Genomic DNA, 230,686 nt, shown 5'->3' with positions numbered 1-230,686 from the left:
CCGAGGTCGGAATCGACCAGCTCTCATACAACGCGGCCAGACACAGGAACACGATCAGCAGCGACAAACCGAGCAGGATCGGAGCCTGGCTGCCGGACAAGCGTTCCTGCAATGACAACCCGGTCCATTCCTGCCCCAACCCCGCCGGCCCTTGCGCCACCAGACGCTCGATTTCCGCCATGGCTTCGCCGGTGCTGTGACCGGGCGACGGTTCACCGGAAATGCTGATCGCCGGGTAGCCGTTGTAGCGAGTCAATTGCGCCGGGCCCTGGGTCCACTTGGCCTGGACGAAGGCCGACAACGGCACCATTTCCCCGGTGCTGTTGCGCACGTGAATCTTCAGCAGATCGGCGACCTGACTGCGATGATTGCCTTCAGCCTGCACCACCACCCGCTGCATCCGCCCTTGATTGGGGAAGTCGTTGATGTAGGCCGAGCCGACGGCGGTGGACAGCACGTTGCCAATGTCGGCAAAGGACACGCCCAGCGCGTTGGCCTGTTTGCGGTCGACTTCCAGTTGCACCTGCGGCGCTTCGGCCAGGGCGCTTTCGCGCACGTTCATCAGGATCGGACTTTTCTCGGCGGCAGCGAGCAACTCACTACGCGCCTGCATCAGCGTGGCATGGCCGAGACCTCCACGGTCCTGCAAGCGGAATTCGAAACCGCTGGAGGTACCAAGGCCATCCACCGGCGGCGGCAGTACCGCAAACGCTACGGCGTCCTTGATCTGGCTCAACGCGATGTTGGCGCGATCGGCAATGGAACTGGCCGAGTCGTCGCTGCCCCGATCAGACCAGTCCTTGAGGGTAGTAAACGCCAACGCGGCGTTCTGCCCGCTACCGGAGAAGCTGAAACCGAGAATCACCGTGCTGTCGCCGACGCCGGGTTCAGTGGCGTTGTGGGCTTCGATCTGCTCGACCACCTGCACCGTGCGGTTTTTGCTTGCACCCGGCGGCAGCTGAATGTCGGTGATGGTGTAACCCTGATCCTCCACCGGCAGGAACGAGGAGGGCAGTCGACTGAAGCACACGCCCAATCCGATCAGCAGCACGCCGTAGATCAGCAGGTAACGGCCCGTGCGTTTCAGCGCATAGGCGACCCAGCCCTGATAACGCTCGGTCAGTTGCTCGAAACGCCGGTTGAACCAGCCAAAGAACCCGCGCTTCTCATGGTGTTCGCCCTTGGCAATCGGCTTGAGCAGCGTCGCGCACAACGCCGGGGTCAAGGTTAGGGCGAGGAACGCCGAGAACAGAATCGACGTCGCCATCGACAACGAGAATTGCCGGTAAATCACTCCGACCGACCCTTGCATGAACGCCATCGGAATGAACACCGCGACCAGCACCAGGGTGATGCCGATGATCGCCCCGGTGATCTGCTTCATCGCCTTGCGCGTGGCCTCTTTGGGCGACAGGCCTTCGGTGGCCATGATTCGCTCGACGTTCTCCACCACCACAATCGCGTCATCCACCAGGATGCCGATCGCCAGCACCATGCCGAACATGGTCAGCACATTGATCGAAAACCCCAGCGCCAACATGGTCGCAAAGGTGCCCATCAGCGCCACCGGCACCACCAGGGTCGGGATCAGCGTGTAGCGGATGTTTTGCAGGAACAGGAACATCACGGCGAACACCAGCAACATCGCCTCGCCAAGGGTGTAAACCACTTTGGTGATCGAGACTTTGACGAAGGGCGAGGTGTCGTACGGAATCTTGTATTCCACGCCAGCCGGGAAGTAGCGCGCCAGTTCGTCCATCTTTGCCCGCACCAACGTGGCAGTGCTCAAGGCATTGGCGCCCGGTGCCAGTTGCACACTGACGGCGGTCGACGGTTTGCCGTTGAGGCGAGTGGAGAACTGATATTCCTGACTGCCGATCTCGACACGCGCCACGTCTTTGATGCGCACTGTTGAGCCATCGGGATTGGCTTTCAGAACGATGTCGGCGAATTCTTCCGGCGTCGACAACTGGCCTTTGACCAGAATGGTCGCGGTGATTTCCTGGGTGGTGCGGGTCGGCAAATCGCCGATGCTGCCGGCAGAGACTTGAGCGTTCTGCGCGACGATGGCAGCGTTGACGTCGGCTGGCGTCAGGTTGAAACCGATCAGTTTCTGCGGGTCAATCCAGATCCGCATGGCCCGTTCGGCGCCATACAACTGCGCCTTGCCGACGCCGTCCAGACGCTTGATCTCGTTCATCACGTTGCGCGCCAGGTAATCGCTGAGCGCCACGTCGTCGAGCTTGCCGTCGCTGGAGGTGAGGGTGATCAGCAGCAGGAAGCCGGCGGAAACTTTCTCCACCTGCAAGCCCTGCTGCGTCACCGCTTGAGGCAGACGCGACTCGACCACTTTCAGGCGGTTTTGCACATCGACCTGCGCCATTTCCGGGTCCGTGCCCGGCTGGAACGTGGCGGTGATGGTGGCGCTGCCGAGGCTGCTCTGGGATTCGAAATACAGCAGATGGTCAGCGCCGTTGAGTTCTTCCTCGATCAGGCTGACCACGCTTTCGTCCACGGTTTGCGCCGAAGCGCCGGGGTACACGGCATAGATTTCGACTTTCGGCGGCGCGACGTTGGGGTATTGCGCCACCGGCAACTGTGGAATGGCCAGGGCGCCGGCCAACAGGATGAACAGGGCAACCACCCAGGCGAATACCGGGCGATCGATAAAGAACTGCGGCATAAAGAAGCGTCCTGCTTACTGACCAGAAGCCTGGGCAAGTGGAAGAGGGGTGTCGTCGATCTGCACTTTTTCGCCGGGACGGGCGTGCTGCAGGCCTTCGGTGACGATGCGGTCGCCGGGCTTGAGGCCGCTGGTGACAATCCAGCGATCGTTCTGCACGGCGCCCAATTCGACCGGTTGCTGGCCGACCCGCTGCTCGGCGTCGAGCAACAGCACTTGGGCGATGCCGGCACTGTCACGCTGAATGGCCCGTTGCGGCACGCTGATGCCTTGTTGATTGACCGCTTGCTCCAGACGCACGCGCACGAAGCTGCCCGGCAGCAAGTCGAGGTCCGGGTTGGGGAATTCGCTGCGCAGAATGATCTGACCGGTGCCGGGGTCGACGGTGATGTCGGCGAACAGCAACTTGCCGGGCAACGGATAGAGACTGCCGTCGTCCTGGATCAGCGTGGCTTTGGCCTGGTCCTGACCGACCTGCTGCAACTGGCCGGAACGGAACGCCCGGCGCAGGTCGTTGAGTTCGCGGGTCGATTGGGTGAGGTCGGCGTGGATCGGGTTCAGTTGCTGAATCAATGCCAGCGGTGTGGTTTCGTTCTGCCCGACCAGTGCGCCTTCGGTCACCAACGCGCGGCCGATGCGCCCGGAGATCGGCGCTGTGACGGTGGCGTAACCCAGGTTGAGTTTCGCCCGTTCCACGGCGGCTTTGTTCGCGGCGACGTCGGCAGCGGTTTGATGGGCACTGGCCCGGGCGTTGTCATAGTCCTGACCGCTGATGGCATTGCCTTCGATCAACTGCGCGTAACGCTGCTCTTGCAGGCGCGCCTGGAACGCATTGGCTTCAGCTTTGCGCAGCGCCGCTTCAGCGCTGTCCAGGTCAGCCTTGAACGGCGCCGGGTCGATACGGAACAACACTTCGCCTTTTTTCACATCACTGCCTTCACGGAACGCCCGTTGCAACACCACCCCGGCAACCCGGGCGCGGACTTCGGCAATGCGGGGCGCGGCAATCCGCCCGCTCAGTTCACTGGTGATCGACAGGGGGCTGGCTTGGATGGTTTCGATGCGAACCGTGGCCAGAGGCGCCTGTTCTTCGGCCGTCGAGGCCTTGTCACAAGCGCTCAGCGTCACCGCCAGTGCAATCAGGCTGAGCCTGGCAAGCAGATTCTTTGACATGTAATACCCCAATAATGACCCCCCGCATCCTACGGGGAGGCGACGAGGGTAGCGGTGAAGCTTTGTAGGCGCTGTGTGAAATTGTGTAAGGGTTTTACTCAGGCGGGCGTGAGGGCGTATATCCTTGACGGCTTGATTACGTATGCGCCTGCCAGGCCGCCTTCGCGAGCAAGCCCGCTCCCACATTGGATCTGTGGTGTTCACAAATCCCCTGTGGGAGCGGGCTTGCTCGCGAAGAGGCCGGACCAGGCACCACTGCACTCCCTGGAAACACCCATGCCCAACATCCTCCTGGTCGAAGACGACACCGCGCTCTCCGAATTGATTGCCAGCTACCTGGAACGCAACGGCTATAGCGTCAGCGTGATCAGCCGCGGTGACCATGTGCGCGAACGTGCGCGGGTCAATCCGCCGGACCTGGTGATCCTCGACCTGATGCTGCCGGGGCTCGATGGCCTGCAAGTCTGCCGCTTGCTGCGCGCCGACTCGGCCACGTTGCCGATCCTGATGCTCACCGCCCGCGACGACAGTCACGATCAGGTGCTGGGCCTGGAAATGGGCGCCGACGACTACGTCACCAAACCCTGCGAACCGCGCGTATTGCTGGCCCGGGTGCGGACGTTGCTGCGGCGCAGCAGCCTGATTGAACCGCAGACGGCCAACGACCGTATTCTGATGGGCAATCTGTGCATCGACCTGTCCGAGCGCACCGTGACCTGGCGCGGGCAATTGGTCGAACTGTCCAGCGGTGAATACAACCTGCTGGTAGTACTCGCTCGGCATGCCGGCGAAGTGCTCAGCCGCGACCAGATTCTGCAACGCCTGCGCGGCATCGAGTTCAATGGCACCGACCGCTCGGTGGACGTGGCGATTTCCAAGCTGCGGCGCAAGTTCGACGACCACGCTGGCGAGGCGCGCAAGATCAAGACCGTGTGGGGCAAGGGTTACCTGTTCAGCCGTTCCGAGTGGGAATGCTGAGTCGATGTTCAGAATCCTGTTTCGCCTGTATCTGGTGACCATCGTTTCGTACAGCGCGGCGATCTATCTGGTGCCTGACGTGGTGATCAAGGTCTTCCAGGAACGCTTTGTCACCTACAACCTCGACTATTCCCGCGGGCTGCAAACCCTCATCGTCAAACAGTTTCACGCCGTGCCCCCGGAGCAGTGGCCGGCCTTGGCCGCGGAGATGGACAAGGAATTCCAGCCGCTGCACATCGTCCTGACCGGTAACGACGATGCCGATTTCACCGCTGATGAGCGCAAGCGTTTGCAGCGTGGCGAGAACGTCGTGCGCATTGGCGACTGGGGCTGGCGCACCCTGGCGGTGTCGCCGCTGAACGAGCGGACGGTGGTGGAGATGGTCGTACCGCCGGACCCGATGGACGTCAGCCTGTTGTACTGGAGCATCAACGTGCTGATCGGCGCGACCATGCTCGCCTGCCTGTTGCTGTGGTTGCGCCCGCACTGGCATGACCTGGAACGCCTCAAAGGCACGGCCGAACGTTTCGGCAAGGGCCACTTGAGCGAGCGCACACAGATTTCCAAAAGCTCCAACATCGGTAGCCTGGCCAACGTCTTCGACACCATGGCTGGCGATATCGAGAACCTGCTCAACCAGCAGCGAGACCTGCTCAATGCCGTCTCTCACGAATTGCGCACGCCCCTGACGCGACTGGATTTCGGTCTGGCGCTGGCGCTGTCCGACGATTTACCGGCCGCCAGTCGCGAGCGTCTGCAAGGTCTGGTCGCGCACATTCGCGAACTTGATGAGCTGGTGCTGGAGCTGTTGTCCTACAGCCGCCTGCAAAACCCGGCGCGGCTGCCGGAGCGGGTCGAGGTGTCGCTGGATGAGTTTATCGACAGCATCCTTGGCAGCGTTGACGAAGAACTTGAATCTCCAGACATCGTTATCGATGTACTCCTGCATGGACAACTTGAACGCTTCATCCTCGACCCAAGGCTGACGGCTCGCGCTATTCAAAACCTGCTACGCAATGCGATGCGCTACTGCGAAAAACGCATTCAGATTGGTGTGCAGGTGTGTGCCAAGGGGGCTGAAATCTGGGTGGACGATGACGGTATCGGTATTCCGGATGAGGAGCGGGAGCGGATTTTCGAACCGTTCTATCGGCTGGATCGCAGTCGGGATCGCGCCACGGGCGGATTTGGTCTGGGGTTGGCAATCAGTCGTCGGGCGTTGGAAACTCAGGGCGGCACGCTCACAGTCGAAGCCTCGCCGTTGGGTGGGGCACGGTTCCGTTTGTGGTTGCCCACCTCAGCCTGACGCACTCTTTGTAGCAGCTGTCGAGCCCTCTCGCCACAGGAGCTCGGTGTTAGTTGCAACGTTGTTCAGACGTTGAGACGTGAGCTCAACAATTTCGCCATGTCCTCCAGTTCCGCCACCGGGTTATGCCCGATCAACATCCAGGCATGTTGCATGTCAGCCCAATAGACAATGTTCATCTCGTACCGGCGCTCCTGGGCGAAATGCCGGCTGCCGCTGTTGGAGCGGGTGACGCACAGCGCCATGGGGCCGTGCGCCGGGTCGAGATAGGTGATTTGGGCAATGGCGACCCCGTCGTACTCGAGGATTTGCGCGCGCTTGAACTCGGAGCGTGGCAAGGCCAGTTGTGCCGGCACAAGATTCAGGCCCAGACGCGCATCGATGGTCCGTAGTTGTGCTCGTTGAGCGGCTTCGTCAGTGGGCAAGTGGTCCAGGGTTTGCGGCACGTAGAGCGACATGTACTCGGCCACCAGTGCGCGCCAGTTGTTCTTTTGCTGGCTCAACTGCCAACCGAGGAACAGCCGGTCCGCCACCACGCTACTCACCACCAATCCGGCGGCCGCTGCGAGAAACCAGCGCCGATTCATGGCCGGGCGTTCAGGTGAAGGCAAGGTGTCGAGCATCGATTGCAAGCGGTCCACGGGCGCCTGTCGGCCCAATTCATCGTAGGCCTCCTTGAATGGCAGGCTGCTGCGGGCCAGCCATTGCAGGCGCAGGTTGAGCGTCGGGTCCTCGGCAATGGCCGCGTCGATGCGGGTGCGCTGTTCGCCATCAAGCTGGTCGTCGAGGTAAGCCACCAGTTGCTCATCCGAGGGGAACGTCGGGCGGGCGTGATCGTTCATCGACGTTCTCCAGTGGAAGGATTCGGCACGGTGTGCAATGGCGGGTACTCGGCCAGTTTCGCGCGTGCCGCAGCCAGGCGGCTCATGACTGTGCCGATGGGCACGTCCAGCACCTCGGCCACTTCGCGGTAGGACAAACCTTCGACATAGGCGAGAAATACCGTTTCCCGCTGGGATTCGGGCAGGGCATCCACACGCCGGATCACCTGAGCTGCGAGGACATGGGTTTGCGCCGCATATTCACCATCGAACGACAAGGCGTTGTCGGCATCCACCAGCCCCTGTCCATGACGCACTCTTCGGGAGCGAACTTCGTTGAGCCAAATCGAATGCAGAATACTCATCAACCAGCGGTCCATGCGGGTGCCCGGGACAAACTGCCCGGCACGTTCAAGCGCCCGCACGCAGGTGGCCTGCACCAGGTCTTCGGCGACATGCCGTTGCCGGGACAGCAGCAGGCCGTAGCGCCATAAACGCGCCAGGTGCTGGCCCAGTTCTGCCCGTATTGCCTGATCGCTGGCGATGGCGACCTCCGTCTGCTCGGTGTGTCAGGTTTGCGATGAATCATTGATGGCTTCGGCCAGGTCCTGGTATTCCTCGCAGGTGGTGCTGCCGCAGATGGATTTGATCTGCTGCAACTGTTCCTGAGCGAGGTCCAGCCGACCTTTGATCACATACGCTTCGCCGAGGTATTCGCGAACTTGCGCGTAGTGCGGGTCAAGTTTGACCGATTGCAGGTAATAGCTGATGCCTTCGTCGGTACGCCCCAGTTTACGCGTGGCGTAGCCGCGATAGTTCAAAGCCTTGGCGGTGTTTGGCTGTTTGAGGGTGTCGAGCAGGGCCAGCGCTTCCTCATAGCGACCGTCCTTGGCCAGGCGATAGGCGTAATCGGTGCGGTCGGCGTCCGGGACCAGGCTGCTGGTTTGCTTGAGGCATTTTTGCGACCGGGAGTCGAAGACCTGCCCTTTGGGGCAATTGGGTTTTGCGGGGGCGTCATCGCCACCACCATTGGCGAACGCCAGCGAACTGGTCAATGCGACTGCCAGGAACAACTGGACGGTTAGTACAGAGAAACGAGTGTTCATGGGCGATGCTCCACAGGTTAGTTCTCAGGGGCGATGCAAGGTGAACACCACAGGCTGAACAATTATTCATTTGTTTCTGGCGGTCTGTGCAAGGAAGCTCAAATCGAGGGCGAAGGTTGATGCGCAGTTGAGAGCGATGATTGCGTTCCGACGAAGAACGATGAGTCGGTATCAGCTCAGTACGCGGATCGGTTTTCCCGCAGACCAGGCCTGAATGTCCTCAATCATCTGCGAGAAAAACTGGTGATAGTTCTGCTGGCTGACATACCCGACGTGGGGCGTGGCCAGCACGGTGTCCAGGGTTCTGAACGGATGATGAGGCGGCAAGGGTTCCTGCTCGAAGACATCCAGCGCAGCACCGGCCAGTCGCCGTTTCTGCAACGCCTTGATCAACGCTGCCTCATCGACTATCGGACCGCGCGCCGTGTTGACCAGCAGCGCCGAGGGCTTCATCCAGTCCAGCGCCTGGGCGTCCACCAAGCCGCGGCTACGCTCGCTGAGCACCAGATGGACAGAGAGCACATCGGCCTGTTCGAACAGTTCCTGTTTACTGACGTAGGTCACGCCGACTTCGGCTGCGCGTTCGGCGTTCAGGTTCTCGCTCCAGGCAATCACCCGCATGCCGAACACTTGACCGAACCGGGCAACGCGAGTGCCAATGCTGCCCAGACCCAGGATCGCCAGGGTCTTGCCGTGCAGGTCGCCACCCAGGCTTTGCTGCCATCCACCTGCGCGCAGAGCGTTGGCTTCGACCACCAGGTTGCGGGTCGCCGCCATGATCAGCGCCCAGGTCAGTTCCGGCGCAGCGTGCTTGTAGCTGTCAGTGCCACAAACCTGAATGCCCAGCGCAGCGGCGGCTTTCAGGTCCAGGGCGGCGTTGCGCATGCTGCCGGTGACCAGCAGCTTGAGTTTCGGTAAGCGCCGCAGCAGGTCCTCATCGAACCGGGTGCGCTCGCGCATCACGCAGATCACCTCGAACTCGCCCAGTCGTGCTGCCAGGGTTTCGTTGTCGGCAGGGTAGTCATGGATGAAGCTTACCTGGCCGATGGGGTCCAGCACCGACCAGTCCACCACGTCACGGGCCACGTCCTGCCAGTCATCAATCACCGCAATCTGCACTGCCATCAGCCTTACCTCATCAATGAACGGGGTTGGTTTTGTTCAGCCAGGCGAGCAGGGCCTGGTGGAATTGCGCCGGTTCTTCCATTTGCGGCGCGTGGCCCATGCCGGGGAATTCGACCAACATCGAGCGGGGAATCAGTTTCGCCACCTGCTTGCCGAGGACGTCGTAGTGACCGAGTTTCGCCTTAACCTCGGGTGGTGCAATGTCGCTGCCGATGGCCGTGGTGTCGGATGTACCGATCAGCAGCAGGGTCGGCATCTTCAGGTCCTTGAACTCGTAGTACACCGGTTGGGTGAAGATCATGTCGTAGATCAGCGCCGAATTCCACGCCACCTGCGTATGCCCCGGTCCTTTGTTCAGCCCGGCGAGCATGTCTACCCAACGATCGAATTCCGGCTTCCAGCGGCCGCCGTAATAGGTGTTGCGTTCATAGGTGCGGATGCCGTCGGCGGTGAGTTTCAGCTCACGCTCATACCACTGATCAACCGTGCGATAGGGCACGCCGAGGGCTTTCCAGTCTTCCAGGCCGATGGGGTTGACCAGTGCCAGTTGTTCGACTTGATCGGGGTATTGCAGCGCATAGCGAGTGGCGAGCATGCCGCCGGTGGAATGCCCGAGAACACTGGCCTTTTGAATGCCGAGGGCCTTGAGCAATTGCTGGGTGTTGGTCGCCAGTTGCTGGAAGCTGTATTGATAATGGTCGGGTTTGCTGGAGGTGCAGAAACCGATCTGATCCGGGGCGATGACGCGGTAACCGGCCTCACTCAGGGCCTTGATCGAACTGTCCCAGGTGGCACCGCAGAAATTCTTGCCGTGCATCAGCACCACGCTGCGACCGTTGGCCTTGCCGTGGGCGGCGACATCCATGTAACCCATTTGCAGGGATTTGCCTTGGGACTCAAAGGCGAAATGCTTGACAGTGTAGGGATACTCGAAACCTTGCAGCTCCGGCCCGTATTCCGGGCCTTCGGCGTGGGCGATGATAGGCAATGCAGCGGTCAGCAGCAGGCCGGGCAGCCAGCGGAAGCGGGTGAGGGACATGGGCGAACTCCATTGGAAATCGGCCGATGCTGGATCGGCGTGATTAGGGCGACATTAAACACAGGCAATCGCCGTGGATGATCGTTCAACCCATCCAGCCCACTGTGGCCATGGCCAGCACACCATAACGGGCGCCTTTGGCAAAGGTCACGATCAGCAGGAATCGCCCCAGCGGCTCGCGCATCACGCCGGCCACCAGGGTCAGCGGATCACCGATCACAGGCACCCAGCTCAGCAGCAACGACCAATGACCGTAACGCTGATAATGGACTCGGGCTTTTTCCAGATGGCGCGGGCTGACCGGAAACCAGCGCCGATCACGAAACCGCTCGATACCGCGCCCCAGCCACCAGTTCAGCAGTGACCCCAGAACATTGCCCAATGTCGCTACGGCGAGCAGCGACCAGAGCCAATACTTGCCGCTGAGCAACAGCCCCACCAATACCGCTTCGGACTGCAAGGGCAGCAGGGTGGCTGCGCCGAATGCGACGAAGAACAGCCCGATGTACGCACCGAACATCAATGGGCGGGGTAGTCCGCCACCACGACGTCAGTGCCGTCTTTTTTCAGACCGATCACTTGATACGCATCACTCATGCCGTCCATTTCCATGCCGGGTGAACCCATGGGCATGCCGGGGGCGGCAACGCCCAACAGATCGTTGCGCTTGCTCAAGGCCAGCACCTGATCGGCGGGGACATGACCTTCAACGAATTTGCCGTTGATCAAGCCGGTATGGCACGACGCCAGGCGCGGAGGCACGCCGTGCTGTTGCTTGAATTCGCTCATATTGGCTTCGACGTGATCGTCGACTTTGAAGCCGTTGGCTTCCAGATGGCTGATCCATTTTTTGCAGCAACCGCAATTGGCATCGCGGTGAACCTCGATCGGGATCAGGTCGGCGGCCTGGGCCAGGGAGGAAATGAACAGGGCGCTCAGGGCGACCAGACGCAGGTGGGTTCGCATGGGGAATCTCGTCTCGAATTGCGGCCAAAAAAATGCATTTTGACCATTTTTTTTGGCCAGGCATCCAAGGAGTGTTTCGAAGTAATACAAAGCCGGGCAGCCTTGATCATCGTAGATCAAAGCTGTCAGTCAGATGAGGCGCACATTACAAGATTGTCAGGTTGGCTGCTGAGGGCCGGGGACAGCACTCAGGGGATCGCCACGCGGTGACGGACGGTGCGCATTGAGAGGTGTCGTAATGGATACAAACTAACTAACTAACTAACAGGTTAGTAGTACATGTTTAGTGTCTGCACCACTTTCCAAATTAATGTATAGACCAATAAAACAGGGCACTTGCCCGGTTGTATCGTAAATGTACGAGAATTGTAAAAATCGGAAATAATTGTTGGTGTGGCCAGTGGCCAGGCTGATACTCGCCCGCTCTAAACCAGACTAAACAAGGAACTTTTTATGGTCGCCTCACATGGACGTCCGCATCAGTTAGCGCAATCGGGAGTTCGGTCATGACTATCGGCTATACCGGGGCCTGGACGGCCAAGGCAGGTTTGCTGGTCAAGGACACGGGCGCCGGCAAGCCTGTGACGCAAAGCGCCAGGGTCAAGCAGATGCTGGCATTGGTGGGTACCAATCCAACGTTGCTGAACACCGCGAAAATGGATGAGCAGAAACTGCACAGGAACATCAAAGGTTTCGACCCGGAAAATGTCACCGCCAAACAACTGGGCAATCTCAGCGCCTTCTTGAGAGGTAAAGGCCTGATTTCCGATATTACGTCGATGACGCTAATGAATGCCGGTGACAAGTTTGACCGGTTTGGGGTTCAGAAAGACCCGGATGCGAAATTCAACGCACTGGAGTATTTCGCCACGCAACTGGACACGATTCAGAACAACAGTATCAGGGGTGACAAGTACGCTGTCGGCCTGATCCCGGAATACAAGACGGCGATCTACGTGCTGCAAAATTTACACACTTACGGCAAGGGTAACGGCACGACGGTGCCGACCGACAAGGGCGTCAGCTCCAAGGCGTGACGCCCGATTGCCCTGGCCCACTCAACGTGTCGAATGGGCCAGGTATCGGTTACCGGTCAAGCAACTCCATGACTTCTTCCGGGTAACGTAAGCCAGCCGTGGCATTGACCGGGAATATCGCTTCCAGCGCTTGCAAGTCTTCGCCGCTGAGCTTCACATCCAGCGCGGCCACATTTTCTTCCAGGTATTTACGCTGTTTGGTTCCCGGAATCGGAATCACGTAATCGCCCTGAGCCAGTACCCATGCCAGCGCCAGTTGGCCGGCGGTCACGCCTTTTTCTGCGGCCAGGTCCTGCACTTGCCGCACCAGCAACAGGTTTTTGGCGAAATTCTCGCCTTGAAAACGCGGGCTGAAGCGCCGGTAGTCGTCTGCCGCGAAATCATCAGGGCTTTTCAGCGCGCCGGTGAGAAAGCCACGGCCCAAAGGGCTGTAGGGGACGAAGGCAACCCCCAGGCGCTGACACGCAGCCAGACAACCGTTTTCCTCCTGGTCACGGCTCCACAACGAATACTCACTTTGCAGCGCACTGATCGGATGAACCTTGTGTGCCCGCTCAAGCGTTGCGACCGAGGCCTCGCTCAACCCCAGGTACCGAACCTTACCGGCTTTCACCAGGTCGGCCATGGCACCGACGGTTTCCTCGATGGCCACCTGCGGATCGATGCGGTGCTGGTAGTACAAATCCAGGGTCTCGACACCGAGGCGCTTGAGGGTGCCGTCGATAGAGGCGCGAATGTACTCCGGTCGGCCGTTGACGCCCCGCGCTACCGGATTGCTCGGGTCGCGGACGATCCCGAATTTGCTGGCCAGAAACACCTGCTCGCGTTTGCCGACGATGGCCTTGCCGATCAGTTCTTCATTGGTGTGCGGGCCGTACATGTCGGCGGTGTCGAGCAGGTTGATCCCCAGCTCCAGCGCGCGGTGCAGAGTGGCGGTGGCTTCGCGGATGTCCACACCCGTCGTGTAGAAATCGGTCATGCCCATGCAGCCCAGACCGATCGCGCTGACCAGTGGACCGTTTTTTCCCAGTTGACGTGTTTGCATGAAATCAGCTCCCTGTGTATGTGGCGTCCATTGTTGACCTCGACAGAAGCAAGATAAACCGGCTAAAACTGCTATCACTATTCGTCATTTCTAAATAATCAGCCGGTAAGCAGAAGCAATGGACCGTTTTAACGCGATGCGCGTGTTCACCCGAATCGTCGAGCTGGGCGGTTTCGCCAAGGCGGCGGATAGCCTGCAATTACCCCGGGCCTCAGTGACCATTCTGATCAAGCAGCTGGAGGCGCATCTCGGTGTGCAGTTGCTGCAACGCACGACGCGGCAGATCAGCCTGACGCTCGATGGAGCGGCCTATTACCCTCGTTGCGTACGGTTGCTGGCCGACCTGGAGGAAACCGAAGCGGTGTTCAGCGCTGCACGCAATAACCCCAAGGGGCTGTTGCGCGTTGACATGCCGGCGGGCGTGGGACGCTTGATGGTGATCCCGGCATTACCGCAATTTACTGCTCGATATCCCTTGATCGAGCTGGAAATCGGCTTGAACGACCGGCCTGTCGACCTGATACGCGAAGGCGTCGATTGCGTATTGCGGGGCGGCGACTCACTGGACGATTCACTGGTGGCGCGGCCGTTGGCCATGCTGGACCAGGTCACGTGTGCCAGCCCCGACTACTTGAAGCGATTCGGGACGCCTCAGTGTCTGGCTGACCTTGAAGGCCATCAGATGGTGGAGTATTTCTCCAGCAGCAATGGCAAGCGTTTTGGGCTGGAATTCATGGTAGATGATCAGGTTCAGCTCATTAATCTGCCCAAGCAAGTCTCGGTCAACAGCGCCGATGGTTACCTGGCCGCTTGTGAGGCGGGGTATGGTCTGGTCCAGACCCCGTATTACCACGTAGCCCGCCAGCTGAGCGAAGGCCGTTTGTGTGAAGTCCTCAGGACGGTGCCGACACCGGGGATGCCGCTGACGGCGCTCTACCCGCCACACCGCCAGTTGTCCCGGCGGGTGAGGGTGTTTGTCGACTGGCTGGTGGAGCTTTATGCGCAGCCGGGCAATGACTTTTATCGAAAAGACTCACGCGGCTGAGCGGGCTCTGTTCAGCGCTTCGGCGCTACTTTGCATGTTGGCGTTTTGCTGTAAATCGTCATGCAAGCGTTGCATGTGCGGGCAGTGCAGGTTGAGGTGTCGAGACTGTACCCCTCGATGAAACAGTGCGAACCACCCATGGGTGTTTGATGCAGGCATCAGCCCGGTAAAGGTGAAGCCAAGGGCCGCCAAATTGCGAAAGTCCTGGGCAAAGTGCCGTGACAACTGAAGTTTGGTCGATATCAGCCAGTGCCTGGGCAACTGCCGGATCTGCTCAAGCAGACGTTTGGTCAAACGCTGAATGACCATGTCGAATCTTTTATGGTGTTGCTTGAGTTGCAAGGGCAGAGAAGACAACGGCGTCGTGTCCGGATGAGTCCCGAACACGGAACACAGGTGCTGCATAAACCCCCGGCAGCTGTCAGGCCATGGGATGTCGGGGAGTGGGCGCGTATGTCCTTCGACGACATGACAACCCATCACGATGGTTTCCGGCAGCGGCTCAGCGAAGGGCGAAGGGACGTAGTCAGGAAGCAAACCCGTGCTGTGGAAGCCGATGTTTGCTGCCATGCGTTGCGTGTAGGGATGGTGTGTCACTTGTTTGATCGAGACGCTCTTGAACCCCATGGAACCTGACCGCAACAGCAACTCCCGTCCAAGACGGGTGGCGATACTCTGCCCCTGCGCGGCGGGATGCACCACACTGAGGGCCAGCTCGGTGGTGTCCGCAGGTGTGTCATGGCACAACGCGGCATGCCCCAGAACGCGTACGTCGTCCACCGCCAGCATCGACTTCCAGCGCCCCTCGGCATTGTGCTGATTGATCATGTTCGGCAAGTAAACATCCGGTTGCACGTAATGATCGCCGTAGACCTCGCGAAACAACTGGCTCACGGCACGTGCATCGGATGGCCGATAGGGTCGAAAAATCAAATGCGGCATCATGCGGGCTCCGGCGACAGTGCGTCATACACGCGCAAGTCCAGGACCCGCAGTTGTTTGCCGGAGCGTGGGTGAAGCTTCAATGCGGTGACCGCACAGGACAACACTCGCAACTCCAACAGGCCCTCGCGGCACAGTTCCTCGATGGCGGGATAGTGTTCAACCAGCGCCGCGTACAACGCTTGGCACAGCGGCACGGTGGCCATTGATAGCGCCGAGGGCACCCACTTCACACTCAAAATATCTTTGTAGCCGTCATGTTCGATCAGCAATTGCCATTGGTCGTTGTGGGCAATGCGCTGGACGATCTGCTGGATGTCATCGATCAGCAGCGACAGCACCCCGACGCGCACTCGCTGGCTGTGCGCGCTACGTCCCTTGAGGGCGAATTTTCGCTTCGGGGTTGAGCCGGGTTCGCGCCAGCACGCACGGTCGCCCACCGGATAACGCAGCAGTGGCATGAGCCGGCGAGTCAGATTGGTCACCACCAATAATCCGGTGCGATCGCATTCTTCGATGACTTCACCGGTGAGTTCATCGACGATCTCCAGCACGGTTTGTGGTTCAAACACCCGATGCTCGCCCAAGGCGCAGTCGCGGCCGCTGGCCCCGATAAGGCCGGCGTCCACACTGGCGTAGCCAATGGAAGCAATGCGCACGTTGGGAAATACGTCGGTGAGGATTGTCACCTGCTGGGCAAACAGGCTTTCGCCGCCATACAGCAACGTATCAACCCCGCACAGTACTCGCCGATGCTGGTTCAGATAGGCAGCGAATCGCAGCAACTGTGCCGGGACGCCGACCAGCACGTTGATCTGATGCTGATCAATCGCATCGGCCAGTGCGTCCAGCTCGGCGTGTCCGGTAAACGGAAACTCGCAGATGGATCGCCTGACGTGTGCCAGGGAGTCGTGGATGAACAGAAAACTGGCGTAAAGATCTCCGGAAAAGAACAGATTGGCGACACGGTCGCCGTCGTTCAGCTGAGAGGAAATACTTTCACCGAACGTGCTGACCAGTGCTTGCCATTCGTTATAGGTGTACACCGTCAGTTTGCCCTGGCTGGTCGATCCGCCGGTTTTAAACACCAGCGCATCATCGACCTTTCCGGTCAGGACCGGCCAATGACTCAAGTCATTGCTGTCAGACCAATAGTCCACGGCGTTGGTCAGCGGTAGGTCTTGTAACGTAATGCCCTGCGGCGGTAAGTGTTCCAGTTGCTGGCGGTAGAAGTTTGAATGTCGCCGTATATAAGACAGCAGTTGTTCGAGCGAATAAGTTGATTTCACTGGATTCTCTTTTTTTATCAGACGTCTAGACGGTTAAAAAACAAGTTGTGAGTAGTTGGCGGTATTTTTATTTTCTTTTATCAATCACCAACGGTGTTTTGCCGCTGTGTTTGTTTCGAGTGAACGCTTGTTCCGTGCACACTTGAACTTCGACAGTGACCAGGTTGGCGTTTACGGCATTGGCCAGCGCTTCATGGCTCAGCAATGCGTTGCGAACCTGGTTGATGTCTGCATCCGTTAGAACGTTGAGTCGCTCGACGCCATCAGGGGTGTGGTCCAGAACAATCTGAATGGGCGCGCCGACGCTATCCTGCAGAGCCGATGGCGAAATGAACTCCGTGCCCATTCGCACCAGTTTGCCGTGGCGCTGGAGCAGTTCGAAGCGGGGTGAGTCCAGCCCACACGGACAGGCTCCGGGTATCCAGCGACCGGTGTCTCCAACGTCATACCGGCGCACTGTTTGGCCTTGCCGTGCTCGTGAAGTAAACAGCAGGCGACCGATCTCATTGGCCTGAACCGGTTCATCCTGTTCGATCTGCACGATTTCCAGATGCTGGGTATCGCACATCAAGTGAAACACCCCGTTCGCGGTGGCGGCGCACGCATGCCCCAAGGGGCCTGCGTCGACGGAACCATAGATCGCCGAGCGGATCATCGAGACCCCGCAGCTTTCCATGAGGCTGAGGCTGGTTTGGCCCGGATGCTCGCCGCCAAGGAACACTTTGCTGATACCTGCATACCTGCGGAGTCGAGCCTGCTCGTTGAAGAACAGACGATGCAAGGTGCTCGGCATGCCAATCAGTACGGTGACACGCTGGTCAACGATCAGTTGGGCGATTTCGCTGAAGTCATCGTCCTGGGGCGCACCCATGGGGAAATGTGTGACGCCCATCTGTTCCAGTATTTTGGTAAAACTGAGGAACCCTCCGTACAGGCTGCCACCGTAAAACAGGTTCATGACCCGGTCCTGTGCAGGATCGAGCCCGGCGGCGAACAGGCCGTCGGCCGCTGCGCGCATCTGCCGTTGAAAGTCGCGATAGCTGAAACCGGCGAGGGCCGGAGTGCCGCTGCTGCCTCCAGAGCGAAAATACAATTGCGCTGCGGTGCCCATCGGCTGGGTTGTGAAGGCGTTTTTGTCCATGATCGGCGCACGGGCGGTGTCGGGGGCGGGAGGGATCGGGTCGAGCGTTGCCCGGCCCGTCAGCACATCAGGTGCCAGACTCACCGAGAGACGGCGACTCAGACGCGTCAACGCATAGACACCATCATGCGGCTCACCGGCATAGCCGTCATGAATCCCCGCGCAAGGCGCAATACGGGTGACCCCAGCGTTGACCAGCGTTCGCACAAGTCCTGGCGTTTCTGTCGCGGAGCAAATCAGTGCGCAGCTTTGCAGGACCGTGCGCCAGGGCAACAGCGTCTCGGTGATCAAGTGTTGCGGCACGGGTTTGAGCAGCACCGTACGAAACAGCGGCGAAGGCGCAAGCGTCTGATGATGTTCCCAGATGATCCGCCATCCGTGGCCGGCCCAGACTTGGCCGTTCTGGTTCGCAAAACAGTAATCCAGTTGCGCCATGGCCGTGCGGGTGGTGATCTCGCACGCTTCCTGGTCCGTGGGCACCAGCGCCGGCCAGTGCGATGCACGACGCTTGAAGGCTTGGCTCAAACGCTCGCCCAGGTCTTGCAGGATGGCCGGATCATTGCTGTCCACCAGCATCCATTGCGGACTGGAACACGCTTGTTGATCCAGACTGCACACCTCATCCACCAACGCATCCAGCGCCGAAGGGCTGGCCGCGTCAGGCGACAGATAAGCGAAACTGATCCGGTGCCCCCAATCGATCCAGCGACATCCGGCGGGGATCTGCTGACGAATCGCTTTGAGCGCCTTTTCACCGCCCCAGGCTGACACGCCATCGGCCTGAACGCAGAGTTCGGCTATCCGGGAAGTGCCCACGGGCAATACCGCGACGAACTCGGCAAGCCTGCCGCAGGTGTCGCACTGCACAAAGGCAGCCAGCAATTGCGCAGTCAAACCCGCATCGCTGGTGCTGGGGCGTAACCAGTTGATGTTACCGGCCAGCAGGCTTTCGAGAACCGCGCAGAACGCGAGCATCGGCGCATTGCCTGGCGTCACATGCACCACCAGTCCCAAGGGGTGCCAGCTTTCAAAGTGTGGCTGCTGGTAGTCAATACGCCTCAGCGAACGGGGTTGCGAACCCAGTTCTCGCTCCAGCTTCATGTTCAGGTTGCTGCGCTGGCAGAACTCGATCAGCCCCTGACATTGATCGTCGTCCAGAGGCAGGTTAAGGCTGCGAGTCTGTAATTGCGTGGCAAAACGAGCCGCGGCTTCGATGACGGTCTCGCTGTCGATCGGTGCAGAAAGCAACCCGGGCAATTGTTTTCGAAGGCTGTCGAGGGCGATTTGCGGGGTAACGTCGTCACGCAGTTGGCCATTGATGAGGTACATATCAAGCCCCTCCCAGCAATTCGGAAGCCGCCATGGCGCAGCTGCGACTGGTGGTGGTGCCAGCGCGTCCGTGCAGCTCGAACCAATCGGTCGTCAGGCCGCATCCGCAGTGTGCGCCGGGGTGTAATGTCGCCAGATCGCCCATGACCACCGCGTGAGCAGGGCTTGACGAAATGTACGGGGAGACGAATTCCAGCAAGCCGCGCTGGCCGTATGGCTGGACCGTGAAATCGGATGGGTTGCGCACGAAAACCTTCGAGTAAATGGGGGCATGAAAATGATGGCGGGCACATTGGATATAGGGCACGGCATGCTCAACGGCACCGTAGCCATCCCGACAGCGGGACAGGTCGATACCTAATTGCCGATTGATTCGGGCGTACAGCTCAAGCAGGGGAATCTCTTGTGCTGCCTGGGTTTTCCAGCCGCCCCCCAAAAACACCAATGACTGAGCGGGAAGCTCAAGATTCGGTGCGCAGGTGTTTTCCATGTGCTGTAGCGCATGGGAAAGGAACGCCGGAAATCCAAGAATCCGCACGGGCAATCCCTCGTCGGCAAACTCCTGCAAGGCGCGAATCACGCCAAACAGGTCGAACTCGTGACTTTTACCCGTCCGGCGTAATCCGTAGACGACCCGATTGACGGGCGCATAGCTGCAGAGAAACTGGTCGGTGTAAGCGGTGCCCAAGGTGATGGCAGCCTCGGGCTCGTAGCTCAGGAGCAAATAATTGCAGGGGCTGTGCGGAGTATCCCAGCCGTAATGCCGGAAAATGTGGCTCACCATGCCTTGAGCCGCTGCCATGCTGCGAGGGTCATAGCGCATGCGACTTTTCTGGCCGCTGGTGCCCGATGAGGTCAGCTCCAGCGCGCCTTCGCCAGTGGGGCCGAACAACAAGCGACGTTTGAAATAGTTGGCGAAAATCGGTGGCAACCTGGACCAGTCATCCAGTGTCTCCAGGTCCTTTGCATCGAGCCCGTTAGCGTTTAGCCAGCGTTCGTAGCCAGGCGTGTGGTGACAATGAAACAGGCTGATTTCCCCCATCGCCTGGTCAAACAGGCCCTCGGGTACGGAATCCAGGCAATAGGGTTGCGTTAACGCGCAGAGCGCATCGGTGTGGGGTAAATGGATCATCAAAAGACCTACTGTGTGGTGTCAGATGGCAAGCGCGATGTGAGAGCGCCGCAGAAACAGGCGTAGGGGCACCAGGCTCAGAAGCCCCGCGATACCCGCCATCCAAGCGAAGGAATCGTGGCTGTCACCGGCACCGGCGGCGGCAATAAGCGAGCCGCCGCCGCCCATGACGGCGATCGAGATCATGCCGATCATGGCCGAGACCAGGCCTTTGCTGTCGTCGCTGGCGAACAGCGCTAGCCGGTACAGTGCTGCGTTACTCATGCCAAGCCCAACGGCGTACAGCGCCAGACAGCTGATCAGCACGGCTGTCGAAACGCCGTAGACGCTGACGGCGACTAATGCGATGAGCCCGCTGCAAAACGGCCAAAGCGCGTAGCAAATCAGTTGTGGCAGTTCAACGTTGGCAATCAGTCGGTTGAGGATCAGATTGCCGAGAATGACGGCCGCAAACACCGGGATTTGCCACAGGCCATAGTGCAGCGTTGAAAGCCCCTGGTTATGGATCAACAAGAGCGGCGCCAACCCGATCCAGGCAATCAAGGGCAGGCTCATCACGCCCAGCGCGACTGCGGCGCAAAGGAATGGCGGGTTAGTCAGCAATGCGACATAGCGGCGCACGGTGCCGTGCCATTCAAAGCGCACTGCTTCCAGTCGCTGACCGTCGTGGCGCAAGGTGCCCACGGTTTCCGGCATGAACAGGTAAAGCCCGAGCCAGACCATCACACCGCCGATACCCAGCAGTAAAAACAGCTCCCGCCAGGACAACCATTCCAGCAGCAGACTGCCGAGCAATGGCCCCAGCAGCGGGGAGAGCAGCGCAACGTTCCCCAACAACGCCATTATTTTGACCGCGTCGGCTTCGCAGAAAACTTCTTGCAGCGCCGGGTAGCTGACCGCGATGACAAACCCCAACCCCATGCCCTGAATCAGTCGCAAGCCGTTGAACGCATAAATGCTTTGCACGTTGAACGCGGCGGCACAGGCCAGGGCGAATACCGCACAACCGATGAGCAACATCCGGCGGCGGCCGAAATGATCGGACAGCGGGCCGATAAGCCATTGCAGAAGAATGCCGCCGGCCAGATAAAGATTGAAGGCGTAGGGGACATGATCAGGACTGGCATCCAGTTGATGGGTGACGGTCAACATGGCCGGCATGATCATGTCGCTGGCCATATAGGTCAGCAGTTCGAAAAAAGTTATTGCAAGGCAAAAGCCAAACAAATGGTGAGGGCTGATATTGATTAAAGGCTTGTGCATGGCATCCCTGTTCCTGCTCGAAGTTTAATAACGGGTTTATTGCGATGCACCGAGAGTAATCATCGAATATGAATAGCTCAAATGGTCGATTAAGACCGAAAGCTTCAATGGTTATCGCTATGTTTCGACGTGCACAGGGACGGAAACAAGAAGTGAATACCCATGTACGAAAAATGCCCGCGACAGGGCAGGCATTTGTTCAGTAGTTATTGGGTGGGGTATATGTCTTACGAATGAATATTCAATTATTCACGCTTTATGGCACAACCAACCATTATCGATGCTGGTAATACCCGGGCCCGCCACGGTCGTAATGGTGACCACCGTGCCAGCCGCCGTGGGGGAAAACGATGCAGCCGCTCAGGGTCAGGAGAGCGAGCAGGGGAATCAGCAGTGTGATTCGACGGAACATTTCAAAATCCTCATGGTTATCGCCGCTATGAAGCCAAAACTCTTCATCGGCTGTAACATGAGACCCCGTTTGTAGCGTCCCATCCCCGCAGAAACGTAGGGGCTTGGCATGCGTTCTGATACAAATCGGATACATTTTTCAGGTTCAGGAACTCGCAATGACTCAGTCGCAACGTTTGAAATACTCGATTCTGATCTCCCTCGTGGTGTTGGGGATCATGTTCGGCCTTTCGTATCTGCAAAACGCAGGCGTCATCAGTGAGAAGCTGTTTCAGTACATCGCCATCGGCGTGGCGGTGATCGTGGTGGTGATCAATGGCGTGATGCGCCGCAAGGTCAAACCCTGAACGACGCATCTTGCGCGGATCACTCGCGTTGGAGCATGGCTGCAGCGTGCGGATGCAGGCTGTAGCTTTTGTCCGGATTGAGGGTGATCACGCCCTCGCTGCACAAGCGTTTCAATACTTCCCGCACACTGAGAAAGGACAGGGGAATATCCAGGTCCAGCAAGTGGCTGTGCACGCCGCGCACGCCAAGGCTACGGTCGCTTTCGGCGGCGGTCAGCAAGGCGTCGATGACTTTCAGGCGGATCAGACTGGTTCGCAGACCATAGCTTTTGAGCAGCAGCCTGATCCGCTCGTTGCCATTGCGCTCGTTGCGTTGACTGAAAACACCTGAGCCCATGGCAGAGCCCTTTGGCGCATTGCTACCGTCCGTTGGCAGTTGCGAGTTGTACATGCAAAAACTCCTTTTCCGAGCCGGCCAGGAAATGTGATGGGTGCTCTCACTCAATAAGACGTACGAGCAGGGCAAATAGTGAAGCCCCGAATGTAGAAAATTTGTCGCTGTCACGTCAGCGGCCTGTGAGATGCCCGTGAAAAGCGCCTTTCACAGCCTAAATTTTTGTCCTTTGTTTCGTTTCGAAGGCCGCACCCCGCAAAGGGTCGCGGCCTTCAGCTTTTCGGGGCTTGTTGCGGAATGGAATTGAGGACCGGATTGCCATCTTTGTTGCGGGTCAGGTAGACCGGCAAAACCTTGGGCAGGGAAGCCACCAGGTTGTTGAGCTCTTTGATGTTGTAGATGCCGCCGATGCGAATCGAGCCAGTACTGTGGTCGGCCACCATCACCGGCTTGCTCAAGTAGCGATTGATCAATGGCAATGCGTCGGTCAGCGCCAGATCATCGAGCACCAGTTTTCCGCTACGCCAGGCCAGCGAGTTGTCATTGCCGTAGGTCTGACTGATCCGGGGAGTAAAGTCGCCGCGTCTATAGCTCGCCTGCATTGCTGGCTCGAGGCGCAAACCGTCACCCGCAACGGCGTCATTACTGCTCACCAACACCGAACCTTGTATCAGGTTCACCCGTACCTGATCTTCATACATCCAGACGTTGAATTGGGTTCCGGTGACCCGAATCCTGCCTTCGGCCGCTTTGACAATGAAGGGGTGTTCAGTGTCATGGCTGACGCTGAAGAAGGCTTCGCCTTTTTTCAGCGTGATCCGACGTTGATCCTTGTAGTTGCTGAACGTCAGCTCACTGCCCAGGTTCAGTTCCACCTGACTGCCATCGCTCAGGGTAACTTGGCGGACATTGTCGTTCGCCTCGAAATGTTGGTAGGAGTTGGGTAGCCAGCCCAGGTTCCAGCCGCTATAGGCCGCCAGCGGCAACGCCATGGCGCAAACCGCGGCAGCGATACCGAAGGTGCGCCAAGGCATAGCAGGTTTGGCGCGGACCATCGGCACCACGGTGGCTGGACGGGGCAGGTCCCCCGCGACATCCCAGATCTCCAGCATCGCCTCGTACTCGAACGCGTGAAGCGGATGAGCGTCATGCCATTGCTCGAACGCCAGCCGCTCTTCAGCAGTGCAATCGATGGCGTGCAGACGCATGCACCAATGCGCAGCGGCATCGGTGATTGCGTCATCCTGGGCTTGCGAGAGTGAGTTGTCGGTCATTGACTCATCCTGATTTCCCGCATTCTAACCTTGTGAGGAAGTCTGCGAGAACAACCGTCATGGCAATTACCCATCAACTGAGAATTTATTGTTCTGATTCACGGGGTGCTGGTGTGCAGTTGGCGCCCCATATGGCTGATGAGCCATGCAACGCTGTCGGCGTTGCCGAGTTGCACCTTGAGTCTGACCAGTGGATCTCGCTTGAAAATCTTGCGGGCAGCGCTCAGGTTTTCTCCGCCGGTCAAGGTCAATAGATGCGCCTTTACCCGATCAGTATTTTCATATGAAGTGCTGCCCGGATCCTCCCACACACCAGTATCAGGATCCTCGGTCATGAACAGCTGGGTAAGGGGAGTCTTGATCGAGAGTGCGGTGTCCTGAAGCGTGGTCAACGCGTCCTTGAGGTCACTGGCAGTTGCGCTGGCTTGTCCAATCAGATGGGGAAATGGCCTGCTGGAATCGAGGTAAGCGATGTCTTCGGTTTTGCAGACGATATGGGAAAGCTCATGAATAAGGGTGACTGCTTGAGCATGGGTTTTGATAGGGAAGGCAGGCTCGGAAAGATGTTTGCGGTAGAACTCGAAACCGGTGTCGAAGAACTTTTCTGCCAGATAGATTTTCCGCTTCGCATCCGTTGGAACGATAAAACCGAATGTTGTTGCCGCGCCATCGAGCACCCTGCCGATTGCAAAACGATTGGTTTTCGGCTTTCTGAGTGAGGGGTCCAACAAGGCCGCAAAAATGTCTCCAAAGACTTTTTCAAGCTGTTCCACATGCACGGGCTGCACTTGCGGTACGTCAATGAAATCCATGATGAGTTGATGCACGGGGGTAACGGTCTTGTCGGAAGACTTCAGCAATTGCAGGTTTTGAAAGCAGTTCCAGGCATAGGTGGTTGCCAGGTCCAGCGCTTCGTCAATCTGGCGGGCCTTTTGCGGAAACAGTCGACGGATTTCGCGCATTCCATTGGCATCGACGTTCATGCCCCCCCAAACCGAAGATACGGTGCGCCACCGATCGCTGATGCTGAAGCGGGGCGCTGGCGTTTGCCTATCCAGAACCCATTGTTTCGACACGTTCTGACTCAACCGAGGACCGCGAACGTTGGTGTGGGCGATGCGCCAGTGCGTGCCGCGCTTTGCGACCGGATATACCTTTCCTTCAACCGGTGCGTAGGTTTTATTTGTCGTCGGATGGGAATAGAGGCCGAGACTTGAGTTGAATGTGAGCGAATTCAGGTCCACATCCAGGCTTTCATGACGCTTCAACTGCGTACGTTCGGGGGCTGTAATGGCGACGTTCTGCCATTTGAAGCGGGTATCGGGCGTTTCTGGTGCCTGTGCAGTTGGCGTAGAAGACGGCTTCGCTTGCGATTCCAGCGACAGTCGCAACGTGGCGAGTTGTGCAATGCCGCTGATAAATTCCTTTATCGCCGCTCCCCATTTGTGCGTTTGAAGATCTTCGGCGGACTGCTTGATGTCTCGGTAACTGCGCCACACCGTAATCGGGTAGGCAAGCTTGCCCATCACGAATGTAAATGCCCCTTGCAGATCTTCACCCAGCACATGCTTGATGGTTGCCCATTCGCTCTGCTTTTTGTCATCGGCCTGACAACCGAGCAATCGTGCCAATAAATCGGCGTTGTCGTTGAACAAGTGTCCGAACAGATTCCCCTTGATCGGGTTGGACGCCAGCCTCACCTCGGCGAGGCGGCTATTGGAGGTCGCCATCCTGAGTTCAAGCAGTATCCGTTCAGGCTGCGGGAGGTTCATGAGTACCCAGTCGAGTAGACCGCCGCGGCGCTTCAGTTCAGTCAGCAGTTGTGTTTCATTCTTGTATTCTTTCACCCCGTGCCTGGGACTGTGAGGCGCGATAAGGACCTGTGGCGCGGAGCCGTCGGCCGATGAGCCAATCAGATAGACGCCTGGCACCTTGATCGCCTGTTCACGCTTGATGCCCAGGAGCTCAAGTGGGCGGATGATCGCGTGGGCACCGTCGACTGCCGCGCGGGCGATAGCGTCAGGCATGTCCATGACTTGGCGTACGAGATCAAACCCGGTCTCGCTGAGGCGCTCCTGCAATTTTTCCGTGTGGGCGTAATGCATCAGTTGCCAGGGTAATTGCGTGTAAAAACGCTTCCTGCGGTCCTTGGCATTCGCCTGGGTGTCTGCAAAGGCTTCGTTCAATGTCTTTTGTTGAAGTTCACCCAGCTTCAAGTTTCGTACCAGGTCCCTGATGTAGCTTTGGTCCATATCCTGGGGGATCGCGGTGTTATCAAGCGACACCAGTTTGAAATGGATTTTGTCCAGATCCTTGAAATGGGTCAGTGCAAAGTCAGTCAGGGTTTGGGTGCTGGCTGCAGACCTCGAGCGCTTGTCGATCTGTATCTGGACCTTATCCGGATCGATGTCGAACGTATCTGCCTTGAGTTGTTTTGCAAGTGCATCGTGCGCCGTGCGTGCCAGGGAGCTTATGCCTGTGAGGTAGTCCTGATCGTTGGTCACGTTGTTGAGGTATTGCTGAAGCAACTCCCCGTGCGTTATCTGGTCTTGAATGGACGCCTTGGCCAGCCATGCCGGCAGTTTTTGCTGAGTGATCAGGGATTGGGCAATGTCCGTCGCGCGGTCTAGCCCGGTCATCGGTTGGCGCAAGGCCACCAGCTTCAGGAGACTGGCCAGTGGCGCCGCGGGAAGCTTCGTGGCCAGCGCACGGATGACGCACGCCTGCTCCAGCTGGACAAAGGGCTTTTGCACGTGATCGAGAAAATCTTCATCTATACGCTGCAGCGACGCCAGGGTGTAAGTCCGCCCAGCCACTCTCTCGCTGCGCCCAAGGTTCTCCAGAAGGGAGGGGCGATCATCGGTGTCCTTGAGGCGTCGATCGAGCTCGTTCAGCAACGGAGTCAATGCCCTGAAAGCTTCAAATCCCAAGGCCGGCGTCCACAAAATCGCCTTGCCCGAATGCTTCGGGTCCAGGCCTCCACGTTCCGTCAGCACAAAACAACTGGCCAGTTTCAACGGGGCTGTGGTCCCACTTGCCTTCAATGCCAAGGAAAATACGTCCGGCAAAAACCCGTTCAATGCCGCTCGCTGCAGGCGTACCGGGGTATCAAGCACGGTGCTGATGATTGCCTGTTCCGTCGCACTCAGGGTGCGCATGACGCTGTGCAGCTTCAACTCGCTGCGCAATGCCGTTGACAGGGTTTGAGTGAAACGCGATTGCAGGCTCCCAAGCGAGGAATTGAAGATGCGCTGCACTTCGGCAATCGTTCGAGTTGTCGCGGGAATGGCCGGCTGGTTTTCGAGCAGTAGGTCGAGCGGCCGCTTAACAGTGGAAAGAAGGGCCTGATGCTCTTTGGCCGACTCGCCGTGAACAGTGGCAGGTTGCGCGCTAAGGCGCCGGTCTGCGTGTGTGCTCCAGCGTCCTTCGGCATCGGCAGCCAGCAGGCGATCGTCGATCAGTCCGCGGACATCGAGTGCCTTGTCGAACAAGGCTCGGGGATCCTGCGTGCCTTCGCTTTCACGGTATTCGCTCAGCGCATAGGCCAGATTCTCGCGTTGCTTGCCAAGGATGTCGGTCATCAACTGTTCAAACACCGGGCCGATGATCGGTTCACCGACAATCACTTGTTCATCCGGCTTCATTGAAAGAAACGTAGCGCGTTCGTCTAACGACATGAAGTTGAGCAGCGTGTCTTCATGCCCTTGGCTTTTCAACATCTGCGCGACGATTTTCCCGACAGCGAGCAGGTCGCTCGCAGCCTCGATGCCTCTGGATGGGGTGTACAGAAAATCCAACGCGTCGCTGCTGCCGATCATCACAGTGGAGGCGAGCTCCACGTAATGCTTGAAGGGGGCGGTGACACGGACTTTTTCGGCACGAAGAGGATCGTCGATGTCAGGTTCAAGGCTGAGGTTCATCAGCCGCAGGTATTGCTGCGTCGTTAGAACACGTTGCTGACGCTGTAGCAAAAGCTTCAGGTGAAAGGTATCGCGCAAGCCCTCGGCAAAAACCTTCCGGCGTGATTGCCCATCGTTCATCGGTGTGTTCCAGAACGTCTTGAGCAGGTCTTGCAAGCGCGGGGTCAACGTTTGTGCGATCTCTTTGACTGCACTTTCCCAGGCCTGGTTATCGGCGGCGCTGCTCACGCCGTGCAGGGGGTTGGAAAAAACTCTGGTATCGCCTGTGGGCCACTGATGGGTCAGGTAGTAATGCAGCAGGGTATCGCTCAGTGAATGCGAGGAAAGCAATTGCTGGTCATCGCTGTCGATGACAAAGCTCTTCAGTCGGGTAAGGCGCTGGTCCAGTGTGGGGAACGGTTCATGCAGCGCGGTCTTGAGGGTCTCGTCCAGCATCGATTGCAGCGTTGGCAGCTTGAGCAACTCACCCATCATCGTCCTGATGTTCTGAGCCTGATTGCGCTCGAGGGTGAGCTCCTGGGTCTGGAACACCGCACCTGCGATGGCTTGCGTGGCAATGTCTGGCGCGGTGGCGGCGGGTAAAGCGCTGCGTTGTTCGATGGAGAGAAAACGCAATAACTCACGCTTCCCAGTGGGCTGTGCCAACCATTCCTTGAGTTTGCTTTTGAGGCCCTTCATGTCCGCGAATTTGATCAGGCCTTTCCACGGTGTGTAGAGCGTGACTGCTCCATCGTTGGGCCGGCTCATGGCAAAAGCGCCGGCCAGGAGAATGCCTGGCGCATCAGGTACGTTTAAAAGCAGCTGGTCGACGTGCATGGGCTCGCTGTTGGCGATACGGGCTGCATGCGTCGCCAGATAAACAGCATTCAACCACTTCAGGTCATCAAGCGTGAAAGACAGTGCCTTTTCGCGTTCACCGGGCTGTTTGGCTTTGGATGCAAGTGCTGCCTCGTCGAAAAAATACGGCAGTGTGGGAGCAGACATGGTTTTTCCTCGAAGTGCTGCGATCGGCGGGTAATCGCAGGCCGTTGGATTGAGGAAAAACAGTACGGTCAATGGAAGGCTCGGGTGCGGTACATATTGCTTGATGCGAACAGGCTGGCGAGACTTGACAGGACGCCGGTAGAACAGCGCTTAATCGACAACTGTTTTGGGTTGCCCTGCAACCCGTTTCACCCTGTTGCCCGTACTCAATAATAAAACTGGAGCTTCAGATGACCGCAACGCCCGAAGTGGCCGTCAGTTCGAACACTCAAACGCTCGATTTCGACGCGCTCGTTCTTTTGCTTGAGCAGATTTTTCAGCGCCACGGCACCTCCGCCGATGTCGCCAGGACACTGGCCCTCAACTGCGCCGGCGCCGAACGCGATGGCGCCCATAGCCATGGCGTGTTCCGCATTCCCGGTTACGTGTCGACGCTCCAGAGCGGCTGGGTCAATGGCCAGGCTGTGCCGGTGGTCGAGGACGTGGCCTCGGGCTTTGTCCGGGTCGACGCCGGCAATGGTTTCGCCCAACCGGCCCTCGCTGCAGCCCGCGGTTTGTTGGTGGAAAAAGCCCGCAGTGCCGGCATTGCGGTGCTGGCGATTCGTAACTCCCACCATTTCGCCGCCTTGTGGCCGGATGTCGAGCCCTTCGCCTATGAAGGCCTGGTGGCGCTGAGCGTGGTCAACAGCATGACCTGCGTGGTGCCGCACGGTGCCGATCGTCCGCTGTTCGGGACCAACCCGATTGCTTTCGCCGCTCCTCGGGCTGACGGCGATCCGATTGTCTTCGACCTGGCGACCAGCGCCATTGCCCATGGCGATGTGCAGATCGCCGCGCGCAAGGGCGAGCGTTTGCCGCCAGGCATGGGGGTGGACGGTCTCGGCCAGCCGACCCAGGACCCGAAAGCGATTCTTGAGGGCGGCGCGTTGCTGCCGTTTGGCGGCCATAAAGGTTCGGCACTGTCGATGATGGTCGAGCTGTTGGCAGCGGCGTTGACCGGCGGCAATTTTTCCTTCGAGTTCGATTGGTCGAACCATCCGGGGGCCAAGACGCCATGGACGGGCCAACTGCTGATCGTGATCGACCCGAGCAAGGCGGCCGGGCAGAATTTTGCCGAGCGCAGTCAGGAGCTGGTCCGGCAGATGCACGGTGTGGGGCTCAAGCGTTTGCCGGGGGATCGACGTCATCAACAACGGGCCAAGTCCAGCACTGAAGGCATTAAGCTCGATGCTCAGACGTTGGCGGATCTGCGGGAACTGGCCGGGCTCTGAGTCCTGCATACTCTCAGTCTGCATAAAAGCCGGGCATGAAAAAGGCGAGCTGCGTGCTCGCCTTTTTGCTGGGTACTGATTAAAACGGGGTCGCTTAACGCCGACCCAACAACAACCCGACCACCAGGCCGAAACCGGCAGAGATCGCTACGGTTTGCCACGGGTGACCACCGATATAGGTTTCAGTGGCTTCGACCGCCGGTTTGGTCCGGTCACGAACGCGGGTGACGGAGTCCCGAGCCTGTTGAAGTTTCTGGGCGATCTGCCCACGAAGCGTGTCCGCTTCCTCACCCACGAGCGAGGCACTGTTTTTGAGCAGTTTTTCCGATTCTTCGATCAGAGACTGAAGTTCGCTGAAGGCCTGATCCTTGATTTGATCTTCGGCGATTTGTGCGCGGGTTTTGCGGGCCATTGAGGTACTCCTTGCAGATAAATGGACAGTGAACAGTGGAGTCTGTCGTCAGCGAAAAAGTTGCAGTGGATTTTCGCACTGCCCCCACCTTGACGAAAAATCCTGAGTCGGAGATTTCCTCCTACAGTGTAAGATGTCGCCTATTTTACGCAGCAGGTAACTCCCATGAGCTTCAATCTGGCCGACAAACCCCTTGCCGAGCGCGCTGCGCTGGAAGATGAGAAATCCCGTCTGTTCGATCTATGGCAAAGCAACCTGGGCAAGTCCAAGGGCGAAGCCGCGCGGTTGTTCGGTGAACGCGCCAAGCGCAAAGGCAAATGGGCCGAGTGGGTCCGTGCCGAACTTGACGGCATGTCGCCCCCGGAATTTGCGAACATGGTGCGCAGCGAAGTCAATCGCCTGATGGCTGCCAAGTAGCGTTCGCAAAACTCGCGACAATCGCTTCCCGTACTTTCAATACCACCGGATCGAGCTGCGTACTGGTGCGCCAGCCCAGTTCGATCGGGTATCGCGGCAACGCCAGAGGGCAGGGCAGCAGTGCCAGCCCGCTGAGCGCTGCAATGCTTTGGGCCGCATGGGCCGGAATGGTCGCCACGGCCTGACTGCCCTTGAGCAAGTGCGGCAACGCGGCAAAATGTGTGGTCGAAGCACATACCCGCCGAGTCAACCCCAGCGCCGCCAGCCCTTCATCGGTGATCCCGATAAAGCCGCCCGACGACACCAGAATGTGCTCGCGGGCGACGAACTCATCAAGGCTGAGGGTCTGCTGCCCCACGGCCAGGCTGAGCGGGTCCGCCAGGCACAGATAGCCGCCTTCTCCCAACACCTGACGGCTGAGCAAGCGCTCGGCAAACCCACCGGCGGTGATCGCCAGATCAATGCTGCGTTCCATCAACGCTTGCGCGACGATCTGACTGTGGGTCTGACGAAAGATTAGCCGTAGCTTCGGCGCGACGCGGGCGATCTCTTCGATCAGCCGGCGGCCATAAGCGATTTCGAAATCATCGGACATACCCACGGTCACCGAGCGCCCGTCGTAATGGTGGGCGGCCGGATCGACCATCGCCAGGCTCTGCCGGCATTTGTTGAGGGCATCGCTGACCACCGATTTCAACTGGTTGGCCTTGAGCGTGGGCGCGAGTCCGCGGCCGGTGCGCACGAACAACTGATCGCCATACACCTCGCGCAGCCTTCGCAGTGCCGCGCTGACCGCCGATTGCGTCACGCCCAGACGCAACGCGGCCCGGCTGGCGCTGGACTCCTCGTGGAGCGCTTCGAAGACTTTCAGCAGGTTGAGATCGACGGTAGCGATATTCATTTGGTTCATATCATTCAGCAGCGAGCGGGGCTTTATTCATGATCCTGTGGCGCCGGAGAATGAGCAACACCTCATTGCTTTCGGAGTTACTGCGATGCCCAAGTCAATCGTTGCTGCGCTGCAAATCGGCGCCTTGCCCGGTGGCAAGGCCGAGACCCTGGAACAGATCCTTTCTTGGGAAAACGCGATTATCGAATCCGGCGCGGCGCTGGTGGTCATGCCCGAAGCGTTGCTCGGCGGTTACCCCAAAGGCGAGGGCTTTGGCACTCAGCTGGGTTATCGCCTGCCGGAAGGGCGTGAAGCCTTTGCCCGGTACTTTGCCAATGCGATCGACGTGCCCGGCGCGGAAACCGAAGCGTTGGCCGGGTTATCGGTGCGCACCGGCGCCAATCTGGTGATCGGTGTCATCGAACGCGCCGGCAGCACCTTGTTCTGCACTGCGTTGTATTTCGATCCGCAGGCCGGGCTGGTCGCCAAGCACCGCAAACTGATGCCCACCGGCACCGAACGGTTGATCTGGGGCAAAGGCGATGGCTCGACGTTACCGGTGATCGACAGTCAGGTCGGGCGGATCGGTGCGGTGATTTGCTGGGAAAACATGATGCCGCTGCTGCGCACCGCGATGTACGCCAAAGGCGTGGAGGTCTGGTGCGCGCCAACCGTGGATGAGCGGGAAATGTGGCAGGTCAGCATGCGCCATATCGCCCATGAAGGACGCTGCTTTGTGGTCAGCGCCTGTCAGGTTCAGGATTCACCGCACGCCTTGGGCGTGGATATCGCCAACTGGCCGGCGGACCGCCCATTGATTGCCGGTGGCAGTGTGATCGTCGGGCCGATGGGCGACATTCTGGCGGGGCCGCTGCGTGACAGCACCGGTTTGCTCACCGCAGAAATCGACACCGATGACCTGATCCGCGCCCGTTACGACTACGACGTGGTCGGGCACTACGCGCGCCCGGACGTGTTTGAGTTAACCGTAGATGAGCGCGCCAAGCCGGGCGTGCGTTTCACCGCATAACCTCCTGTGGGATCGCCGCACCGCCGCTCCCACATTGGATCTTCAGTGCTGCTGTAGCCACTCTTCACGGGTGATTTCCCAGAGGTCTCTGGGGAATCGCCCGCTGACAAAGTCGCCCTCATCACTGTGGATCAAGCGCATGCCGGTGCGTTCCGAGAGTTTGCGCGAGCCGAGGTTGGGCGCTGCTTTCGGTACCCGCATCACGGATCGGCCGAGGGTTTCGAACCAGTACTCGGTGACCGCCGCACTGGCTTCGGTCATCAAGCCCTGACCTTGCCATTTTGGCCCAAGCCAGAAGCCGCGGTTGTTGTCCTGCTCATCCATCAGGCTGATATTGCCAATCAGTTGCTCCGGCGCCGACTTCAAGCGAATCGACCAGTGCCACTCTTTGCCGGCGGCAATCGCCGGCAACGCGATGTCACGCAGATAGGTCAGTGCGCCGTCGGCAGGGTACGGCCAAGGTACCAAGGCGTTGAGATAACGCACCACTTCCCAGTGTGGAAACTGTTGCTGGATGGCTTCGGCATCGGCCAACTCCAGCGGACGCAGGATTAAACGTTCGGTGTAGAGCGTGGGTGTGGCTTCCATGTTCTTTGTCGCTCCTTGAGTCGTGACTTACCAGGTGCCGGTCGTCGACGTTGGCAGGCTGAGTTTTCCAGTGTCCACGAAACGCAGGGTGCCGAACACGCCGCCCGCGAGTTTGCCGCGCAGGACGTAGGGCAGGTTGTCGAGGGTTTGGGTTTTACTCAGACCCAGGGTTTGGCGCAGCACCGAGAACGCCGAAACACTCACCGGAACAGTCAGTACGGTTTCGGAAAAACGTGCAATCGAGCCCGATTGATCGCTGACACCGGAGGCAAGTGGCTGGCCGTTGACTTCCAGGTCCAGGGCCACGCCGTTGTAATTGATGGCGGTTTCGTTGGGGTTTTGCACGCGTATTTTCACGGCAAAGCGTACTTCCATGTCCTGGCTTTGCAACGGCTCGATGCCGACGACATTGATGTTCAGTGGGTCGCGATTGGGCAGCAGGGCGCAGGCGCTCAGGGAGAGCAAAAACAGGAAAAGGACAACGGCGTGGACACTGCGCATGAACGTGCTCTCTTAAAGAAAAGGCCAAACCACCAGTGGCTCGGCCTCGAGCATTTTCTAGCGGTTCAAGGGTGCGACAGCGGCAGGCGAGACGGGTTCACCCTTGGCCGGGACATCCGGGTTTTCCATGACCCGCAGGATTGAGGCCTCCGGATCGAAATCGTCTTCTTCCAGCTCAATGAACTCTTCGGGCAGGAAGATATTCAGCACGATTGCGCACAACGCGCCGACGGTGATCGGCGATTCGAAGATGTTGTGCAGCGCCTTCGGCAACTCGCGCAGCACTTCCGGCACCGCCGCGACACCCAGGCCCATGCCGAGGGAAATCGACACGATCAGCATGTTGCGTCGATGCAGGCCGGCTTCGGCGAGGATCTTGATCCCGGCGACGGCGACGGTGCCGAACATCACCAGTTCAGCGCCACCGAGTACCGGTTTGGGCATCAGTTGCAGCACCGCGCCGATCATCGGGAACAACCCCAGCACCACCAACAAACCGGCAATGAAGAACGCCACGTAGCGGCTGGCCACGCCGGTGAGCTGAATCACGCCGTTGTTCTGGGCGAAGGTCACCATCGGCATGCTGTTGAACACGGCGGCCATGGCCGAGTTGAGGCCGTCGGCGAGCAGGCCGGACTTGATCCGGCGGATGTAGATCGGGCCTTTGACGGGCTGCCGGGAAATCATCGAGTTGGCGGTCAAGTCACCGGCGGCTTCCAGCGGTGACACCAGGAAAATCACCGCCACTGGCACAAACGCCACCCAATCGAAGTTAAAGCCGTACTTGAACGGCACCGGCACGCTCATCAGGGGGACTTCGGGCAGGCTGGCGAAATTGACGTCACCCATCAGCCAGGCCACGAGATAGCCGAGGGTCAGACCGATGACAATCGCACCGAGGCGCAGGAACGGCACATCGACCCGGTTCAACACCACAATCGTTCCGAGCACCAAGGCCGCCAGGGCCAGGTGACTGGCCGCGCCGAGGTCCGCCGCACTGAAGCCGCCGGCGATGTCGGTCATGGCGACTTTGATCAACGACAGGCCCATCAGCGTGATGATCGTGCCAGTCACCACCGGGGTGATCAGCATCCGTAATTTGCCGATGAACTGGCTCAACACCACTTCGATGAAGGCAGCGAAAAAGCACACACCGAAGATGGTCGACAGGATCTCATCGGTGCCGCCACCCCGGGCCTTGACCATGAAACCGGCACTGAGAATCACGCTGATGAATGAGAAGCTGGTGCCTTGCAGACACAGCAGGCCGGAGCCGATCGGGCCGAAACGTCGTGCCTGAACAAACGTGCCCAGCCCTGAGACGAACAGCGCCATGCTGATCAGGTACGGCACTTCGCTTTGCAGGCCGAGAGCGCCACCCATGATCAGGGTCGGGGTGATGATGCCGACGAAACTGGCGAGCACGTGTTGCAGGGCGGCGAAGACGGTGGCGGTCAGGTGCGGGCGATCGTCGAGGCCGTAGATCAGGTCGTTATTGCGCGGGGCAGGGGCTTTTTCAGAGGCGGTCATGGTGGTGTGCATGCCAGAAGGCGGGCCGGGTCAAAAATGGAGGCGCAGGATGCCAGAAAGACTATTTTGTGGCGAGCGATGAGCTACATACCCAGCACGATTCTGTGGGAGCGGGCTTGCTCGCGAAGGCGGCGTATCAGTCGATATCAATGTTGGATATGCCGGCCCCTTCGCGAGCAAGCCCGCTCCCACAGGATCCTCGCAGGATTCAAGTGAACGCCGCCAACAAATCCTCTTCAAAAGCTTTCTGTGCATCCCCCGGCACCTGGGCGCGATGTCGGGCCAGATGGAATGCCACGTCGAAACTCATATCGCCATGGCGCACGGCCCGCAGCAATCCTTTGTCTTCCCAGCTGCGGGCAAAGTGTTCGGGTAAATAACCGACATGCTTGCCGGAAAGAATGAAGGCGAGGGTGCCTTCGACTTGCTCCGAGCGCGCCGAACATCTCTTCCCCTGGAAGGGCTCGTCGCTGCGCAGGAAGCGGTAAGGGTGGTCGACCCGATCGCAAGCCTGTAGCGCTTGATCGTCAGGCGCATCATGGGTGAACAACGGATGGCCGGAGGCGCAATACAGGTGCTGGGTTTCGGTAAACAGTTCGCGGTAGTCAAAAGCGCTTTGCACTTGTGAGAAATAGCCGATCGCCAGGTCCAGTCGTTGTTGCAGCAGCAACCGTTCCATTTCGCCGGGCATGGCGCTGATCAATTCGATGCGGACCGATTCGTCCCGTTCACGAAAGCGCCGAATCGCATCGGCCACCCGTTGCAACACGGATTGATCGAGCGCTTCGGAGAGCCCCAAACGAACCTCGCCAATCAAGCGCCCGGCCACACCATTGGATTGATGACGGAAGGCTTCGATGGACTCGAACAGGCTGCGAGTCGCACTCAGCAGTTGTTCGCCCTTGGGCGTGATCTTGAACCCCCCCTTGCCGCGACTGCACAGACGATAGCCGAGTCGGGTTTCCAGTTTGGCCATTTGCTGGCTGATGCTCGACTGGCTCAAGCCCAACTCCCCCTGAGCCGCGCTGAAACCTCCGCACTCCACCACGTTGACGAACAGGCGCAGCAGTTGCAGATCGAGATCGTGGAGTTGGCTGAGCATCAAACATTACTCTTGGATAAAGTCAGGATAACTAACTTGGTATTTTTCCAATGTATCCGACGACGCATTCTGCATCCACTTCATCTGGTCAGGTGTTCCGTCATGGTTCCCACGTTCAAGCTGTGTTTACCCGCGCTGTTCCTCGCCATGGCTGTATCGGCCCAGGCCGAGGAAAAAGTCCTGAACCTCTACAGTTGGTCCGATTACGTAGCGCCTGAAACCTTGCAGCGGTTCGAGCAGGAAACCGGCATCCACGTGCGTTATGACACCTTCGATTCCTCGGAGGTGCTCGAAACCAAGTTGCTCACCGGGGGCAGCGGTTATGACGTGGTCGTGCCGTCGTCCAGTGTGCTGGCCCGTGGACTGGCCGCCGGTGCGTTGAAAGAGATTCCCCACGAAGGCCTCAAGGGTTACGCCAACCTCGATCCGGATTTGCTGGAAAAACTCGCCGCCGTCGACCCCGGCAACCGCTATGGCGTGCCCTACACCTGGGGCACCCTGGGCCTGGGGATGAATGTCGAAGCGGTGAAACAGCGCTTGCCGAATGTGCCGCTCAATAGCCTCGATTTGCTGTTCAAGCCTGAGTACGCCAGCAAACTGAAGGACTGCGGCATTGCCATTCTCGATTCGCCCCAGGAAGTAGTCGGACTGGCGCTGCATTACCTGGGTAAAAATCCCTACAGCACCGACAAGGCTGATCTGTCAGCTGCCGATGCGTTGTTGCATCAGCTGCAACCCAATGTGCTGTACGTCGCGACCGGTCGGCAGATCAGCGATCTGGCCAACGGCAGTGTATGCCTGGCGTTGACCTACAACGGTGACGCCAGCATGGCCGCCGATCAGGCACGCAAGGCCAACAAGCCGTTCGAAGTGGCGTACCGGATTCCGAAAGAGGGCACGCTAGTCTGGCAGGACAACCTGGCGATCCCCAAGGATGCGCCTCACCCCGAAGCGGCCCGCGCCTTTATCGAGTTCATGTTGCGCCCGGACTCCGTCGCGGCGCTGACCAACACACTGTTCTTTGCCACGGCCAACCAGGCTGCAACGCCGCTGGTGGATGAGTCGGTGCGCACCGACCCGGACATTTACCCACCCGCCGACGTTCGCGGTCTGCTGTACGCCGACCGCAGCATGAGCCTCAAGGACCTGCGCCAACGCACTCGCTTGTGGACCACTTTCCGTAGCCGCCAATAATAAGGAACCTTAGATGGACGTCCCGATGCAAAACGATCAGGCCATGACCCGCGACAGCCTCTACGGCACTGCCGCCGAAAGTACCTACGCCGGTATCACCAGTTTCATGCGTCGTCGCTACAGTCGCGACTTGCGCAGCGTCGACGTAGCGGTCAGCGGGGTCCCGTTCGACACCGCCACCAGCAACCGCCCCGGTGCGCGTTTCGGACCACGGGGCATTCGTGCCGCGTCCACCGGGATTGCCTGGGAACGCCATTGGCCGTGGGCCTTCGACCCGTTCGACCATCTGGCGGTCATCGACTACGGCGATTGCGACTTCGATTACGGCACACCGCAGTCGGTGCCGGAAAGCATCGAAGCTCATGCCGAACACATTCTCAACGCCGGTAGCGCGATGCTGACGTTTGGCGGGGATCACTTCATCACGTATCCGCTGCTCAAGGCTCATGCGCGTAAACATGGTCCGCTGTCGTTGATCCACTTCGACGCCCACAGCGACACCTGGCCGGACGAAGACGGCAAACGCGTCGATCACGGCACGATGTTCTGGCACGCGGCCAAGGAAGGGTTGGTGGATCCGTCGCGTTCGGTGCAGATCGGTTTGCGCACCACCAATGACGATCACCAGGGCTTTCAAGTGCTGGATGCGCGGCAAGTGCATCGACGGGGTGTTGATGCGATTGTCGAGGCCATTCAGGCGCGGGTTGGTGATCACCCGGTGTACCTGACGTTCGACATTGATTGCCTCGATCCGGCCTTCGCTCCAGGCACCGGAACGCCGGTGTGCGGAGGCCTGAGCACGGTGCAGGCGCTGGAGATCCTGGGTGGCTTGCGCGGGATCAATCTGGTGGGAATGGACGTCGTGGAAGTGGCGCCGGCCTACGACAGTGCGGACATTACCTCACTGGCGGCGGCGACGTTGGCGATGGAAATGCTGTGTTTGTATGCGGCTAAACACAAAGTCGACAGGTAACACACGGTCAAAATGTGGGAGCGGGCTTGCTCGCGAAGGGGCCGTGTCAGCCAATATTTATATCAACTGACACACCGCTTTCGCGAGCAAGCCCGCTCCCACATTTTGAACTGTGTCAGGCCACTGGAATGTTCGGCAGGTCCAGTGTTTCCGTCCCGGTAAATCGCGCCATCGACCCGGCAATGGATTCATGGGGCACGCCCATCGCCACACCACTGACCCCATCAAGCCGCGACAACTGTTCAGCACTCAATTGCACATTCAACGCCCCCAGCGTCGCATCCAATTGTTCACGGGTGCGCGAGCCGAGAATCGGAATCAGCGCCGTAGTCGAACGCTTGGCTTTTTCCCGCAGCCAGGCAATGGCCACGTGCGTCGGGCTGGCACCCAGTTCTGCGGCGACGGCCAGCAAAGTGTCGAGCAGGGCGGTTTCACGGGCGCTTTTCTCGGCATGAATCAGCACGCCGAGTTTGGCGGCGCGGTTGTCGCCATCGTTGGTGCGGTACTTGCCGGTGAGGAACCCGCCACCCAATGGCGACCATAATGTAGCGGCCAGGCCCAAGGCTTCGGCCATCGGCAGTTGTTCACGTTCGGCGGTGCGTTCGGCGAGGCTGTATTCCACCTGAATCGCCGCAATCGGTGAGAACCCGCGAACCTCGGCCAGCAAATCGGCCCGGGCGATACGCCACGCCGGGAAGTTCGACAGCCCGGCGTAATGAATCTTGCCGGCGCGCACCAGGTCGTCGAAACCGCGCAGGATTTCTTCCATGGGCGTCACGCCATCGCTCATGTGGGCCCAGAACAGGTCGATGTGGTCGGTGTTGAGTCGTTTCAGGCTTTCTTCCACGGCGCGAATCATGTTCTTGCGGTTGTTGCCAGTGTGGGAAATGCCCGCGGCCGGCGTGGTCCCCAGGGTGTATTTGGTGGCGATGACCAGGCGATCCCGTTCCGTTGCGATGAACTCGCCGAGCATGGCTTCCGACTGGCCCGCCTGATAGCCGTTGGCGGTGTCGATGAAATTGCCGCCGGCCTCCAGGTAGCCATCAAAGATGCGTTTGGCTTCGTCGCGCTCGGCGCCGTGACCCCAACCGGTGCCGAAATTGCCGGCGCCCAGCGCCAGTTCCGAGACCCGCAATCCGGTTTTACGGCCGAAGACTTTGTAATGCATGGGATGACTCCTGAAGGAAAAGACGTGGGGTCGAATATAAATGTCTGTCGACATGTATTTAATATGATGCGAGTAATATTTACCGTCAAGGCGCTTTTCCATTCACAAGAGAAAGGCCGACCACCGGCCTCATTGCTACTGCCACTTTCTGACAGGGTCCTCTGCTAAGCTCCGACAACTTTTACGGACAGAGCCTGCCGATCGTGTCGCGTACCACTCGTTTACTGACCCTGTTGCAAGTGCTGCGTGGCAAAAGTCGTCCGGTGACTGCGGCGACACTTGCCGGCGAATTGGAGATTTCCGAACGCACGCTGTACCGCGACATCGCCGAACTCACCGCCCTTGGCGCGCCAATCTATGGCGAAGCGGGGATCGGTTACGTGCTGCGCAGCGGTTTGTTTCTGCCGCCGTTGATGCTCAACGCCGATGAAACCGAAGCCATCGTGCTGGGGTTGCGTTATGTGGATCAGCGTGGGGATGAGGTCTTGAGCAAGGCTGCGGCGGATGCGCTGGCCAAGATTGCGGCGGTATTGGCGCCTGAAGCGCTGGACGCGTTACACAACCCGACGGTGTTGCCGGGACCGCCCGGCTATGGCTTTGCGCCCAACACCGTGCCACTGAATGTTTTTCGCCAGGCCATCCGCGATCAGGCCAAGCTGCACATTGATTACGCGGACGCCAACCAGGTGCCGAGTCAGCGGCTGATCTGGCCGCTGGCCCTGGGGTTTCTGAACGAGGTGCGGATCATCGTCGCCTGGTGTGAATTACGCAGCGCCTATCGCACCTTTCGCACCGACCGGATCTCGGCAGCGAACGAGCAGGGCGAGCGTTATCCGGGGCGGCGCAGCGACCTGTTGCGCACCTGGCGCACACAGATGCAACTGGACGAAGCAGGGCGCTTCACTCCTGACAAGAACTGACACAGGCTTGTTTTAGCATGGCTCCAGAATCAACAAACAAGGAGCCGTAACCATGTCCAATATCGCCTCTTCACTGGCACCCGCCATCGCCGCCTACATTGCAGCCGCCAATGCCCGCGACACCTCACGGGTGGCCAGTTTTTTCGCTGAGGATGCCAACGTGTTCGATGAAGGCCAGCACCAGGTCGGCACCCAGGCCATCGCGCAATGGATGCAAGACACCGCCCAGCGTTACCAGCCACGGGTTGAAGTGCTCGACGTGCAACTGCGCACCGGCAAGGTGCTGGTGCATAACCTGATCTCCGGAACGTTTCCCGGCAGCCCTCTGGAATTGCGCTACATGTTTCGCCTCAATGAACAGGGCAAGATCGCCCGGCTAGACATCTCTCTCTAGCCAGGGCGCATGGCATACTGCCGCGCATGAATGTCGACTCCCCCTTAAGCGCCTGGCAACAGGCCATCGAACAGAAGGGCTTCGTCCAGGACGAAGCCCAGGAACATGCCGTGTGGGCGCTGCAGAAATGCTATGAGGCGCTGCATGAAGGGCACACGCCGATCACTGGTGTGTACCTCTGGGGTCCGGTCGGGCGCGGCAAGACCTGGTTGATGGACCAGTTTTACCAAAGCCTGAAGGTCCCGGCCCGTCGCCAACATTTCCACCACTTTATGGGCTGGGTGCATCAGCGTTCGTTTCAACTGACCGGCACCGCCGACCCGTTGAAGGCGCTGGCTCGCGAACTGAGCGAGGAAGTGCGGGTCCTGTGCTTTGACGAATTGTTCGTCAACGACATTGGCGACGCGATCATTCTCGGGCGTTTGTTTCAGGTGATGTTCGAGCAGGGCGTGGTGGTGGTCTGCACCTCCAATCAGCCACCGGACCAGCTGTACGCCGATGGTTTCAACCGCGACCGGTTCGTGCCCGCCATCGAGGCCATCAAGAAACATATGCAGGTGATTGCGGTGGATGGCGGCGAAGATCATCGCCTGCACCCGGGCAAAGGTTTGCAACGTTACTGGGTGGTGGCACCGGGGCAACCCAGCGCTCTGGGTGAAGTGTTCAAGGCGCTGACCGTCGGCCAATCGGTGTCGAGTGCCCCGATCAAGGTGGGCTACCGCTCACTCAATGTCGTGCAGGCCAGTCCAACCGTACTCTGGACTCGTTACGCCGATCTCTGTGAACAGCCGTTTGCCGCCATGGATTTCATCGCCCTGTGCGACACCTTCAGCGCTATTCTGTTGAGTGACGTGCCCAACCTCAGCGCGCAAAAGCGCGAAGGGCGCATCGCCCGAGGCACTGAAGATGGCGTCGAGCGGGTGGTGGCGGGCGATCGTGAGCTGCCGCAATTGTCGGTGCATGACGACGGTGTACGGCGTTTCATCGCCCTGGTGGACGAGTGCTACGACCGCAAAGTGCCGCTGTGCCTCGAAGCGCAGGTGCCCATGGAATCGTTGTACACCGAGGGTTATCTGGAGTTTCCGTTCCGCCGCACCCTCAGCCGTTTACAGGAAATGCAGCTGCAACGTTTCGCCGAAGCTTGAAGGAGCCGCGAACATGAATCAGCCTCTGTCGCACCATTTGCTGACCATGGCCTATCAAAACGCCTGGGCCAATCATCGCCTCGCCAAGGCCTGGAGCCAGTTGAGCCCGACCGATCTGGCGGCACCGCGGGTCAGCTTCTTTCCCAGTCTGCGCGCGACCCTCAATCACATCCTGACCTGCGACTGGTTTTACGTGGATGCGCTGGAGCGGGACTTGCGCGGCGATGACCCGCATCCCGAGTGCTACGTGTTTTTCAACCTGGATGAACCGTTTACACAAGCGGTAGACCTCAAGCGCGAACAAGCGCTGGTGGACCGTCGACTGATCGCCTACTGCGAGCAAATGCGCGATGCAGACCTGGGGAAGATCGTGACCATCGCCCGGGACACGCCGCAACATGACAGCCGCTTGCGCCTGCTGTCTCATTTGTTCGAGCACCAGATTCATCATCGCGGGCAGGTTCACGCCATGCTCAGCGGCACCTCGGTCAAACCACCGCAACTGGACGAGTTTTTCTGTGCTGGCGAGTCAGGCCTGAGGGCCGAGGATTTTGCCGAGCTGGGGTGGACCGAGGCGCTGATCTGGGGCGCTTGAGCAAAAAATTACATCAGGACCCGGTTGTCGACATGACTGTGCTCGCGATATTGTCGGGCGGCCTTTCAGTGCGAGATGCACTGGGGCAACTTAATGTGTGAACGAGGGTGGAAATGGAATCCGCAGAAATTCTTGTGCTTCAGGCCAGTTACACCAATCCGGTGCATGCCGAGGCTATTGGGCTGGTGTTGAATGCTTACGCCGAAGACCCGATGGGTGGCGGCCACTCGTTGCCCGCCGACTTATTGAAGCAACTGCCGGCGGAACTGGCCAAGCGTCCCCACGCGTTCAGCGTTCTGGCGTTTGTCGGTGGCGAGCCGGCCGGGTTGGTCAATTGCTTTGAAGGTTTCTCGACTTTCGCCTGTCGGCCGTTGGTCAATGTGCACGATGTGGCGGTGGTGAAGAAGTTTCGCGGCTTGGGGTTGAGCCAGAAGATGCTGCAAAAGGTCGAGGACATCGCTCGCCAGCGCGGCTGCTGCAAAATCACGCTAGAGGTACTGGAAGGTAATGCAATCGCCCAGGCTTCCTATGGCAAGTTCGGTTTTGCTGCCGGCATGTTCGACCCGGCGCACGGTCGGATGCTGTTCTGGACCAAGGCGCTTTAAGGTCATACGAGCAATGAAAAAGGGCGTCCATCAGGACGCCCTTTGTCGTTACGGTTTGTAGTGTTCTGTCACTTGCGCGGTTTGATCACTCGGAACCCTGAGTTCAGCGGTGCTGGCGTGACTTTGATTCGCCGCTTGGCTGAGCCGCAGGCTCTCAAAGTAGTACCGCATGCGTTCAGCGCCACCTTCGGCGAATGCAGCGGTTGAACTGATCAGCATCAGGCCGGCGAGGATCATGGTTGTACGTTTCATGGTGTGCCCCACTACGAGTTGTCGGGTCCTTTCGTCCATGAAGCAATGTCGAAAAGACATTATCCGCCGATTCCGTCAAATGGGAATGACCTGCGCCTAGCGCTTCCAGTCCAGGCTCAGGGTCATCGTGCGCGGGTCACCCCAAAACACCGGCCGTCATGTTCCAGCCGGTCATGACCTCGCCCGAGACCTCGGCTTCGAAGCCCTGAACCTTGTTGCCTTTACCGCCTGACTTGAAGAACTCCTCACCGGTGACCGGGTCCGGTGGCACCGAATCATCAAGTTCGGCTAGGGCGTCCCCTGCTGGCATCGACGCTGCTCAGTTGCAGGTTGTTGTCGTATTTGTTGGTCTTGCTCGACACCTTCCAGCTGCCATAACGACTGCCGAGTACGGCGTGCAGGTAACCCACGGCCAACACGGTGAAAACTTCCGTTTGTTCAAAGACGAAGAGGGGAGGAGGGATTTAGCAATTAACGAGAATTATTGTTATTTGTAAATATTCCGGAGAACGCAATCGCGCCATTGGCGCAGTGAAAAAGGGGCCGGAACCGGCCCCTGAAAGGATTACTTCTGAACGACCGCCGGGGCGCCTGGCGCCGCTTTGGGTTTCATCAAGCTGAAGTCGATCAATGCCTTTTGTTCGCGCTCGTAAGGATTGCCGATCATCAATGGCCGTGGCTTGAAACTGTCGCTGACCACGCTCTTGCTGCGATCCAGTTCATCGAAGCTCAGACCCGCCAGATCAGCCCAGGTGTGGATCAGGTGCGAGCTGCTGTACGGACGCGCCAGATCACCGGTAAAGCTCCAGTCATGGTGTTCGCGCCATTTCGGCGAGGCCCAGGCCATGAACGGAATGGTGTACATCGGCGCCGTCGGTTTGCTTTCGTTGCGCCCAAGGGTGCTGTGGCCAGGCGAGTCGAAAACGTCTTCACCGTGGTCGGAGAGGTACAGCAGGAAGCCGTTCGGATCTGACTTGGCGTAGTCCTTGATCAGGCTCGAGACCACGAAGTCGTTGTACAGCACCGCGTTGTCATAGCTGTTGTACGTCGGCACCTGTTCATCGCGCACACCCTCCGGAACGCCTTTGCGGTCCTTGAACTTATCGAAAGACGACGGATAACGGTATTGATAGCTCATGTGCGTGCCAAGCAAATGCACGACGATCAGCTTGCGCGGTGCAGCGTCGGCCAAGGCCTTGTTGAACGGCTCGATCACGTCGCCATCGTACTGGGCGGCATTCTGGTTGCGGTTGTTGTTCAGATACACCTGCTCGTCGGCCTGCTCGGAGAAGGTCGTCAGCATGGTGTTGCGCTTGGTCATGGTCTGCTGGTTGGTGATCCAGAAGGTCTTGTAGCCTGCCTGTTTCATCATGCTGACCAGCGACGGCGTCGACAGATACAGGTCCGGGTTTTCTTCGTCGGCGAAGGTCAGGACCTGCTGCAACGCCTCGATGGTGTAAGGGCGCGGGGTGATGACGTTATCGAAGACCGCCAGTTGATCCTTGAGCTTGTCCAGCTCCGGGGTGGTTTCCCGAGGGTAGCCGTAGAGGCTCATGCGCTGACGGTTGGTGGACTCGCCGATCACCAGCACCAGGGTCGCCGGCTGATTGGTCGTCGAATCTTTGAGATTGTGTAGCGGTGGAATCTTGCTGGCGCTATTGAGCATGTCTTGCATGCCGGCCAGGGTTTCGAGGTAGCGGTGATAGGCCACGGCCATCTGCCAAGGCACTGCGGGCTCGATGCGGGATTCGAATTTATCGAAACCGCCGGCAAGGTTGCCGATACGCGCGGTTTGCTTGATCAGCGGGTAACCGACGACAGCGACCAGAATGGCTGTTGCGGCCATCAGAGCCCGACCGCGAGGCATGTACACCGGGCGCAAGCGAGTCCAGAGGAAGTACGCGAAAGCGGTGTGAGCGAGGAACGCCGCCACCATCCACCAGGCAAAGTACTGAGTCATGTACTCGCCCGCTTCAGAGACGTTCGACTCGAACATAATGAAGATGACGCTTTGGGAAAACTCCTGCTGATAGATGAAGAAGTAACCCAGGCTGGCCATTGAGCAGGCCCACAGCAACACACCGATCATTGCAGCCATGACGCGTGTTTGTTTGGGGAACAACAGCATCGGCGCAAGCCAGATGGCGCTCATCACAAAGGCCTGGCGGAACCCGGTGAAGCCGGAGGTGCCTGTCAGTTGGATCAGCAGTTGGGTAATGCCGGAAAAATACCAGAAGAACAGGAACAGCCAGAGAAATCCTGTCCAGTCGAAACCATTCGCAGACGTATTGCTGCGTTTAAACAAAGCCATTCAGCGCTCCAGCCAAAAATCACTTCCCCGTCGGGACACCAATATCACCGACAAACGAGGGCGGCGGAGTATCAGGAAAGAAATGTGAAAAATTCGTGAGTGCAGGGTTTGTCAAAAAGGGGGGATGGCAGGTCGGAAACAGCAGTGGGCTGCTTCCGAATCAAGCGAGGGGATCAGGCGTGAGGCACACGGTGGGTGACGGGCAAAGGCTGGGCCTGATTGCTTTGTGTCAACAAGCGCAATTGCGCGAGCTCCTGCTTCAACTGGTCACGCTCGTCTTTCAACTGGCGCAATTCATCACGACGAATCGTGACGTAAAGGGTTTGTGCTGGCCGTGCTGCTTGTACTGTGCCCATTGCTCACCTCGCAAATGGCTGCCTCAACTGTAAACCTGCCCCCGCCATCGGGTGCTGACTTACTATCGGCTGCGATTTTGATTTCTTTTGCCCCAGAAGGGAACTTTTTTATTTTTAATGGTCGTTGTGTCTTCGGCGCGATTACCGACGTTATCAATCTGGATCGGGCACAATGCCCGGAAACTATGTGCCAGCGCTCTGGACTAACCCTCATTAGTCGCGTTGGGCTATAACCTTTGACACACATTATTTGTAGTAGGGAGCATCAGAACATGCAACTCGGGATTATTGGACTGGGCCGCATGGGCGGAAATATTGCGCGGCGCCTGATGCTCAACGGGCATACCACCGTTGTTTACGACCGCAATACCGCCTTTGTCGACACCCTGGCCGCAGAAGGCGCCTCCGGCGTCATCGACCTGCCGGCGCTGGTCGCTGGCCTGGCCAAGCCACGTGCGGTGTGGGTCATGCTGCCAGCCGGCGCACCGACCGAAGACACCATCGACACCCTGAGCGCCTTGCTCGAAGCGGGCGATACCATCATCGACGGCGGCAACACCTTCTATAAAGACGACATCCGCCGGGCGAAAACCCTCTCGGAGAAAGGCCTGCACTACGTCGACGTCGGCACCTCCGGCGGCGTCTGGGGCCTGGAGCGTGGTTACTGCATGATGATCGGTGGCGAAGCCGAGGTGGTTAAACGCCTTGATCCGCTGTTCGACAGCCTTGCACCAGGGCTGGGCGACATCCCTCGCACCAAGGACCGCAAGTCCGAAGATGATCGCGCCGAGCGCGGTTACATCCACGCAGGCCCGGCCGGTTCGGGCCATTTCGTGAAAATGATCCACAACGGCATCGAATACGGAATGATGCAGGCCTTCGCCGAAGGCTTCGACATCCTCAAGACCAAGGCCAGCACCAACCTGCCGGAAGATCAGCGTTTCGACCTGAACGTAGGCGACATCGCCGAAGTCTGGCGTCGTGGCAGCGTCGTGTCGTCCTGGTTGCTCGACCTGACCGCCGACGCGCTGGCCAGCGATCCGAAACTCGACGGTTACTCCGGGTCGGTCGCTGACAGTGGTGAAGGTCGCTGGACCATCGAAGCCGCCATGGAGCAATCGGTGCCTGTGCCGGTGCTGTCGAACTCGCTGTTCTCCCGCTACCGTTCGCGCGGGCAAGGCACCTTTGGCGACAAGATTCTCTCGGCCCAGCGCTTCGGCTTCGGCGGCCACGTGGAGACTTCGAAAAAATGACCCGTTTGATCCGCAATAAATCCAAGGCAGAACCCGCACCACCGACCACGCTGTTTCTGTTCGGTGCCCATGGTGACCTGGTCAAGCGTCTGCTGATGCCGGCGCTGTACAACCTGAGTCGTGACGGTCTGCTTGGGGATGGACTGCGGATCATCGGCGTCGACCACAACGCCATCACCGATGAAGCCTTTGCGAAAAAACTCGAAGACTTCATTCGGGCCGAAGTGGCCGCCAAGGTCGGCAAGGTCGATCATGACCTTGACCCGGCCTTGTGGGCCAAGTTGGCCAAAGGCATCAGCTACGTCCAGGGCGACTTCCTGGACGACAGCACCTATCAAGCGCTGGCGGCGAAAATCGCCGCCAGCGGTACTGGCAACGCCGTCTTCTACCTGGCCACCGCGCCACGTTTCTTCAGCGAAGTGGTGCGTCGTCTCGGCGCCGCCGGCTTGCTGCAAGAGGCGCCGGAAGCGTTCAGAAGGGTAGTGATCGAAAAACCCTTCGGTTCCGATCTGCCAACGGCCGAAGCCTTGAACGCTTGTTTACTCAAGGTGATGACGGAAAACCAGATCTACCGGATCGATCACTATCTGGGCAAGGAAACCGTGCAGAACATTTTGATCAGCCGGTTTTCAAACAGCCTGTTCGAAGCGTTCTGGAACAACCACTACATCGACCACGTACAAATCACCGCCGCCGAAACCGTAGGCGTGGAAACCCGTGGCAGTTTTTATGAACACACCGGCGCCTTGCGGGACATGGTGCCCAATCACCTGTTCCAGTTGCTGGCGATGGTGGCAATGGAGCCGCCGGCCGCCTTTGGCGCCGATGCGGTGCGCGGCGAGAAAGCCAAGGTGGTCGGCGCGATTCGCCCCTGGTCGGTGGAGGAAGCGCTGGTCAATTCGGTACGCGGCCAATACGCGCCCGGCGAAATCGACGGCAAGCCAATGCAGGGTTATCGCCAGGAAAACAACGTGGCGCCCGACAGCAATACCGAAACCTACGTCGCGCTGAAAGTCATGATCGACAACTGGCGCTGGGTCGGCGTGCCGTTTTACCTGCGCACCGGCAAGCGCATGAGCGTGCGCGATACCGAGATTGTCATCTGCTTCAAACCGGCGCCGTATGCACAGTTCCGCGATACCGAGGTCGATGAACTGCAACCGACCTATCTGCGAATCCAGATTCAACCCAACGAAGGCATGTGGTTCGACCTGCTGGCCAAACGGCCCGGCCCGGCCTTGAAAATGGCCAATATCGAACTGGGCTTTGCCTACAAGGATTTCTTTGAAATGCAGCCGTCCACCGGCTATGAAACCCTGATCTACGATTGCCTGACCGGCGATCAGACGCTGTTCCAGCGCGCCGACAACATCGAGAATGGCTGGCGCGCCGTACAGCCATTCCTCGACGCCTGGCAGCAGGACACGAGCGTGCAGAGCTATGCCGCTGGCGAAGACGGCCCACAGGCTGCAGAAGATCTGCTGACTCGCGATGGTCGCGTCTGGCACGGCCTCGGATGAGTGATACAACGTCGCAACCCATCCGTTTTCTGCTCAGTGACATGGACGGCACCTTGTTGCTGCCTGATCACAGTCTCAGCCAACGCACTATCGAAGCGGTCCGTTCCTTGCGCGAGGCGGGCGTGTTGTTCAGCCTGGCCACCGGCCGTCCACCCAAAGCCATGTTGCAGCAAATTGAAGCCCTGGGCGTCGACTTGCCAACGGCAGCCTTCAATGGCGGCACCATCGTCAATCCGGACGGCAGTTTGCTGGTCGCACATTACCTGCCGGCCACGGCTGCGCTGACGGCATTGGCGCTGTTTGCCGACCGGCCGGACATAGAAATCTGGGTGTTCAGTGGTGGCGACTGGTTGCTGAAAGATCCGAACGGCCCAATGGTGCCTCGTGAACAGCACGGTCTGGGTTATCCGCCAGTGGTGGTCGAGAGTTTTGAGCCGTACCTGGAGCGCATCGACAAGATCGTCGCCACCAGCAACAACACGCAATTGTTGATTGAGCTGGAAGCGCTCCTGCTGCCTAAAGTGGAAGGCCAGGCACAGGTCTCCCGTTCACAGCCGATTTATCTGGACGTGACCGCGATGCAAGCCAACAAGGGGGCGGCGCTGGCGACACTGGCTGAATTTCTCGGTGTACCGCTGGAGCAGACCGCGGCGCTGGGCGATGGCGGCAACGACCCGGCGATGTTTCACCGCGCAGGCTTGTCGATCGCGATGGGGCAGTCGGAAGAGGCGGTGAAGCGCCAGGCGGACGTGGTGACGGGCGCCAACACCGAGGACGGTGCGGCCCAGGCAATCGAGCGCTACATCCTCCCTCGATAACTCATGCAAAACCCTGTGGGAGCGGGCTTGCTCGCGAAGGCGGTGTGTCAGACAACGTAGATGTTGAATGTCAGACCGCCTTCGCGAGCAAGCCCGCTCCCACATTTTGTTCCGGGTTTACAGCCAGAAACTCACTGCATACCAGCCAAGAACACCCATCACCACGGTGTACGGCAACGCCATCCACACCATCCGCCCGTACGACAGGCGAATCAGCGGTGCAATCGCCGAGGTCAGCAGAAACAGAAACGCAGCCTGACCATTGGGCGTCGCCACGCTCGGCAGGTTGGTGCCGGTGTTGATCGCAATCGCCAGTGTCTCGAAATGCTCACGGCTCATGTGGCCAGAGATGAAGGCCTGTTTGACTTCGGTGATGTAAATGGTCGCGACGAACACGTTATCGCTGATGGCCGACAACAAGCCGTTGGCAATAAACAGCATGCCCGGTTGTTGATCCGCTGGCAGCGCCAGCACCCACTGAATCAGTGGCGTGAACAGTTGCTGATCGTGAATCACCGCCACCACTGCGAAAAACACCACCAGCAGCGCTGTGAATGGCATGGCGTCCTTGAACGCGTTGCCGATACGGTGTTCGTCGGTGATGCCAGTGAAGGCGGTGATCAGCACGATCACCATCAAGCCGATCAGGCCGACCTCAGCAATATGGAACGCCAACCCCGCAATCAGAATCAGCGCTGCCAAACCCTGCACGATGAGCGCTGCACGTTGACGCGAGGTGCGTTCGGCATTGTCTTCGGCGGCGTAATTGGCCAGAACCACACGCACGTTGTCCGGCAACAGCGTGCCGTAACCGAACCAACGAAGTTTCTCCAGCAGGATGCAGGTCACCAGGCCTGCCACCAGGACCGGCAATGACACCGGGGCGACTTTCAGAAAGAACTCAGAGAAGTGCCAGCCCATCTCGTGGCCGATCAGCAGGTTCTGCGGCTCACCGACCAATGTGCAAACTCCGCCCAGCGCGGTACCCACGGCACCGTGCATCAGCAGACTGCGCAGAAAGGCGCGGAATTGTTCGAGGTCGGCGTGATGGAGTGTGGGCAGGTGCTGGTCATCGCCAAACTCGCTGTCTTGACGCGGATCATTGCCGGAGGCGACGCGGTGATACACCGAGTAAAAGCCGACGGCTGCACTGATGATCACGGCGGTCACGGTCAAGGCATCGAGAAACGCCGACAGAAACGCCGACAGGAAGCAGAACAGCAACGCCAGCAGCGCCTTGGAGCGAATCCCGAGCAGCAGCCGTGAGAACAGAAACAGCAGCAGGTCTTTCATGAAGTAGATGCCCGCCACCATGAACATCAGCAGCAGGATCACCGGGAAGTTGTGCACCAGCTCGTCGTAAAGTGCCTGGGGCGTGGTCATCTTCAGCAACAGTGCTTCGATTAGTAGCAGGCCACCGGGCATCAACGGATAACACTTGAGCGCCATGGCCAGGGTGAAGATGAACTCCAGCACCAGCAGCCAGCCGGCCACCACCGGGCCTACAGTCCACAGCGCCACTGCATTGAGAATCAGGAAGCCGACAATGCTTGCCTTGTACCAGCGGGGTGAATGCCCGAGAAAATTGTGCGCGAACGCCTGAGCCATTGAACCGGGCATCGGCTACTCCTTGTATTAAGAAGCGCGCAACTTGCCGTAAGCAGAAGGGAAGATCAAGTGTAGGAAAACTATGCGGGCCTACCCGAGATAGCGTGCGATGACCGCTCGATAGTTGCCGTCCAGTGAATAACCTCCGACGACGATGTTTCCATCGGCCTGCATGGCCACTGAAGTCGCGGTATCCAGGCTGCGGCCAAGGCGGGTGCGAACCCAGCCGATGCCATTGCCGAAGTTGCGATCGAGTTTCCCGTTGGGCAGATGCCGCGCCAGAATAAAATCCGCTTCGACGCCGCCGATCGTGGCTCCGACTGTGACCACGCTGCCGTCCGGCAGTGCTTTTGCGTCGGTCCACTGGCAGCCACTGTGACCGATTTCCAGCAATCGGGCCTGGCCTCCATTGCAATGAATGTCCGGGCGGCCGTTGCTGTGTACTTTCAGTGCCAGGCAATGCATCGGGTCGCGGCTGCTGCCAAAACACTGCACATCGCCATTTTCGTGTTGGACGATCTGGCTGACCTGAGCGCTATACCCCCGTGCCTTGAAGGTCATGAAACCGTCCACGGCGAAACAATCGTCGAGCCTGCCGTCGATGTGATAGCGGGCCAGCAGGCCTTCTTCAGGGAAGTTGATCGACCCGCCCACCAGGATCCGGCCGTCTCGTTGCACCATCAGGCTGCTGAGCCAGGTGTTCATCAACAAGTGCCTGACAATCACGAAGCCACGACCGTTGAAGGTGTTGTCCAAAGAGCCGTCGGTGTTGAGCCGAATCAGCATGCCGACATGATCGGACAGCTCGAAGTGATGATTGGCCTGCAGCAGGATTCGACCATCCTCCTGCACGCAGACATCACAGGCTTCAGCGCCCGGTACGCCGGGGGGGAGCCAGGTGTCACGCACGCCTTGGGAAAGATCGCCCGGCAGGCGCACGACGCAACGGCCATTGTCGCCAAAACATTGAGCCGGCCGACCCTGCTGATCAAACAGGGCGAGGGCGGGCAGTGTCCGGTGAGCATTTTCGTAGTGCAGGCCGGCCACCAGAATGTGCCCATCGGGCAGTACGTGGACTTTGCCGGCCATGGCCTCGAAGCCGTGTTGAAATTGCCCGATGACGCTGCCTTGATTGCCGAACGCCAGATCCGCCGAGCCGTCCTCGAGCAAGCGAGCCAGGCCGAAGCGACTGCCGCCTGGCGTTCCGACCTTGGCCGCGACTAACAGCCTGCCACGTGAATCAATCGCGACCCCGTTGGCCATGCTTGAGAGGCTGCCAGCGAAATACACCTGGGTTTTGCCGGACGAGGCAAAGGTTGTATCAAGTTTCCCTGCGTCACTCAGGGTTGCCGGTAATGCAAACGCGGTCTGGATTGACATGCACGCAGCTCCTTGCGAGTCGTCCTGAACCGGGAGTTTGGGTGGCGACTGTATAAGGAAACATTCAATCCCTGAACGGCTGAATGCACAACTGTCATAACTAACAGGCGGAGGGTCGCTGTGTGCCAGAACAGTGTCTTTTCGATCCACTGACAAGCCTGCCAAGTAGTTAGGCGTGTGCAGTTTCGAATAATTATCGGGGGAGGGCGCGGGTTACCGTTGGGTAACCCGCAAAACGCTTAGTGTGGCATCGACCACGATTGGAGTTTGTAACCCTCCTCGCTCAATTCCGCACGTGCCGCTTCAAGCAGGCATTCAAGTTGCGCAGGATCGGTATAGGCACTGCTTGGGATCTGCTTGCGGCCGATGCTGCGGGTGTTGGTGCGATCGATAACGGTCAGGCTGAGTTCGCCATTGCCGTCTTGTGGGGCCCAGGCCACGCATTGGAATGGTTGGAATGCGCGGTCGGCAATCAAAAGAGCTTCGTTGATGCGGAGCGGGGCGTTCATGGGTTTTTCTCTCTGTATGCCCAATCAAGTGATGTGCCGTCGGTTGGGCGTACCGATCGGCTGGTTACTTGTACTGATGCCCGCAACCGGGGGGCGGGTCACATACAATTAAAAGAAATATCAACTTTCTTTCATTGGCTCAAGGTTCGGACAGGCTTTGAAAGCTGAATGAAAGGAAGGGCTCATTAGGTAACTGACTAAACGCTTCTTATAACTAATAACGCAACCGCTCTATAGTCAAACGGTACAAGGTCGCGTCAAATTATTGCTAAGGTTACAGCCAGGTCTGCCAAACGACTGTTTTTAATAATGTTTAATAAATTTGGCGCCAAGGAACAGTCATGATCGAAGTGCCTGCCTTACGACGTCTGTTAGTAGTGGACCCTTGCGACGACTGTTATCGTCTGCTGCCGGGTTTGCGCGCTGTGGGTTGGGACGTTGAGAGCTGCACCCTGGAAAACGTTGCCAACAAAACCTGCGATGTCGGCCTTTTGCGTTTGCAGCCTTTTCAACTCGAACACCCGGAAGCCGTCAAAGAGCTGATCAGCCGTAGCGGTACCGAGTGGATCGCCGTACTCAACCAGGAAGTCCTGCGATTGCAAAATGTCGGGGACTTTGTCTGCGAATGGTTCTTCGATTTCCATACCTTGCCATTCGATGTGTCCCGGGTTCAGGTGACGCTGGGCCGAGCGTTCGGAATGGCCCGCCTGCGTGGGCAGGGCACGGTTCACATTGATCAGCCTGAACACGAGCTGCTTGGCGACAGCAAACCCATTCGCGAACTGCGCAAGTTGCTGAGCAAGCTGGCGCCCACCGAGTCTCCGGTATTGATCCGTGGTGAAAGCGGTACCGGTAAAGAACTGGTCGCCCGCACGCTCCATCGACAATCCCAACGTCACAGCAAACCCTTTGTCGCGATCAATTGCGGCGCAATTCCCGAACACTTGATCCAGTCCGAACTGTTTGGCCACGAGAAGGGTGCTTTTACGGGCGCCCATCAACGCAAGATCGGGCGGATCGAAGCGGCTAACGGCGGCACGCTGTTTCTCGACGAAATCGGTGATCTGCCCCTGGAGCTGCAGGCCAACCTGTTGCGTTTCCTCCAGGAAAAGCACATCGAGCGAGTGGGCGGCAGCCAGCCGATTCCCGTGGATGTGCGGGTGTTGGCCGCGACCCATGTCGACCTTGAGGCCGCGATCGAGAAGAAACGCTTTCGTGAAGATCTTTATTACCGCCTGAACGTGTTGCAGGTCGCGACCGCGCCCCTGCGTGAGCGCAATGGTGATCTGTCGATGCTGGCCAGCCACTTTTCCCATTTCTACAGCCATGAAACCGGCCGACGTCCGCGCAGCTTCAGTGAAGACGCCTTGATTGCCATGGGTAAGCATGACTGGCCGGGCAATGTGCGCGAGCTGGCCAACCGGGTACGTCGCGGGCTGGTACTGGCCGAAGGGCGGCAGATCGAAGCGCGAGACCTGGGGCTGATCAGACCGCAGGCCATTGCCGCGCCGATAGGCACACTGGAAGACTACAAGCACCGGGCAGAGCGCCAGGCCTTGTACGATGTACTTAACCGCCACAGCGATAATTTGAGCATCGCCGCCAAGGTGCTGGGGATATCCAGACCTACCTTCTACCGTTTGTTGCACAAGCATCAGATACGTTGAGCGATTGCAGGATCAAAAAAACCCGCCGAAAAAGCGGGTTTTTTGTGGGTGGCGGATTAGAAGTAGTACGGGAATTTCAGGCTGAAGGAAAAGTCTGGCGAGTCGTCGGTCAGGCCGATGGCCAGGTTGGGAACGATCGTCAGGTTATTGGTTGCTGCCAGGGTCATGCCGATGTTGAAGTTGGCCGAGTTGTAATCGCTGTTGGTAATCGACTGCCAATCGCCACCGTCCGGCTTGATTTTGCTCTTGCGGGCGAACTGGTCGGTGAACGAGAACGACATACTCATCTTCTCGTTCAAGGCGAATGCAATGCCGCCGCCGACCTGCCAGGAATTGCCCAGTTTCACGTCCCCGGGCACCTTGGAGTTGACCTGAGGGCTGATGTCGCTGAAAGAGTCTTCAAGGTTGTAGGTGTAGGCCAGGCTGCCGAACAGCACGGCCGGGTCGAAGGTCTTGACCAGCGAGATGCCCGGGGTGATCGACCAGACACCGTTGCCGGTTGGCAAGTCCTCAGGTACCGAGAGGTTATCGTTGTCCGATTCCTGGACCAGCTTGATGCCGTATGGATCCTTGCCGGTAGGCGCCTTGACGCGAAATGTAACGACCGCATCGGGCAGGTTGACCGACTCATCCAGAAACTTGTAAGCAACACCAAAGTTCACATCGCCGATGGTCGGGTCGCGGGTAACGGTGGCGTCCGACGTCACCGGTCCTGCGCCACCGGCGCCACCGGAGGAATACGTTGATTCGCGATAAACCACAGGAACGTTAATGTCGAACTGCCAGCGTTGTCCTGTGTTGTAGCGGGCGGTCAGGTCTAGGGTCCAGTTATCAGCCTTGATGCGGTCGATATCGATGTTGCCAAGAAAAATCGAGTCCAGTGCCAGAAAGCCATTGAGCGTCAGCGCACGGGTATCGTAGTGCGTGTAGGTCACGCCAGTTTCGAAGCTGAACTTGCCGCCACCGAAGAAGCCGCTGGCTTCGTCATACAGGTTGGAAACGCTTTGTGCAGGCTCCGAATCATCCTTGAGCGATTGGCCGTATGAACTGCCTGTGGTTCCCGGTGCACCGGCGGCCAAAGTCTGGCCACCCTTGGGCGTTTCGGCGGGGGATTTGGTCAGGCGTTTGGGAGGCGGTGTCGCAGGTGTTTCTTCTACTTGGCGAACGCGTTGCTCGAGTACCATCAGCGCGTTCTGTTGTGCTTCGTAACGCTGTTTCAACTCCATGAGTTCTTGTTTTAGTAACTCGACCTGGGGGTCCGGTGCTGCGTATAGCAGTGTCGCCGGGGCCAGGCTACTCAAACAAACGATGGTTCTGAACGTCAACGATCGGTGCATGGGTTAGCCGTCCCTTTCTGACTTCATCTGATGAAACTGAGCGTAGATCAGAATCCTTGGGTGCGAAGACCTTTGAGCTGGTCCAGATTGCCGTTCAGCGAACCGCCTGTCGCCACGTTGTCACGCAGCACGACATTGAGGGACGTTAGGTTGCGGACCTGGTTGCCACCGCCGAGCAAAGTTGTGTTTTGCATCAGTCCACCCTGGGCGAGACGTTGTACGGTACTGCCCTGATTGTTGTTGGCCACGATGTTGAGTTGCACACCGTTACGGGTCGAGGTAATGCTCAGCGCGCCCGCGCCATTAGCGTCGGCCAACGTCGAACCTGCGGTCAATGCCTGGCCCTGCTGTTGCGTTGTTGGTGCCTGGTCAGCCCGTGTAACGTTGATATCAACGTTGTTGTAGGCAGTGTTATGGTCGCCGGCAGCACGCACGACTTGAGTGACGCCTTCGGTGCTGTTGAGGCCGCTGCCGCCAGTGACGGTGCCGGTGCCTTGCGAACTCGCTGAGCCATTACCTTTTTCATTGATGATCGACACATAAAACTGTGGCTGGATGGTCGATTGTTGAATTTGCATCGAGGAAGTCGCCCCGATCACTTCACCGTTGGCGTTTTGCCAAGTGCTGGTCATGACGATGCCAAAACTGATGATCCGTCCCGGCATGACATAGCGGCCTCGCAGGGTTGCCAGTTCGTGATCGTTAAGTTCAATGGGTTTGAACATCTGTGCCTGGGTCGGCAGGCTGGCGGCCAGGCAAACCACTGCCAGCCAGATTGGAGTCTTCATTGGAATGCTCCCGGAGCGTCGTGCTCCCTTGTTATTAGAAGAAGTCACTCTGGATGAATCCGAAATCCATCAACTCTGCGTCTTGCACCGGGCTGAAGGTGTTGATGCGGTTCTTGGCGGTCAGCGGCAGGGGTGGGTCGAGCAACGCATTGGCTTTGTCGTAGCCCTGACCGATGACGGCAAAGATGATGCCGTTCCAGCCTTTTACAAAGTCCTCGACTTTGTAACGTTTATGACCGAGTACTGGATCTCCGATATATACCCAGCCGTTATGAACTCGTTGCATGACCACAAAGTGTTTGTAGCCACGGATATCCATGAGTACCACAACCGGAATTCTGATCTCGCTCAACGTTTGCGTCGCTACCCGGTAACCACGGGCGCGCATGCCGAGACTTTCCACGTAGCGCTTCATGTCGAGCATGGAAAAACCCTGGACGCGGACAAGATCCTGATCAGAGTGTGCCAGCATGCCTTCGATGATTTGTTCTTCGTTCACGTCCAGCCAATAGGCTTGGCGCAATATCGTCGCCAGCGCAGCTGCGCCGCAACTGAAGTCGGTTTTCTGTTGCACCAGGTCGGCAAATTTACGCTCGCGTATGCTCTGGATCGGCTTATATACCAACGCGCCGCCTGGCAGGACGGCAAGCGGCAGTTGTGCAGCCTCGATCACACTGGCCACGCAAAGCAAAATTGCCAAGGCGATAATGCGCATAGTGGGATGCCTTCTGGTGTGTTGAAAAAAGGCCCCCGTAAGGGGGCCTCCAGAGACAGCAATTAGAACGACTGGTTGGAAATGGCCAACGAGTTGCTTTGTTGGTTGCCCACACCAGCAGCCACGTTGACGCCCAGGTTGCCACTGCCACCATTCACCGAACCGCTCAGGGTTGCAGTGTTGGTCACAGGGTTAGCCCAGCCAGTTGGAGTCAGCACTTGATAGGAGTAGGTGTTGCTCAGATCAAATGAACTGCTCTCACTGAAGCTTCCCGCTTTTGCGAACTCGGATTCGGACGATTTCGAGCCCGATTTTTCGAACGAAGAGGCGGACGATTTCTCGAACGATTTATCGAACGATTTTTCGAACGAGGAATCGCGCGATCTGTCGTACGAGGAGTCTCGCGATCTGTCGTACGAGGAGTCGCGAGATCTGTCGAACGAAGAATCGCGAGATCTGTCGTACGAGGAATCGCGCGATACGTCAAGCGATGCGTCAAGCGATGCGGTAAGCGATGCATCGGCACTCCTGCTGCGGGTGCGATCGCCATTGCCATTATTGAAGGTAACGGAACTGGAAGCCGCGGCAGCAGCGTCCAGGGAAGCGCTCAAGGAAGCGCTCAACGATGAACTCGAAGAACCGCTTGCACTGCTGCTGTTGGAACCGCTTGCAGAACTGCTGTTAGAACCGCTCGCAGTACTGCTGTTGGAACCGCTCGCATTGCTGCTCTTCGAACCGCTTATATCAACGCTAAGGGAACCGCTGGAATTAGAGCTCTTGGCACCGGCCGCGGCCCAGCTCGAAGAAGCGCTTTCACTGCCGCTGGCCTCGAACGACTTGTCTTTAGAGAAACTACCGCTGGCCGTTTTGGTAAACGTTAGCGTATCCACGGTGTAGGTCCGATCAGCTTTGTTATCCACTGTCAGGCCAGGACCGCCTTGATTGGCAGAGGCGGTGGCTGATGCGTTACCCAACGGAGCATTGGAGTTGGCAATTGCCATGGTGTTTTTCTGTTGGTTGAGGTCGCCGCCAGCAATGTTGATCCCCATATTGCCGCTGCTGCCATCGCCCGATCCACTCATCACGGCAGAGTTTGTGACGCCGTAGTTCCAGACCTTGTTGTTGCTGCTGTATTGCGTGACTCGAGCGGTAGCTTCGGAGTTGCCAAACACGAAGCTGTTATCGAGGCTGGAGGTGGAGCCAGCGTTTGCGATGGCGGCCGCGTTGTCTTGTTGGTTGCCGGCGCCTGCTGCGACGTTGACGCCCACGTTGCCGCTCGCGCCTGAGCCAGAGCTGCTCATCTCGGCTGAGTTCTGAGTCCCTTCGTTGTAGATGCGGTTGCCGGTGTTGGACTGCCTATCGTTCGCATTGGCGGTCGCGTCGGTATGGATCCAGGTTGGAGGAGGAGTGTGGTGATCGTTGTTATGACCATGGTGGCCACGCCGATCGTTCTGTCCAGCTTGTGCAGCAACAGCCAAGACCGCAGCGATTGCAAAAACCAGAGGTTTTATTGCCATCGAAGGTTTCATGGTGGTTCTCCGTACTTATTTTAGGTTAAGTGTTGTACCTACCTGTTTGGGTCAGTCCGTGACCCGTACGCTCAGGGTATTGGCCGTTCGGTTTCCCACCCCGGCGCTCTGATTCAACTGGATCACCCCACGGCTACCGGTGAAGGCCTGATCGCTGGTAGCGACCTGGCGATAGCCTGGTGCAGAGTCAGTTGGATCGGAGTTGGTGATCAGCGTCACGTTCTGTTGCCTGAGGACGCTGTCGTCGATGCTTTGTGGCTGTGTGCCAATGCTTATCCGCAGGGCATTGGCTTGCTGGTTGCTGGCACCCGCGCTCTGGTTGACACCCAGTACGCCGTTACCGTGGCTGAAGGAGTTGCCTTGAATGCTGGACCGGGCATCGATCCTGGGGTCGACCACCGTACGCAGCCGTTGGCGAATCTGTGTGGTCGCGCTGGCTCCATGGCCAACGGCGATGGCCCGGGCGTTCGCCTGCTGCTGCAGGTCGCCGGCAGCCTGATTGACCCCGAGGTTGCCCTGGTACTGGGCGCCCGAACCGTCGATGTTGGCGTTATCGATGACGGGGGATTGGGCGAAGGTCGATGCACTGCAAAACATGGCGATAATCAGCAGCGTACGATTCATCTTAACGGTCTCCCGTTATGACTTTCAGAGCACCCAGGCCTTGCTGGACGCTTGAATTGACCATGTTGGCAATGCCGCCGCCAGCATTTCCCGAACGTCCGGCGGGGAGGTTGGAAAGCTGGGTCTGGTTGGTGATATTGCCGCTCAGGTTGCTGGTGCCTTGGGCGACCAGGCGTGTGATGCTTGAACCACTGGCGACGCTGGCAAAGTCGCCGTCGCTCAATTCGCTCGTTTGCGCGAGGATTTCTTTGGACGGGTTGGCATTGGCGGTCGTGGGGCTAGGGTCGGGCATCATCGGCGCACGCGTTGCCATGCGCGGCTGGACATCCCGTTTGATAATAATGATGCCGTTGTCAGCCTGTACCGGCATGCAGACACTTGAGCCCAGTGCACATCCGATCAGCAGCAGGCTAAAAAAGTTGTTATCAGGTTTCCCCACGGCGGCAATTCCTTCTGTGAGTGGAGCGCTGGCCCTTATCAGCGTTGCGAGGAAGAGAGCAGAAGGTGTGCCGGTTTTAGTTTTTCTTTTGAAAACAGGTGGTTGGATTTAATTGTCGAGGTAGTCAAAAAATTGTGTAACGCCACTGAGACAGGGCCACGCAAAAACGCCGTCGATGTTGGCGGTATTGCTCGCTAAGGGCGCTGAAGGCAGGTTGTATCAGAGGCTTAACATTTTCTTGCAGGAGTGCTTGAGCCGCTTTAGCTCGTTGGTTTGCGCAGGGGTAGATGTTTCAGGAATGGACATATTCGGCAGGGCGCGGGGGGCTGTCAGGTCGTGAGCAAGTGCGTCACAGCGTCGAATGCCGCGTCCTTGCGTTGTTGCCAATCACCTTGCAGCACCTGGCAAGGCCTGTGGTGCAGGTCAAGCCATTGGCGGCTGGCCTGGAAAAATGCCTGGCGTTCTGCCAGTTGCGGTTGGCAACGCTGCCCGTCGTCATGCCAGGCCACGGTTTCAGGGCTCAGCAGCAAATGCAGGTCGTAGTGCCGTGTCAGCAATGCTTGCTCGATCCATGTCGGACAAGCGCCAAACAAGGTCTGGCTCCAGAGGATGTTACTCAGCAAGTGAGTGTCGAGAATCAGCAAATGGGGTTGCCGGGCGCGTGCCTCGTCCTCCCATCTAAGCTGGCCATGTGCTATTGATGCAATGTCATCGTAGCAGGTTTCGCGGGCTTCGCTTTCGATGAAGTGCCTAACGTACTCACCGACCAATATGCCGCCAAAATTGGCGTGAATCTCACTCGAAAGCCAGCTTTTGCCGCTGGATTCCGGCCCTGCCAGCACCAGCACCTTCATGTACGCAACGCCGGATCGGCCCGCCATTCTCGCCAGCCTTGCACGGCAATCAGGGCGAACAGCGCGTAGAGCCCGGCGGTCAGGTACAGACCTTTGTAGATAAACAGTCCGACGAAGATCACATCCAGGGTGAACCACAGCGGCCAGCATTGAACGCGTTTTTGCGCCATCCATAACTGCGCCACCAGGCTGAAGCCAGTGAGTGCCGCATCGAGCCAGGGTTGTGCGGCATCGGTCCAGTTCGCCATTGCAGCGCCCAGTAACAGACTGCCGACCGCGCCAATGATCAGACCGATAGCAACCGATTTACCGTCGAGCAGGCTGACCTGCCGACCTTGGTGTGCGTCACCCGCATGTGTCCACTGCCACCAGCCATAGAGCTGCAATGCGGCGTAGATCACCTGCAGGAGCATGTCCGAGTAGAGCTTCACCTCAAAAAAGATCCAGCTATAAAGCAGCACCATGACCAGACCGATCGGCCAGCACCAGGGGTTCTGTTTGACCGTCAACCAGACGGCAATGACACCGAGGGCAGCGGCAAACAGTTCAAGCCCGGACATGGCGGTACCTTGGGGAAATCGAAGAGGGGGCGGATTGTAACGGCAGGCGCTGCCAAGTAGAACCGGCGTACACACACTGTGTAGCAGCTGCCGAGCCTGTGGCGAGGGGATTTAGCGAAACGTCGCACCGCCCCGTTCGGCGGCGAAGCCGTCGTAATCCATTGGACGCGGTGTGGCTGGAAAAACAGGGGCCGCTTCGCAGCCCAACGGGGATAAATCCCCTCGCCACAGGCTTGGCAGCTGCTACAGGGACTGTCGTTACACCCGGAACTGCTTGAGCAGCCCGTTCAACTGCTCACTCAATTCCTTCAGGTGAACGCTGGCCACGCTCGACTGTTCAGCCGCCAGCGCCGTGCTGTGGGACAAACCGGCGGCCTGGGTGACGTTCTGGTTGATGTCCTCGACCACATGCGCCTGTTGCAAGGTCGCGCTGGCGATGGAGGCGTTCAACCCGTTGAGGTTGCGCAGCGCCTGGGCAATGGCATTCAGGCTTGCGCCGGCCAGGCCGGCCTGCTCGATGGTCAACTGCGATGCACGGCTGCTGTCACCGATCACTTTGACCGCTGCTTCGGAGTGGCTTTGCAGGCGTTCGATCATCGACTGGATCTCGGCCGTGGACTTCTGGGTGCGCTGGGCCAGCAGTCGCACTTCATCGGCCACCACCGCAAAACCGCGACCTTGCTCGCCGGCCCGGGCGGCTTCGATGGCCGCGTTGAGGGCCAGCAGGTTGGTTTGCTCGGCGATGGAACGGATGACTTCGAGAACGCTGCCGATCTGCGTGCTTTCGGCGGCCAGGGTACGAATGACTTCCACCGCTTGATCGATGGTGGAGGACAGCTTGTCGATCTGTTGCAGGCTGCCATCGATGTTGACCTGACCTTGCTGCGCCTGAGACTCGGCATCGCGCATTTCGCTGGCGGCGTGCTCGGCGTTTTTCGCGACGTCGTGCACGCCATACGTCACTTCATTGATTGCTGTGGCCACCAGTTCCATTTGCTGGGATTGTTGCTGACTGCGTTGCTGGGCCTGGGCGGCGTCGTTGCCCAGTTCACTGGAAGACTGGCCCAGGGCACTGGCGGACACTTGCAGTTCTTTGATCACCAATCGCAGCTTGGCGGTGAAGGCGTTGAAGTGGCGTGCCAGTTGCGTGACTTCATCCTGGCCATGGGTATCGAGGCTGTGAGTCAGGTCGCTTTCGCCGCTGGCGATGTTGGCCATGGCGTTCACGGTTTCCTGCAGTGGACGCACGATGCTGCGGGCAATCAGGATGACCAACAGCACCATGATCAGGGCAATCACCAGCCCCACGAACGAGGCCTTCCACACCTGGCCATAGAACTCGGCCTGCATGTCATCGATGTACACGCCCGAACCGATCACCCAACCCCAGGGCTCGAAGAGTTTGATATAGGAGGTTTTCTCTACCGGCGCGCTGGCGCCCGGTTTCGGCCAGCGATAGTCGACGGTGCCGGCACCCTTGGTCTTGGCGACGGCGACCATTTCGTTAAACAGGGCAAAACCGTCGGGGTCGCGGATCGCCGAGAGGTTCTGGCCATCAAGTTTCGGGTTGGCCGGGTGCATGATCATCACCGGCGTCAGGTCATTGATCCAGAAGTAGTCATTCTGGTCATAGCGCAGGCCGCGAACGGCGCTCAGTGCCTGCTTCTGTGCGGCGTCGCGGGTGAGGGTGCCGGCAGTTTCGAGGTCGTGGTAATAGGTCAGAATACCGCTGGCGGTTTGCACCACATGCTGGGTTTTCTGAGCCTTGGCGTGGTACAGGTCATCGTGAATCTGCTTGAGCATCAAGACGCCCAACGTCAATAGCATCAGGACGGCCACGATCAAGATGAGCCACAAACGTCGGCTGATCGACATACTGCGCAAGCTGTTCATAACGCTGTCACTCCGGTTTCTCTTTCTTGTAATAAATGATCGCCAGCATCCAACCACACTTTGCCAATCGGTCATATCCGACCCAAGTCCAATTACGCGGCAGCGTTAATCAGACTTGTCTGATAGGATTTCGGCCCCGCATGGAAAAACCTGAATCCCAGTCGATTTTTCACGGAATTTTTATGGTTCCGTCTGGATTCTATGCGCGCGGCGCAGCAGCGACGCTGACCGCAATCAACGTTCTGAAAAAATATTTACGGGGCATGCCTTGGCGCAATGCTTCTTGGGGGATTGATGGATCTTTGGACTGCCTTTTCGGCATTGATTCTTGGGGTTGTAGAAGGGCTGACGGAGTTTTTGCCGATTTCCAGTACCGGCCACCAGATCATCGTGGCTGACCTGCTCAACTTCGGTGGCGAGCGGGCCATCGCTTTCAACATTATTATTCAGCTGGGGGCGATTCTGGCGGTGGTGTGGGAGTTCCGCCGCAAGATCATCGATGTGGTGACCGGTTTGCCAACGCAGCCCGGCGCTCGCCGCTTTACTGCAAACCTGTTGATTGCTTTCATGCCGGCCGTGGTATTGGGGGTGATCTTTTCCGATTTGATCCACGAGTACCTGTTCAACCCGATCACCGTTGCGACGGCGTTGGTTGTGGGCGGGATCATCATGTTGTGGGCCGAAAAGCGTCAGCATGAAGTGCATGCCGAAACCGTTGATGAGATCACGTGGAAAGACGCCCTGAAAGTCGGCTTCGCCCAGTGCCTGGCGATGATTCCCGGGACCTCACGCTCCGGCTCGACGATCATTGGTGGCTTGTTGTTTGGGCTGTCGCGCAAGACCGCTACCGAGTTCTCGTTCTTTCTGGCGATGCCGACCATGGTCGCTGCGGCGGTTTACTCGGGCTTCAAATACCGCCACCTGTTCGTCCCGTCGGATTTTCCGGTGTTCGCGATCGGCTTCGTCACAGCGTTCATCTTCGCGATGATTGCCGTCAGAGCCTTGCTCGTGTTCATCGGCAGCCACAGCTATGCGGCGTTTGCCTGGTATCGCATCGCGTTCGGCCTGGTCATCCTGGCCACCTGGCAGTTCGGTTGGGTTGACTGGACTGCGGTCAAGCCATGAATGACGCCAGTGCGCGCAACAACCCTGGGCACAAGCCCGCAGGAGAGGTTCGCAATCTCCAGCTGAAACTGTTGCTGTTTGCGGTCCTGTGCGCGCTGCCGTTGTTTGGCTCGATGTCGTTGTGGCTGCGCGGGGTTTCCGTGATTCCCCTGGCGGCTTACGGGGTCGTCAGCCTGCTGGCGTTCTTGCTGTACTGGAGCGACAAGCGCAAGGCGCGCGCCGACCATTGGCGCACACCGGAGAACGTGTTGCATGCGGTGGAACTCGCCGGAGGCTGGCCGGGCGCTTTACTGGCCCAGCAGCTGTTTCGGCACAAGACGCGCAAGCTCTCGTTTCAGCTGGTGTTCTGGATCATCGTGTTGATGCATCAGGTGTTCTGGATCGACCAGCTGTTTCTCGGCGCCCATCTGTTCGCGCTGCTTTAAAGCAGCAGTCCGACCTGGGTGCGCTTGGGCAACTTGCTCACCACCAATTGATGGGAACGCTGCAACAAGCCTTGCAGCTCTTCAGGGCCCAACGGGTAGGGCGTTTCCATGATGATCCACTGAGCCCGCGCCAGATACGGCGCCGGGCGGATACCCGGGCGGTCGCAATGACCGAGAAACACGTCCTTGTCGACCTTGAAGGCCAGGGATTCGCCCCGCAGATTCTGCAAGGCAAACATCTTGTTCCCGGCAATCGAAAACACCCGCACGCCACCCCACTTGTAGTCTTCCCGCGCGCCCGGCAGCGCGAGACAGAATTGCGCGACATCCTCTTCGCTCATACGTCCAGCCTTCATATCAGTCGGTCCCCGCAGGCATTGAATGATTCGATCAAATGGTCGAGCCAGGCGCGTACGGCCGGCATCACCCCGCGCCGATGAGGGTAGACCGCTTGCAGCCAGCCGCCAGGCAACGACCAGTCGGGCAGCAGCTGCACCAGCGTGCCGTTTTCCAGTTCCTGCTCGCAATACATCATCGGCAGCATGGTAAAACCCTGGCCGGCGAGGGTGCAGGCCTTGCGCACGATAAAGTCATCGATGCCCAATCGCGCCTCGAGGGTGAGATCGCAGCTTTTGCCCTGTTGGTCGAGCATGCGGATATGCACCAGGCGGTCGGCTTCGAGGGCGCCGAGCACGGGCAGGTTTTTCAAGTCTTCGGGGTGGTTGATTTCACGGCCGTGCAAAAATCCGGGGCTGGCGACCATTGCCATCTGCGCCTGGCGCAAACGTCGGGTGACCAGCAGCGGATCCTCATCGCCCAACTCACGCACCCGCAGCGCCACATCGACGCCCTCGGTCACCAGGTCGACGCGGCGGTTGAGCAACATGACCTCCAGTTGAACATGAGGATATTTCTCAAGGAAATCGCTGATCACTGTCGGCAGAATTTCGTGGGCCAGCCCGACGGGGCAAGACACGCGCAAACGCCCGCGAGGTTCACTCGACATGCTGGCGACGGCTTCATCGGCCATCTCGGCTTCCAGCAGCATTGCCTGACAGTGCCGCAAGTAACGTTCACCCACGGCAGTCAGTTTCAGTTGGCGGGTGGTGCGTTGCAGCAGGCGCGCGCCAAGGCGTTCTTCCAGTTCGGCAATGCGCCGCGACAACCGCGACTTGGGAATTCCGAGCAAACGCCCGGCCGCGGCGAAGCCATCGGCTTCAACCACCTTGGCGAAGTAGTAGAGATCATTGAGGTCTTGCATGGTGGACGCTCGATTGTTCTATCAGTGGGACGAACTATCGCATTGTTGCCGACTAATCAGCTATTAGTTTCGTCTGTAGGATTCTCCCCATCAGATCGCCTCGTGGCGATCCTCACCTGGAGATCCCACATGAAACTGCTGCATATCGATTCGAGCATTCTTGGTGACAACTCGGCTTCCCGTCAGCTGAGTAGCGAAGTCGTTAAAGCCTGGCAAACCGCCGAGCCGACTGCCGTGGTGACCTACCGCGACCTGGCCGCCGATGCCATCAGCCATTTCTCCGCCACGACCCTGGTTGCCGCCGGCACCACCGCTGAACTGCGCAACGCCGCGCAGCAACACGAAGCCGAGCTGAGTGCCACCACCCTGGCCGAATTCCTCGCCGCCGATGCCGTGGTGATTGCAGCTCCGATGTACAACTTCACCATCCCGACCCAACTCAAGGCCTGGATCGACCGCATCGCCGTTGCCGGTCAGACCTTCCGTTACACCGAAGCCGGTCCTGAAGGCCTGTGCGGTGGCAAGAAAGTCGTCATTGTTTCGACTTCCGGCGGCCTGCATGTGGGTCAGGCGACTGGCGTTGCTCACGAAGAGTACTTGAAGGTGCTGTTCGGCTTCATCGGTATCACCGACATCGAGTTCGTCCGCGCCCATGGCCTTGCCTATGGTGACGAAGTCCGCACCAAAGCCATGAGCGACGCTCACACGCAAATCAGCGAGCAGTTGTTCGCCGCCGCGTAAAGCGTGTGTAAAGAAAATCAAACAGCTCGGGCAATAACCAAAAAACTCTGTATTCTGATCACGCAAGTGTCAGATACGGAGTTTTTTGTTTCTGACTATTTCGGAATTTCATTAAATAGTGGCCCGAGTTATGCAGTCGAGGGTTACCGTCTCCGGTCCAGTAACAAGGTGGGGCATCCCATGGTGCGTCTTTGTGCAATTTTACTGATTTGCCTGCTCAGCAGCCTGAACTCAGTGCACGCCGCGCCTGCGCCGCATCCTCACTGGAGCGTCGGCTTCCATGAGATGAGTTTTCTTGACCCTCTGGACTTGCAGCCGATGCGCGCCATCGCCTTCTACCCCTCCAGCGAGAAGGAACACTCCAGCATCCTCGAGGGCTACACGGTCGAAGCGGGCGAAGACACCCGAGTTGCCATCGGTCGTTTCCCGATGCTGATGCTGTCCCACGGCAACATCGGAACCCCGCTGGCCTTGCATGACCTCGCCACGTCGCTGGCACGCAAAGGGTTTGTTGTGGTGGCGGTGATCCATCCCGGTGACAACTCCAAAGACCACAGCCGCCTCGGTACGTTGAGTAACCTTTACGGTCGGCCCATCCAGATTTCCGAAGCCATTACCGCGACGCTGGGCGACCGAATGCTCGCGCCCTTCGTCAATGCCGATCAGGTCGGTGTGATCGGTTATTCGGCGGGCGGGGAGACGGCGCTGATTCTGTCCGGCGCGACACCCGACCTGGACCGTCTGCGTCGCTATTGTCAGGAGCGCCCGGACGACCGCGATGCCTGCAACACCCAAGGCGAATTGATTGCTGACCGTGATGACTTGCAGCCGGTGGCTGACCCGCGGGTTCGCGCCTTGCTGCTCATGGCGCCACTGAGCCTGAAGTTTGGCCGTCATACCCTGGCCGATGTGCATGTGCCGGTGCTGCTCTACAGCGGCGACGGCGACAAACTGGTGGCGTTCGACAAGAATGCCGCCGCCCTGGCGCGCAAACTGCCGATCGCACCGGACTTCAAATTGCTGGTCGGGGCAGGGCACTTTGTGTTCCTGGCGCCTTGCAACGAAGAGCAGATCATCGCCATGCCGGCGCTGTGTACCGATGCCGATGGCGTCGATCGCAAAGACATTCATCGCAACATGATTTCCGAAGCCGGGCGTTTCTTCTCTCATGCGCTTGGCAAACCGACCCGGGCCGGAATGCAGACCGCCGATCAATAATGTGGGAGCGGGCTTGCTCGCGAAGGCGGCCTATCTGACGGCTAAAGTGTTGAATGTGACGCCGCCATCGCGAGCAAGCTCAGCTCCTACAGGGGTTGCAGTGTCAGGCCATTGCGCGGCGTTTCAGTAACAACGTCAAACCGAGGCCAGTCACCGACAACAACGCCGCGCTAAAGAATATCCACGTGTACCCCAGATTCAACGCCACGGCGCCCATCAACGGCCCGGCAATCGCCAAGGCCAGATCGAAAAACACTGCGTAAGCACTCAATCCCGCCCCGCGACTGGAATTGGGCACTTGCTTGATCGCTTCGACCCCCAACGCCGGATAGACCAGTGACAGACCGAATCCGGTCAGGCCTGCGCCAATCAGCGCATAACCGGTCGAAGGCGCGAGCCACAGCAACACCAGGCCCGCCGTCTCAATGCTCATGCAGGCAATGGCCGAGATGAACCCACCGAAACGGCTGATGCTGGAGATGAACAACAATCGCGCCAGGATGAAACACACGCCGAACACCGTCAGGCAGTAAGCCGCGCCGGCCCAGCCACGGCTGACGTAATACAGGGTAATAAAGGTGGTCAGGGTGCCGTAACCGATGGAGGCGAGGCTCAGGCTCGCGCCGAACGGCGCAATGCGCCCGAACACCGCCCAGAACGGCAGGCGCTCGCCGCGAATCACCGGCACCGAGGGTTTGTTTCGGATCAGCAACAACGCCGCCAGCGCCAGCACCGACAGTGCGATCCCAAGACTGGCGAACCCCAGCTCGCCAACCATCACCACGCCCAGCGGTGCACCAATGGCGATGGCGCCGTAGGAGGCGATACCGTTCCAGGAGATCGATCGTGCGGTATGTTCCACGCCCACCTGACCCATGCACCAACTGATGGTGCCGACCCCGATCAAGCCCTGGGCAATCCCCAGCAACAAGCGACCGGCAATCAGGATCAACAGGCTCAGCAACGGAAGACTTTGCAGCAGCGTTGAAATCAATGTCAGCACGCCGCTCAGCACAATCCCCGATAACCCGTAAACAATCGCCCGTTTGGTGCCGATGCTGTCCGACAGGCGCCCGGCCATTGGGCGGCTGAGCAGGGTGGCCAGGTACTGCGAGCCGATGGTCAGCCCCGCGATGATCGCGCTGAAACCCAGCTGTTCGTGGACATACCCCGGCAACACCGCAATCGGCAGGCCGATGCAGAGGAAGGCAATAAAGGTATAAAAGACGATGGAGACGATCTGCAGGGTGATCGCCATGGAGCTTTGTGGTGGCAGTTGCTGCACAGACATGAGGGCTCGTTCGCGGGCGGCGGTAGGAGAACTGCATCATGGCGCGGGCGCAAAATAAAAGAAAGCAGGCTAACTACTTTCTCCTGAACCGATCATTCCCACGCGGAGCGTGGGAACGATCGCCCCTGAAATGCAAAAAGCCCCGTCACATGGACAGGGCTTTTCAGTTTCAGCAGCTATTTAGAACACAACGCCCTGGCTACGCAGGTAGTCGTCATAGGTGCCGCTGAAGTCGATCACGCCGCTAGGGCTGAGTTCGATAATGCGGGTGGCCAGGGACGATACGAACTCACGGTCGTGGCTGACGAAGATCAGCGTGCCCGGGTAGTTCTCCAGCGCCAGGTTCAGCGCCTCGATGGATTCCATGTCCAAGTGGTTGGTCGGTTCGTCCATGATCAGCACGTTCGGCTTTTGCAGGATCAGCTTGCCGAACAGCATGCGACCTTGCTCACCACCGGAGATGACCTTGACCGACTTGAGGATCTCGTCGTTGGAGAACAGCATACGGCCGAGGGTACCGCGAACGATTTGCTCGCCGCCCTGAGTCCATTGGCCCATCCAGTCGAACAGGTTGCAGTCGTCTTCGAAGTCGTGAGCGTGGTCCTGGGCGTAGTAGCCCAGTTCCGCGGCGTCGGTCCACTTCACAGTACCGGCATCCGGGGTCAGTTCGTTGACCAGGGTGCGCAGCAGGGTGGTTTTACCGATACCGTTCGGGCCGATGATCGCCACGCGCTCGCCGGCTTCAACCTGGAAGCTGAAGTCCTTGAACAGTGTCTTGCCGTCGAAGCCTTTGGCCATGCGCTCGACGATAACGGCCTGACGGTGCAGCTTCTTGGTTTGTTCGAAACGGATGAACGGGCTCACACGGCTCGAAGGCTTGACCTCGGCCAGCTGGATCTTGTCGATCGCCTTGGCGCGGGAGGTTGCTTGCTTGGCTTTCGAGGCGTTGGCCGAGAAGCGGCTGACGAACGATTGCAGTTCGGAGATCTGCGCTTTCTTCTTGGCGTTGTCCGACAGCAGTTGCTCGCGGGACTGGGTCGCCACGGTCATGTACTCGTCGTAGTTGCCCGGGAACAGGCGCAACTCGCCGTAATCCAGGTCAGCCATGTGGGTGCACACGCTGTTCAGGAAGTGACGGTCGTGAGAGATGATGATCATCAGGCTGGAGCGCTGGGTCAGGATGTTTTCCAGCCAGCGGATGGTGTTGATGTCCAGGTGGTTGGTCGGTTCGTCGAGCAACAACACTTCAGGATCGGAGAACAGCGCCTGGGCCAGCAATACGCGCAGTTTCCAGCCTGGGGACACTTCGCTCATCGGGCCGAAGTGCTGCTCGATGCCGATACCCAGGCCCAGCAACAGTTCGCCGGCACGGGATTCGGCGGTGTAGCCGTCCATTTCGGCGAACTCGGTTTCCAGTTCTGCAACGGCCATGCCGTCTTCTTCGGTCATTTCCGGCAGCGAGTAGATGCGGTCGCGCTCGGCCTTGACCTTCCACAGCTCTTCGTGACCCATGATCACGGTATCGATCACGGTGAATTCTTCGTAGGCGAACTGGTCCTGGCGCAATTTACCCAGACGCACGTTCGGCTCGAGCATGACCTGGCCGCCGGACGGCTCGAGGTCGTCGCCGAGGATTTTCATGAAAGTCGACTTGCCGCAACCGTTGGCGCCGATCAGGCCGTAGCGGTTGCCCGCGGCGAATTTGACCGAAACGTTTTCGAATAGCGGCTTGGCGCCGAACTGCATCGTGATGTTAGCTGTAGAGATCAAAGGTTTTTCCTGCGAAGCATTCAGAGTAGCTAGGGTTGCGGCAGTACCGATTCAGTACCCGGTTCCGTTATTCGAACCACAGGAAATGCATCCCGGTCAGAAGCGGAAGGTCCATCTGGCAATAAGTGGACAGCAGCATATGGAGCGCTTGGCCCGAGTCGAAGTGCGCTGAGACGGGGTTCATTCCCGTCGTCAACCAAGGGGGGCGCGTAATGTTTGGCGGCGATTGTACTGGTCTGGCTCTTTAAACGATAGGGCGTTAAGGCCGCACGGCCACTTTGGCAGCACCAGTGGACATATTTTCACCGTTGAAGGTTAACTATTGGTTACAAACTGTGGCTAAAATGCCATCTATCACCTGATGCCGACAGGCGGCATAGGCTCAAGAACGCGCCATTCGGGACCGCTGTTCTTAATTCAGACGCTGCACAAGACCCTTGGGCCGATTGGCCGGCAAGGGACGCAGCTTGTTCATTTCTGACGTGTGACGATTGTTGTGAAATTGATCATTGTTGCTGTTTACGTTGTCTCCATTGCATACGTCCACCTGCGCGGACGCGTGCGCCACAAACTGGGCCGTCAACTGAGCGACCACTCGACATTTCTGGCGCCGATCAACTGCTTCCTTTATCTGTTCTCGAAAATCCCCAACAAGCCTTACCTCAACCCGGCCGAGTTTCCTGATCTGAGTCCGTTGCAGGACCATTGGGAAGAAATTCGCGCCGAGGGCCAGAACCTGCTCAGGGCCGGGGAGATCAAGCGCTCGAATCAATATGACGACGTCGGCTTCAACTCGTTCTTCAAGACGGGCTGGAAGCGTTTCTACTTGAAGTGGTACGGCGACAGCCATCCTTCGGCCATGAAACTTTGCCCGCGCACAACGGAATTGGTGCAAAGCATTAGCTCGATCAAGGCGGCGATGTTCGCCGAGTTGCCACCGGGTTCGAAACTGGTCCGTCACCGCGATCCGTATGCCGGTTCCTACCGCTATCACCTGGGCCTGGAAACCCCGAACGATGCCGGTTGCTACATCAACGTCGATGGCGAGAACTACCACTGGCGCGACGGTGAAGCGGTCATGTTTGACGAGACCTTCATTCATTACGCTGAAAACACCACCGGGCAGAACCGCATCATTCTGTTCTGCGACGTTGAGCGGCCGATGAAGTATCGCTGGGCGACGGCGTTCAACAGCTGGTTCAGCCGTCATGTGATGTCGGCGGCGGGCGCACCGAACGATGCGGGTGACAAGACCGGCGGTATCAACCGCTTGTTCGCCAAAATCTACAAAATTCGCCTTCGCGGCAAAGCGCTGAAGAAGCGCAACCGCAAGCGTTACTACCTCGAAAAGTGGGCGATTTTTGGCGGATTGGTGGCGATTTTTGTACTGATCTGAATGTTCTGTTGCGGCGTATAAAGCCATCGCGAGCAGGCTCGCTCCCACAGTTAATCGCGATCACCTGTGGGAGCGAGCCTGCTCGCGATGGGGCCATAACATTCACCGCACAACCTTCAATCAGCCACGAGAAGTCTTCGTGGCTTTTTTCTGCGCGGCCGGTTTCGTTTTACCCGTGTTCTTGCCACCCAGGCTACGTTTAAGCAGCTCAGTCAGATCGATAACGTCTGCGGTTTTACGCTCCTCTTCGCCAGTGGCCGTTTCCACATCCTCGATCTTTCCTTCATTAGCCTTCTTCTCCACCAAGGCCATGATCTTGTCTTCAAAACTGTCGCGATAATCCTCGGGATTCCAGTCTGCGCTCATGTCCTGAACCAGTCGTTTGGCCATATCGAGTTCACCTTTGGCCAGTTCGGGCTTGGTGACGTCACTGCCCAACTCAAGCGTATCCAGACTTCGCACTTCGGCGGGCCAGCGCAGCATCACCAATACCATCGCCGACTCCAGCGGCATCAGTGCGGCGAGGTGCTGGCGCGTGTGCAGCACAACATGAGCCAGGGCGACTTTATTGGTTTGGCTTAATGTTTCGCGCAACAGCGCATAGACCTTGCCACCGCGTTTATCCGGCGCGAGGTAGTAGGGCGTATCAATGTTTTGCAGGGGAATCTGCTCGCTGTCGACAAAGGAAAAGATGTCGATGGTCTGAGTGGACAGCGGGTGCGCCGACTTGATTTCCTCTTCGCTGAGGACCACATAGCGACCCTTTTCATACTGCACGCCTTTAACGATGTGTTCCTTGGTCACTTCCTTGCCGGTGACCTTGTTGATGCGCTTGTAGCCCACCGGGTCCATGCTGCGGCTGTCGAGCCAGTCGAAATCCACCCCCTGCGAGGATGTCGCCGAGACCAGTGCCACAGGGATATGCACCAGACCGAAACTGATCGCGCCTTTCCAGATTGCCCGTGCCATGGTCGTCTTCTCGCGAGTGATGTTCAGGTGACCTGTGACGCTACGCAAAAGTTTCAGCGGGTTGCGACCCTGTCCTGCGGGCGTATCGGTGGTCCGGTCAACTCGTGTTACATCTTGTGAAGGAGGTTTTAGTTAACAAATCCGAACCCCGGGCGTAGCGTGATATCGAAGTTCCAATCCACGCTGATGTCGAGAGGCTCCCCATGAACAGATTTGTGCTCGGCTGCACCGCGTTGGCGTTGAGTGGCGTGCTGAGCAATCTGGCCCAGGCCGACACCGCGCCGCCTCCTTCTTCACTGCTGTTGGCCCAGAGCCCGACGGGCCGGATCAGCAACCCTTACAACAGCCCGATTCGCCGGGCCAATCCCAACAGCATGCAAGGCACGCAACCCAGTGCGCCGGCCATTCGTGGGCCGAACACAGTGCCGGTGCCGCGCCCTCCGACGCTTGACAATGGTGGCGTCGGCAACCGCTATCCCCAGGATCGCTCGCCTCCCGCCACCCCACCGAAATTCATTCCCAATCCACCTCATCGAGACGCAGACACCAGCAACCGTTGAACGGCACGACAGCGTTCTTGCCAGCCATTCGAACGACAAAAGGAATCGTGCATGTTGCGTAAAACCCTTCTGGCCACACTGTGTGCCAGCGCACTGATCACCGTCACGGCGCCCGTTATCGCCGCGCCAACCCAGAATCTCCAAAGCGAACAGGGCACCCTTGAGGTGACGACAATGACCACGGGGCTCGAACATCCCTGGGCCCTGGCGTTTCTTCCCGATCGCCAGGGGATGCTGGTGACCGAACGGCCCGGCAACCTGCGGGTGGTCAGCGCCGACGGTAAACTTTCCGCACCGCTCAGTGGCGTACCAAAGGTCTGGGCCAAGGGGCAGGGCGGCTTGCTGGATGTGGCGTTGTCGCCCGACTTCAAGCAAGACCGCACGGTCTACTTGTCGTATGCCGAAGGTGGCGGTGAGGGTGACAAGGCCGGGACGGCAGTTGGTCGCGGACGTCTGTCTGACGACCTGACAGCCATCAAGGATTTCAAAGTGATCTTCCGCCAGGAGCCCAAGCTTTCAGTCGGAAACCACTTCGGTTCAAGGTTGGTGTTCGACCGCGACGGCTATCTGTTCATCACCCTTGGCGAGAACAACGACCGGCCGACCGCTCAAGACCTCGACAAGCTGCAAGGCAAGGTCGTGCGGATCAACCCGGACGGCAAGGTGCCGGATGACAACCCCTTTGTCGGTCAGGCCGGCGTACGCCCGGAAATCTGGTCCTACGGCCAGCGCAATCCGCAAGGCGCGGCGCTCAACCCCTGGACCGGCACCCTTTGGGAAAACGAACACGGTCCCCAGGGTGGCGACGAAATCAACATCATCGAGCGAGGCAAGAACTACGGCTGGCCGATAGCAACCCATGGCATCAACTATTCCGGCCAGCCGATCCCGGAAGCCAAAGGCAAGACCGCCGAAGGCACCGTCGCCCCGCACCATGTCTGGGAGAAATCCCCCGGCGTCAGTGGCATGGCGTTCTACGACGCTGACCGCTTCAAAACCTGGCAGCACAACGTGTTTATCGGCGCGCTGGTGAACCAGGAGTTGATCCGCTTGCAGCTCGATGGCGACAAGGTCGTTCACGAAGAGCGATTGCTGAGCGAACTCAACAAGCGCATTCGCGATGTGCGGCAGGGGCCCGACGGGTATTTGTATGTGCTGACCGATGAGGACGACGGCGGCCTGTACAGGATTGGCCTGAAGTAACCGATTCCTGTAGCTGGCGAAGCCTGCTGCTACAGGGTTGTGAAGCTCATTATCGGGCGGCGGGCGTGCCCTGGTGGGTTTCGTATCCGCTGTTTCTGACCGCGATGGCGCTAAATGCGGGGATGATGGTGCTTGGGCTCAGGCGCTTGGCTAAGTAACTTCGGTGGCTGTGAGATTGCCATCGCGAGCAGGCTCGCTCCCACCTTTAATCTCTGGCATTCACAAATTATGTGTTCACAGAAGATCTAATGTGGGAGCGAGCCTGCTCGCGATGGCGATCTCAACGGCACAACAACTCCTGGATCAAACCTGTTGAGTCGCAGCATCAGATTTCCTGCGGCTTTGAAATCCCCGCGCGACCAAATACAACAACGGCCCGATGGATACAAAAATCGCCGTAATCAGCAGATAAGGAATCACCGACAACCGTGACTGCCCACGCTTGCGCGCATCCGTGTACATCCAGATGCCCGCCAGCGTCGCCAGCAGGTACAAATCAATCACCACCTGCGCCGTGTCGGGGCGCGACATCAGGCTGATGCCGAAGTCGATCAATGACTGTTCGGCCTGCAGCATCACCGAAACGGTGTAGCCGGCGAACGCAATCAGGGCCATGAGGGGCAGGGCGACAGACTTCATGGTTTCCTTCCTTGGGACAATGAGCAGAGTCGTCAGCCTACAGAGGCCTAGTAAAATTGGCCATTGACTTGCCATCAGCGCCCGGCTAATTTCCGGGCATGACTTCCACCGTATTGCGCTGCCAGCCAAGCATTATTACCGCCATTCCTTATTTGGCGGGCTAGCTCACGACTGCAGCACCCAACCCGCCCTAGAGGCGGGTTTTCACTTTCTGCCTCCTGGGTTCTGATCAACGTCAGGAGATGACCATGAGCAGCACCACCGCCGAGCAGACCTTGCTTGAGCATTACGTGAAAAAGATCCTCGCCGCGCCCGTGTATGAGCTCGCGGTGCGTACGCCGCTGCAACCGGCGCCAGCGTTGTCCGAGGCGCTCAGCAATCAGATCCTGCTCAAGCGCGAAGACCTGCAACCGACCTTTTCCTTCAAGATCCGCGGCGCCTACAACAAACTGGTGCAGTTGAGCGATGAGCAAAAGGCTCGTGGTGTGATCACCGCTTCCGCGGGCAATCATGCCCAGGGCGTGGCGCTGGCGGCGCGTGAATTGGGGATCGCCGCCACCATTGTGATGCCGTGCACGACGCCGGAACTGAAGGTGCTCGGTGTACGCAGCCGGGGCGCTGACGCCGTGCTGCACGGTGAGAGTTTTCCGTTTGCCCTGGACTATGCGCTGAACCTTGCTCGGCAAACCGGTCGCACCTTTGTCTCGCCCTTCGACGACCCGGATGTGATCGCCGGGCAGGGCACCGTCGCCATGGAAATCCTGCGTCAGCATCAAGGTCCACTGGACGCGATCTTCGTCCCGGTGGGTGGGGGCGGCCTGATCGCCGGCATCGCGGCGTACGTCAAATACTTGCGACCTGAAGTCCGCATCATCGGCGTCGAGTCGGAGCATTCCGCGTGTTTGTCCGCGGCATTACAGGCCGGCGAGCGAGTTGTGCTGCCTACCGTAGGTACTTTCGCCGACGGCGTAGCCGTCGCCCAGATCGGTGCTTATGGTTTCGAAGTCTGCCGGTTCTGTGTCGATGAGGTCTTGACGGTCAGCAACGACGAACTCTGCGCCGCCATCAAGAATATCTACGACGATACCCGCTCGATCACCGAACCTTCCGGTGCCTTGGCCGTGGCCGGAATCAAGAAGTACGTGGCGCAAATCGGTGCCCGTGGTCAGACCCTGGTAGCGATCGACTCGGGCGCCAATATCAATTTCGATAGTTTGCGCCATGTGGCCGAGCGCGCCGCGTTGAGCTGCACCCCGGCGTGAGCGGTATCAGGCCAACAGCGGGCGCAGGAAGGTCCGCTCGTAACTGACGATAAACTTCTTTTCGACCAGAGAAGCTACGAGCGCGGCGCTTTCGGCGTCAGTCATCGCGATATGCCGGTAGCTTTCGTAGTCCGCCAGTGACGGAAAGCTGAACAGGCAGTAGGCGATATTGCTCGCGCCTTCGGAAGGCAGGAAGTACCCGTGGTGCGTACCGCCCAAACGCTCGACGATGCCGAGCCAGGCTTTGGCGTAGGCTTCGAATTCGCTGAGTTGATACGGATCGATCACATATTTGACGTGGCAGGTAATCAAAATGGCGCTCCTGTAACGGGACAGAACGGTTATTCCTGGACGGCTTTCAGGACCTTGCTCGACGCCGACCAGATCCGGTAGCGGACTTCGACGTCTTTGGGCACGTAGAGCACAATCGGTAGTTTGCTGTTGTAGCGCAGCATGAAACCGTCACCGACCACCGGCACGAAGTCCTTTTTGCTCTTGCCGTCCGGGCAGGCCATTTGTGTACTCATCGGGCCGATGACTTTTTCCAGTCGGTAGAACGGGTAGCCCCAGCCTTCGAGATTCTTCTCCTCGAGAATGCCGCCCAGGCGTTGGCGATTGCAGTCAACGGTCAGGGTTTTGCCGGCGAGGATTTCGACCTGGTAGCCGTCTTCCTGAGCCTGTGGAGCAAGGTGAATGACCTGGCGGGTGAAACCGCTCTCGGGTTTGGGGAACGGCGCGACTTCTTCGAGTTTCGCGGCGTGAGCAATGCTCGACATCCCGGCAACAATCAGCCCGACGGTAGTGATATAGGTCAAAGAACCCATGATGCCTCCTTGCGTGCGAGTGGGGTCAGCGGATACTGAACTGATTGGCCGCATTCTTACTGGCGTCGTCGGCCAATGCAAACTTGTCGCGAGATGTATGCGGATTGCAGGGGCACAGCAACGCCTTTCTTGCAGATTGCATGAGGCCATTTAGCAGTCGTTTGGCTAAATCGTTGATTTGCCGATGAGCTGCAGGGCGAAATCCCAGGCATGTTTTATGCTCTAGCTGGTCTTGAGCTGACCGGGGATGTCATTGCGTCAGTATCGATCGTTGATTGGCAGTCTCACAATAAGGAGAGGGTCGCCATGTTTCTTTCTGCCTTGGAACTTCGCAACATCATCGAAAGCAGTTTTTTGCCGAAACGTTGTCAATGCACGCTGTCGCCGGACCTGTCGATGACCGTCAAGGTGTATTCCGATCGTGAAACCGATCACCTTGATCTAATAAAAACAGGAATAAATGCCAAACGGCTAAATGGTTGTCGAGAAATCAATGACCTGATCGCTGGACTGCGCTCTGACATGCAGCACCAAACCATTGCCCAGACGCTGCATCCAGACCGCAAAGCGCTTTAACCCACGGTTTCGAGCTCCATCGACACGCGCCTGGTCTGGAGAAACGCCAGACCCAGCGCCAGTTCGACCATCACCGCAAGCAATATGCCCGGACCGGCATGGCCATTGAGCCATTCACCGAAGCCCAATGCTGCCAGCCCCCAGCAGCCGACCATGAAACCATTGCTCAGCGCATGGCGGGTGGTCGAAGGCGACTCGTTTCGAACCAGATAAAACATCACACCCAATGCCGCAAACAGCATTGCACTGCGCCGCGCGACAACGCCCACCGCCAACGAGTATTCAAGACCCCAGATTGACAGTAACCAGTCGGGCATCAAACCCCAGATCAGGGCCAGCAGAAAACACAGCGCGGCGGTAAAAGTCGACAAGGCACGAAACGATAACTGCATGGCGAATCCTTGCGGCAGTGAGGGGAGGCGCTAGAGCATAGCGCCAGAACCCCTCACCGGAATACCGCAAAGTGTTGAATCAGACCTTTCCGTCAGTTCTGATAACTGCAGGCGTCGGAAAGTTTACGGTAGGAGATTTCCGCAGGCTTGCCCGAGGTGCTATCGATGTACTTCATGTCGGCTGTGACCACTTTGCAGTCCAGCGTCGACGGTTCGGTCAAGTTAATGACCTTGCCCACGTGCAGCGGCATACCGTAGTGGTACGGCACCGCCTGGGAACTCGAAGTGTCATTGGCCTGGGCCAGACCGGCAAACGCGGTGCAGGCGAGGGCGGTGGTGATCAGCAAGGTGCGCATGTTCATGAACGATCTCCAGTGCGGGAGGGAAGTCAGCTCGACGTATTGGCGTCGAACCTGCCGCACTGGGCGTCAGAGAAGCCTGAGGGCGTGCGGTCCAGTAAAGTTTTGGACCGCGGGGTTAAGCGATGGTTAACCCGACTGAATGCCGCCTGTCGTGAGGAGGTTTCTGACAGAGGTTTCATGTCGGTAAAAAAACTGAGGGAGGTTCGGCTTGGTCCTACACGCTCGGACTCTTTGTCGTCTTTCGTCGGCGAGGTGCCAGCGTTTACTGTTTGGCCTCGCTGCAAAATCAGCGAGCAGGTTTGGTCACCTGATATCCCGCACACATATGTGCCATCATTCGCCCTGCGGACATCTTTGTCTTCGTTGTGCGTTGTTATGGCGGCTGTGTGCTGGACGCCTTCGGGCGAGCCGAGTTGTGCGGGTTATCGGTTGACCAAGCCTGTACACAGTCCGCCTCCATCGTTTGGTCACGGTGCTGACGGTTACTTAACTAACGTATGAGTAATTCTTATGCCAACGTTCAACCCGTTTCCCGATCGCTATCGCTCAATCAAAAGCAGCGTTACCGAAACAAGCCCAATGGTCATCGACACCGAGGCCAATCCCCAAGACATACTCGAAGCCGCTTTACAGCGTGTCCGAGCCGCCAGCCAGTTACTTGAAACGCTCCATTGCCAATGCTTCAAGAACGGTGATGTTCAAGATATTCCACACATTACTCACGCGCTTTATCTGCTGACGCAGGATGGGTCCGATTTACTGCTGGTTGCGCAGCAGCAGATGATGGGGTGGAAGGCGCCGGTCTGACTGACGCTTTACTTTAAAGTTGCGAGCAGCACAGTACGAGAATCAATTACTGCGTCTGTGCTGCTTTCTGCGGTGTTGGGGACTCGCACGTATTGAATGTGCAGCGATTTTAACGACCCAACTTATCAGGAAAAAACGACAGCGGAGGGTGTGTAGTTTTCCATTCAACTGCAAATTTTTCCGCTTCTTTGAGTTGTTCAGGAGTCATCTTCGCTGCGATTTCTGGAAGTACTTCCTCAACATAGGCTTGAACATTTCCGCCGCCGTCCAGTTCCTTAAGGAGGGAAGTGATAGCGTAGCCTTTGATTAGGTCAAGCTTAAAATCAAACAACGCTGGCGCGTGAGCCAAATAAGCACCATAACTACTCACGCCGCTTTCATATCCTCTTTCTGCGGCTGTTTTGATCCAATGGCGAGCGGACTCTAGATCACCCTGATTTTCATAAAGGTAGGCTGCATATTCCATCATTGCACGTGGGTTACCACCCTCAGCCGATGCTTTAAACCAATTTCCAACAGCATCTTTGCGCTTCCATGGAAGCAAAAAACCTTCGCCTTGTTTATCGCCAATAGCCATCCAGAACTGGGCTGTGGCATCTCCAGCATTAGCAGATTTTTCGAGCCAGGCTCGATCCAATGTCAACTCATACATGATGTACATCGCTTCTGCATCACCTTGCTCCGCCTTAGGCTTTGCAAGATCGGTCGCATGAGTCAACCATTCTGCAGGAGATTTTTTTGCTTCGGGGCAGTGCTGCATCGTCTTGCACAAGTCGTCGCCGCTTCGCCCGAGTTGAATCATTGCGTAAAGATCACCTTGGGCAGCTGACGCCTCGTACCATTTCTGAGCTTCAGTATTCATATAGCGATTTTTCCTCCTGAGCAACTCTCCCAGATAATACTGTGCTTCGTGATCGCCGGCTTCCGCGGCAATGGTCAGGAAGGGGGTAGCAGAAACAGTTTTGTATTGGTTGTAGAAAGTTATTCCTTGTATTTTTGCTGCTTGCTGTTCCGAGGATAATTCGGCAGATGCTGGATTTGCAAACGCGATAATCAACAGTGCGGTAAATAGAATTTTCTTAATCAATGTTAACGGCTCAACTTTTCCGGAAAAAACGACAGGGGTGGATGAGTCGCTTTCCAGTTCTTTGCAAAATCGTTAGCTTCTGAAATTTCATCCGGTGTCATCTTTTCGGCAATTTCCGGAAGGGTTTCATTTACGTAAACCTGTACGTCTCCGCCACCGTCAAGTTCAGATAGTAGCGAGGTCAACGCATAGCCTTTAACCCTATCTAATGGGAAGTCGTAAAGCGATGGTGAATGGGCTGAATATGCGCCGTAACTGCTAACGCCTGACTTGTACCCTTTATTAGCTGCTTCGACAATCCAATGGCGAGCGACTGTTAAATCACCTTGGTCTTCATAAATAAACGCAGCGTATTCCATCATTGCAGGGGGGTATCCTCCTTCTGCAGATAGTTTCAGCCAATTTCCAACTGCTTCATGCCGCTTCCACGGCAAGAAGAAATCGTCTCCTTGTCTAGTTCCAATTGCCATCCAGTATTGAGCTAATGCATATCCAGAATTTGCAGATTTCTCAAGCCATTCCTCCTTAAGCGTTAGTTCATACATTAAGTACATCGCTTCGGGATCACCACTTTCAGCAGCAGGTTTCGTCAAGTCTAGCGCGCCTTTCAACCATTGCGCTGGTGTTTTTGTGCTTTCAGGGCAATTGCCCATGTTGACGCAGAGATTATCACCACTTCGTCCGAGTTGTATCATCGCATAAACGTTATTTTGGTTTGCTGATTCCTCGTACCACTTTTGAGCTTCGGCGGTCATGAACTGCTTTTCTTTGCGTAGTCTTTCGGCTAAATAAAACTGTGCTTCTGCATCTCCAGCTTCAGCTGCAATACGCAACTCGAGTTGCGCATTTTTATATTGATTGAATAGCAAGATTCCTCGCGATTTGGCAGTTTGCTCATCCGGAGTAAGGTGTGCGTTTGCGTTGCCTGATAAAGCTGAAATAAGTAACGCACCAATAATAAGTTTTTTCATTTCACATCGCAGATATAGGCTGTCTAGCCTCCACCCAAGGATGAGTTTAAACACGCTGAAACTTCTATGGATGGAGGCTGATATCAAAAATCGATTTTTTCAGGATAAAAAGACAGCGGGGGATGCTCATTTTTCCATTTTTTAGCAAGCTGCGTTGCATGTTCAATATCTTTGGGGGTCATATCTTTTGCTATTTGCGGTAGCGTTTCTTCGACGTCAACCTGAGCAGTTCCTCCGCCGTCTAGTTCTTTCAATAGCGAAATTAATGCGTAGCCTTTAGTTTTATCCATCGTAAAGCCTAATGTGTTAGGCTCGACAGCCAAAAAATAGCCATAGTTATAAACGCCGGATTCATATCCAGTAGAAGCCGCTTGCTCTACCCAATACCGGGCCTGTTCTAGATTTCCTTTTTCTCGGTATATCCCAAAGAGCTGCATCATTGCTTTAGGGTTTCCGCCTTTAGCGGAGGCCAAAAACCAAGTCTCAACCGATTGCTGGCGCTTCCAAGGAAGCAAAAAACCTTCCCCTTGACGATCACCGATAGCCATCCGATATTGCGCGACGGGGCTTCCAGCATTCGCAGATTTTTCTAGCAATTTTCGGTCGGCTGTTAGTTCATACATTATATATAGTGATTCAGCGTCACCTTGATCCGCTTTTTCTTTTGCGATCGTTGTCGCTTCTGCCAACCATTCGTCTGGCTTCTTTTTTCCACTTGGGCAGTTGTTCATGGTCCTGCATAGATCGCTGTTACTCCTGCCAAGTCGGATCATTGCGTAAAAATCACCTTGTTCGGCGGCAGCCTCATACCATTTATAGGCTTCGATAGTGATATGTTGCTTTTCTTTACGCAGTTCTTCGGCCAAATAGAATTGAGCCTCTGCATCTCCGCCTTCTGCTGCAATCCGCAATTCGGATTGGGCACCTTTATATTGATTGAATAGCATCAATCCCCGAGTTTTCGCTGCTTGTTCAACAACGGTGAGGCCTGCGCATGAAGCGCCTGAAAAAAATAGTGCGAACAGAGCGATTATTCGGAGATTTTTCATAGGTACATGCGACTCACTTTTTCTATAAGCGCCGGCGATAAACTCGGCGACATATCTGCCAAAATAATTACTTCAGAAGAATCCGGCCCAAGACTGAGCTCAGTCGTCAAGTAACTGGTCTCTCAGTATCCAAGTTTGTCTGGATAAAATGAAAGTGGGGGATGAGAGTCTTTCCACTTCTTAGCAAATATCTTAGCTTCGTCGATTTGTCCAGGGGACATTTTTGCAGCTATTTCGGGTAGAACTTCGTCCACATAGGGTTTGATGTTTCCTCCTCCATCGAGCTCGGTGAGTAGGGATGTCAACGCGTACCCTTTAACCAAGTCGAGCGGGAAATCGTAAAGTGATGGCGCGTGTGCCAAGTAAGCACCATAGCTACTCACACCTGTTTCATACCCCGATTTTGCTGCTTCTTCAATCCAATGACGTGCAATGCTGAGATCACCTCCGTTCTCATAAAGGTATGCTGAAAATTCAAGCATTGCTTTTGGAAAGCCACCTTCTGCGGAGGCTTTCAACCATTGCCCAATAACTTCTTGACGTTTCCAGGGTAAAAAAAAGCTTTCTCCTTCTTTGTATCGATTTGCCAGTAGCCATTGACCCTGTGCATAGCCAGCTACAGCTGATTTTTCAAGCCAGTCCAATTTGGTTGTAGCGAGATACATGATGTACATCGCTTCGCCGTCGCCGCTATTCGCTTTAGGCTCAGCGATTTTCCATAGATGCTCGAGCCATTCACCTGGGTTCTTCGTGCCTTTAGTGCAATTGTTCATTGTGTTACACAAGTCACTTTTTGATGTCGCAAGTTTAAACATTGCGTAGTAGTCACCTTGCGCCGCCGCCGCTTCGTACCATTTTTTGGCGTCTGCGGTAATGTATTGCTTCTGCTGACGTAACTCTTCTGCTAAATAAAATTGGGCTTCTCTGTCTCCTGCTTCTGCCGCGATCCTGAGCTCAGGAGTAGCAATTTTGTATTGATTGTAAAGGACCAAGCCCTGAATTTTGTTCTGTTGCTGCTGAGGGGTAAGATCTGCTTGGGCGTGGCAGCTCATTATAAATAGAATGAAAATTGTTAGTGCGACTCTGGTTTTTATAGAGTGCGCCCATAGATGCGGTTGTATCCCTTGATGCGTCTGTGGGTAGATTCTAGAACTCAAAGTTACAGGCCTAATTTTTCAGGATAGAAGGAAAGTGGTGGGTGTGTGGCTTTCCACTCTTTAGCAAAATGATTGGCTTCGGTGATTTGTTCGGGTGTCATCTTTTCCGAAATAAGAGGAAGTTTTCCTTCGACATAAACTTGGACGTTCCCACCTCCGTCTAGCTCTTTCAGTAACGATACCAGCGCATAGCCTTTTATGAGGTCGATAGGGTATCCGACTTTATCAGGGGTATGAGAAAGATAAGCGCCGTAGCTACTTACAGCGTCTTGGTAACCAGTTTTTGCAGCGATCTCAAGCCAATGACGAACGCCTTCCATATCACCACGCTGATACAAAATAGAAATGTATTCGATCATGGCCTTTGGGTATCCACCTTCTGAAGATGCTTTCAACCACTTCTCTTCCGCGGATTTACGATTCCACGGTAGTAAAAAACTACCTTCTCCCTCCGAATAACGATTGGCTAACAGCCATTGTGCCGGGGCGTAGCCTGCTTCTGCCGATTTTTCTAGCCATGTTAGATCAGACTTCGCGTTATACATGATGGCCATTGCTTCGGCATCCCCCTTCATCGCCCGAGGCTCCGCCGTTTTTATTAGTAACTCTAACCAATCGCCAGCACTTTTAATTCCAGAAGGACATTTATTTGCTACCGCGCAAAGGTCTCCTCCAGCTGTGGCGAGCTGAAACATTGAGTAGTAGTCGCCTTGAGCAGCAGAAGCTTCGTACCACTTTTTAGCCTCGGCGGTCATAAACTGTTTTTCTTTTCGCAGTTCTTCGGCTAAATAGAACTGTGCTTCTGTATCTCCGGCTTCCGCTGCAATACGCAACTCAAACTGCGCATTTTTATATTGGTTGAACAGCAATATTCCTCGCGATTTGGCTGATTGCTCATCTTGAGTAAGGTGCGCGTTTACGTAACCTGATAAAGCGAAAGCGAATAATGCACCGATAATGAGTTTTCTCATAATAGTCCGCGTGCAAGAAATATTCTTCTCCAAGTTAACGACTCAACTTGTCAGGAAAAAACGATAGGGGAGGGTGCGATGCTTTCCATTTCTTAGAGAGTACCTTTGCATTTTCTATTTGTTCCGGAGTCATTTTGGCGGCAATCTCAGGTAGCGCAAAATTCACATAGTCTGGCATTTCGCCTCCACCATCTAACTCGAGTAGCAAGTGAAGTAAGGCATAGGATTTAACGGGGTCGTAAGTAAACCCAAACTCTGATGACTCTTCTCCGAGGTAAGATCCATATCCAAATACTGCAGTCGCGTATCCAGTTTCCACCGCTTTCTCGTTCCAGAGTCTAAACCCTTGCATATCTTTTTTTTCCGCCAGGATCGCCCCGTACGCCAACATGCCTTGAGGGTAACCGCCTTCGGCGGAAGATTTCAGTAAACGCTCAACAACTTCCGCCCGATTCGATGGTAGTAGGAAAAAACCTCTCCCTTCACGATAGCTTACCCCTAAAAAGTATTGTGCATATGCGTACCCGTTTTCTGCGGACTTTTTCAGCCATTCATCATCGCCGGTAACGATAAACATAAGATACATCGCTTCTGCGTTTCCTTTTGCAGCTTCTATGCTAGCGGTATCTAACGCCAACTTCCCCCAAACGCCAGGTTCCTTTCGGCCTTTTGGGCAGTTACCCATAGCTACGCAGAGATCATTTTTTTCTCCTGCAAGCCTTATCATCGAGTATATATCGCCTTAGAGGGCCGATGCTTCATAGGCACTCATAGCTTCAGGAGTCATATATTTTTTGTTTTTACGAATTGCCTCGCCGAGATAATATTGGGCTTCGTGATCACCTGTTTGGGCCGCTAATTCAAGAAATGGCACTGCTGAACTTGTTTTGAACTGATTATAAAGTGTGATGCCTTGTGCTTTAGCGGACTTCAGGTCCGAAGTAGATTGTGCGCTAACCTCTGAGGACATACCGATCGCGAAGAGGGCTACTAAAAAATACGCTTTCATAGTGTTAATAGTTCATAGCTTGTCAGGGAAGAAGGATAGTGGTGGGCGGGTTGCTTTCCATTCCGTCAGGGTTTTTTTTGATTTTTCGATCTGTTCCCCAGTCATTTTTGCCGCGATTTCAGGAAGTTCATCTTGTGCAAATTCTCGCATGCCGCCCCCACCGTCTAGTTCAAGCACCCAGGAAATGGATGCATAGGCAGTTACTAGATCCTCCTTAAAGCCGTATTCCGGCGATTGTCCTGCTAAGTAAGAGCCATAACCATATACAGCGCTGACATATCCAGTCATTGCAGCTTTTTCATTCCACGACCTGAATTGCTCCCAGTCCTTTTTTCGACCCTGAATCGCGGCATACGCCAACATACCTTGAGGGTTGCCACCCTCCGCAGATGCCTTCATCCAACGTTCGACCGTATCCGCGCGTTTTGAAGGTGTCAGGAAGAAACCTTTACCTTCACGATATTCCGCCGCTAGATAGTATTGCGCTAGCGCAAAACCTCCGTCTGCGGATTTTTCAAACCATTTGTCGTCTCCGGTTATCCGGTACATCAAATACATAGCCTCGGCGTCACCTTTTTCAGCTTCTTTCGTAGCAGCCTCTAAGGCACTTTTGGACCACTCGTTTGGCGATTTTTTTTCACCTGAGCAGTTGTTCATCTCAACGCAGAGATCGTTATTGCGCTGAGACAATCTTATCATTGCATATATATCACCTTGGCGAGCAGAGGCTTCATACGCGCTCTGAGCTTCTGGAGTTATATATTTGTTATTTTTGCGTAACGCTTCGCCCAAGTAGTACTGTGCCTCACGATCGCCACCTTCCGCTGCCGTCTTCAGATAGGGGACTGCAGATATGGCTTTGAATTGATTGTAAAGCTCAATACCCTTTTCCTTTGCTTTCACTTGCTGTGTCGATACTTCTGCCTGCGCCACAAAGCTAAAGAATAGGGTTGATAAGGCAATGCAAAAGGCATTTTTCAGTCTTAACATGTTTAGTTGACTCGATTATAAAGGGCCGGAATATTTCATGGTAGTCATCGGGACATAGCTGTTTTCCCGAAAGTCCAGCTTGCAGAACGCGTCTATACGCTGACCCATTTTCTTCACATTTGATTTATAGCGGGCCCGAGCTTTAACGCCTTCCGCACGTTCCATACTAAGTACAGGAACTGCCATAAAATTATCTAGTCTGTATCTATTCTCACAATACGCTTGCCCGGACTCTTTAGGTGCGATGCCTAGTTTGTTCATGCATTTGCAAGCGTCCTCAAATAGCTGTTGAACTTTGGTTAACGCTTCTGCACCATCCGCCGTTGATCCTACCCAATAAATCACTCTGTCGAGAGCTCGTTGTTGGAGCAAGCGTGCTTCCTGTTTGACGTACTTACGATCGGTACTTTTACTTTTGGTTTCACTTGTATTTTGGTTCGTTGAAATTACTGAGAACTCTTCCGGCTCAGAACTGAGCGTCATAAGGAGGGGGCCCAAAGCCGCGGGAGTTGCTTCCATAAACCATTTTTGCAATTCAGCTTGATTTTCATATTCAATAATAGTGTCTGCAATGGGCCCTCCCTTTCCACTACTGGTCATCGCGTCATATAGATTCATAATAACGTCGATGCCCATCATATAGATCATTGCAACATCCAACCCGACCGCACCGAGCATGTTCAGTGCAGAAGCTTGCTCAGCAGCCTCCGGAGTAATCCAGCTAATAGAAGCGCCTTTAGCCTTATACAGCTCACGCCGATAAATATTAATGAGTTCTACAACAGCCTCGTAACCTACCTCAAATTTGAAACTACCACTTGCTCCCGGCCCAAGAACAACCGTTGCTTTAAGATTGAGGATGAATTTTCCCTTATCCAGAGAAACTCCAGCATTGCCCTGCAAGCCTGCGCCATAGGCAGCACCTAAAGATCCGCTGAGGTTGGCAAGCGTTAGCCATTGGCTAGCGCTCGTAGCCTCCTTGTTGTTATTGATTCCGGTGGAGGGCCCAGCACGTAACGCAGCCAATGCTTTAGGTGGAGCCCAATTTAAAGCCCCTGTCAGTTGGATACCTGCTTGCACGCCAGCGAACAGATTGAAGTTGGCCTTCATGCCATCTTCAATTTGTACTTTGTCGGCCCTGCCGGACAGGACTTGGCCACTTGACTTGGTGTCGACAGCAGTCAGAGCCTTGGATTGGTACACAAGGTCTAGGGTAGGGCTGGTGTCACCGTTGTCGGCTTTGGTTTTGATCATTTCATCGTGGGTCTTACGTTCCGCTTTTGCTTCGGCATCTTCGCGCTGTGCCGGTTTGACAGGGCTGAGTGTGGCGCCATATTTGGCGTTGCCGTTTATAGGGGACAGTTTAATGCTACCGGCGAGCATAAGAGACGCGCCGGCGTATCCCCATGCACGGGCACCGAAGTGGAAGGACATACGGCCGAGGTTTAAAGTTTGAAGCTGAGGATTGCCTTCAAGGTAGTAATCGACAGTCACATCCTTGGCCTTCTCGCGCGTCGGCATATCAACTTTTAGCAGTTCCACTTCACCACGTGCCAAGTCAAAGCTCAGCGACGCGCTTGCCGATGTTTGAAAACCTTCAGCGGCAGAAAAGGAGGGGCCTTCCATTTTCACTTCGCCGTGCAGTTTTTTTTGCGGCGGCGCCAAGCAGCGGACGAATTGCGCTTGTGGACTCTTATCGAAGAGCCTCACCTCACCACGAACACTCTTTTTGAAGACTACCTGCTTGAGATGCTCGCCCCATTCTTTGCGCGCGCCGGCATCCTCGAGTTCAGTCACTTTATAGCCACTGCTTTGGAGGAAACTGTAAAACTTGTCGATATTGAACCAGCCAGTGGTGTCAAACCAATCGCCGACCTGGTCTCCAATTCTTAGTGCACCCTGGCTTTCAAGCCACTGCCCGAATACCTTCTGCGCACTGTTTTTACTCGCACCACCGTCACCATTTGCGGGGATACCTTCAACCACTTTGCTGATGCTCTTACCGGCTTTTTTCAAGTCTTCCTCAAGCAGTTTTGGCGCACCCTTGAGGGTCAGCAAACTGAACCATTTCAAGGGCGTCCCGCTTGCACCGAGCGTGCTGACCTCCCTTAGCGGAAAGCCCTCCTTGATGAGGCGGTCAATAGGCTGCGGCTCAAACTGCTCTGGTTCCCATAGCAAGTGACGTCGAATAGGGTCAGCGGCGACTTTTTGCTTAGCCTTTTCGTGCAAACCTTGTTTTACAACTTGCAACCGGTCCCATTCAGTACGTTCGGCCTCGACCAGCCCGGCCGGTGCCTGGGCATTTTGACCGGTCGCTTCGATCCAGTTTTTGTACTTTTTACGCAGACGGTCATTGATTTCCGACTGCTGTTTTTCTGTATCGAGGTACAACTTAAACTGCTCGATACCTGAAGTGATGTCATTGCCACTGATCAACGCATATTCAGGCAGGGCAATCCCATACTCCGCTACTTTGATAATCGCGTCGGTGTATTCGTGATAGGCAAACGACTTGGCTTCGCCGTGCTTCCACGCCAGATAGGCGTACGTATCACCTTCGCAGGTGTATAGGCACTTCTGCAGCTCATCTCGTTTTTTCTTGTCTGTTTCAAGGAGCTTGGCGATATCTTCCTGCGCCTGTGGCTGGATGCCGCCCTTGCTGATCAACGCCTTGCGTTTTTCCAGATAATTCTGGACGCGGGTGCGGGCTTCAATTGCCGCAGGAGCGAACAACGTGCCGTTCTCGTAGGAATGCCCCGTCTTTACAGCAGCGGCGATAGCTATTTTTTTTAGCGCCAACCATTCGCTGCGTAACTTATGTAGTTCGCTGTAATCATTGCGAATGCGGTTCTGAGTATCGTTATCCGCCTGAAGTTGATCTATCCGCGAACGCTGAGTATCGGTCTTTGGCGCTTCGGCTTTTGGTGCATCCTTTTCTTTTGCGCGTTTTGCTTCTTGCCGACTGCGAAGGACCATTCCTGGGTCCATTTCGATATTCGGTTCCTGAGTTTGAATCTCCTCCATTCGCTGGCGCTGCTCGCCTTCGAGGAAATTACTCAGTTTTGGCTCAAGGAAGTAACTCAGCAATCCACTATCGTCTAATCCCTTGAGGCGCTCATCGCGGGATTTGCTCGGAGAAATCTGATTCTCCAGAGCGTGCATCGCCTCCTTCATCGAGGAAGCAGCGCGCTCAGGCAGTAACCAAAACTCTTGTTCGTCGGTTGCATAAATGGCGGTGCCATATGTGCTGGAACAAGGCTTTTGCTGATCCTTGAAGCTGGGAGTACACGTTTCTGCAAAGTCTTTTTTGGGTCCCAAGTCAATTGGTTTAGGGGCGGGCTCACTCGGGGCTTCGGTCTTTGTAGCCGGTTCGGCAGACGCCACAAGGGGCGATGCAGGTTGCGCAACCGCTTCAGCCTGAGCGCTCTTGGGAACACTAAGATTCCAACCCGGCTTAATCGCACTCGGGTTGGTAATGAAGGGATTCATCTGGCGCAGTTGCGCAACATTGGTGTTGTAGCGAGTAGCAATCTGGCTGAGTGTTTCACCAGGATTGACTGAATGATTGGTAATTTCCATGGTGCTTCCGTTCTGTTGTTGCGTCGGGTTCATTGGGGATTGGCGGATGCTGTTTGCATCAGCTGTTCGACCTTGATGAACGACTCTTCCCTGGATTGCAGGATGGCCATTGCTTCTGGCCGGGTTTCAAGCAGCGGTCCGTCGACGACGGAGGCGAGCTTGAGCAAGTGATCACCTTCGTAGATGTTGTTGTTGAGCAAAAGGTCCAGGTTCTCGGTAATTTCATTGATCCGATCATCACCGGGCTCACCGAACGCTGCATATTGCTCATCGACCCAGTACAACCAACCCAGCCGCGCTTGAATCTTTGCTGCGTTGTCGGGAAGGTTGAACGCCGGGCCATCGCCACGCCACTTCAGTTCCGACTTCGCCGTCCACGACAGCCATGCGCCGCGTTCTTTGCCGAAGTGGCTCGGAGCGGGGCTGTACACCGCTTGCCAAGGACCGAACAATTGAATGGACGTGTCACCCGCGGTGTAGGCCAACGCAGCCCACAGGCTAGGTTTGTGATAACTCAACAGGCTTTGGCCGCCGGAACCGTCGTTGGCTCGTAGCAACCAGCGCGCGTGTGCGAGGGCCTGAGTGGCATCTTCTGCGACCAGGGCAATGCCCGAGTGGTTTTCTTCGCACAGTCGCGTGGCTTCGACTGCCAATCGGCTGCCCCAAGGCGCCGTGAGCCAGAGCGGACCTTCGTTGGCGATCTCGGCAAAGTCAGTGCTGCTGAACAAGGCCTGAGCATTCATCGGTTCACCGATGCGATACAGACGAGACATAGCCTCGGGCTGGCGTCCGCGATCGATGATGAAACACAGGACCTGACTGGACTGTTGCCTGGGTAGCGACTCGAATCCGTAACGAGGTGCGGCCAGCAGGGTGTTCATGGCGTTTACATGCATGTGCAATCCTTACGGCTGCAGGCGCCGTTGCTTTGCTTGCCGCATAACGGAGTGATGCCCGATTCGTTGAGGCGGCTGGGGAGAGGGGCCTTGCCTGCTACATCCGCATCCGCCACCTTCATCGGCCCCGGCAACAAAGGCGCAGCAGGCGTCCCCGAGCCCGGCCCACCGCCCGAGTTAACCTTCACCTGCGCACCACTGATGGTCACGCCCCCCGCATCCACCTTCACAAAGCTCCCGCCAGCCTTGGCCGTCAGCTCCATGCCGCCCTCAACCACAACCTTTTCCCCTGCGTTGTAGTGAATCTCCTGGCCGGCCTCGACAAACTGCGCCGTCCCCACCTTCACATGCTGGGTCACGCCAACGGTGAGGTGATCATCCGCCCGGGTTTCAGTCTTGCGGTCGAGGTGGGTGATGCGATGTTCTTCAACCTTGAACTCGCTTAAAACATTGGCCTCGACGGTGTCGTGTCGCTCGTTGCCGACGCGAATCTTCTGGTCATGCTCGATGTTTTCATCCCAATCGCGCTGGGCGTGCAGGTAGATCTGTTCTGCGCCTTTCTTGTCTTCAATCCGAAACTCGTTGTAGCCGTTGCCGCCCGGCGAGCTCAGGGTTTTAAAGGTGCTGCGGGTCTTGTTCGCCGGCAGGTCGTAGGGGACGACGTTTTCCTTGTGGTACAGACAGCCGGTGATCAGCGGTTGGTCGGGGTCGCCTTCCATAAACGACACCAGCACTTCCATGCCGATGCGCGGGATGGCGATGCCGCCGTAGGCACTGCCGGCCCAGCCGGTGGCGACGCGCAGCCAGCAACTGGTCTTGTCGTCGGCCTGGCCTTCGCGATCCCAGTGGAACTGGACTTTGACGCGGCCGTATTGGTCGGTGTGGATTTCTTCGCCCTTAGGGCCGGTGACGATGGCGGTCTGGCTGCCGAGGACTTTGGGTTTCGGGTGTTCGAGGGCAGGGCGGAAGTGCGCGTCCCACGGGGTGGCGAGGAAGCGGTTGCGGTAGCCCTGGTGGAAATCGTCTTTGTTTTGGGTGACGTCGCTGGTGACGTTTGCGCCGAGCACTTGCGGCTGTTTGCCTTCGTGCACCACTTCCAGCAGCAGCCAGAGGTCGTTCCACTCGGCGCGCGGGTGTTCGCTCAGGGCCATGAAGTGGCCGCTGACCAGGGTTGGCTCGTCGCCTTTGCCTTCGGCCAGTTTGTAGTCGCTGCGGTGGCGTTCCAGGGCGCGGGTTGCCAGTTGCTTGCCGCGTTCGCGGTCGGTGAAGCGGCCGGGGTAGTCGTAGTCTTCAAGGTCCGGGGCGAACGCGCTTTTGGCGGAGCCCTCGGGCAGGATGCGCGGTTTCTCGAAGTCGTAATCGCGGCGGCTGACGCGGGTAGTGCGGGTTTCCAGGCGCAGGTTGAAGCGCTTGATCACCGGTTTCTCGGCGGCCATGCCGGAGTCTTGCTGATAGGCCACGGGCGCAAGCTTGCGGAACACCGTCTGGTCATCGCCGAACACCAGTTTGTGGCCACTGGTGCTGTGCTGGAAGTGGAAGTGAATGCCTTCTTCTTCGCACAGGCGCTGGATGAAATGCAGGTCGGATTCGTCGTACTGCACGCAGTAATCGCGTTCCGGGTAGATCGCGCCGAGCTGGAAGCTGTAGGCATCGGCAAGGATGCCGCGCGCTTCGAGGACCTGAGCGATGATCTTCGGCACACTTAAGTGCTGGAATATCTGCTGGTCATGGTTGTGGCGCAGGTAGGCGAGTTGCGGCACCAAGCTCATGCTGTAGCGGGTCAGGCTTTTGCCGGAATCGCCTTGTTCGATGCGGTACACCAGGCCGTGGATGATGCCTTTGCCGGTGGCGCCGAAGGTCAGGCAGCCGGGCTTGTGCAGCAACTCTTCGAGTTTCAGGTCGGGGCGCGCGCTGACCAGTTCGATGTCGAAACAGAACGGCTGGTTGAGGGTTTCGCGACCGACGAAGCTGAGTACCTGAAGGTCAACGGAAACGCCTTCCAGCGTCAGGGAAATATGGGTTGCGTTCGCGTCCAGCATGCCTTTAATTCCGTCCTTTGAATAAGCTGGGGCGGATGGTGCAGGATTAAAGCGCCTCGTTCAAGGAAACGAATAGTCATTTACCGACTAAAGTCGTCTGTAGCCTGTAACAGCCTTCTGCCATCATCGCCGCTCACTTCTATGTGTCCACTTCATCCTGGCAAGTTACTTGTCCGGGCTGAAGGCTATTTTCTGGCTTATTGCGCCTTGCGCAAACGCTGCACTGTTGGAGCTTTTTTTCATGCGTCCCCCCTTTATTCTCATCACCGCGCGCCAGTCACTCGGCTTCGGCGCTTTAGTCCTGTGCGCCGGTTTTACCGGGTCGGCCTTTGCGAGCGGTTTTATCGACGACACCACGGCGAAACTCGAGTCGCGCACGGTGTATTTCAATCGCGACTTCCGGGATGGACACACGTCCACCGAGCAGGGCGCTTCGAAACGTGAAGAGTCGGCCCAAGGTTTTATCCTCAATCTGCAATCGGGTTTCACCGAAGGCACCGTCGGCTTCGGTATCGACGCCTTGGGCATGCTGGGGCTCAAGCTCGATTCCAGCGCCGACAGCAGCAACAGCGGTTTGCTGCCGTCCACGGGTCAGGATCCGCGCGGGTCGAAAGACGAATACGCAAAACTGGGCCTGACCGCCAAAGTGCGCGTCTCGCAAAGTGTGTTGAAGTACGGCGCATTGCTGCCCGACGTGCCGTTGCTCAAGTACAACGACGGTCGTTTGTTGCCGACGATGTTCAACGGCGCAATGCTCACGTCCAAAGAGGTCAAGGACCTGACCTTTATGGCGGCGCGGCTGGACAAGTACACCGCCCGGGATTCCACCGATTCCCAGGACATCCGCGTGCACTGCAAGAACAAGCGTTATGCCTGCAACGTCACCGCCGATCATTTCGACATGTACGGCTTTGACTACAAGATCAACGAGCGCCTGACCGGCCAATATCACTACGCCGAGCTGGAAGACATCTACCGCCAGCACTTCATAGGCTTGCTGGCCAACCAGCCGTTGGGCGAGGGCGTGCTCAAGGCTGACCTTCGATTGCTCAAGAGTGCCGACAGCGGCGCTGCTCGTGCAGGTTCCATCGACAACCGCGCCCTGAGCGGCATGCTCGCTTACGCCATCAGCGGCCACACCTTCAGCGCCGGTTGGCAGCGCATGAACGGCGACAATTCGATGCCGTATCTGGATGGGACCAATCCCTACCTGGTCAACTATGTACAGGTCAACGACTTCGCTGCTGCACAGGAGCGCTCGTGGCAGCTGCGTTATGACTATGACTTCAAGGCGATTGGCATTAATGGGCTGAGTTTCCTGACCCGTTACGTTAACGGTGACCATATCAAGGTGCTGGGCAGTGATCAGGAAGGGAAGGAGTGGGAGCGCGACAGCGAACTCAAGTACGTGGTGCAGAGCGGGATGTTCAAGGATGTCAGCCTGCGATTGCGTAATGCGACGTACCGGACCAACTACGAGAAGTTTGCCCGGGATGTGGATGAGACCCGGTTGATTGTGAGTTACAACTTTTCGGTGTTATAGCCGGAAGATTAGCGGTGTAAGTGACGCCCCCTTCGCGAGCAAGCCCGCTCCCACATTTGGTTTTGTGTACGACATCAATCCAATGTGGGAGCGGGCTTGCTCGCGAAGGGGGCATCACATTCAGCGCATTTCCAACTGATGGCGATATGGCAAGTCCGGCCCGGTCTTGCTGCAGGTCAGCGCCGCAGCTTGGACTGCGAATTTGAGCATGGCATCAATCTGCTCACGACTCAGCTGCTGCACACCCTCAACCGAATCCAGCTGCTGCTCCGTCAGCCAGGTAATCAACGCCGCCTGGAACGTATCGCCAGCGCCCACGGTGTCGGCGATTTTCACTGAACTCGCCGGTACCGACCAGGAGCCATGCTGACGGCTGAACACCGTCGCCCCCTCGCCACCACGGGTCAGAAACACCAACTGACAGCGATGCTGCAGCCAACCTTCAATGACCCGTTGCGGATCCTGCTCGGGGTACAACAGGCTCAAATCCTCATCGCTGACTTTGATCAGGTCGGCCAGCTCAATCAGGGTGGCAATTCGCGAACGCCACAGGTCGATATTCGGCTCAGGATTGAGCCGCACGTTGGGATCAAGGCTGATCAAGCGTTTACCGCTTTCCCGTTGCACCAATGCCAACAGCGTGTCGGCAATCGGTTGCACCACCAGCGAAAACGAACCGATGTGCAAGCCGCGCACCTCAGGGCCCAGTTCCGGCAGGTGCTCGGTTTTCAACTGACGATCCGCACAGCCTTCACCCCGGAAGCTGTAATGAGGTGAACCATTGGCACCGACGGCCACCATCGCCAGGGTCGTAGGCGCAGCGAAATCCACCAGGTAATCCGGGCGCACGCCTTCATCCTGCAGCACCTGCTGCAAGCGTCGACCAAGATAGTCGGTGGACAGGCCGGCAAACAATGCAGCATCCACCCCCAAACGGCGCAAACCCACCGCGACGTTGAACGGCGAGCCGCCGGCAATCGCCTTGAAATTCACTTTTGAAGCCAGGCCGCTGGCGTCGTCTTCACTGAAGAAATCGAACAGCGCTTCGCCACACACCAGGTACATAGTTATTCACTCTCTAAAGGGTTGCGACATGCTGTTGATAGCGTTCGTAGGCTTGCTGACAGGCCGCCACATTGTCTGCGATCGGCAAGGTTTCGCTGGCGGGATCGAGCTTCACGCAGCGCTCGCAAATGTCCTCCAGGCTGTCTTCATGCCCGTTTTTCCAGGACGTGCACCACGCCGCCTGAATCGCAGCGCCAAGGGCCGCGGCTTCGCTTTGTTCGGTGCAGATGACTGGGGTGTTCATGATGTCGGCGACGATCTGCCGCCACACCGGGCTTTTCGAGCCGCCGCCGATCAGGCAGATGCTGCGGCTTTGTAAGCCATTCTGACGCAGCAGGTCCAGCCCATAACGCAAACCGAAGGTCGTGCCTTCCACCACGGCGCGGCACAGGTTGGCCTGGGTCAGGTTGGTCATGGTCAACCCCAGCAGGCTGCCGGTGGCATGGGGCAGGGCGGGGACGCGCTCGCCGTTGAGGAACGGCAGCATGCTCACGCCTTCGGCACCGATCGGTGCTTGCGCGACGAGGTCGTTGAAATGTTCGATATCCAGCTCGAACAGCTCGCGAATCACCCCGGTCGCATTGGTCAGGTTCATGGTGCAGATCAGCGGCAGCCAGCCACCGCTGGAGGAGCAGAACGTTGCGACGCAAGCGTCCGGACTGACTGTCGGCTGGTCAGCGTAGGCGTACACCGTCCCCGATGAACCGAGGCTCATGGTGATAGCGCCGGGCTTGATATTGCCGGTGCCGATGGCGCCCATCATGTTGTCGCCACCGCCGCTGGAGACCAGCGTCTGCGGGTTGATGCCCAGGTGTTCGGCGATGCTCGGCAGGATCGTGCCGACGGCTTGATGAGCGTCGATCAGCTCCGGCAGCGCGGCTTGCAGTCGCCCGGTGGCATCGATGTCACGCAGCAGCTGCAAGTCCCATTGGCGGCTGCGCACGTTGAAATACCCGGTGCCCGAGGCGTCGCCGTACTCACTGCAACTGCGGCCGGTGAGCCAATAGTTGAGGTAGTCGTGGGGCAGCAGGATGCGCGCGATGCGAGCGAAAATCTGCGGGTGTTGTTCTTTGGTCCAGAGCAGTTTGGAGACGGTGTAGCCCGGCGCGATCACAACGCCGAGGCGTTCCAGCGAGCCTTTTTCGCCACCCAGATGGGCCAGCAGACGGTCGTTTTCCGGGGTGGACTCGGTGTCACACCAGAGTTTGGCCGGACGCAGCACCTGACCCTGATCGTCGAGCAGCACCAGCCCGTGTTGCTGGCCGGAAACGCCGATGCCGAGGATGTCCTGGCCATCGACCTTTGCCGCGAGCAATGCGCGGCGGGTGGCAAGCGCGAAGGCTTCCAGCCATTGCGAGGTGTCTTGCTCGCGACGGCCGTTGGCGCCAGTGATCAGGCTGTGCGCGGCGGCACCCTGGCCCAGCACCTGACCGCTGACGGCGTCGAGGATGATGGCTTTGGTGCCTTGGGTGCCGCAGTCGATGCCGAGGAATAGTTGTTGGTTTGCCATGGGCGGTCCTGCTGGTTTGTAACGTTAATCTGAAAACCACCCCTCACCCCAGCCCTCTCCCCAGAGGGGAGAGGGGGAAAGGGGGCCGATCTTTGTGCTTTTCAAGCCTGAGTTCGACTCGATTTTTCAGGTCGATGTAGCACCAAGAGCAACTCGGTCAGTCCCCTCTACCCCCTGGGGAGAGGGTTAGGGTGAGGGGTGGTTCTCTCTGACACTCAAGCCACCTAGGCCAGCACCCGCTCCAAAGTCCGCGTCACGCCCACATCCCGCAAGCTGTTACAGCACCACTCAAACGCCGCCACAAACTCCGGTGAATGCGGGATCGCCGTACCGAAAATCTCCTCAACCGCCAGCAACCGCTGCGTGATCAACGCATCATCCGCCACCAGCGCCTGACAGAACGCCGCCCGCGGATCAGGAATGCTGTAGGTCTCGCCATTCTCGTCCACGCCCTTCAAATACAACGCCCAAGCGGCCACCACCAATGCCGCGCGCGTCGTCTCTCGTCCATCGGCAATCAATCGATTGATCGTCGGCACAGTGAACTTCGGAAATTTCGACGAACCGTCCGAACACACGCGCTCCAGCTGATCGGCAATCGCCTGGTTGGAGAAGCGCGCCTCCAGGGTGTTTTTGTACTCGGTCAGGTCAATCCCCGGCACGGCTGACAGTTGCGGGGTCACGTCCAGGTCCATGTAGGCACGCATGTAGCGCACGAACAGCGGGTCGTTCATGGTTTCGTGAACGAAGCGGTAACCCTTCAAAAACCCCAGATAAGTCAGTGCCAGGTGACTGCCGTTGAGCAGTTTGATCTTCATCTCTTCATAAGGCGTGACGTCGTCGGTGAACTGCACGCCGACCTTTTCCCAGGCTGGCCGACCGTTGACGAACTTGTCTTCCAGCACCCATTGCACGAAGGGTTCGCAGACCACCGGCCAGGCGTCGTCGATGGCGTGTTTGTCGTGCAGTTGCAGCTTGTGCTCGGTGCTGGTCATAGGCGTGATGCGGTCGACCATCGCGTTGGGGAAACTCACGTTGCTGGCGATCCAGTCCCGCAGATCGGCATCACGCAGGGCGGCGAACGCCAATAACGCTTTGCGAGTGACCGCGCCGTTGTGCGGCAGGTTATCGCAGGACATCAAGGTGAACGCCGGTGTGCCGGCTGCACGGCGTTTGGCCAGTGCGGCGCAGAGAAAACCGAACACGGTTTTCGGTGCGTTCGGGTGCGCCAGGTCGTGCTGGATTTGCGGCAGCTGGGCCATGAACTCGCCGGTGCTGTCGTCGATGCAGTAGCCGCCTTCGGTAATGGTCAGCGAAACGATACGGATCTCGGGGCTGGCGAGCTTGTCGATCAGTGCTTGTGCGCCGTCTTCAGCCAACAGCATGTCGCGAATCGCACCGATCACTCGGACCTCGGTATCGTCGGTATCGCCCAACTCGAACAGGGTGAACAGGTAGTCCTGCTCTTTGAGATCGTCCCGGGCGCGGCGGTCTTCGGCGCGCAGGCCGACGCCGCAAATCGCCCAGTCCAGACCTTCGCCGGTATTCATCAACGCATCGGTGTAATACGCCTGATGCGCCCGGTGGAAACCGCCGACGCCGATGTGCGCAATGCCTTGGCGGGTGTCGCTCAGGGCGTAAGCGGGCAGGACCACCTCGGGGGCGAGGCGGTTGAGGTTCTGTTTATTCAGTTTCATCAGATACTCTCTAAAATCAGGCCGCAGCACGCAACGGGCGGGTCAGCGCCACGCCGTCGGCATCGAATAAATGGCAGTGCTCGGCGTCCAGGTGCAGGCTCAACGACTCGCCATAACGGCTGGCCAGGTCGCCGCGAACGCGCATGGTCAGCGCTTCGCCGGACGAGGTCACCACGTGGCAGAAGGTGTCGCTGCCCAGGCGTTCGCTGACGTCGGCGGTGACCTGCAAGGTGCAGTCGCCGGATTGCGCGAGATTCAGATGCTCCGGGCGAATGCCCAGGGTGACCGCGCCGCCGACGCTCAGGTTGGCGCCGCTCAGCGGCAACGTGATGCGGGTGCCGGCATCCAGCAGCACTTCGCAGCTCTGGCTTTCGACGCGGGTGACTTTGCCCTTGAGGAAGCCCATTTTCGGCGTGCCCAGGAACCCGGCGACAAACAGGTTGGCCGGTTGGTGATACAGGTCCAGGGGCGAGCCGACTTGTTCGACTTTGCCGCCATTGAGTACTACGACTTTGTCGGCCATGGTCATGGCCTCGACCTGGTCGTGGGTCACGTAGATCATCGTGGCTTTGAGTTCTTTGTGCAGGCGCAGCAGTTCCAGGCGCATCTGCACCCGCAGGGCGGCGTCGAGGTTGGACAGTGGCTCGTCGAACAGGAAGATTTTCGGATTGCGCACGATGGCCCGGCCGATGGCCACGCGCTGACGCTGACCGCCGGACAACTGTTTCGGTTTACGTTCGAGCATCGGCCCGAGTTCGAGGATGCGCGCCGCTTCGCCGACTTTCTTCTCGACTTCGGCTTTCGGTACGCCAGCCAGGTCGAGGGCAAAGGACATGTTTTTGCGCACGCTCATGTGTGGGTACAGGGCGTAGGTCTGGAACACCATCGCCAGGTCGCGCTTGGCCGGGCTGACTTCGGTGATGTCGCGGCCATCGAGTTCGATGGTGCCGCCGCTGACTTCTTCCAGGCCGGCAATCAGTCGCAGCAACGTGGATTTGCCGCAGCCCGACGGGCCGACGAACACTACGAATTCTTTATCACGGACTTCGAGATCAATGCCCTTGATGATGGAAAAGCCTTCGAAGCCTTTTTGCAGATTCTTGATTTTCAGGTTGGCCATGATGATGGGCCTCCACTTGTTGTTATTCAGTTGAGCCGTGCGGGCTTTTTTGTGGGAGTGAGCCTGCTCGCGATGAGGCCGTGTCAGTCAGCATCACTGGTGAATGACACTCCGCTATCGCGAGCAGGCTCGCTCCCACAGTGGTCGCGTTGAGTCGGCGATCTTCATTTCACGGCGCCGAACGACAGGCCGCGGACCAATTGTTTCTGGCTGATCCAGCCGAAGATCAGGATCGGCGCGCAGGCCAGGGTCGACACCGCTGACAACTTGGCCCAGAACAGACCTTCGGGGCTTGAGTACGAGGCGATCAACGCGGTGAGCGGTGCGGCTTTGGACGAGGTCAGGTTCAGCGACCAGAACGCCTCGTTCCAGCACAGGATCAGCGACAACAACACCGTGGACGCCAGACCGCCCTTGGCGATCGGCAGCAGCACCCGGACCATTTCCTGCCACAGCGTGGCACCGTCGAGGCGCGCGGCTTCAAGGATGTCCTTGGGGATGTCTTTGAAGTAGGTGTAAATCATCCAGACCACGATTGGCAGGTTGATCAGGGTGTAGATCACGATCAGCGCGATGCGCGTATCGAGCAGGCCGAAACTCTTGGCCAGCAGGTAGATCGGCATCAGCACGCCCACTGGCGGCAGCATCTTGGTGGAGAGCATCCACAGCAGCGTGCCTTTGGTGCGTTTGGTTTCGTAGAACGCCATCGAGTAGGCCGCCGGCACCGCGATCAGCAGGCACAGAGCCGTAGCGCTGAAGGAAATCACCACCGAGTTCCAGGCGAAGCTGAAGTAGTCGCTGCGCTCATTGATGTGCAGGTAGTTCTCCAGCGTCGGCGTGAAGAGGAACTGCGGCGGCGTGGCGAACGCATCGATTTCGGTTTTGAAACTGGTCATCACCATCCAGAAGATCGGGAAGAAGATCAGGATCGCGATGGCCCAGGCCAGGGTGCCGAGCAGCAGGCTTTGCAGACGGCGGGATTGTTGAAGGGTCATGGCGCAGGCCTCAGGCTTTGTCTGTCAGGTTTTTGCCGATCATCCGCACCAGCACGATGGCGGCGATGTTGGCGATCACCACCGCGATCAAACCGCCGGCGGACGCCATGCCGACGTCGAACTGCACCAGCGCCTGGTTGTAGATCAGGTAGGCGAGGTTGGTCGAGGCGTAGCCGGGGCCGCCGTTGGTGGTGGTGAAGATTTCAGCGAACACCGAGAGCAGGAAGATGGTTTCGATCATCACCACCACGGCAATCGGCCGGGCCAGGTGCGGCAAGGTCAGGTGCCAGAAAATCGCGATCGGCCCGGCACCGTCGAGGCGCGCGGCTTCCTTCTGCTCCTGGTCGAGGGACTGCATGGCGGTCATCAGGATCAGGATCGCGAACGGCAGCCATTGCCAGGACACAATGATGATGATCGACAGCAGCGGGTAGTGCGCCAGCCAGTCCACCGGTTGCGCGCCGAACAGTTTCCAGACGTAGGCGAGAATCCCCGACACCGGATGGAAAATCAGGTTCTTCCAGATCAGCGCACCGACGGTGGGCATGATGAAAAACGGCGAGATCAGCATCACTCGCACGATGCCGCGACCGAGAAACTCACTGGCCTCCAGCAGCGCACTGATCAACACGCCGAACACCACGCTGATCAGCAGCACGCTGCCGACCAGCAGCAAGGTGTTGGTGGCGCCGGGCAGGAACCCCGAGTCGCTGAGGAAGTAGCTGAAGTTCTCCAGCCCCACGAACTCGTTTTCGCCGGGGTAGAGCAGGTTGTAGCGGATCAGCGAGAAGTAAACGGTCATGCCCAGCGGCACGATCATCCACAGCAGCAACAACGCCACCGAGGGACTGACCAGGAACCAGCCGGGGTTGGCCAACCGGCTTTTACGCACCGGTTGGGGAATGTCCATGTGAGCTTTGGCAGTTGAAATATTCATGGTGATAGAACCGATTCATGCAGACCTATGAAGATCTAATGTGGGAGCGGGCTTGCTCGCGAAAGCGGTGTGTCAGGCAATATTGATGCTGGATGAAGCGCCGTCTTCGCGAGCAAGCCCGCTCCCACAGTGATTGTGTTTCACCAGTGGGAGCGGGGGTTACCCGCAAAGGGGGTTACTTGGGGTAACCGGCGCGCTTCATTTCACGTTCGGTGGTTGACTGGGCAGCGGTCAGGGCCTGGTCGACCGTGGTCTGGCCGATCAGCGCTGCCGAGAACAATTTGCCGACCTGGGTGCCCACGGCCTGGAATTCAGGAATGGTCACCAACTGGATGCCGATGTACGGCACGGGTTTGAGGGTCGGTTTGCTCGGGTCCGCGGCTTTCAGCGATTCAAGGGTCACCTTGGCGAACGGCGCAGCCTTCATGTACGCATCGCTGTACGTCGATGCGCGAGTGCCTGGCGGCACGTTGGCGATGCCGTCTTTCTCGGCAACCAACGCACCGTATTCCTTGGAAGTGGCCCAGGCGCTGAAGGTTTTCGCCGCGTCCTTGGCCTTGGAACTGGTCGGAATTGCCAGCGCCCAGGAATACAACCAGGCCGAGCCTTTGTCGGTGGTCTCGTGCGGTGCGTAGGTGAAGCCGACGTGGTCGCTGACCTTGCTTTGGGTCTTGTCGGTGACGAAGGAGCCAGCGACGCTGGCATCCACCCAAATGGCGCATTTGCCGCTGTTGAACAGCGCGAGGTTTTCGTTGAAACCGTTGCTCGACGCGCCCGGCGGGCCGGATTTTTTCATGGTGTCGACGTAGAAGTTCAGCGCGTTCTTCCACTCGGGGCCGGTGAATTCCGGCTTCCACTGCTCATCGAACCAGCGCGCACCATAGGCATTGGCGACGGTGGTGATCAGCGCCATGTTCTCGCCCCAGCCGGCCTTGCCGCGCAGGCAGATGCCGTACTGTTCTTTATCCTTATGGGTGAGTTTGCTGGCGAATTCACTGATTTGGGTCCAGGTCGGGTGCTCGGGCATGGTCAGCCCGGCTTCCTTGAACAGGTCGGTGCGGTAATAGGTGATGGAGCTTTCGGCATAGAACGGCAGGGCATACAGCGAACCCTTGACCGACAGGCCTTCGCGCACCGACGGGAATACGTCGTCGAGGGCATAAGACGCCGGCAAATCCTTCATCGGCTCCAGCCAACCTTTGGCGCCCCAGAGTGCGGCTTCGTACATGCCGATGGTCAGTACATCGAACTGTCCGCCCTGAGTGGCGATGTCGGTGGTCAGGCGTTGGCGCAGAACATTCTCTTCCAGCACCACCCAATTGAGCTTGATGTCCGGGTGCTCGGCCTCGAAGGTTTTCGAGAGTTTTTGCATACGGATCATGTCGCTGTTATTGACGGTGGCGATGGTCAGGGTCTGGGCGCCGAGGCTGACGCTGCTGAGGGTCATGCAGGTGAGGGCAAGCAGAGCTTTTACAGAAGGTTGCATCGTGCACTCCTTTTCTGCACCCAGCGGGTACAGAAGGACAGTTATTGTTTTTGTGTCTTCCGACGGCAGGAAGAATGTGCACTGATTACAGCCTTCAATTGATGACGTGACAAATCATCCATCGCACTTCAATCGATACTATTTTGCACTGGACTTTGAGGGGAGAGGTGCAGGGGACGGGTTTTCAGCGGTTAAAGCCTATTGAATACGTACAGGTTTTCAGTGCGAAAACAGGTCTTAACCTGTGGGAGCGGGCTGGCTCGCGAAGGCGTCGTGTCAGTCAATATCACTGTTGAATGATCCACCGCTTTCGCGAGCAAGCCCGCTCCCACAGGGATTTGTGGTTAACCAAGGTTTTGTTCGGTCAACCGCTGCACCGCCAACCGTCGGTAATGCGATGGCGTCATGCCCTTGAGCTGCTGGAAGCGCCGATTGAAGTTGGAAATATTGTTGAAACCCGACTCGAAACACACGTCGGTGACCGGTTTGTTGCCATCGGCCAGCAGCTCGCAGGATTTGCTGATGCGCAGGCGATTGACGAATTCGATGAAGCAGCGGCCGGTGGCTTGCTTGAACACTCGACTGAAATAGGTCGGCTTCATGCCCAAGTGCTCGGCGACTTCTTCCAGCGGCAGTTCCCGAGCGTAATGCGCGAAGATGTAATCCACCGCCCGGTTGGTGCGATCGATAGTGTGCTCGTCGGCCAATTGCGGCGTCGTGGCCCCGGACAGCAGCTGATAGTCGTCAGAGGCAGCCAGCAACTCCAGCAGAATGAAAAAGTGCCCGAGACGCGTCACGCCTTGGGTATCGGCGATGCGCTGCATCAAGGTCATGGCTTGGCGGATGGTGTGCTTGCAGCGAAACTCGATGCCGTACTGGGCGCGCTCCAACAGTGGCGCCAGTGCCTTGAGTTCGGCAAACACCAAGTGGCCGCTGTCGAATAACTCGTCCGTGAAATTGACCAGCATGTCGCGCTTGGGCACCACTTCGTCTTCGGCCACCTGGCTGATCCAGTTGTGGGGCAGGTTGGGGCCGGTGAGGAACAGCGATTGCGGATAGAAATTACCGATGTAGTCACCGATGAATACTTTGCCGGAGCTGGCGACGATCAGATGCAGTTCGTATTCCTTGTGAAAATGCCAACGCACCAGCGGGCAAGGGAATCCGTGCTGACGGTAGATGATGGACAACCCGTTGTGGTCGTCCATCAATTCGTAGGAGGGGTCTGTCACGCGGGCTGTTCGGGTCATATCAGGATGCTTTTCTTGTTATCGCTGTTCGATCATGCCTCTTTTGGCGCCTGCTGTGCCAGCCTGCCACGACTTTCGCTAACGGGGGAGCCGATCGCGCGCTTTTATCAGGTTTACCGTTCGGCAATAAGAGACGATGTTGGACTCTTCAATGAAATCGACGTTGATGATGTTGCATTTTGACGCCCAGTCGCTGGTATTCGGATCGAACCAGGAATCAAGCTCGTCATGAATATCCACGGGGCCACCGAGCGCGCTGTAACTGGTGGCGGAAAGTGACCACGGTGCCCCTGTGCCTGGCGGGTATTTCAGTACATTAATAATGTGCTGCTTCAAATCAGCGGCGTTAGTGACACCGCTGCCAGACCATTTGTGCCTGATCTGCTCGTGAAATACAGTTCGATCAAGAGCGCTGTGCCATGGAGCGGCGACCAGTATCCTTTGCAGTGGGCTGATTTGCTTGAGTCTCTCAAGGCTCAGGCCCTGGTTTTGGACAGGAATCATCCGATGGTCGATAAACCTCAACATCATGTCGTTGAAGTAGTTGAAGTCAAATGGATGCTCGCCATTCTTGAGTTGGTGAAAGTCCACAATGACAAACTCATCTGGATTTTCCATAAGGAATCTATTTAGGTCGGTTATCAGGTCTCCCAGCGTGCGATTAGAGCGATGACTGTCATGTGTAAATATGAATTTTCCTAACCCCGGGGCAGCGGCGTCATAGATCAGGCGGGCGTCAAGTACTCGAGACCCATGACACAGTTGGCTATAGAACGATTCATGCTGACAGGCCACCCAGTGGGGGGGAGGGCCGAAAAAAGGCCAGGGCGCTTTCCAGTCGCAGCCGGCGTTATGAGTGCCAGGCAGCGTCAGTTCGCTGAGCGATAAAGTGTTAATGGCTGGCGTGGCGGACATCCAGTTGTTATTGGCGTAGTTGCTCATTTAATGCATCCTTGCATTAATTTATAAGAAGGGTTGATGGCGCCGAACTTAAGTAAGTTTGGCTGGGTACTTATAAAGTTGAGTGTCAGGCTCGGTCAATAATAGTGATAATGCAAAATGTTTGTTGTTGGCGTAAGTTCTATCGCGGATTCCGATTCTTTGCCTCAATCCATTGCGCCATGTATTGCGTACTTTTGTGATGGTGATGACGCAACATACTTCCCATAAAGTTGTCGTTTCTAAGTTGTGCCAGATGTTGTTGGCAATGCAATAACTTTTCGATCAGTGCCGGACCATGTTCCGATTGTCGATAACGCGCGGAGAGCAACGTTTGCCCAAGGGATTGGGCGTCCGTCCACAGAGCCTCGTCCTTGTACAGCTGAACCGCGCACTCGGCGAACGCCTGTGCCGTTCGGGTCACAGCTCCCGGCCAGAGATGTTCGCCATGCATCGCTTCTGCGCCGATTGGCGTTGTGACGGTGGGCGTGCCACACAACATGGCGTCGACAATTTTGCCTTTGATTCCGGCACCGAAGCGTAGGGGGGCCAGACAAATCCGCGCGCCAGACATGACCTGCAATGCATCTTGCGCCCAGTTCATCACATGAAAACCCTGGCCGGGGTTGTGCAATGCCGTCGCTTTGGGCGGTGTGTAGGCACCGTAAATGTGCAATTGAGCCTTTGGCAATTGTTCGCGGATCAGCGGCCAGATAGTGGTTTTCATCCAGAGCACCGCATCCCAGTTCGGCGCATGACGGAAGTTGCCGATGCTGAGAAAGTGCGCGCGGTCTTCAAAAGAAACCGGTGGCACGCTCGGTAGATCGACCATCAGCGGGCACCAGTGCAGCAAGTGGCGCGGCAGCTTGAATTGCTCGACCAGCAACTCGATCTCTACTTCAGAAATCATCAGATTCAGGTCGCAACGATAAATCGCTGCGATTTCCCGTTTGGCCAGATCGGTCTCGGCCATGAGCTCAAACTCTTCGCGTAACGCTGGCGCGAATAGCTCATTGAAGTCATTGGCGTCATCACTCGCCTTCAAACGCTCCTTGAGGCGTTGATGGCGGGCATCTCGCAGGCTTTGCAGGTCGGAAGTCTCAAGCACGCGCAAGGCATCCGGGCAGTGCTTCTCAACTCGCCAGCCGAACTGTTCTTCCATCATGAACCGATCGAACAAAACGATATCCGGGGCCAGTTCGCTGATGAACGTGTCGAAACTGCTGTTGTTCAATTCGATCGGAACTTCGCGAATGCCCAACACCGTCAGGTCTGCCCGATGCTCACCGGAGCTGGCCGGACTACTGAAAGTTATGTCCCAGCCTTGCTGCAAGAAAGTCTCGAGAATTTGCATCATATGCCCACCGGCCGCTGAAGAGCGGGGCTCGGGCCAGACGTAACCGATGACCAGGACTTTGGTTGCGTGGGGCTGGGTCATGAACCGGTATTCCTTGATGTAGGTAGAGAGTGGACGCGAGAGAGGGGCACCATTAAATCACAGCAGACGGAACTGAAGTTCATCTCACGGGAATGGAACCCTGTCCTAGATTCAGCCGTATAGGTCCGGTAATGCGCTTGTTTCCGGCTCCCTTCAACATTGCGCGTAGATGGGAGAGATTGGCTTGAAAAGCCGGAGCATTCGTCACCGACTGACTCAGTAACGAAGTAACAACGGCTTGGGAGTCAGCATTAAGTAAACCGGGCGCCTCGTTTAGAAACGGCACGATGTCACCCTCCGATGGGTTGAGCAGCACTCCGACATCTTTACCGGCAAGCCTGCTGGAGGGGGCAATATACTCACTACCCTTGGCCAGATTGAGCAATTCGGATACTTCCGTGTCACCCAGCCCCGAGGACTTACTAAGGCTTTTGTCTGCGTAGAAAAAATCCAGAGTGCCTGGCCCGCCATGAGACATTTCGTGCACCAATATGTCGGCGATTCTGCTGTCGTCGTATTTCATGCGTCGGTAGTAATGATTTAGTTGGTCGGCATAGAACACTATGAATTGTTCGTGTGCTTGATCTGCCTTCGTAGAGGCTTGCCAAGCCTTGTAGCGATTGGTGTAAAGTCCGCCCATTACATCCCCTGCGCTGGATCCATCAACCATGAAGTTACTGATCGAGACAGTCTTGAGATCGTCTCTCATGATTTTGAGACCGTCCAGATACCATTCGATCACCTCATCCGAGTCCGAACCGAAGAACGCCTTGAGTACGAATTTGCTGTCACCGTCGTGAATTCGCTTGCCCAGTACGTCAATTGCAAAGTCGATTTTTCGGCCCGCAATGGGTAACGCGTTGGTGATGACGGTTCGTGCATAGCTTTTAGGCATGACTCGATGCAATCCGGGTACTCGCACCAAATCATTGGTGACACGAAAGTTCTTCAAAGCGGGGCCCCACGGTTCGCCGGTCCGCAGATTGAGGGCATACCACTGGTGCTTGTGGCGAATAGCCAAAATTGAGACAGCTTCACCAGAGTCTCCCAGCGATTGCCATGTACCTCGCCTGACATCCGTACGATTGGCCGCCCTGAACAAGTCATAGGATTGTGCGCGTCCCGTGAGCCGTTGCAGCTGAAACGTCGCGTTGTCCAGGGCAACCGCTCCCTGTTTGCTCAATTTAAGGAAACCCTTTTTAAGCAGATTGACACCACCAAACAACAATTGAGGCGTGCCATCCAAAGGATTGAGGATTGAGAGCGTCACACCGACACCAATCCTGGCCAAATGGGCGGTTTTTGCGGCCAGGGAGGCGGTCTTGGCCGCTGCGTTCGCAAACTGTGCAGGGACACCGATCACCACCGCGAGAATCGCAAGCCCATCGATGATGCACCCGACGGCACCTTCAGCCTGGCGGGTCTTGTCATCCGAAGAGAGGTCCTCAATGCATTTTTTGAACGGCACAATCAAATCAATGAGGAAGGTGCCTATGCGCTCGGCTTTTTCTCGCTCAAGTTCCAGCGCCGTTCTACCCTCGGCATTGCGGTACAGTTCTTCATACGTCGCGAAGGGGCGGTGCTTGAAGATGAAGCGAGCGATAGCCTCAAACTGTTCGGTGCAAAAGCTATGGTATGGACTACTGCGCAAGGGTGGAAGTATCGACGGGACAGACAGTACTCCGAGTTTTTCGATCACCGCCGTACTGGAAATATCGTCTCGAGGTGCAACTCCCTGACTGTAAGCGACGAAATCAATCGGCAGGTGAAAGGGGGCGATCGCCGGACTTGGGTCAGTCAAGTTTCCCTTGAAGTCCAACCGGGAAGTTGAATTTAATTTGCCCGAGTCGACAAGTAAGCGACCCAGCCTGGTATTTTTTCGACATTCGCCCCGCAGAGTGAACACTTCATAACAGCTGACGCGGCCCTGGTAAGTCGCACAGAGGACTATTCCGTAACGGCAGATGGCCGCGTCTTTGTCGATTTGTCTCTCTGTCCGTTGCGCAGGTTGGGTGTTCACGCCGACAAGGCCGACTGAACTGGCTGGCGTGCTGTGCAGGGCCGCTACCGACTCTCGAATCGTATAAAAACTGATTTCGCCCACCTGAAGTGCGATCCGGTCCTGATCGGGCAACTGTGCCAGAGCGAGTTTTATATTAGTGACGACACCGGCTTCAAGTTTTTCATAGTAGGCATCGAATGCAGGATCAAACAGCTCACTCACAGGATACAACGATGTGATTTGCGGGAAAGACTTATAAATGCTGGTACCACTTCGGTCCCACTCACCTAATGCAAGATCATCAGACATGTGCAAATCCACCATCGACATCTTTAGTGACGATCCGCGATTGGCGTAAAATCCTTTCCCTGCCTGTACCAGAATTTTTTTGTCGAGATAGTCGCACCCTGGAAGTTCTTTTTGCAACTGTGAAAGTGCGAGGGCCTGCCGGGAAGGCAGGGGGCTGGTGAGTGCATGGATAACACTATCGAAGTGACCGATATATTCGCTGAAGGCGGCAGTCGCAACATGCAATGCGTGTTCATTGTAATTGCCATGCGTATCAGCCGAAATCACTCCATTTAATGCTGCCCAGTTGATAATAGGGTTGATCGCCACAACACTGTGTAGCAGCGAGAGTTCTGAAGTCACAGGCTCAAGCGCCGCAAAATCCAGCAGCTGACTGTACGTCATCATCCGAGACGATCCGGGGTCATTGAGCTCGGCCAACGCTACGGCCTGACTGAATGTGACCCAGGCCGGGGAGCCCAGTCGCAATGACTCGGGCAGGTCCCTGACGAGAAACTCAGGCGCGATACCCGCAAGGAGGATAAACGAAGCCAGCGGTGTCGCACGGCCTGCCTCTTTGTTCAATCCGGCGAGGTGATCTTCAAGATCCCCACGAACAGCGAGGGGACTACGATCAACGTTACCAGGCTGATAGAGGTCATAGCCCGCGATCTGATTTCGTGTTTGGCCAGCCGATGAATCAAATCCAAGAATGACCGCTGCCAACAGCAACGACTGTACGTGTTCTTTACAGGCGTATTGTCCATCATCGGTGCCATACCACTCCACAGCGGCGAGGTATTCGCGTCCATATTCTATGGCTCTCTCGGTTTCCAGGATCTGGTCCAGCAGGTAACCGGCTCCCGCTTCCACCTGTTCGATGGATTTATCTGAAATGACTGGTCGAGCGAGCTCCTCCAGAATTTCATGAGGGTGCTTGAACACCTCACGGGTGAGCGCCATCACTCGCTCACGTTCCGCTGCGCTCAGCAAAAACGGGGAGCTTTCAGCGCCCGAGATTGCTTGCCAGTAGTTACCAACCGGAGAGGCATCGGGTAAATCGAGGTGTAGAAACCTGATCAGGTTTTTTGTTTCGCCCACCGTCTTCGGGATATTGAACTGATGGAAGGTTAGCCACTGTTCAACGCTAATAGGGTCGTTGAAGTAAATATAACCGCCCGCCATCTCTGCCAATTCACCTATCACTGATAATGAATGTTCGAGACCAGGAAAATATCTAAGTTCATCCCTCAGGCTTATCCAAGGGGTGTGTCGGCGAACATCGAGATCACCGCGCACATTGACTCTAAGACAAGTTTCTTTGTCAAAAATAGTCAGGGCTTCGCTGAGCTTGGAAAAGTCGGAAGTGTGAACAATTTTTTCCAGAAGCACTCTTCCTGGCTCATAGGCCTGATCAAACGGAGTGCCTGGGCGGTGGGGAATATGGATATTCGAAAGATCGACAGGTTTATTGTCTTCTGCGCCCTGAATGATAATTTCAAGTGCACGAATAAAATCCTCTTGTTCGCCTCGAATTGCTTTTGTCAGTTCAAAGTTGTCAGGTGTCGGAGGGGGCGAGGTGATGATACTGCTCATAAGTAAATCCGTTGACTTTGTGTGGGCTGATAGTTGGCGGAAATACTCTTTTAATTCGATCTGGGAAGCAAAGAGCGTTGTGTTAATGCGTATTTCGATAGCGAATTTTTATAAGTTGTGTTCATTCGCGAAGGCACACGGCCTAAGGGTAATAAATAGACGATGTTTGCCGGCAAGGCGGCAAACTATTGGAGAGAAGAATCAGTTTCAGGGGCAGTAAGTTATTGATGTTGTATTAAACGACAGCAAGCGTGGCACTGAACTGAACGCTCTGGCTGCAGGCGCAAGAAAATGAATGACCAAGAACAGTCAAGGAAACACGACAACCCCACCGAGCAAAACGGTCGAGATTGTCGTGTCTTGATTCACTGACCCAGGGTGGCGGGTAGTGTTCTGCAAAACGCCTCATCGGCGGGTGGTGCCTGATTCGGATACGTATCCGGCAGAACCTTGACCATCGTCGTTTCGATAACGCCGTCTGCGTACTCAGCCTCGAAGAACGCTGCGCTCCAACCCACCTTGGGAGCACGGAGAGTCGCATGGACTTCCGTGGAGGCCGGCAACTGTGCTGCGGTGTAGCGCACGCCGCAGTTGTACCTGAAGTCCCGGGCCTTTGGGTTGTGGGCTGTCCACTGGGTCATCCTGATTGGCATTTCGGACAAGGTCAGTTGCAACGTGGTCGATGTGGCGTCCAGGCGCTGTTCCTGTGTCTTTAACCTCGGTGCGGTATTGCCGGCCTGCCGCCGCTTGATGTAAGGAATCAGGTTCGCTTCAACAAACGCCCGCACATCGTGGGCGGCATTGGGAATGACCCGAAGTGTATTGTCACCCGGCAGATCCGCAAGATACTGGCGCGAAGCATCCGGGATGAAGAAGTCATCGCCACTGGCGTTGACGATGTATTTCGGGATCTTCAAGCGGTCGATGTAGCCGGACAGATTTCGATAGTTCATCGGATCTTCGACTTGCAGCAACTTCTTGAACGGCTCGCTCTTGCGTTGGGCGATCACGCCTTGCGAGTAGTAGTCGAAGTACGCCAGAGGCCAGTTACCGCCGTAAGCCAGAAACGTCTGGTCGAACACTTTGTCCGTGTTCAAGACGTCTATGACAAACGGCACGATGCTATCGACGCGTGAGTCCGCAAGGGCGGACAGCCATACCGCCCAACCGCGTTTCGAAGCGCCGGTGGCAAGAAAACTCACCACCTGGCCTGGCTGTGTTTCCTTTTGCGTCAGGTCCATGGCCTTGACCAGCGCTTCCATCATCGGCACATGCAGCGACATAAAAGGTTGTTGTTCCGGGGCCTGCATGAATAGTTTCCAGCTGCGGGCAACGCTGTCATCTTCCGTGCGCGGCACGCCGTCATTGCTGTAGGTCAAATACTGGTTAGGGACATTGCTGACAGCCACTACGATCAAACCGGTTTGCCGGGCAATGTTGAGCAGTGTTTGCTGCGAAAAGTTATTGGGTGCTCCCGGAGACCCACCGGGCAAAGGGTTATTAACGCCGTCATTGGCGACCAGCACGGCGCGCGTCCCCTTTACGTTGTCGGGAATGTACAGGTCGACTCCATGAATCCAGTCTGCCGGGGCGACTTGAGCGCTCTGGCCCCAGGACTGTGACCTCAGCTCGAAGCGCCGGATATTGACGCCGGGCTGTTGCTCTTGCCCCTTGCTGATGTAGCGCAGCGGTTGCGTCGCTGCGGCTTTGCGATAGCAGCTCAATACTTCGCTGAACGCCTGTCCGCTCTGTTCAAAGCAGTGCTGGGGATTGTCGGAAGAGGCTGACTGGCAACCATATCCGGCGATGAGCATCAGTAACAATCCGCTGATTTTCAAATAATGTGCGTAGCGTTCGGTTTGATTCGGCATGGACTCGGTTCCTTATGAGTGGGAATCACCGGTCCAATCAAACGCCAGGCGGGCGGCCTTTTCTACTGTCAGAGTTGACAGGTCAGAGCCGATAAACGCCGAAAAATGCAGCCTTGCGTCGGTTTATGCAGAAATGGAGGGGGCGCAGCCCCAGTCAACTGTCTCAGGCCAGCATGCCTTTGACCTTGTCGCGCAACTGATCAATGGAAAACGGTTTTCCGATCACGTGCATACCTTCGGGCACATCCATGCTTTCGGCATAACCGCTGGCAAACAGGATGGGCAGCTCGGGACGCAGCATCCGCGCCTGGGTGGCCAATTCACGGCCGTCCATCACCGGCAAACCAACGTCGGTCATCATCAAATCGATGTACTGGTCTTCATCGTTGAGAAACTCCAGCGCCTGTTCGCTGCCATCGGCCTCGAGCACCTTGAACTCGAGTTCCTCCAGCACATCGACAATCAGCATGCGCACGATGGCGTCGTCTTCGACTACAAGGATGATGGACGCGGTGGCGGACATAGTGGGTTCTCAGAGAATGAATTCGCGGTTGTCGGTCGATCGAAATCGCCGGGCTCTTGCTTGAGTAAGTGACGGAACCCGACAAGTTCCCACGCGGTAGAAAAAAGAATAGCCGCACACGTGCCGGCAAGGATAACCGCTCCTTTGCGGTGGAGCAGTGGAATGTAGGATTTTGCGCGGAAAGGTATCAGATAGTTGGATCAAACCGGCGCTTTTGGGGCAAACTCCTTGGTTTTCAACAGTTCGACAAGGTTTCCCCCCATGACATCCGCGTCTTCGGTTGATGAGCAACGATTCCGCAAACTCCTGAGCCGCAACCTCAGCCTGCCGTTGGGTGTCGGCGTGCTCAGTGCAGTGTTCTTTGTTTCGCTGATTACTTACCTGCTGTCGATGATCCAGTGGGTCGAGCACACCGACCGGGTGATCAATAACGCCAATGAATCGATCAAGCTGACCGTCGATCTGGAAACCGGTATGCGCGGCTTCCTGCTCACTGGCGACGAGCACTTCCTTGAACCCTACGAAACGGCCAAGCCGCGAATCGCTGTCGCCCTCAATGCCTTGCTCGACCTGACCGCGGACAACCCGGTGCAGACCGACCGTCTGCACCGGCTCCAGGCCTTGCAGAATGAGTGGGGCACTTACGCGCAGTCCCTGATTGAATTGCAGCGATCCAGCGGCGATTACCGCAGCGCGGTCAAAGCCGGGCGCGGCAAGCGGCTGACCGATGAGATCCGCAAGCAATTCGAAGACGTGATCGACATGGAGCAACAGTTGCGCACCACGCGCAACGAAGAAGTGCGCCGTACCACGATCTGGAGCATCAGCCTTTACCTGTTATTCATCGCCGGGATCAGCGCCTTGCTGGCCTATATTGGTCGTCGGGATTTGCTCAACCTTTCGCAAAGCTACAGCGCCACCCTCGCCAGGCAACAGGCCAGTGCCCAGCGTCTGGAACAGCAAGCCTGGCTGCGCAATGGCCAGACTGAACTGGCCGAACAAGTGCTGGGGCAACTGTCGCTGAATCTGCTGGGCCGCAACATTCTGCAATTCTGCGCGCAGTACCTGGGCACCGCCGTCGCCGCCATTTATGTCCGCGAAGACCATGGCGGTCTCAAGCGCATTGCTTCTTACGGTTTCTCCCGCGAGCAGGAAGCGCGCGAACAGCAGATTTACAGCGATGAAGGCATTGTCGGGCAGGTAGCGCACCAGGCTCGCTTGATCCGTCTCGATGACGTACCGAGCGGTTACTTCAAGGTCAGCTCCGGCCTGGGTGAAGGTCTGCCGCACAGTGTGCTGGTGGTGCCGACCAGTGATGACGATCGGGTCAACGGTGTGATCGAGCTGGGTTTCCTGCGCCCGCTGACGGACCGCGATGTCGAATTGCTTGAACTGATTGCCGGCAACATCGGCACGTCCATCGAGGCCGCTCGCTATCGCCAGCGTCTGCAGGAAGTGCTGGCTGAAACCCAGCAGCTCAATGAAGAGCTGCAAGTCCAGCAGGAAGAACTCAAGACCGCCAACGAAGAGCTGGAAGAGCAGTCGCGGATTCTCAAGGAATCTCAGGTGCATCTGGAGACCCAGCAGGTCGAGCTTGAACAAACCAATGAGCAGCTCGCCGAACAGGGGCAGATCCTGGCGGAACAGCGCGACGCCATGGACCTGAAGAACACCCAGCTCAATCAGGCCCAGCTCCAGCTCGAAGAACGCGCCGAAGAGTTGCAGCGCTCGAGCAAGTACAAGTCTGAATTCCTCGCCAACATGTCCCACGAGTTGCGCACGCCGCTGAACAGCTCGTTGATCCTGGCCAAGTTGCTGGCGGAAAACCCTCAGGAAAACCTCAGCGCCGAGCAGGTCAAGTTTGCCGAGTCGATCTATTCCGCCGGCAATGATTTGCTCAACTTGATCAACGACATTCTCGACATTTCCAAGGTCGAGGCCGGCAAGCTTGAGATGCGACCGGAAAACACCAGTGTCGCGCGTCTGGTGGATGGTTTGCGCGGGATGTTCCAACCCCTGGCGACCGACAAGAAACTGGATTTCCACGTCGAGGTGCAGGCCGGTGCGCCGATGATGATCTTCACCGACCGCCAGCGTCTGGAGCAGGTGATCAAGAACCTGCTGTCCAACGCGGTGAAATTCACCGAAAAAGGCGAAGTCAGCCTGACAGTTGCCAGTCAGCCCGCCGACGGTATTGCCTTTATCATTCGCGATACGGGGATTGGCATTGCTGCGGACCAGCAGGACGGTATTTTCGAAGCCTTCCGCCAGGCCGATGGCACCACCAATCGCCGTTACGGCGGCACCGGCCTGGGCTTGTCGATTTCCCGTGACCTGGCCGCTTTGCTCGGCGGCTCCATCAGCGTCACCAGCGAGCCGGGGCAGGGCAGTGTGTTCACCCTGGTGTTACCGCAGCAATACGTTGAACCGGGCGAAGAGCCTGTCGAACCGATGAGAGCCACGCCGGTTGCCATAACACCGAGAGTAACGCCCGCCGCGCCGGTGCCGTTGATTGCCGAAGTCGATATTCCGCGTTTCGACGACGATCGCACCAAAGCGCCATTCGCCACGCGTTGCATTCTGGTGGTGGAAGACGAGCCGAACTTCGCCAATATCCTTTACGACCTGGCGCATGAGCTGGGTTATCAGTGCCTGGTGGCGCACGGGGCGGACGAGGGTTACGACCTGGCCAGGGAATTCATCCCGGACGCCATTCTGCTGGACATGCGTCTGCCGGATCATTCCGGGTTGACTGTGTTGCAACGCCTGAAGGAACACGCCGAAACCCGACACATTCCGGTGCATGTGATTTCCGTGGAAGACCGGGTCGAAGCCGCGATGCACATGGGGGCCATTGGTTACGCGGTCAAACCGACCACCCGCGAAGAACTCAAGGACGTGTTTGCCCGCCTTGAGGCCAAGCTGACCCAGAAAGTCAAACGCGTCCTGCTGGTCGAAGACGATGATTTGCAGCGCGACAGCATTGCCCGGCTGATCGGCGACGAGGACATCGAGATCACAGCCGTTGGCCTGGCACAAGATGCGCTGGACCTGCTGCGCACGACGATTTTCGATTGCATGATCATCGACCTGAAGCTACCGGACATGCTCGGCAACGACTTGCTCAAGCGCATGTCCACGGAAGATATCTGCTCGTTCCCTCCAGTGATCGTCTACACCGGGCGCAACCTGACCCGGGACGAAGAAGCCGAGCTGCGCAAGTATTCGCGCTCGATCATCATCAAGGGCGCGCGCTCGCCAGAGCGTTTGCTCGATGAGGTGACACTCTTTCTGCACAAAGTCGAATCCGGGTTGTCCCATGAGCGCCAGAGGATGCTCAAGACCGCGCGCAGCCGCGATAAGGTCTTCGAGGGTCGCAAGGTGCTGCTGGTGGACGACGACGTACGCAACATCTTCGCCCTCACCAGTGCCCTGGAGCAAAAGGGTGCAGTCGTGGTCATCGGTCGGAACGGCCGTGAAGCGATTGAAAGACTGAATGAAGTCGAGGACATCGATTTGGTGTTGATGGACGTGATGATGCCGGAGATGGATGGCTACGAAGCCACTATCGAGATCCGCAAGGACCCGCGCTGGCGCAAGCTGCCGATCATTGCGGTGACGGCCAAGGCCATGAAGGACGATCAGGAGCGCTGCTTGCAAGCGGGCTCCAACGATTACCTGGCCAAGCCCATCGACCTGGATCGCCTGTTCTCGCTGATTCGCGTGTGGTTACCGAAGATGGAACGCATTTAGTGGAACGCAATTTTTCAGTGGAGCGAAATAGCGAAATCGAAATTCGCTTGTTGATCGAGGCGATCTACCTCAAATACAGCTATGACTTTCGCGACTATTCCGGCGCTTCGATCAAGCGCCGGGTCAATCACGCGTTGAGCCAGTTCGAGTGCACGACCATTTCAGCGTTGCAGGAAAAGGTCCTGCACGACCCGACGGCATTCATGCAGTTGTTGCAACTGCTGACGATCCCGGTCAGCGAAATGTTCCGCGACCCTTCGCATTTCCTGGCGATCCGCAGGGAAGTGGTGCCGCTGCTCAAGACTTACCCCTCGATCAAGATCTGGATCGCTGGTTGCAGCACCGGTGAGGAGGTCTATTCGATGGCCATTCTGCTGCGCGAAGAAGGCTTGCTCGATCGCACCATCATCTACGCCACTGACATCAATCCGCGCTCGCTGGATAAAGCCAAGCAAGGGATTTTCTCCATGGATAGTGTCCGCGCCTACACTCATAATTACCAGCAGGCAGGTGGCCAGCGTTCGTTCGCCGAGTACTACACGGCGGCTTACGGTTACGCCATTTTCGACAAGACGCTGTGTGAGAATGTGACCTTCGCCGATCACAGCCTGGCGACTGACAGCGTCTTTTCAGAAACTCAATTGATTTCGTGTCGTAATGTTTTGATTTATTTCAATAAAAAGCTTCAGGATCGTGCTTTCGGTTTGTTTCATGAGTCCCTTTGTCATCGAGGATTTTTGGTGCTGGGCAGCAAGGAAACCCTGGATTTTTCGGCCTACGGTAACCAGTTCGAACCGTTGGTCAAACAAGAACGGATTTACCGCAAATCATGAACAGTGCAGCGGATTTGCCTTCTATAGAGGCTATCGTGATCGGCGCATCGGCCGGCGGTGTGGAGGCGTTGCTGAGTATCCTCAGCCCATTGCGAAAAGGCTTCAAGCTGCCGATCATCGTGGTTTTGCACTTGCCGGACGAACGTCGAAGTTATCTGGTCGAGGTGTTCGCACGGCGAGTAGCCATGCCTGTACTGGAAGCCCGCGACAAGACGCTGGTCGAAGCGGGAACGCTGTATTTCGCGACGCCGGGTTATCACTTGTCGGTGGAGCACGACCGCAGTTTTTCCTTGAGCCTGGAAGCCCGCGTGCATTATTCGCGACCGGCCATCGATTACCTGTTCGAGTCGGCCTCCGATGCCTACGGTTCAGCTCTGGCTGCGGTGTTGTTGACCGGCGCCAACCGTGATGGCGCCCGCGGCCTGGCCCAGGTCAAGCGTCGTGGTGGCATGACCATCGTTCAGGACCCGGACGAAGCCCAGGTCGCGACCATGCCTCAGGCGGCGCTTGATTTACACCAGCCGGACCATATTCTCCCTATTTGCGGCATCGGCCGTCTGCTAGTCGAGCTGGAACGAATCGCATGCTAAGTACTATCCAGGCCAAACTGCTGATCGTCGACGATCTATCGGAGAACTTGTTGGCGCTCGAAGCGTTGATCAAGCGCGAAGACCGTATCGTCTATAAAGCCTTGTCCGCCGACGAAGCCTTGTCGCTGTTACTGCAACACGAATTCGCCATGGCCATTCTCGACGTGCAGATGCCTGGCATGAATGGCTTCGAACTGGCCGAGCTGATGCGCGGCACGGAAAAGACCAAGAACATTCCGATCGTGTTCGTCAGTGCGGGCGGTCGTGAACTGAACTACGCGTTCAAGGGCTATGAAAGCGGCGCCGTGGATTTCCTCTACAAGCCGCTGGATATCCATGCGGTCAAGAGCAAGGTCAACGTGTTCGTCGAACTGTATCGCCAAAGCAAGGCGATGAAACAGCAGGTCGAAGAGCTGGAGCAAAGCCGCCGCGAGCAGGAAGCGCTGCTCAAGCAGTTACAGAGTACCCAGCTGGAACTGGAGCAAGCGGTGCGCATGCGCGATGACTTCATGTCCATCGTTGCCCACGAAGTCCGCACGCCGCTCAATGGCCTGATCCTCGAAACCCAGTTGCGCAAGATGCACCTGGCCCGGGACAACGCGGCGGCGTTCACCCTGGACAAAATGCACGCGATGGTCGACCGCGACGAGCGGCAGATCAAAAGCCTGATCCGCTTGATCGAAGACATGCTCGATGTGTCACGGATTCGCACTGGCAAGTTGTCGATCCGACCGACGCGCTTTGATCTGTCGGCGCTGGTTCGCGGTTTGTTGCAGAACTTTGCACCGCAGATCGATGCTGCCGAGTCCTCGGTCATCCTGGAGGCCGAACAACCGGTTGTGGGCAACTGGGACGAATTTCGCATTGAACAGGTGATTTCCAACCTGCTGACCAATGCTTTGCGCTACGGCGCCAAGAGCCCAATCACCGTTAAGGTGTACAGTGAGAGCGATCAGGCTTGGGTGGAAGTGCGCGATCTGGGGATCGGCATCGGCGAAGAGAACCAGAAGCGTATTTTCCAACAGTTCGAACGCGTCACGGCCAAACACGCTGTCGCGGGGTTGGGCCTGGGGTTATTTATTTCCGAGCAGATTGTGGCCGCCCATGGCGGTTTTATTACCGTCGAAAGCCGGATTGGCGAAGGCGCCTTGTTTCGCGTTTGTCTGCCGCTGTAGGAAAACAGCCAGATAAACGCAACCTCTGATCGACCCCACGGTCGTATCAGCAGCTATTGACCGAACAAAGGCTTCCCATGAGTGAAGATGCACAAGACGTCGTATTGATCGTCGAAGATGACCCCTCGATTTTGATGGTGCTGTCGGCCTATCTGTCGGGTGAGGGCTACCGGGTATTGCAGGCCGAAAACGGCGAGCAGGCCTTCGAAATTCTGTCGAGCAAACCGCACCTGGACATGATGATCACCGATTTCCGCCTGCCGGGCGGGATCTCTGGCGTGCAGATTGCGGAACCTGCGGTGAAGCTGCGACCGGAACTCAAGGTGATCTTTATCAGCGGTTATCCGCAGGAGATCCGCGAGACGGACAGCCCGATCACCCGTAAGGCGCCGATCCTGGCCAAGCCGTTTGATCTGGATGTGCTGCAGGAGCTTATGCAGGAAATGCTTTCGTAAGGCCTTAAGGCGAGCGAGAACCTGTGGCGAGGGGGCTTGCCCCCGTTGGGTCGCGAAGCGGCCCCTACACCTTTTCATATACACCGCGTTGCCTGGATACACGACTGCTTCGCAGCCGAACGGGGCGATGCGGCGTTCCGACAAGCCCCCTCGCCACAATATTGGGTGTGCCTGCAGCTGGGGCATTCAGATCCGGATCATCTCCCGCACCTTCGCCGTCAACAGATCGAAGGTGAAGGGCTTGGTGATCATCTGCATGCCTGGATCAAGGAAACCACCGCGCACCGCCGCGTGCTCGGCGTAGCCGGTGATGAACAACACCTTCAGATCAGGCCGGTATTGCCGGCCGATTTCCGCCAGTTGCCGGCCATTCATGCCGGGCAATCCAACGTCGCTGATCAACAGATCGATGCGCTGCCCGGAATCGAGAATCGGCACTGCGCTGTCCGCATCGCCAGCCTCGACGAAGGCATAGCCCAGGTCACTCAATACGGTACTGACCAACACCCGCACCGCCGGATCGTCCTCGACGATCAGCACCGTTTCGCCATTCTGCGCGAACGGAGCGTGCTGGACGTTCACCGGGCTGTCCTTAGGCAGGTCACCGTCGAATCGCGGCAGAAACAGACTCACCGTGGTGCCTTCGCCCACTTCACTGTGAATGGTGACGTGGCCGCGCGATTGTTTGCTGAAACCATAAATCATCGACAGTCCAAGGCCTGTGCCCTGACCGATAGGCTTGGTGGTAAAGAACGGGTCAAAGGCCCGGTTGATGGTGCTTTGCGGCATGCCACACCCGGTATCCGTGACGCTCAGCACCACGTAATCACCCGGTTGAAGGTTGCTTTGCGTCTCGGTGAAGTCACGGTCCAGGTACTGATTGCTGGTTTTTACCACCAGTTTGCCGCCATCGGGCATCGCATCCCGAGCATTGATCACCAGATTGAGCAGGGCGCTTTCCAGTTGATTGGGGTCAGCCTCGGCCACCCAGAGTTGCTCGTTCAGCTGCATGTCCAGCTGAATGGTTTCGTTGATGCTGCGCTGAAGCAGTTCGCCCATGGACACCACCAGGGTATTCATCTCCACGGGTTTGGAGTCCAGCGACTGACGCCGGGAGAACGCCAGCAGGCGGTGGGTCAGGCCCGCCGCGCGGTTGGCTGAGGTCACGCCGAGGTCGATCAGGCTGTCCAGATCCTCGGTGCGCCCACGAGCCAGACGTCGGCGCAGCAGCTCCAGGCTGCCGATGATGCCGGTCAACATGTTGTTGAAGTCGTGGGCAATGCCGCCGGTGAGCTGGCCGACCGCTTCCATCTTCTGCGATTGGCGCAGGGCTTCTTCATTGTGTCGCAGCTGGGCGGTGCGTTCCTCAACCTGCTGTTCAAGGGTTTCGAGGGTGTTTTGCAGTCGCAGTTCGCTTTGACTCAAATCGATCATCCGGTCCCTGGCTTCGTACTGTCGTCGACGACCGCGCAATGCGGCGGTCACCAGGCTGATCAACGTGACCGGGTGAAACGGACGCTCAAGAAAGGTCACGTTCCCCAGCTGTGGGCCGTAGCGCGATGCCGGGTTCTGTTCCGGGCCGCCGTGGTAGGTCATCAATACAATCGGCAGGTCGGACCAGGCCGGCTGTTGCTCAATCAGCCCGAGCAGCGGTTCAAGATCACCGCCCAGCAAGGCCTCGGAAGAGATCAGCAGTAATCCTGCCCCTTGCTGCAGTTCACTGCACAACGCCACCAGGTCTCGAGTAATGACCCCGTCGTAGCCCGCTTCATTGAGCATCATCAGCGCAATCTGGCTGTCGCGACCCAGCGGCGCGAGAATGATTGCACGCTCGGACATCGCTTTCTGGGCGATCACGGGCTTTGTTCCTCAAGCAGAGGATTGCTGGCACCCAGATAGGTCGGGACACCGCGCAATACCCCCTGAAATGCATCCAGCGGTTCACCAATGGTCATGCCCTTAGCGCTGATGCGGTATTCACGAATGGTCGATTCATGGCTGCCCGTGCGTTTCTTGATGATCGAAATCGCCCGGCGCACCTTGCCCAGTGCCTCGAAGTAGCGCAGCAGGACGACCGTGTCGGCCAGATAGGTGATGTCCACGGGGGCTTGCATGTCACCGACCAGTCCATGCTGGGCGACGGTCATAAAGGTCGCGGCACCCTGGCGATTGAGGTACAGCAGCAACTCGTGCATGTGCAGTACCAGGGCGTTTTCTTCCGGCATCGCTGCCTGATAGCCATTGATGCTGTCGATCACCACGGTCTTGATATTGCCCTCATCGACGCAGCGACGAACCCGGTAGGAAAACTCCCCGGGGGACAACTCGGCCGCGTCCACTTGCTCGATCAGCAGGTTGCCGGTGTCTTGCAGTGCCTGGAGGTCGATGCCGATGTTCTTCATGCGTTCGAACAGCAACCCGAGCTCTTCATCGAAAATAAACAGCGCGGCTTTTTCGCCACGGGCCACGGCGGCAGCGGCGAAGATCATCGAGATCAGCGATTTGCCGGTACCAGCCGGGCCGAGGATCAACGTGCTGGACCCGGTCTCGATCCCGCCACCGAGCAAGGCATCCATTTCCTTGATGCCGCTGGACAGTTGCTGACGGATATAGCGACCGCGATGCTCGGCAGCCACCAGGCGCGGAAACACATGAACGCCATCGCCCATAATGGTGAAGTCATGAAACCCGCCACGGTACTTCTGGCCTCGGTACTTCACCACACGGATTCGCCGGCGCTCGGCGCCATAGTTGGGGGTCAGTTCCTCAAGGCGAATGACGCCGTGGGCCACACTGTGTACGGTTTTGTCGAGGGATTCGGTGGTCAGGTCGTCCAGCAACACCACCGTGGCGTCATAGCGCACGAAGTAGTGTTTGATCGCGAGGATCTGGCGACGGTAGCGCAATGAGCTTTGGGCCAGCAGACGGATCTCGGAAAGACTGTCGAGCACCACGCGGGTCGGCTTGACCCGTTCGACCACTTCGAAAATCTGCCTGGTGGCTTCGCCCAGTTCAAGGTCCGAGGAATACAACAAGCTCTGCTGATGCTCGGCATTGAGCAGGCTTTCCGGGGGCGTCAGCTCGAAGATGTGGATGTTTTCATCCAGCTCCCAGCCGTGGGACAACGCACCCTGTCGCAGCTCCCGCTCGGTTTCCGACAACGTGATGTACAACGAGCGCTCGCCGGCACGAGCGCCGGCCAACAGGAAATGCAAAGCGACGGTGGTTTTGCCGGTTCCGGGTTCCCCCTCCAGTAAAAACACATGCCCGCGGGACAAGCCACCGGCCAGGATGTCATCCAGACCTTCGATGCCGGTGGCGGCTTTTGCACTGATCAACTCGTTTGATGTAGACAAAAAATGCCCTCTCATGACTAGGGGAAGCGAGGCAGCAGGCCGTAGCGCCTGAATGGACTACCTGTTCTCTTGACCCTTGGCCGAGACGACGAGTTCAACGAAATTTTTGCTGTTGTTAAAGCCCTTGCTGCAAGGCGGGGTCGTCGGGATTGAGTTGTTCAAGTTGCGCCAACAGAATCTGTACGTTTTGCAGCTGGCCGCTTTCTTTCCAGTAGTTGATCAACAGTACCCGGGCTCTTCGGTCGGCCGGGTGGCGCTGGACGATCTCCTGCAATTGTTTCTGCGCTGCTTCCAGTTCCTGTTCAGCGTGTAGCGTGGTGGCCAGGTCGTAGCGGTAATCCTTGTTGTCCGGCTCCAGCTCCACGGCTTTGGAAAGGCCGAGGAGGGCGAACTCACTTTGCCCGTGATGCAACAGCCAGAGTCCAAGGGCATGTTGCAGGTAGGCCGAGTCGGGCTGAGCCTTCAGTTGCTTGGCCAACAGTTGCCGGGCCGCATCGTTTTGGCCCAGGCGATCCAGCACGTCGATTTGCATCACCAGCGCGGGCAGGTTGCCGGGCGCAAGACGCAAGGTGTTCTCCAGCGCCTGCTGCGCCTCTTTCAATTCGGCATTGTGCAGATGCAGCCGAGCCAGTTGATATTGGTTGTCGGCGCTTTCCGGTTGACTCTTCAGGTCCTGTTCCCAGGCATCAATGGCTTGCTCCAGCGGCCCGAAGTACAAACCGAGATCGTCCGGCGATAGCCCCAGCAAGGCATTCACGGCGGCATAGCGGACGCGCTGTTCGCTGTCATCGAGTAACGGGCCCAGCAGCAGGCTGCGCTGACCGCTGGGCACCAGACCGCTGATGCTTTTGATCGCCGCGATGCGCACGTCCGGCGATTCATGCTGCAAGTCCGCATCCGCCAGTTTCAGGGCCACGGAGCTGGGGTAGTTGGGCAGTTCGGCATGCAACCAGACGCGGCGTTTGGGCGATATATCGGGGCGGCCCAATTGCTGGTAGAGAACCCGCGCTGCACCCGGTTGGCCCGCACGCGCCTGATTCAGCGCTTCGCTGTAGCCACGCTTGATCGCCTCCGGCACGGCGGGGGGTGTGCTGCGCAGGAAAAACCAGGCAAGGCCGATGGCAAACAGGACGCAGAGGCTGATGAGCAGGTAGCGGCGAGACTGGGGCATGCAGGAATCCGGGAGCTGGCAAGCTGTTGCAAAGGTGCCAGCTTCGGTCAGCCAAGGCTGTGAGTCAAACCCAGACTCAGTTCAATTCGTTAGTCAGGCAATTCGAGGCTGGCTGGCTTTTCAATGATTTTGCCTACAGATTGCGTCGACATTGAAACCCGTCGAGGCGCCTTGGCAGTGACTACGCTTGCTGGAGATGACTCAATGAGCGCTCCCATGCAACCGCTGCTTCAGTACTTCAAGGCGATACTCAACCCCGGGCCCGGCGTGGCGTTGTTCGCCCTGCGGACCATCGTGGCCGGGCTGCTGACGTTGTATCTGGCGTTCCTGTTCGACCTTGAACAACCCAAGTGGTCGATCATGGCGGTGGTCATCGTCAGCCAGCCATTGGGTGGCATGGCCCTAGCCCGAAGTTTCGGCCAGGTCATCGGTACCACGCTAGGGGCGGTCGTGGCGGTGTTGATCATGGCGATCTTTCCCCAGGCGCCCCTGCCTTTCATCCTCACCCTGGCCTTGTGGCTGGCGCTGTGTACCGCCGGCGGCACCTTGTTGCGCTACACCAGTTCCCAGGCGTTTGTTTTGAGCGGGTACACGGCAGTGGTCGTGGCACTGCTGGCGGTACCCGATCAGGGCGGTACGTTCCTTCTAGCCGTCACCCGCGTGACCGAGACGCTATTGGCGGTGGCTTGTGTGTGCGTGGTCAGTCTGCTGACCGCGCGACCGGAAGCGGTGGCCCGGGATTACTTCGCCAAGATCGATCAGGTCATCAAGCTGCTCGCGACCCACGCTGCTGCCGTCATTCGAACCGAAGAAAGCGAGGCCGATTTCCATCGGCGGCAGATGCAACTGCTCGGCGCCATCAGCGCCCTGGAAGGTGTAAGGCGGCATTTGTATTACGACGCACCCCGATTGCGCAGCGCCAATGGTCTGGTGCAACTGCTGGGCAATCAGCTGGTGCTGCTAACCTCGCGGCTGACGGCGCTACGTCACCAGCGGCAACTGCTGGCCGAGCGCTGGAAAGGAGCGTTGCCCGAAGAGATACAGCGTTTGCGTGGCGAAGAACTGGCGTTTCTCGATGAATTGGCCCTACAAGGGCGCTCACTGTCGACCGAAGCGCGGCACCCTTTCACGGCGCTGCAACAGCGTTTCGATGATCAAGCCTATAAGGCAGAACAACTGACCGAGACGATGCCCGCCACGTTGCGCTCACTGGCCTGGTCACTGCGCTGGGAGCAGGCGCGGATGCTGGAGCAACTGGGGCAGATTCTGGAGCTGAGCGACGCGATTCAGGAAGGGCGTGCGGCCAGCAGCATGTTTCGCGGCCAGGAGAATCCGCTCCACCTGGATTTCACGTTGGCGGCAATGAACGCGATCCGCGCATTTACCGCGTTGCTGGTGGCCGGCCTGATCTGGATCGAGACCGCCTGGGACGGAGCGCGTGGCGGGATGATCGTGGCGGGAATTCTCTGTTCGCTGATGGCGACTTTTCCAAGGCCGTTGCTGGCCAGCCAAAGCTTCGTCAGGGGGCTGGGTCTGGCCTTGGTGGTCTCGGCGCTGTATCTGTTCCTGCTGATACCGATGATCAATGACTTCGAGTTACTCGCCTTGTTGTTAACCCCATTGCTGTATGCCGTCGCGGTGGGGTTGTCCAGTCCGGCCACCACGGGCACAGGCATTGGTCTTGGACTGACGACAATGCTGTTGTTGGGCCCGCAAAACACGGAAATCGGCCAAAACAGTGCCATTCAGTGGTTCGAGTTTGCCGGTTCGTATGTCTGCGCAGCCGCGCTGGCGCTCAGTGTCTACGCCTTGATCTTCCCGTTCAGGCCCGATTTACGGATGCGTAGACTGTTCAATGAGAACTGTGAGCAGGTCTACGCATTGCTGAAGACGCCGGCCACCGATGAGCAGCAATTTGCGTTTGAAAGTCGCATGGTCGATAGCCTGACCATGATGTTGGGACTGTTGCCGGCCACCAACGACAAGCAATCCAGCGAGCTGTTCGAAGTCAGTCTCGGGTGCATGGCGCTGGGTGTGGCGTTGAACCAACTCAGGCAACAGGGGCAAAGCAACACCTTGCTCAGTACTGATCAGCAAAACCGTTTGCTGGCGGCGGTTCGTGAGACAGGACGATTGATCGCCGGCCGCCCCGGGATTGACCTTGAACAGTTGCTCGGAAAGCTGCGTGTCTTGGGCGATGAAATGGACGACCTGCATTTAGACGTTCATGAACACCTGTGGTCGGTCTTCAGGATGCGCGTGGCGTTGTTGATCGTGGTGTCGTTTCTGGAGCGACATCGCAAACACTTTCAACCCGCAGAAACGGAAGGAGTGCCAGCCCTTGCCCATTGATTTCGAATTGGGTGGCGTCTACTTGCCGCCGATTGCCCAGGCGTTATTGCTGGCCCTGCCGATTTACTTGCTGCTGGACTGGATCTTGCGCCGTGTTGGCGTGCTGCGGTTCGTCTGGCATGAAGCCTTGTTCGAAGGCGCGTTGTACGCCTGCGTTTGCGCAACGCTGATTCTGGTGATGGGAGCTTGATGCGTTGAAGAAGATCCTTGCCCGACTCGTAACGGTGACGGTGGTATTGCTGGCTTTTGTTCTCGGCTGGTTTGCCTGGGAGCATTACACCCGCGCCCCCTGGACCCGCGATGCACGGGTGCGTGCCGATGTGGTGACCTTGTCCGCCGATGTCTCGGGGCGCATCGTCGGCCTCGGCGTGCAGGACAACCAGCACGTGGAGAAAGGCCAGTTGCTGCTGGAGATCGACCCGGCGCGCTATGTCCTGGCGGTGGAGCATGCCAAACGCTCGGTGGAAGTGGCGAAAGCCGCCCTTGGTCAGTCCGAGGCAACGATTGTCGCCAGTGAAGCGCTGCTCCACCAGCGTCAGAGTGAAGAACGCCGACGGCGCACGCTCAAGCAGCGTTTCGCCATTTCTGGCGAAGAATGGGAGAAATCCAGCACGGAAGTGGCGGTGGCGCAGGCCGAGTTGCTGCGCAATCAGGCCAACCTCGGTTTGGCCCAGGCCAACGTGCAATTGGCAATCGCCGCATGGACCCAGGCCGAACTGGATTTGAAGCGCACGCGGGTCGAAGCGCCCGTCAGTGGTTACGTCACCAACTTGCTGACCCGTCAGGGTGACTATGCCGCGGCCGGTGGCGCGCTGCTGGCGCTGGTGGACAGCAACTCGTTTTATGTCAGCGGCTACTTTGAAGAAACCAAGCTGCCGCGAATCGAGGAGGGCGATCGGGTCAGGATCGAATTGATGAGCGGCGAAACCTTCGGCGGCACCGTGCAAAGCATTGCCTTCGCCATTTCCGACCGGGAGAACCTGCCCGGTGGTCGCCTGCTGGCCAACATCAACCCCAGTTACACCTGGGTCAAACTGGCACAACGGGTGCCGGTGCGGATACAGATCGACGCCGATTACGCAGCCAAAAACCGACTGCGTGCCGGGACTACCGCCACCGTAACCGTCATGGAAACCCGCAATCACCAATCCACACCTTAACCCCTGTAGGAGCCGAGCTTGCTCGCGATGGCGGCTTAACATTCAACATTGATGTCGACTGACACGCCGCCATCGCGAGCAAGCTCGGCTCCTACAGGGATTAGGTGTTCTCTTGGGCAAAAAAAAGCCCCGCGACCGAATGAGGCGCAGGGCAAAGGAATTGGCTGGTTGCGACCAACCAAAAGGAGCTCGTTAAAACTTTACTTGCTGGCGACCGTCTCTGGTTGCCAGCCACCGCCCAGGGCTTTGTAAATCGCGACAATGCCGCGATACAGATCGACTTCGGCCTGGGCCTGAGTGTCTTCGGCCGCCAGGCGCTCACGCTGGGCGTCGAGCAGGACGAGGAAGTCCGCCGTGCCTTCGCGGTAGCGAATTTGGGCGAGGTCGGCCGCGGCGCGGCTGGATTCGCTCTGACGGATCAGCGAGATCAGGCGTTGCTGACGTTTGCCGTAGTCGCTAAAGGCGTTTTCCGATTCTTCCAGCGCCAACAGTACTTGCTGCTCGTAGGTCGCCAAGGCGCCTTCGGCATCCGCATCGGCACCCCGTAGACGAGCGCGCACGCTGCCAAGGTCGAACGCCGCCCAGGTAATGCTTGGGCCCAGTGCCCAGGCGTTGGCCGCCGAAGAACCGATTTGCGAACCGCGCCCGGCGGTGAAGCCGAGGAAGCCGCTGAGGCTGACCCGTGGGAACAAATCAGCCTTGGCCACGCCGATTCGGGCGGTGGCGGAGGCCAGTTTGCGCTCGGCGCTGAGAATGTCCGGGCGACGTTGCAGCAGTTCACCCGGATCACCGATCGGCAGGGCCTTGGCGATCGCCGGCAAGTCTTTTGGACTCAGGTCGACGGTCAGCTTGTCCGGACGTTCACCCAACAGAGTGGCGATGCGGTTTTTCTGCCGAACCTGTTCAGCCTGCAATTGCGGCACGCTGGCTTCGACGGACGCCAGGCGTGCATCGGCGCGAACCACATCGAGCTGATCGCCGACGCCGGCATCACGCAGGCTGACGGTGATCTTGCTCGATTCCTGCTGGTTGTTCAGGTTGGCCAGGGCGATCTTTTCCCGCAGCTGCGCACCGCGCAGTTGACCGTAGGCATCCACCAGTTCGGCAATCATCGAGACTTGCAGTTGGTACAGATCGGCTTCGAGCGCTTGCTGTTCGGCGTCGGCGGATTCCAGGTTGCGCTGGATACGGCCAAACAGGTCGATCTCCCACGCCATGTCCAGGCCCAGGTCGTAGCGTTCGCTATTGACCCGCTTGGTGGTCTGGCCCGGGATCTGACCCTTGGCCAGGTCACTGCTGGCCCGGCTGGTGATGGTTGGCATGGCGTCATTGCTGACGTCATCGCGAATCGCTCGCGCCGCTTTCCAGCGGGCAAAGGCCACGCGTAAATCACGGTTGCCTTTCAGCGATTGAGTCACCAACTGGTTGAGGGTCGGGTCTTCGAACTGCTGCCACCAGATGCCTTCGAAACGCGAGCGGTCGTAGTTTTTCTGACCGGCGCTGCCATCGGTGGCGGTGGTGATGTTGGCCGGCTCAGTGGCTGGGGTCTTGTAGTCCGGGCCGACGGCACAGGCACTCAGGGCCAGTACCAGAAGGCTCGGCAGGAAGGCTTTCAGACTCATTGTTGCGCCTCCAGTTGGTTTTCCAGTTTTAGCGCCTTGGCCGCTTTGCGCTTTTCACCGCGCTCCACAAAGTTACGAATCAGTACGTAGAACACTGGCGTCAGCAACAGACCGAAGAAGGTCACCCCGAGCATCCCGGAGAACACTGCCACACCCATGGCATGACGCATTTCGGCACCGGCACCGCTGGAGAACACCAGAGGCACAACACCCATGATGAACGCGAAGGAAGTCATCAGGATCGGCCGCAGACGCAGACGGCAAGCTTCGAGCACCGCAGCCAGCGGGTTCATGCCTTCGTCCTGCTGTTTATCCTTGGCAAACTCGACGATCAGAATCGCGTTCTTACAGGCAAGTCCCACCAGTACGATCAAGCCGATCTGGGTGAAGATGTTGTTGTCGCCTCCCGAAGCAATCACACCGGTGATGGCCGACAGCAGGGTCATCGGTACGATCAGGATTACCGCCAGTGGCAGGCTCCAGCTTTCGTATTGCGCCGCGAGTACCAGGAACGCCAGCAGTACGCAGAGCGGGAACACGAACAGGGCGGTGTTACCGGACAGAATCTGCTGGTAGGTCAGGTCGGTCCACTCGTAGGTCATGCCGTTCGGAAGTTCTTCCTTGAGCAGTTTCTCGATGGCCGCTTGAGCCTGGCCGGAGCTGTAGCCGGGGGCTGCCGCGCCGTTGATTTCTGCGGTGATGAAGCCGTTGTAGTGCATCACGCGGTCCGGGCCCGAGGTGTCGCTGACCTTGATGAAGGTCGCCAGCGGGATCATCTCGCCTTTGTTGTTACGCACTTTCAGCTGACCGATCTGGTCCGGTTCGAGACGGAACTGCTGTTCAGCCTGAACGTTGACCTGGTAGGTGCGACCGAAGCGGTTGAAGTCGTTGGCATACAGCGAACCCAGATAGATCTGCAGGGTGTCGAAGATGTCGCTGACGGCCACGCCGTGGGTCTTGGCTTTTTCGCGGTCGATAGCGGCATCGACTTGCGGCACGTTCACGGTGTAGCTGGTGAACAAGGCGGCCAGTTCCGGCACGTTGTGGCTCTTGGTGATGATGTTCATGGTTTCTTTGTACAGCTCGTCATAGCCCAGGTTGCCCCGGTCTTCGATCTGCAGACGGAAACCACCAATAGTACCCAGGCCTTGTACCGGCGGCGGCGGGAAGATCGCCATGTAGGCTTCCTGAATCCCGGCGTACTGGCCGTTCAAGGCACCGGCAATCGCACCGGCGGACATGCTCGGGTCTTTACGCTCGTCGAACGGTTTCAGGGTGACGAACACGATGCCGGCGTTAGGGCTGTTGGTGAAACCGTTGATCGACAGGCCCGGGAAGGCCACGGCACTTTCCACGCCTGGCTGTTTCAGGGCCAGGTCGGACATGCGTTTGATCACGTCTTCGGTACGGTCCAGGCTTGAGGCATCCGGCAGTTGCGCGAAGGCCACCAGGTATTGCTTGTCCTGGCCGGGTACGAAACCGGTCGGGGTGTTGGCGAAACCGAAGAAGGTCAGCACCATCAGGCCTGCGTACAGCAGCAGGGCGATGCCGCTGCTGCGGATAACCCGGCCCACAGTGCCGACATAACCATGGCTGGCCTTGTCGAAGAAGCGGTTGAACGGACGGAACAGCCAGCCACCGAAAATCTTGTCGAGGACCTTGGAGAAACGGTCCTTCGGTGCGTCATGGCTTTTGAGCAACACCGCAGCCAGCGCCGGCGACAGGGTCAGCGAGTTGAACGCCGAGATCACAGTCGAGATCGCAATGGTCAGGGCGAACTGCTTGTAGAACTGCCCGGTCAACCCGGAGATGAAGGCCGCCGGGATAAACACCGCACACAGCACCAGCGCCGTCGCGATGATCGGGCCGGTTACTTCTCGCATCGCACGTTTGGTTGCTTCGACCGGCGTCAATCCCAGTCCGATATTTCGCTCGACGTTCTCCACCACCACGATGGCGTCGTCCACCACGATACCGATGGCCAATACCAGGCCGAACAGTGACAGGGCGTTCAGCGAGAAGCCGAACAGGTGCATCACGGCAAACGTACCGATCAGCGAAACCGGCACCGCCACCAATGGAATGATCGAGGCGCGCCAGGTTTGCAGGAAAAGGATCACCACCAGCACAACGAGGATCAGCGCTTCGAAGAGGGTGTGCACCACCGCCTCGATGGAACCACGCACGAAGATCGTCGGGTCATAGACGATGCTGAAGTCCATGCCTTCCGGGAAGCCCTTTTTCAGCTCCGCCATCTTGTCGCGCACTTCGTTGGAGATTTCAATCGCGTTGGAACCAGGGCGCTGGAAGATCGGGATCGCCACTGCCGGTTGGTTGTTCAGCAGCGAACGCAACGCGTATTGGCTGGAACCCAACTCAATGCGAGCGATATCTTTCAGGCGAGTGATTTCACCGTTTTCGCCGGAGCGAATGATGATGTTCTCGAACTCTTCTTCAGAAACCAGACGACCTTGCGTGTTGACCGACAGCTGGAACGCTGTGGCATTCGGCGCGGGTGGCGCACCCAGTGCACCGGCAGCCACTTGACGGTTCTGTTCACGAATCGCAGTCACGACATCGGTCGCGGTCAGATTGCGCGAAGCAGTCTTGTTCGGATCGAGCCATACACGCAGCGAGTAATCGCCCATGCCGAACAGCTGCACATCACCGACACCGCCCAGACGCGCCAGCTCATCCTTGATGTTGAGCAAGGCGTAGTTGGACAGGTAAAGCATGTCGTAGCGTTTGTCCGGCGAGGTCAAGTGCACAACCATGGTCAGGTCGGGCGAAGCCTTGTCCACGGTGATACCAATGCGCGTCACTTCTTCTGGAAGTTTCGGCTCGGTCCGGGTCACGCGGTTCTGCACCTGTACCTGTGCGTTGTCCAGGTCGGTGCCCAGCGCAAAGGTGATGGTCAGGGTGATCTTGCCGTCAGCGGTGGACTGCGAGGACATATACAGCATGTTCTCGACGCCGGTGATGGCTTGCTCCAATGGAGCGGCCACGGTTTCACCGATGACTTTAGGGTTGGCACCCGGGAAGTTCGCACGAACCACAACGGTCGGCGGAACCACTTCCGGGTATTCGCTGATCGGCAACTGGAACAGCGAGATAGCGCCGGCGATCAGGATCAGCAGCGAAAGTACCGCTGCAAAGATCGGCCGTGAAATGAAGAATTGGGAAAAATTCATCGTAGAGATCCCTTAACCGCGTGGAGTCGCAGCAGCCAGTTTCACAACCGAACCCGGCGCGACCTTGGCAGGTGCGACTTGGGGCAGGTTGCTGGCTTCCAGCGCTTGTCGTTGTTGTGCAAGTGCCGCGAGGGTTTGTTCGCTGGCCATCGGGATCACTTCTGGGGTGACCGGTGAACCAGGGCGAACCCGTTGCAGCCCCTTGACGATGACGGTGTCGTCCTTGTTCAGGCCGCTGCGCACGATGCGCAAACCTTCGATCTTCGGACCCAGCTCGACCGAGCGGTAAACAGTCTTGTTGTCGGCATCCATCACCAGCACGAACTTTTTACCCAGATCGGTACCGACCGCTTCGTCGTTGATCAGCACGGCGGAATAGGTGCCGCTGCCGACCAGTTTCAGACGGGCATACAGGCCTGGGGTGTAGGCGCCGTCGCTGTTGTCGAACACGGCACGACCGCGGATGGTGCCGGTTTTCGGGTTGACCTGGTTGTCGACGAAGTTCATCACGCCCTGGTGTGGGTTGCCGTCTTCGTTGGAGAGGCCGAGGTATACCGGCGTGGTCGCACCGCGTTTGCCCTGGCGAGCGAGCTGGGTGTATTTGAGGAACACACGCTCGTCAGCGTCGAAGTAGGCGTAGACCTTGTCGGTGGACACCACACTGGTCAGCGCGGTGGTATCGGCGGTCACCAGGTTACCGGCGGTGATTTCCGCACGGCTGACGCGGCCACTGATCGGCGCGGTGACACGGGTGAAGCTCAGGTTCAGTTTGGCCAGGTCCAGTTGCGCCTGGAGGGCACCGACGGCGGCGCGGGCTTCTTGAGCCGCGCTGGTGCGCGAATCGGCCAGCTCGGCGGAGATCGCGTTGCTGGTGCGCAGACGCTCACCGCGTTGGGATTCGTTTTCGCTGCGGGTGGCGGTGGCGCGGGATTGGGCAACCAGGGCTTCGAGGCGGCGGACCTCGGCCTGGAATGGACGCGGGTCGATCTGGAACAGCAGGTCGCCTTTCTTGACCAAAGCGCCTTCAGTAAAGGCCACTTCATCGATCTGGCCAGAGACCCGTGGACGTATTTCTACGGTTTCCGGGGCTTCGAGGCGCCCGGTGAATTCGTCCCACTCGTTAACCGGTTGTTCCAGCACCTTGGCCACGCTGACCTTGGCTGCGGGCATAGTGGCGGCCGTGTCCGGAGTCTTGCCGCAGGCGCTCATCACCAGTACGGCCAACAGGGCCAACGGGAAGCGTAAATGTTTGAGTGATTGTTCCATGGATGCATCCGCCAATGTATTGAGAATGGACGGATGATGCTCGGCGAGGATGTATCGCACGAATCGAATGAGCTAAAGGTAACTATCATTCGGAATGATATAAGCGCCAGCCAAGCTCTCTAGCGTGCACCTTTCGTTAGGCGGCTATCAATTGGATTGATGACAATTCTGTGTTGCGGGGAATGCAAAAGTTAGACGTAGAGTCGCTGCCATGGCGAGCAAGCCCGCTCCCACATTGAGTCTGTGATGTTCACAAATCCCTGTGGGAGCGGGCTTGCCCGCGAAGAGGCCATCAGCCCTCATGACAATCAGGATCAGGCCAAACTATCCGGATCACCAAAGAACATCTGAATTCGCGAGCGTAACCAACGCTCGCCCGGATCATTATCCTGCGACCCACGCCAGGCCATGTGCAATTCAAAACTGCGCACCGGCAACGGCGGGTCTTCAGCCCGCACACCGCCGGCCGCAGTCAGCGCTTCAGCCGTGTAATCCGGCACGGTCGCGACAATATCGGTCCCGCTGATGAGTGTGCTGAGTCCGTTGAACTGCGGCACCGCGAGCACCACATGGCGTTTGCGTCCGAGCTTTTCCAGTTCTTCATCTATAAAGCCGCTCAGGTCACCGGCGAACGATACCAGTGCATGAGGCCGCGCACAGAAATCATCCAGGCTCAACGGCCCCGGCACCGTGTCGGCCCGCAACAGCTTCGGCATGCTGCGGCGCAATACTTTGCGCTTGGCGTTGGCCGGCAGGTCGGCGGTGTAGCTGACGCCGATGGAAATCTCGCCCGAGGCCAGCAGGCTCGGCATCAGGATGTAGTTGGCCCGACGCACTACCAGCACGATCCCTGGGGATTCGGCGCGCAGGCGCTTGAGCAGCATTGGCAGCAGCGCGAACTCGACATCGTCCGACAGACCGATACGAAACACCGCGGTGCTGGTCGCCGGGTCGAATTCCGCCGCACGACTGACCGCGGTGGAAATCGAATCCAGTGCAGGCGAGAGCAGGGCGAAGATTTCCACCGCCCGGGCGGACGGTTCCATGCTGCGGCCGGTACGCACGAACAACGGATCATCGAACAGCCCGCGCAGGCGCGAGAGCGCCGCACTGATGGCCGGCTGGCCGAGGAACAGTTTCTCCGCAGCGCGGGTCACACTGCGTTCATGCATCAATGTTTCGAAAACGATCAACAGGTTCAGGTCGACACGACGCAGGTCATTACGATTCATCTGGAGTCCTGGCAGAGTCATCAAGCTTGACGAGAGCGGCCATATGAGAACAATGGCCGGCATGAATATTACGGGGAAAGGCTGCTACTCTGCACCGAGTAATTCAGTTTTCCTGAAAAGGGCTGCTTCGGTTTTCACGGCATTTGACGATGTCGCCGGCGCTGCGGAATCAATGACAGGCATGTCGACTATTAATAGCCACTGATAGTCTTGGGTAGAAAGCCCAGATAGAGTTCATGGCATTAGAGGTTTCTTTGACGAGGTTTGCGATGTCCCGCACGATCCGTTTTCACAAGTTTGGTCCAGCCGAGGTGCTCAAATGCGAAGAGCATGCGGCCGCTCTCCCTGCGCCGGGCGAAGTGCAGGTGCGCGTCGAGGCGATTGGCATCAGCTGGTACGACATTCTCTGGCGCCAGAACCTGGCCTCATCCCACGCTCGTCTGCCTTCAGGCCTTGGCCATGAAATGGCCGGCGTCGTGACGGCGGTCGGCGAGGGCGTCGATGATCTGGCAATCGGCGACAAGGTCGCCAGCTTCCCGGCTGAAAGCCCGAACGATTATCCGGTCTACGGCGAACAGATCGTCCTGCCGCGCACGGCACTGACCCGCTACCCGGACGTGCTCAGCCCGATCGAAGCCAGCGTGCATTACACGCCGTTGCTGATCGCTTACTTCGCTTATGTCGATCTGGCACGGGTCAAACCTGGGCAATTCGCCCTGGTGACCGACGCCAGTCACTGTGCCGGTCCGTCCTTTGTACAACTGGGCAAGGCTCTGGGTATCCGGGTCATTGCCGCGACCAAGACCGCAGAAGAGCGTGAAAACCTGCTGTCCCTGGGTGCCGAGAAAGTCATCGTCACCGAAGAACAGGATCTGCTGATGCAGATCAACAAGATCACCGACAACCGTGGCGTGGACGTTGTGTTCGACGGTCTCGGCGGTCCACAGATGTCGTTGCTTGGCGATGTTCTTGCACCTCGCGGCAGCCTGGTGTTGTACGGGCTGCAAGGTGGCAACCAGACGCCGTTCCCGGCCTGCGCAGCGTTCCAGAAGAACATCCAGTTCTTTGTGCACTGCATCGGCAACTTCACTGGCAAGCCTGAGCTGGGCATCATCCAGGACCAGGTCGCACTGCAACGCGCCTTGCGCGATATCAACCAGATGACCGCCGACCGCGTGCTGCTGCCGCTCAAGACTCGGGTCTTCCCGTTTTCCGAGTTTGTCGAAGCCCACCGTTACATGGACGAATGCCCATGCCGCGAACGGGTCGCCCTCCAGGTCGAACCTGCATAAGCCCTTCATGTAAGCCCCTCTGCAAGAGTCCGTGCCCCCACGGACTCTTCTGTTTTCAGCCCCTGCCAAAATGAGACGTCCCATTGCGCTGTCAATGGGGCAGTTCAGCAACTGAACTGGTTTTTGCTCGCAATCTGTATCTTCTAATCATCATATAAGCCTTGATAATTGAATGATTACTTTCATCTCAAGGAATGAGTCATGGCTGGGTATCGGCTTGATACTTTTCAATACACACTGTTAATACATATCCGACCAATAGTTCGTCGTTGCGCAGTTGCCAAAAAAAAATGGGTGACTTCTTTCTCTATTTCTTGTGCTAATTGTCTGTGGGACGCTGTCGGACATTTCCTAGGATGTCGCTCGCAGCCGCAAGAGGCCGGCTCTACAGGGGTTGGCAGCCACCTGTCTCTGGCGGGAGCGGGGGAGACTTCTAGTTATTTCAAATAATTACTAAAAGCTTAAGTGCTAGCATTTGGCAATAGCGTCCAGTACTTCAATCGTGGCAAGCAACCCATTGCGCAATGCGTGTCGTTGTTGGCGCGATATCGAACTTACAAGCATCAGGTAAATAAAGATGACCAATATCCATGACCAAGCGATGAACTATGTCTATCAGCAAGTGCTGCAGCGATTGCTGAGTTTCTTCTCGCGCGCCGAACGCACGGCATTGCAGCTGATGATTCAGCGACTGGTGGTGGCCGCGGGGGGCATGGAGCATATTGGCGATTACAAGGTCCTGGCGATTCAGTCCGGGTCCCGCGACAGTTGTTACACCCTGGCGCTGCTGCGCGCCGCGCAGCTGAGTATCGCCGGCCGGGCGCCAGCGACATTTCAGTTGCGAGTGGCATCCTTGCGCTTGAACGACGCAAGCCCGACGGCCCTGGAAAACATCCATCGCAGCTACAGCGCCTTGTTCCTCTACGACGATCCGCGGGTCGAAGTGTTGATGGTTGATAACCGGGAAGTCCTGCCGTTCAACCACCTGGCGCCGATTTCCGAAGGCGGCCGTGAGTCGAATCGGCTCAATCTTTTGATGGTGGGCCATTGTCGCGCCTGGAACGGGCCGCTTGATCTGTGGGACGACGGGTATCTGGCTACCGGCGAGTTCTATGGGCAAATAGCTCGCTGGGACAGCGGCGTGGATGCATTGATCAGCAGCGACTCACCTCGTCAGCAGAAGCAGTTTCTCGACGGCTTGAAACGTGCTGCCGCCAAGGCCGGGCTCAAGACCTCGAATCACCATGAAACCGGCTACGAGGCGCTTTTCGCGCTGCTCGATGAATTGGGCAGTGACTGCTACCGCGCTTTTTATGCTGAGCATGACCAGGTTGCGTGGCGTCCGGCCGAACAATTCGAGACCTGTCGTCGCGCCACGTACATCGACATTCACGACTTGTTGGTCAGCAACCTGGAAGAGCGTTGGCCACTGCTCACCGAGTTTCTAGGTTTTCAACCTGACGAACTGGCGGCCCAGCTCCGCGACAACGAGTACGTCAGCCTTTCTATCTCTGCACACATACGGGGTTTGCAGTCGTGCTTCGTGCAGGACCGCGGCTACGAGACGGGTGTCGCCGAATTCCTGCAGCGGGCATTGGTGATGATGCGGCGCAAACAACTGGCGCAACGGTTGTGCGAACAAGCGGTAGAGGCGTTCGGCAATCCGGCGACGTTGGGCGAGCAGCGCGTGCTGGCAGCGGCCGAGGCTCAAAAAAACCTTGGCCTGAGCGAGGCTCAACTGGTGTGCCTGCTCTTTTCACCTTTCGTCGAGAATGGCGCGGCGCTTGAGTTTTTTCTGCGCCAGTGCCACCCCGGCATGCTCGTGGCGATGCCTGATTTGCACCGGGCAATGCAGGGCAATCCTGTGCCAGAGCAGGTTCTGCAATGGATGACCGACGTCAGCGGGTTGCCTGTCAGCTTGATCGGCAAGCTTTACCGCATGGGCCCGGTGTCTGCGGATGAGGGTAGGGGCGGCGCGCTGGAAATCGACGGCGCGGGTGTGCAAGCCGCAACCGACTATGACGACGACACGGCGGTGGCGGATGAATGGTCAGCGGGGCGCTGAAAGTGCGTGGCTTGACAGATTTCTTGACGACGCATGATGACGTTCATACGGCATTCGGCCCTCGCCCATGAAAGGGCCACGAGAAACTGACTTCGCGTATCAGGCGGTGTACCGATATCTGACTAACCTGATCAACGAACCGGTCAGTGACACGCGAGTCCGTCTGCCTTCGTTGCGACAGTTGGCGGAGCGTCTGAGCGTGTCTATCTCGACCATTCAGTACGCTTATTCGCTGCTGGAGAAGGAAGGGCGCGTTTATTCGGTGGCCAAGTCCGGCTATTACGCGTTACCGGTGTCCTCCATCAGCACGCTCAGCGGTGGCAACGACCTGCTGGAAACCGTTTATGTCAACGCCAGACGTCCCGGAATGCTGGTCTTGAGCGCCGATGAACCGGCGTTGTTGCAACCCCTCGACAGTCCGTTGTTACTGCTGGAACGAGAACTGCTGCGTCAGTATCCGCGTCAGCCGCAACCGACATCGCAACCTTGCGGCGAGCTGGAATTGCGCATTGCCCTGGCAGCGCGCTACACCACCTCGCCGCTGCGCTGCTGGCACGCCGACGATGTCTATATTGGCGCTGACCTGCGTGGCGTGCTGGAAATACTGATCGCGGTGTTGAATCTCAAGGACGCCACGGTGTTGGTCGAGTCGCCGTGCGATTGGGCGATTCTGCGGTTGCTCCAGGCTGCGCAGGTGCGAGTGATCGAGCTGGCGGTGCAATCGAGCGGTGGCCTGGACGTCGAATGGCTCAAGGAGCTGCTGGAGACCGAGCCGGTGCGGCTGGTGATGGTTTCATCCGGGCTGAACATGCCGCGAGGCAGCCGGGCACCCGATGACAACCGACAAGCCGTCGCGCAGTTGCTGGAGCGACATGGCAGTTGGGTGTTGGAAAACGACTGCTACGGCGAACTCGGATTCGAACCGGACGGCCAGCGGTTTCGCGACTTGCTGGACCCTGATCGGCTAATTGTGTTTTCCACCTTCGAGAAAATCATCGGACCGGAAGCGCCATACGGCTATCTGCTGTCGCGGCATTTCAGTGCTGAACTGCAACGGTACTTTCTGCTGCGTTCGTTCCGCTTGTCACCGATTCGCCAGAAAGCCATCGCCCGCCTGTACGGCAATGGACGTGTCGATCAGCACCTTCAGGTATTACGGCGGATGCTCAAGGACCGCAAAGTGCAGATGACGCAACTGTTGCAGGAGCGTCTGGGGGATGCCTTGCACTTTGTCGACCCTCAGGGCGGGGCGACCGTCTGGGTTCGTTCGCTGCGCCAGGTCGATGTGCGTCGGGTGTTCCAGCGCCTGCTCAAGCACCAGGTGGTGATCGCACCGGGAGAGCTGTTCAGTCTCCAGGGCTTGCATGCGCAACACTTGCGCCTGAGTCACACCTTCGGCGGTGATCACGACCTTGGCGCGGCAATGGGCTTGTTAGGGGACGCCTTGCGTCTGGAATCGATCGATTGAACGGGGGGGCGCCCACCCTGCGTGACGCTCATGGATCGATCCCATCGCGCTACGGTCAAACTGCCAGTAAACTGCGTTCCTATTCCTGAACCACTCTACTTCAGAGGTTTTGCATGACACTCAGTCCTTTTGCGGGCAAACCGGCACCGGTAGAACTGTTGGTCGACATCCCGCGACTGGTAACGGCCTATTACACCGGTCAGCCCGATGCCGCCATTTCGACCCAGCGCGTAGCGTTTGGCACATCCGGGCACCGAGGCAGCTCGTTCGACTTGAGTTTCAACGAATGGCACGTTCTGGCGATCAGCCAGGCAATCTGCCTGTACCGCGAAGCCCAAGGCATTGACGGTCCGCTGTTCGTCGGCATCGACACCCACGCGTTGTCCACCCCGGCCGGCACCAGTGCCCTTGAAGTACTGGCCGCCAACGGCGTGACGGTAATGATCGCCGAAGGTGACGAATACACCCCGACACCGGCCATTTCCCACGCCATTCTCTGTTACAACCGCGGACGCACGTCGGGCCTGGCGGACGGCATCGTCATCACGCCGTCGCACAATCCGCCGCAAAGCGGTGGCTACAAATACAACCCTACCAATGGTGGCCCGGCCGATACCCACATCACCAAGTGGATCGAAGCCAAGGCCAATGAACTGCTGAGCAACAAGCTCGCTGGCGTCAAGCGCATCAGCTACGAGCAGGCGCTGAAGGCCAGCACGACCCATCGTCACGATTACCTCAACACCTACGTTGCCGACCTGATCAACGTAATCGACTTCGACGCCATCCGTGATGCCAAACTGCGTCTGGGTGTCGATCCGCTGGGCGGAGCAGGGGTACGCTACTGGTCGGCGATTGCCGAGCATTACCGTCTGGATCTGGAAGTGGTCAACAAACAGGTCGATCCGACCTTCCGCTTCATGACGGTCGACTGGGATGGTCAGATTCGTATGGACCCATCGTCCACTCACGCCATGCAGGGCCTTATCGGTCTGAAAGAGCGTTTCGACGTAGCTTTCGCGTGCGATCCGGACCACGATCGCCATGGCATCGTGACCCCGTCCGGTGGTTTGCTCGCGCCGAACAACTACCTTGCCGTATCAATCGATTACCTGTTCCAGAACCGTCCGCAGTGGCGCGCCGATGCGGCCGTGGGTAAAACCGTGGTCAGCAGCGGCTTGATCGATCGCGTGGCAAAACGTCTGGGGCGTCGCCTGTACGAAGTGCCGGTCGGCTTCAAGTGGTTTGCTGACGGCCTGTTCGACGGTTCTCTGGGCTTTGGCGGCGAAGAAAGCGCCGGCGCTTCGTTCCTGCGCAAGGATGGCAGCGTCTGGTGCACCGACAAGGACGGCTTGATCCCGGCACTGCTGGCCGCAGAAATGACCGCCCGCACCGGCCGCGACCCAAGTCAGGCCTATCGCGCCTTGACCGACGAACTGGGCGAACCGTTCTCGGTGCGCGTCGATGCCAAGGCCAACCCTGAGCAGAAGGCCCTGCTGAGCAAATTGTCGCCGGACCAGGTCACTTCGACCCAGTTGGCGGGCGAAGCAATCCAGAGCATCCTCAGTCATGCACCGGGTAATGACCAGGCGATCGGTGGTCTGAAAGTCATGACCGAGAACGGCTGGTTCGCGGCGCGTCCGTCGGGCACCGAAGACATCTACAAGATCTACGCTGAAAGCTTCGTCAGTGACGAACACCTCAAACAATTGGTGGCAGAAGCGCAAACACTGGTGGACGGCGCAATCTCTGCGAAGTAATCCAGAATGTAAAAAGGGGCGGCCATGACGGTCGCCCCTTTTTTTGTCCCGCGTTTACCCGATCAAGCCAGGTCCACCAGGACGATTTCACTGTCTTCGATGGCGGTCACCCGCAACACTTGCTCATCGGCAACCGCAATGCCGTCTCGAGCTTGTGCACGTAAGCCATTGACTTCAATGATGCCGGTGGCCGGTACCAGATAGGCGCGACGGCCATTGTCCAGGCGATACTCGGCGGATTCACCGGCCTTCAGGTTCGCGGCCACCAATCGCGCATCGGCTCGAATCCGCAGGCTTTGATCGTCGCCGGCCTTACCGCTCGCCAGCGTTACGAAACCCTCGCGCTGGCCTTTTGGAAAGGGCTTCGCGCCCCAGGACGGTGCCAAACCGGTTTCGTTCGGGATGATCCAGATCTGGAAGATCCTGGTCTCCGTGGCTTCCAGGTTGTATTCACTGTGGGCGATCCCGGTGCCGGCGCTCATGACCTGAACGTCGCCCGCTTCGGTACGACCCTTGTTGCCCAGGTTGTCTTCGTGAGTGATTGCGCCTTCACGGACGTAAGTGATGATTTCCATATCCCGGTGCGGGTGTTTCGGGAACCCGGTGCCAGAGGCAATCACGTCGTCGTTCCACACCCGCAGATTGCCCCAGCTCATGCGTTTCGGGTCATGGTACTCGGCGAACGAAAAGTGGTGATGAGCATCCAACCAGCCATGGTTGGCGCCGCCCAGGGATTTGAAGGGTCTGAGTTCAAGCATGATCGTCTCCTGAAAAGGTTCGTCATGGGGCAGAGCTACTGAGCCATGAAACGCGAACCGGTGGTTGATGGGGAGCATCATCTATCAGGCATAGATCGATAAAAAGCGTAAAAAATGCCTCAATACAATCGAATAATTTGATATCAAATCACCTCGAAAGATTCTCATCCAACCTTCACTTCATCGCATAAGCCAATGACCTGTAAGCATTTCACTAGAACTGAACGGCAAATGCAGACACCATAGCCCTCAACAGCCTCACACCCTGGAGTCAGCCCGCGTGCCGCAACACACCCCCGATCTTCCTCCTGAACTTCGTCCCCTGGCCGAGATGCCGCTGCTCAAGCGTCTGGCCGCCCGGTTCTTTGGTCATGGCCTGACGCGTCTGCGCGCACAACACCGGGCATCCTGGCTGCACGGCCAGGCCGACGGCTTTCGCAGCGGGCACAGTGCCGGCGTGGATTACGGCTATAAGGAAGGCAAACTTGAAGGGTTGGAGGAAGGCCGGCAGGTATTGTTGATCCGCGACTCGCGCTCGACTGAACACCGGCCACCCAACGTTGACGAGAATCTGTTCGACGATTGGCGTCTGCCGTTGAGCGCTGAGTTGAAGAAGCGCATGAAGACGGATGTCGCTCGACTGCTGCCACCGCACGCCCAGCCCAGCGCCGCGCAGTGGAAAATGATCTTCAGTGACACACCGTCGACCTCGGTGATTGCCGGCGCGGGTGCCGGTAAGTCGACCACGTTGGTGTTGCGTATTTTGCTGCTGACCCATTATCTGGGGTTCGAGCTGAGTTCGATGACGGTGGTGACCTTTACCCGTGAATCGCGCAAAGACTTCATCAACAAACTGATCGAGCTGTTTGCACTCTGGGGTCAGTCGCTCAGTTTCAAAGAGGCGCGCGATCTGGTGCGCACCTTCCATTCGAGAATCCTGCCGATGGTTCGCAGTCTGCCGGGTTTCGAGCGGCTGCAAGCCTTCGAAAACCTCAGTCACCGTGCGCAGAGCGGCGACGAGGAGGTCGACAGCAATCCTTTCGACCTGCGCATCAACGACGCCCAGCGCCAACAACTCAACGCTTGTTATCACAGCCTGCACACCCGTGATGAGCGCTTTCGCGAATTGATCAAGCCATTGTCCCGTCATGCGCTGCAACTCAAGGAGCTGGAGCGCGATCACCCGGACGTGCAGAAACGCATGGCCGTGACCGAACTGGCCGCCAAGCGTGATGAAGAACTCTGCGACGCTATCGAAGATTTGTGGTTTCGCGCGGGTGCCTGGCCAATCAAAGGCATCGAGCCGAAGCGCCACACATTCGATATCAACGGCTCGACATTTCATTGTCATGGCTATATTCCGAGCCTGGACGCTTGGGTGGTGCTGGGATTCGATCCCCGGGAAAACCCGCAGGTCAGCCGCCCCAATGCCAAATTGAGCGTGCGCGCGGAATGGGCTGTAAAACGCACCCTGTTTCAAGCTTTCTGTCGTAAGCCGTTGATATGGCTTGATAGTTACGAGTCATCAAAGCGTGTATTGGCGTCTCTTGGAGGCGATGCCAGTGCCGGACCGGGCTTCGATTACAAGGTCAAGGGCGAGCTCAGCTCTGCGCCGTTACTGGACTGTTTTGTCGCTGCCGCCGGATTTATCGAGAATCTTGGCCTGGACGTACCCAATGCCGTGGGCCAGATGAGTTTTGCCAAAGACGACCCCGACCGATTTTTCTTCGAGGCCTTGAGTCTGTACTGGCGAGCGCTGGAAGATCATCTGCTCGATCAGAAGCCACCGGTGATGACCTACAACCGGATGTTCGCCTTGTTCAGTGAACATTCGCCGGAAAACCTGAAGCTGCTGAGCGATGAGCTGCTCAGGCCGATGTCGCACCTGATGATCGACGAGTTTCAGGACGTATCGCCGCAGATCGTTTCCTGGATTCGCGCGAGCCTGGCGGAAATCCGCAGTCGGGGGCCGGCCATGCACGTGGGGCGCGGTGCACAACGTTCGTCGTTGCTCTGTGTCGGCGATGACTGGCAATCCATCTACGGCTGGCGGGGCAGTTCGCCGACGTACTTCATGGAATTCAACAAGGAATTCCCTTCACCCAGCACGACCAAAGTCATGCTGAGCGACAACTACCGCAGTCACCAGCACATCATCGATGCTGCCGAACATATCGTTCGTGCGGCGCCGGCGATCGCGGGCAAGAAGGCCAAGGCCAGTGGCGAGCCGAAGGCATTACTGCCGGTTAACGTTCTCGATCGTGACGATCAAGGCATGGCCAAACGCCTGATGGAGCACTACAAAAAAGGCGATTCAATCTTGATGCTTTATCGAAAAAGCAGCGATAAGTCATTGATAGAAGAGCATATTCAGTCTGTAGTTAATGTGGATTCTAGCTTGCCGTATGAAGCGCGAAGGCTCAAGCAACTGACTTATCACAGCGCCAAGGGACTTCAGGCCGACGCCGTGTTCCTGCTGGGTGATTGTCAGCACCTGACCAGTTCACCGTACAAGAACCAGGTCTACCGCATGGCAGGTCTGGGTAAGTCAGGCGACAGCGAAGCGTACGACAGCGCACAGAAAGACGAGATCCTGCGACTGGCTTACGTCGGCATCACTCGGGCCGTGAGTCATTGCTATTGGTATGTCGATGGGCAAGACACCCAGGCGGCCAACCTGCCTAAAGCGTCCGATCGGATCGGCAAGGGCAAGGCATTCTTTGCCGACCATCGACAGGGCAAGACATCGGCGTGAACCGTAAAAAATCGTCGCGCACAAAAAAGCCCACTTAATGTGGGCTTGTTGTTGAAGGTTCAGCCTTCAGGCATAGCTCCTGAGGGCGGCTGGCGGAATGAAAGCCTCAAGCTCGTCTTCCACCGCTTCGATTATTCGTTCTACATCCGCAGCATTCATTACCGTCGCGCAAGGAATTCCGGCGATGGCGATCATGGTCTCACCACTGGCACGGTCAAATAGACGGGCAATCATGCTGCCCGGCGCATCCATGCTCGCCTCGAAACCCATGGGATGAAAATGCCAGCGCATCAGCTGGCAGGCGTTTGGAAAGGTGACTTTGCTAAACCCTCTATTCATATATAGCCCGCCTTATTCATCGAGCGCTTCCTTTAGCTCATGTTAGGAGGGAAGAACCTTCAATGGCTCAACCGGTGACTGCCTTTAAAAGTAGCAGCCAAATGTGAAAACAATGTGGTTTTTTCAGGCCGTTTAGCGATTGGTTCAGTTTTTTTGATGCAGGTCATGGAAATGATCGGTGTTCGGCCGTTGGCCACCACTGGTTGGTCATTGAAGCTGAGACGGAATTTCGGCAAGCTCGGCTTTTTCTCGCTGAGTCCTTTATGCACGCCGATGATGATGGTCCGCTGCAAAACCAGGCCACGGGCGATACGGTGATGCGTTATCACTTGCGCTGGAAACACCGGGACCTGGACGGGGTGATGGCGCTCTATCATCCAGAGATCCAGTACAGCGATTTTTTCCAGAACCGTGTGATGGGGCTGTCCGAATTACGTGAATACGTGCGCAGCAGCATGCCCCGCGATCCCGATGAGGCCCTGGAGCACTCAGACCGTATTCGTCTGGACGGCAACACGGCGTTCATTCAGTACCGTATAACCCTGCGCGGCGGTGAAGGCCTGGTGTCGTTTCGGGCCAGCGAGGCGATTACCGTACGTGACGGACTGATCTGGCGGGTCAACGAATACGCCTCGCTGGTGCATGAACAGCCCTCCAGCAAAGCCGCCAGCAGCCAACGCCCGGCGGTCAGTCGGCTCGGGCTGTCGGCACGCCAGCTGAGTTTCATGGCTGAAGACTTGCAGCAATATTTTCAGCGCCAACAACCTTATCTCGATCCCGAACTCGACCTGCAACGGGTGGCGAAGGAGTGCGGGTACAGCCGCAATCAGATTTCCTATCTGCTGAATCAGGTGCTTGGCCAGAGCTTCTACCGATACGTCAACCAGGCGCGCCTGCAGCATTTGCTCGCCGCACTGGATCACGCCACGCCGCCATTGCGTATCGACGAACTGGCGTTTGCCGCCGGGTTCAATTCGTTGTCGGCGTTTTACAGCTGCTTCCGCCAGCACACCGGCCAGTCGCCCAAGGCCTACGTAAAACAAATTTCTTTGCGTGCACGCGCGCAAGACAGCCTCTGAGTCCACGCACTAGGATCGACGCCATCGAAGTTTGAGTGGCGGAGTCTTGCATGTCGGCGTGGCGCACTATCAGTTTGTGGATGGATCAACTCGACGAGCCATTATTGGCGCGTCCGGCGCTGGAACAGGATCTGGACGTCGATGTCGCCATCATTGGCGCCGGATACACCGGCCTCTGGACCGCGTACTACCTCAAACGCCAGGCGCCCGACCTGAGCATTGCCATCGTTGAAGCGCAAACCGCCGGTTTTGGCGCCTCGGGGCGTAACGGCGGCTGGCTGATGGGCAATGTGCTGGGCGAAGACCGCTTGCTCGCCGACTTGTCGCCCGAACAGCGCCGGGCTTCTTTCGATTTGCTGCACGGCATTCCGGATGAAGTCGGGATCATCCTTGAGCGTGAAGACATCAGCTGCAATTACCGCAAAGGCGGGGCGCTGTATTGCGCTGCCCGCTATCCGGAACAGGAAGCCAGCCTTCGGCACTATCTCGACACGCTCTATCGCCAGGGATTGACCGAAAGCGATTACCGCTGGCTAAACCCCGAGCAGTTGGCGCAACAGATCAGAGTCGCCAAACCTTATGGCGGTATCTATGCACCGCACGTTGCGACCCTTCACCCGGCAAAGTTGGTGCGAGGTCTGGCTCGGACGGTGGAGAAAATGGGCGTCAGGATTTACGAGAACAGCCCGGTCACCCAATGGCAATCGGGTGGCCTGCACACGGCGAAAGCCTCGGTTCGCAGCCGTTGGATCGTGCCGGCGGTCGAAGGTTACTCAGTCACCTTGCCACCGTTGGGGCGTTATCAGTTGCCGGTGCAAAGCTTGATAGTCGCCACCGAACCGTTATCCGCTGCCACGTGGGATGAAATCGGCCTGAGTCGCGGCCAAGCCTTCAGCGAAAGCAGTCGCCAGGTCACTTACGGTCAGCGCACGGCTGACAACCGGTTGGTGTTCGGCGCCCGGGGCGGTTATCAGTTTGCTGCCAAGTTGCGCCATGACTTCGACTTGACCACCAGCGAAGTAGAGCTGCGGCGTTATCTGTTTGGCGAACTCTTCCCGCAGCTCAAGAACGTGCGGATTACCCATGCCTGGGGCGGCAATCTGGGAATGTCCCGGCGTTTCAAGCCGCACATGCTGTGCGATCAGGCTAGCGGCATCGCCTTGTCGGGAGGCTATGGCGGGGAGGGCGTCGGTGCCAGCAACCTGGGTGGCCGGACACTGGCCGACCTGATTCTGCAGCGCGATACCGAGCTGGTTCGCCAGCCGTGGGTCATTCAGGGAGGGCTCGACGCGCTCCGGGCCTGGGAGCCGGAGCCCTGCCGCTGGCTTGGTTACAACGCGATCATCCGCAGCTTCGTCCATGAAGACCAGATCCTGGCCAACCCGGCCACCGCACCCTGGCGTCGCAAACTGGCCACCGGTATCGCCGGCTTCATGGAAGGTTTCATGCGGTAAATGGTGCGTTCTTCACCTACAGGCTCAATCGATCGATAGGTACTCCCATGAGCATCACGCAATTCAAGAACACCGCAACCCTGGAGCTGGAAGCGTCGAATTCGGTCGCCGTACCACTGGGCTTGCCCGTGGCAGTGGCCTCGACTTCCAGCGTTGAACGCGACGATGGCGTCGAAACCGGCGTCTGGGAATGCACGCCCGGCCGCTGGCGACGGCAGATCGTCGCCCAGGAGTTCTGTCACTTCATCCAGGGGCGCTGCACATTTACCCCTGATGACGGTGAAATCCTGCACATAGAAGCCGGCGATGCACTGATGTTGCCAGCCAACAGCCTCGGTATCTGGGATATCCAGGAAACCGTGCGCAAGACCTACGTTTTGATTTTTTGATCCTCTGATTGCCTGCCAACAACAACAAACCCATCAGGAATCGACTCATGATCCGAAAGACACTGACTCTGGCTCCCCTTGCGCTCTTCGCGACCCTCGGCCACGCGGCCGAGACCGTCAAGATCTACAACTGGTCGGAATACATCGCCCCGGACACTACCAAAAACTTCCAGAAAGAAACCGGCATCGCGTTCAGCTACGACGTCTTCGACAGCAATGAAACCCTCGATGGCAAATTGATGACCGGCAAATCCGGCTACGACGTGGTGTTTCCGTCGAACCACTTCATGGCGCGGCAGATTCAAGGCGTGGCGCTGAAGAAGCTCGACAAGAGCCAACTGCCGAACTGGAAAAATCTCAACCCTGCGCTGCTCAAGGCCTTGCAAACCAACGATCCGGGCAATGAACACGGCTTCCCGTACCTCTGGGGCAGCACCGGCATCGGTTACAACATCGCCAAGGTCAAGGCCGTGTTGGGTGATAACGCGCCAGTGGACTCCTGGGACCTGATTTTCAAACCCGAAAACATGAAAAAGCTGCAGAAGTGCGGCGTGGCCATCCTCGATAACGGCCCCGAACTGTTGCCGGCGGCCCTGAACTACCTGGGCCTGCCGCATCACAGCAAAAACCCGGAAGACTATAAAAAGGCTGAAGCGCTGCTGATGAAAGTCCGCCCGCATGTCAGCTACTTCCACTCGTCCAAGTACACCAGCGACTTGGCCAATGGCGACATCTGCGTGGCCGTCGGCTTCTCCGGTGACATTCTGCAAGCCGAAAACCGCGCGAAAGAAGCCAGGAACGGCGTCGACATCGGCTATTCGATTCCCAAGGAAGGCGCCGCGATCTGGTTCGACATGGTCGCCATGCCGGTAGACGCCCCGGACGAAAAGGCCGGCTATGCCTTCATGAACTACCTGCTGCGCCCGGACGTCATGGCCAGCATCAGCAACTACGTGCACTACGCCAACGGTAACGAACAGGCCGACAGCCTGATCGACCCGGCGATCAAGAATGACACCAAGGTCTACCCGAGCCCGGACATGATGGAGAAATTGTTTGCGCTGGAGGCGATGCCGCTGAACATTGACCGGGTTCGGACGCGGGTCTGGAACAAGATTCGTACGGGGAGCTGAGGGGGATCAGCATTGGGTGGACGCCATCCGGACCGATGGCGTCTGGTTTTTCTGTGTCGACGAGGTATGTATTCGGAATAAAAATCAGATTCTTATACCTGTCATTTATGACAGGTTACAGCTCTGCAGCTTTCTTGCTAAATAGCTGGGCAAACGCAGGCGAATAATCGTCCGCGGTGGAGCCAAGGAAAATCACTATGTCCAGCAAACCGTTGAGCCCATCCAGAACCTCGAAAACCGCAAAGGGCGAGGCAACAGGCACCCTGAAAGGAAGCATCACTAATCGGTACACTGAAAAAAAACACCCTTTCAACGCCACATGGATCTGGCGCGACGAACAGGAGGGGACACTTCGCTTTCACGGCACGATGCCGGACCCTGAAAGAGAAGGCTGGACAGCGCTATTGGCGTTACAACTCAGTCAGAAAGACGCGAGTGGTCATTATGAGGTGGGGGATAAGCAGATACTTCATCTGGGTTATTCATCAAGCCATCCAGACGGCAGTCAGGCCAGTTTCGAAGCGAAAACAGGCACGGTCGTCATCCAGAACAGCTATCCCGAGCAACCTATCAACGGCAAGCTGGATTTTGAAACGCTTGATTGGGGAAATGACCTTTATCACGTAGAGGTCATCTTTGAGATCTCGCAATTTTAAATGCGTCCTTTAGCGCGTCCGTCCGCCTGGGATTTCCGGCGGACGGTATTTTTGTTGGCCGTATGTGAGTCGGTACTCACCAAACGTTTAATTGATTGATGGCAATGCGCTGGCACTCATATTAATAAGTTCAGCAAAGTGAGACTCCATCGACAAAAAGCAACTTACCTCTATTTAATAATTAAATATCAAATTGTCAGACAATTTGCGCAAACCGCCATCTAACAAACAATATTTCGACAGCACAGGCATTGTTTCCGGGTACTTGCAGGAACAACTCAATTTGACGTCAAAAAAAAATGTAGACGGTTGATTTCAAATTGTGTCAGTTTTCTTTCGCCTTCATTGGGCGAGTGATAGGACGATCTCGCCAGAGATCGTTGCTGTCTGACAAAAAAACTGTTCCATAGCTAAACAAGGAAGTGTGTTTATGTCGAAAGTAAAAGACAACGCTATTGATACCGCCGCACAGGCGTTCCAGCCACTGCAAGCATTGGCTGCATCCAGTTCTGCGTTCAACCAGATCAATAGCTTCAGCCATCAGTATGATCGGGGCGGTAACCTCACGGTCAATGGCAAACCCTCCTTCTCCGTCGACCAGGCAGCGACCCAATTGCTGCGCGATGGTGCTGCCTACCAGGACAAGGACGGCAGCGGCAAAATCGAACTCACCTACACGTTCCTGACCTCTGCGTCGTCGAGCACCATGAACAAGCACGGGATTACCGGCTTCAGCCAGTTCAGCGCTCAGCAGAAAGGCCAGGCCGTTCTGGCCATGCAATCCTGGGCCGACGTGGCCAATGTCACGTTCACCGACAAGGCCACGGGTGGCGACGGTCACATGACCTTCGGCAACTACAGCGGCGGCCAGGATGGCGCGGCGGCCTTCGCCTATCTGCCTGGTACGGGCGCAGGTTACGACGGTACTTCCTGGTACCTGACCAACAGCAGCTACACGCCAAACAAAACGCCGGACCTGAACAATTACGGCCGACAAACCCTGACCCACGAAATCGGTCACACCCTGGGCCTTGCCCATCCTGGCGACTACAACGCGGGCGAGGGTGCTCCGACCTACAACGACGCGTCCTACGGGCAAGACACCCGCGGTTACAGCGTCATGAGCTACTGGAGTGAAAGCAATACCAGCCAGAACTTCAGCAAGGGCGGCGTCGAAGCTTATTCGTCCGGTCCGCTGATGGACGATATCGCGGCCATCCAAAAGCTCTACGGCGCCAACACCACCACCCGCACCGGTGACACCACTTACGGCTTCAACTCCAACGCCGGGCGCGACTTCCTGAGCGCGACTTCGTCGTCGGACAAGGTTGTGTTTTCGGTATGGGATGCGGGCGGCAAGGACACCCTGGACTTCTCCGGTTTTACCCAAAACCAGAAGATCAACCTCAATGAGGCCTCGTTCTCCGACGTTGGCGGCATGGTGGGTAACGTGTCCATCGCCAAGGGCGTCACCGTCGAAAACGCTATCGGCGGTTCGGGCAGCGACCTGCTGATCGGCAACAGCGTGTCCAACGAACTGAAGGGCGGTGCCGGCAACGACATCCTCTTCGGCGCGGGCGGCGCAGACAAACTGTGGGGTGGCGCCGGTTCGGACACCTTCGTGTTTGCCGCCAGCAGCGATTCCAAACCCGGTGCTGTCGACCAGATCCTCGATTTTGTCAGCGGCCTGGACAAGATCGACCTGACCGGCATCACCAATGGCGCGGGCCTGCATTTCGTGAACGCGTTCACCGGTGCGGCAGGCGATGCGGTGTTGACCTCTTCGGGTGGCAACAGCCTGTTGTCGGTGGACTTCTCCGGGCATGGGGTGGCTGATTTCCTGGTCAGCACCGTGGGCCAGGCGGCTTACTCCGACATCGCTGCGTGATGTGAGGTGAAAAGGAGGGCGGCGCAGACGCGCTGCTCTCTGCCCCTTGAAATGAGTAAAGCGCCTTATGATCCATAACCGCTTCACCTGCAGAACAACCGCGTGGCTATTGGCGACGTTCATGATGATTTTTGGAGATGTAGCCATGGCGAGCAGCCTGAAATTAGCAGACCCCTCGGAACTGGCCGGCAAATGGCAGGCGACCCTGATCGCCAAAGATGACTCGCCAGAGTCCCAGGCGTTGCAGGACAAACCGTCCAACGTCTGTGTCATCGACTTTCAACCGAAACAGACACTGGGCGAGGGCGCCGATTGTCTCAGCGCCTGGCTGGACGGTGAATCTGCGATTGGCTGGTTCCCTGAGCCGGATGGCCTGGCGATCACCGGCAAAGAAGGTTCGAAGATTCTATTTCTCAGCCGCCAACGCGACGGATCGTATAAAGCCACCTTGAAATCCGATCTGGTCATAACACTTGTGCGCCAGGTGCAATAACACGATTCGAATAGAGCGCTAGTCATTGCCGGCATAAGCACAACACAACTAGTGGAAGCGCTCTGTCGCCCACGAAAAGTTGTTATTAGTTTGTAAGCGCTATCGCAAGGCCTATATCCGCCCTGCGCGGACAGTTAATGGAAACTTCGCCAGAAAAGGGCGGGGAATAACACCTCAGGAATAACCCATGAAGATGGCAAAGAGTCCGGCCACCGCACCTTTATTCAAAGCGCTGGGCGACTACAAGAGCATCCTGGTCAGCGTCGGTAGTTTTACCGCGTTAATTAACGTGCTGATGCTGGTCCCGTCGATTTACATGCTTCAGGTCTACGACCGCGTGCTGTCGTCGCAAAATGAAACCACCCTGGCGATGCTGTCGTTGATGGTGGTCGGGTTCTTTGCCTTCATCGGTTTGCTTGAGATCGTGCGCAGCTTCATCGTGATCCGCATCGGCAGCCAACTGGAGCGCCGCTTCAACCTGCGGGTCTATCAGGCCGCATTCGAGCGCAACCTGTTCAAGGGCGAGGGTAACGCCGGGCAAGCCTTGGGGGACCTGACGCAAATTCGCCAATTCGTCACCGGCCCTGCGTTGTTTGCCTTCTTCGATGCGCCGTGGTTTCCGGTCTATCTGTTCGTGATCTACCTGTTCAATGTCTGGCTCGGCGTGTTTGCGACGGTGGGCACGGTGCTGTTGATCGGCCTGGCTTGCCTCAACGAGACAATGACCAAAAAGCCCCTGGGCGACGCCGCAGGGTTTTCCCAGAAATCCAGCCAACTGGCCACCAGTCACCTGCACAACGCCGAAACCATTCAGGCCATGGGCATGCTCGGGGCGTTGCGTACACGCTGGTTCCAGGTCCATTCACGTTTCCTCGGCTTGCAGAACCAGGCCAGCGACACCGGTGCCGTCATCAGCTCCCTGAGCAAAACCCTGCGCCTGTGCCTGCAATCGTTGGTGCTGGGGCTGGGTGCATTGCTGGTGATCAAGGGGGATATGACGGCCGGGATGATGATCGCCGGCTCCATCCTGATGGGCCGCGTCCTGAGCCCCATCGACCAATTGATCGCCGTGTGGAAGCAGTGGAGCGGCGCCAAGCTCGCTTACCGTCGTCTTGATTCGTTGCTGCAAGCCTTTCCACCCAGTGATGAAGCCATGGCGCTGCCGGCGCCGAAGGGTCAGATCAGCTTCGAGCAGGTCAGTGCCGCGCCGCCGGGGCAACGGGCCGCCACGCTGCATTTGGTCAATTTCAGCCTCGGTGCCGGGGAAGTGCTCGGGGTGCTCGGGGCCTCCGGTTCTGGCAAATCGACATTGGCCCGGGTGCTGGTCGGCGTCTGGCCGACGCTGGGCGGGACGGTGCGGCTCGACGGCGCGGACATTCATCGCTGGAACCGCGACGATCTTGGTCCCTACATCGGTTATCTGCCGCAAGACATCGAGCTGTTCAGCGGCAGCATCGCTGAAAACATCGCCCGGTTCAGCGAGGCGGACCCGCAAAAAATCGTTGAAGCCGCGCAGCAGGCCGGCGTTCACGAACTGATTCTGCGCATGCCGCAAGGCTACGACACCGTGCTCGGCGAGGACGGCAGCGGTTTGTCCGGGGGGCAGAAGCAGCGTGTGGCACTGGCGCGGGCGTTGTACGGCAACCCGCGCCTGGTGGTGCTGGATGAACCCAATTCCAACCTCGACACCGTGGGCGAAGCCGCATTGGCCAGCGCCATTGCGCAAATGAAAACCCAAGGCACCAGCGTGATTCTGGTGACCCATCGCTCCTCGGCACTGGCCCAGGCCGACAAACTGCTGGTGCTCAACGAAGGGCGCTTGCAAGCCTTCGGCGCAAGCCAGGACGTGCTCAAGGCACTCGCCGCCAATCAGGAGCAGCAGCGGGAAAAAACCGCGCAAGCACCGGGCGGGCTCAGCATGAGCCGGCAGTATCAGCCCTCGACAAGGAATTCGGGCGTATGAGCAACATCAGCGAAGCCACCATGGAACACGACTACATCGCAGAACGCCCTGAGCGCGACGCGCGTTTCTTCGTCCGCATGGGCTGGATTCTGGCGATCGTCGGCGCCGGCAGTTTCTTCACCTGGGCCAGTCTTGCGCCGCTTGACCAAGGCATTCCCGTGCAAGGCACGGTCGTGGTGTCGGGCAAGCGCAAAGCCGTGCAATCGATGAGCAGTGGCGTGGTCAGCCAGATCCTGGTGCGCGAGGGGCAAGTGGTGAAGCAGGGCCAGCCATTGTTCCAGCTCGACCAGACCCAAGTCGCCGCGGACGTGCAATCGCTGCAAGCGCAATACCGCATGGCCTGGGCCAGTCTGGCGCGGTGGCAGAGTGAACGGGACAACCTCAAGCAAGTGAATTTCCCCTCCGAACTGAGTAACAATCCCGACCCGCGCCTGGCCTTGGTGCTGGAAGGTCAACGTCAGTTGTTCAGCAGTCGCCGAGAGGCGTTTTCCCGCGAACAGGCTGCCTTGCGCGCCAGTATCGAAGGCGCCAGCGCGCAACTGGCCGGCATGCGCCGCGCCCGTACGGACCTGACTGCCCAGGCCAGCTCTCTGCAACAACAGCTGAGCAACCTGCAGCCCTTGGCGGACAACGGCTACATCCCGCGCAATCGGTTGATGGAGTACCAGCGTCAGCTGTCACAGGTTCAGCAACAATTGGCGGAAAACAGCGGCGACAGCGGCCGTGTCGAACAGGGCATCCTCGAATCGCGGCTGAAACTGCAACAGCACATCGAGGAATACCAGAAAGAGGTCCGCACCCAACTGGCCGATGCGCAATTGAAAAGCGTGACGCTGGAAGAGCAGCTGACTTCCGCCGGGTTCGATCTGCAACACAGCGAGATCATCGCCACCGCCGATGGCATTGCGGTCAACCTCGGTGTTCACACCGTCGGCGCGGTGGTGCGTCAGGGCGAAACCCTGCTGGAGATCGTGCCTCAGGGGACGAGCCTGGAGGTGGAAGGGCACCTGCCGGTCAACCTGGTCGACAAGGTTGGCACGCACTTGCCGGTGGACATCTTGTTCACCGCGTTCAACCAGAGCCGCACGCCGCGGGTGCCCGGCGAAGTCAGCCTGATCTCCGCCGACCAGATGATCGATGAGAAAACCGGTGCGCCGTATTACGTACTGCGCAGCAGCGTCAGCGATCAGGCCATGGAAAAACTCAACGGTCTGGTGATCAAGCCTGGCATGCCGGCGGAAATGTTCGTGCGCACCGGTGAACGTTCACTCCTCAACTATTTGTTCAAACCGCTGCTCGACCGGGCAGGTTCCGCGTTGACTGAGGAATAAGGATGTTCCGCTGTATGAATAAGCTTTCCATGCTCGCAGCGACCCTGGCGTTGCTGACCTGCAACAGTGTGCTGGCGATGGGACCGTTCGACATCTACGAACAAGCATTGCGCAATGATCCAGTGTTTCTCGGCGCCATCAAGGAACGCGATGCCGGCCTTGAAAACCGCGCCATCGGCCGCGCCGGGCTGTTGCCCAGGATCGGTTACAACTACAACAAGGGGCGCAACTCCTCCAAGGCCACCGCGCTCAATGAGCGCGGGCAAAACCGCACCGATGATCGCAACTACAGCAGTTACGGCTCGACCCTGACCCTGCAACAACCGCTGCTCGACTACGAGGCTTACGCGTCGTACCGCAAAGGCGTGGCGCAATCGCTGTTTGCCAACGAAGCCTTTCGCGGCAAGAGCCAGGAATTGCTGGTTCGGGTGCTGGAGAATTACACCCAGGCGCTGTTCGCTCAGGATCAGATCGACATCGCGCAAGCCAAGAAAAAGGCTTTCGAGCAACAGTTCCAGCAGAACGAACACATGTTCCGACAGGGCGAGGGCACGCGCACCGACATCCTTGAGGCCGAGTCCCGCTATGAACTGGCCACGGCCGAGGAAATCGAAGCCCGTGATGAGCAGGACGCGTCGTTACGGGAACTGGGCGCGCTGATTGGCGTGCCGGCGATCAACATCGGGGATTTGGCGCCGCTGGATCAGAGTTTCCAGACCTTCACTCTGCAGCCGGCCAATTACGACACCTGGCATGAGATGGCCGTGGCCAACAATCCGAACCTGGCTTCGCAGCGCCATGCCGTGGAAGTCGCACGTTACGAAGTCGAACGCAACCGCGCCGGGCACCTGCCCAAAGTCAGCGCCTACGCCTCGATGCGCCAGAACGAGTCGGAAAGCGGCAACACCTACAACCAGCGTTACGACACCAACACCATCGGGATTGAAGTCAGCGTGCCGTTGTACGCCGGCGGCGGGGTCTCGGCCTCGACACGCCAGGCCAGCCGCACCATGGAGCAGGCCGAGTACGAACTGGACGGCAAGACCCGGCAAACGTTGATTGAACTGCGTCGCCAGTTCAGCGCCTGCCTGTCGGGCGTGAACAAGTTGCGCGCTTATCAGAAAGCCCTGACGTCTGCCGAAGCGCTGGTGGTTTCGACCAAGCAAAGCATTTTGGGCGGTGAGCGCGTCAACCTCGATGCATTGAATGCAGAACAACAACTATTTACCACCCGCCGCGATCTGGCACAGGCACGCTACGACTACTTGATGGCCTGGACCAAGCTGCATTACTACGCCGGGACGTTGAATGAGCAGGATTTGGCCAAGGTTGACGAGGCGTTCGGCCAAGGCCCGAGAACGCAATAAATGCCCCAAAAAAAACAAAAAAAGCGAGAAGTCATGAACATGGACGTACAGATCAAGCCGATGTCGGTCGGCACGCTATTACTCCTGGTGTCAGCAATGCCCGTCTCGGTGCAAGCCGCTTATCTGGAAACCGGCACACCCGGTGATGCCGCCAGCTGGCGTTCGACCGAGTTCCAGCGCGACTGGGGACTCGCCCGTATGCAAGCCGATCAAGCCTACGCCGCCGGCATCACGGGCAAAGGCGTGAAAATCGGCGAGCTCGATTCAGGCTTCGATGCTGCCCATCCCGAATTCGCTACCGACCGTTACCACGGGGTGACCGCCAGCGGCAGCTACGTTGACGGCTCCCGGTTCAATGTCGACGGCACACTGAACGCCAACAACGACTCCCATGGCACGCACGTCGCCGGCACCATTGGTGCCTCGCGCGACGGCACCGGCATGCACGGCGTGGCCTACAACGCGCAGGTCTACGTCGGCAATACCAACAAGAACGACAGCTTCCTGTTCGGCCCCAACCCTGATCCACGCTACTTCAAAGCGGTCTATAACGCGTTGGCGGATGCCGGTGTGCGAGCGATCAACAATAGCTGGGGCAGCCAGCCACCGGATGTCAGCTATCGGACCCTCGACGATCTGCAGGCGGCCTACGCCCAGCACTGGAACAAAGGCACCTGGCTCGACGAGGCCGCAGGCGTTTCCCGGCGCGGCGTGATCAACGTGTTCAGCGCCGGTAACAGCGGTTACCCCAACGCCAGCGTGCGTTCAGCCTTGCCGTATTTTGAGCCGGACCTGGAAGGCCACTGGCTGGCGGTGTCGGGGCTGGATCAAGGCAACCAACAGAAATACAACCAGTGCGGGATCGCCAAGTATTGGTGCATCACCACGCCCGGCGCGAAGATCGACAGCACCATTCCCGGCGCAGGCTATGCGATCAAGTCCGGCACCTCCATGTCCGCGCCGCATGCCACCGGTGCCTTGGCGCTGGTGATGGAACGCTATCCGTACATGAACAACCAGCAGGCGCTGGAAACCCTGCTGACCACCGCCACCCACCTCGACGGTTCGATCACCGAGGCGCCGAATTCCCGCGTCGGCTGGGGCGTGGCTAACCTCGAACGGGCGATGCACGGGCCGGGGCAATTGCTCGGACGTTTCGACGCCAATCTGGGGGTAGGGCAGAGCGATGTCTGGAGCAATGACATCACCGACAAGGCGCTGATTCAGCGTCAGAGCGAAGACGCGGCGGAACACAGTGCCTGGCAACAGACACTGAAAACGGAAGGTTGGGAGAACGGTGTACCGGTCGGTGCCAGCCAGCAGGATCGGACCGACTATGCGGTGGGCACGGCGCGCGATCTCGCCGCCTCCACTCGGGTCTACGAAGGCAGCCTGATCAAGTCCGGTGCCGGACGCCTGATGCTGACCGGCAACAGCACTTATCGCGGGCCGACCACGGTGAATGGCGGTCTGCTGTCAGTCAACGGTTCGCTGGCATCACAAGTGACCGTCAATGACAGCGGCACGCTGGGCGGATCGGGACGCATCGGCGCACTGACCGCCAACCGCGGCGCTACGGTTGCCCCCGGCAATTCCATTGGCACCTTGCAGGTGAGCGGCGACGTCACGTTTGCGCCGGGTTCGACCTACGCGGTGGAGCTATCGCCGACCGATAGCGACCGGATCGTCGCGGGCGGCACGGCCACGGTCAGTGGCGCGACCGTCAGCCTGTCACTGGAAAACAGTCCGACCTTGCTCAGCACTCAACAAGTGCAAAGCCTGCTCGGTCATCAGTACAACATCCTGCAAGCGGCCGGCGGCGTTCAAGGTCAGTTCGGCGCGGTGCTGCCCAACTACCTGTTCATCGGCGGCAGCCTCGATTACGCCGCCACGGGTGTTCAACTGAGTGTCGAGCGCAACGACACGACCTTCGCCAGCGTCGGCCAAACGCCCAACCAGCGCGCCGTAGCCTCCGCCGCTGAAGGGCTTGGGGCGGGCAATCCGGTTTACGAAAGCCTGCTGCTGTCGCCCACCGCGACGTCTGCCCAACAGGCGTTTCAGCAGTTGTCGGGGGAAATCTATCCGGCACTGGGTTCAGTATTGATCAACGACAGCCGCTACCTGCGTGATGCGGTTGGCGAGCGGCTGATTGACGCCCAAGGCACTCAAAGCAATGGCTGGATCAAAGCGCTGGGCGCCTGGGGCAAGACCGATGAGCGCCATGACACCGCCGGTTACACCACCTCGATTGGCGGCTTGCTCGCCGGGGTCGACGGGGCGCTCGATGAGCAAACCCGGATCGGTTTGGTCACCGGTTACAGCGACAGCTCGGTGAACATGGGCTCCGGCACTCACTCATCGGCCAAGGTCGACAGCTATCACCTGGGTGCTTATGCCGGCCGCGAGTTGGGTGCCTGGCGCCTGAGTGCCGGCGGTGCCTACAGCTGGCATCGGGCCGACGTCAAACGGGACCTGCAATACGGCGACGTCAGCGCCAAACAGAAAGCCAAGGTCGATGCCGGGACCACCCAAGTGTTCGGTGAAGCGGCGTATCGCCTGAACCTGCAACCGCTGGCGCTCGAACCCTTCGCGAACCTGGCCTACGTGCACCTCGACACCGAAGGTTTCACCGAGAAAGGCGACGCCGCCGCACTGAAAAGCAGTGGCGATACGCGTGACGCGGTGCTCAGCACGTTGGGCGTGCGCGCATTGAAAACCGTGAACCTGTCCGGCCAGCAGAAACTGGACTTGAGCGGCAGCCTCGGTTGGCAGCACAACCTGAGCCGTACCGATTCCGAAGAGCACCTGGCGTTTGCCGGCGGCAGCACAGCGTTTTCCGTGGAGAGTTCGGCCATGGTGCGTGATGCGGCGCTGGTGGGCGCCCATGCCAGCCTGGCCCTGAGCCGGGACATCCGCTTGAACCTCGACTACACCGGCCAACTGGCCAGCCGCGAGAAAAGCCATGGCGTAGGCCTCAGCCTCAATTGGCAGTTTTAACCCTGTGAACACCAATTGTGAGAAGGGGGTTGTCGGTTAAGCGAGATCCCTTGTGGGAGCGGGCTTGCTCGCGAAGACGGCGGCATAGTCAACATTGATGTCGCCTGACACACCGCTTTCGCGAGCAAGCCCGCTCCCACAGGTCTCGCACTTCAACTGAAAGGAACTGGGGCAAGCCCTATAGCTACCAGGATTTTGGCAACACAACTAAGGACGGTAACTGGATGAATAACACGCACAACAACCTTGCCTTGCTCTGCGCATTGGCCACCCTCGGTACCGCGCAAGCGGCGCCTTACGTGGAAAACGGTAGAGCAGGCGATCCCAACAGTTGGCGCAGCACTGAATTCAATGCCGATTGGGGGCTGGGAGCGGTCAACGCGCAAGAGGCCTACGCCGCCGGTTACACCGGTAAAGGTGTGAAGCTGGGGATTTTTGACCAACCGGTCTACGCCGCGCATCCGGAATTCTCCGGCTCGAACAAAGTGATCACCCTGGTCACCAGCGGCATCCGCGAATACACCGACCCGTACATCCCGGTCAAAGCCGGCGATGCGTTTCGCTACGACGGTTCGCCCTCGATCGGTTCCAACGGCAAGCTGGGTGCCCACGGCACCCACGTTGGCGGGATCGCTGCCGGCAGTCGCGATGGCGGACCGATGCATGGCGTGGCGTTTGGCGCGCAGATCATCAGTGCGGACAACGGCGATCCGGGCCCGGAAGACGGTATCATTCGCGGCAACGACGGCGCGGTCTACAAGGCCGGTTGGGATGCCTTGATCGCCAGCGGCGCGCGGATCATCAATAACAGTTGGGGCATCGGCATCACCGATCGCTTCGACCTCGGCGGACGCAACCCCGCGTACCCGCATTTCACCGTGCAAGACGCGCAATTGCAGTTCAACGAGATCCGTCCGTTGCTCGGGACCAAACCGGGCGGCGCCTACGACGGCGCCATCGCGGCGGCCCGCAGCGGTATCGTGACGATCTTCGCGGCCGGCAACGACTATAACCTCAACAACCCGGACGCCATTGCCGGCCTAGGCTATTTCGTTCCGGACATCGCGCCGAACTGGGTCACCGTGGCCGCGTTGCAGAAAAACCCGGACCTCAGCAGCCCGGACCTCTACAACATCAGCACTTTCTCATCACGCTGCGGCTACACCGCCAGCTTTTGCGTGTCCGCACCGGGCAGCAAAATCTACAGCTCGATCATCAGCGGTACCAACGCCGACAATTTGACCACCGGCTACGCCAACTACAACGGCACCTCGATGGCGGCGCCGCATGTCGCCGGTTCCATGGCCGTGCTGATGGAACGCTTCCCGTACATGACCGGCGCCCAGGTCGCCAGCGTGTTACGCACCACGGCCACCGACCTCGGTGCGCCAGGTGTCGATTCGCTGTACGGCTGGGGCATGATCAACCTGCGCAAAGGCATCGATGGCCCGGCGATGTTTGTCACCGAGCAAGACATTCCCGAGGAGTTCCGCATCCAGGGTGCCTACGGTTCGAGCCAGTTTGTCGCGGACTTGCCGGGGATCGGCGCGATCATCGACGCGGGCAAACCGACCGAACGCGTGTGCAATGACGTGCACTGCGGTCTCGACACGTGGCGCAACGACATTTCCGGCCATGGTGGCCTGACCAAGCAAGGCATCGGCACGCTGGTCATGACTGGCGCCAACACCTACACCGGTCCGACGCTGGTCAATCAGGGCCGATTGGCAATCAACGGCTCGCTGCTCTCGGCGGTCACCGTCAACGACAGCGGTATCCTCGGCGGTAATGGCCACATCGGCGCATTGACCGCGAAACGCGGCGGCACCGTAGCGCCAGGCAACTCCATCGGCACCTTGCAAGTGGCGGGCGACGTGACCTTCGAACCTGGCTCGACCTACGCCGTGGAGTTATCGCCGACCAGCAGCGATCAGATCGTGGCGGGCGGTAAAGCCGTGATCGACGGCGCTACCGTCAGCCTGTCCCTGGAAAACAGTCCGACCTTGCTGACCACCCGCGAAGTGAAATCCCTGCTCGGCCATCAGTACAACATTCTGCAAGCGGCCGGCGGGATCGAAGGGCGTTTCGGCGCCGTGCTCCCGGATTACCTGTTCATCGGCGGCACACTCGACTACTCGGCCAATGGCATCCAGCTGGCGGTAGAACGCAACGCAGCGTCCTTCGCCAGCGTCGGCCAAACCCCGAATCAACGCGCCGTCGCCGCGGCCGCCGAGCAACTGGGCGCCGGCAATCCGCTCTATGAAACCTTGCTGCTTTCGCCGACCGCTGCCGTCGCGCAACAAGCCTTTCAGCAACTGTCGGGTGAGATTCACCCGGCGATCGGCACGCTGCTGATCAACGACAGCCGTTACCTGCGCGATGCCGTCGGCGAACGCCTGCGCGAACGTGATCTGTTCAACGCCGCGGCACCCACCGATGACCGTAGCAACGCCTGGGTCAAAGTGCTTGGCGCCTGGGGCAAGAGCAATGGCGGGCATGACAACGCCAGTTCCAACAGCTCCATCGGCGGCTTGCTAGCCGGTGTCGACGGTCTGATCGTTGAACATACGCGACTGGGCTTCGTGACCGGTTACAGCGACAGTTCGTTGAGCATGGGCGATGGCACGCATTCGTCAGCCTCCGTCGACAGCTACCACTTGGGCGCCTATCTGGGCCATGAAATCGACGCCCTGCGTTTGAGCGTCGGCGGTGCTTACAGCTGGCATCGCATTGACGTGAAGCGTGACCTGCAATTGGGCGACGTCAGCGGCAAACAGAAATCCAAACGCGATGCGACAACCGCTCAACTGTTTACCGAAGCGGCGTATCGCCTGGACCTGCAACCGCTGGCGCTGGAACCGTTCGCCAACCTGGCTTACGTGCACCTCAACAGCGACAGCTTCACCGAGAAAGGTAATGCCGCAGCGCTCAAGGGCGGTGAAGACAACCGCGACGCCGTGCTCTCGACCCTCGGCCTGCGGGCGAGCAAAGCGATTGCCCTGTCGGACAAACAGCAGCTGGAACTGTCCGGCACGCTGGGCTGGCAGCACAACCTGAGCAACACCCGTTCCGAAGATCATCTGGCCTTCGCCAACGGCAACACCGCGTTCAGCGTGCAGAGCGTTTCCCAGGATCGCAACGCCGCCGTTGTGGGTGCGCGGGCCGGTCTGGCGGTGGCGCAGGACGTTCGTTTGAGCCTGGATTACAACGGATTGCTTGGTTCTAACGAGAAAGACCACGGTGTGGGTCTGACGCTCGACTGGCAGTTCTGATTTAACGCAAAGGAAGCAAACCTATGGGACTGTTTGATTACAAAAAGGCTGACGGCAAGGCGTTGTACTCCGATGCCATCGCACTGACGCTGTATGCGTACACACCGACTGGTCAGCCGCTGCCAGCGACCGGTTGGGCGCCGATTGGCGCCACGCAGTTGGGTTATCAAGGCACGGTCGGCGCTCAAGGCACCTTCTATGGCGAGAAGGACGGCTTCACCAGCGCCGAAGCCGAAGTGCTTGGCAAGTACGACGCGGCGGGCAAGCTGATCGGTATCGGCATTGCCTTTCGTGGCACCGGCGGCCTGGGTTACAGCGACACCTTCGGCGACATGAAAAACAACCTGCTGGCCGCCGTCGGCCCGGTGGATTACGCGACGAACTACGCGAAGAATGCCTTCGACAACTTGCTCAAGGACGTTGCCGCGTTTGCGATTGCTCACGGTCTGGGCGCCAGGGATGTTTTGGTCAGTGGTCACAGTCTTGGCGGTCTGGGCGTCAACAGCCTCGTCGAACTGAGTGGCAACAACTGGGGCGGTTTCTTCAAGGAGGCCAACTACGTTGCCTTCGCCTCGCCGACCCAGAGCGCTACCGGCAACAACGTGCTGAACATCGGTTACGAGAACGATCCGGTGTTTCGGGTACTCGACGGCACCACGTTCAGCAGCGGTTCCCTGGGCAAGCACGACGGACACCAGGACTCGGCGACCAACAACATCGTCAACTTCAATGACCAGTACGCGTCCACCTCACAGAACCTGGTGCCGTTCAGCATCCTCAACCCGCTGAACTGGTCGGCTCACGGTTCGTTGGGTTATGCCGACGGGTTGAACCGGGTAATCGACTCGCGTTTCTACGACCTCACCGACAAGGACTCGACGCTGATCGTGTCCAACCTGGCAGAAGCGTCCCGGGGCAAGACCTGGGTCGAGGACCTTGGTCGCAGCGGCGAACCTCACACCGGCAGCACCTTCATTATCGGCACTGACAGCAACGACCTGCTCAAGGGCGGCGCCGGCAATGACTTCATCGAAGGCCGCGACGGCAATGACCGGTTCCACGATGACGGTGGCTACAACCTCCTGCTGGGCGGCAAGGGCAGCAACACCTTCGAATTGCAGAAGCCGTTGCAGAACTTCAGCGTTGTCAATGACGGCGACGGCACGCTGTACGTGCGTGATGCCTATGGCGGCATCAGCATGACCCGCGACATCGGCGCGCTGGTCAGTAAAGAGTCGGGCTCATGGTGGGGGAGCAAGGAGGTGACTTACAGCGTCACCGCCAACGGATTGCTCAACGGCAGTGAGCTGACCCAGTACAACCACTCGCTTAACGGTGATGCCTACGGCAACACGCTGGCAGCCAGCGTCGATGGCGACTGGTTGTTCGGCAATGCCGGCGACGACCTGCTGCGCAGCGACAAAAGCCACGTGACCTTTGTCGGTGGCGCGGGCAATGACGTGATGCAGGCCTCGGGTGGCAACAACACGTTCCTGTTCAGCGGCGCTTTCGGTTTCGACGCGATCAATGGCTACCAGGGCAGCGACAAACTGCTGTTCATGGGCGTTCAGGGCGCGGGGCAGGGCTATGACTACAAACAACACGCTTCGCAGTCGGGCCAGGACACGGTGCTGAAAATTGGCGACTTTGCCGTGACCCTGGTGGGGGTGGGACTGGATAACCTGTCGGCTTCAGGCATTACGTTTGCCTGAGGCTGCATGCACTAAATGCGCCGGGGCGCCTCGTGATCGGGCGTCCTGGTTGTGAGCTATCTCTAACAATTCCAACAAAGAGAGAGGCAATACCAATGGGTGTGTACGACTACAAAAACTTCGGTACAGCAGACTCCAAAGCGTTATTTACCGACGCGATGGCGATCACGCTGTATTCCTACCACAACCTGGATAACGGCTTTGCCACCGGCTATCAGCACAACGGCTTCGGCCTTGGCTTGCCGGCGACACTGGTGAGCGCACTGATCGGTGGCGCCGACTCCCAGGGCGTCATTCCCGGAATCCCCTGGAACCCCGATTCGGAAAAAGCCGCACTGGACGCGGTGCAGAAAGCCGGCTGGACGCCGATCACCGCCACGCAACTGGGTTATGACGGCAAGGTCGATGCACACGGAACGTTCTTCGGTGAAAAGGCCGGGTACACCAGCGCCCAGGTGGAAATCCTCGGCAAGTACGACGCGCAGGGTCATCTCAGCGAAATCGGTATCGCTTTTCGCGGCACCAGCGGCCCACGAGAAAGCCAGATCAGCGACTCCATCGGCGATGTGATCAATGATCTGCTGGCGGCGTTGGGGCCAAAGGATTATGCGAAAAACTACGTCGGCGAAGCCTTCGGTAATCTGCTCGACGATGTGGCGGCCTTTGCCCGGGCCAATGGTCTGTCGGGCAAGGACGTGCTGGTCAGCGGTCACAGCCTCGGCGGGCTGGCGGTCAACAGCCTGGCGGATTTGAGCAACGACAAGTGGGCCGGGTTCTACCAGGACTCCAACTACATCGCCTACGCCTCGCCGACCCAAAGCAGCACCGATAAAGTGCTGAACGTCGGTTACGAGAACGACCCGGTGTACCGCGCCCTCGACGGTTCATCCTTAAACCTGTCGTCGGTGGGCGTGCACGATGCCGCCAAGGTCTCGGCGACCGATAACATCGTCAGCTTCAATGACCACTACGCTTCGACCGCGTGGAATGTGCTGCCATTTTCCATCCTCAACATCCCGACCTGGATCTCGCACTTGCCCACCGCCTATGGCGACGGCATGAACCGGGTGATCGAGTCGAAGTTCTACGACCTGACCAGCAAAGACTCGACGATCATCGTTGCCAATCTGTCGGACCCGGCGCGCGCCAACACGTGGGTTCAGGATCTGAATCGCAACGCTGAAACCCACAAGGGCAGCACCTTCATCATCGGCAGTGACGGCAACGATCTGATCCAGGGTGGCCGGGGCAACGACTATCTGGAAGGCCGCGATGGCGACGACACCTTCCGCGACGGTGGTGGCTACAACATCCTGTTGGGCGGCAAGGGCAACAACGTGCTGGACGTGCAGCAGTCGGTCAAAAACTTCGACTTCGCCAATGACGGCGCCGGCAACCTGTACATCCGCGACGCCAATGGCGGCATCAGCATGACCCGCGACATCGGCAGCATTGTGACCCAGGAGCCGGGGTTTCTGTGGGGGCTGTTCAAGGATGACGTGATCCACAGCGTCACTGCCGACGGCCTTAAGGCGGGCACCAACCTGACTCAGTACGCGTCAACGGTGAAGGGCGGGGCCGGCGCCGATACGCTCACGGCTCATGCCGGTGGTGATTGGTTGTTCGGGCTGGACGGCAACGATCATTTGCTCGGCGGTAACGGTAACGACGTGTTTGTCGGCGGTGCGGGCAATGACGTGTTGGAGTCAGGAGGCGGAATCGATACGTTCCTGTTTAGCGGCGCGTTTGGTCAGGACCGGGTGGTTGGCTACCAGGCCAGCGACAAACTGGTGTTTGTCGGGGTTCAGGGTGTGACGCCGCACGATGACTATCGAGCGCATGCCTCGGCGGTGGGGCACGACACGGTGCTGACGTTTGGGGGGGATTCGGTGACGTTGGTTGGGGTTGGGCTGGATAGTTTGTCCAGTGGAGGGGTGGTTATCGCCTGAGGGTGATGGGCTGACTGTTAGGGCCTCTTCGCGAGCAAGCCCGCTCCCACATTGGAACTCGGTCTAATGTGGGAGCGGGCTTGTTCCGGGCGGCGTTCCGACGAAGAACGATAACGCGGTATTCAGTCTTCCTGCCGAATCGTGCTCACGTCATCGGCCTTGACCTTCACTTTCGCCCCGGAAATATCTTCGAACTCGAAGAAACCGTCCTTGGTCTTGGTTTTCGGCATGTCCTTGGTCAAATACTGGGTGCCGTTCTGCAGCGTCACAACCGTTGGCGTCGAGCAACCGGCCAGGGCCAGAAAGGCCGCTACCGCCAAGGGCAAACCCAGAGTCTTGATATTCATAACCACCTCTCATCCTTCAAAAAAAACAGCGCGACTGCCACGAACGAAATCAATCTTCGCTGTACCTCTATCGCGGTTAGGTGCAATGGAGCGGCAGAAAGTTCATAGCCACTCGAAAAATTACCGAATAACGTCGCCGCTTATCCTTTTCCGTTTGCACCAGGCGGGGCGCAGCTGGTATCTGTACGCATAACCAGTACTCGCTCGCCATGGCCCATTTTCCTGTGACTGCAAATCCTCTCGACGATCCGTTCTATTACTTGAACAACTTCATGCAAGTGCTTGATTGGCTTGAGCATCGTTATGCCGATGTGTTGAGCGTCGAAGAGCAACACTTCATCCACGAATTCAAGCGGTTGCCCCGTGAGTCCAGGGCGCTGCTGGTCCGGATGGTGATGCGCAAGGGGAATCATTTCCGGGCGAGCAAGCTGCATTACCTCGAAATCGGCGACATCGCCATTGCCGCCGGCCCACTGCTGGCGCAGGGCTGGATCGATGAGCAATCGCCGCTGTCGATCGAAGCGCTGTTCGAGGTGCTGCTCAAGGCGGAAATTCTCCAGTGTTTTGGCACCACCATCGATCAACCCAAGGGGAAAAAGACCGATTGGCTGCCCGCACTGAGCGAACAGTTTCCCCAGGTCCAACGTTTCGGCCAGTGGTGCCCATCGCTGGATGATCGATTGTTCAGCCTGACCATCATGGGCCTGTGCGACCGGCTGCGCTTGATGTTTTTTGGCAATCTTTACCAGGACTGGTCCGAGTTCGTGCTGGCGGACCTGGGCATCTTTACCTATGAAAAAGTCGAGTTCTGCGCCGACTCCCGAGGCCTGCGCAGCCGCGACGACGTGGACGCCTGCCTCTTCCTTCATGAATGTCAGCAACATTTCGAGGCCGGCGAAGCCGTGGAAGGCATTGTCGAGCAGATCAAAGGGCTGGCGCTGAGTAATCCCTGGCTGCAAAGACGTCGCGAAAAACTGTTGTTCCAGATCGGTCAGCACTGCGAGCGTGTGGCGGATTTCTCTACCGCACTGGCGATCTACCGCGAGTGTGCCTATCCCGGCGCGCGCCTGCGGTTGATTCGCGTGTTGGAGCGCTGCGGTGAATATCAGCTGGCCATGGACCTGGCCACTGCAGTGGAGCAATCGCCGGAAAGTGCCGCCGAGCAGCAACAATTGTTGCGTGTGCTGCCCAGGCTGCGGCGCAAGTTGGGCGGTCCGGTGATAAAGCGCTCGTCCCCACGGGAAATGCTGCGCCTGGACCTGCAACTGTCCAGAACCGACCCGGCGTTGTCGGTGGAAAGTTACGTTCAGGCGCATTTGACGGAAGATTCGGCGCCGGTGCATTACGTCGAAAACAGCCTGATCAACTCGCTGTTCGGCCTGCTGTGCTGGCCGGCGATTTTCGCGCCGTTGCCGGGGGCGTTTTTCCACCCGTTCCAGCGTGGGCCGGTGGATCTGCTTAATGAGGACTTTCACGCACGCCGCGCGGAGCTGTTCCAGGGCTGCCTGGCTGAACTCGATGACGGGCGTTACCGCCAGACGATTCGCGAACGCTATGCCAGCAAGTGGGGCGTGCAGTCGCCCTTCATGTTCTGGGGTGTGCTGAGCGAAGAATTGCTCGATCAGGCACTCGATTGCCTGCCGGCCGAACACCTCAAGCACTGGTTCAATCGACTGCTGTTGGACATCAAGGCCAATCGCGCCGGCATGCCGGACCTGATCCAGTTTTGGCCCCAGGACAAAACCTACCGGATGATCGAAGTCAAAGGTCCCGGTGATCGCCTGCAAGACAATCAATTGCGCTGGCTCGAGTTCTGCCATGAGCACCAGATGCCGATTGCCGTCTGCTACGTGCAATGGGCGGAGCAGGGCGCTTGAGTTACAGCATCGCGGTGCGGGCGCTGTGTGAATTCACCGCCAAGGTCGGTGACCTCGACCTGCGTTTTACGCCTTCGCCGACGGCGTTGGAAGGGATTGTCGGGCACCGTACGGTGGCGTCCCGGCGCAGCGAGGGCTACCAGAGTGAAGTCGCGCTTGAAGGCTTGTATCAAACGTTGAAGGTAAAGGGCCGGGCCGACGGCTATGACCCCGCGCAAAATTGCCTGGAAGAAGTCAAAACCTATCGCGGCGACTTGAGCAAGCAACCGGCCAACCACCGTCAGCTGCATTGGGCGCAGGCGAAGATTTACGGCTGGTTGATGTGCCAGAAGTTGCAGCTGACGCAGATCAATCTGGCCCTGGTGTACTTCAACATCGTCAATGAAAAGGAAACCTGCCTGGTCGAGGCATTCAGCGCCACGCAACTAAGGCTGTTCTTCGAACAACATTGCGCTTTGTTCCTGCACTGGGCCGAGCAGGAAATGGCTCATCGCGAAGGACGTAATCGGGCGGCGCAACACCTGGCGTTTCCCCATGCCGACTTTCGACCGGGGCAACGTCATCTGGCGGAATCGGTGTTCAAAGCGGTCAGCACCGGTCGTTGCTTGATGGCGCAGGCGCCCACGGGGATCGGCAAGACCGTCGGCACGCTGTTCCCCATGCTCAAGGCCCTGGCGCCGCAGCAACTGGACAAGGTGTTCTTCCTCACGGCGAAAACCCCGGGGCGCAAACTGGCGCTGGACGCCGCGCAAGTGATCCTCGACAGCGCCGACGCGCCACCCTTGCGAGTACTCGAAATGATCGCCCGGGACAAGGCCTGCGAGCATCCGGACAAAGCCTGTCACGGCGAATCCTGCCCGTTGGCCCAAGGGTTTTATGATCGCTTGCCCGCCGCTCGCCAAGCGGCCAGCCAATTGTCCCTGCTGAACCAGAACGCTTTGCGCGAGGTCGCCCTGCAACACGACGTCTGTCCCTACTACCTGAGCCAGGAAATGGCCCGCTGGGCAGACTTGGTAGTCGCCGATTACAACTACTACTTCGATTTCAGCGCGCTGCTGTTCGGGCTGGCCCAGGCCAACAACTGGAAAGTCGCGGTGCTGGTGGACGAAGCGCACAACCTGGTGGAGCGCGGCCGGCAGATGTACAGCGCCAGCCTCGACCAATCGACCCTCAACGCTGTACGAAAAACCGCGCCCGAGGCGTTGAAAAAATCCTTGCAGCGGGTCAACCGTGAGTGGAATGCCCTGCATAACCTGCAACTCGGCGCCTATCAGGCCTATGACAAGGCGCCGGAAAAACTGCTCCAGGCGTTGTCATCGTGCAGCGCGAGCATCGGCGATTACCTGAACGATCATCCGCAAGGCCTGGACGGGGCGTTACAGAACTTCTATTTCGACATGCTGCAATTTAGCCGGGTGGCTGAGCTGTTTGATGAACAGTTCCTGTTCGACATCAGCAAGCGCGACCTGGACCGTCAACGCAACCTGTCGCAGCTTTGCTTGCGCAACGTGGTGCCCGCCGGCTTCATCCGCCCACGCCTGACGGCTGCACGCAGCACCGTGCTGTTTTCCGCGACACTGAGCCCTCGCCACTATTATGCCGACCTGCTGGGTACGCCGGCGAACACGGTGTGGATAGACGTTGAATCGCCCTTTCAGGCCGATCAGCTGCAAGTACACATCGTCAGCCAGATCTCCACACGGTTTGTCCATCGCCAGTCATCCCTTGCGCCGATTGTCGAGCTGATTGCCCGGCAGTTCAGCCAGCGTCCCGGCAACTACCTGGCGTTTTTCAGCAGCTTTGATTATTTGCAGCAAGTGGCGCAGTTGCTGGCCGAGAAACATCCACATATCAATCTGTGGTCGCAGTCCCGGGGCATGGGGGAAGGGCAGCGACAGGACTTTCTCGATCAATTCACCGCCGAAAGTCAGGGTGTCGGTTTTGCGGTGTTGGGCGGGGCTTTTGGCGAGGGCATCGACTTGCCGGGCGCGCGCCTGATCGGAGCGTTTATCGCCACCCTGGGGCTGGCGCAACTCAACCCGGTCAACGAGCAGTTGAAACAGCGCATGGCAGCCATTTTCGGTGCCGGTTATGACTACACCTACCTGTTTCCCGGTGTGCAGAAAGTGGTGCAGGCGGCGGGGAGGGTGATCCGCACCCAGCAGGACCAAGGGGTGGTGATGTTGATCGATGACCGGTTTGGCGACAGCAAGGTCAAGCAGCTGCTGCCGCGCTGGTGGTCGATTGCTCCGAGGCATTTGGAAATAGGTAGGTCAGTAGCACCGCATCATTCAATGTAATAAAAGCGACGCTGTTCAGCGGCCCATCGCCTGTTCCGAATTTCGTCTAAAACGATCTGTACGCCTACATTGTCCAATACGTGAATCGATAACGCTGGGCGACGAGTACCGATTTCCGGCTTTCCAAATGCGTGGTATGTCGCATACTCCAAAAAAACGGTCATACCAAGAGGGATCAATGAACGAGGATCGGACCAAAGCCAACGCCATCGACGACAGTCGTTTTCGCCTGTTGATCGATGCTGTGATTGACTACGCGATCTACATGATTGATCCCGACGGCATCATCACCAGCTGGAACACCGGCGCCAGGCGTTTCAAGGGGTATGAAGAGGCCGAGATTCTCGGTCAGCACTTTTCGCGGTTCTATACCGAAGAAGATCGCCGAGCCGGTTTGCCCCAACGGGCACTGGACACGGCGATCAGGGAGGGGCGTTTCGAGGGGGAAGGCTGGCGGGTTCGCAAGGACGGCACGCATTTCTGGTGCCACGTGGTCATTGATCCGATTCTCGACCCGTCGGGCACGTTGCTTGGGTTTGCCAAGATCACCCGGGACCTGACCGACCGCAAGATGGCTGAAGAGATCCTCAAGCAAAGCGAGCAGCAATTCCGCCTGCTGGTTCAAAGTGTCACTGATTACGCCATCTACATGCTCACTCCGGATGGCCGCATGACCAATTGGAATCTTGGGGCTCAGCGCATCAAGGGCTACTTGCCCGAAGAAGTCATTGGCCAGCATTTTTCGATGTTTTACACCCCGGAAGATCGCGAGGCCGGCGAACCACAACGGACTCTGGACATTGCGGTACGTGAGGGGCGATTCGAAAACAAAAGCTGGCGCATGCGCAAGGACGGTACGCGGTTCCTGGCGCATGTCGTGGTAGACCCGATTTGGGGCGACACCGGCACGTTACTCGGCTTTGCCAAGATCACCCGTGATATCACCGAAGTCACACAAGCCCAGCAGACCCTGGAGCAAACCCGCGAAGCGCTGTTTCAGGCGCAGAAGATGCAGGTCATCGGTCAACTCAGTGGTGGCATTGCCCACGACTTCAACAACTTGCTGACCGTCATCCTTGGCAATCTGGAAATCATCGGCAAACGCGTCGGCGACGATTCGAGAATTACCCGATTGGTGGACAACGCTACCCAGGGTGCCCAGCGTGGCGTAACCCTGACTCAGCGCATGCTGGCGTTTGCCAGACGCCAGGAGCTCAAGTCCGAACCTGTCGAGATCCCGACGCTGGTGCAAGGGATTACCGGACTGTTGCGCAGCTCACTTGGGCCTTCGGTGATGCTCGAAACACGCTTTTCACAAGAACTTGAACCGGTCCAGGCCGACATCAATCAGCTCGAACTGGCGGTACTGAATCTAGTGACCAACGCTCGAGATGCAATGCCCCATGGTGGAAAAATCGTGATCAGTGCCCAGACTGATGCGGTTCTGGACAAGTCGCAGCTTTCCCTGGCGCCCGGTCGTTATGTCTGCCTGAGTGTCACCGATACGGGTGAGGGCATGGATGACGCGACGCTGGCATCGGCAATGGACCCTTTTTTCACCACAAAGGGCGTTGGCAAAGGCACTGGCCTGGGGCTGTCGATGGTTCATGGTTTTATTGAGCAATTGGGCGGCCGATTCGTTCTCAAGAGCCTGAAGGACAAAGGCACAACCGCCGAACTGTGGATACCCGTCGCCGCCGCTGGTTCAGTCGCCCAACCTGTTGCCGAGGAGCAAGCCGCACCGCCGGTGCCCCGACTGTGTGTGTTAGTGGTGGACGACGACAGCCTGGTATTGACCAGTACCTGCCTGTTGCTCGAGGACCTGGGGCATCGAGTGATCAGTGCAGCGTCCGGCGCGCAGGCGCTCGCAATGTTCGACAGCAAACAGGCGATTGATCTGGTCATCACCGACATGGCTATGCCGCAGATGAATGGCGCGCAACTGGCGCAGGCTATCCGGATCATCAAGCCGAACCTGCCGATCATCCTTGCCACCGGTTACGCCGAGCGTCTGGAAGGTTTCGCGACCCGACTGCCGCGGCTGTCCAAACCTTTTACCCAACTTAATCTGGTGGAAATCATTGCCTCGACCATGAAGTGACAATGCGTGCTCGGTGTTTGGCCGCTTTTAAGTGGATCAGAATCGTCTATCGGTGCTGGAAAACCAGCACCGTCTATGACGAAAAGGCTTACTTGCAAGCTTTAACGCGGCGCGGATCAACGTTGATAGAGGCGCCGATGGAGGTAGCCACCGGTTGACGGAGAGGCTCAGGGCGTGAGGGGGCGTGCACCGCAAAAGCACCGCGAGGCGGCCTACTGGCCGGCCTGCCTCTTCAAGCGTACGCATTCCCCCTGTGGGAGCGGGCTTGCTCCGGGCGGCGTTCCGACGAAGGGGCCGTGTCAATCGACATCAATGGCGGCTACCAGTCCGCCTTCGTCGGAACGCCACCCGGAGCAAGCCCGCTCCCACAGGTACAACGCCGGGCTTTTGATCTTGATCTGCCCCGTCGGAAGGCCGAGCGCAGGTTCTGCGCAGTGGGCAACCCGGCATGGATGCCGGGTTAGCCGCCCCCGGCCATGGATGGCCGATGGCGGCGGGCCCACGGAGCAGGACCGGAGCGAGGGCATGCCGAGCCTGGGCGAGGCACCATACGTCAGGGGCAAGAGCGCTTGGTTACTTGGCGCTTTTCCAAGTGACTCGCTGTAAAAGCGAAACCGTAATCAGCCATCACCACAGAAACGGATATGTACCCCACCCCTAAGTGAACAGCATTACGGTGCCTTGCCATTCCTCCAGCATCAAGCCGCCAGATTGGCTGCGCTCATCTCCTTCTTGTACTGAACTTTCAAACTTTCCATTTGCGCACCCAACTCTTCCAAGGTGGCTTTGCCCAACAGCTTCCTGGCCTGAGGGAACATCTCGGTTTCCTCTTCTTCAATGTGATGTTCCAGCAGCTCCTTGACCACTTTCACCCGACCGGCAAATTCCGGCGTGGACGGGTCGGTGACCTTCAAGTCTGGCAGCACCAGCGAATCTACGGCGCGATGTTCTTCCTTGGCTTCGTAATACATGACGTCCTGCTCCTTGCCCCCGGCTTTCTTGTACGCCGGGTACAAGACTTCTTCTTCGAGGCGGGTATGTATGGCGACCTCCATTTCCAGCTTGGCCAGCAACTCGCCGCGCTTTTTAACACCACGCTCGGTGGATTCGCTTAATTGGGTCAGGATGCCTTTTACACGCTCATGGTCGGCTTTCAACAGGTCTATAGCGTTCATGGTCAAGTCTCTCCAACATGTCAGGGGGGTGAGCGCGAACGGTCTCAAGGCCGAAAGTCGCTCATTGTCCTGGAGCATTTGTCGTGCCGGTTTTTGCCAGTACGATAACGTTTACAAAACAATAAGTTGAAGTGACTGATGGCGAACTGGGGTCATGCAGCCTGCATGAGTCCGGAAATTGACTCATGCAGTTCGCAGTGGAACTTAAGAGAGTCTTGAATCAGAGAAACCTGTGGCGAGGGAGCTTGCTCGCGCTTGAGTGCGTAGCACTCACAAAAATCGGCAATGATTGTCAGATTTTTGGGGCCGCTACGCAGCCCAGCGCGAGCAAGCTCGCTCGCCACAGAGGTACGCACGATCCAAGAGCGCGCTTAAGTGAACAGCATTAGGTGACTGCGCCGGCTTTTTCAACGTTCAGGAGATGGATTCGGGTTGCTGGAGCGAACGATGAGCGTTTTGCGTGGATATCGAGACAGGTGGGAAATCTTCGTTGAGCAGCCGCAAGTGCTCGATCGCTTCCTTGAACTTCAAGTCAGCCTTTCTGCGCAAGGCCCGATAACGATCGAACTGTTCCACATCCATGTCGCTGCCCTCGAGTAACGCGAAGGCACTACGGCTGAGCGCCTGGGCCTCTTCAAACATCTGACGATTACGCTCCAGGGCGAAGGCCCGGCAGGCTTTGATTTGATCGGAGGTGGAATATTGAATCATGACCAACACCTGATTTTTCGAGGTTCTTCTTGATAGGTATCGATGCCGCAGGGGAACCGAACCTGGCATGTCCCGACCGTGCAAAAGCCGGGTGGGATTAAGGTTGTGACCTGCGGGGTCGCTCAAGGACTTCAAATTTATCAGTGAAGAAATTCGATAATTCATGCCGTAAATACTCACGACCAAATCAAAAAACCTGTTTTTTTTGCCGTTCATATCGAGCCAGGATCGGTTGAGTACTGATCCCGTGAAGCAGGATGCTGAGCGCAACCACGGACAATGTCAGGTCGGTACATAGCGTTGCTATGGACTCACCCAACCCGTGGTTCAGGGCATAAAACAGGTAATAAAGACTGCCGATGCCGCGTATGCCGAACCAGCCAATCAGCATTCGCTGGTGGCCGTTGAGCAAACGGCCCCACGGCATGACGAAGACGCTCAGTGGTCGTATCAGGCAAAACAACACCCCGGCGATCGACAACGCACGCCAGTCCCAATGCGCCATCAGCACCACGCCGAGCAGCGTCACCAGAAACACTTCCATGGCCCGTTCCACCAGACTGCCAAAGGCGAGCATGTCGCCCATCATGATGCCCGCGGCGACCTGCGTGTCCTCAAGGCTTGCGGTATCACCATGAACCGCGTGCTGCGGCTCGATGTTCTGATGTCCCACGACAGGCTGTACCAGATGCTCAGCGGGAAGTTCGTCGTCGCCGGTGGATTTGACTTCTTCGTGGCGCAAACCCAAGCCGGCGGCGAACACTGACAGAAAGCCGTAACCGTGAATCCACTCGGCCCCGACATACGCCAGGGCAATCAAGGCGAGGGCGAGGTAATCATTCGGGGAAAGGGTGCTGTCCTCATTTTTGATGCGCATTAACAAGGTCAGGCGGCCAATACCGCGGCCCATCCAGTAGCCGGTGAGCAAACCGGCCGGGACTGCCCACAACAGGCTGCGCAACACCCATTCGCTGAGCCAGCCGGGGTTGCTGTCGTGTTGCACCAGCAGCAGGCCGAGGATGACAAACGGGAAGGCGATCCCGTCATTGAGCCCGGCTTCACCCGACAGCCCGAAGCGCACGCTATCGTCATCCCGGGCGTCGTTGACCTGCACCAGAGCGGCGAGCACCGGGTCGGTGGGCGCCAGAATCGAGCCGATCAACACGGACGCGCCCCAGGACAATTCGAAAGCGTAATGCAGCAACAGGCTGACCCCGGCAATGGTCAACACCATGACCGGGCCAGCCAGGCCGTAGGCAATGCGCCAGTTTTCGTTCCTGAGCGGCAAGCGCAACTTTAAACCGCAGACAAACAACGAAAACAGCACGGCGACTTCCGTCAGGTGCTCCATCCAGGTGGACGAATCTTCGGTGTCCAGTTTTAACAGTCCAAGCCCCGCAGGACCGATGGCTGCGCCCAGCACCAGACACACCGCCGACGTGGTCACCGGCATCCAGCGCAGGTACGAAGAGGTCAGCGCCAGCGTCAGCAGCACCGCACCCAGCACCGCTACCCATAAAATGAAGCTCATGCTCGGTACTCGCCGGGTGCATGCCGCGATATAGAGCCTTTGGCGATCAACCGACGGTCGCGCGCAGGTATTCAGGCGTCAGTACGTTAAACCATAGCAGGATCATTGAGACCAGCATGGTGACCAGCACCAGCAGCCCGACGCCCCAGACACAAGCGGCATTCAGCAAGCCTTGTTCCTTGCGCTCATGCATAAAGGTCGGCAAACCGACGAACAGCAGAAACGTCGAATAGATCGACGCCGCGCCCAGCACCACAATCGCCAGCCAGCGGCTCGGGTACAAACCGGCGAAGCCTGCGAGGAAAAACGGGGTCACGGTGTAAGCGGCAAAACCGATGCATTGGTTGACGGTCGGCCGCGCGTCGAAGGTGCGCGACATCCAGCGGATGAACAGCCCCATCAGCGCCACGCCGGCGACGATGGTCACGTACAGCAGAACGCAGAGTTGTAGCGCGCTGGCGCTGCTGAGTTTGACTGTTTCGTTTTCGACCAGGCTCCAGCCGACGTAGGTGGTCCCGATAAACAGGCACACGGCAGGAATCATGGCGAGCAACAGTAAATGAGCGAGGTAGTGGCATGGATGCGCTTCCTCTTCCTTGCGGATATCCGTCCACGCGTAGTTCGGTTGGGTAAACAGCTTGACGATAGGTGCGGACATGATGACCTCCGGATCAGGAGCGGCCCGTAGCAGGGGGCCCTAAACGTATTGAGGGGCGGGTTTTGACAGGGGTTCACTTTTTTATCCCAAAGCCGGACGTGGGTCGGATAGAGGGAATGTTTGCAGAGGCGCAAGGTCAACCGAGCAGCTCTCCTTTCTGGATGATGTGCCATGAACGTCAGCCAATCCGTGGTCGAATACTTGCGCCAAAACGACTTGCTGCTGACCACCGCAGAGTCTTGTACCGCCGGAAAAATCGTCACGCTGCTGGCTGAGGTTCCGCACAGCGGGGAGTCGATCGAATGCGGGTACGTGGTTTATTCCACCGAAGCGAAGCAGCGCTTGCTCCACGTCAGCCCCGAGACGATCGAAACATTCAATCTCACCAGTTGTGAAGTCGCTCAGGAAATGGCGGTGGGTGCGCTGCGAGACAGCACGGCCAATGTTGCGGTGGCGACTACCGGCATCCTCGGACCGGAAGACGTCGATGGCATCCCTGCCGGGACCATTTGTTTCGCCTGGGCTTATCAGACCGCGCAGGGACGACGTGTTTTCAGCCGACAACTGCGGTTTTCCGGTACACGCAGTGAGGTTCAGTTATTGGCCGCGGAGCACGCGTTGAAGTTGCTGCCGCATTTCCATCAGCGGGCATTGGCCGGTGAGCAAGGGCAGGGCGCACGTGATGAAGGATGAATCCGGCCACACCGATTACCACAGCCGCGAGTATCCCGTGCGCGAAGACATGGCGCATCAGGTCAAGGTCTGGCGATTCGAACGTTGGGGCTGGTACATCCTGGTGCTGTTAGTGTTGCTGGCGCTGCTGGGCCTGTTTTCACGCGGGCCGCTGAGTACCCGGGACGCTCAGGGCGACGATGGCAAGGTCCGGGTGCAATACGAGATGTTCCACCGCCACGGATCGTCCAACCCGATGCAGATCAGCGTGAGCGGTGCGCCCAATGCCACGGTTGAGCTGGAACTGACCGGGGCGCTGCTGGACGGTTTCAACATTGAAACCGTGCAGCCACAACCCCTGCGCGCCATCAGTACCGGGCAGGGCATGAGGCTGTGGTTGCAAACCGACGCTCAGGGCCAGGCAAACCTTTATCTGACATTGCGCGGCGATGGGCTGGGACTGTTTCGCAGCCGCGTTGCCTCACCTGGCGCCATGCCCGTGAACCTCGACCAATTCATTTTTCCTTAGGTGACTTATGGACTCGGTATTGCGCGCGGCCGTGATGTATCTGGCGCTGATGGTGCTGTTCAAGATTGCTGGCCGACGCTCTCTGGCCGAATTGACGACATTCGATTTTGTGTTGTTGATGATCATCGGCGAGGCGACGCAACAAGGGTTGCTGGGCGATGACTTTTCCCTGACCAACGCGATGCTGGTGATCGTCACGCTGATTGTCATCGATGTCGGCTTGTCGCTGCTCAAACAGCGCTCGCAATGGGTATCGAAGTTGATCGATGGCGGACCGACGATCATTGTCGAGAATGGCAAGGTGCTGCACAAACGCCTGCATCACGCGCGATTGATCGAGGCTGACATCATGGAGGCGGCACGCTCGAGTCAGGGCATCGAAACCCTTGACCAGATCAAATTCGCGATTCTTGAACGCAACGGCAAGATATCGGTGATTGCTCAAGAGCGGGCGTGAGCAATGAATTGCGTCCATACCTGGTTTTTTGTGGCGAGGGAGCTTGCTCCCGCTTGAGGGCGCAGCACTCACAAAATTGGTGATCGTTGCCAGACTTTTGGGGCCGCTACGCAGCCCAGCGCGAGCAAGCTCCCTCGCCACAGGGTTCTCACTAACTCAACGTACTGCATTCAAAGCATCGGCTTGCCACCGGTGATCCCGTAGCGCTGCCCAGTGATGTAACTGGCCTCATCCGACGCCAGCAACACATAAATCGGCGCCACTTCCACCGGTTGGCCCGGCCGGCCGAGCGGGGTTTGACCGCCGAAGTTTTGAACCTCTTCATCGGGCATGGTTGAGACAATCAGCGGCGTCCAGATCGGCCCCGGTGCCACGCAGTTCACCCGAATATTCTCCGGCGCCAGCATCTGCGCCAGGCCAGCGGTAAAGTTGGCAATCGCACCTTTGGTCGTGGCGTAAGGCAGGAGGGTCGGTTTGGGCATGTCGGAATTGACCGAACTGGTGTTGATGATCGAACTGCCGGGTTTCATGTGCTTCAACGCGGCCTGACAGAGCCTGAAAATGGCGGTGATGTTGACGTCGAAGGTCATCACCCATTCTTCGTCCGGGATGTCCTCGAGGTGTTCGTGGCTCATCTGGAACGCGGCATTGTTGACCAGCACATCGATCCGGCCGAAGCGTTCGACTGTCTTGTCCACCAAGGCCTGGGAGTGGGCTTTTTGCGCCAGGTCACCGGGCAGCAACAGGCACTGCCGGCCGGCCTGTTCGACCCAGCGCGCGGTTTCCTGCGCGTCTTCATGTTCATTGAGGTAGGCGACGGCGACATCCGCGCCTTCACGGGCGAAGGCGATCGCTACGGCGCGGCCGATGCCACTGTCGGCACCGGTGATCAGGGCGATCTTGCCGTCCAGTCGGCCTGAGCCCTTGTAGCTTTGTTCGCCACAGTCGGGGGACGGGTCCATTTTCTTCTGGGAGCCGGGGACTGGCTGGGCTTGTTTCGGGAAGGGTGGTTTGGGATAGGCATTCATTGCGAAATCTCCGTTCTCAAGGCAGAGGATTCAAAGGGTTGACCCTGGTGTTTTGCCTTGAGTTCGGTTGGATTTCAGAGGCTGTCGAATCTCTCAAACCAAACAGATTACCCTGTGGGAGCGGCGGTGCGGCGATCCGACTTGCCCGCGAAGAGGCCGTCACATTCAACATCAATGGTGACTGACACTCCGCCTTCGCGGGCAAGCCCGCTCCCACAGGGATTTGTGGTGTTGGTGAGGTTTTGTCAGGCCTTGCGATTGAGCAAACTGCGCTCCATCCGCGCAATGCCTTCTTCCAGCAATGACCGTGGGCAGCCGAAATTCAGGCGCACGAACTGTTTGCTGTCATCGCCGAAATCCAGACCAGGGCTCAGCCCGACCTTGGCTTGCTCAAGGAAAAACTGCTGAGGGTTATCCAGGCCCAGCGCCGAGCAATCGAGCCACGCCAGATACGTGCCTTGCGGGATATTCATGGTCACCCCCGGCAGTCGCGTATTGACCGCGTCCACCAGATAATCCCGATTGCTTTGCAGATACGCCTTCAACCCGGCCAGCCAAGGGCCGCCTTCGCTGTAGGCGACGCGCGTCGCTTCCATGCCCAGCGGGTTGACGCTGTCGACCATGCCGCAGCGGGCGTGGTTGACCTTTGCACGTACAGCCGAGTCCTGAATGATCATGAACGATGTTTTCAGACCGGCAATGTTGTAGGCCTTGCTCGCCGACATCAGCGTGATGGTGCGCTTGGCGATTTCCGGGCTCAGGGAAGCTGTCGGAATGTGCACGCGCCCGTCGAAACACAGCTCGGCATGAATCTCGTCAGAGATGATCCAGGCATCCTGCTCCAGGCAAATGTCGGCGACCGCTTGCAGTTCTTCTCGCGGGAAGACTTTGCCCACCGGGTTGTGCGGGTTGCTCAGCAGCAGCGCACCGCCACCGGTCAGCGCCCGATTCAAGGCATCGAGTGGCGTGGCGTAAGTGCCGTCCGCCAACGCGTCGAATTCGAGTTCAACCTTGTTCAAGCCCCAGTGACCCGGCGCATGGCGCAGTGGCGGGTAGTTTGGAACCTGGACCACAACGTTCTGCTGGGGCTGGACCAGCGCATTCAGCGCCATGTTGAACCCCGACTCCACGCCCGGCAGGAAAATCAAATCCTCAGGCAATACGCGCCAGGCGTACTTGTTCCAGAGGTCGGCGACGATGGCATTGCGCAAGTCATCCTGGGCCACGCTGTAGCCGAGCATCGGGTGTTCCAGACGTTTTTGCAGGGCCTGGATGATCACCGGCGGTGCGGAGAAGTCCATGTCGGCCACCCACATCGGCAACACGTCGGCCGGGTAACGGCTCCATTTGGTACTGCCGGTGTTGTGGCGGTCGAACACCTGATCAAAATCGAAAGTCATGCTCAGTCTCATAAAAAGCGTGGTTGAACGTGGGGTCATGATAAACGCCAAGCCCCTGTGGGAGCGAGCACCCACAGGTTGGGTGTGATGGCTGAGGCTGCGGTGTTGCCCGATGGTCGGTTTTCACACAGTCAGTTCTAACATTGTCTACAGTTTTAAGTGTCGGCAGCCAGACTGCCGCCACCATGATTGTCCAGAAAAACCCGGCAAAAATACCGGGTTTCCACCTGACAGGAGTGCACGATGGACCTCAACCGTCGTCAGTTCTTCAAGGTCGCTGGTATCGGCCTTGCGGGCTCGAGCCTCGGCGCGCTGGGCATGGCCCCCGCGACTGCCTTCGCCGAGCAAGTGCGCCACTTCAAGCTTGCCCACACCCATGAAACCCGCAACACCTGCCCGTACTGCTCGGTCGGCTGCGGCGTGATCATGTACAGCCAGGGCGATGCGGCCAAGAACGTCGCGCAAAACATCATCCACATCGAAGGCGATTCCGACCACCCGGTCAACCGCGGCACCCTGTGCCCCAAAGGTGCCGGTCTGCTCGACTTCATTCACAGTCCCAACCGTCTTCAGTACCCACAGGTGCGCAAGCCCGGCACCACAGAGTGGACGCGAATCTCCTGGGATGAAGCGCTGGATCGCATCGCTGACCTGATGAAGGCCGACCGCGACGCCAACTTCATCGAGAAGAACGCTCAGGGGCAAACGGTGAATCGTTGGCTGACCACCGGTTTCCTTGCGGCTTCGGCGTCGTCCAACGAAGCGGGTTACATCACCCACAAGGTGATTCGCAGTCTGGGCATGCTGGGGTTCGATAACCAGGCACGTGTCTGACATGGCCCGACGGTGGCAAGTCTTGCCCCGACGTATGGCCGTGGTGCCATGACCAACCACTGGACCGATATCGCCAACGCGAATCTGGTTCTGGTGATGGGCGGCAACGCAGCAGAAGCGCACCCTTGCGGTTTCAAATGGGTGACCGAAGCCAAAGCCCACAACAAGGCGCGGCTTATTGTGGTCGACCCGCGTTTCACCCGTACCGCCTCGGTGGCCGACTATTACGCGCCGATCCGCACCGGTACCGACATCGCCTTCATGGGCGGGCTGATCAATTACCTGCTGACTGAAGACAAGATCCAGCACGAGTACGTGCGCGCCTATACGGACGTGTCTTTCATCGTCAAGGCCAGCTACGGCTTCGAGGACGGGTTGTTCAGCGGTTACGACGCTAACAAACGCACCTACACCGACAAGTCCGGCTGGGGCTACGAAATCGGCGAGGACGGCTTCGCCAAAGTCGACCCGACCTTGCAGGACCCACGCTGCGTCTATCAATTGATGAAGCAGCATTACAGCCGCTACACCCTGGAGCTGGCCAGCCAGGTCTGCGGCATGCCCACGGACGCCATGCAGAAAATCTGGGAAGAGATCGCCACCTGCTCACAACCGGGCAAAACCATGACGATTCTCTACGCCCTGGGCTGGACCCAGCACTCGATTGGCTCGCAGATGATCCGCAGCGCGGCCATGGTGCAACTGTTGCTGGGCAACATCGGCATGCCGGGCGGGGGCGTCAATGCCTTGCGCGGGCACTCCAATATCCAGGGCCTGACCGACCTGGGCTTGCTGTCCAACCTGCTGCCCGGTTACCTGACCCTGCCATCCGAAGCCGAACAGGACTACAACGCCTACATCGCCAAACGTGCACTCAAGCCGTTGCGCCCCGGGCAGATGTCCTACTGGCAGAACTACGGCAAGTTTCACGTCAGCCTGATGAAAGCCTGGTACGGCGCCAATGCCACTGCTGAGAATAACTGGGGCTACGACTGGCTGCCCAAGCTGGACATTCCCGGCTACGACATCCTGAAAATGTTCGACATGATGGGCAAGGGCGAGGTCAATGGCTACATGTGCCAGGGCTTCAACCCGATCGCCGCATTACCGGACAAGAACCGTGTGATGAAGGCGCTCGCCAAACTCAAATGGCTGGTGGTGATGGACCCACTGGCCACCGAAACCTCAGAGTTCTGGCGTAACGTCGGGCCTTACAACGATGTGGAAACGGCCAGCATCCAGACCGAAGTCATCCGTCTGCCGACCACCTGCTTCGCTGAAGAAAACGGTTCACTGGTCAACAGCGGTCGCTGGCTGCAATGGCACTGGAAGGGCGCCGACGGCCCGGGGCAGGCGCGCACGGACGTGAAGATCATGGCCGAGCTGTTCTTGCGCCTGCGCAAGCGTTACCAGGCCAACGGCGGTGCCTGGGCCGAGCCGATCCTCAAACTCGACTGGCCCTACAAGACGGCGGATGACCCGACACCGGAAGAGCTGGCCCGGGAATTTAACGGCTATGCCATCGCCGATGTCACTGACGCCTCAGGTGCGGTGGTCAAGGCCGGTCAGCAGCTGTCCGGCTTTGGCCAACTCAAGGACGATGGCAGCACGGCTTCCGGGTGCTGGATCTTCTGCGGCAGCTGGACCGAGCAGGGCAATAACATGGCACGGCGCGACAACAGCGATCCTTTCGGCATGAAACAGAACCTGGGATGGGCCTGGGCCTGGCCGATGAACCGGCGGATTCTCTACAACCGCGCCTCCTGCGACCCTCAAGGCAAACCGTGGGACGCGAACAAACGGCTGGTGTGGTGGAACGGCAAGGCCTGGACAGGCACCGACGTGCCCGACTACAAGGTCGATGCCCCACCGGAAGCGGGCATCAACCCGTTCATCATGAACCCCGAAGGCGTGGCGCGTTTCTTCGCCCTCGACAAGATGAACGAAGGGCCGTTCCCTGAACACTATGAGCCGTTCGAGACGCCCATTGGCATCAATCCGATGCACCCGAACAACAAGCAGGCGACCAGCAACCCGGCCGGGAGGATCTTCGATTCAGTCTGGGAAACCCTCGGGCAGGCCAAGGACTTCCCTTACGCGGCGACCAGTTACCGGCTGACCGAACACTTCCACTTCTGGACCAAGCATTGCCCCATCAATGCCGTGACTCAGCCCGAGCAGTTTGTCGAAATCGGTGAAGTGCTGGCCAAGGAGAAAGGCATCGTGGCCGGCGACCGGGTCCGTGTCAGTTCCAAGCGCGGGCATATAGAAGCAGTGGCGGTGGTGACCAAGCGGATTCGTCCGCTGCAGGTCAACAATCAGGTGGTGCACCAGATCGGTATCCCGTTGCACTGGGGATTCACTGGCGCCACCCGTCACGGTTACCTGACCAACACCCTGGTGCCGTTCCTCGGCGATGGCAACACTCAGACCCCGGAATCCAAGTCATTCCTGGTCAACGTGGAGAAAGTCTAAATGGCCAGCCAAGACATTATCGCCCGTTCGGCCACCACGACCGTCCCATCCTCAGTACGCAATCAAGAGGAAGTGGCCAAGCTGATCGACACCACCAAGTGCATTGGCTGCAAGGCGTGTCAGGTCGCCTGCTCGGAATGGAACGAGCTGCGCGACGATGTCGGCCACAACCTCGGCACCTACGACAACCCGCAGGACCTGAGCGCAGAAACCTGGACCTTGATGCGCTTCACCGAGCATGAAACCGACGCCGGCAACCTGGAGTGGCTGATTCGCAAGGACGGCTGCATGCATTGCGCCGAGCCCGGTTGCCTGGCGGCGTGCCCGAGCCCGGGGGCGATCATCAAGCACGCCAATGGCATTGTCGATTTCGACCAGGACCATTGCATCGGCTGCGGTTATTGCATCACCGGTTGCCCGTTCAATATCCCGCGAATCTCGCAAAAGGATCACAAGGCCTACAAATGCACATTGTGCTCGGACCGGGTGGCGGTGGGGCTGGAGCCGGCCTGCGTGAAAACCTGCCCGACCGGTGCCATCGTTTTCGGCAGCAAGGAAGACATGAAAGAACACGCTGCCGAACGTATCGTCGACCTCAAGAGCCGTGGCTTCGACAACGCTGGCTTGTATGACCCGGAAGGTGTCGGCGGCACCCACGTGATGTACGTGCTGCACCACGCCGACACGCCGAAGTTGTATGCCGGCCTGCCGAGCGCTCCGACCATCAGTCCGCTGGTGGAGTTGTGGAAAGGCGTGAGTAAACCGTTGGGCTTACTGGCTATGGGTTTGGCCGTGCTGGCCGGGTTCTTCCACTACGTGCGGGTCGGGCCGCAGTTGGTCGAGGAGGACGAACTGCCGACCACCGTGGATCCTGCGGTGCATGAAGTCGATCCGTCAGTACACATCTTTGATCCGCGCGGGGAGGACAGACCATGATCCGCAGACAGATCCTGCGCTACACCTCGAACCAGCGCACCAATCACTGGCTGGTGGCGATTTTCTTCTTCATGGCGGCGCTGTCGGGGCTGGCGTTGTTCCATCCGGCACTGTTCTGGCTGAGCAATCTGTTTGGCGGTGGGCCGTGGACGCGCGTTCTGCATCCGTTCATGGGCGTGGTGATGTTCGTCCTGTTCCTGGGATTGGTGATTCAATTCTTCCGGGCGAACTTCTTTATCAGCAATGACCGCTTGTGGCTGCGACGCGTCGGGCGGGTAATCAAGAACGAGGAAGAGGGCGTGCCGCCCATCGGCAAGTACAACCCTGGGCAGAAGCTGCTGTTCTGGACCTTGCTGATTTGCATGCTGGTGCTGTTGTTCAGCGGCTTGGTGATCTGGCGCGCGTATTTCAGCGAGTACTTCGGCATCACCAGCATTCGTTGGGCGATGCTGCTGCATGCGTTGGCGGGTTTGATCCTGGTGCTGAGCATCATCGTTCACATCTACGCTGGCATCTGGATCAAGGGTTCGGTCAGCGCCATGACGCATGGTTGGGTCAGCCGCGCCTGGGCGAGGAAACACCATGAACTCTGGTACCGCGAAGTGACCCGCGACGAACACCCCGACCGGCCGATCAGCAAAAAAGGATAACCCCTTGGCGACGATTCTTGAGCCTGGCGAGATCGAAGCGGCGGCGAGTTCGCCGCCGTTTCTGCACCTGCCACCGAACAACCTGTTCACCTTGCGCGCTTTGCGCCTGGAACGTCTGGTTGACGGCCATCCAATGGCCGATTACCTGCGGTTGGTGACCGGTCTGTGCCACGTGCAGCAGGGACTGATGGATGATCCGCCCGCAGCCGCCATGCCCGATCCCGAACGTAGGCGAATGTGCCAGCAACACGGCTTGCCGCCGTTCGCCGCCGACAGTCTGGTACGCGAAGACCATTGGCTGCCTTACCTCGAAGCGCTATTGCAGCGTTACCAGCCACCGCCGCAACCGGCCGTGGAAAAAGCCGTGGCGACCTTGCGCAGCGCCAACGTCGGGCAACGCAAGGCCTGGGCGATTGCGCTGGTCAGCGGCCAGTTCGCCTTGCTGCCCGCCGCCGTGGTGCCGTTTCTCGGCGCCGCGTTGCAGGTGGCCTGGAGTCATTGGTTGCTGAGCACGCCGGACCTTGCGTTGAAGCCCGGTGACAGTCTCAGTCAATGCCCGGCCTGCGGTTCGCCGGCCATGGCCGGGGTGATTCGTCATCGCGGCAAATACAACGGCTTGCGGTACCTGGTGTGCTCGCTGTGTGCCTGCGAATGGCATGTGGTGCGGGTCAAATGCGTGTATTGCGAACAAAGCAAAGGCCTTGAATACGTCAGCCTCGATGACGACCGCCACGCCGCCAACCAGGCCCCGTTGCGCGCGGAGGTCTGTCCGGGCTGTCGCAGCTACCTGAAACTGCTTTACCTGGAAAACGACGCCGAGGCCGAAGCGCTGTCGACGGACCTGACCAGCCTGCTACTGGACATGCGCCTGGAGCAGGAAGGCTACCAGCGTCCGGCGCCTAATCTGTTGCTGGCACCGGGAGGTGACTGAGCGAGCCCTTTAAGCTATCCCTCCGGGCTCAGCGACTACACTCAGGCGCGACGGTCAACGTTTGCGGGAGCGCCTGATGTCTTCCAGATCCGCCAGCTCAACCCTGCGGCTGCCTTCTATCGACAGCTTGCTGCGTCATCCCGCCTGTCAGCCATTGGCCGAACGTTACGGGCGTGATGCGCTGCTGGCCAGCCTGCGGCAATTGCTCGATGACTTGCGTGAGCCGGTCCTTTTCGGGCAACTCGACGCTATTGAAGTCGCGCCTGAAGCGTTGGCGGGCAGGGCGGGAGAGCGCTTGGCCAGTCAGCATCGCAGCAACGTGCGCCGGGTGTTCAATCTTACCGGCACGGTGCTGCACACCAATCTGGGGCGAGCGTTGTTGCCGGAGGAAGCCATCGAAGCGCTGCAGAGGGCGGCCCGTTATCCGCTTAACCTGGAATTTGACCTACACAGCGGCAAACGCGGCGACCGTGATGACCTGATCGAAGGCCTGATCCGCGAGCTGACCGGCGCCGAGGCGGTGACGGTGGTCAACAACAACGCCGCGGCGGTGTTGCTGGCGCTCAACAGCCTGGGCGCGCGCAAGGAAGGCATCATTTCCCGGGGCGAACTGATCGAAATCGGTGGCGCCTTCCGCATTCCCGACATCATGGCCAGGGCTGGGGTCAGGCTCCACGAAGTCGGCACCACCAATCGCACCCATGCCCGGGATTACGAGGCGGCCATCGGCCCCCGTAGCGGTTTGGTGATGCGCGTCCATGCGAGCAACTACAACATCGAAGGCTTCACCGCGCGAGTGCCGACCGCCGAGTTGGCGCAACTCGCGCATCAGCACGGCTTGCCATTGCTTGAAGACCTCGGCAGCGGCAGCCTGCTGGACCTGACGCGCTGGGGCTTGCCCGCCGAACCGACGGTGCGCCAGGCACTGATCGATGGCGCCGACATCGTCACCTTCAGTGGCGACAAACTGCTGGGTGGCCCCCAGGCCGGGTTGATTGTCGGACGCAAAGACCTGATCGCGAAGATCAAGAAAAATCCATTCAAACGCGCCTTGCGGGTCGACAAACTGACCCTGGCCGCCCTCGAAGCGGTGTTGGGCCTGTACCGCGACCCTGATCGTCTAGCCGAACGGTTGCCGAGTTTGCGCCTGCTGACTCGGCCCCAGGCGGACATCCTCGCCCAGGCTGAACGCCTGCAACCCTCGCTGGCCAAAGCCTTGGGCGACGGCTGGAGCGTCAGCGCGGTACCGGCGCTGGGCATGATCGGCAGCGGCAGCCAACCGGTGGCGCGCTTGCCGAGTGCGGCTTTATGCCTGCGACCGCACGTATCCAAACGTCTTCGCGGACGGCAGCTGCACGGTCTGGAAGCGGTCTTGCGTGCGTTGCCGATTCCGGTGCTCGGGCGCATTGATGACGATGCGTTGTGGCTGGACCTGCGGCAACTGGACGATGAACCGGCGTGGCTGGCGCAACTCGATCAAATGGCAGGAACCGTAGCGTGATCGTCGGCACCGCCGGGCACATCGACCACGGCAAGACGGCCTTGCTCCAGGCACTGACCGGCCTGCTCGGCGACCGGCGTCGGGAAGAGCGTGAACGCGGCATGACCATCGACCTCGGCTACCTCTACGCGGCGCTGGAACCCCATGCGCCCCTGACCGGTTTTATCGACGTGCCCGGTCATGAGCGCTTCACCCACAACATGCTGGCGGGGGCTCAGGGCATTGATCTGGTGTTGCTGGTGGTCGCGGCCGACGACGGTGTCATGCCGCAGACTCGCGAACACCTGGCCATCGTTGAACTGCTGGGTATCCCTCGAGCGCTGGTGGCGATCAGCAAATGCGACCGCGTCGAACCGTCCAGAGTGCAAGCCGTCCGCGAACAGATCCAGACATTGCTGGCCCCGGGACCCTATGCCAACGCGCCGCAGATTGCGCTGTCGAGCGTGACCGGGGAGGGCGTCGAGACGCTGCGTCAGGCCTTGCTCGCGGCGCAACGTGAAGTCCTTCAACGCAGCACCCGCGGCGGTTTTCGCCTGGCGATTGACCGAGCCTTCAGCGTCGCCGGCGTCGGTATCGTGGTGACCGGCACTGCGTTGTCTGGCGTGGTGGCCGTGGGCGATACGCTGACGCTCGGCCCGCTGGGCAAACCCGTTCGCGTGCGCGGCCTGCATGCGCAGAGTCAGGCTGCCGAGATCGCAATGGCCGGACAGCGAGTCGCGTTGAACCTGAGTGCCGAACGCTTGGCCCTGGAGCAGATCCATCGCGGTCAGTGGCTGTCGGCCGAGTGGCTGTACGCGCCAACCCAGCGAGTGGATATCGACCTGCAATTGTTGGCCAGCGAAGCCAAAGCCTTCGAGCACTTTCAGCTTGTGCATGTTCACGTGGGGACTCAGGAGGTGACTGGCCGGGTGGCGTTGCTGGAAGGCACCCGCCTTTTGCCGGGTGAGCGGATGTTCGCGCAACTGCTGTTGAATGCCCCGGTGCAGGCCGTGAAGGGCGATCCCTTGATCCTGCGGGACCAGAGCGCCCAACGCACCCTCGGCGGCGCGCGGGTGCTCGACCCGTTTGCACCGACCCGACAACGCCGCAGCCCCGAACGGTTGGCGCAGTTATACGCCCTCGCCCCAGGTAATCAGTTGGAGGAGATCCTGCCGGCATTATTGGCCAACAGCGACACCGGGCTCGACCCGCGGCGTCTTGAGCGTCAGTTCAACCGCCCCCGCAACACCTGGGTTTTGCCGGATGACGTGCGCCTGATCGACACCCGCCAAGGCCCGTTGCTGTTCAGTGCGGCCCGCTGGGAAGCACTGAAAGCATTGTTGCTGGAACACCTCGCACGTTTTCATCAACTGGAACCGGATCAAATGGGCCCGGACCGGGATCGCCTGCGGCGGTTCAGCGGTACCGCGCTGGAGCGTGCGACGTTCATCAGCCTGCTCGACGAATTACTCGCCAGCGGGGCCATTGCGGCCAGCGGGCCATGGTTGCATTTGCCCGATCATCAGGTGCGTTTGAGCGAAGACGACGAAGCCCTGTGGCAATACTTGCAGCCTTTGTTCGAACAGGCTGGTTTCGATCCGCCGTGGGTGCGCGACCTTGGCCATGACGAGGCGGCCGTGCGCTTGCTGCTGTGCAAAATGGCGAGGTTGGGATTGGTGCATCAAGTCGTCCGTGACCTGTTCTACACCGACACGATGATCCGCCGATTGGCGGCTATGCTTGTGCAACTGGCGGCGCAAAACCCGGTGATTCAGGTTACGGCGTTTCGTGATGCGGTGGGCCTGGGGCGCAAGCGCAGCATCCAGATTCTCGAATACTTCGACCGGATCGGCCTGACGCGACGGTTTGGCGACAAGCGCCACATCCGCCTCGACAATGCCTTGGCCCAACGCACCGACCACTGATTTCAAGGAAGGCAATCGCGCCCGGTGGCGCGGCCGGGCTTCAAACCCGGTTGGGGACGGCATCCGTTCCCGGGCAGGTTCGACTCCGGCTGCCTTCCGCCATTTTCCCCATCAGAGATGCCCGAAGCTCAGCGGGTACTGGATGACCACATAAACCCTGTCGATATCATCGCCCGCCTGGGGTGTGTTGGCTCGATGCGAAACATGGGACAGCTGCACGGACAGCCCTTTGGCCGAGCCGGACTGCACGATGTAACGAAGGTCTATGTCCCGCTCCCAATGCCGTCCGCCGTCCCCTTGTTGAGGAACGTACTCACCGAGCGTCTCGTCGAACGGGTTGTAGGCTCCACCTTTGGGCGCATGGGTGCCGTCGATCTGGCTGCCTTTCACATAACGGGTCATGAAGTTCAGCCCGGGAATCCCGTAGGGGCCCAGGTCAAGGTCATAGCGTGCTTGCCAGGAACGTTCATGCGCGCCGTTGAAGTCCGCGTACTTGATCGAGTTGGCGAGGTAGATGGAGTCGCCACCGACGAAATCGAAGGGCGTGTCGCCATTGATTTTTTGATAAGCCAGCGTGAACCCGTGGGCATCGTGAGTGTATTTGCCCGACAGGCTGAATGCCGTGTTGTCGATGGCGCCGGCCAACGCCTGGCCGGTGTCCTGCGTGTGATAGACATTGGCATCGAGGAACATGCCGGATTGTTTCAGGTGCAGGTTGGCGTAGTACTGGTGCCAGGTGTCGGTCAGCTCGGAAGCGTAGAGCGCGCCGCCGACGGGACTCTGGGTGAACAGGTCAGCGCCGAGAAACGAGATGCCACCGGCCTCGGTGTTGGCGCCGTAGCCGTAAAAGTCGTCTTTGCTCGAAGAACTGTCCTGGTTCTTGAACGCGGTGAAGTGACCGGCCTGCAGATTCATACCGTCGATTTCACGGCTGTTGAGCAAAAAACCCGTGGCGTACTCCGGTTGCAGGCGTTTGTCTGCGGTGTCGAACACCGGGGTTTCCACCATCATTTCACCGAAGGCCACTGTGGTTCGGGAGGCCTTGATTTTCAATGCCGCGCCGCCGCTGGAGTAGTTGTCTTCACTGCGGCCATCAGCATCCACGGGCAGCAGTCCAGTCCCGGAATGGCCCTTGCCGCCATTGAGCTTGAGCCCCAGAAACCCATGGGCATCCAGGCCAAATCCAAATGTACCGGGCGTGAATCCGGATTCAAAAGCGCCGATAAATCCTTGAGCCCACTCCTGTTTATAGTTTTTGTCCGCGGGTGACGGTGACCGATAGTCACTGTTGAGGTAGAAATTTCGACTGAGCACCGACAACGATGCACCGTCCAGAAAGCCCTGGGGGGGTTGCGTCGATTCATCAGCCAGAGCCGCCCCGGCCGAGCCCGCGAACAGCACCGACACCCAGAACGGCAACGCGAGTTTCAGTTCTTGCGCGCAAAGCTTCATGGCTTATTCATCACGAGGACAGCGACTCCAGAATGTCTGGAGTCGCTTGTTTTTAGACGGCGCTTAATGGCCTTCCGAGGCACCGAACATGGTTTTGGCGTAGATCAGGCCAAGACCGTAGGAGCCTCCGTTCGCAATCGAGGTTTTCACCGTTTCGTCATAGGTTTCGGTACGTGCCCAGTCGCGCTGGAGTTCAAGCAGGTATTGCAGCGAGGTCATTGGGCGGGCACCGATCTGGATCATGCGCTGCATCGCCATTTCATGGGCTTCGGTGCTGACGTCGCCACAGGCATCGGCAATCACGTAAACCTCGAAACCCTGGTCGATGGCCGACAGTGCCGGGCCCACGATGCACACAGAGGTCCACAGACCAGCGAGGACGATTTTCTGTTTGCCGAACGCGTTGACTTCGACGGCAATGCGCTCGTCTTCCCAGGTGTTCATGCTGGTACGGTCGATGACGTTGTGTTCCGGGAACACTGACTTGATTTCGTCGAAGATCGGCCCGGAAAAGCTCTTCTCGGCGACGGTGGTCAGAATGGTCGAGACCTTGAAGCCCCGCGCGGCCTTGGCCACAAGTGCAGCGTTGTTGCGCAGGGTGACGGCGTCAATTGACTTGGTCGCAAAGGACATCTGCGACTGGTGATCGATCATGATCAGGGTGTGGTCGGACGGGGTCAGCAGGGTTTTGCCGGGAACAGCTTTTGCGAGGGCCATGGCGATGTCCTTACGGGTGAGTGAGGAGGCCATGGTTGCGTAGATTCAGGCGGGAATATTGAACCGATGTGCTGTGTTTGGTTTTTTTGCGAGGATGCTGAAGGACGGCCCCGCGCGCTGTCGGTCAAGGCGCGGGGCTGTCTGTCACTGCATCACATAACGCCCAGGCGCCGACTCAATCGCCGGGTATTGCGCGTTACCGGTATGCAGTACCGAGGGCTGGCGTTCGCCAGACTGTTCAGCCAGCCAGACGAACCAGTCATTCCACCAGCTACCGGAATGTTGCTGGGCGTTCTTGAACCAGGTTTCCGGGTTTTTGGTGACCCGGTTGTTGGTCCAGTAGTGGCGTTTTTCCTTGGCCGGCGGGTTGATCACCCCGGCGATATGCCCTGATGCGCCCAGTACAAAACGCTTGGTTCCGGAGAGCAACTCGGTGCTGGCGTAAGCGCTTCTCCACGGCACGATGTGATCGTCATGGGTGGCGAGGATGTACGCCGGAGCATCGATGGCGCGCAGGTCCAGCTTGACCCCGCAACAGTCCAGCTCACCGGATTTCAGATCGTTCTGCAGATAGGTGTGGCGCAAATACCAGCAGTACATCGGTCCCGGGAGGTTGGTGCTGTCGTTGTTCCAGAACAGCAGGTCAAGGGGGATTGGTTTCTGGCCCTTGAGGTATTTGTCGACGTTGTAGTTCCACCACAAGTCGTTGGGACGCAGCAGCGAGAAGGTATTGCCCATGTCCTCGCCCTTGAACAGGCCGATGGGGCCATCCTGGCCGCCGATGGTGCGCTCGCGGTAGGCCACCAGTTGTTCGTCGACGAAGATGTCGATGGGGCCGGTATCGAGGTAGTCGAGGAAGGTGGTCAACAGGCTCACGCTGCCAATCTCGCGGTCGCCGCGCGCCGCCAGGACCGCAAGCGCCGAACTCAACAAGGTGCCGCCGATGCAGAAGCCGACGCAATTGGGCCGCTGCTCGCCGCTGATCTCGCGGGTCACTTGCAGGCCTTTGATGATGCCGGTTTCGATCAGGTCATCCCAAGTGGTGCCAGCGTGCTCCTGGTCGAAGTTGCGCCACGACATCAGAAACACCGGGTGCCCTTGTTTCAACAAATGGGCAACCATCGAGTTGTCCGGGCGCAAGTCGAGAATGTAGTACTTGTTGATGGACGGCGGCACGACAAACACCGGGCGCCGGTACTGGGTTTCGCTTTGCGGGTAATACTGAATCAGCTGGAAGAGTTCGTTCTCGAACACCACTTCGCCGGGGGTGTTGGCGAGATCGACACCGACTTTGAAGGCGCCGGCGTCGCACTGGCGCATCTTGCCTTCTTGCAGGTCGCTGGCCAGGTGCAACAGGCCGGTGAGGAGGCTGCTGCCCTGGGTGTCGACGACCCGTTGCAGCGCATCGGGATTACTGGCCAGAAAGTTGCTGGGCGCGCCGGCCGCGATGGCCTGTTCCACCAGATAGAGCAGGCGCTGGCGCGGCTTTTTGTCCGGGATCGCCAACTTGTCCAGCAGCTTCAGCAGAAACCCTGCGTTGAGCAGGTAAAACGCTGCGAGCGAGCCGAACAGGGGCTGGCTCCAGTTGCCGCTGGCAAAACGTCGATCGTCGAAGCTGAATGGCTGACCGGTCAGCAGTTGCTGGCCGAGTTCGCCCCATTGCTGTTGGTAGTCCGATTGAAGGCTGTCCAGGGTGCCGCGCGGCAGGTCAAACCACTCGTTGTAGTCCTGGCCGGTAAACCACGGGTTGGTGCTGACCCAGAGACGTAGTTGTTGCACTGCAAAGGAGGCAATGAACGGAACCTGGCCTGACCAGAAGGTGTTGAAGGTATGCGCGTTATTGTCCATGGAACTCCTTGCCCACATCAGTAAACCTGGCAGAAAAAAACCGCGGCGCCGGACTTCGGCGCCGCGTTAGCAGTCAAGCAAGCAGTCCTGTGTTTCTTCTAGCGCTCGATGACCAGGCTGACGCCCTGGCCGCCACCGATGCACAACGTGGCCAGGCCCTTTTTGCCGTCGCGACGAATCAGCTCGTGCAACAGCGACACCAGAATCCGCGCGCCCGATGCGCCGATCGGATGACCCAGGGCAATCGCGCCACCGTTGACGTTGACTTTGCTGGTGTCCCAACCCAGTTCCTTGCCGACGGCCAGTGATTGCGCAGCGAACGCTTCATTGGCTTCGATCAGGTCGAGGTCGTCCAGGCTCCAGCCGGCTTTGGTCAATGCCAAGCGGGTGGCCGGTACCGGGCCGATGCCCATGATCGACGGGTCGACGCCAGCGCTGGCGTAAGCCTTGATGCGTGCCAGAACCGGCAAACCGAGGGCCTGGGCCTTGGCGGCGCTGGCCAGCAACAGTACGGCGGCACCGTCGTTGAGAGTCGACGAGTTCCCGGCGGTCACGCTGCCGTCTTTCTGGAACGCGGGTTTGAGGTTGCCCAGCGCCTGCAGCGTGCTGCCCGGACGCGGCTGTTCATCGGTGTCAAAGACCAGCGGCTCACCCTTGCGCTGAGGGATCAGGATCGGGGTGATTTCACGTTTGAAGTAACCCGCTTCGATGGCGGCAGAGGCTTTCTGTTGCGAAGCCGCGGCGAAAGCGTCCTGGTCTTCGCGACTCAGTTCGTATTTCTTCGCCAGGTTCTCGGCGGTGATGCCCATGTGGTAGTCGTTGAAGGCGTCCCACAACCCGTCCTGAATCACGCTGTCTTGCAGTTGCGCATGACCCAGACGCAAACCGGTGCGGGCCTTGGGCAGAACATACGGCGCCAGGCTCATGTTTTCCTGACCGCCGGCAATGATGAGTTCGGCGTCGCCGCAACGGATGGCCTGAACCGCCAGCTGGACCGCCTTGAGGCCCGAGCCGCAGACCTTGTTCAGGGTCAGGGCAGGGGTGGTATGGGGCAGGCCGGCCTTGATCGCCGTCTGACGTGCCGGGTTTTGCCCCGAGCCCGCGGTGAGTACCTGGCCGAGGATCACTTCATCGATCTGCGAGCCGTCCAGACCAGTCTCTTCCAGCAAACGGCGAATGACCGCCGCGCCCAGCTCGGTAGCTGGAATTGCGGACAAGGCACCTTGAAAACTGCCAATGGCGGTACGAGTAGCGGCAACGATTACGACTTCGTTCATGCGTGACCTCATTAAGATGTTGTCGAGCGAAAGTAGGGCATCCATGCCCTGACAGGTCTACTGCATGTTCATGCCGCCGTTGACCGAGAAGTCGGCCCCGGTGCTGTAGGCCGATTCATCGGAAGCCAGCCAGGCCACGATGGAGGCGATTTCTTCAGGTTGGCCGAGACGCCCGACCGGTGTGGCCGCGATCATGGTCTCGAGAATGTCCGGGCGAATGGCCGCCGTCATGCTGGTCTGGATGTAGCCTGGGGAAACGGTATTGACCGTCACGCCCTTGCCGGACACTTCCCGGGCCAGCGCCATGGTGAAGCCATGGATACCGGCCTTGGCCGCGCTGTAGTTGGTCTGGCCGAACTGACCGCGCTGACCGTTGATCGAGGAGATGTTGATGACCCGTCCCCACTTCTTGGCCAGCATCCCTTCAATCACCTGTTTGGTGGTGTTGAACAGGCCACTCAGGTTGGTGCCGATGACCGCGTTCCAGTCTTCGGGCGTCAGCTTGCGAAAGGACGCATCACGGGTGATCCCGGCGTTGTTGACCAGGACATCAATCGGGCCGAATTGCTCACGCGCCATCTCGAACGCGTTGCGTGTTGATTCCCAATCGGTGATGTCGCCATAGATGCATTCGAATTGATAACCCGCCTCCTGTTGGCTCGCCATCCATTCTTTCTTGCGGGCGGAATCGGAGCTGCAGCCCACGATGACCTTGAATCCTTCCTTGTACAGGCGTTGGCTTATCGCAGTGCCAATCCCACCCATACCACCCGTGACCAACGCAATACGACCAAGCGACTTCATATGCTCTCTTCCTTTTTGTATTTTGCGCGGCAAGATGGGGGATTGTTCGGTATTGGCAGGACGTGCGGAAGTGTTGAGAGGTGACGGTCTGGTGTCCAACGGTGCCATGCGCGAAGCGGAACGGGAACTTTCTATGGTCGCCTCACGCTCATCTGTGTAGCAGCTGCCGAGCCAGCGAGGTTGCGGGGAGGGATTGTGGCGAGGGGATTTATCCCCGTTGGGCTGCGAAGCGGCCCCTGTTTTTCCAGCCACACCGCATCGAATGGATGACGACGGCTTCGCCGCCGAACGGGGCGGTGCGACGTTTCGCTAAATCCCCTCGCCACAATCCTCTCAACCACAGCCTCGCGGGCTCGGCAGCTGCTGCAAGGCGACGAGTGGTCTGAAATAGTGGCTAAAAGTGAGGAGTACCTATACTGGGATCAATATTGGCAACTGAACCACCCGTTAGTATTTGATTCATCGCAGATCAGTCACGGCCCCGGACAGGATGTTCGGTTCCACAGGTCATTGAGGACGCCATGTATAGAATGAGTTCAGGCTATGCCAGCGTGCTGGTAAATACGCTCTTGGCTCAAGGACTGGATGTTGCCAGTCTGTGCCAGGAGGCTGAACTAGACATGAAACTCGCGAACAAACCAGGAGCGTTTTGCGAGCGAAGGGCTATCTATCGACTATGGGATCTGGCCGCTCAGGCCTCGGGGGATCCAGACATTGGCTTGAAGGCCTATGGAAGTTTCCACCCCGGCAGCTTTCAGATCGTCGGCTACACCATGATGTCCAGCCTGAATCTGAAAAACGCCCTTGAACGACTGGTCCGTTTCAGTCCGTTGATTGGTACCGGGTTCAGCCTTTTCTTTACATCGGAACAGCAGAATTACCGACTTTCCGGCCTTGACCATCAACAAAAAGGCTCGATCAAACCTCGCCAATACACCGATGCAGCGCTGGCTTCATTGCTGGGTTTCTGCCGTAAGCTGGCGGGCGGCAACGCACCGCAACCCTTGAGCGTGGGATTCAGCTATCCCGCACCTGAAGACACCACCGAGCATCGTCGGTTGTTTGGCTGCGACCTGCATTTCGACGCGCCTTACGACAGCATTTTGTTTGACAGTGAGGAACTGATGCGTCCGTTGAGCATGGCCAATGAAGCGTTGGCGGTGCTGCATGACAGTTTTGCCGAGGCTCAACTGGACCTGCTGTTTGGTTTTTGCATTGTCAGCAGAATTCGCGCATTGATTACCGAGCGCTTGAGTCAGGGCCAGGGGCAATGCGACATGGAGTCGATCGCAGCGGCATTGAACATCAGCAAGCGGACGTTGCAACGCGCGCTGGAAAAGGAAGGGACGCAATTCAAGGACGTGCAGAACGCGGTGCGCCGGCAATTGGCCGATTTCTACCTGCGCCATTCTCACTTCAACATGAAGCATGTCGCGTATCTCCTTGGTTTTCATGATCACAGCAGCTTCAACAAAGCCTGTAGCCGCTGGTTTGGCATGACACCCGGCCAGTATCGGGCCGATGAATCGTTTGAAATCAAGGAAGCCGCGTCGGTCTGACGCAGCCTCCCGTCAACGTTCAACGTCATTTCACCGGAGGTTTTTTCACGCCTTTCTTGCCCTTGGCAAGTTTGCGCACAGGACTCGCAACCTTGGCGATGGGGGCTGGGGTCACTGCGGGTGTTTTCTGCTTGATTGGCTCGGGGATTAGCGCTGGGGCTTCCTGCTTAACGGGCTCAGGGATGACCTCAGGGGTTTTCTGTTTGATTGGCTTGGGGATTTCCACCGGGGTGATCTGCATGATGGGCTCAGGGGTTACCGCCGGGACTTTCTCTTCGATGGCATCGGCTTCACCGGGTGGTTGGGTCAGGCTGAAACCTGGTAGCGGCACGTCGAGCAGCGTGTGCAGTTCCCGCCAGAAGAGGTTGTCTGCGCCGCTGGTCAGCAGTTCCGGCAACAAGTTGGCGACGGCCGCGAGCACTTGCTGGCGTTCTTCGACCTCGACAAGTATCAAGGGCAGGCTGTGCAGGCTTTCTTGTGGATGGGTAGCAACCAGCAGTTTTTGCAGGCGCAAGGTTTCGCGCAAATCAAGCGGCTCGGCACTGTAGTCCTGGAGCAGCACCTGCAGTTGCAGGATCAATTTTTCGACACTTTCCTTGCCCGGCTCGTCGCTGTCGCGGCCCAGCAGGAACAGGATCCGTATCAAGGCTTCCATCAGGCCGCCGAGGGGCAGGGCATCCTGCAAGCGCTCGATCAAAACCTTGTCGTGCTGCTCGGCATGTTCCTGCAGATTACGTCCGGGGGCATTGCCAGCGAGGCTGTTGAGTACGCCATACACGCCGTAGAAACACATTTCCTGAGCCGCATCACGCAGGTCGCGATAGCCGTTCAAGGCATCCTGCACCTGGTTGGAAAACAGTTCCTGCCAGACCAGCAACGGGTTGTTCTGGCTGGCGGGGTGACGATCCTTGCTCACTTGGGCGGCACTGCCTGCCAGCCACCAAAGCGCCGGGTTCAAACTGCTCCAGGCTACTTGCTGCTGATGGAAAGGGTGCGCCCGGCGCAGCATTTCGGCACTTGGTTCGTTGATCAACTGGCGCAACCACGGGCGTATGCATTCGTCGTACACACTGTTGTTGATAGCGGACACGCGCTGGACCAGCGCAAATTCGCGATCGTCATCGCGGGGCGGCTGCACCTGGCCATGGATGTCGGCGATAAGCCGGCGTTCGAAACGCACGGCATACGGCGTCGCCGAATTCTCCGGCAGGTCTTCGATCAGCATTTCATACAGCCCGGCTGACAGTGCATTGATCGCATCGACCGCACCGAGCAATTCACGGTGTTCACGCCGCGCCACGTCACCGGACACGAAGATGCCCAGGTGACCGATGCTCGCGTGTCGCAGGTAAACGATGGTGCGTCCGGCATTTTGCAACGCGAGATCGCTGGGATAGACGTCGGTGATCCAGTCCAGTGCCTGCTGTGGGGAGGTGATGTTGTCACCATACGAGCAGAACACCACCACCGGCACTTCGATCAGCTTGAGGTCAAGCCCGCTGCTCTTGCGGCCCAGGCCACCGGACAGACGATTGCCGATGAACAGGTCGTCGACAATCATCTCGATCTCTTCGCCATTGAGCAGGGTCGGGCTGCCCCACCAGCGTTCGAAGTCCAGAAAGCGTGCGGCCTCGCTGTCGACTTCGCTGAACAGGTGGTAGTACTTGCCCCAAAAGGTGTTGGCCGGGTCCAGGTTTTCGAAATTGCTGACTAGCCAGGTGCCGTCGAAACGGTCATTGCCCAGGTCACTTCCCAGGCGTGCCATCCAGCCACCGCCCAGCAAACCACCGGTATAGCGCATTGGATTGCGGCCATTGACGCCGGCCCAGTACGACAACGGCGCACCATTGACGATGATCAGCCCTGGTAGCTCCGGACGAGTGGCCGCGAGGCCCATTAACGCCCAGCCCGCCTGGCAGTTACCAATGACGACTGGTTTGGCGCTGTCTGGATGCCGGGCGCTGACGACTTCGATGAACCGCGCTTGGGCGTCTGTGATATCAGCAAGGGTTTGCCCTGGGCGGGGCGCGTGACTGAAGGAGATGAAGTAGGTGGGGTGGCCGGCTCTCAGGCTTTCGCCGATGACCGAATCCTGTTTGAACCCGCCGATGCCCGAGCCGTGACCACCGCGGGGATCGATGATGATCACCGGCTGTTTTTTGCTGTCGATCCGTTGACCGGGGCCGCCGAGGATTTGCAACAACGAATAGTTGACCGGGCGGGGCAGGTCTTCACCGGCGACCAGCGTTTCATGATTGAACTTGAGCAGCAGTGGATACCCGGCGCGTTCGTGGGCCAGGGTGTTGTCGCCGCGCTGACGCAAGGTGTCCCAGAACAACACACTACGTTGGCCGAGGTCCGTGAAGTATTCCTGCCAGTCAGCAGGCGTTGGCTGTCGGAGTTGCCCAAGGTTTAAAGGCGCGAAGGTTTTTGCCTGGCGCTTCTGCACGGCATCGAGGACGTTGCGGGTATTGAGGCGTTGCAGATGATTCAGGTGTTCGAACAAGCCGGCGGGTTCGGAGAACTCTTCATCTTGCAGTGCAATATTTAATTCCTGACCCATCGTGATCTCCTGACGCTGTGCATGGGAACCGGCCCATCAGACCCCTTTAGTTAAAGAGGGCTAGCCTGGCCGTTCGATGAGCAGGAGTTTACAGCTAACAAGGAGGGCTTTAGCAAAGTTTATTTTGCACCGCACAAAAATACACGTTGCCAAATGGTTTTGTGCACTGCAATATCAAGGCTAACGCGATGACTGGCCGGATCGCTATCGCGTCCTCTGGTCCATCAGGGCCTTCCAGTACCAGGAGATTCAAGCATGTCTTTTTTCAATTCGGAAAAACTGCAAACCGCTCAGAAAGCCAACCTCGACCTTTTGCAGCAAATCAGCGGCAAAGTCTTCGCCAGCGTTGAACAGCTCAGCCAGTTGCAGTTCAAGGCCCTGCGTGAAACCTCCGAAGAGCAGTTCGAAGGTGTTCGCAAACTGTTGGCCGTGCGTGATCCACAAGGTTTCGCCGAGCTGCAGGCTTCTTTCACCCAGCCGAGCGCGCAGACCGAACGTCTGGCCGAATTCAACCGTCAGGTTCAAGCGCTGATCGTCGGTACCCAGTCGGACATCGCCAAGTTGACCTCGAGCCAGGTCGAAGCGGGCACCCAGCAGGTGCAAGAGTTCGTTGAAGCCATCAGCAAGAATGCACCGGCCGGTTCCGAGCCTGTTGTGGCCGCGTTCAAGTCGGGTCTGGCAAATGCCGGTACAGCATTTGAAAGCGCACAGAAAGCCGTGAAACAGGCTTCCGAAGCCGCTCAAAGCAATTTCGAAGCAGCGACTGCCGCGGCCACCAAAGCGACTTCAGAAGCAAGCGCCAAGGCTACCAGCGGTAATAAGTAAGTCGCATTAGATCAGCGGCAACAATGGCGATGGGTTTACTCCCCATCGCCATTTTTTTTCGGCCCGTTTTTGGTATCCGGCTTGCCGCCAAACATGCCGAACAGGTTCTGGGTGTTCAGGTACAGCGCCTTCGACTGGTCGACATATTGGCGCATCAGATCCTGCATCACCGGTGCCTGTTGATGCATGAAGTCGCTCCAGGCCTCAGACGACTGCGCGCCGGTCTGGGACTGGATGTCGATCACGGTCTGAATGCTCTTGTCCAGATAGCTGCCGAGTACGCTCTGATAAGGGCCGTAGAACTGGATAATCCCCATCAGCATTTCGGTAGTGAAGATGGGCTCACCGCCGCTTTCAGCTTCCAGAATCACTTGCAGCAGGATGCTGCGGGTCAGGTCCTCGCCGCTCTTGGCATCGACCACCTGAAAGGCAACTTTGTCGACCACCAACTGGCGTATGTCCGCCAGCGTCAAATGACTGCTGGTGTGGGTGTCATACAGTCGGCGATTGGGGTACTTCTTGATCAGGCGGGGGGTGGTATCAGTCATGCGGGGCGTCTCGCGGCGGGCCTGGTTTGCAGGCATCTTAACCTACAATCATCATTGGTGTTTTTGAGGCCGCCTTCGCGAGCAAGCCCGCTCCCACATCTAACCGCATTCTCATGGGAGACTCGGTCAAGTGTGGGAGCGGGCTTGCTCGCGAAGAGGCCCGCCATCACAGCACAAATCCAGCAGCAAAAAGGAGACTGCGCCGTCAAGCGAGTCCCCCTTGTGCAACCAGAACTGACTTACCAGATCGGCAAGGTGTAGCTGACGATCAGGCGGTTTTCATCCAGATCGCTGCCAAAGTTGGTCGAGCGAACTGTCGCGTTACGCCATTTCACCCCGACATTCTTCAACGGCCCGCTCTGCACCACATAACCAATGTCGGTATCACGTTCCCATTCCTTGCCTTCCGGGCGGTTGCCGCCCAGATCGATGTTGTCGCCGGTGAGGTAGCGGGTCATGAAGGTCAGGCCCGGAACGCCAATGGCTGCAAAGTTGTAGTCGTAGCGCGCCTGCCAGGATTTTTCATCCTTGCTGGCGAAGTCGCCGATTTGCACGAAGTTCACCAAAAAGGCATCGGTGCCGTTGACGTAGGCGTAGCCGGTGTCGCCGCTCATGCCTTGATAACCCAGGCCCAACGCATGCCCGCCGAGGTTGTAGGTGAACATCGCGCCGATGGCGTTGTTATCGACATTGCTGCCGCCATCATCCGTGGAGCGGGCGAAGCGCAGGTCCGTTTTCAGCGACTGCCCCGTCGTCACCGGCAACACGTAGGTCAGGTTGACCAGGTGCTGGCTGTAGAAATTGTCGAGATGGCCGTAGCTGTAGCCGGTGGCGAGGTTGCTGGTCCATTTGTAGTTCAGGCTGGCGAAATCGAAGCTGTCGCTGTCGAGATGACGGCTGGTGATGCCCTTGGCGCCGGTGCGGGTGATGCCCATGTCCTCGTAGTCCGAGGAGTCGCGCTGATTGACCTGCGTCAGTCGCCCGGCATCCACCGTCAGGCCTTCGAGTTCCAGCGAGGTCAACTGACCGCCCTTGAAGGTTTGTGGCAACAGCCGTGAATCGTTGGCCAATAACGTGGGCAGTTTCGGCAGCAGCGTGCCCAGTTTCAGCGTGCTTTTCGAGGCACGCACTTTGGCGGTCAGGCCCAGTTCACCGTACTCGTCCTGAGCACCTTTGCTCGTGTCGCGGTGGCGTTTGAGCAGGCCGGAGCCTGCGCGATCAGGGCTGGAATCGAGCTTGACGCCTAGCAGGCCGATGGCGTCGAAACCGACACCGATCAACCCTTCGGTGAAGCCCGATTCATAGCGCAGCAGGAAACCCTGGGCCCATTCCTCTTGTTTGGATTGGGCGGCGTTGTCCTGGCGATAGTCGCGGTTGAAATAGAAGTTGCGCAGCTCAAGGCTGGCCTTGCTGTCTTTGACAAAGTCAGCAGCGGCGGGGGCCGAGAGGCTGATGACGCCGCCGGCCAGCAACAGTCGGGTAGCGAGGGTGCGGGTATTGCGGTCCATGGTGAAGCCCCTTTGTTTTTATTATGGAAAGACAGGTCCCGCGGCCCTCGCCAGGTGGGCGAGGGCTTATCAATAAAAAAACGCGAACGCCAAAAAGATAGGAGCGCGGCGCCGCGTGCGGTTCAATCGTTAGAACTGTTCGGCGCTCAGGCCAAACAACGAGGCACTGCCCGCGCGAATGGATTGCTCCAGACTCAAAATGCGCGGCAGCAGGCGGTGGATATAGAAGTCGGCGGTGGCGATTTTCGCACCATAAAACCCTTCGTCGTCATGCAGCTTTTGCTTGGCGACCTGCGCCATACGTGCCCAAAGCCAGGCGTAGGCGACGTAACCGAACAGGTGCAAATACTCCACCGATGCGGCGCCGACTTCGTTGCGATTGGTCGCGGCCTGATCCTGCAGCCAGTCGCTCAGGTCTTCCAGACGCTGCACGGCATCGAACAGTTGAGCGGAGTAGGGCGCGTCAGGCTGATGGGCGAAATGACGGATCTCGCCGGTGAACTGGCGCAGCGCGAAGCCCTTGTCGGCGAGCACTTTCCGCCCGAGCAGGTCTAGCGCCTGAATGCCGTTGGTGCCTTCGTAGATCTGCGCGATGCGCACGTCACGCACCAGTTGTTCCTGGCCCCATTCGCGGATGTAGCCATGGCCACCGAACACTTGCTGGCCGTTGATGCAGCTTTCCAGACCGGTGTCGGTAAAGAATGCCTTGGCCACCGGCGTCAGCAGCGCGACCAGGGTTTGCGCATTGTCCCGTTCCTGGACGTCATCGGAAAACTTCGCCAGATCGAGTTGCTGGCCGACATAACTGGCGAACGCACGGCCGCCTTCGGTCATGGCTTTCATGCTCAGCAGCATGCGGCGCACATCGGGGTGGACGATGATCGGGTCGGCCACTTTGTCCGGGGCAATGGCACCGGTCGGCGCCCGGCTCTGAACCCGTTCACGGGCGTAAGCCACGGCGCTCTGATAGGACGCTTCGGCGCAGCCAATGCCCTGAATGCCGATGGACAGGCGTTCGTAGTTCATCATGGTAAACATCGCCGCCAAACCTTTGTTGGCTTCGCCGACCAGCCAGCCGCTGGCGCCGTCGAAGTTCATCACGCAGGTGGCCGAGGCCTTGATGCCCATCTTGTGTTCGATCGAACCGCAACTCACGGCGTTGGCAGCGCCGAGGGAACCGTCGGCATTGACCAGCACTTTGGGCACGACGAACAGCGAGATGCCTTTCGGCCCCGCCGGTGCGTCCGGCAGTTTGGCCAGCACCAGATGGACAATGTTTTCGGTCAGGTCCTGATCGCCACCGGTGATGAAGATCTTGCTGCCGGTGATGCTGAAGCTGCCGTCGGCCTGAGGTTCGGCGCGGGTGCGGATAATCCCCAGGTCAGTGCCGGCGTGGGCCTCGGTCAGGCACATGGAACCGGCCCAGCGGCCTTCGTACATCGGCGGCAGGTAGAGGTTTTTCAGGGTATCGCTGGCGTGGGCATCCAGCGCCAGGCAGGCACCGGAACTCAATGCCGAATACAAAGCAAAGCTTGAGTTGGCGCCGTAGAGCATTTCTTCGAACTGCACGGCGAGCATCTTCGGCATGCCCATGCCGCCGAAATCGGCGTTACCGGAAAGCCCCACCCAGCCGCCTTCGATGTAGGTGGCATAAGCCTGTTTGAAACCGATTGGCGTGCTGACCTGGCCATCGACCCACTGGGCGCCTTCTTCGTCGCCGCTACGGTTCAAGGGCGCAATCAGGTGCGAGGTGACTTTGGCCGCCTCCTCAAGAATGGCGTCAGCGGTGGCGGCGTCGACACTGTCGGCCAGGGCCGGCAAGCGTGCCCACAGGGCCGGGGCGTCGAACACTTCATGCAAGACAAAGCGCATGTCGCGCAGCGGGGCGTTGAATTCGGGCATAACGTGAACCTCAAAAGGTTGTGCGATGGGCACGGCGCCGCTGGAGCAGGCCGTGCCTTTTCAATCAATGAGCGGAAGCGCTGGCAGCACCGAGACCGGTCTGGGCGCGAACGAACTGGTCGGCATAGGCGTCACGTTCCTTGTCGGCCCGCACGCTGCGGTCGAGTTTCGACACCACAACGATCACGAAGAACGCCAGCGGCATGGAGAACAGCGCCGGGTGGTCGTACGGGAAGATCGCGTGAGCATGGCCGAGCACGGTGACCCAGACCGCTGGCGAGAGAATCACCAGCACCAACGCGCAGATCAGGCCGGCGAAACCGCCGATGATTGCGCCTTTGGTGGTCAAGCCTTTCCAGTACATCGCCATGATCAGCACCGGGAAGTTGGTCGACGCGGCGATGCCGAAGGTCAGGCCCACCAGGAACGCGACGTTCATCTTCTCGAACAGAATGCCCAGCAGAATCGCGATGATGCCCAGGCCCACGGTGGCCATGCGGGTCACGCGCATTTCCTGTTTCTGGCCGGCTTTGCCTTTCTTGAACACCGTGGCGTAGAGGTCATGGGAAATCGCCGAAGCCCCGGCCAGGGCCAGCCCGGAGACCACCGCCAGAATGGTGGCGAAGGCTACGGCCGAGAGGAAACCGAAGAACAGGTTGCCACCGACCGCTTTGGCCAGGTGCATGGCGACCATGTTGCCGCCACCAATCAAGGCGCCGCCGACTTCACCATTGACGTAGTACTGCGGGTCGGTGCCGATGATCACCATCGCGGCAAAGCCCAGGGTGCAGACAACCAGAAAGAAGAAACCAATGAAGCCTGTGGCGTAGAACACCGACTTACGCGCTTCCTTGGCGTTAGGCACGGTGAAGAAACGCATCAGGATGTGCGGCAGACCAGCAATCCCGAACACCAGGCCCAGCGACATCGAGGCGGTGTTGATCGGGTCGGCGAGCATCGAGCCTGGGCCCATAATGTTCCAGCCGCTGGCGTGAGCCTCGACGGCTTTGGTGGCCAGGGTTTCGTAGCTGAAGCCGAATTGCGACATGGCCATGAACGCCAGGGTCGTGCCGCCAGCCAGCAGCAATACAGCCTTGATGATCTGCACCCAAGTGGTGGCGATCATGCCGCCGAAGATCACATACACCAACATCAGCGCGCCGACGATCACCACGGCTACCGGGTAGTCGAGACCGAACAGCAACTTGATCAACTGACCGGCACCGACCATCTGCACGATCAGGTAGCAGCACACCACCGTCAGCGAACCAAACGCAGCGAAGATCCGCACTTTGTTCTGGTCCAGTCGATAAGACACGATGTCGGCAAAGGTGTAGCGCCCCAGGTTACGCAAGCGCTCAGCCATCAGGAAGGTGATGATCGGCCAGCCGACGAAGAAGCCGATGGTATAGATGAAGCCGTCGTAGCCCTTGGCGAACACCAGGCTGGACAACCCCAGCAGCGTGGCCGCGGACATGTAGTCACCGGCAATGGCCAGACCGTTCTGGAACCCGGTGATGCCACCGCCCGCGGTGTAGAAGTCCGACGTGGATTTGGTTTGCCGCGCGGCCCACCAGGTGATGGCCAACGTGCCCAGCACGAAGACGAAGAACATGCCGATCGCATGCAGGTTGAGCGGTTGTTTTTCCACCGCACCCAGCGCGGGCGCAGCCAGTACAACGGAGGCCGGCAACAGCCCGGCAGCGGCGAGGAGAAGTTTACGCAGCAGGTTCATGACTTGCTCTCCTCGAGAATGGCGGCGCCCAGTGCATCGAAGCGGGTGTTGGCGCTGTAGACGTACCAACCGGTCAGTAGCCAGGAAAAAATGATGATCGCCGCGCCGACCGGCATGCCCAGGGTCAACATCCGATGTTCGGCGAGCGGCGCATGCAGCCACTGCGGGGCAAACGCCACCACCAGCATGAACGCGTAGTAAGTACCCAGTACCGCAGCACTCAGCGACCAGGCCAGGCGCGAACGGCTGCTCACCAATTGTAGGAATTTCGGGTTGGCCCGAATGCGCTCACAGCGTTGGGTATCGGTTGAATGGATGTCGATCATGGGTGGCTCCACATTGTTTTTGTTATCAGTGTGTGGGGGCAGGGCAGCGCCGAATTCGGCGTGCACGAGCCCGAAACGGCAGGTATAGGCACCTGCCGCTTGACGGGTACAACGTTGGTTCGGGTTAGAGCGCTTTAGCCCTGTCGCGCAGAACGTACTTCTGGATCTTGCCGGTGGAAGTTTTCGGCAGCAGGGTGAAAATCACCGTGCGCGGGACTTTGAAGCCGGCCAGGTGTTCGCGGCAGAAACTGATGATGTCGGCCTCGCGAACGTCCTGGTGATCAGCTTTCAACGTGACAAACGCACAGGGTGTTTCGCCCCACTTCTCATCGGGACGGGCGACGACGGCCGCTTCCATGACGGCAGGATGGCGATAGAGCACGCCTTCCAGTTCGATGGTGGAAATGTTCTCGCCGCCGGAAATGATGATGTCCTTGAGTCGGTCCTTGATCTCGACGTAACCGTTGGGATGACACACCGCCAGGTCGCCGGTGTGGAACCAGCCGCCTTCGAACGCTTCGGCTGTGGCGGTCGGGTTCTTCAGGTAGCCCTTCATCACGGTGTTGCCGCGCATGAAGATCTCACCGATGGTCTGACCGTCTCGCGGGGTCGGCTCCAGCGTCTTCGAGTCACCGACCATCACGCCTTCGAGCGTCGGGTAGCGCACGCCCTGACGGGATTTGATTTGCGCTCGTTCGTCCAGCGGCAACTCGTCCCACTCGGCATGCCAGGCGCAGAGCGTCACCGGGCCATAGGTTTCGGTCAGGCCATAGACGTGGGTGACCTTGATGCCCATTTCTTCCACGGCACCGATCACTTTGGCCGGCGGTGCGGCGCCGGCGACCATGGCGTTGACCGGATGATCGATCGCCGCTTTCGCCGATTCCGGCATGTTGACCAAAGCATTGAGCACAATCGGCGCGGCGCACAGATGGGTGACCTGATGCTCGCGGATCAGCGTGAGGATTTTCTGTGGATCGACACGGCGCAGGAACACATGCACACCGGCCATGGCGGTGATGATCCACGGGTAGCACCAACCGTTGCAATGGAACATCGGCAGGGTCCAGAGGTAGACCGGATGGTTGCCCATGGCCCAGGTCATCTGGTTGCCCAACGAGTTCAGGTAAGCACCGCGATGGTGGTAAACCACGCCTTTGGGGTTGCCGGTGGTGCCTGAGGTGTAGTTCAGCGAGATGGCTTGCCATTCGTCCGCCGGCCACTGCCAGGCAAAGGCCGGATCGCCTTCGGCCAACAGCGCTTCATAGTCCAGATCGCTGACCGCCTGGCCTTCACCGTATTCCGGATCATTGACGTCGATCACCAGTGGCGGGTGATCCAGCATGCCGATCGCCGCGTGAATCACATCATGGAACTCGCGGTCGGTAATCAGCACCTTGGCTTCGCCATGCTGCAGCATGAAGGCGATGGCTTCGGCATCCAGGCGCACGTTGAGCGGGTTGAGCACCGCGCCGATCATCGGCACGCCGAAGTGCACTTCAAGCATCTCGGGAATGTTGGGCAGCATTACCGCCACCGTGTCGTTCTTGCCGATCCCGCGACCGGCCAGCGCCGAAGCCAGACGGCGGCAGCGGGTGTAGGTCTGCGCCCAGGTGCGGCGAATAGAGCCATGGATGACGGCAGGGTAGTCCGGATAAACGCTGGCGGTGCGCTCGATGAAGCTGAGCGGAGACAAGGCAATATGATTGACAGCCGCAGGGCCTAGCCCTTGTTCATAGATCGACATGTACGGGTACTCGGTGGCTGATTGTTAGCTCTATAGATGTCCTGGCAGCGTCGCCGCCGAGGGCACCTTTTATGTCCGGCTTGCTTTATATAACATTCAGCCTCCGATATGGAAGTACAACCTACGTCATATAGGATATGTACTATATTTGATTCTTGCGGATCTAAATCAATACAGTCACACCGTCAAGGCCGGTATATCCTTGGCTTCCCCAACGAAGCGGACCTGTGATGACCCTGACCCCCGTTCGATTGCACAGCTGGTTGCGCCTGCAGCGCGAGGGCGTGTCGCTGGCCGCCCGGGCCGATGCGTTGTGCCGTGCGCTGCAGGATTGCCCCGAGGTGCGCCGGGCGGTTTATCTGAGTTGGCAAGCCAATGCGCGGATTTACAGCCACGAGGGCGCCGCCCAGCATTTTCCACCGGGCTTGGGCGACCCTTCGGTGGCCAGCGATCAGCGCCTGTTTGATCGGCTGGTCGAGGCGGGGCGGCTGGACCTGGCGCAAGTGCGTCAACTCGATTGCTGGTTGGCCGGGCGACTGCGCCGGGCCGCTATCAGCCATGGCCAGGTGTTTGATCTGGCCTTGCAACCGGGGCAGCCGGGGCTGTTGCTGGTGGAAGTGTGCGAGGGCGTGAGTCTTGATTGGCTGGGTTGGGTGCAGGACTTGCTGACGACCTTGCTCAGCAGCGTCAACGGTATGCTGCGCGGCTCGCCGCTGTTGGGTCACGATCCACAGCCGAGTCTGCTGCTCGATGCGCAAGGCCGACCGCTGGAATTCAATGCCGCGCTGTTGGCATTGCTCGCCGAAAAGCCGCTGACTGATGTGCTGGGTTTTCTGCCGGTCAATCACCGGGTGCTAGTCCGTGCCTGCCTCGACCAGCAACGCGCCATCGAAGGGGTCGAAGCCCAGTTCGAAGCGCAGATCCTGATCTGGACGTTTATCCCCGATCCCCAGGACAACCGTGTACTCGCCCGTTGCCGCGATGCCACGGCACAAGTGCTGGCCGAGCGTGAAGCGGCCACGGCACGCCGGTTGTACCGGCTGATCATCGAGAACACCACCGACCTTATTTCCCGACACACTCCGGACGGGCGCTTTCTGGATGCCTCGCCCGCGTCCTGGACATTGCTCGGCTACTGGCCGGAAGAGTTGCGCGGGCAAATGGCCCAGCGCTTGTTCCATGGTCAGGGCCTGGCCAGCCTGATGCAGCGTGCGCGAGATGCCCTGGAGCAGGACGGTTATCACACGATGACCTATCGCATTCGCCATCGTGACGGGCATTACCTGTGGTTCGAAACCGCGAGCCGGGCGATTCGTGAAACCTACACCGGGACGGTGGTGGAAGTGGTCAGCGTGTCCCGGGACATCACCGCCCGGGTCCACGCCGAGGAGAACAAGCGGCGCCTGGCGGAGGTCGTCGAGGCCAACACCGATCCGGTGTTGTTCATCGACCCCGAGGGGCAAGTCACTTACCTCAACCCGGCGGCGCGGCGCATCCTCGGGATCGACGAGCAACAACCGATGCCGACCCTGGCGCAATTGTTCGCCAGTAGCGACCTGGCACGTCTGCAGCGTGATGGTTGGAGCAGCGCCGAACGCGACGGTGTCTGGAGCACCGATGCGCGATTGCAGCCGCCGGGTGGCGGCACTTCAGTGCCGGTGTCGCTGGTGCTGCTGGCGCACCGTTCGGCCGGTGGCGAACGCTATTACTCGTTGGTGGCGCGGGACATGACCGAGCGTGAATTGCGTGAGGTGCAACAGCGCCGTCATCAGGACGAACTGGCCCACACCGCCCGGTTGGTCACTTTGGGTGAATTGGCCTCGGGCATCGCTCACGAAATCAACCAGCCGCTGGCGGCGGTGGTCAATTACGCCAATGCCAGCCAGCGCTATTTACAGACCCTGGATTCCAATCCCCAGGCCGCCGCCCGAGTGGCGCAAGGGCTGGAACGCATTACCCATCACGCCACGCATGCTTCAGAAGTGATCAGACGTTTGCGTGCGTTTCTGCGCAAGGGACAACGCCGGATGCAGGCCCTGAATTTCACCGACGTCGCCCGCGAGGCCGTGCGTTTATGTGCCTGGGAAGCGAGCAATTGCCAAGTGACAATCGAGGATCGCCTGCCGGATAATCTGCCGCCGATTTATGCCGACCGGGTGCTGCTGGAGCAGGTCCTGCTCAATCTGTTGCGCAATGCCATCGATGCCAACCGCGAACAACATCCGGGGCAGCCTTCGCTGATCGTGATGGCCGCGGGGCAGGGGGGTGGTGCAACCGTGGAAATCAGTGTGCAAGACCAGGGACCGGGCGTCAGCGAGCCGGAACTGGAGCAGATATTTACCCCGTTCTATACCAGCAAGGCCGATGGCCTGGGACTTGGCTTGTCCATGAGCCGCAGCATCATCGAAGGTTTCGGTGGCGAATTGCAGGCCCGACGCCAACCTGTCGGGCTGCTGATGTGCTGCCGCTTGCCGCTGGCCGGCCCAACAAAACAACAACAGGAATAACGTAATGGCAGGTGTGACGGAGCACGTGGTGTATGTGGTCGACGACGATCAAGGCATGCTCGATTCAACGGTCTGGTTATTGGAGTCGGTCGGCCTCAAGGCCTTGCCGTTTACCAGTGGCGTGGAGTTTCTCAATGCCTGTGATGCCACGCTCGATGCCTGCGTGCTGCTCGATGTTCGCATGCCCGGCATGGGCGGTTTGAACGTGCAGGAAGAAATGCGTGCACGTGAGCTGAACCTGCCGATCATTTTCGTCAGCGGGCACGCGGACGTGCCGATCGTGGTTCGCGCCTTTAAGGCGGGCGCCCATGACTTCATCGAGAAGCCCTACAACGAGCAATTACTGCTGGACAGCGTGCAACAGGCGCTCAGTAACTGCGCAGCAAACCGCTCGGGCAATCAGGGTCACGAAGCCTTGCAGGCACGCTTGCTGACACTGACCCCACGGGAGCGCGATGTCTTGCTGCCGCTGGTCCAGGGTTACACCACCCGTGAAATCGCTGAACAACTGGGCGTGAGCGCAAAAACCGTCGACCTTTATCGCTCGCGGGTGATGAAACGCATGCAGGCCAATACCTTGCCGGACCTGGTGGGCATGGCCATCGCCGCTGAACTGGTTCATCCGCTGAAGCTGCGGTGATTGCTCGCGTTTTTCATTTGGCGTCTATGCTGGGCTTACCGATCCCATCCCTCTGCAGCGATCTGCAAGGAGGCAGCAATGGTGCCCACATCCAGCTCCGAGAAGGCGTTCACACGCAATCTGCTCGATGTTTTGATCCGTGCGGGGTTGATTACCGTACTGGTGCTGTTCTGCTTTCAGATCTTCAGCCCGTTCCGCGACCTCATGCTGTGGTCGCTGATTATGGCGATCACCCTTTACCCGCTGCAACAGCGGCTCCGGGGGCCGCTGGGCCACAAAGACGGGCTCATTGCGACGCTGATCGTGCTTTTCTCCATCGTTGTTCTCATGGTGCCCGTCTATCTGCTGGGCACCTCCCTGGTTGATTCGATCGATCAGGCCAGGACCATCGTCAAGGACGGCAACTTCCATATTCCGCCGCCCGTCGATTCAGTTGCTGCCTGGCCTTTAGTGGGCAAGCCTATCTCTGCCATATGGCTGCAGGCCTCAACCGATCTTCCCGAGTTGACAGCGAAGTACCTGCCGCAGATCAAGCAATTCAGCATCGGCTTTCTGGGCAAACTCGCCGGCGTCGGCATGGGGTTCCTCACCTTTATCTGTGCGTTGATCATCGCCGGCATTTTCATGGCTTATGGCGAGAGCGGCACGCGCAGTGCGATACAGATCGCGTCCCGCATCAGCGGTCCGGGCAAAGGACCGAAAATTGCCGAACTGTGTACCGCTACGATTCGTGCGGTGGCGCTGGGGGTCGTCGGCATCGCCTTCATCCAGATGCTGCTGGTCGGCCTCGGTTTCGTGGTCAAGGGCGTTCCCGGCGCCGGGCTGCTTGCCTTGGCGGTGCTGCTGCTCGGCATCATGCAATTACCGGCGACGCTGATTACAGTGCCCGTGATTGTGTATGTGTTCGCCACCGAAGGGGCCAGTACGGCGAGCATTGTTTTTGCCATCTATGTGTTCGTTGCCGGCCTGGTGGATAACGTACTCAAGCCTTTGCTGCTGGGGCGCGGTGTCGATGTGCCTATGCCGGTGGTGCTGATCGGAGCCTTGGGCGGCATGGTCACCAGCGGTATCCTCGGTCTGTTCATCGGCCCGGTGGTGCTTGCGGTCGGCTATCAGTTGTTCTGGCAATGGGTGGAGGATCAGCCGTAGAACAGACCGGACGTCCCGCCGACGTTATGACTGCCCGGGCTTGCGCTAGCATAAAAGGTGTTCAGGCCACTCGCCCTGACGAGCAGGGCTGCCACCATGACTGCACAAAATCATCATCTACCGAGCGATCAGCGCCCTGGGAACTCTTTCGCGAGCTCAGCGACATCAGCTACGCCTGAAGAGGTTGAATCATGACCATCCATTCCTGGGAAAAACTCTACCTCGATGACCTGAGCCTGGGTCAGCAGTTCGAAAGCGACAGCCTGCGTGTCCATCGAGCGTCGATGCTGGCCTTCGCTCAGGAGTTCGACCCGCAACCGTTTCACCTCGATCCTGAAGCCGCCGAGCTGAGCCTGTTCCGTGGTCTGGCGGCCAGCGGCTGGAACACCGCTGCCCTGACCATGAAGCTGCTGGTGGAAAGCGTGCCGTTGGCAGACGGGATCATCGGCCTGAGTATCGAGTTAAGCTGGCCGACGCCGACCTACCCGGACGATCTGTTGCGCCTGCAATGCACCGTGCAGGCCATCGAACCATCCAGCTCCAAACCAGATCGGGGCGTGGTGACCCTGTTCATGGAAACACTCAATCAAAACGACAAGGTCGTGCAGCGAGCCACCGGCAAACTGCTGGTCTTCAGAAGACCGGCGCCAGATTGAGAACGTAGTCATGGGTGTGGGGAGCGTGCGTGTTCGGCAAGGCGTCTTGCCGTTACATTGAGCGCGTTCTTTGTCGATTGCAGGGGCCGGAGGCGGCGTTTTGAAAACATTCCTGCTCAGACCTAGCGCCTCAACGCTGAACATGTTGCGTCAAGCGTGCCTGCAACGCCGGGATGCGGTGCCGCCAACGTTAACCGAAAAAGCGCTCATCCCTGGCATTCCGGATGCCCGCTACTGGCTGGACCAGGACCTGACGCCGTTCATTCGGGATGTGAGTCAGGCCAACCTTCGAGAAGCCGAGGCACTCGCCAGCGCAGGGATGCCCAACGACACCCTGCCGCTGGCCAGCATGTTGGCCGTTTCGGGGGGCGGCGATGCCGGCACCTTCGCGGGGGGCATCATTGCGGGATGGACCCTGCATGGGTCTCGTCCCGTGTTCAAAGTCGTCACCGGCATTAGCGCTGGCGCCCTGGTCGCCCCGTTTGCCTACCTGGGGCCCCAGTACGACGGTGTCATTCTGGGTATCTGCAATGCAGTCGGTCCAAAAGACATTTTCCATCCGCGCAATATGCTGACCCGTCTTGCCAGTGATGGTATGGCGCACAGCAAGCCACTGTCGCGGCTGATTGCACAGCACGTCACCGCCGAGGTGCTTGCGGCGATCGCGGCGGAATACGCCAAAGGACGTCTGCTGATGATCGGCACCACCGACCTTGATTCAGGACGCCCGGTCACCTGGAACATGGGCGCTATTGCCTCCAGCCAGGCACCCGGCGCGCTCGACCTGTTTCGCAACATCATGATCGCATCGATGAGTATTCCCGGCGCCGTTTCACCCGTCATGATCGATGTGGAGGTAGACGGTCAACAGTTTCAGGAAATGCACGTGGACGGAGGCGTCCTGACGCAGGTGTTCCTTTACCCACCTGGCACCGTGATGGCGCTGAACCGCGTGACCGGGGCGCGTATGCGTGATGAACGGCATTTCTATGTCATTCGCAACGGCAAACTGGAGCTGCAGTGGTCCGGAACCAAGCGCCGCACCTTGAGCATCGGCGGTCGCGCCATCAGCGCATTGATCCAGACTCAGGGGATCAGCGATCTGGATCGAATTTACCGAATTGCACAGCAGGATGGCGCGGACTTCAATCTGGCGTACATCGGCACTGACTTTGATATTTCCCGCAATCACAGATTTGATGGCGAGTACATGAAGCGCTTGTTCGAATACGCCTTTGAACTCAGCGCGAAAGGCTATCCGTGGCATAAATCGCCGAGTACGTGAGAGAGGGGTGGTGCTGTGCCTGATGCCTGCCGTTGTGGCGAGGGGATTTATCCCCGTTCGGCTGCGAAGCAGTCGTGAATTCAGACAACGCAGTGCATCAGATAGATCGTGCGTTCAGGTTTTACGACTGCTTCGCAGCCGAACGGGGATAAATCCCCTCGCCACGTTACAAAAGTGTTGCGGCTGAAATATTGGAATAGCGGAGCTTGATTTCGGACTTGCGCCAAAAAATCAGCTGACCGGCTCGGCTGTACAACTCATCGCCCCTGAACCTGGCCTCTGGAAAATTACCGCGTTGCCGTCTTGCCAGAAGCGGTAGTTCCCCAGGGAATCCTTGCCGGTGTAATGGGTTCCCGAATCACTCGGCACCTGGTTCAGGGTGATCGAGGTGTTCGCCCATTTCAGGTACACGACACCTGGCTGCGTATTAAAGAAGGTGGCGGAAATTAGCGCGTTAAACCCGGTACAACGAAACGCCAACGGGCCTTCGGTGAGCCTGTCTGGATCCTTGGTTCTCACAATGGCTGAACCTTGGCGGAGCTGGTACGCGCGCTCGGCATAACTTCGGATCGTGCACGCCTTGGGCTCGGACGTGGACGCACACTGATTACGGGAGTCGATCCAGAACTGCTGGTCGATCAAGACTTTGTCTGGCCGCGGTACTGACCGTTGATCCGTGAGCGCCAGGCGATAAAGGCGCGTCAATTCGATGTCCATCTGCGCCAGTTGCGAGTCGCGACAGATCAGTTTTTCGACGGCGGCCCTTGCCGTGGCGCAGTCGAAGCTGGTCTTGAACGATGCAGCATTTGCGCAGGTGCTCGTCGCCGCGCAAACGCTGGCAGCGAGCAAACAGGAGAAAAGGCTCGTGACCGTTTTCATGTTGGCTTCACCCAGATCATTACGTGATCCCCGGATCGCCATGGAACCTATCGATCTGTTGAACATTCATTCGTTCGCATTGGGTGTATCGCAGTGTAAGTCAGTGCTCAGAACTTGCCACACCGCCGGGCGCAGAAACCCATGCCTTGTAGCCGCTGGCGAAGCCTGCGTTCGGCTCTGTAGCAGCTCTCGGCGCTGGTGACCACCGCCGGCATCATCAGCCCGCTGATTGTGACCCTCGATCTCACGGCGAATCACATGGCGGGTTTCTGTATTACCCTGCTGATCTGGCCGTTTGTTTAACGAACTCGACCTGTAGGAGCACGGCTTGCCGGCGATGGCGTCCTTGAGATCGCTATCGCTAGCAAGCTCGGCTCCTACAAAAAAAGCCATCCATAGGAACTACCATGCCTCGTTTCGCTGCCAACCTCAGCATGCTCTACCCGGAACATGCGTTTCTGGATCGCTTCGCCGCTGCGGCCGCCGATGGTTTCGAAGCGGTGGAGTATCTGTTCCCCTACGACTACAGCGCTGAAGAACTCAAGCAACGCTTGAGCGACAACGGCCTGGCGCAGGCTCTGTTCAACGCGCCGCCCGGTGATTGGGCGGCGGGCGAGCGGGGCACGGTGTCGTTGCCGGGCCGTGAGAGTGAATTTCGTAGCGGTTTCGATCGCGCCCTGGAGTACGCCGGCGTGCTGGGCAACTCGCGCATCCATGTCATGGCCGGCCTGCTACCGTCCGAGCGTGATCGCGCACGGCATCACGCCATTTATCTGGAAAACCTCGCCTACGCCACCGCCCAAGCGGCGAAGGCAGGTGTCATGGTATTGCTCGAGCCGATCAATACACGAGACATGCCGGGGTTTTTCCTCAACCGCCAGGACCAGGCCCAGGCCATCTGCAAGGAAGTAGGCGCCAGTAACCTGAAGGTTCAGTTCGACTGTTATCACTGCCAAATCGTCGAGGGCGACCTGGCCACCAAACTGCGTCGGGACATCGAAGGCATCGGCCATATCCAGATCGCTGGCGTGCCGGACCGGCATGAACCGGACCTGGGAGAGGTCAACTATCCCTATCTGTTCGAGTTGATCGACCAGTTGGGTTATGACGGCTGGGTAGGGTGCGAATATCGGCCGCGTGGCAACACGTCTGCCGGTTTGCAATGGTTGCGGGACTGGAAGGCGCGCTAAGCGCAAAGCTGACGGTAAAGCTAACGGTCAAACATAGTAGCGAATCTGTAGCCGGATCAGTAGCGCGGCGATGTGACGGGGCCCAGGGACAAAGGCCGTCACTCAGGCTTGTTTGAAGCCTGGGACTTAAATTGAGCCGCGTTTCACGTGCAGAGCGCTTCCTGCTCTTTCGATATGTAGCCAGTGAAGGCACAATGCGCATCCTTTTTTGGCTGGCCTTGCCGGAGGCGCCTCGAAATGATCAAAACGCCGTACTACCTCATCGATAAACAAAAGCTGCTGGCGAACATGCAGAAGATCGCCTACGTGCGCGAACAGTCCGGGGCCAAGGCCCTGCTGGCACTCAAGTGCTTCGCCACCTGGTCGGTGTTCGACCTGATGCAGCAATACATGGACGGCACCACGTCGTCGTCGCTTTACGAGCTCAAGCTCGGTCGACAGAAGTTCGCAGGCGAGACCCATGCCTATAGCGTGGCCTGGGCCGACGACGAGATCGAGGAGATGCTCGAAAACTGCGACAAGATCATCTTCAACTCCATCGGTCAGTTGCAGCGCTACACTGAGGCTTCAGCAGGCAAGGTGCGCGGTCTGCGGGTCAATCCGCAGGTGAGCAGCTCGGATTATTTGCTGGCCGACCCTGCGCGGCCGTTCAGCCGTCTGGGCGAGTGGGACCCGGTGAAGATCGAACAGGTCATCGAGCAGATCTCTGGTTTCATGTTCCACAACAACTGCGAGAACGGTGATTTCGGCCTGTTCGACCAGATGCTGTGCACCATCGAAGAACGTTTCGGCGACTTGCTGCACAAGGTCGAGTGGGTCAGCCTCGGTGGCGGTATCCATTTCACGGGTGAAGGCTACGCGCTGGACGAGTTCTGCGCGCGCCTCAAGGCCTTCTCGCAAAAATACGGCGTGCAGGTCTACCTCGAACCGGGCGAAGCGGCCATCACGCAGAGCGCGTCGCTGGAAGTCACCGTGCTCGACACCCTCTACAACGGCAAGCACCTGGCGGTTGTGGACAGCTCCATCGAAGCGCACATGCTCGATCTGCTGATCTATCGCCTGAATGCCAAGCTGGCGCCTAGCGAGGGTGAGCACACGTACATGGTGTGCGGCAAATCCTGCCTGGCCGGAGACATTTTCGGTGAATATCAATTTGATCGTCCGCTGGCTATCGGGGATCGGCTGTCGTTCATCGACGCAGCGGGTTACACCATGGTCAAGAAGAACTGGTTCAACGGCCTGAAAATGCCGTCCATCGTAGTGAAACAACTCGACGGTACAGTCGAGGTGGTTCGTGAGTTTGGTTACAACGACTACATGTCCAGCCTTTCGTAAGCTGGCAGAGAAGGAGAGAGAGAAAAATTGAAGAAGAACGTGCTTATCATTGGTGCAGGAGGTGTCGCCAAGGTGGTGGCCCACAAGTGCGCGCAGCACAACGATGAACTCGGTCGTATTGCTATCGCGTCGCGCAACATCTCCAAGTGCCAGGCCATCATCGACAGCGTCAAGGCCAAGGGCAGCCTCAAAGTGCCTGCCGACATCCAGGCCTTCTCGCTGAACGCCCTGGATGTCGAAGCGACCAAGGCGCTGATCCGCGAAACCGGATCGCAGATCGTCATCAACGTCGGTTCCGCGTTCCTCAACATGTCGGTGCTGCGCGCCTGCATCGATACCGGCGTGGCCTATCTGGACACTGCCATTCACGAAGAGCCGGGCAAAGTCTGCGAGACGCCGCCCTGGTATGGCAACTACGAGTGGAACCACCTCGAAGAGTGCAAAGAGAAGAACATTACCGCCATTCTCGGCGTGGGCTTCGACCCGGGTGTGGTCAACGCCTATGCAGCACTGGCGCAACAACAGTATTTCGACCGCATTGATTCGATCGACATTCTCGACGTCAATGCCGGTTCCCATGGCAAGTATTTCGCCACCAATTTCGACCCGGAAATCAACTTCCGCGAATTCACCGGACAAGTGTGGAGCTGGCAGAACAGCCAGTGGACCAGCAACACGATGTTCGAAGTCAAACGCACCGACGACCTGCCGGTCGTAGGCGCGCAGAACCTGTACCTGACCGGCCACGATGAAGTGCACTCGCTGTCGAAGAACCTCGACGTGCCCAACGTGCGTTTCTGGATGAGCTTCGGCGAGCACTACATCAATGTGTTCACCGTACTCAGGAACCTTGGACTGCTCTCCGAGCAACCGGTCAAAACCGCCGAGGGCCTGGAAGTCGTGCCGCTGAAAGTGGTCAAGGCCGTGCTGCCTGATCCGAGCTCGCTGGCGCCCGGCTACACCGGCAAGACCTGCATCGGCGACCTGGTCAAGGGCACCAAGGATGGCCAGCCGCGCGAAGTGTTCATCTACAACGTGGCTGATCATGAAGACGCTTACGCGGAAACTGACAGCCAGGGCATTTCCTATACCGCAGGCGTGCCGCCCGTGGCCGCAGCCTTGCTGGTCGCCCGTGGCGAATGGGACGTGCAGCGCATGGCCAACGTCGAGGAGCTTGCGGCTGAGCCGTTCCTCAAGGCGCTGGATATGATGGGCCTGCCGACCCGCATCAAGGACGAAAATGGAGATCGTCCGTGGAGCTGAAACGCTTGAGGCTCGCGAAATACAGGTGAGTCTCGTTTCCCGCTCCAGCTATGGATCTACAGAGCTCCATTGAATTCTGTAAATCATTGAAATCAGGACCTTCGGGTCCTTTTTTCGTTTCGGCGGGAAACACTGAAATCCATCCCGGCCTCGATGTCGCCGGTATCTTGCGCGTTCTTTACCGTCAGGTTGTTGCAGGGGCAATACTCGTTGCCTGAGGCGATCCGCCCGATTGCCGTACGTAGTGGTTCGGCATGATCTAAGCTCCACAATGGATGGCTTCTCGAGCAGGGGTTTCAATGCGAAGCACACCTGAAAACAGCCTGAAAAATGCGTTGAAAGCCTGTAGAGAGAGCTTTATTTCTGTTGGCTTTTTCAGCCTTTTCATCAACGCGCTAATGCTCGTGCCTACCTTCTATATGCTTCAAGTGTATGGGCGAGTTATAACCAGCGGAAGTCTGACGACCCTGGCAATGCTGACGCTGATCATGACCGGCTTGGTGGTCACGCTCGGCTCCTTGGAATGGGTTCGTTCGCGCATTATGGTTCGGGTCAGTACCCGGCTGGATGTGTTGCTGAGTCGCCAAGTCTATAAGGCCAGCTTCAAACGGGCTCTGGACAGTGGCGGCATGGATGCTTCGGCCCAGTCGCTCAACGACTTGACTGGCTTGAGGCAGTTTCTCTCCGGTCCTGGATTGTTCGCCTTTTTCGATGCGCCATGGTTGCCTATCTATATCGCTGTGATGTTCATGTTTCATCCCTGGTTTGGTTGGGTAGCGACGGGCAGTGCGCTGTTGCTGTTATTGCTCGCGTTTATCAATGAGAGGCTGACGGGGCCGACACTGGCCCAGGCTAACAAGGAACATATTGGCGCGACGCTCTATACCACCAAAAACCTGCGCAACGCTGAAGTCATCGAGTCCATGGGCATGCTTGAAACCCTCATGGACCGTTGGGGACATCGTCAAAGAAATGTCCTGTTGCTGCAGGCCCAGGCGAGCGATAGAGGTGCCGTGATCAGCACGCTTTCCAGGACTTTCCGGATCCTGGTGCAGTCACTGATCCTTGGTCTGGGGGCGTACTTGGCCGTGGATCATCAGGTGGGGGCAGGCTTGGTGTTTGCCGGGTCCGTGCTGCTAGGCCGCGCATTGGCTCCCATCGATCTGATCATCGGCAGTTGGAGGGGCTTTATTGCGGCCCGCTCGCAATACCGCCGTCTCAACGACATCCTCGACAAACAACAGGCTCAGCCCGAGCGTATGTCATTGCCTGCGCCTCAGGGACATGTACAGGTAGAGAGTCTGGTCATCGCGGCACCTGGCTCGAAAACGCCGATCATCAACAACATAAGTTTCAGCGTACCTGCCGGCTGCGTTGTCGGCATCATCGGTCCCAGTGCCGCAGGCAAGTCCACCCTGGCCAGGGCACTGATGGGGGTATGGGTGCCGCAGCATGGCGTGGTCCGGCTCGATGGCGCGGACATCAGTGCGTGGGACAAACATGAACTTGGGCCGCATATAGGTTACTTGCCCCAGGACATTGAACTGTTCGAAGGCAGCATCAGCGAGAACATTGCCCGCTTCGCCGAGGTCGACTCGGCGCAAGTCATTCAGGCTGCCAGGACCGCTGGCGTTCACGAAATGATTTTGCAGTTGCCCGATGGCTACGACACCGTCATTGGCAGCGAGGGCCTTATGCTGTCGGGAGGGCAGCGCCAGCGCATCGGACTGGCCCGTGCCCTGTATGGCACCCCGCGGCTGATTATTCTCGACGAGCCCAATTCCAATCTTGACGAAGTCGGTGATCGCGCCCTGGTGGCAGCCATCCAGCAGCTCAAGCAGACCGGCGCGACCCTGTTTGTCATTACCCACCGAACCAACATCGTGTCGCAACTTGACCGACTCATGGTGATGAACGCAGGGGTTATCAGTCTCTATGGGCCACGCGAGCAAGTGCTCGCCGAACTCGCGCAGAAACAGCAGGCACAAAAGCTAGCCATGTCGGCAGGCGCCACCATGGCTTCGGTCAAAACCAGCAAGGGCGATGCCGATGAACCCTACGATGCCCAGTCGTCAAATTGAAAGCTTCGCCGGCCTGCCGATATCTGATCGTAAAGCACGCCGCCTGGGCATTGGTATTGTAGGGGTGACCTTCGGCCTGTTTGGCACTTGGGCGGCGCTCGCGCCCCTCGACGGTGCCGCTTACGCGCCGGGGGTAGTCACCGTGCAGACTTACCGCAAAACGGTCCAGCATCCTGAAGGGGGCATCGTCAAAACGGTACTGGTCCATGACGGTGACATCGTCAAGCGTGGTGATCCGCTGATCATTCTTGATGACGCCCAGTTGCGCTTCGAATACGAGATGACCCGAGGCCAACTCGCCGCGACCAGAGCCATGGAGGCAAGACTCAGGGCCGAGCGCGACACACAGTCGGCCATCAGCTTTGGCGAGATAACCGATCCCGCCAGCCTGCGAGGAGTGGAGGCGCGCCAGGGTGAGACCCAGGTGTTCAACGCCCGGCAGGGCTCGCGGCTGGGTCAGATTTCGGTGTTGCGCGAGCGCGTTGGCCAGTTGAGTCAACAGATCAAGGGACTGGAGTCGATGATTGCTGCCAAGGTCCAACTGGAGAAATCCTATAGCGGTGAAATCGTTGAATTGACCGACCTGCTCAAACAAGGGTTCGTTGACAAACAACGTCTGCTCGAGCAGGAACGCAAGCTGGGGATGCTCAGGTCGGAGGTGGCTGACCACCGTTCCGCTATAAACAAGACTCGTCTGCAGATCAACGAAACACAGCTGCAGATTCTGCAAATCGACAAGGATTTCAATACCGAGGTGGTCAAGGAGCTGGCCGAGGTTCAGACCCGGATGTACGACCTGCAAGAGAAAACCTCGTCCCTGGAAGACCGGCTCAGCCGTATCGTCATCCGCGCACCCGACGCGGGCATGGTGATTGGCATGACCGTGCACACCATTGGTGGTGTCGTGAGCCCGGCAACGCCGCTGCTGGATATCGTTCCATCGGTTTCCGAGCTGGTCATAGAGGCCCAGGTGGCGCCTGTGGATATTGATCGTATCGGCATCGGCAAGCGGGCCGATATCCGTTTCGGCGCGTTCAAAAGCTCGACCACGCCGGTGATCGAAGGCGAGGTCAGCAGCGTATCGGCTGACCGCCTGACCAACGAAAAGACCGGGACGGCCTATTACCTGGCGCGGGTCCGGGTAACCGAGAACGGTGCGCGTACCTTGGGTGAGCGCAAGTTGTTGCCGGGGATGCCGGCGGACGTATTGATCATCACCGGGCAACGCACGTTGTTGCAGTACTTGATGCAGCCGGCTCGCGATGCCATGTCTCAATCGTTGATCGAGGAATGACCATGAACGCATCGGCAGTTTTGCTGGGCGGTGCGTTCATCCTTGGAGCGGGGGCCGCCCTGGCGCAAACCACTGCGGCAACGCCGACCGGGGTCAGCGCCTCGACGTTTTCCACCGACCTCATGCAGTTGTATCGTGAGTCACGACTGGAAGATCCGCGGGTATTGGCCTCCTATGCGCAAGCGCAGGCGGGCAAGGAACATCAGCGCGAGGCTATGGGGGCGCTGTTCCCGCAGGTATCGCTCAACGCCGGGACGAATCGGATTCATCAGGAGAGCGACCTGGTGCAGCGCAGTTACGATAGCGAAAACTACAGCCTGGTGCTGCGTCAGTACCTTTACAACAAGACCGCGTGGGAGAACTACCAAAAATTCAAAAGCCTGGCCAAGCAGTCCGAATCGCAAGCGCTGGACGCCCAGGCCGAGGCCACAGTGGACTTGGCGCAGCGTTACTTCACCGCGTTGGCGGCCGAAGATGAACTGGAGTTGGTGAAGGCGGAGCGTCGAACCACGCAAAAGAGTCTGGACCGAGTCAATGCGTTGTACGAAAAGCAGCTGGCAATGATTACTGATCAGCTCGACCTCAAGGCCCGGGTAGATTTGCTGGCGGCACAGGAGCTGGATGCCCAGAACCAGGCCAGTATCAGTCGCGAGGCACTGGCAGAGATCGTCGGCCGGCCGGTCAAGGAGAAGCTCAACCGGATTCGCGATGACGTGCAACTGCGGGTTTCAGCGCAGAGCCTGGAAACCTGGGTGCGCGAGGGTATAGCGCTAAACCCGGCGCTCAAGGCCAACGAAAGCGGTGTGGAAGCCGCGGGCGCTGCGTTGCGTAGCGGCAAGGGCGGGCACTATCCGACCCTGAGCCTTACGCTGAGCGCGCAGCAGACCAACGAGGGCTACAACAATACCCTGGCGCCGCGCACCGACAGCTATGTCGCCGGTATAGGCGTTCAGGTGCCGCTGTACAGCGGTGGTTCGACCTCGGCACGGGTCCGTGGGCTCTACCAGGATCAGATTACCGCCGAGCAGGAACTGGAAGCGATCCGGCGCCGGGTGGTCAAGGAGATCACTAGCGCTTACCTGACCGCCAATTCGAGCGGAGAAAAGATCAGTGCGAGCCGCAATGCCCTGGCCTCGGCACAGCTGTCCAGAGTGGCCGCAGAGAAAGCGCTCGATTACGGAATGGTCAATGCCGTCGATGTACTGACCAGCGTACGCAACGAATTCCGGGCGCGTCGTGACTTGCTCAAGACGCAATACGAGTTCGTCACTAATGTCCTTACCCTCAATCGCTGGGCGGGAAAGCCGCCTGCCGAGGGTGTCGAAAGCGTTAATGCCTGGTTGAGTCCCGGCAGCTCCAGTCAAACCCTCACATCCCACTGACGCCAATTTGAGCCATAACCTCCAGCAGTTCAGTGGTGGTTGCCGTGGCGTTGTCGCAAAAAACTCGAGTACCGAAGTCATGCGGTTACCCGAACGCACCGCAAGGAAAAAATCGCGGCGAGATCCAGATTGGGAGCATTTCCATGGTTCGGCGTAGCGAGTTTCGCCGATAAATTGACGTCAGAGTTTATTCTGTTTTTGCCTCTACACCATTCGTCGGTTAATTGACGATTTTGATCGGAATCAGGTTTGGTTGCCGCTCGCCGGGGGCGGGCTTAACACCTTGATTTCTTAGGGGGAGAACACCCCTTGGGGACATCGGCCGGGCTTCCCGCACGAGGCCTGAGTCGACGACTGGTGGATAGGCGGGCTGGCAGCACGCTGGGCTGGCCTAGACTCAGTTCAGCGGTTCGAGGGAGCACATCAATCATGCGCAAGCTATTGATGATTATTCCTATTTATGTTGCCTCGATGGCTTTGCCCGGCTTTTGGAAACGTCCGCGACTCCTGCCGGTGAAGCCAGTGGAAGTGTCCCCTAGGGATGAATAGCCGGGTGGGCACCATTAGGCCTGTCGGCGCTCGCATCTGTCCTTCGATCACGGTGGCCAGGTGAGGGAGCTGCTGATCCATGTAGGCCAAGGGAGGGAGGTCAGAGTTAATTCTTCAAGGGAGTCAGGAGTAATGACGACCCACAGAAAACCAATACGCGTGATGCTGATCGATTGTCGTCCCCTCGTTCTCATGGGCCTTCAAGATTTGATCAATGCCAGGAAGCCTCAGATGGAAGTGAGCGGCCAGGCCACCACCTATACCAATGCGCTGGATCTTGCCGATCAGTTGCGTCCCAATGTGATTTTTTTCAGTTTCTTTCCAGATGCGCTGAACCCACTGGAGGTCGTGGCGGGACTCACCCGCAACGCCGAAATGAAAGTGCTGGTGCTCAAGGGCCTGTACGAAGCCGTCCCCGTTGCCCAGGCAATAGAGGCGGGTGCACGGGGTATCGTGCTGGCGGAAGACCCGACGGAATCGATCATCCAGGCCATCATCACGGTCCACCACCGCGACACCGGACAGGATAGGGCCTGGGCCGGTGGGCTTTCCGGCTATTCCGCGGCCGGGAATATTCACTTTAAATGCAATCTGGAGCAGGCAAAACAGGCGCGGCTAACGCTACGCGAGAGGGAATTGATTCGCGCCATTGTCGGGGATCCGTCCGCCAAATACATGAGCATCGCCGGGCGTCTGGGCATCAGTGAACACACCGTGCACAACCACCTCAGCAACATCTATCAAAAGCTTAATCTGATCAACCGCATCGATTTGCTGATGTATGCGCTGAAGCACGGGCTCACCAACAACGAAAAACTACCCGAGTCCACGTGGGTGGAACTGGATTTGGTTTCACGTCGGAACAAGACGATCTGACACCCTTGGGAGCGTCTGCCGCAGGTGGCCGGGGTCGATGCGAGCATGCGGATCTAATATTGGATCTGACAAAAGAATGCGAGGCTGGTTTGCACCACCCTCGCATTCTTTTACGCGCGTTTCTCAGACGCTGCCGTAAACAATGTCGCTACTCAGAAGATCGACCCCGACCAAGGTGATGGTCGTGACTTGTCCGCCCGTTTCGGCAACCGTCACGATGCTGTCTGCGCCGGTGTTGTCGATCGATTGGACAACCGCGCTCTGGTCGCCATTGAGCACCAAGGCGTCTCGCAGGTTTGCGTTCGCATCGAAGCCGGTGACCTGGTACTGGTTCTCATCGACTGACAAATCGACGTTGAAGGCATCACGCTCACCGCCCGTGCCAATCAGGGTGAAGTCGAACTGTGCGCCGGCCAAGTCGTTGGCGAACAGATTGGCGTCGAACGTGCTCGTCGCCGAGTCCCCATCCTTGTCCGTCAGCGTCGCGTTGAACGTCAGCTGGACATCGCTGGCCAGGCTCTCGGTCTCGTGGATGAACTGGATCGTCGGGATCTTGATCTCGCCTCGGGCCATCGTGAGCTGAACAGCATCGATCAGATTCGTGCCATCGCTCTCAATGAGGAAGGATACCTGTCCGCCTGCCTCCGGAGTCAGGGTATTCACTTCGATGAGGTTCGAGAACGTGCCATCCTCGTAGAAGGCCCTGTAGTACAGGTCCTCGGTCGCCGTGTTGTAACCTCCCACGGAGTTGTCGATGAAGACCCTCATGCCCGTCAGCAAGCTCTCCGGATTGACGACGAAACTTTCATCGGCAGCGCCGATTGCCGCCAGGTTGTCTCCCTGGAACAGGTTATTGGCGACGCCGATGCCGGACGTGCTGACGTTCATGGCCCTCGGGTCGATATACGAGGGCAGGGGGTTGGTCTGTAGCGTGGCTTCGGTGGGGTCAGGTGCTCCAAGCCCGATACCGGTCAGGATGTCCGAAGTCGACGCAGTTGCTTTCGCGGAAAAGAACACAACCTCCTCAGATGGCGAAGGAATAGTCGGCGGATCCTGCTCTGGAATTAACAATGTGCGCACTGGATCCGGACCGCCAGCACCGAGTGCGCCGTCGGCAGTGCTGAGCACGATCTCTGAACTGAAGCCCTGCACCAGATCCAGTGCATAGCTGCCATTGGCAAAGGCGGTCAACGTGTAGTCGACGCTGGTATCCGCCGTTGCGGCGTTGTTGTCGAAATCGCCGGTCAACGTCCCTGCGAAGTGGTACGCGCCACTGCCGTCCGGTGAGGGCGACTGCTCGGTGAGCGTGGCGGTCCCGGTGGTGGTCGTGTTGTCTGGTCTGACGAGGGTGAACTGGCTATCCACCGAAATATCCAGACCGGCCGCACCCAGCCCGTCGGCGCCCGCCGAATGGTCCCAGAAGCCGAATTGCGGCAGGACGCTACCGGTGCCGATCAGGTTGCCGAATGCAAGTGATGGGCCGTCGTCCTCGAACACCAGGTTCTGGCCGATGTTGAGGGTCGCCTGGGCTCTGTCGCCGTCCTTGTCGGTTGCGGTCCCTATCAGCGTCACCAGGTTGTCCGCCGACAGCGTCGTCGCATCATCGGGATTGGTGGCATCGGGATGCACCACGGCGCGCAGCTGATCAAGGGTAACGTCACCGTTGGCGGCGACGCTGACCGTGAACACCAGCAGGTTGGTGGTGGCCGTACGGCCTTCGACTACACCGCCGTTAAGCGACAGGTTCACCGCCTCGCCGGTGGCCGTGTCGGTCAGTCCCGAAGGGCCGGCCGTCATGCCCAAGGCATAGGTCAATGTACCCGCGCCATC

Annotated in this window: 187 protein-coding genes, 1 tRNA gene and 4 pseudogenes (1 of these 192 cut by a window edge); 86 read left to right on the top strand and 106 right to left on the bottom strand. The window is 58.3% G+C overall.

The features are described 5' to 3' along the window. Positions 1–2,683 carry the 5' portion of an efflux RND transporter permease subunit gene (locus DFS28_RS12840; RefSeq protein WP_111450087.1) on the bottom strand. Its footprint begins 416 nt before the window's first position, so the window shows 2,683 of its 3,099 coding nt (coding positions 1–2,683); it begins with the start codon at positions 2,681–2,683; the stop codon falls past the left edge of the window. 15 nt (positions 2,684–2,698) lie between these two features. Beyond that, a complete protein-coding gene (locus DFS28_RS12835) occupies positions 2,699–3,856 on the bottom strand; it encodes an efflux RND transporter periplasmic adaptor subunit (RefSeq protein WP_111450086.1) in 1,158 nt (385 codons plus the stop codon). A 276-nt stretch (positions 3,857–4,132) separates the two neighbouring features. Between DFS28_RS12835 and DFS28_RS12830 the strand changes: the two genes are divergently transcribed. Together DFS28_RS12830 and DFS28_RS12825 are read left to right on the top strand one after the other, a co-directional pair. Continuing rightward, complete coding sequence (locus DFS28_RS12830; protein ID WP_111450085.1) at positions 4,133–4,834, top strand: response regulator transcription factor; 702 nt, start codon at positions 4,133–4,135, stop codon at positions 4,832–4,834. 4 nt (positions 4,835–4,838) lie between these two features. Beyond that, the gene (locus DFS28_RS12825) at positions 4,839–6,140 is read left to right on the top strand and encodes an ATP-binding protein (protein WP_111450084.1); all 1,302 of its coding nucleotides are present in this window, start codon (positions 4,839–4,841) and stop codon (positions 6,138–6,140) included. Between the two features lie 65 nt (positions 6,141–6,205). Here the strand turns inward: DFS28_RS12825 and DFS28_RS12820 are convergent, their stop codons facing one another. The 7 genes from DFS28_RS12820 to DFS28_RS12790 form a co-directional block, all read right to left on the bottom strand. Continuing rightward, positions 6,206–6,982 (bottom strand): anti-sigma factor, encoded by a 777-nt coding sequence (locus DFS28_RS12820; RefSeq protein ID WP_111450083.1) that lies wholly within the window; start codon positions 6,980–6,982, stop codon positions 6,206–6,208. Next, complete coding sequence (locus DFS28_RS12815) at positions 6,979–7,476, bottom strand: sigma-70 family RNA polymerase sigma factor (RefSeq protein ID WP_218281367.1); 498 nt, start codon at positions 7,474–7,476, stop codon at positions 6,979–6,981. The genes DFS28_RS12820 and DFS28_RS12815 overlap by 4 nt, the downstream gene beginning before the upstream one ends. A 54-nt stretch (positions 7,477–7,530) precedes the next feature. Next, a complete protein-coding gene (locus DFS28_RS12810) occupies positions 7,531–8,067 on the bottom strand; it encodes a tetratricopeptide repeat protein (RefSeq protein WP_111450081.1) in 537 nt (178 codons plus the stop codon). A gap of 171 nt (positions 8,068–8,238) precedes the next feature. Next, positions 8,239–9,192 (bottom strand): D-2-hydroxyacid dehydrogenase family protein, encoded by a 954-nt coding sequence (locus DFS28_RS12805; protein ID WP_111450080.1) that lies wholly within the window; start codon positions 9,190–9,192, stop codon positions 8,239–8,241. A gap of 13 nt (positions 9,193–9,205) precedes the next feature. Further along, the gene (locus DFS28_RS12800; RefSeq protein ID WP_111450079.1) at positions 9,206–10,231 is read right to left on the bottom strand and encodes an alpha/beta fold hydrolase; all 1,026 of its coding nucleotides are present in this window, start codon (positions 10,229–10,231) and stop codon (positions 9,206–9,208) included. Between the two features lie 85 nt (positions 10,232–10,316). After that, complete coding sequence (locus DFS28_RS12795; protein ID WP_111450078.1) at positions 10,317–10,751, bottom strand: YqaA family protein; 435 nt, start codon at positions 10,749–10,751, stop codon at positions 10,317–10,319. Further along, on the bottom strand, positions 10,751–11,197 hold the full coding sequence (locus DFS28_RS12790; RefSeq protein WP_033055117.1) for a DUF411 domain-containing protein: 447 nt from the start codon (positions 11,195–11,197) through the stop codon (positions 10,751–10,753). The genes DFS28_RS12795 and DFS28_RS12790 overlap by 1 nt, the downstream gene beginning before the upstream one ends. Before the next feature lie 506 nt (positions 11,198–11,703). Here DFS28_RS12790 and DFS28_RS12785 point away from each other — a divergent pair. Further along, positions 11,704–12,234 carry a hypothetical protein gene (locus DFS28_RS12785; RefSeq protein ID WP_111450077.1) on the top strand — a complete coding sequence of 177 codons (531 nt, stop codon included), beginning with the start codon at positions 11,704–11,706 and terminating at the stop codon, positions 12,232–12,234. A gap of 49 nt (positions 12,235–12,283) precedes the next feature. On the opposite strand, the gene DFS28_RS12780 is transcribed toward DFS28_RS12785, so the two are convergent. Then, on the bottom strand, positions 12,284–13,279 hold the full coding sequence (locus DFS28_RS12780) for an aldo/keto reductase (RefSeq protein ID WP_111450076.1): 996 nt from the start codon (positions 13,277–13,279) through the stop codon (positions 12,284–12,286). A gap of 118 nt (positions 13,280–13,397) precedes the next feature. Here DFS28_RS12780 and DFS28_RS12775 point away from each other — a divergent pair, with 118 nt between their 5' ends. Further along, positions 13,398–14,324 (top strand): LysR family transcriptional regulator, encoded by a 927-nt coding sequence (locus DFS28_RS12775; RefSeq protein ID WP_111450075.1) that lies wholly within the window; start codon positions 13,398–13,400, stop codon positions 14,322–14,324. Here the strand turns inward: DFS28_RS12775 and DFS28_RS12770 are convergent. From DFS28_RS12770 to DFS28_RS30620, 6 genes are all read right to left on the bottom strand, one after another. Then, positions 14,313–15,266 (bottom strand): GNAT family N-acetyltransferase, encoded by a 954-nt coding sequence (locus tag DFS28_RS12770; RefSeq protein ID WP_111450243.1) that lies wholly within the window; start codon positions 15,264–15,266, stop codon positions 14,313–14,315. The two genes, DFS28_RS12775 and DFS28_RS12770, sit on opposite strands and share 12 nt — an antisense overlap. After that, positions 15,266–16,555: an AMP-binding protein gene (locus tag DFS28_RS12765; RefSeq protein ID WP_111450074.1), complete on the bottom strand. Its 1,290-nt coding sequence runs from the start codon at positions 16,553–16,555 to the stop codon at positions 15,266–15,268. The genes DFS28_RS12770 and DFS28_RS12765 overlap by 1 nt, the downstream gene beginning before the upstream one ends. 67 nt (positions 16,556–16,622) lie before the next feature. Then, positions 16,623–19,025, bottom strand: a complete 2,403-nt coding sequence (locus DFS28_RS12760; protein WP_111450073.1) for an aldehyde dehydrogenase family protein — start codon at positions 19,023–19,025, stop codon at positions 16,623–16,625. A 1-nt stretch (position 19,026) separates the two neighbouring features. Next, on the bottom strand, positions 19,027–20,157 hold the full coding sequence (locus tag DFS28_RS12755; protein ID WP_111450072.1) for an acyl-protein synthase: 1,131 nt from the start codon (positions 20,155–20,157) through the stop codon (positions 19,027–19,029). 21 nt (positions 20,158–20,178) lie between these two features. Then, entirely contained in the window at positions 20,179–21,420 is a 1,242-nt protein-coding gene (locus DFS28_RS12750; protein WP_111450071.1) for an MdfA family multidrug efflux MFS transporter, read from the bottom strand. A gap of 274 nt (positions 21,421–21,694) precedes the next feature. Then, complete coding sequence (locus DFS28_RS30620) at positions 21,695–21,832, bottom strand: hypothetical protein (RefSeq protein WP_008155215.1); 138 nt, start codon at positions 21,830–21,832, stop codon at positions 21,695–21,697. A 157-nt stretch (positions 21,833–21,989) separates the two neighbouring features. Between DFS28_RS30620 and DFS28_RS12745 the strand changes: the two genes are divergently transcribed. Next, positions 21,990–22,178 carry a hypothetical protein gene (locus DFS28_RS12745; protein WP_008024801.1) on the top strand — a complete coding sequence of 63 codons (189 nt, stop codon included), beginning with the start codon at positions 21,990–21,992 and terminating at the stop codon, positions 22,176–22,178. A gap of 19 nt (positions 22,179–22,197) precedes the next feature. On the opposite strand, the gene DFS28_RS12740 is transcribed toward DFS28_RS12745, so the two are convergent. From DFS28_RS12740 to DFS28_RS12730, 3 genes are all read right to left on the bottom strand, one after another. Beyond that, positions 22,198–22,569 carry a fe2+ zn2+ uptake regulation protein gene (locus DFS28_RS12740; RefSeq protein WP_111450070.1) on the bottom strand — a complete coding sequence of 124 codons (372 nt, stop codon included), beginning with the start codon at positions 22,567–22,569 and terminating at the stop codon, positions 22,198–22,200. A 215-nt stretch (positions 22,570–22,784) separates the two neighbouring features. Further along, complete coding sequence (locus DFS28_RS12735) at positions 22,785–23,786, bottom strand: FecR family protein (RefSeq protein WP_111450069.1); 1,002 nt, start codon at positions 23,784–23,786, stop codon at positions 22,785–22,787. 98 nt (positions 23,787–23,884) lie between these two features. Continuing rightward, on the bottom strand, positions 23,885–28,690 hold the full coding sequence (locus DFS28_RS12730) for a dermonecrotic toxin domain-containing protein (RefSeq protein ID WP_111450068.1): 4,806 nt from the start codon (positions 28,688–28,690) through the stop codon (positions 23,885–23,887). A gap of 230 nt (positions 28,691–28,920) precedes the next feature. On the opposite strand from DFS28_RS12730, the gene DFS28_RS12725 reads away from it, so the two are divergent. Continuing rightward, positions 28,921–29,961 carry an Ldh family oxidoreductase gene (locus DFS28_RS12725; RefSeq protein WP_111450067.1) on the top strand — a complete coding sequence of 347 codons (1,041 nt, stop codon included), beginning with the start codon at positions 28,921–28,923 and terminating at the stop codon, positions 29,959–29,961. A gap of 94 nt (positions 29,962–30,055) precedes the next feature. On the opposite strand, the gene DFS28_RS12720 is transcribed toward DFS28_RS12725, so the two are convergent. Then, positions 30,056–30,373: a YqjD family protein gene (locus DFS28_RS12720; RefSeq protein ID WP_111450066.1), complete on the bottom strand. Its 318-nt coding sequence runs from the start codon at positions 30,371–30,373 to the stop codon at positions 30,056–30,058. Between the two features lie 165 nt (positions 30,374–30,538). On the opposite strand from DFS28_RS12720, the gene DFS28_RS12715 reads away from it, so the two are divergent. Further along, positions 30,539–30,790: a hypothetical protein gene (locus tag DFS28_RS12715; RefSeq protein WP_008155229.1), complete on the top strand. Its 252-nt coding sequence runs from the start codon at positions 30,539–30,541 to the stop codon at positions 30,788–30,790. On the opposite strand, the gene DFS28_RS12710 is transcribed toward DFS28_RS12715, so the two are convergent. Beyond that, entirely contained in the window at positions 30,765–31,700 is a 936-nt protein-coding gene (locus tag DFS28_RS12710) for a LysR family transcriptional regulator (RefSeq protein ID WP_111450065.1), read from the bottom strand. The two genes, DFS28_RS12715 and DFS28_RS12710, sit on opposite strands and share 26 nt — an antisense overlap. 85 nt (positions 31,701–31,785) lie before the next feature. Between DFS28_RS12710 and DFS28_RS12705 the strand changes: the two genes are divergently transcribed. Further along, on the top strand, positions 31,786–32,709 hold the full coding sequence (locus DFS28_RS12705) for a carbon-nitrogen hydrolase family protein (protein ID WP_111450064.1): 924 nt from the start codon (positions 31,786–31,788) through the stop codon (positions 32,707–32,709). Between the two features lie 42 nt (positions 32,710–32,751). Here the strand turns inward: DFS28_RS12705 and DFS28_RS12700 are convergent, their stop codons facing one another. The 4 genes from DFS28_RS12700 to DFS28_RS12685 all read right to left on the bottom strand — a co-directional run bounded on the left by DFS28_RS12700 (position 32,752) and on the right by DFS28_RS12685 (position 36,430). Further along, the gene (locus tag DFS28_RS12700; protein ID WP_111450063.1) at positions 32,752–33,297 is read right to left on the bottom strand and encodes a GNAT family N-acetyltransferase; all 546 of its coding nucleotides are present in this window, start codon (positions 33,295–33,297) and stop codon (positions 32,752–32,754) included. Between the two features lie 27 nt (positions 33,298–33,324). Continuing rightward, positions 33,325–33,798: an LEA type 2 family protein gene (locus tag DFS28_RS12695; RefSeq protein ID WP_111450062.1), complete on the bottom strand. Its 474-nt coding sequence runs from the start codon at positions 33,796–33,798 to the stop codon at positions 33,325–33,327. 57 nt (positions 33,799–33,855) lie between these two features. Beyond that, complete coding sequence (locus DFS28_RS12690) at positions 33,856–35,328, bottom strand: nucleobase:cation symporter-2 family protein (RefSeq protein WP_111450061.1); 1,473 nt, start codon at positions 35,326–35,328, stop codon at positions 33,856–33,858. Positions 35,329–35,536: 208 nt separating this feature from the next. Further along, positions 35,537–36,430 carry a LysR family transcriptional regulator gene (locus tag DFS28_RS12685; RefSeq protein WP_111450060.1) on the bottom strand — a complete coding sequence of 298 codons (894 nt, stop codon included), beginning with the start codon at positions 36,428–36,430 and terminating at the stop codon, positions 35,537–35,539. Positions 36,431–36,532: 102 nt separating this feature from the next. Between DFS28_RS12685 and DFS28_RS12680 the strand changes: the two genes are divergently transcribed. Next, positions 36,533–37,624, top strand: coding sequence for a polyamine ABC transporter substrate-binding protein (locus DFS28_RS12680; RefSeq protein WP_111450059.1), 1,092 nt, complete (start codon positions 36,533–36,535; stop codon positions 37,622–37,624). A 13-nt stretch (positions 37,625–37,637) separates the two neighbouring features. Next, positions 37,638–38,597: an agmatinase gene (speB, locus tag DFS28_RS12675; RefSeq protein WP_111450058.1), complete on the top strand. Its 960-nt coding sequence runs from the start codon at positions 37,638–37,640 to the stop codon at positions 38,595–38,597. Between the two features lie 115 nt (positions 38,598–38,712). Here the strand turns inward: speB and DFS28_RS12670 are convergent, their stop codons facing one another. Then, entirely contained in the window at positions 38,713–39,765 is a 1,053-nt protein-coding gene (locus DFS28_RS12670) for an aldo/keto reductase (protein ID WP_111450057.1), read from the bottom strand. 203 nt (positions 39,766–39,968) lie between these two features. On the opposite strand from DFS28_RS12670, the gene DFS28_RS12665 reads away from it, so the two are divergent. The 5 genes from DFS28_RS12665 to DFS28_RS12645 all read left to right on the top strand — a co-directional run bounded on the left by DFS28_RS12665 (position 39,969) and on the right by DFS28_RS12645 (position 43,424). Beyond that, positions 39,969–40,685 (top strand): YafY family protein, encoded by a 717-nt coding sequence (locus tag DFS28_RS12665; protein WP_111450056.1) that lies wholly within the window; start codon positions 39,969–39,971, stop codon positions 40,683–40,685. 52 nt (positions 40,686–40,737) lie between these two features. Then, positions 40,738–41,079: a nuclear transport factor 2 family protein gene (locus DFS28_RS12660; protein ID WP_111450055.1), complete on the top strand. Its 342-nt coding sequence runs from the start codon at positions 40,738–40,740 to the stop codon at positions 41,077–41,079. Between the two features lie 26 nt (positions 41,080–41,105). Then, a complete protein-coding gene (gene zapE, locus DFS28_RS12655; protein WP_111450054.1) occupies positions 41,106–42,224 on the top strand; it encodes a cell division protein ZapE in 1,119 nt (372 codons plus the stop codon). Positions 42,225–42,237: 13 nt separating this feature from the next. Further along, complete coding sequence (locus tag DFS28_RS12650; protein WP_111450053.1) at positions 42,238–42,819, top strand: DinB family protein; 582 nt, start codon at positions 42,238–42,240, stop codon at positions 42,817–42,819. A 113-nt stretch (positions 42,820–42,932) separates the two neighbouring features. Next, positions 42,933–43,424, top strand: a complete 492-nt coding sequence (locus DFS28_RS12645) for a GNAT family N-acetyltransferase (RefSeq protein WP_111450052.1) — start codon at positions 42,933–42,935, stop codon at positions 43,422–43,424. Between the two features lie 48 nt (positions 43,425–43,472). On the opposite strand, the gene DFS28_RS12640 is transcribed toward DFS28_RS12645, so the two are convergent. The 4 genes and pseudogenes from DFS28_RS12640 to DFS28_RS12625 all read right to left on the bottom strand — a co-directional run bounded on the left by DFS28_RS12640 (position 43,473) and on the right by DFS28_RS12625 (position 46,343). Then, entirely contained in the window at positions 43,473–43,676 is a 204-nt protein-coding gene (locus DFS28_RS12640) for a hypothetical protein (protein ID WP_111450051.1), read from the bottom strand. A 148-nt stretch (positions 43,677–43,824) separates the two neighbouring features. Further along, positions 43,825–44,077, bottom strand: a pseudogene (locus DFS28_RS12635) (TonB-dependent siderophore receptor); the annotation flags it as partial. A 164-nt stretch (positions 44,078–44,241) separates the two neighbouring features. Further along, positions 44,242–45,987 (bottom strand): phosphoethanolamine transferase CptA, encoded by a 1,746-nt coding sequence (locus DFS28_RS12630; RefSeq protein WP_111450050.1) that lies wholly within the window; start codon positions 45,985–45,987, stop codon positions 44,242–44,244. Between the two features lie 173 nt (positions 45,988–46,160). Further along, entirely contained in the window at positions 46,161–46,343 is a 183-nt protein-coding gene (locus DFS28_RS12625) for a DUF6026 family protein (protein ID WP_008149922.1), read from the bottom strand. A 272-nt stretch (positions 46,344–46,615) separates the two neighbouring features. Here DFS28_RS12625 and gnd point away from each other — a divergent pair, with 272 nt between their 5' ends. The 3 genes from gnd to DFS28_RS12610 are packed head-to-tail and all read left to right on the top strand — an operon-like array spanning position 46,616 to position 49,934. Continuing rightward, complete coding sequence (gene gnd, locus DFS28_RS12620) at positions 46,616–47,596, top strand: phosphogluconate dehydrogenase (NAD(+)-dependent, decarboxylating) (protein WP_111450049.1); 981 nt, start codon at positions 46,616–46,618, stop codon at positions 47,594–47,596. After that, complete coding sequence (gene zwf / locus DFS28_RS12615) at positions 47,593–49,116, top strand: glucose-6-phosphate dehydrogenase (RefSeq protein WP_111450048.1); 1,524 nt, start codon at positions 47,593–47,595, stop codon at positions 49,114–49,116. Before gnd ends, zwf begins: the two co-directional genes overlap by 4 nt. Beyond that, positions 49,113–49,934 (top strand): HAD family hydrolase, encoded by an 822-nt coding sequence (locus DFS28_RS12610; RefSeq protein WP_111450047.1) that lies wholly within the window; start codon positions 49,113–49,115, stop codon positions 49,932–49,934. Before zwf ends, DFS28_RS12610 begins: the two co-directional genes overlap by 4 nt. Positions 49,935–50,051: 117 nt before the next feature. Here DFS28_RS12610 and nhaB read toward each other — a convergent pair whose 3' ends face one another. The 3 genes from nhaB to DFS28_RS12595 all read right to left on the bottom strand — a co-directional run bounded on the left by nhaB (position 50,052) and on the right by DFS28_RS12595 (position 53,431). Further along, positions 50,052–51,554 carry a sodium/proton antiporter NhaB gene (nhaB, locus tag DFS28_RS12605; RefSeq protein ID WP_111450046.1) on the bottom strand — a complete coding sequence of 501 codons (1,503 nt, stop codon included), beginning with the start codon at positions 51,552–51,554 and terminating at the stop codon, positions 50,052–50,054. 78 nt (positions 51,555–51,632) lie between these two features. Next, positions 51,633–52,922, bottom strand: coding sequence for a hypothetical protein (locus tag DFS28_RS12600; protein WP_111450045.1), 1,290 nt, complete (start codon positions 52,920–52,922; stop codon positions 51,633–51,635). A 239-nt stretch (positions 52,923–53,161) separates the two neighbouring features. Next, on the bottom strand, positions 53,162–53,431 hold the full coding sequence (locus DFS28_RS12595) for a hypothetical protein (RefSeq protein ID WP_008149930.1): 270 nt from the start codon (positions 53,429–53,431) through the stop codon (positions 53,162–53,164). Positions 53,432–53,772: 341 nt separating this feature from the next. Between DFS28_RS12595 and DFS28_RS12590 the strand changes: the two genes are divergently transcribed. Beyond that, positions 53,773–55,098, top strand: coding sequence for a sigma-54 dependent transcriptional regulator (locus DFS28_RS12590; protein ID WP_111450044.1), 1,326 nt, complete (start codon positions 53,773–53,775; stop codon positions 55,096–55,098). A gap of 56 nt (positions 55,099–55,154) precedes the next feature. Here DFS28_RS12590 and DFS28_RS12585 read toward each other — a convergent pair whose 3' ends face one another. The 9 genes from DFS28_RS12585 to DFS28_RS12545 all read right to left on the bottom strand — a co-directional run bounded on the left by DFS28_RS12585 (position 55,155) and on the right by DFS28_RS12545 (position 63,837). Continuing rightward, positions 55,155–56,435 carry a hypothetical protein gene (locus DFS28_RS12585; protein WP_111450043.1) on the bottom strand — a complete coding sequence of 427 codons (1,281 nt, stop codon included), beginning with the start codon at positions 56,433–56,435 and terminating at the stop codon, positions 55,155–55,157. A gap of 47 nt (positions 56,436–56,482) precedes the next feature. Continuing rightward, a complete protein-coding gene (locus DFS28_RS12580; protein WP_111450042.1) occupies positions 56,483–57,223 on the bottom strand; it encodes a hypothetical protein in 741 nt (246 codons plus the stop codon). 34 nt (positions 57,224–57,257) lie between these two features. Next, positions 57,258–57,938: a C39 family peptidase gene (locus DFS28_RS12575; RefSeq protein WP_111450041.1), complete on the bottom strand. Its 681-nt coding sequence runs from the start codon at positions 57,936–57,938 to the stop codon at positions 57,258–57,260. Positions 57,939–58,000: 62 nt separating this feature from the next. Beyond that, entirely contained in the window at positions 58,001–59,467 is a 1,467-nt protein-coding gene (locus DFS28_RS12570) for a heme utilization protein (protein ID WP_111450040.1), read from the bottom strand. Between the two features lie 51 nt (positions 59,468–59,518). Continuing rightward, complete coding sequence (locus DFS28_RS12565; protein WP_111450039.1) at positions 59,519–60,091, bottom strand: adhesin; 573 nt, start codon at positions 60,089–60,091, stop codon at positions 59,519–59,521. A gap of 1 nt (position 60,092) precedes the next feature. Then, positions 60,093–60,530, bottom strand: coding sequence for a hypothetical protein (locus DFS28_RS12560; protein ID WP_111450038.1), 438 nt, complete (start codon positions 60,528–60,530; stop codon positions 60,093–60,095). A 329-nt stretch (positions 60,531–60,859) separates the two neighbouring features. Beyond that, positions 60,860–61,384 carry an AAA family ATPase gene (locus DFS28_RS12555; protein WP_111450037.1) on the bottom strand — a complete coding sequence of 175 codons (525 nt, stop codon included), beginning with the start codon at positions 61,382–61,384 and terminating at the stop codon, positions 60,860–60,862. Further along, positions 61,381–61,944, bottom strand: coding sequence for a nicotinamide riboside transporter PnuC (pnuC, locus tag DFS28_RS12550; RefSeq protein ID WP_111450036.1), 564 nt, complete (start codon positions 61,942–61,944; stop codon positions 61,381–61,383). Before pnuC ends, DFS28_RS12555 begins: the two co-directional genes overlap by 4 nt. A gap of 258 nt (positions 61,945–62,202) precedes the next feature. Then, positions 62,203–63,837 carry a methyl-accepting chemotaxis protein gene (locus DFS28_RS12545; protein WP_111450035.1) on the bottom strand — a complete coding sequence of 545 codons (1,635 nt, stop codon included), beginning with the start codon at positions 63,835–63,837 and terminating at the stop codon, positions 62,203–62,205. A gap of 294 nt (positions 63,838–64,131) precedes the next feature. On the opposite strand from DFS28_RS12545, the gene DFS28_RS12540 reads away from it, so the two are divergent. Together DFS28_RS12540 and DFS28_RS12535 are read left to right on the top strand one after the other, a co-directional pair. Next, a complete protein-coding gene (locus tag DFS28_RS12540) occupies positions 64,132–64,962 on the top strand; it encodes an undecaprenyl-diphosphate phosphatase (protein WP_111450034.1) in 831 nt (276 codons plus the stop codon). Continuing rightward, positions 64,959–65,387: a DUF1294 domain-containing protein gene (locus tag DFS28_RS12535; protein ID WP_111450033.1), complete on the top strand. Its 429-nt coding sequence runs from the start codon at positions 64,959–64,961 to the stop codon at positions 65,385–65,387. Before DFS28_RS12540 ends, DFS28_RS12535 begins: the two co-directional genes overlap by 4 nt. Here DFS28_RS12535 and DFS28_RS12530 read toward each other — a convergent pair. Both DFS28_RS12530 and DFS28_RS12525 read right to left on the bottom strand, forming a co-directional pair. After that, entirely contained in the window at positions 65,384–65,743 is a 360-nt protein-coding gene (locus tag DFS28_RS12530) for an MmcQ/YjbR family DNA-binding protein (protein ID WP_111450032.1), read from the bottom strand. The two genes, DFS28_RS12535 and DFS28_RS12530, sit on opposite strands and share 4 nt — an antisense overlap. Next, positions 65,740–66,648 carry a LysR substrate-binding domain-containing protein gene (locus DFS28_RS12525; protein ID WP_111450031.1) on the bottom strand — a complete coding sequence of 303 codons (909 nt, stop codon included), beginning with the start codon at positions 66,646–66,648 and terminating at the stop codon, positions 65,740–65,742. Before DFS28_RS12525 ends, DFS28_RS12530 begins: the two co-directional genes overlap by 4 nt. A gap of 129 nt (positions 66,649–66,777) precedes the next feature. Between DFS28_RS12525 and DFS28_RS12520 the strand changes: the two genes are divergently transcribed. Continuing rightward, a complete protein-coding gene (locus tag DFS28_RS12520) occupies positions 66,778–67,389 on the top strand; it encodes an FMN-dependent NADH-azoreductase (protein ID WP_111450030.1) in 612 nt (203 codons plus the stop codon). 180 nt (positions 67,390–67,569) lie between these two features. Continuing rightward, positions 67,570–68,607: a dienelactone hydrolase gene (locus tag DFS28_RS12515; protein ID WP_111450029.1), complete on the top strand. Its 1,038-nt coding sequence runs from the start codon at positions 67,570–67,572 to the stop codon at positions 68,605–68,607. 103 nt (positions 68,608–68,710) lie between these two features. Here DFS28_RS12515 and DFS28_RS12510 read toward each other — a convergent pair whose 3' ends face one another. Next, positions 68,711–69,898 (bottom strand): MFS transporter, encoded by a 1,188-nt coding sequence (locus DFS28_RS12510; RefSeq protein WP_111450028.1) that lies wholly within the window; start codon positions 69,896–69,898, stop codon positions 68,711–68,713. Between the two features lie 180 nt (positions 69,899–70,078). Then, positions 70,079–71,668, bottom strand: a complete 1,590-nt coding sequence (locus tag DFS28_RS12505; RefSeq protein WP_008149954.1) for an ABC-F family ATPase — start codon at positions 71,666–71,668, stop codon at positions 70,079–70,081. Positions 71,669–72,164: 496 nt separating this feature from the next. On the opposite strand from DFS28_RS12505, the gene lpxO reads away from it, so the two are divergent. Continuing rightward, positions 72,165–73,064 (top strand): lipid A hydroxylase LpxO, encoded by a 900-nt coding sequence (gene lpxO / locus DFS28_RS12500; RefSeq protein WP_111450027.1) that lies wholly within the window; start codon positions 72,165–72,167, stop codon positions 73,062–73,064. Positions 73,065–73,184: 120 nt separating this feature from the next. On the opposite strand, the gene DFS28_RS12495 is transcribed toward lpxO, so the two are convergent. Continuing rightward, entirely contained in the window at positions 73,185–74,033 is an 849-nt protein-coding gene (locus DFS28_RS12495) for a Ku protein (protein WP_111450026.1), read from the bottom strand. Between the two features lie 203 nt (positions 74,034–74,236). Here DFS28_RS12495 and DFS28_RS12490 point away from each other — a divergent pair, with 203 nt between their 5' ends. From DFS28_RS12490 to DFS28_RS30850, 3 genes and pseudogenes are all read left to right on the top strand, one after another. Beyond that, positions 74,237–74,593, top strand: coding sequence for a hypothetical protein (locus DFS28_RS12490; protein ID WP_111450025.1), 357 nt, complete (start codon positions 74,237–74,239; stop codon positions 74,591–74,593). A gap of 51 nt (positions 74,594–74,644) precedes the next feature. Further along, a complete protein-coding gene (locus DFS28_RS12485; RefSeq protein ID WP_111450024.1) occupies positions 74,645–75,796 on the top strand; it encodes a PQQ-dependent sugar dehydrogenase in 1,152 nt (383 codons plus the stop codon). A 59-nt stretch (positions 75,797–75,855) separates the two neighbouring features. Then, positions 75,856–75,954: pseudogene (locus DFS28_RS30850) on the top strand (magnesium transporter CorA family protein); the annotation flags it as partial. A gap of 145 nt (positions 75,955–76,099) precedes the next feature. Here DFS28_RS30850 and DFS28_RS12475 read toward each other — a convergent pair. After that, the gene (locus DFS28_RS12475; RefSeq protein ID WP_111450023.1) at positions 76,100–76,435 is read right to left on the bottom strand and encodes a DUF2834 domain-containing protein; all 336 of its coding nucleotides are present in this window, start codon (positions 76,433–76,435) and stop codon (positions 76,100–76,102) included. 242 nt (positions 76,436–76,677) lie between these two features. Between DFS28_RS12475 and ilvA the strand changes: the two are divergent. Then, positions 76,678–77,679: pseudogene (gene ilvA, locus DFS28_RS12470) on the top strand (threonine ammonia-lyase, biosynthetic); the annotation flags it as partial. 24 nt (positions 77,680–77,703) lie between these two features. Here ilvA and DFS28_RS12465 read toward each other — a convergent pair. Both DFS28_RS12465 and eco read right to left on the bottom strand, forming a co-directional pair. Further along, the gene (locus tag DFS28_RS12465; protein ID WP_074876451.1) at positions 77,704–78,009 is read right to left on the bottom strand and encodes an NIPSNAP family protein; all 306 of its coding nucleotides are present in this window, start codon (positions 78,007–78,009) and stop codon (positions 77,704–77,706) included. Positions 78,010–78,038: 29 nt separating this feature from the next. Beyond that, complete coding sequence (gene eco, locus DFS28_RS12460) at positions 78,039–78,521, bottom strand: serine protease inhibitor ecotin (protein ID WP_111450021.1); 483 nt, start codon at positions 78,519–78,521, stop codon at positions 78,039–78,041. A gap of 306 nt (positions 78,522–78,827) precedes the next feature. Here eco and DFS28_RS12455 point away from each other — a divergent pair, with 306 nt between their 5' ends. Beyond that, on the top strand, positions 78,828–79,097 hold the full coding sequence (locus DFS28_RS12455) for a DUF1652 domain-containing protein (RefSeq protein ID WP_111450020.1): 270 nt from the start codon (positions 78,828–78,830) through the stop codon (positions 79,095–79,097). Here DFS28_RS12455 and DFS28_RS12450 read toward each other — a convergent pair. Both DFS28_RS12450 and DFS28_RS12445 read right to left on the bottom strand, forming a co-directional pair. After that, positions 79,094–79,489 carry a hypothetical protein gene (locus DFS28_RS12450; RefSeq protein ID WP_111450019.1) on the bottom strand — a complete coding sequence of 132 codons (396 nt, stop codon included), beginning with the start codon at positions 79,487–79,489 and terminating at the stop codon, positions 79,094–79,096. The two genes, DFS28_RS12455 and DFS28_RS12450, sit on opposite strands and share 4 nt — an antisense overlap. 92 nt (positions 79,490–79,581) lie before the next feature. Next, on the bottom strand, positions 79,582–79,851 hold the full coding sequence (locus DFS28_RS12445) for a DUF2790 domain-containing protein (protein ID WP_111450018.1): 270 nt from the start codon (positions 79,849–79,851) through the stop codon (positions 79,582–79,584). Between the two features lie 510 nt (positions 79,852–80,361). Here DFS28_RS12445 and DFS28_RS12435 point away from each other — a divergent pair. After that, the gene (locus DFS28_RS12435; protein WP_111450017.1) at positions 80,362–80,658 is read left to right on the top strand and encodes a hypothetical protein; all 297 of its coding nucleotides are present in this window, start codon (positions 80,362–80,364) and stop codon (positions 80,656–80,658) included. A gap of 109 nt (positions 80,659–80,767) precedes the next feature. Here the strand turns inward: DFS28_RS12435 and DFS28_RS12430 are convergent, their stop codons facing one another. The 11 genes from DFS28_RS12430 to DFS28_RS12385 form a co-directional block, all read right to left on the bottom strand. After that, the gene (locus DFS28_RS12430) at positions 80,768–81,745 is read right to left on the bottom strand and encodes a sel1 repeat family protein (protein ID WP_256596877.1); all 978 of its coding nucleotides are present in this window, start codon (positions 81,743–81,745) and stop codon (positions 80,768–80,770) included. Positions 81,746–81,747: 2 nt separating this feature from the next. Further along, complete coding sequence (locus DFS28_RS12425; RefSeq protein ID WP_111450016.1) at positions 81,748–82,716, bottom strand: tetratricopeptide repeat protein; 969 nt, start codon at positions 82,714–82,716, stop codon at positions 81,748–81,750. 83 nt (positions 82,717–82,799) lie between these two features. Next, on the bottom strand, positions 82,800–83,765 hold the full coding sequence (locus DFS28_RS12420) for a tetratricopeptide repeat protein (protein ID WP_111450015.1): 966 nt from the start codon (positions 83,763–83,765) through the stop codon (positions 82,800–82,802). Positions 83,766–83,887: 122 nt separating this feature from the next. Next, positions 83,888–84,817 carry a tetratricopeptide repeat protein gene (locus tag DFS28_RS12415; RefSeq protein ID WP_178082207.1) on the bottom strand — a complete coding sequence of 310 codons (930 nt, stop codon included), beginning with the start codon at positions 84,815–84,817 and terminating at the stop codon, positions 83,888–83,890. 107 nt (positions 84,818–84,924) lie between these two features. Continuing rightward, positions 84,925–85,893 (bottom strand): tetratricopeptide repeat protein, encoded by a 969-nt coding sequence (locus DFS28_RS12410; protein WP_111450014.1) that lies wholly within the window; start codon positions 85,891–85,893, stop codon positions 84,925–84,927. 34 nt (positions 85,894–85,927) lie between these two features. After that, positions 85,928–86,620 (bottom strand): tetratricopeptide repeat protein, encoded by a 693-nt coding sequence (locus tag DFS28_RS12405; protein ID WP_256596876.1) that lies wholly within the window; start codon positions 86,618–86,620, stop codon positions 85,928–85,930. 15 nt (positions 86,621–86,635) lie between these two features. Then, entirely contained in the window at positions 86,636–86,902 is a 267-nt protein-coding gene (locus DFS28_RS30845; protein WP_256596875.1) for a hypothetical protein, read from the bottom strand. A gap of 12 nt (positions 86,903–86,914) precedes the next feature. Next, complete coding sequence (locus tag DFS28_RS12400; protein ID WP_111450013.1) at positions 86,915–87,892, bottom strand: tetratricopeptide repeat protein; 978 nt, start codon at positions 87,890–87,892, stop codon at positions 86,915–86,917. 15 nt (positions 87,893–87,907) lie between these two features. Continuing rightward, positions 87,908–91,471, bottom strand: coding sequence for a LysM domain-containing protein (locus DFS28_RS12395; RefSeq protein WP_111450012.1), 3,564 nt, complete (start codon positions 91,469–91,471; stop codon positions 87,908–87,910). Positions 91,472–91,500: 29 nt separating this feature from the next. Then, on the bottom strand, positions 91,501–92,367 hold the full coding sequence (locus tag DFS28_RS12390; protein ID WP_111450011.1) for a DUF4123 domain-containing protein: 867 nt from the start codon (positions 92,365–92,367) through the stop codon (positions 91,501–91,503). Continuing rightward, positions 92,358–94,406 (bottom strand): type VI secretion system tip protein VgrG, encoded by a 2,049-nt coding sequence (locus DFS28_RS12385; protein ID WP_111450010.1) that lies wholly within the window; start codon positions 94,404–94,406, stop codon positions 92,358–92,360. The genes DFS28_RS12390 and DFS28_RS12385 overlap by 10 nt, the downstream gene beginning before the upstream one ends. A gap of 241 nt (positions 94,407–94,647) precedes the next feature. Here DFS28_RS12385 and DFS28_RS12380 point away from each other — a divergent pair, with 241 nt between their 5' ends. Further along, the gene (locus tag DFS28_RS12380; protein ID WP_111450009.1) at positions 94,648–95,949 is read left to right on the top strand and encodes an OprD family porin; all 1,302 of its coding nucleotides are present in this window, start codon (positions 94,648–94,650) and stop codon (positions 95,947–95,949) included. 120 nt (positions 95,950–96,069) lie between these two features. Here DFS28_RS12380 and DFS28_RS12375 read toward each other — a convergent pair whose 3' ends face one another. From DFS28_RS12375 to DFS28_RS12300, 13 genes are all read right to left on the bottom strand, one after another. Then, positions 96,070–97,014 carry a carbohydrate kinase gene (locus DFS28_RS12375; RefSeq protein ID WP_111450008.1) on the bottom strand — a complete coding sequence of 315 codons (945 nt, stop codon included), beginning with the start codon at positions 97,012–97,014 and terminating at the stop codon, positions 96,070–96,072. Between the two features lie 13 nt (positions 97,015–97,027). Beyond that, on the bottom strand, positions 97,028–98,524 hold the full coding sequence (xylB, locus tag DFS28_RS12370) for a xylulokinase (RefSeq protein ID WP_111450007.1): 1,497 nt from the start codon (positions 98,522–98,524) through the stop codon (positions 97,028–97,030). A gap of 224 nt (positions 98,525–98,748) precedes the next feature. Continuing rightward, positions 98,749–100,221 carry a mannitol dehydrogenase family protein gene (locus tag DFS28_RS12365; protein ID WP_111450006.1) on the bottom strand — a complete coding sequence of 491 codons (1,473 nt, stop codon included), beginning with the start codon at positions 100,219–100,221 and terminating at the stop codon, positions 98,749–98,751. Positions 100,222–100,237: 16 nt separating this feature from the next. Next, positions 100,238–101,341, bottom strand: a complete 1,104-nt coding sequence (locus DFS28_RS12360) for an ABC transporter ATP-binding protein (RefSeq protein WP_111450005.1) — start codon at positions 101,339–101,341, stop codon at positions 100,238–100,240. Positions 101,342–101,505: 164 nt separating this feature from the next. Next, positions 101,506–102,336 (bottom strand): carbohydrate ABC transporter permease, encoded by an 831-nt coding sequence (locus DFS28_RS12350; protein WP_111450004.1) that lies wholly within the window; start codon positions 102,334–102,336, stop codon positions 101,506–101,508. A gap of 10 nt (positions 102,337–102,346) precedes the next feature. After that, a complete protein-coding gene (locus tag DFS28_RS12345) occupies positions 102,347–103,273 on the bottom strand; it encodes a carbohydrate ABC transporter permease (RefSeq protein ID WP_046055095.1) in 927 nt (308 codons plus the stop codon). Between the two features lie 175 nt (positions 103,274–103,448). Continuing rightward, on the bottom strand, positions 103,449–104,759 hold the full coding sequence (locus tag DFS28_RS12340; protein ID WP_111450003.1) for a sugar ABC transporter substrate-binding protein: 1,311 nt from the start codon (positions 104,757–104,759) through the stop codon (positions 103,449–103,451). 344 nt (positions 104,760–105,103) lie between these two features. After that, positions 105,104–106,009, bottom strand: coding sequence for an AraC family transcriptional regulator (locus DFS28_RS12330; RefSeq protein ID WP_111450002.1), 906 nt, complete (start codon positions 106,007–106,009; stop codon positions 105,104–105,106). 78 nt (positions 106,010–106,087) lie between these two features. Beyond that, entirely contained in the window at positions 106,088–106,951 is an 864-nt protein-coding gene (locus DFS28_RS12325) for a phospholipase (RefSeq protein WP_111450001.1), read from the bottom strand. A gap of 139 nt (positions 106,952–107,090) precedes the next feature. Continuing rightward, complete coding sequence (locus tag DFS28_RS12320) at positions 107,091–108,386, bottom strand: glycosyltransferase (protein ID WP_111450000.1); 1,296 nt, start codon at positions 108,384–108,386, stop codon at positions 107,091–107,093. A gap of 79 nt (positions 108,387–108,465) precedes the next feature. Further along, a complete protein-coding gene (locus DFS28_RS12315) occupies positions 108,466–112,272 on the bottom strand; it encodes a hypothetical protein (protein ID WP_132834033.1) in 3,807 nt (1,268 codons plus the stop codon). Between the two features lie 365 nt (positions 112,273–112,637). After that, positions 112,638–114,143 carry a PhoPQ-activated protein PqaA family protein gene (locus DFS28_RS12305; RefSeq protein WP_111449997.1) on the bottom strand — a complete coding sequence of 502 codons (1,506 nt, stop codon included), beginning with the start codon at positions 114,141–114,143 and terminating at the stop codon, positions 112,638–112,640. Positions 114,144–114,306: 163 nt separating this feature from the next. Further along, positions 114,307–114,666: a response regulator gene (locus tag DFS28_RS12300; protein ID WP_111449996.1), complete on the bottom strand. Its 360-nt coding sequence runs from the start codon at positions 114,664–114,666 to the stop codon at positions 114,307–114,309. A gap of 261 nt (positions 114,667–114,927) precedes the next feature. Between DFS28_RS12300 and DFS28_RS12295 the strand changes: the two genes are divergently transcribed. The 5 genes from DFS28_RS12295 (at position 114,928) to DFS28_RS12275 (ending at position 121,472) form a co-directional block, all read left to right on the top strand. Next, positions 114,928–118,419 (top strand): response regulator, encoded by a 3,492-nt coding sequence (locus DFS28_RS12295; RefSeq protein WP_111449995.1) that lies wholly within the window; start codon positions 114,928–114,930, stop codon positions 118,417–118,419. Then, on the top strand, positions 118,419–119,252 hold the full coding sequence (locus DFS28_RS12290; protein WP_111449994.1) for a protein-glutamate O-methyltransferase CheR: 834 nt from the start codon (positions 118,419–118,421) through the stop codon (positions 119,250–119,252). The genes DFS28_RS12295 and DFS28_RS12290 overlap by 1 nt, the downstream gene beginning before the upstream one ends. After that, positions 119,249–119,842, top strand: a complete 594-nt coding sequence (locus DFS28_RS12285; protein WP_111449993.1) for a chemotaxis protein CheB — start codon at positions 119,249–119,251, stop codon at positions 119,840–119,842. Before DFS28_RS12290 ends, DFS28_RS12285 begins: the two co-directional genes overlap by 4 nt. Continuing rightward, positions 119,836–121,017 (top strand): hybrid sensor histidine kinase/response regulator, encoded by a 1,182-nt coding sequence (locus DFS28_RS12280; protein WP_111449992.1) that lies wholly within the window; start codon positions 119,836–119,838, stop codon positions 121,015–121,017. The genes DFS28_RS12285 and DFS28_RS12280 overlap by 7 nt, the downstream gene beginning before the upstream one ends. A 77-nt stretch (positions 121,018–121,094) precedes the next feature. Next, a complete protein-coding gene (locus tag DFS28_RS12275; protein WP_008146959.1) occupies positions 121,095–121,472 on the top strand; it encodes a response regulator in 378 nt (125 codons plus the stop codon). 186 nt (positions 121,473–121,658) lie between these two features. Here DFS28_RS12275 and DFS28_RS12270 read toward each other — a convergent pair whose 3' ends face one another. The 3 genes from DFS28_RS12270 to DFS28_RS12260 form a co-directional block, all read right to left on the bottom strand. Continuing rightward, positions 121,659–123,311 carry an ATP-binding protein gene (locus DFS28_RS12270; RefSeq protein ID WP_371922170.1) on the bottom strand — a complete coding sequence of 551 codons (1,653 nt, stop codon included), beginning with the start codon at positions 123,309–123,311 and terminating at the stop codon, positions 121,659–121,661. 14 nt (positions 123,312–123,325) lie between these two features. Then, entirely contained in the window at positions 123,326–124,828 is a 1,503-nt protein-coding gene (locus DFS28_RS12265; RefSeq protein ID WP_111449990.1) for an ATPase domain-containing protein, read from the bottom strand. Positions 124,829–124,943: 115 nt separating this feature from the next. After that, positions 124,944–125,999: a lipopolysaccharide assembly protein LapB gene (locus tag DFS28_RS12260; protein WP_111449989.1), complete on the bottom strand. Its 1,056-nt coding sequence runs from the start codon at positions 125,997–125,999 to the stop codon at positions 124,944–124,946. 204 nt (positions 126,000–126,203) lie between these two features. Between DFS28_RS12260 and DFS28_RS12255 the strand changes: the two genes are divergently transcribed. The 3 genes from DFS28_RS12255 to DFS28_RS12245 are packed head-to-tail and all read left to right on the top strand — an operon-like array spanning position 126,204 to position 129,511. After that, complete coding sequence (locus DFS28_RS12255) at positions 126,204–128,351, top strand: FUSC family protein (RefSeq protein ID WP_111449988.1); 2,148 nt, start codon at positions 126,204–126,206, stop codon at positions 128,349–128,351. Beyond that, positions 128,341–128,541: a DUF1656 domain-containing protein gene (locus DFS28_RS12250; protein WP_111449987.1), complete on the top strand. Its 201-nt coding sequence runs from the start codon at positions 128,341–128,343 to the stop codon at positions 128,539–128,541. The genes DFS28_RS12255 and DFS28_RS12250 overlap by 11 nt, the downstream gene beginning before the upstream one ends. Positions 128,542–128,545: 4 nt before the next feature. Next, positions 128,546–129,511, top strand: a complete 966-nt coding sequence (locus DFS28_RS12245; protein ID WP_111449986.1) for an HlyD family secretion protein — start codon at positions 128,546–128,548, stop codon at positions 129,509–129,511. Positions 129,512–129,711: 200 nt separating this feature from the next. Here DFS28_RS12245 and DFS28_RS12240 read toward each other — a convergent pair whose 3' ends face one another. The 4 genes from DFS28_RS12240 to DFS28_RS12225 all read right to left on the bottom strand — a co-directional run bounded on the left by DFS28_RS12240 (position 129,712) and on the right by DFS28_RS12225 (position 136,822). Beyond that, a complete protein-coding gene (locus DFS28_RS12240) occupies positions 129,712–131,133 on the bottom strand; it encodes an efflux transporter outer membrane subunit (RefSeq protein ID WP_111449985.1) in 1,422 nt (473 codons plus the stop codon). Then, positions 131,130–134,324 carry an efflux RND transporter permease subunit gene (locus DFS28_RS12235; RefSeq protein ID WP_111449984.1) on the bottom strand — a complete coding sequence of 1,065 codons (3,195 nt, stop codon included), beginning with the start codon at positions 134,322–134,324 and terminating at the stop codon, positions 131,130–131,132. Before DFS28_RS12235 ends, DFS28_RS12240 begins: the two co-directional genes overlap by 4 nt. 12 nt (positions 134,325–134,336) lie before the next feature. Continuing rightward, the gene (gene mexE / locus DFS28_RS12230) at positions 134,337–135,590 is read right to left on the bottom strand and encodes a multidrug efflux RND transporter periplasmic adaptor subunit MexE (RefSeq protein ID WP_111449983.1); all 1,254 of its coding nucleotides are present in this window, start codon (positions 135,588–135,590) and stop codon (positions 134,337–134,339) included. A gap of 314 nt (positions 135,591–135,904) precedes the next feature. Then, positions 135,905–136,822 carry a LysR family transcriptional regulator gene (locus DFS28_RS12225; RefSeq protein ID WP_008156370.1) on the bottom strand — a complete coding sequence of 306 codons (918 nt, stop codon included), beginning with the start codon at positions 136,820–136,822 and terminating at the stop codon, positions 135,905–135,907. A gap of 269 nt (positions 136,823–137,091) precedes the next feature. On the opposite strand from DFS28_RS12225, the gene DFS28_RS12220 reads away from it, so the two are divergent. The 4 genes from DFS28_RS12220 (at position 137,092) to pgm (ending at position 143,407) form a co-directional block, all read left to right on the top strand. Further along, positions 137,092–138,114, top strand: a complete 1,023-nt coding sequence (locus tag DFS28_RS12220; protein WP_111449982.1) for a zinc-dependent alcohol dehydrogenase family protein — start codon at positions 137,092–137,094, stop codon at positions 138,112–138,114. A 577-nt stretch (positions 138,115–138,691) separates the two neighbouring features. Continuing rightward, entirely contained in the window at positions 138,692–140,179 is a 1,488-nt protein-coding gene (locus tag DFS28_RS12215; RefSeq protein WP_111449981.1) for a hypothetical protein, read from the top strand. A gap of 67 nt (positions 140,180–140,246) precedes the next feature. Beyond that, the gene (locus tag DFS28_RS12210) at positions 140,247–141,647 is read left to right on the top strand and encodes a PLP-dependent aminotransferase family protein (RefSeq protein WP_111449980.1); all 1,401 of its coding nucleotides are present in this window, start codon (positions 140,247–140,249) and stop codon (positions 141,645–141,647) included. A 113-nt stretch (positions 141,648–141,760) separates the two neighbouring features. Continuing rightward, on the top strand, positions 141,761–143,407 hold the full coding sequence (pgm, locus tag DFS28_RS12205; protein ID WP_111449979.1) for a phosphoglucomutase (alpha-D-glucose-1,6-bisphosphate-dependent): 1,647 nt from the start codon (positions 141,761–141,763) through the stop codon (positions 143,405–143,407). Between the two features lie 62 nt (positions 143,408–143,469). On the opposite strand, the gene DFS28_RS12200 is transcribed toward pgm, so the two are convergent. After that, positions 143,470–144,165, bottom strand: coding sequence for a pirin family protein (locus tag DFS28_RS12200; protein WP_111449978.1), 696 nt, complete (start codon positions 144,163–144,165; stop codon positions 143,470–143,472). Between the two features lie 280 nt (positions 144,166–144,445). On the opposite strand from DFS28_RS12200, the gene DFS28_RS12195 reads away from it, so the two are divergent. Beyond that, complete coding sequence (locus DFS28_RS12195; RefSeq protein WP_111449977.1) at positions 144,446–146,920, top strand: UvrD-helicase domain-containing protein; 2,475 nt, start codon at positions 144,446–144,448, stop codon at positions 146,918–146,920. Between the two features lie 66 nt (positions 146,921–146,986). Here DFS28_RS12195 and DFS28_RS12190 read toward each other — a convergent pair whose 3' ends face one another. After that, a complete protein-coding gene (locus DFS28_RS12190) occupies positions 146,987–147,259 on the bottom strand; it encodes a DUF1652 domain-containing protein (protein ID WP_111449976.1) in 273 nt (90 codons plus the stop codon). 263 nt (positions 147,260–147,522) lie between these two features. Here DFS28_RS12190 and DFS28_RS12185 point away from each other — a divergent pair, with 263 nt between their 5' ends. The 14 genes from DFS28_RS12185 to DFS28_RS12115 all read left to right on the top strand — a co-directional run bounded on the left by DFS28_RS12185 (position 147,523) and on the right by DFS28_RS12115 (position 168,942). Then, complete coding sequence (locus DFS28_RS12185; RefSeq protein WP_111449975.1) at positions 147,523–148,338, top strand: AraC family transcriptional regulator; 816 nt, start codon at positions 147,523–147,525, stop codon at positions 148,336–148,338. Positions 148,339–148,388: 50 nt separating this feature from the next. Further along, on the top strand, positions 148,389–149,792 hold the full coding sequence (locus DFS28_RS12180; RefSeq protein ID WP_111449974.1) for an FAD-binding oxidoreductase: 1,404 nt from the start codon (positions 148,389–148,391) through the stop codon (positions 149,790–149,792). Positions 149,793–149,839: 47 nt separating this feature from the next. After that, positions 149,840–150,181 carry a cupin domain-containing protein gene (locus tag DFS28_RS12175; protein ID WP_111449973.1) on the top strand — a complete coding sequence of 114 codons (342 nt, stop codon included), beginning with the start codon at positions 149,840–149,842 and terminating at the stop codon, positions 150,179–150,181. A gap of 47 nt (positions 150,182–150,228) precedes the next feature. After that, positions 150,229–151,314 (top strand): polyamine ABC transporter substrate-binding protein, encoded by a 1,086-nt coding sequence (locus DFS28_RS12170; RefSeq protein WP_111449972.1) that lies wholly within the window; start codon positions 150,229–150,231, stop codon positions 151,312–151,314. 197 nt (positions 151,315–151,511) lie between these two features. After that, positions 151,512–151,970, top strand: coding sequence for a hypothetical protein (locus DFS28_RS12165; protein ID WP_111449971.1), 459 nt, complete (start codon positions 151,512–151,514; stop codon positions 151,968–151,970). A gap of 430 nt (positions 151,971–152,400) precedes the next feature. Further along, on the top strand, positions 152,401–153,858 hold the full coding sequence (locus DFS28_RS12160; protein ID WP_111449970.1) for a serralysin family metalloprotease: 1,458 nt from the start codon (positions 152,401–152,403) through the stop codon (positions 153,856–153,858). Positions 153,859–153,925: 67 nt separating this feature from the next. Then, positions 153,926–154,351 carry an AprI/Inh family metalloprotease inhibitor gene (locus tag DFS28_RS12155; RefSeq protein ID WP_111449969.1) on the top strand — a complete coding sequence of 142 codons (426 nt, stop codon included), beginning with the start codon at positions 153,926–153,928 and terminating at the stop codon, positions 154,349–154,351. Between the two features lie 187 nt (positions 154,352–154,538). Then, complete coding sequence (locus DFS28_RS12150) at positions 154,539–156,314, top strand: type I secretion system permease/ATPase (RefSeq protein ID WP_111449968.1); 1,776 nt, start codon at positions 154,539–154,541, stop codon at positions 156,312–156,314. Beyond that, a complete protein-coding gene (locus DFS28_RS12145; protein WP_111449967.1) occupies positions 156,311–157,645 on the top strand; it encodes an HlyD family type I secretion periplasmic adaptor subunit in 1,335 nt (444 codons plus the stop codon). The genes DFS28_RS12150 and DFS28_RS12145 overlap by 4 nt, the downstream gene beginning before the upstream one ends. 2 nt (positions 157,646–157,647) lie before the next feature. After that, on the top strand, positions 157,648–159,012 hold the full coding sequence (locus tag DFS28_RS12140) for a TolC family outer membrane protein (RefSeq protein WP_111449966.1): 1,365 nt from the start codon (positions 157,648–157,650) through the stop codon (positions 159,010–159,012). A 39-nt stretch (positions 159,013–159,051) separates the two neighbouring features. Continuing rightward, positions 159,052–162,009, top strand: a complete 2,958-nt coding sequence (locus DFS28_RS12135) for an autotransporter serine protease (protein WP_111450240.1) — start codon at positions 159,052–159,054, stop codon at positions 162,007–162,009. Between the two features lie 224 nt (positions 162,010–162,233). Further along, complete coding sequence (locus DFS28_RS12125; protein WP_111449965.1) at positions 162,234–165,281, top strand: autotransporter serine protease; 3,048 nt, start codon at positions 162,234–162,236, stop codon at positions 165,279–165,281. Positions 165,282–165,304: 23 nt separating this feature from the next. After that, complete coding sequence (locus tag DFS28_RS12120; RefSeq protein WP_111449964.1) at positions 165,305–166,993, top strand: polyurethanase; 1,689 nt, start codon at positions 165,305–165,307, stop codon at positions 166,991–166,993. A gap of 95 nt (positions 166,994–167,088) precedes the next feature. Beyond that, positions 167,089–168,942: a polyurethanase gene (locus DFS28_RS12115; RefSeq protein WP_111449963.1), complete on the top strand. Its 1,854-nt coding sequence runs from the start codon at positions 167,089–167,091 to the stop codon at positions 168,940–168,942. A gap of 122 nt (positions 168,943–169,064) precedes the next feature. Here DFS28_RS12115 and DFS28_RS12110 read toward each other — a convergent pair whose 3' ends face one another. Further along, complete coding sequence (locus tag DFS28_RS12110; protein ID WP_111449962.1) at positions 169,065–169,289, bottom strand: YgdI/YgdR family lipoprotein; 225 nt, start codon at positions 169,287–169,289, stop codon at positions 169,065–169,067. A 209-nt stretch (positions 169,290–169,498) separates the two neighbouring features. Between DFS28_RS12110 and DFS28_RS12105 the strand changes: the two genes are divergently transcribed. The 4 genes and pseudogenes from DFS28_RS12105 to DFS28_RS30840 all read left to right on the top strand — a co-directional run. Beyond that, entirely contained in the window at positions 169,499–171,166 is a 1,668-nt protein-coding gene (locus DFS28_RS12105) for a VRR-NUC domain-containing protein (protein WP_111449961.1), read from the top strand. Beyond that, positions 171,163–173,466 carry an ATP-dependent DNA helicase gene (locus tag DFS28_RS12100; protein ID WP_111450239.1) on the top strand — a complete coding sequence of 768 codons (2,304 nt, stop codon included), beginning with the start codon at positions 171,163–171,165 and terminating at the stop codon, positions 173,464–173,466. The genes DFS28_RS12105 and DFS28_RS12100 overlap by 4 nt, the downstream gene beginning before the upstream one ends. Before the next feature lie 178 nt (positions 173,467–173,644). Then, positions 173,645–175,567 carry a PAS domain-containing sensor histidine kinase gene (locus tag DFS28_RS12095; RefSeq protein WP_111449960.1) on the top strand — a complete coding sequence of 641 codons (1,923 nt, stop codon included), beginning with the start codon at positions 173,645–173,647 and terminating at the stop codon, positions 175,565–175,567. Positions 175,568–175,587: 20 nt separating this feature from the next. Next, positions 175,588–175,725: pseudogene (locus DFS28_RS30840) on the top strand (IS110 family transposase); the annotation flags it as partial. Between the two features lie 540 nt (positions 175,726–176,265). On the opposite strand, the gene DFS28_RS12085 reads toward DFS28_RS30840, so the two are convergent. From DFS28_RS12085 to DFS28_RS12070, 4 genes are all read right to left on the bottom strand, one after another. Next, the gene (locus DFS28_RS12085; RefSeq protein WP_111449959.1) at positions 176,266–176,742 is read right to left on the bottom strand and encodes a hemerythrin domain-containing protein; all 477 of its coding nucleotides are present in this window, start codon (positions 176,740–176,742) and stop codon (positions 176,266–176,268) included. Between the two features lie 414 nt (positions 176,743–177,156). Next, positions 177,157–177,669: a hypothetical protein gene (locus DFS28_RS30835; protein WP_256596874.1), complete on the bottom strand. Its 513-nt coding sequence runs from the start codon at positions 177,667–177,669 to the stop codon at positions 177,157–177,159. Then, positions 177,641–178,984: a sodium:proton antiporter gene (locus DFS28_RS12075; RefSeq protein WP_111449957.1), complete on the bottom strand. Its 1,344-nt coding sequence runs from the start codon at positions 178,982–178,984 to the stop codon at positions 177,641–177,643. Before DFS28_RS12075 ends, DFS28_RS30835 begins: the two co-directional genes overlap by 29 nt. Positions 178,985–179,030: 46 nt before the next feature. After that, positions 179,031–179,642 (bottom strand): Yip1 family protein, encoded by a 612-nt coding sequence (locus DFS28_RS12070; RefSeq protein WP_111449956.1) that lies wholly within the window; start codon positions 179,640–179,642, stop codon positions 179,031–179,033. A 171-nt stretch (positions 179,643–179,813) separates the two neighbouring features. Between DFS28_RS12070 and DFS28_RS12065 the strand changes: the two genes are divergently transcribed. The 3 genes from DFS28_RS12065 to DFS28_RS12055 are packed head-to-tail and all read left to right on the top strand — an operon-like array spanning position 179,814 to position 181,300. Continuing rightward, positions 179,814–180,335, top strand: coding sequence for a CinA family protein (locus DFS28_RS12065; protein WP_111449955.1), 522 nt, complete (start codon positions 179,814–179,816; stop codon positions 180,333–180,335). Continuing rightward, positions 180,325–180,843 carry a hypothetical protein gene (locus DFS28_RS12060; protein ID WP_111449954.1) on the top strand — a complete coding sequence of 173 codons (519 nt, stop codon included), beginning with the start codon at positions 180,325–180,327 and terminating at the stop codon, positions 180,841–180,843. The genes DFS28_RS12065 and DFS28_RS12060 overlap by 11 nt, the downstream gene beginning before the upstream one ends. Positions 180,844–180,850: 7 nt before the next feature. Then, positions 180,851–181,300, top strand: a complete 450-nt coding sequence (locus DFS28_RS12055) for a DUF421 domain-containing protein (RefSeq protein WP_111449953.1) — start codon at positions 180,851–180,853, stop codon at positions 181,298–181,300. Positions 181,301–181,470: 170 nt separating this feature from the next. Here DFS28_RS12055 and DFS28_RS12050 read toward each other — a convergent pair whose 3' ends face one another. Next, a complete protein-coding gene (locus DFS28_RS12050; RefSeq protein ID WP_111449952.1) occupies positions 181,471–182,328 on the bottom strand; it encodes an SDR family oxidoreductase in 858 nt (285 codons plus the stop codon). 245 nt (positions 182,329–182,573) lie between these two features. After that, positions 182,574–183,728, bottom strand: coding sequence for a MalY/PatB family protein (locus DFS28_RS12040; protein ID WP_111449951.1), 1,155 nt, complete (start codon positions 183,726–183,728; stop codon positions 182,574–182,576). 243 nt (positions 183,729–183,971) lie between these two features. On the opposite strand from DFS28_RS12040, the gene fdnG reads away from it, so the two are divergent. The 7 genes from fdnG (at position 183,972) to DFS28_RS12000 (ending at position 193,061) form a co-directional block, all read left to right on the top strand. Next, complete coding sequence (fdnG, locus tag DFS28_RS12030; protein WP_146604227.1) at positions 183,972–187,037, top strand: formate dehydrogenase-N subunit alpha; 3,066 nt, start codon at positions 183,972–183,974, stop codon at positions 187,035–187,037. Beyond that, complete coding sequence (fdxH, locus tag DFS28_RS12025) at positions 187,038–187,973, top strand: formate dehydrogenase subunit beta (protein WP_111449948.1); 936 nt, start codon at positions 187,038–187,040, stop codon at positions 187,971–187,973. Further along, entirely contained in the window at positions 187,970–188,623 is a 654-nt protein-coding gene (locus DFS28_RS12020) for a formate dehydrogenase subunit gamma (protein ID WP_111449947.1), read from the top strand. The genes fdxH and DFS28_RS12020 overlap by 4 nt, the downstream gene beginning before the upstream one ends. 4 nt (positions 188,624–188,627) lie before the next feature. Beyond that, positions 188,628–189,554, top strand: coding sequence for a formate dehydrogenase accessory protein FdhE (gene fdhE / locus DFS28_RS12015; protein ID WP_111449946.1), 927 nt, complete (start codon positions 188,628–188,630; stop codon positions 189,552–189,554). A gap of 76 nt (positions 189,555–189,630) precedes the next feature. Further along, entirely contained in the window at positions 189,631–191,055 is a 1,425-nt protein-coding gene (gene selA, locus DFS28_RS12010; protein ID WP_111449945.1) for an L-seryl-tRNA(Sec) selenium transferase, read from the top strand. After that, positions 191,052–192,959 carry a selenocysteine-specific translation elongation factor gene (gene selB, locus DFS28_RS12005; protein WP_111449944.1) on the top strand — a complete coding sequence of 636 codons (1,908 nt, stop codon included), beginning with the start codon at positions 191,052–191,054 and terminating at the stop codon, positions 192,957–192,959. Before selA ends, selB begins: the two co-directional genes overlap by 4 nt. A gap of 6 nt (positions 192,960–192,965) precedes the next feature. Further along, positions 192,966–193,061, top strand: a tRNA-Sec gene (locus DFS28_RS12000). A 9-nt stretch (positions 193,062–193,070) separates the two neighbouring features. Here the strand turns inward: DFS28_RS12000 and DFS28_RS11995 are convergent. The 5 genes from DFS28_RS11995 to phbB all read right to left on the bottom strand — a co-directional run bounded on the left by DFS28_RS11995 (position 193,071) and on the right by phbB (position 199,057). Next, complete coding sequence (locus DFS28_RS11995; RefSeq protein ID WP_111449943.1) at positions 193,071–194,411, bottom strand: OprD family porin; 1,341 nt, start codon at positions 194,409–194,411, stop codon at positions 193,071–193,073. A gap of 63 nt (positions 194,412–194,474) precedes the next feature. Further along, positions 194,475–195,128, bottom strand: a complete 654-nt coding sequence (locus DFS28_RS11990) for a hydrolase (RefSeq protein WP_008146861.1) — start codon at positions 195,126–195,128, stop codon at positions 194,475–194,477. Between the two features lie 144 nt (positions 195,129–195,272). Further along, positions 195,273–196,976 carry a class I poly(R)-hydroxyalkanoic acid synthase gene (phaC, locus tag DFS28_RS11985; RefSeq protein ID WP_111449942.1) on the bottom strand — a complete coding sequence of 568 codons (1,704 nt, stop codon included), beginning with the start codon at positions 196,974–196,976 and terminating at the stop codon, positions 195,273–195,275. Between the two features lie 98 nt (positions 196,977–197,074). Continuing rightward, positions 197,075–198,253: an acetyl-CoA C-acetyltransferase gene (locus DFS28_RS11980; protein WP_111449941.1), complete on the bottom strand. Its 1,179-nt coding sequence runs from the start codon at positions 198,251–198,253 to the stop codon at positions 197,075–197,077. Between the two features lie 57 nt (positions 198,254–198,310). After that, entirely contained in the window at positions 198,311–199,057 is a 747-nt protein-coding gene (phbB, locus tag DFS28_RS11975) for an acetoacetyl-CoA reductase (protein WP_111449940.1), read from the bottom strand. Between the two features lie 521 nt (positions 199,058–199,578). On the opposite strand from phbB, the gene DFS28_RS11970 reads away from it, so the two are divergent. After that, the gene (locus tag DFS28_RS11970) at positions 199,579–200,616 is read left to right on the top strand and encodes an AraC family transcriptional regulator (protein WP_111449939.1); all 1,038 of its coding nucleotides are present in this window, start codon (positions 199,579–199,581) and stop codon (positions 200,614–200,616) included. A gap of 25 nt (positions 200,617–200,641) precedes the next feature. Here DFS28_RS11970 and DFS28_RS11965 read toward each other — a convergent pair whose 3' ends face one another. Then, complete coding sequence (locus DFS28_RS11965) at positions 200,642–203,179, bottom strand: DUF3141 domain-containing protein (RefSeq protein WP_111449938.1); 2,538 nt, start codon at positions 203,177–203,179, stop codon at positions 200,642–200,644. Positions 203,180–203,434: 255 nt separating this feature from the next. Between DFS28_RS11965 and phaP the strand changes: the two genes are divergently transcribed. Then, the gene (phaP, locus tag DFS28_RS11960; RefSeq protein ID WP_111449937.1) at positions 203,435–204,004 is read left to right on the top strand and encodes a TIGR01841 family phasin; all 570 of its coding nucleotides are present in this window, start codon (positions 203,435–203,437) and stop codon (positions 204,002–204,004) included. A 35-nt stretch (positions 204,005–204,039) separates the two neighbouring features. Here phaP and phaR read toward each other — a convergent pair whose 3' ends face one another. The 6 genes from phaR to DFS28_RS11930 form a co-directional block, all read right to left on the bottom strand. Beyond that, a complete protein-coding gene (phaR, locus tag DFS28_RS11955; RefSeq protein ID WP_111449936.1) occupies positions 204,040–204,588 on the bottom strand; it encodes a polyhydroxyalkanoate synthesis repressor PhaR in 549 nt (182 codons plus the stop codon). Positions 204,589–204,791: 203 nt separating this feature from the next. After that, positions 204,792–206,060 carry an OprD family porin gene (locus DFS28_RS11950; protein WP_111449935.1) on the bottom strand — a complete coding sequence of 423 codons (1,269 nt, stop codon included), beginning with the start codon at positions 206,058–206,060 and terminating at the stop codon, positions 204,792–204,794. Between the two features lie 129 nt (positions 206,061–206,189). Continuing rightward, the gene (locus DFS28_RS11945) at positions 206,190–207,962 is read right to left on the bottom strand and encodes an acyl-CoA dehydrogenase C-terminal domain-containing protein (RefSeq protein WP_111449934.1); all 1,773 of its coding nucleotides are present in this window, start codon (positions 207,960–207,962) and stop codon (positions 206,190–206,192) included. 64 nt (positions 207,963–208,026) lie between these two features. After that, the gene (locus DFS28_RS11940; RefSeq protein ID WP_111449933.1) at positions 208,027–209,697 is read right to left on the bottom strand and encodes a cation acetate symporter; all 1,671 of its coding nucleotides are present in this window, start codon (positions 209,695–209,697) and stop codon (positions 208,027–208,029) included. Next, positions 209,694–210,023 carry a DUF485 domain-containing protein gene (locus DFS28_RS11935; protein ID WP_111449932.1) on the bottom strand — a complete coding sequence of 110 codons (330 nt, stop codon included), beginning with the start codon at positions 210,021–210,023 and terminating at the stop codon, positions 209,694–209,696. Before DFS28_RS11935 ends, DFS28_RS11940 begins: the two co-directional genes overlap by 4 nt. A 124-nt stretch (positions 210,024–210,147) precedes the next feature. Continuing rightward, positions 210,148–211,770 (bottom strand): acyl-CoA synthetase, encoded by a 1,623-nt coding sequence (locus tag DFS28_RS11930; RefSeq protein ID WP_111449931.1) that lies wholly within the window; start codon positions 211,768–211,770, stop codon positions 210,148–210,150. 230 nt (positions 211,771–212,000) lie between these two features. Between DFS28_RS11930 and DFS28_RS11925 the strand changes: the two genes are divergently transcribed. The 5 genes from DFS28_RS11925 to DFS28_RS11905 all read left to right on the top strand — a co-directional run bounded on the left by DFS28_RS11925 (position 212,001) and on the right by DFS28_RS11905 (position 218,007). Next, entirely contained in the window at positions 212,001–214,277 is a 2,277-nt protein-coding gene (locus DFS28_RS11925) for a PAS domain S-box protein (RefSeq protein WP_111449930.1), read from the top strand. A 4-nt stretch (positions 214,278–214,281) separates the two neighbouring features. Beyond that, positions 214,282–214,917: a response regulator transcription factor gene (locus DFS28_RS11920; RefSeq protein WP_111449929.1), complete on the top strand. Its 636-nt coding sequence runs from the start codon at positions 214,282–214,284 to the stop codon at positions 214,915–214,917. Positions 214,918–214,995: 78 nt separating this feature from the next. Next, positions 214,996–216,066 (top strand): AI-2E family transporter, encoded by a 1,071-nt coding sequence (locus tag DFS28_RS11915; RefSeq protein WP_111449928.1) that lies wholly within the window; start codon positions 214,996–214,998, stop codon positions 216,064–216,066. Positions 216,067–216,257: 191 nt separating this feature from the next. Further along, a complete protein-coding gene (locus DFS28_RS11910; RefSeq protein ID WP_111449927.1) occupies positions 216,258–216,722 on the top strand; it encodes a MaoC family dehydratase in 465 nt (154 codons plus the stop codon). A gap of 100 nt (positions 216,723–216,822) precedes the next feature. Continuing rightward, positions 216,823–218,007, top strand: a complete 1,185-nt coding sequence (locus tag DFS28_RS11905; protein WP_111449926.1) for a patatin-like phospholipase family protein — start codon at positions 216,823–216,825, stop codon at positions 218,005–218,007. Positions 218,008–218,238: 231 nt separating this feature from the next. Here DFS28_RS11905 and DFS28_RS11900 read toward each other — a convergent pair whose 3' ends face one another. Continuing rightward, positions 218,239–218,886, bottom strand: coding sequence for an MliC family protein (locus DFS28_RS11900; protein WP_111450238.1), 648 nt, complete (start codon positions 218,884–218,886; stop codon positions 218,239–218,241). A 407-nt stretch (positions 218,887–219,293) separates the two neighbouring features. Between DFS28_RS11900 and otnI the strand changes: the two genes are divergently transcribed. From otnI to DFS28_RS11865, 7 genes are all read left to right on the top strand, one after another. Next, complete coding sequence (gene otnI, locus DFS28_RS11895; protein WP_111449925.1) at positions 219,294–220,076, top strand: 2-oxo-tetronate isomerase; 783 nt, start codon at positions 219,294–219,296, stop codon at positions 220,074–220,076. 237 nt (positions 220,077–220,313) lie between these two features. Beyond that, positions 220,314–221,411: a carboxynorspermidine decarboxylase gene (gene nspC, locus DFS28_RS11890; RefSeq protein ID WP_008157394.1), complete on the top strand. Its 1,098-nt coding sequence runs from the start codon at positions 220,314–220,316 to the stop codon at positions 221,409–221,411. A gap of 27 nt (positions 221,412–221,438) precedes the next feature. Further along, a complete protein-coding gene (locus tag DFS28_RS11885; protein ID WP_111449924.1) occupies positions 221,439–222,674 on the top strand; it encodes a saccharopine dehydrogenase family protein in 1,236 nt (411 codons plus the stop codon). Between the two features lie 299 nt (positions 222,675–222,973). Then, positions 222,974–224,755 carry a type I secretion system permease/ATPase gene (locus DFS28_RS11880; RefSeq protein WP_111449923.1) on the top strand — a complete coding sequence of 594 codons (1,782 nt, stop codon included), beginning with the start codon at positions 222,974–222,976 and terminating at the stop codon, positions 224,753–224,755. Beyond that, the gene (locus DFS28_RS11875) at positions 224,736–226,049 is read left to right on the top strand and encodes an HlyD family type I secretion periplasmic adaptor subunit (RefSeq protein ID WP_111449922.1); all 1,314 of its coding nucleotides are present in this window, start codon (positions 224,736–224,738) and stop codon (positions 226,047–226,049) included. The genes DFS28_RS11880 and DFS28_RS11875 overlap by 20 nt, the downstream gene beginning before the upstream one ends. A 2-nt stretch (positions 226,050–226,051) precedes the next feature. Beyond that, positions 226,052–227,431, top strand: a complete 1,380-nt coding sequence (locus tag DFS28_RS11870) for a TolC family outer membrane protein (protein ID WP_111449921.1) — start codon at positions 226,052–226,054, stop codon at positions 227,429–227,431. A 681-nt stretch (positions 227,432–228,112) separates the two neighbouring features. Beyond that, positions 228,113–228,856, top strand: a complete 744-nt coding sequence (locus tag DFS28_RS11865; RefSeq protein WP_111449920.1) for a response regulator transcription factor — start codon at positions 228,113–228,115, stop codon at positions 228,854–228,856. A 123-nt stretch (positions 228,857–228,979) separates the two neighbouring features. On the opposite strand, the gene DFS28_RS11860 is transcribed toward DFS28_RS11865, so the two are convergent. Beyond that, positions 228,980–230,686: DUF5801 repeats-in-toxin domain-containing protein (locus DFS28_RS11860; protein ID WP_111449919.1), on the bottom strand; the 1,707-nt coding region annotated here is incomplete at its 5' end.

Source organism: Pseudomonas sp. 478, assembly GCF_003254125.1.
In the GTDB taxonomy this organism is placed as follows: domain Bacteria; phylum Pseudomonadota; class Gammaproteobacteria; order Pseudomonadales; family Pseudomonadaceae; genus Aquipseudomonas.
Note: the sequence above shows the minus strand (reverse complement) of the source record. Positions and strands in the feature narration are given on the sequence as shown.

Coding starts and splice junctions, on each gene's coding strand:
- DFS28_RS11935 (WP_111449932.1), bottom strand. CDS start 210,023: ATGATCGACATCCATTCAACCGATACCCAACGCTGTGAGCGCATTCGG.
- DFS28_RS12640 (WP_111450051.1), bottom strand. CDS start 43,676: ATGAAACGTACAACCATGATCCTCGCCGGCCTGATGCTGATCAGTTCA.
- DFS28_RS12780 (WP_111450076.1), bottom strand. CDS start 13,279: ATGCAAACACGTCAACTGGGAAAAAACGGTCCACTGGTCAGCGCGATC.
- DFS28_RS12405 (WP_256596876.1), bottom strand. CDS start 86,620: ATGATAAGGCTTGCAGGAGAAAAAAATGATCTCTGCGTAGCTATGGGT.
- DFS28_RS12050 (WP_111449952.1), bottom strand. CDS start 182,328: ATGAATGCCTATCCCAAACCACCCTTCCCGAAACAAGCCCAGCCAGTC.
- DFS28_RS12455 (WP_111450020.1), top strand. CDS start 78,828: ATGTTTCTTTCTGCCTTGGAACTTCGCAACATCATCGAAAGCAGTTTT.
- DFS28_RS12390 (WP_111450011.1), bottom strand. CDS start 92,367: ATGCATGTAAACGCCATGAACACCCTGCTGGCCGCACCTCGTTACGGA.
- DFS28_RS12530 (WP_111450032.1), bottom strand. CDS start 65,743: ATGAAGGCTGGACGTATGAGCGAAGAGGATGTCGCGCAATTCTGTCTC.
- DFS28_RS12070 (WP_111449956.1), bottom strand. CDS start 179,642: ATGTCCGCACCTATCGTCAAGCTGTTTACCCAACCGAACTACGCGTGG.
- DFS28_RS12360 (WP_111450005.1), bottom strand. CDS start 101,341: ATGGCCAACCTGAAAATCAAGAATCTGCAAAAAGGCTTCGAAGGCTTT.
- DFS28_RS12630 (WP_111450050.1), bottom strand. CDS start 45,987: ATGGCTTTGTTTAAACGCAGCAATACGTCTGCGAATGGTTTCGACTGG.
- mexE (WP_111449983.1), bottom strand. CDS start 135,590: ATGGAACAATCACTCAAACATTTACGCTTCCCGTTGGCCCTGTTGGCC.
- DFS28_RS12595 (WP_008149930.1), bottom strand. CDS start 53,431: ATGAACGCCCCGCTCCGCATCAACGAAGCTCTTTTGATTGCCGACCGC.
- DFS28_RS12515 (WP_111450029.1), top strand. CDS start 67,570: ATGGTGCGTCTTTGTGCAATTTTACTGATTTGCCTGCTCAGCAGCCTG.
- DFS28_RS30620 (WP_008155215.1), bottom strand. CDS start 21,832: ATGTTCCGTCGAATCACACTGCTGATTCCCCTGCTCGCTCTCCTGACC.
- DFS28_RS12735 (WP_111450069.1), bottom strand. CDS start 23,786: ATGACCGACAACTCACTCTCGCAAGCCCAGGATGACGCAATCACCGAT.
- DFS28_RS12315 (WP_132834033.1), bottom strand. CDS start 112,272: ATGAGCAGTATCATCACCTCGCCCCCTCCGACACCTGACAACTTTGAA.
- DFS28_RS12760 (WP_111450073.1), bottom strand. CDS start 19,025: ATGTACCTCATCAATGGCCAACTGCGTGACGACGTTACCCCGCAAATC.
- DFS28_RS12270 (WP_371922170.1), bottom strand. CDS start 123,311: ATGTCCGAGCGTGCAATCATTCTCGCGCCGCTGGGTCGCGACAGCCAG.
- DFS28_RS12520 (WP_111450030.1), top strand. CDS start 66,778: ATGAAACTGCTGCATATCGATTCGAGCATTCTTGGTGACAACTCGGCT.
- DFS28_RS12770 (WP_111450243.1), bottom strand. CDS start 15,266: ATGCCGCATTTGATTTTTCGACCCTATCGGCCATCCGATGCACGTGCC.
- DFS28_RS12610 (WP_111450047.1), top strand. CDS start 49,113: ATGAGTGATACAACGTCGCAACCCATCCGTTTTCTGCTCAGTGACATG.
- DFS28_RS11920 (WP_111449929.1), top strand. CDS start 214,282: ATGGCAGGTGTGACGGAGCACGTGGTGTATGTGGTCGACGACGATCAA.
- DFS28_RS12210 (WP_111449980.1), top strand. CDS start 140,247: ATGAAAGGGCCACGAGAAACTGACTTCGCGTATCAGGCGGTGTACCGA.
- DFS28_RS12285 (WP_111449993.1), top strand. CDS start 119,249: ATGAACAGTGCAGCGGATTTGCCTTCTATAGAGGCTATCGTGATCGGC.
- speB (WP_111450058.1), top strand. CDS start 37,638: ATGGACGTCCCGATGCAAAACGATCAGGCCATGACCCGCGACAGCCTC.
- DFS28_RS12235 (WP_111449984.1), bottom strand. CDS start 134,324: ATGAATTTTTCCCAATTCTTCATTTCACGGCCGATCTTTGCAGCGGTA.
- DFS28_RS12825 (WP_111450084.1), top strand. CDS start 4,839: ATGTTCAGAATCCTGTTTCGCCTGTATCTGGTGACCATCGTTTCGTAC.
- DFS28_RS11950 (WP_111449935.1), bottom strand. CDS start 206,060: ATGGACCGCAATACCCGCACCCTCGCTACCCGACTGTTGCTGGCCGGC.
- DFS28_RS12150 (WP_111449968.1), top strand. CDS start 154,539: ATGAAGATGGCAAAGAGTCCGGCCACCGCACCTTTATTCAAAGCGCTG.
- pnuC (WP_111450036.1), bottom strand. CDS start 61,944: ATGTCCGGGCTTGAACTGTTTGCCGCTGCCCTCGGTGTCATTGCCGTC.
- xylB (WP_111450007.1), bottom strand. CDS start 98,524: ATGGCAAACCAACAACTATTCCTCGGCATCGACTGCGGCACCCAAGGC.
- DFS28_RS12385 (WP_111450010.1), bottom strand. CDS start 94,406: ATGCTGGACGCGAACGCAACCCATATTTCCCTGACGCTGGAAGGCGTT.
- DFS28_RS12395 (WP_111450012.1), bottom strand. CDS start 91,471: ATGGAAATTACCAATCATTCAGTCAATCCTGGTGAAACACTCAGCCAG.
- DFS28_RS12625 (WP_008149922.1), bottom strand. CDS start 46,343: ATGGGCACAGTACAAGCAGCACGGCCAGCACAAACCCTTTACGTCACG.
- DFS28_RS12680 (WP_111450059.1), top strand. CDS start 36,533: ATGGTTCCCACGTTCAAGCTGTGTTTACCCGCGCTGTTCCTCGCCATG.
- DFS28_RS12425 (WP_111450016.1), bottom strand. CDS start 82,716: ATGAAAAAACTTATTATTGGTGCGTTACTTATTTCAGCTTTATCAGGC.
- DFS28_RS12110 (WP_111449962.1), bottom strand. CDS start 169,289: ATGAATATCAAGACTCTGGGTTTGCCCTTGGCGGTAGCGGCCTTTCTG.
- DFS28_RS12215 (WP_111449981.1), top strand. CDS start 138,692: ATGACCAATATCCATGACCAAGCGATGAACTATGTCTATCAGCAAGTG.
- DFS28_RS12820 (WP_111450083.1), bottom strand. CDS start 6,982: ATGAACGATCACGCCCGCCCGACGTTCCCCTCGGATGAGCAACTGGTG.
- selA (WP_111449945.1), top strand. CDS start 189,631: ATGTCTTCCAGATCCGCCAGCTCAACCCTGCGGCTGCCTTCTATCGAC.
- DFS28_RS12650 (WP_111450053.1), top strand. CDS start 42,238: ATGAATCAGCCTCTGTCGCACCATTTGCTGACCATGGCCTATCAAAAC.
- DFS28_RS12055 (WP_111449953.1), top strand. CDS start 180,851: ATGGACTCGGTATTGCGCGCGGCCGTGATGTATCTGGCGCTGATGGTG.
- DFS28_RS12365 (WP_111450006.1), bottom strand. CDS start 100,221: ATGAAACTGAATAAACAGAACCTCAACCGCCTCGCCCCCGAGGTGGTC.
- DFS28_RS12410 (WP_111450014.1), bottom strand. CDS start 85,893: ATGAGAAAACTCATTATCGGTGCATTATTCGCTTTCGCTTTATCAGGT.
- DFS28_RS12095 (WP_111449960.1), top strand. CDS start 173,645: ATGAACGAGGATCGGACCAAAGCCAACGCCATCGACGACAGTCGTTTT.
- DFS28_RS12135 (WP_111450240.1), top strand. CDS start 159,052: ATGGACGTACAGATCAAGCCGATGTCGGTCGGCACGCTATTACTCCTG.
- DFS28_RS12305 (WP_111449997.1), bottom strand. CDS start 114,143: ATGCCGAATCAAACCGAACGCTACGCACATTATTTGAAAATCAGCGGA.
- DFS28_RS12450 (WP_111450019.1), bottom strand. CDS start 79,489: ATGCAGTTATCGTTTCGTGCCTTGTCGACTTTTACCGCCGCGCTGTGT.
- DFS28_RS12710 (WP_111450065.1), bottom strand. CDS start 31,700: ATGAACCAAATGAATATCGCTACCGTCGATCTCAACCTGCTGAAAGTC.
- DFS28_RS12720 (WP_111450066.1), bottom strand. CDS start 30,373: ATGGCCCGCAAAACCCGCGCACAAATCGCCGAAGATCAAATCAAGGAT.
- DFS28_RS12750 (WP_111450071.1), bottom strand. CDS start 21,420: ATGCACAAGCCTTTAATCAATATCAGCCCTCACCATTTGTTTGGCTTT.
- DFS28_RS12810 (WP_111450081.1), bottom strand. CDS start 8,067: ATGAACACTCGTTTCTCTGTACTAACCGTCCAGTTGTTCCTGGCAGTC.
- pgm (WP_111449979.1), top strand. CDS start 141,761: ATGACACTCAGTCCTTTTGCGGGCAAACCGGCACCGGTAGAACTGTTG.
- DFS28_RS12660 (WP_111450055.1), top strand. CDS start 40,738: ATGTCCAATATCGCCTCTTCACTGGCACCCGCCATCGCCGCCTACATT.
- DFS28_RS11945 (WP_111449934.1), bottom strand. CDS start 207,962: ATGCCCGAATTCAACGCCCCGCTGCGCGACATGCGCTTTGTCTTGCAT.
- DFS28_RS12060 (WP_111449954.1), top strand. CDS start 180,325: ATGAAGGATGAATCCGGCCACACCGATTACCACAGCCGCGAGTATCCC.
- zapE (WP_111450054.1), top strand. CDS start 41,106: ATGAATGTCGACTCCCCCTTAAGCGCCTGGCAACAGGCCATCGAACAG.
- DFS28_RS11875 (WP_111449922.1), top strand. CDS start 224,736: ATGCCCAGTCGTCAAATTGAAAGCTTCGCCGGCCTGCCGATATCTGAT.
- DFS28_RS12805 (WP_111450080.1), bottom strand. CDS start 9,192: ATGGCAGTGCAGATTGCGGTGATTGATGACTGGCAGGACGTGGCCCGT.
- DFS28_RS12645 (WP_111450052.1), top strand. CDS start 42,933: ATGGAATCCGCAGAAATTCTTGTGCTTCAGGCCAGTTACACCAATCCG.
- DFS28_RS12330 (WP_111450002.1), bottom strand. CDS start 106,009: ATGACCCGAACAGCCCGCGTGACAGACCCCTCCTACGAATTGATGGAC.
- DFS28_RS12800 (WP_111450079.1), bottom strand. CDS start 10,231: ATGTCCCTCACCCGCTTCCGCTGGCTGCCCGGCCTGCTGCTGACCGCT.
- DFS28_RS12435 (WP_111450017.1), top strand. CDS start 80,362: ATGCCAACGTTCAACCCGTTTCCCGATCGCTATCGCTCAATCAAAAGC.
- DFS28_RS12795 (WP_111450078.1), bottom strand. CDS start 10,751: ATGTTCGGTGCGTACATCGGGCTGTTCTTCGTCGCATTCGGCGCAGCC.
- phaC (WP_111449942.1), bottom strand. CDS start 196,976: ATGGACAATAACGCGCATACCTTCAACACCTTCTGGTCAGGCCAGGTT.
- DFS28_RS12400 (WP_111450013.1), bottom strand. CDS start 87,892: ATGTTAAGACTGAAAAATGCCTTTTGCATTGCCTTATCAACCCTATTC.
- DFS28_RS12540 (WP_111450034.1), top strand. CDS start 64,132: ATGGATCTTTGGACTGCCTTTTCGGCATTGATTCTTGGGGTTGTAGAA.
- DFS28_RS12280 (WP_111449992.1), top strand. CDS start 119,836: ATGCTAAGTACTATCCAGGCCAAACTGCTGATCGTCGACGATCTATCG.
- DFS28_RS11940 (WP_111449933.1), bottom strand. CDS start 209,697: ATGAACCTGCTGCGTAAACTTCTCCTCGCCGCTGCCGGGCTGTTGCCG.
- zwf (WP_111450048.1), top strand. CDS start 47,593: ATGACCCGTTTGATCCGCAATAAATCCAAGGCAGAACCCGCACCACCG.
- DFS28_RS12175 (WP_111449973.1), top strand. CDS start 149,840: ATGAGCATCACGCAATTCAAGAACACCGCAACCCTGGAGCTGGAAGCG.
- DFS28_RS12380 (WP_111450009.1), top strand. CDS start 94,648: ATGCGTCCCCCCTTTATTCTCATCACCGCGCGCCAGTCACTCGGCTTC.
- DFS28_RS11880 (WP_111449923.1), top strand. CDS start 222,974: ATGCGAAGCACACCTGAAAACAGCCTGAAAAATGCGTTGAAAGCCTGT.
- DFS28_RS12590 (WP_111450044.1), top strand. CDS start 53,773: ATGATCGAAGTGCCTGCCTTACGACGTCTGTTAGTAGTGGACCCTTGC.
- DFS28_RS12495 (WP_111450026.1), bottom strand. CDS start 74,033: ATGGCACGGGCAATCTGGAAAGGCGCGATCAGTTTCGGTCTGGTGCAT.
- DFS28_RS12020 (WP_111449947.1), top strand. CDS start 187,970: ATGATCCGCAGACAGATCCTGCGCTACACCTCGAACCAGCGCACCAAT.
- DFS28_RS12200 (WP_111449978.1), bottom strand. CDS start 144,165: ATGCTTGAACTCAGACCCTTCAAATCCCTGGGCGGCGCCAACCATGGC.
- DFS28_RS12690 (WP_111450061.1), bottom strand. CDS start 35,328: ATGACCGCCTCTGAAAAAGCCCCTGCCCCGCGCAATAACGACCTGATC.
- gnd (WP_111450049.1), top strand. CDS start 46,616: ATGCAACTCGGGATTATTGGACTGGGCCGCATGGGCGGAAATATTGCG.
- DFS28_RS11870 (WP_111449921.1), top strand. CDS start 226,052: ATGAACGCATCGGCAGTTTTGCTGGGCGGTGCGTTCATCCTTGGAGCG.
- DFS28_RS12185 (WP_111449975.1), top strand. CDS start 147,523: ATGCACGCCGATGATGATGGTCCGCTGCAAAACCAGGCCACGGGCGAT.
- DFS28_RS12830 (WP_111450085.1), top strand. CDS start 4,133: ATGCCCAACATCCTCCTGGTCGAAGACGACACCGCGCTCTCCGAATTG.
- DFS28_RS12345 (WP_046055095.1), bottom strand. CDS start 103,273: ATGAATATTTCAACTGCCAAAGCTCACATGGACATTCCCCAACCGGTG.
- DFS28_RS12705 (WP_111450064.1), top strand. CDS start 31,786: ATGCCCAAGTCAATCGTTGCTGCGCTGCAAATCGGCGCCTTGCCCGGT.
- DFS28_RS12170 (WP_111449972.1), top strand. CDS start 150,229: ATGATCCGAAAGACACTGACTCTGGCTCCCCTTGCGCTCTTCGCGACC.
- phaP (WP_111449937.1), top strand. CDS start 203,435: ATGTCTTTTTTCAATTCGGAAAAACTGCAAACCGCTCAGAAAGCCAAC.
- DFS28_RS12260 (WP_111449989.1), bottom strand. CDS start 125,999: ATGCCCCAGTCTCGCCGCTACCTGCTCATCAGCCTCTGCGTCCTGTTT.
- nhaB (WP_111450046.1), bottom strand. CDS start 51,554: ATGCCCGGTTCAATGGCTCAGGCGTTCGCGCACAATTTTCTCGGGCAT.
- DFS28_RS12730 (WP_111450068.1), bottom strand. CDS start 28,690: ATGTCTGCTCCCACACTGCCGTATTTTTTCGACGAGGCAGCACTTGCA.
- DFS28_RS12255 (WP_111449988.1), top strand. CDS start 126,204: ATGAGCGCTCCCATGCAACCGCTGCTTCAGTACTTCAAGGCGATACTC.
- DFS28_RS12685 (WP_111450060.1), bottom strand. CDS start 36,430: ATGCTCAGCCAACTCCACGATCTCGATCTGCAACTGCTGCGCCTGTTC.
- DFS28_RS12085 (WP_111449959.1), bottom strand. CDS start 176,742: ATGAACGCTATAGACCTGTTGAAAGCCGACCATGAGCGTGTAAAAGGC.
- DFS28_RS30845 (WP_256596875.1), bottom strand. CDS start 86,902: ATGAAAGCGTATTTTTTAGTAGCCCTCTTCGCGATCGGTATGTCCTCA.
- DFS28_RS11925 (WP_111449930.1), top strand. CDS start 212,001: ATGACCCTGACCCCCGTTCGATTGCACAGCTGGTTGCGCCTGCAGCGC.
- eco (WP_111450021.1), bottom strand. CDS start 78,521: ATGGGTTCTTTGACCTATATCACTACCGTCGGGCTGATTGTTGCCGGG.
- DFS28_RS11965 (WP_111449938.1), bottom strand. CDS start 203,179: ATGGGTCAGGAATTAAATATTGCACTGCAAGATGAAGAGTTCTCCGAA.
- DFS28_RS11990 (WP_008146861.1), bottom strand. CDS start 195,128: ATGGCCCTCGCAAAAGCTGTTCCCGGCAAAACCCTGCTGACCCCGTCC.
- DFS28_RS11910 (WP_111449927.1), top strand. CDS start 216,258: ATGACCATCCATTCCTGGGAAAAACTCTACCTCGATGACCTGAGCCTG.
- DFS28_RS12180 (WP_111449974.1), top strand. CDS start 148,389: ATGTCGGCGTGGCGCACTATCAGTTTGTGGATGGATCAACTCGACGAG.
- DFS28_RS11930 (WP_111449931.1), bottom strand. CDS start 211,770: ATGTCGATCTATGAACAAGGGCTAGGCCCTGCGGCTGTCAATCATATT.
- DFS28_RS12785 (WP_111450077.1), top strand. CDS start 11,704: ATGACTATCGGCTATACCGGGGCCTGGACGGCCAAGGCAGGTTTGCTG.
- otnI (WP_111449925.1), top strand. CDS start 219,294: ATGCCTCGTTTCGCTGCCAACCTCAGCATGCTCTACCCGGAACATGCG.
- DFS28_RS12745 (WP_008024801.1), top strand. CDS start 21,990: ATGACTCAGTCGCAACGTTTGAAATACTCGATTCTGATCTCCCTCGTG.
- fdxH (WP_111449948.1), top strand. CDS start 187,038: ATGGCCAGCCAAGACATTATCGCCCGTTCGGCCACCACGACCGTCCCA.
- DFS28_RS11865 (WP_111449920.1), top strand. CDS start 228,113: ATGACGACCCACAGAAAACCAATACGCGTGATGCTGATCGATTGTCGT.
- DFS28_RS12510 (WP_111450028.1), bottom strand. CDS start 69,898: ATGTCTGTGCAGCAACTGCCACCACAAAGCTCCATGGCGATCACCCTG.
- phaR (WP_111449936.1), bottom strand. CDS start 204,588: ATGCCTGCAAACCAGGCCCGCCGCGAGACGCCCCGCATGACTGATACC.
- DFS28_RS12700 (WP_111450063.1), bottom strand. CDS start 33,297: ATGGAAGCCACACCCACGCTCTACACCGAACGTTTAATCCTGCGTCCG.
- DFS28_RS12165 (WP_111449971.1), top strand. CDS start 151,512: ATGTCCAGCAAACCGTTGAGCCCATCCAGAACCTCGAAAACCGCAAAG.
- DFS28_RS12340 (WP_111450003.1), bottom strand. CDS start 104,759: ATGCAACCTTCTGTAAAAGCTCTGCTTGCCCTCACCTGCATGACCCTC.
- DFS28_RS12755 (WP_111450072.1), bottom strand. CDS start 20,157: ATGATCCATTTACCCCACACCGATGCGCTCTGCGCGTTAACGCAACCC.
- DFS28_RS12475 (WP_111450023.1), bottom strand. CDS start 76,435: ATGAAGTCTGTCGCCCTGCCCCTCATGGCCCTGATTGCGTTCGCCGGC.
- DFS28_RS11915 (WP_111449928.1), top strand. CDS start 214,996: ATGGTGCCCACATCCAGCTCCGAGAAGGCGTTCACACGCAATCTGCTC.
- DFS28_RS12225 (WP_008156370.1), bottom strand. CDS start 136,822: ATGAATCGTAATGACCTGCGTCGTGTCGACCTGAACCTGTTGATCGTT.
- DFS28_RS12535 (WP_111450033.1), top strand. CDS start 64,959: ATGAATGACGCCAGTGCGCGCAACAACCCTGGGCACAAGCCCGCAGGA.
- DFS28_RS12105 (WP_111449961.1), top strand. CDS start 169,499: ATGGCCCATTTTCCTGTGACTGCAAATCCTCTCGACGATCCGTTCTAT.
- DFS28_RS12525 (WP_111450031.1), bottom strand. CDS start 66,648: ATGCAAGACCTCAATGATCTCTACTACTTCGCCAAGGTGGTTGAAGCC.
- DFS28_RS12670 (WP_111450057.1), bottom strand. CDS start 39,765: ATGCATTACAAAGTCTTCGGCCGTAAAACCGGATTGCGGGTCTCGGAA.
- DFS28_RS12140 (WP_111449966.1), top strand. CDS start 157,648: ATGTTCCGCTGTATGAATAAGCTTTCCATGCTCGCAGCGACCCTGGCG.
- DFS28_RS11980 (WP_111449941.1), bottom strand. CDS start 198,253: ATGAACGAAGTCGTAATCGTTGCCGCTACTCGTACCGCCATTGGCAGT.
- DFS28_RS12220 (WP_111449982.1), top strand. CDS start 137,092: ATGTCCCGCACGATCCGTTTTCACAAGTTTGGTCCAGCCGAGGTGCTC.
- DFS28_RS12300 (WP_111449996.1), bottom strand. CDS start 114,666: ATGTCCGCCACCGCGTCCATCATCCTTGTAGTCGAAGACGACGCCATC.
- DFS28_RS12555 (WP_111450037.1), bottom strand. CDS start 61,384: ATGAAGGTGCTGGTGCTGGCAGGGCCGGAATCCAGCGGCAAAAGCTGG.
- DFS28_RS12325 (WP_111450001.1), bottom strand. CDS start 106,951: ATGAGCAACTACGCCAATAACAACTGGATGTCCGCCACGCCAGCCATT.
- DFS28_RS12120 (WP_111449964.1), top strand. CDS start 165,305: ATGGGACTGTTTGATTACAAAAAGGCTGACGGCAAGGCGTTGTACTCC.
- DFS28_RS12485 (WP_111450024.1), top strand. CDS start 74,645: ATGTTGCGTAAAACCCTTCTGGCCACACTGTGTGCCAGCGCACTGATC.
- DFS28_RS12160 (WP_111449970.1), top strand. CDS start 152,401: ATGTCGAAAGTAAAAGACAACGCTATTGATACCGCCGCACAGGCGTTC.
- DFS28_RS12790 (WP_033055117.1), bottom strand. CDS start 11,197: ATGCGAACCCACCTGCGTCTGGTCGCCCTGAGCGCCCTGTTCATTTCC.
- DFS28_RS12275 (WP_008146959.1), top strand. CDS start 121,095: ATGAGTGAAGATGCACAAGACGTCGTATTGATCGTCGAAGATGACCCC.
- DFS28_RS12575 (WP_111450041.1), bottom strand. CDS start 57,938: ATGCGCATTATCGCCTTGGCAATTTTGCTTTGCGTGGCCAGTGTGATC.
- DFS28_RS12715 (WP_008155229.1), top strand. CDS start 30,539: ATGAGCTTCAATCTGGCCGACAAACCCCTTGCCGAGCGCGCTGCGCTG.
- DFS28_RS12065 (WP_111449955.1), top strand. CDS start 179,814: ATGAACGTCAGCCAATCCGTGGTCGAATACTTGCGCCAAAACGACTTG.
- DFS28_RS12585 (WP_111450043.1), bottom strand. CDS start 56,435: ATGCACCGATCGTTGACGTTCAGAACCATCGTTTGTTTGAGTAGCCTG.
- DFS28_RS12415 (WP_178082207.1), bottom strand. CDS start 84,817: ATGAGCTGCCACGCCCAAGCAGATCTTACCCCTCAGCAGCAACAGAAC.
- DFS28_RS12420 (WP_111450015.1), bottom strand. CDS start 83,765: ATGAAAAATCTCCGAATAATCGCTCTGTTCGCACTATTTTTTTCAGGC.
- DFS28_RS12125 (WP_111449965.1), top strand. CDS start 162,234: ATGAATAACACGCACAACAACCTTGCCTTGCTCTGCGCATTGGCCACC.
- phbB (WP_111449940.1), bottom strand. CDS start 199,057: ATGAAGTCGCTTGGTCGTATTGCGTTGGTCACGGGTGGTATGGGTGGG.
- DFS28_RS11900 (WP_111450238.1), bottom strand. CDS start 218,886: ATGAAAACGGTCACGAGCCTTTTCTCCTGTTTGCTCGCTGCCAGCGTT.
- nspC (WP_008157394.1), top strand. CDS start 220,314: ATGATCAAAACGCCGTACTACCTCATCGATAAACAAAAGCTGCTGGCG.
- DFS28_RS12145 (WP_111449967.1), top strand. CDS start 156,311: ATGAGCAACATCAGCGAAGCCACCATGGAACACGACTACATCGCAGAA.
- DFS28_RS12375 (WP_111450008.1), bottom strand. CDS start 97,014: ATGTACCTGGTGTGTGGCGAAGCGCTGTTCGATTTCTTCAGTGAAGAC.
- DFS28_RS12775 (WP_111450075.1), top strand. CDS start 13,398: ATGGACCGTTTTAACGCGATGCGCGTGTTCACCCGAATCGTCGAGCTG.
- DFS28_RS12565 (WP_111450039.1), bottom strand. CDS start 60,091: ATGAATCGTACGCTGCTGATTATCGCCATGTTTTGCAGTGCATCGACC.
- DFS28_RS12835 (WP_111450086.1), bottom strand. CDS start 3,856: ATGTCAAAGAATCTGCTTGCCAGGCTCAGCCTGATTGCACTGGCGGTG.
- DFS28_RS12075 (WP_111449957.1), bottom strand. CDS start 178,984: ATGAGCTTCATTTTATGGGTAGCGGTGCTGGGTGCGGTGCTGCTGACG.
- DFS28_RS12725 (WP_111450067.1), top strand. CDS start 28,921: ATGACCGCAACGCCCGAAGTGGCCGTCAGTTCGAACACTCAAACGCTC.
- DFS28_RS30835 (WP_256596874.1), bottom strand. CDS start 177,669: ATGAACGGCAAAAAAAACAGGTTTTTTGATTTGGTCGTGAGTATTTAC.
- DFS28_RS12580 (WP_111450042.1), bottom strand. CDS start 57,223: ATGAAGACTCCAATCTGGCTGGCAGTGGTTTGCCTGGCCGCCAGCCTG.
- DFS28_RS11970 (WP_111449939.1), top strand. CDS start 199,579: ATGTATAGAATGAGTTCAGGCTATGCCAGCGTGCTGGTAAATACGCTC.
- DFS28_RS12350 (WP_111450004.1), bottom strand. CDS start 102,336: ATGACCCTTCAACAATCCCGCCGTCTGCAAAGCCTGCTGCTCGGCACC.
- DFS28_RS12040 (WP_111449951.1), bottom strand. CDS start 183,728: ATGACTTTCGATTTTGATCAGGTGTTCGACCGCCACAACACCGGCAGT.
- DFS28_RS11995 (WP_111449943.1), bottom strand. CDS start 194,411: ATGAAGCTTTGCGCGCAAGAACTGAAACTCGCGTTGCCGTTCTGGGTG.
- DFS28_RS12155 (WP_111449969.1), top strand. CDS start 153,926: ATGATCCATAACCGCTTCACCTGCAGAACAACCGCGTGGCTATTGGCG.
- DFS28_RS12320 (WP_111450000.1), bottom strand. CDS start 108,386: ATGACCCAGCCCCACGCAACCAAAGTCCTGGTCATCGGTTACGTCTGG.
- DFS28_RS12600 (WP_111450045.1), bottom strand. CDS start 52,922: ATGTCAATCCAGACCGCGTTTGCATTACCGGCAACCCTGAGTGACGCA.
- DFS28_RS12190 (WP_111449976.1), bottom strand. CDS start 147,259: ATGAATAGAGGGTTTAGCAAAGTCACCTTTCCAAACGCCTGCCAGCTG.
- DFS28_RS12695 (WP_111450062.1), bottom strand. CDS start 33,798: ATGCGCAGTGTCCACGCCGTTGTCCTTTTCCTGTTTTTGCTCTCCCTG.
- DFS28_RS12445 (WP_111450018.1), bottom strand. CDS start 79,851: ATGAACATGCGCACCTTGCTGATCACCACCGCCCTCGCCTGCACCGCG.
- DFS28_RS12545 (WP_111450035.1), bottom strand. CDS start 63,837: ATGAACAGCTTGCGCAGTATGTCGATCAGCCGACGTTTGTGGCTCATC.
- DFS28_RS12295 (WP_111449995.1), top strand. CDS start 114,928: ATGACATCCGCGTCTTCGGTTGATGAGCAACGATTCCGCAAACTCCTG.
- DFS28_RS12115 (WP_111449963.1), top strand. CDS start 167,089: ATGGGTGTGTACGACTACAAAAACTTCGGTACAGCAGACTCCAAAGCG.
- DFS28_RS12240 (WP_111449985.1), bottom strand. CDS start 131,133: ATGAGTCTGAAAGCCTTCCTGCCGAGCCTTCTGGTACTGGCCCTGAGT.
- DFS28_RS12740 (WP_111450070.1), bottom strand. CDS start 22,569: ATGTACAACTCGCAACTGCCAACGGACGGTAGCAATGCGCCAAAGGGC.
- DFS28_RS12490 (WP_111450025.1), top strand. CDS start 74,237: ATGAACAGATTTGTGCTCGGCTGCACCGCGTTGGCGTTGAGTGGCGTG.
- DFS28_RS12570 (WP_111450040.1), bottom strand. CDS start 59,467: ATGAAACCTTCGATGGCAATAAAACCTCTGGTTTTTGCAATCGCTGCG.